Source organism: Cryomorphaceae bacterium (assembly GCA_017798125.1).
GTDB lineage: Bacteria > Bacteroidota > Bacteroidia > Flavobacteriales > ECT2AJA-044 > ECT2AJA-044.
In genome coordinates this window covers 1,672,474-1,903,159 of sequence record CP059070.1, presented here as the reverse complement: position 1 = coordinate 1,903,159, position 230,686 = coordinate 1,672,474, and the positions used below count along the sequence as shown (strand labels likewise).

General features: G+C 48.7%; 227 protein-coding genes, 1 tRNA gene and 9 pseudogenes (2 of these 237 running past the window's edge). 109 read left to right on the top strand and 128 right to left on the bottom strand.

Annotated features, from left to right (window positions below):
• A protein-coding gene (locus HZ996_08345; protein QTN39144.1) for a T9SS type A sorting domain-containing protein crosses the window boundary here: on the bottom strand, positions 1 to 355 show its 5' portion. Its footprint begins 2,411 nt before the window's first position; only the first 355 of its 2,766 coding nucleotides appear in the window; it begins with the start codon at positions 353 to 355; the stop codon falls past the left edge of the window.
• 137 nt (positions 356 to 492) lie between these two features.
• On the opposite strand from HZ996_08345, the gene trxA reads away from it, so the two are divergent.
• Positions 493 to 864 (top strand): thioredoxin, encoded by a 372-nt coding sequence (gene trxA, locus HZ996_08340; protein QTN39143.1) that lies wholly within the window; start codon positions 493 to 495, stop codon positions 862 to 864.
• Positions 865 to 909: 45 nt separating this feature from the next.
• Here trxA and HZ996_08335 read toward each other — a convergent pair whose 3' ends face one another.
• On the bottom strand, positions 910 to 1,680 hold the full coding sequence (locus HZ996_08335; protein QTN39142.1) for a hypothetical protein: 771 nt from the start codon (positions 1,678 to 1,680) through the stop codon (positions 910 to 912).
• A gap of 65 nt (positions 1,681 to 1,745) precedes the next feature.
• Here HZ996_08335 and rffA point away from each other — a divergent pair, with 65 nt between their 5' ends.
• Genes rffA through HZ996_08315 form a run of 4 tightly spaced genes read left to right on the top strand, consistent with a single transcriptional unit; the run spans position 1,746 to position 8,211 of the window.
• The gene (rffA, locus tag HZ996_08330; GenBank protein ID QTN39141.1) at positions 1,746 to 2,879 is read left to right on the top strand and encodes a dTDP-4-amino-4,6-dideoxygalactose transaminase; all 1,134 of its coding nucleotides are present in this window, start codon (positions 1,746 to 1,748) and stop codon (positions 2,877 to 2,879) included.
• Positions 2,876 to 4,336 carry a glycosyltransferase family 39 protein gene (locus HZ996_08325; protein QTN39140.1) on the top strand — a complete coding sequence of 487 codons (1,461 nt, stop codon included), beginning with the start codon at positions 2,876 to 2,878 and terminating at the stop codon, positions 4,334 to 4,336. The genes rffA and HZ996_08325 overlap by 4 nt, the downstream gene beginning before the upstream one ends.
• 33 nt (positions 4,337 to 4,369) lie before the next feature.
• Positions 4,370 to 7,141, top strand: coding sequence for an outer membrane beta-barrel protein (locus HZ996_08320; GenBank protein QTN39139.1), 2,772 nt, complete (start codon positions 4,370 to 4,372; stop codon positions 7,139 to 7,141).
• Positions 7,142 to 7,179: 38 nt separating this feature from the next.
• Positions 7,180 to 8,211, top strand: a complete 1,032-nt coding sequence (locus HZ996_08315; protein ID QTN39138.1) for a hypothetical protein — start codon at positions 7,180 to 7,182, stop codon at positions 8,209 to 8,211.
• 6 nt (positions 8,212 to 8,217) lie between these two features.
• Here the strand turns inward: HZ996_08315 and HZ996_08310 are convergent, their stop codons facing one another.
• Entirely contained in the window at positions 8,218 to 8,934 is a 717-nt protein-coding gene (locus HZ996_08310; protein QTN39137.1) for a DUF2490 domain-containing protein, read from the bottom strand.
• A gap of 139 nt (positions 8,935 to 9,073) precedes the next feature.
• Between HZ996_08310 and HZ996_08305 the strand changes: the two genes are divergently transcribed.
• A complete protein-coding gene (locus tag HZ996_08305; protein QTN39136.1) occupies positions 9,074 to 9,343 on the top strand; it encodes an RNA-binding protein in 270 nt (89 codons plus the stop codon).
• Between the two features lie 62 nt (positions 9,344 to 9,405).
• Here the strand turns inward: HZ996_08305 and HZ996_08300 are convergent, their stop codons facing one another.
• Positions 9,406 to 11,931, bottom strand: coding sequence for a phosphoenolpyruvate carboxylase (locus HZ996_08300; GenBank protein QTN39135.1), 2,526 nt, complete (start codon positions 11,929 to 11,931; stop codon positions 9,406 to 9,408).
• 34 nt (positions 11,932 to 11,965) lie between these two features.
• Here HZ996_08300 and HZ996_08295 point away from each other — a divergent pair, with 34 nt between their 5' ends.
• The gene (locus tag HZ996_08295) at positions 11,966 to 12,310 is read left to right on the top strand and encodes a hypothetical protein (GenBank protein QTN39134.1); all 345 of its coding nucleotides are present in this window, start codon (positions 11,966 to 11,968) and stop codon (positions 12,308 to 12,310) included.
• A 26-nt stretch (positions 12,311 to 12,336) separates the two neighbouring features.
• On the top strand, positions 12,337 to 14,193 hold the full coding sequence (locus HZ996_08290) for a sodium:proton antiporter (GenBank protein ID QTN39133.1): 1,857 nt from the start codon (positions 12,337 to 12,339) through the stop codon (positions 14,191 to 14,193).
• Here HZ996_08290 and HZ996_08285 read toward each other — a convergent pair.
• Positions 14,190 to 16,163, bottom strand: a complete 1,974-nt coding sequence (locus tag HZ996_08285; protein QTN39132.1) for a glycosyltransferase family 39 protein — start codon at positions 16,161 to 16,163, stop codon at positions 14,190 to 14,192. The two genes, HZ996_08290 and HZ996_08285, sit on opposite strands and share 4 nt — an antisense overlap.
• A 4-nt stretch (positions 16,164 to 16,167) precedes the next feature.
• Positions 16,168 to 16,869: a DUF4918 family protein gene (locus tag HZ996_08280; protein ID QTN39131.1), complete on the bottom strand. Its 702-nt coding sequence runs from the start codon at positions 16,867 to 16,869 to the stop codon at positions 16,168 to 16,170.
• A gap of 27 nt (positions 16,870 to 16,896) precedes the next feature.
• Between HZ996_08280 and HZ996_08275 the strand changes: the two genes are divergently transcribed.
• Positions 16,897 to 17,541: a putative DNA binding domain-containing protein gene (locus HZ996_08275; GenBank protein ID QTN39130.1), complete on the top strand. Its 645-nt coding sequence runs from the start codon at positions 16,897 to 16,899 to the stop codon at positions 17,539 to 17,541.
• On the opposite strand, the gene HZ996_08270 is transcribed toward HZ996_08275, so the two are convergent.
• Positions 17,530 to 18,144: an outer membrane beta-barrel protein gene (locus tag HZ996_08270; protein QTN39129.1), complete on the bottom strand. Its 615-nt coding sequence runs from the start codon at positions 18,142 to 18,144 to the stop codon at positions 17,530 to 17,532. The genes HZ996_08275 and HZ996_08270 overlap by 12 nt on opposite strands.
• 4 nt (positions 18,145 to 18,148) lie before the next feature.
• On the bottom strand, positions 18,149 to 18,787 hold the full coding sequence (locus HZ996_08265) for a DUF4136 domain-containing protein (GenBank protein ID QTN39128.1): 639 nt from the start codon (positions 18,785 to 18,787) through the stop codon (positions 18,149 to 18,151).
• Between the two features lie 171 nt (positions 18,788 to 18,958).
• On the opposite strand from HZ996_08265, the gene HZ996_08260 reads away from it, so the two are divergent.
• Both HZ996_08260 and HZ996_08255 read left to right on the top strand, forming a co-directional pair.
• Entirely contained in the window at positions 18,959 to 19,120 is a 162-nt protein-coding gene (locus HZ996_08260) for a hypothetical protein (protein ID QTN39127.1), read from the top strand.
• Between the two features lie 99 nt (positions 19,121 to 19,219).
• Entirely contained in the window at positions 19,220 to 19,381 is a 162-nt protein-coding gene (locus tag HZ996_08255; GenBank protein QTN39126.1) for a hypothetical protein, read from the top strand.
• 7 nt (positions 19,382 to 19,388) lie between these two features.
• Here HZ996_08255 and HZ996_08250 read toward each other — a convergent pair whose 3' ends face one another.
• The 3 genes from HZ996_08250 to HZ996_08240 are packed head-to-tail and all read right to left on the bottom strand — an operon-like array spanning position 19,389 to position 23,251.
• The gene (locus HZ996_08250; protein ID QTN40027.1) at positions 19,389 to 20,045 is read right to left on the bottom strand and encodes an RNA methyltransferase; all 657 of its coding nucleotides are present in this window, start codon (positions 20,043 to 20,045) and stop codon (positions 19,389 to 19,391) included.
• A 41-nt stretch (positions 20,046 to 20,086) separates the two neighbouring features.
• Positions 20,087 to 21,544: an aminoacyl-histidine dipeptidase gene (locus HZ996_08245; protein ID QTN39125.1), complete on the bottom strand. Its 1,458-nt coding sequence runs from the start codon at positions 21,542 to 21,544 to the stop codon at positions 20,087 to 20,089.
• Between the two features lie 33 nt (positions 21,545 to 21,577).
• Positions 21,578 to 23,251, bottom strand: coding sequence for a hypothetical protein (locus HZ996_08240; protein QTN39124.1), 1,674 nt, complete (start codon positions 23,249 to 23,251; stop codon positions 21,578 to 21,580).
• Positions 23,252 to 23,342: 91 nt separating this feature from the next.
• On the opposite strand from HZ996_08240, the gene HZ996_08235 reads away from it, so the two are divergent.
• The 5 genes from HZ996_08235 to HZ996_08215 all read left to right on the top strand — a co-directional run bounded on the left by HZ996_08235 (position 23,343) and on the right by HZ996_08215 (position 27,323).
• On the top strand, positions 23,343 to 23,858 hold the full coding sequence (locus tag HZ996_08235) for a DUF2892 domain-containing protein (protein QTN39123.1): 516 nt from the start codon (positions 23,343 to 23,345) through the stop codon (positions 23,856 to 23,858).
• Positions 23,859 to 23,891: 33 nt separating this feature from the next.
• Positions 23,892 to 24,311 (top strand): translesion error-prone DNA polymerase V autoproteolytic subunit, encoded by a 420-nt coding sequence (gene umuD, locus HZ996_08230; GenBank protein ID QTN39122.1) that lies wholly within the window; start codon positions 23,892 to 23,894, stop codon positions 24,309 to 24,311.
• Between the two features lie 65 nt (positions 24,312 to 24,376).
• Positions 24,377 to 25,585: an OsmC family protein gene (locus HZ996_08225; GenBank protein ID QTN39121.1), complete on the top strand. Its 1,209-nt coding sequence runs from the start codon at positions 24,377 to 24,379 to the stop codon at positions 25,583 to 25,585.
• Positions 25,582 to 26,124 (top strand): DNA-3-methyladenine glycosylase I, encoded by a 543-nt coding sequence (locus HZ996_08220; GenBank protein QTN39120.1) that lies wholly within the window; start codon positions 25,582 to 25,584, stop codon positions 26,122 to 26,124. Before HZ996_08225 ends, HZ996_08220 begins: the two co-directional genes overlap by 4 nt.
• Positions 26,125 to 26,204: 80 nt before the next feature.
• Positions 26,205 to 27,323 (top strand): MFS transporter, encoded by a 1,119-nt coding sequence (locus tag HZ996_08215; protein QTN40026.1) that lies wholly within the window; start codon positions 26,205 to 26,207, stop codon positions 27,321 to 27,323.
• Here HZ996_08215 and HZ996_08210 read toward each other — a convergent pair.
• The gene (locus tag HZ996_08210; GenBank protein ID QTN39119.1) at positions 27,315 to 27,803 is read right to left on the bottom strand and encodes a hypothetical protein; all 489 of its coding nucleotides are present in this window, start codon (positions 27,801 to 27,803) and stop codon (positions 27,315 to 27,317) included. The genes HZ996_08215 and HZ996_08210 overlap by 9 nt on opposite strands.
• A 57-nt stretch (positions 27,804 to 27,860) precedes the next feature.
• Between HZ996_08210 and HZ996_08205 the strand changes: the two genes are divergently transcribed.
• Genes HZ996_08205 through HZ996_08195 form a run of 3 tightly spaced genes read left to right on the top strand, consistent with a single transcriptional unit; the run spans position 27,861 to position 31,334 of the window.
• The gene (locus HZ996_08205) at positions 27,861 to 28,961 is read left to right on the top strand and encodes a VWA domain-containing protein (GenBank protein QTN39118.1); all 1,101 of its coding nucleotides are present in this window, start codon (positions 27,861 to 27,863) and stop codon (positions 28,959 to 28,961) included.
• A complete protein-coding gene (locus HZ996_08200; GenBank protein QTN39117.1) occupies positions 28,961 to 30,418 on the top strand; it encodes a sigma 54-interacting transcriptional regulator in 1,458 nt (485 codons plus the stop codon). Before HZ996_08205 ends, HZ996_08200 begins: the two co-directional genes overlap by 1 nt.
• A 10-nt stretch (positions 30,419 to 30,428) precedes the next feature.
• Positions 30,429 to 31,334, top strand: coding sequence for a histone deacetylase (locus HZ996_08195; GenBank protein QTN39116.1), 906 nt, complete (start codon positions 30,429 to 30,431; stop codon positions 31,332 to 31,334).
• On the opposite strand, the gene HZ996_08190 is transcribed toward HZ996_08195, so the two are convergent.
• Together HZ996_08190 and HZ996_08185 are read right to left on the bottom strand one after the other, a co-directional pair.
• Entirely contained in the window at positions 31,331 to 31,942 is a 612-nt protein-coding gene (locus HZ996_08190) for a thioredoxin family protein (protein QTN39115.1), read from the bottom strand. The genes HZ996_08195 and HZ996_08190 overlap by 4 nt on opposite strands.
• Positions 31,943 to 32,103: 161 nt before the next feature.
• On the bottom strand, positions 32,104 to 33,093 hold the full coding sequence (locus HZ996_08185; GenBank protein ID QTN39114.1) for a fasciclin domain-containing protein: 990 nt from the start codon (positions 33,091 to 33,093) through the stop codon (positions 32,104 to 32,106).
• A gap of 196 nt (positions 33,094 to 33,289) precedes the next feature.
• Here HZ996_08185 and HZ996_08180 point away from each other — a divergent pair, with 196 nt between their 5' ends.
• On the top strand, positions 33,290 to 34,609 hold the full coding sequence (locus tag HZ996_08180; protein ID QTN39113.1) for an alkaline phosphatase family protein: 1,320 nt from the start codon (positions 33,290 to 33,292) through the stop codon (positions 34,607 to 34,609).
• Between the two features lies 1 nt (position 34,610).
• Here the strand turns inward: HZ996_08180 and HZ996_08175 are convergent, their stop codons facing one another.
• From HZ996_08175 to HZ996_08140, 8 genes are all read right to left on the bottom strand, one after another.
• Positions 34,611 to 35,186 carry a pentapeptide repeat-containing protein gene (locus HZ996_08175; GenBank protein ID QTN39112.1) on the bottom strand — a complete coding sequence of 192 codons (576 nt, stop codon included), beginning with the start codon at positions 35,184 to 35,186 and terminating at the stop codon, positions 34,611 to 34,613.
• On the bottom strand, positions 35,186 to 36,772 hold the full coding sequence (locus HZ996_08170) for a LysM peptidoglycan-binding domain-containing protein (protein ID QTN39111.1): 1,587 nt from the start codon (positions 36,770 to 36,772) through the stop codon (positions 35,186 to 35,188). The genes HZ996_08175 and HZ996_08170 overlap by 1 nt, the downstream gene beginning before the upstream one ends.
• Before the next feature lie 16 nt (positions 36,773 to 36,788).
• Complete coding sequence (guaA, locus tag HZ996_08165) at positions 36,789 to 38,321, bottom strand: glutamine-hydrolyzing GMP synthase (GenBank protein ID QTN39110.1); 1,533 nt, start codon at positions 38,319 to 38,321, stop codon at positions 36,789 to 36,791.
• Between the two features lie 13 nt (positions 38,322 to 38,334).
• Positions 38,335 to 39,096 carry a sulfite exporter TauE/SafE family protein gene (locus HZ996_08160; protein QTN39109.1) on the bottom strand — a complete coding sequence of 254 codons (762 nt, stop codon included), beginning with the start codon at positions 39,094 to 39,096 and terminating at the stop codon, positions 38,335 to 38,337.
• A 10-nt stretch (positions 39,097 to 39,106) separates the two neighbouring features.
• On the bottom strand, positions 39,107 to 40,144 hold the full coding sequence (locus HZ996_08155) for a fatty acid desaturase (GenBank protein ID QTN39108.1): 1,038 nt from the start codon (positions 40,142 to 40,144) through the stop codon (positions 39,107 to 39,109).
• Between the two features lie 27 nt (positions 40,145 to 40,171).
• Positions 40,172 to 40,534 carry a hypothetical protein gene (locus HZ996_08150; protein ID QTN39107.1) on the bottom strand — a complete coding sequence of 121 codons (363 nt, stop codon included), beginning with the start codon at positions 40,532 to 40,534 and terminating at the stop codon, positions 40,172 to 40,174.
• Positions 40,535 to 40,618: 84 nt separating this feature from the next.
• Positions 40,619 to 42,232 (bottom strand): bacillithiol biosynthesis cysteine-adding enzyme BshC, encoded by a 1,614-nt coding sequence (gene bshC, locus HZ996_08145; protein ID QTN39106.1) that lies wholly within the window; start codon positions 42,230 to 42,232, stop codon positions 40,619 to 40,621.
• Positions 42,229 to 43,587 (bottom strand): peptidoglycan synthetase, encoded by a 1,359-nt coding sequence (locus tag HZ996_08140; protein QTN39105.1) that lies wholly within the window; start codon positions 43,585 to 43,587, stop codon positions 42,229 to 42,231. The genes bshC and HZ996_08140 overlap by 4 nt, the downstream gene beginning before the upstream one ends.
• Positions 43,588 to 43,654: 67 nt before the next feature.
• On the opposite strand from HZ996_08140, the gene HZ996_08135 reads away from it, so the two are divergent.
• Positions 43,655 to 44,512 carry an MBL fold metallo-hydrolase gene (locus HZ996_08135; GenBank protein QTN39104.1) on the top strand — a complete coding sequence of 286 codons (858 nt, stop codon included), beginning with the start codon at positions 43,655 to 43,657 and terminating at the stop codon, positions 44,510 to 44,512.
• Positions 44,513 to 44,519: 7 nt separating this feature from the next.
• On the opposite strand, the gene HZ996_08130 is transcribed toward HZ996_08135, so the two are convergent.
• The 9 genes from HZ996_08130 to HZ996_08090 form a co-directional block, all read right to left on the bottom strand.
• Entirely contained in the window at positions 44,520 to 45,122 is a 603-nt protein-coding gene (locus tag HZ996_08130; GenBank protein QTN39103.1) for a hypothetical protein, read from the bottom strand.
• 90 nt (positions 45,123 to 45,212) lie between these two features.
• Positions 45,213 to 46,061, bottom strand: a complete 849-nt coding sequence (locus HZ996_08125) for an Omp28-related outer membrane protein (protein QTN39102.1) — start codon at positions 46,059 to 46,061, stop codon at positions 45,213 to 45,215.
• A gap of 75 nt (positions 46,062 to 46,136) precedes the next feature.
• Entirely contained in the window at positions 46,137 to 47,960 is a 1,824-nt protein-coding gene (yidC, locus tag HZ996_08120) for a membrane protein insertase YidC (protein ID QTN39101.1), read from the bottom strand.
• Positions 47,950 to 49,572 (bottom strand): CTP synthase, encoded by a 1,623-nt coding sequence (locus HZ996_08115; protein ID QTN39100.1) that lies wholly within the window; start codon positions 49,570 to 49,572, stop codon positions 47,950 to 47,952. The genes yidC and HZ996_08115 overlap by 11 nt, the downstream gene beginning before the upstream one ends.
• A gap of 47 nt (positions 49,573 to 49,619) precedes the next feature.
• A complete protein-coding gene (locus tag HZ996_08110; GenBank protein ID QTN39099.1) occupies positions 49,620 to 51,917 on the bottom strand; it encodes a TonB-dependent receptor in 2,298 nt (765 codons plus the stop codon).
• Between the two features lie 79 nt (positions 51,918 to 51,996).
• A complete protein-coding gene (locus HZ996_08105; GenBank protein ID QTN39098.1) occupies positions 51,997 to 53,247 on the bottom strand; it encodes a membrane dipeptidase in 1,251 nt (416 codons plus the stop codon).
• 10 nt (positions 53,248 to 53,257) lie between these two features.
• Complete coding sequence (locus tag HZ996_08100; protein ID QTN39097.1) at positions 53,258 to 54,547, bottom strand: hypothetical protein; 1,290 nt, start codon at positions 54,545 to 54,547, stop codon at positions 53,258 to 53,260.
• Positions 54,548 to 54,593: 46 nt separating this feature from the next.
• Positions 54,594 to 55,598 carry a DNA polymerase III subunit delta gene (gene holA, locus HZ996_08095; GenBank protein QTN39096.1) on the bottom strand — a complete coding sequence of 335 codons (1,005 nt, stop codon included), beginning with the start codon at positions 55,596 to 55,598 and terminating at the stop codon, positions 54,594 to 54,596.
• Entirely contained in the window at positions 55,598 to 56,368 is a 771-nt protein-coding gene (locus HZ996_08090) for an AMP nucleosidase (GenBank protein ID QTN39095.1), read from the bottom strand. The genes holA and HZ996_08090 overlap by 1 nt, the downstream gene beginning before the upstream one ends.
• A 17-nt stretch (positions 56,369 to 56,385) precedes the next feature.
• On the opposite strand from HZ996_08090, the gene HZ996_08085 reads away from it, so the two are divergent.
• The gene (locus HZ996_08085; GenBank protein QTN39094.1) at positions 56,386 to 56,832 is read left to right on the top strand and encodes a type I restriction enzyme HsdR N-terminal domain-containing protein; all 447 of its coding nucleotides are present in this window, start codon (positions 56,386 to 56,388) and stop codon (positions 56,830 to 56,832) included.
• Here the strand turns inward: HZ996_08085 and HZ996_08080 are convergent.
• Entirely contained in the window at positions 56,807 to 58,048 is a 1,242-nt protein-coding gene (locus HZ996_08080) for a 4-hydroxy-3-methylbut-2-enyl diphosphate reductase (protein ID QTN39093.1), read from the bottom strand. The two genes, HZ996_08085 and HZ996_08080, sit on opposite strands and share 26 nt — an antisense overlap.
• A gap of 33 nt (positions 58,049 to 58,081) precedes the next feature.
• Complete coding sequence (locus HZ996_08075; protein ID QTN39092.1) at positions 58,082 to 58,858, bottom strand: carboxypeptidase-like regulatory domain-containing protein; 777 nt, start codon at positions 58,856 to 58,858, stop codon at positions 58,082 to 58,084.
• A gap of 206 nt (positions 58,859 to 59,064) precedes the next feature.
• Between HZ996_08075 and HZ996_08070 the strand changes: the two genes are divergently transcribed.
• The 5 genes from HZ996_08070 (at position 59,065) to msrA (ending at position 63,171) form a co-directional block, all read left to right on the top strand.
• Positions 59,065 to 59,589 carry a hypothetical protein gene (locus HZ996_08070; protein ID QTN39091.1) on the top strand — a complete coding sequence of 175 codons (525 nt, stop codon included), beginning with the start codon at positions 59,065 to 59,067 and terminating at the stop codon, positions 59,587 to 59,589.
• Between the two features lie 56 nt (positions 59,590 to 59,645).
• Entirely contained in the window at positions 59,646 to 60,107 is a 462-nt protein-coding gene (locus tag HZ996_08065) for a hypothetical protein (protein ID QTN39090.1), read from the top strand.
• A gap of 49 nt (positions 60,108 to 60,156) precedes the next feature.
• Complete coding sequence (gene ettA / locus HZ996_08060) at positions 60,157 to 61,842, top strand: energy-dependent translational throttle protein EttA (GenBank protein ID QTN39089.1); 1,686 nt, start codon at positions 60,157 to 60,159, stop codon at positions 61,840 to 61,842.
• Positions 61,843 to 61,880: 38 nt separating this feature from the next.
• On the top strand, positions 61,881 to 62,396 hold the full coding sequence (locus tag HZ996_08055) for a hypothetical protein (protein ID QTN39088.1): 516 nt from the start codon (positions 61,881 to 61,883) through the stop codon (positions 62,394 to 62,396).
• 97 nt (positions 62,397 to 62,493) lie between these two features.
• Complete coding sequence (msrA, locus tag HZ996_08050) at positions 62,494 to 63,171, top strand: peptide-methionine (S)-S-oxide reductase MsrA (GenBank protein QTN39087.1); 678 nt, start codon at positions 62,494 to 62,496, stop codon at positions 63,169 to 63,171.
• Here msrA and HZ996_08045 read toward each other — a convergent pair.
• From HZ996_08045 to HZ996_08035, 3 genes are all read right to left on the bottom strand, one after another.
• Entirely contained in the window at positions 63,168 to 64,589 is a 1,422-nt protein-coding gene (locus tag HZ996_08045; GenBank protein ID QTN39086.1) for an LruC domain-containing protein, read from the bottom strand. The two genes, msrA and HZ996_08045, sit on opposite strands and share 4 nt — an antisense overlap.
• Before the next feature lie 70 nt (positions 64,590 to 64,659).
• Positions 64,660 to 66,072 carry an LruC domain-containing protein gene (locus tag HZ996_08040; protein ID QTN39085.1) on the bottom strand — a complete coding sequence of 471 codons (1,413 nt, stop codon included), beginning with the start codon at positions 66,070 to 66,072 and terminating at the stop codon, positions 64,660 to 64,662.
• A 21-nt stretch (positions 66,073 to 66,093) separates the two neighbouring features.
• A complete protein-coding gene (locus tag HZ996_08035) occupies positions 66,094 to 66,495 on the bottom strand; it encodes a hypothetical protein (GenBank protein QTN39084.1) in 402 nt (133 codons plus the stop codon).
• Between the two features lie 190 nt (positions 66,496 to 66,685).
• Here HZ996_08035 and HZ996_08030 point away from each other — a divergent pair, with 190 nt between their 5' ends.
• From HZ996_08030 to HZ996_08020, 3 genes are read left to right on the top strand one after another with little or no spacing between them, the layout of a single operon-like run.
• Entirely contained in the window at positions 66,686 to 68,062 is a 1,377-nt protein-coding gene (locus HZ996_08030) for a histidine--tRNA ligase (GenBank protein QTN39083.1), read from the top strand.
• A 55-nt stretch (positions 68,063 to 68,117) separates the two neighbouring features.
• A complete protein-coding gene (locus HZ996_08025; GenBank protein QTN39082.1) occupies positions 68,118 to 70,403 on the top strand; it encodes a TonB-dependent receptor in 2,286 nt (761 codons plus the stop codon).
• A 46-nt stretch (positions 70,404 to 70,449) separates the two neighbouring features.
• Positions 70,450 to 71,226: a DUF4625 domain-containing protein gene (locus HZ996_08020; protein QTN39081.1), complete on the top strand. Its 777-nt coding sequence runs from the start codon at positions 70,450 to 70,452 to the stop codon at positions 71,224 to 71,226.
• A gap of 4 nt (positions 71,227 to 71,230) precedes the next feature.
• On the opposite strand, the gene HZ996_08015 is transcribed toward HZ996_08020, so the two are convergent.
• On the bottom strand, positions 71,231 to 71,641 hold the full coding sequence (locus HZ996_08015; protein QTN39080.1) for a transcriptional repressor: 411 nt from the start codon (positions 71,639 to 71,641) through the stop codon (positions 71,231 to 71,233).
• A gap of 75 nt (positions 71,642 to 71,716) precedes the next feature.
• Here HZ996_08015 and HZ996_08010 point away from each other — a divergent pair, with 75 nt between their 5' ends.
• Both HZ996_08010 and hutH read left to right on the top strand, forming a co-directional pair.
• A complete protein-coding gene (locus tag HZ996_08010; GenBank protein QTN39079.1) occupies positions 71,717 to 72,394 on the top strand; it encodes a lysoplasmalogenase in 678 nt (225 codons plus the stop codon).
• Positions 72,395 to 72,418: 24 nt separating this feature from the next.
• Positions 72,419 to 73,918, top strand: coding sequence for a histidine ammonia-lyase (gene hutH / locus HZ996_08005; protein QTN39078.1), 1,500 nt, complete (start codon positions 72,419 to 72,421; stop codon positions 73,916 to 73,918).
• Here hutH and HZ996_08000 read toward each other — a convergent pair.
• Genes HZ996_08000 through porQ form a run of 3 tightly spaced genes read right to left on the bottom strand, consistent with a single transcriptional unit; the run spans position 73,915 to position 76,307 of the window.
• Positions 73,915 to 74,580 (bottom strand): phosphatidylserine decarboxylase family protein, encoded by a 666-nt coding sequence (locus tag HZ996_08000; GenBank protein ID QTN39077.1) that lies wholly within the window; start codon positions 74,578 to 74,580, stop codon positions 73,915 to 73,917. The two genes, hutH and HZ996_08000, sit on opposite strands and share 4 nt — an antisense overlap.
• 17 nt (positions 74,581 to 74,597) lie before the next feature.
• A complete protein-coding gene (locus tag HZ996_07995) occupies positions 74,598 to 75,281 on the bottom strand; it encodes a (d)CMP kinase (GenBank protein QTN39076.1) in 684 nt (227 codons plus the stop codon).
• A gap of 3 nt (positions 75,282 to 75,284) precedes the next feature.
• A complete protein-coding gene (gene porQ / locus HZ996_07990; GenBank protein ID QTN39075.1) occupies positions 75,285 to 76,307 on the bottom strand; it encodes a type IX secretion system protein PorQ in 1,023 nt (340 codons plus the stop codon).
• Positions 76,308 to 76,437: 130 nt separating this feature from the next.
• Between porQ and HZ996_07985 the strand changes: the two genes are divergently transcribed.
• From HZ996_07985 to HZ996_07970, 4 genes are read left to right on the top strand one after another with little or no spacing between them, the layout of a single operon-like run.
• A complete protein-coding gene (locus HZ996_07985) occupies positions 76,438 to 77,757 on the top strand; it encodes a molybdopterin-dependent oxidoreductase (protein ID QTN39074.1) in 1,320 nt (439 codons plus the stop codon).
• A 38-nt stretch (positions 77,758 to 77,795) separates the two neighbouring features.
• Positions 77,796 to 78,248: a monoheme cytochrome C gene (locus HZ996_07980; GenBank protein QTN40025.1), complete on the top strand. Its 453-nt coding sequence runs from the start codon at positions 77,796 to 77,798 to the stop codon at positions 78,246 to 78,248.
• Complete coding sequence (locus tag HZ996_07975) at positions 78,227 to 79,186, top strand: sulfurtransferase (GenBank protein QTN39073.1); 960 nt, start codon at positions 78,227 to 78,229, stop codon at positions 79,184 to 79,186. Before HZ996_07980 ends, HZ996_07975 begins: the two co-directional genes overlap by 22 nt.
• Before the next feature lie 11 nt (positions 79,187 to 79,197).
• On the top strand, positions 79,198 to 80,112 hold the full coding sequence (locus HZ996_07970) for a sterol desaturase family protein (protein QTN39072.1): 915 nt from the start codon (positions 79,198 to 79,200) through the stop codon (positions 80,110 to 80,112).
• Here the strand turns inward: HZ996_07970 and HZ996_07965 are convergent.
• The 5 genes from HZ996_07965 to HZ996_07945 all read right to left on the bottom strand — a co-directional run bounded on the left by HZ996_07965 (position 80,109) and on the right by HZ996_07945 (position 87,274).
• Positions 80,109 to 81,644: a hypothetical protein gene (locus HZ996_07965; protein QTN39071.1), complete on the bottom strand. Its 1,536-nt coding sequence runs from the start codon at positions 81,642 to 81,644 to the stop codon at positions 80,109 to 80,111. The two genes, HZ996_07970 and HZ996_07965, sit on opposite strands and share 4 nt — an antisense overlap.
• Positions 81,644 to 83,149 (bottom strand): hypothetical protein, encoded by a 1,506-nt coding sequence (locus tag HZ996_07960; protein QTN39070.1) that lies wholly within the window; start codon positions 83,147 to 83,149, stop codon positions 81,644 to 81,646. The genes HZ996_07965 and HZ996_07960 overlap by 1 nt, the downstream gene beginning before the upstream one ends.
• Before the next feature lie 27 nt (positions 83,150 to 83,176).
• Positions 83,177 to 85,639: an endopeptidase La gene (gene lon / locus HZ996_07955; protein ID QTN39069.1), complete on the bottom strand. Its 2,463-nt coding sequence runs from the start codon at positions 85,637 to 85,639 to the stop codon at positions 83,177 to 83,179.
• A 104-nt stretch (positions 85,640 to 85,743) separates the two neighbouring features.
• Positions 85,744 to 86,934 carry a GlmU family protein gene (locus HZ996_07950; GenBank protein ID QTN39068.1) on the bottom strand — a complete coding sequence of 397 codons (1,191 nt, stop codon included), beginning with the start codon at positions 86,932 to 86,934 and terminating at the stop codon, positions 85,744 to 85,746.
• An 85-nt stretch (positions 86,935 to 87,019) separates the two neighbouring features.
• Positions 87,020 to 87,274, bottom strand: a complete 255-nt coding sequence (locus HZ996_07945) for a type B 50S ribosomal protein L31 (protein QTN39067.1) — start codon at positions 87,272 to 87,274, stop codon at positions 87,020 to 87,022.
• A gap of 112 nt (positions 87,275 to 87,386) precedes the next feature.
• On the opposite strand from HZ996_07945, the gene HZ996_07940 reads away from it, so the two are divergent.
• Positions 87,387 to 88,862: a hypothetical protein gene (locus HZ996_07940; GenBank protein QTN39066.1), complete on the top strand. Its 1,476-nt coding sequence runs from the start codon at positions 87,387 to 87,389 to the stop codon at positions 88,860 to 88,862.
• Positions 88,819 to 90,351, top strand: a complete 1,533-nt coding sequence (locus HZ996_07935; protein ID QTN39065.1) for a serine hydrolase — start codon at positions 88,819 to 88,821, stop codon at positions 90,349 to 90,351. The genes HZ996_07940 and HZ996_07935 overlap by 44 nt, the downstream gene beginning before the upstream one ends.
• 20 nt (positions 90,352 to 90,371) lie before the next feature.
• On the opposite strand, the gene HZ996_07930 is transcribed toward HZ996_07935, so the two are convergent.
• Positions 90,372 to 91,433: an acyl-CoA reductase gene (locus HZ996_07930; protein QTN39064.1), complete on the bottom strand. Its 1,062-nt coding sequence runs from the start codon at positions 91,431 to 91,433 to the stop codon at positions 90,372 to 90,374.
• A 66-nt stretch (positions 91,434 to 91,499) separates the two neighbouring features.
• Here HZ996_07930 and HZ996_07925 point away from each other — a divergent pair, with 66 nt between their 5' ends.
• The 6 genes from HZ996_07925 to HZ996_07900 all read left to right on the top strand — a co-directional run bounded on the left by HZ996_07925 (position 91,500) and on the right by HZ996_07900 (position 96,844).
• Positions 91,500 to 91,847, top strand: coding sequence for a 4Fe-4S dicluster domain-containing protein (locus tag HZ996_07925; protein QTN39063.1), 348 nt, complete (start codon positions 91,500 to 91,502; stop codon positions 91,845 to 91,847).
• A gap of 83 nt (positions 91,848 to 91,930) precedes the next feature.
• Positions 91,931 to 92,779: a hypothetical protein gene (locus HZ996_07920; GenBank protein QTN39062.1), complete on the top strand. Its 849-nt coding sequence runs from the start codon at positions 91,931 to 91,933 to the stop codon at positions 92,777 to 92,779.
• 87 nt (positions 92,780 to 92,866) lie between these two features.
• Positions 92,867 to 93,940: a 3-phosphoserine/phosphohydroxythreonine transaminase gene (gene serC, locus HZ996_07915; GenBank protein ID QTN39061.1), complete on the top strand. Its 1,074-nt coding sequence runs from the start codon at positions 92,867 to 92,869 to the stop codon at positions 93,938 to 93,940.
• 1 nt (position 93,941) lies between these two features.
• Complete coding sequence (locus HZ996_07910) at positions 93,942 to 94,898, top strand: D-2-hydroxyacid dehydrogenase (GenBank protein ID QTN39060.1); 957 nt, start codon at positions 93,942 to 93,944, stop codon at positions 94,896 to 94,898.
• 39 nt (positions 94,899 to 94,937) lie between these two features.
• Positions 94,938 to 96,188, top strand: a complete 1,251-nt coding sequence (locus tag HZ996_07905) for a DUF1015 domain-containing protein (protein QTN39059.1) — start codon at positions 94,938 to 94,940, stop codon at positions 96,186 to 96,188.
• Complete coding sequence (locus tag HZ996_07900; GenBank protein ID QTN39058.1) at positions 96,185 to 96,844, top strand: YggS family pyridoxal phosphate-dependent enzyme; 660 nt, start codon at positions 96,185 to 96,187, stop codon at positions 96,842 to 96,844. The genes HZ996_07905 and HZ996_07900 overlap by 4 nt, the downstream gene beginning before the upstream one ends.
• Here the strand turns inward: HZ996_07900 and HZ996_07895 are convergent.
• From HZ996_07895 to HZ996_07885, 3 genes are read right to left on the bottom strand one after another with little or no spacing between them, the layout of a single operon-like run.
• Positions 96,841 to 97,470, bottom strand: coding sequence for an outer membrane beta-barrel protein (locus tag HZ996_07895; GenBank protein QTN39057.1), 630 nt, complete (start codon positions 97,468 to 97,470; stop codon positions 96,841 to 96,843). The genes HZ996_07900 and HZ996_07895 overlap by 4 nt on opposite strands.
• Positions 97,471 to 97,492: 22 nt before the next feature.
• Complete coding sequence (locus tag HZ996_07890) at positions 97,493 to 98,440, bottom strand: phosphoribosylaminoimidazolesuccinocarboxamide synthase (GenBank protein QTN39056.1); 948 nt, start codon at positions 98,438 to 98,440, stop codon at positions 97,493 to 97,495.
• Positions 98,440 to 99,435: a PhoH family protein gene (locus HZ996_07885; GenBank protein QTN39055.1), complete on the bottom strand. Its 996-nt coding sequence runs from the start codon at positions 99,433 to 99,435 to the stop codon at positions 98,440 to 98,442. The genes HZ996_07890 and HZ996_07885 overlap by 1 nt, the downstream gene beginning before the upstream one ends.
• Positions 99,436 to 99,500: 65 nt before the next feature.
• On the opposite strand from HZ996_07885, the gene HZ996_07880 reads away from it, so the two are divergent.
• The 12 genes and pseudogenes from HZ996_07880 (at position 99,501) to HZ996_07825 (ending at position 112,106) form a co-directional block, all read left to right on the top strand.
• Entirely contained in the window at positions 99,501 to 100,316 is an 816-nt protein-coding gene (locus HZ996_07880) for an SAM-dependent chlorinase/fluorinase (GenBank protein QTN39054.1), read from the top strand.
• Positions 100,313 to 100,606, top strand: a complete 294-nt coding sequence (locus tag HZ996_07875) for an antibiotic biosynthesis monooxygenase (GenBank protein ID QTN39053.1) — start codon at positions 100,313 to 100,315, stop codon at positions 100,604 to 100,606. Before HZ996_07880 ends, HZ996_07875 begins: the two co-directional genes overlap by 4 nt.
• Positions 100,606 to 101,337 (top strand): gliding motility-associated ABC transporter permease subunit GldF, encoded by a 732-nt coding sequence (gene gldF / locus HZ996_07870; protein QTN39052.1) that lies wholly within the window; start codon positions 100,606 to 100,608, stop codon positions 101,335 to 101,337. Before HZ996_07875 ends, gldF begins: the two co-directional genes overlap by 1 nt.
• Positions 101,334 to 103,046, top strand: coding sequence for a gliding motility-associated ABC transporter substrate-binding protein GldG (gldG, locus tag HZ996_07865; protein QTN39051.1), 1,713 nt, complete (start codon positions 101,334 to 101,336; stop codon positions 103,044 to 103,046). Before gldF ends, gldG begins: the two co-directional genes overlap by 4 nt.
• A gap of 1 nt (position 103,047) precedes the next feature.
• On the top strand, positions 103,048 to 104,070 hold the full coding sequence (locus HZ996_07860; protein QTN39050.1) for a DUF4340 domain-containing protein: 1,023 nt from the start codon (positions 103,048 to 103,050) through the stop codon (positions 104,068 to 104,070).
• A gap of 94 nt (positions 104,071 to 104,164) precedes the next feature.
• Entirely contained in the window at positions 104,165 to 105,286 is a 1,122-nt protein-coding gene (gene dnaN / locus HZ996_07855) for a DNA polymerase III subunit beta (GenBank protein QTN39049.1), read from the top strand.
• A gap of 12 nt (positions 105,287 to 105,298) precedes the next feature.
• Positions 105,299 to 105,964, top strand: coding sequence for a serine/threonine protein phosphatase (locus tag HZ996_07850; GenBank protein ID QTN39048.1), 666 nt, complete (start codon positions 105,299 to 105,301; stop codon positions 105,962 to 105,964).
• Entirely contained in the window at positions 105,965 to 107,338 is a 1,374-nt protein-coding gene (locus HZ996_07845; GenBank protein QTN39047.1) for a GIY-YIG nuclease family protein, read from the top strand.
• Positions 107,339 to 107,390: 52 nt separating this feature from the next.
• On the top strand, positions 107,391 to 108,089 hold the full coding sequence (locus tag HZ996_07840) for a DUF2807 domain-containing protein (GenBank protein ID QTN39046.1): 699 nt from the start codon (positions 107,391 to 107,393) through the stop codon (positions 108,087 to 108,089).
• A 21-nt stretch (positions 108,090 to 108,110) separates the two neighbouring features.
• A pseudogene (locus tag HZ996_07835) lies at positions 108,111 to 109,832 on the top strand (phospho-sugar mutase).
• A gap of 322 nt (positions 109,833 to 110,154) precedes the next feature.
• Positions 110,155 to 111,009 (top strand): PKD domain-containing protein, encoded by an 855-nt coding sequence (locus tag HZ996_07830; protein ID QTN40024.1) that lies wholly within the window; start codon positions 110,155 to 110,157, stop codon positions 111,007 to 111,009.
• Positions 111,006 to 112,106 carry a PKD domain-containing protein gene (locus tag HZ996_07825; protein QTN39045.1) on the top strand — a complete coding sequence of 367 codons (1,101 nt, stop codon included), beginning with the start codon at positions 111,006 to 111,008 and terminating at the stop codon, positions 112,104 to 112,106. Before HZ996_07830 ends, HZ996_07825 begins: the two co-directional genes overlap by 4 nt.
• Positions 112,107 to 112,122: 16 nt before the next feature.
• Here the strand turns inward: HZ996_07825 and mltG are convergent, their stop codons facing one another.
• From mltG to HZ996_07805, 4 genes are read right to left on the bottom strand one after another with little or no spacing between them, the layout of a single operon-like run.
• Positions 112,123 to 113,166: an endolytic transglycosylase MltG gene (gene mltG, locus HZ996_07820; protein QTN39044.1), complete on the bottom strand. Its 1,044-nt coding sequence runs from the start codon at positions 113,164 to 113,166 to the stop codon at positions 112,123 to 112,125.
• Complete coding sequence (locus tag HZ996_07815) at positions 113,163 to 115,148, bottom strand: tetratricopeptide repeat protein (GenBank protein ID QTN39043.1); 1,986 nt, start codon at positions 115,146 to 115,148, stop codon at positions 113,163 to 113,165. The genes mltG and HZ996_07815 overlap by 4 nt, the downstream gene beginning before the upstream one ends.
• A complete protein-coding gene (locus tag HZ996_07810) occupies positions 115,145 to 115,678 on the bottom strand; it encodes a GNAT family N-acetyltransferase (protein ID QTN39042.1) in 534 nt (177 codons plus the stop codon). The genes HZ996_07815 and HZ996_07810 overlap by 4 nt, the downstream gene beginning before the upstream one ends.
• Entirely contained in the window at positions 115,672 to 116,448 is a 777-nt protein-coding gene (locus HZ996_07805; GenBank protein QTN39041.1) for a diaminopimelate epimerase, read from the bottom strand. The genes HZ996_07810 and HZ996_07805 overlap by 7 nt, the downstream gene beginning before the upstream one ends.
• A 128-nt stretch (positions 116,449 to 116,576) precedes the next feature.
• Here HZ996_07805 and HZ996_07800 point away from each other — a divergent pair, with 128 nt between their 5' ends.
• Entirely contained in the window at positions 116,577 to 118,061 is a 1,485-nt protein-coding gene (locus HZ996_07800; protein ID QTN39040.1) for a trypsin-like peptidase domain-containing protein, read from the top strand.
• Positions 118,062 to 118,226: 165 nt separating this feature from the next.
• The gene (locus HZ996_07795) at positions 118,227 to 119,669 is read left to right on the top strand and encodes a glyceraldehyde-3-phosphate dehydrogenase (protein QTN39039.1); all 1,443 of its coding nucleotides are present in this window, start codon (positions 118,227 to 118,229) and stop codon (positions 119,667 to 119,669) included.
• Here the strand turns inward: HZ996_07795 and HZ996_07790 are convergent, their stop codons facing one another.
• From HZ996_07790 to HZ996_07780, 3 genes are read right to left on the bottom strand one after another with little or no spacing between them, the layout of a single operon-like run.
• A complete protein-coding gene (locus tag HZ996_07790; GenBank protein QTN39038.1) occupies positions 119,670 to 120,362 on the bottom strand; it encodes a noncanonical pyrimidine nucleotidase, YjjG family in 693 nt (230 codons plus the stop codon). It lies immediately after the preceding gene.
• 1 nt (position 120,363) lies between these two features.
• Entirely contained in the window at positions 120,364 to 121,014 is a 651-nt protein-coding gene (gene upp, locus HZ996_07785; protein QTN39037.1) for a uracil phosphoribosyltransferase, read from the bottom strand.
• Complete coding sequence (locus HZ996_07780; protein ID QTN39036.1) at positions 121,011 to 121,871, bottom strand: hypothetical protein; 861 nt, start codon at positions 121,869 to 121,871, stop codon at positions 121,011 to 121,013. The genes upp and HZ996_07780 overlap by 4 nt, the downstream gene beginning before the upstream one ends.
• Before the next feature lie 72 nt (positions 121,872 to 121,943).
• Here HZ996_07780 and HZ996_07775 point away from each other — a divergent pair, with 72 nt between their 5' ends.
• From HZ996_07775 to HZ996_07745, 7 genes are read left to right on the top strand one after another with little or no spacing between them, the layout of a single operon-like run.
• Entirely contained in the window at positions 121,944 to 122,909 is a 966-nt protein-coding gene (locus HZ996_07775; GenBank protein QTN39035.1) for an AAA family ATPase, read from the top strand.
• Positions 122,910 to 122,913: 4 nt separating this feature from the next.
• Entirely contained in the window at positions 122,914 to 123,861 is a 948-nt protein-coding gene (locus HZ996_07770) for a DUF58 domain-containing protein (protein QTN39034.1), read from the top strand.
• Positions 123,861 to 124,304, top strand: a complete 444-nt coding sequence (locus tag HZ996_07765; GenBank protein QTN39033.1) for a DUF4381 domain-containing protein — start codon at positions 123,861 to 123,863, stop codon at positions 124,302 to 124,304. Before HZ996_07770 ends, HZ996_07765 begins: the two co-directional genes overlap by 1 nt.
• Positions 124,297 to 125,304, top strand: a complete 1,008-nt coding sequence (locus HZ996_07760) for a VWA domain-containing protein (GenBank protein ID QTN39032.1) — start codon at positions 124,297 to 124,299, stop codon at positions 125,302 to 125,304. Before HZ996_07765 ends, HZ996_07760 begins: the two co-directional genes overlap by 8 nt.
• Positions 125,297 to 126,883, top strand: coding sequence for a VWA domain-containing protein (locus tag HZ996_07755; GenBank protein QTN39031.1), 1,587 nt, complete (start codon positions 125,297 to 125,299; stop codon positions 126,881 to 126,883). Before HZ996_07760 ends, HZ996_07755 begins: the two co-directional genes overlap by 8 nt.
• Positions 126,883 to 128,160 (top strand): BatD family protein, encoded by a 1,278-nt coding sequence (locus tag HZ996_07750; protein QTN39030.1) that lies wholly within the window; start codon positions 126,883 to 126,885, stop codon positions 128,158 to 128,160. The genes HZ996_07755 and HZ996_07750 overlap by 1 nt, the downstream gene beginning before the upstream one ends.
• Before the next feature lie 54 nt (positions 128,161 to 128,214).
• Positions 128,215 to 129,723, top strand: a complete 1,509-nt coding sequence (locus tag HZ996_07745; GenBank protein QTN39029.1) for an arylsulfatase — start codon at positions 128,215 to 128,217, stop codon at positions 129,721 to 129,723.
• A 20-nt stretch (positions 129,724 to 129,743) separates the two neighbouring features.
• On the opposite strand, the gene HZ996_07740 is transcribed toward HZ996_07745, so the two are convergent.
• From HZ996_07740 to radC, 3 genes are read right to left on the bottom strand one after another with little or no spacing between them, the layout of a single operon-like run.
• Positions 129,744 to 131,063 carry a hypothetical protein gene (locus HZ996_07740; GenBank protein ID QTN39028.1) on the bottom strand — a complete coding sequence of 440 codons (1,320 nt, stop codon included), beginning with the start codon at positions 131,061 to 131,063 and terminating at the stop codon, positions 129,744 to 129,746.
• Positions 131,060 to 132,190: a UDP-N-acetylglucosamine 2-epimerase (non-hydrolyzing) gene (gene wecB, locus HZ996_07735; protein ID QTN39027.1), complete on the bottom strand. Its 1,131-nt coding sequence runs from the start codon at positions 132,188 to 132,190 to the stop codon at positions 131,060 to 131,062. The genes HZ996_07740 and wecB overlap by 4 nt, the downstream gene beginning before the upstream one ends.
• A 3-nt stretch (positions 132,191 to 132,193) precedes the next feature.
• Positions 132,194 to 132,889 (bottom strand): DNA repair protein RadC, encoded by a 696-nt coding sequence (radC, locus tag HZ996_07730; protein QTN39026.1) that lies wholly within the window; start codon positions 132,887 to 132,889, stop codon positions 132,194 to 132,196.
• 111 nt (positions 132,890 to 133,000) lie between these two features.
• Here radC and HZ996_07725 point away from each other — a divergent pair, with 111 nt between their 5' ends.
• Genes HZ996_07725 through HZ996_07705 form a run of 5 tightly spaced genes read left to right on the top strand, consistent with a single transcriptional unit; the run spans position 133,001 to position 139,576 of the window.
• Entirely contained in the window at positions 133,001 to 134,380 is a 1,380-nt protein-coding gene (locus HZ996_07725; GenBank protein ID QTN39025.1) for a hypothetical protein, read from the top strand.
• The gene (locus tag HZ996_07720) at positions 134,377 to 135,768 is read left to right on the top strand and encodes a GHKL domain-containing protein (GenBank protein ID QTN39024.1); all 1,392 of its coding nucleotides are present in this window, start codon (positions 134,377 to 134,379) and stop codon (positions 135,766 to 135,768) included. The genes HZ996_07725 and HZ996_07720 overlap by 4 nt, the downstream gene beginning before the upstream one ends.
• Complete coding sequence (locus tag HZ996_07715; protein QTN39023.1) at positions 135,768 to 137,432, top strand: FAD-dependent oxidoreductase; 1,665 nt, start codon at positions 135,768 to 135,770, stop codon at positions 137,430 to 137,432. Before HZ996_07720 ends, HZ996_07715 begins: the two co-directional genes overlap by 1 nt.
• On the top strand, positions 137,433 to 138,587 hold the full coding sequence (locus HZ996_07710; GenBank protein ID QTN39022.1) for an ergothioneine biosynthesis protein EgtB: 1,155 nt from the start codon (positions 137,433 to 137,435) through the stop codon (positions 138,585 to 138,587).
• 20 nt (positions 138,588 to 138,607) lie between these two features.
• Complete coding sequence (locus tag HZ996_07705; GenBank protein ID QTN39021.1) at positions 138,608 to 139,576, top strand: L-histidine N(alpha)-methyltransferase; 969 nt, start codon at positions 138,608 to 138,610, stop codon at positions 139,574 to 139,576.
• Between the two features lie 123 nt (positions 139,577 to 139,699).
• Here HZ996_07705 and HZ996_07700 read toward each other — a convergent pair whose 3' ends face one another.
• From HZ996_07700 to HZ996_07690, 3 genes are all read right to left on the bottom strand, one after another.
• Entirely contained in the window at positions 139,700 to 139,951 is a 252-nt protein-coding gene (locus HZ996_07700) for a 30S ribosomal protein S20 (GenBank protein QTN39020.1), read from the bottom strand.
• Positions 139,952 to 139,973: 22 nt separating this feature from the next.
• Positions 139,974 to 140,045: transfer RNA gene (locus HZ996_07695), tRNA-Glu, on the bottom strand.
• A 66-nt stretch (positions 140,046 to 140,111) separates the two neighbouring features.
• The gene (locus HZ996_07690) at positions 140,112 to 141,584 is read right to left on the bottom strand and encodes a proline--tRNA ligase (GenBank protein QTN39019.1); all 1,473 of its coding nucleotides are present in this window, start codon (positions 141,582 to 141,584) and stop codon (positions 140,112 to 140,114) included.
• A 377-nt stretch (positions 141,585 to 141,961) separates the two neighbouring features.
• Between HZ996_07690 and HZ996_07685 the strand changes: the two genes are divergently transcribed.
• Both HZ996_07685 and HZ996_07680 read left to right on the top strand, forming a co-directional pair.
• Positions 141,962 to 142,951 carry a hypothetical protein gene (locus HZ996_07685; GenBank protein QTN39018.1) on the top strand — a complete coding sequence of 330 codons (990 nt, stop codon included), beginning with the start codon at positions 141,962 to 141,964 and terminating at the stop codon, positions 142,949 to 142,951.
• Positions 142,952 to 142,954: 3 nt separating this feature from the next.
• Positions 142,955 to 144,412: an outer membrane protein transport protein gene (locus HZ996_07680; protein QTN39017.1), complete on the top strand. Its 1,458-nt coding sequence runs from the start codon at positions 142,955 to 142,957 to the stop codon at positions 144,410 to 144,412.
• A 3-nt stretch (positions 144,413 to 144,415) separates the two neighbouring features.
• Here the strand turns inward: HZ996_07680 and HZ996_07675 are convergent, their stop codons facing one another.
• The 3 genes from HZ996_07675 to HZ996_07665 all read right to left on the bottom strand — a co-directional run bounded on the left by HZ996_07675 (position 144,416) and on the right by HZ996_07665 (position 147,842).
• Entirely contained in the window at positions 144,416 to 145,885 is a 1,470-nt protein-coding gene (locus HZ996_07675; protein ID QTN39016.1) for a hypothetical protein, read from the bottom strand.
• 61 nt (positions 145,886 to 145,946) lie between these two features.
• Positions 145,947 to 146,741 (bottom strand): hypothetical protein, encoded by a 795-nt coding sequence (locus tag HZ996_07670; GenBank protein ID QTN39015.1) that lies wholly within the window; start codon positions 146,739 to 146,741, stop codon positions 145,947 to 145,949.
• Positions 146,742 to 146,747: 6 nt separating this feature from the next.
• Positions 146,748 to 147,842, bottom strand: a complete 1,095-nt coding sequence (locus HZ996_07665; protein ID QTN39014.1) for a Nif3-like dinuclear metal center hexameric protein — start codon at positions 147,840 to 147,842, stop codon at positions 146,748 to 146,750.
• 40 nt (positions 147,843 to 147,882) lie between these two features.
• Between HZ996_07665 and lpxK the strand changes: the two genes are divergently transcribed.
• From lpxK to HZ996_07640, 5 genes are read left to right on the top strand one after another with little or no spacing between them, the layout of a single operon-like run.
• Entirely contained in the window at positions 147,883 to 148,899 is a 1,017-nt protein-coding gene (lpxK, locus tag HZ996_07660) for a tetraacyldisaccharide 4'-kinase (GenBank protein QTN39013.1), read from the top strand.
• Entirely contained in the window at positions 148,880 to 149,695 is an 816-nt protein-coding gene (locus tag HZ996_07655) for a purine-nucleoside phosphorylase (GenBank protein ID QTN39012.1), read from the top strand. The genes lpxK and HZ996_07655 overlap by 20 nt, the downstream gene beginning before the upstream one ends.
• Positions 149,696 to 149,716: 21 nt before the next feature.
• Positions 149,717 to 151,180 carry an Asp-tRNA(Asn)/Glu-tRNA(Gln) amidotransferase subunit GatB gene (gatB, locus tag HZ996_07650; protein ID QTN39011.1) on the top strand — a complete coding sequence of 488 codons (1,464 nt, stop codon included), beginning with the start codon at positions 149,717 to 149,719 and terminating at the stop codon, positions 151,178 to 151,180.
• Positions 151,177 to 152,337 (top strand): AhpC/TSA family protein, encoded by a 1,161-nt coding sequence (locus tag HZ996_07645; protein QTN39010.1) that lies wholly within the window; start codon positions 151,177 to 151,179, stop codon positions 152,335 to 152,337. The genes gatB and HZ996_07645 overlap by 4 nt, the downstream gene beginning before the upstream one ends.
• Positions 152,330 to 153,124 (top strand): UDP-2,3-diacylglucosamine diphosphatase, encoded by a 795-nt coding sequence (locus tag HZ996_07640; protein ID QTN39009.1) that lies wholly within the window; start codon positions 152,330 to 152,332, stop codon positions 153,122 to 153,124. The genes HZ996_07645 and HZ996_07640 overlap by 8 nt, the downstream gene beginning before the upstream one ends.
• On the opposite strand, the gene gap is transcribed toward HZ996_07640, so the two are convergent.
• From gap to HZ996_07625, 3 genes are read right to left on the bottom strand one after another with little or no spacing between them, the layout of a single operon-like run.
• Complete coding sequence (gene gap / locus HZ996_07635; GenBank protein QTN40023.1) at positions 153,064 to 154,089, bottom strand: type I glyceraldehyde-3-phosphate dehydrogenase; 1,026 nt, start codon at positions 154,087 to 154,089, stop codon at positions 153,064 to 153,066. The two genes, HZ996_07640 and gap, sit on opposite strands and share 61 nt — an antisense overlap.
• Positions 154,067 to 154,960, bottom strand: coding sequence for a lipoyl synthase (gene lipA, locus HZ996_07630; protein QTN39008.1), 894 nt, complete (start codon positions 154,958 to 154,960; stop codon positions 154,067 to 154,069). Before lipA ends, gap begins: the two co-directional genes overlap by 23 nt.
• Positions 154,961 to 154,965: 5 nt before the next feature.
• Positions 154,966 to 155,718: a hypothetical protein gene (locus HZ996_07625; GenBank protein QTN39007.1), complete on the bottom strand. Its 753-nt coding sequence runs from the start codon at positions 155,716 to 155,718 to the stop codon at positions 154,966 to 154,968.
• A 191-nt stretch (positions 155,719 to 155,909) separates the two neighbouring features.
• Here HZ996_07625 and ung point away from each other — a divergent pair, with 191 nt between their 5' ends.
• The 5 genes from ung to rlmB all read left to right on the top strand — a co-directional run bounded on the left by ung (position 155,910) and on the right by rlmB (position 161,764).
• Complete coding sequence (ung, locus tag HZ996_07620) at positions 155,910 to 156,584, top strand: uracil-DNA glycosylase (GenBank protein ID QTN39006.1); 675 nt, start codon at positions 155,910 to 155,912, stop codon at positions 156,582 to 156,584.
• A 47-nt stretch (positions 156,585 to 156,631) separates the two neighbouring features.
• Complete coding sequence (locus tag HZ996_07615) at positions 156,632 to 158,254, top strand: BamA/TamA family outer membrane protein (GenBank protein ID QTN39005.1); 1,623 nt, start codon at positions 156,632 to 156,634, stop codon at positions 158,252 to 158,254.
• A gap of 148 nt (positions 158,255 to 158,402) precedes the next feature.
• On the top strand, positions 158,403 to 159,725 hold the full coding sequence (rmuC, locus tag HZ996_07610) for a DNA recombination protein RmuC (protein QTN39004.1): 1,323 nt from the start codon (positions 158,403 to 158,405) through the stop codon (positions 159,723 to 159,725).
• A gap of 25 nt (positions 159,726 to 159,750) precedes the next feature.
• On the top strand, positions 159,751 to 161,052 hold the full coding sequence (locus HZ996_07605) for a GWxTD domain-containing protein (GenBank protein ID QTN39003.1): 1,302 nt from the start codon (positions 159,751 to 159,753) through the stop codon (positions 161,050 to 161,052).
• On the top strand, positions 160,991 to 161,764 hold the full coding sequence (gene rlmB / locus HZ996_07600) for a 23S rRNA (guanosine(2251)-2'-O)-methyltransferase RlmB (GenBank protein ID QTN39002.1): 774 nt from the start codon (positions 160,991 to 160,993) through the stop codon (positions 161,762 to 161,764). Before HZ996_07605 ends, rlmB begins: the two co-directional genes overlap by 62 nt.
• Before the next feature lie 2 nt (positions 161,765 to 161,766).
• Here the strand turns inward: rlmB and arfB are convergent, their stop codons facing one another.
• Positions 161,767 to 162,195 (bottom strand): aminoacyl-tRNA hydrolase, encoded by a 429-nt coding sequence (gene arfB, locus HZ996_07595; GenBank protein QTN39001.1) that lies wholly within the window; start codon positions 162,193 to 162,195, stop codon positions 161,767 to 161,769.
• 12 nt (positions 162,196 to 162,207) lie between these two features.
• On the opposite strand from arfB, the gene HZ996_07590 reads away from it, so the two are divergent.
• Positions 162,208 to 162,978 carry a patatin-like phospholipase family protein gene (locus tag HZ996_07590; protein ID QTN39000.1) on the top strand — a complete coding sequence of 257 codons (771 nt, stop codon included), beginning with the start codon at positions 162,208 to 162,210 and terminating at the stop codon, positions 162,976 to 162,978.
• Positions 162,979 to 163,019: 41 nt separating this feature from the next.
• Positions 163,020 to 165,365: a T9SS type A sorting domain-containing protein gene (locus HZ996_07585; protein ID QTN38999.1), complete on the top strand. Its 2,346-nt coding sequence runs from the start codon at positions 163,020 to 163,022 to the stop codon at positions 165,363 to 165,365.
• Here the strand turns inward: HZ996_07585 and HZ996_07580 are convergent.
• From HZ996_07580 to HZ996_07400, 37 genes and pseudogenes are all read right to left on the bottom strand, one after another.
• Positions 165,358 to 167,190, bottom strand: coding sequence for a UbiD family decarboxylase (locus tag HZ996_07580; GenBank protein ID QTN38998.1), 1,833 nt, complete (start codon positions 167,188 to 167,190; stop codon positions 165,358 to 165,360). The two genes, HZ996_07585 and HZ996_07580, sit on opposite strands and share 8 nt — an antisense overlap.
• 112 nt (positions 167,191 to 167,302) lie before the next feature.
• Entirely contained in the window at positions 167,303 to 168,607 is a 1,305-nt protein-coding gene (locus tag HZ996_07575) for a citrate (Si)-synthase, eukaryotic (GenBank protein QTN38997.1), read from the bottom strand.
• Positions 168,608 to 168,618: 11 nt separating this feature from the next.
• Positions 168,619 to 169,905: a phosphopyruvate hydratase gene (gene eno / locus HZ996_07570; GenBank protein QTN38996.1), complete on the bottom strand. Its 1,287-nt coding sequence runs from the start codon at positions 169,903 to 169,905 to the stop codon at positions 168,619 to 168,621.
• Complete coding sequence (gene carA, locus HZ996_07565; protein QTN38995.1) at positions 169,905 to 171,020, bottom strand: glutamine-hydrolyzing carbamoyl-phosphate synthase small subunit; 1,116 nt, start codon at positions 171,018 to 171,020, stop codon at positions 169,905 to 169,907. Before carA ends, eno begins: the two co-directional genes overlap by 1 nt.
• 74 nt (positions 171,021 to 171,094) lie before the next feature.
• On the bottom strand, positions 171,095 to 171,718 hold the full coding sequence (rplQ, locus tag HZ996_07560) for a 50S ribosomal protein L17 (protein QTN38994.1): 624 nt from the start codon (positions 171,716 to 171,718) through the stop codon (positions 171,095 to 171,097).
• 24 nt (positions 171,719 to 171,742) lie between these two features.
• Complete coding sequence (locus tag HZ996_07555; GenBank protein ID QTN38993.1) at positions 171,743 to 172,735, bottom strand: DNA-directed RNA polymerase subunit alpha; 993 nt, start codon at positions 172,733 to 172,735, stop codon at positions 171,743 to 171,745.
• Between the two features lie 26 nt (positions 172,736 to 172,761).
• Complete coding sequence (gene rpsD / locus HZ996_07550) at positions 172,762 to 173,370, bottom strand: 30S ribosomal protein S4 (GenBank protein QTN38992.1); 609 nt, start codon at positions 173,368 to 173,370, stop codon at positions 172,762 to 172,764.
• Positions 173,371 to 173,389: 19 nt separating this feature from the next.
• Positions 173,390 to 173,779, bottom strand: coding sequence for a 30S ribosomal protein S11 (gene rpsK, locus HZ996_07545; protein QTN38991.1), 390 nt, complete (start codon positions 173,777 to 173,779; stop codon positions 173,390 to 173,392).
• 12 nt (positions 173,780 to 173,791) lie between these two features.
• A complete protein-coding gene (gene rpsM / locus HZ996_07540; GenBank protein QTN38990.1) occupies positions 173,792 to 174,169 on the bottom strand; it encodes a 30S ribosomal protein S13 in 378 nt (125 codons plus the stop codon).
• 25 nt (positions 174,170 to 174,194) lie between these two features.
• Complete coding sequence (gene rpmJ / locus HZ996_07535; GenBank protein ID QTN38989.1) at positions 174,195 to 174,311, bottom strand: 50S ribosomal protein L36; 117 nt, start codon at positions 174,309 to 174,311, stop codon at positions 174,195 to 174,197.
• A gap of 19 nt (positions 174,312 to 174,330) precedes the next feature.
• On the bottom strand, positions 174,331 to 174,546 hold the full coding sequence (infA, locus tag HZ996_07530; GenBank protein ID QTN38988.1) for a translation initiation factor IF-1: 216 nt from the start codon (positions 174,544 to 174,546) through the stop codon (positions 174,331 to 174,333).
• A gap of 16 nt (positions 174,547 to 174,562) precedes the next feature.
• Positions 174,563 to 175,900, bottom strand: a complete 1,338-nt coding sequence (gene secY / locus HZ996_07525; GenBank protein ID QTN38987.1) for a preprotein translocase subunit SecY — start codon at positions 175,898 to 175,900, stop codon at positions 174,563 to 174,565.
• Between the two features lie 7 nt (positions 175,901 to 175,907).
• Positions 175,908 to 176,357, bottom strand: a complete 450-nt coding sequence (gene rplO, locus HZ996_07520) for a 50S ribosomal protein L15 (GenBank protein QTN38986.1) — start codon at positions 176,355 to 176,357, stop codon at positions 175,908 to 175,910.
• Between the two features lie 28 nt (positions 176,358 to 176,385).
• Positions 176,386 to 176,562, bottom strand: a complete 177-nt coding sequence (gene rpmD, locus HZ996_07515) for a 50S ribosomal protein L30 (protein ID QTN38985.1) — start codon at positions 176,560 to 176,562, stop codon at positions 176,386 to 176,388.
• Positions 176,563 to 176,574: 12 nt separating this feature from the next.
• Complete coding sequence (gene rpsE / locus HZ996_07510; protein ID QTN38984.1) at positions 176,575 to 177,099, bottom strand: 30S ribosomal protein S5; 525 nt, start codon at positions 177,097 to 177,099, stop codon at positions 176,575 to 176,577.
• A 7-nt stretch (positions 177,100 to 177,106) separates the two neighbouring features.
• The gene (rplR, locus tag HZ996_07505) at positions 177,107 to 177,460 is read right to left on the bottom strand and encodes a 50S ribosomal protein L18 (protein QTN38983.1); all 354 of its coding nucleotides are present in this window, start codon (positions 177,458 to 177,460) and stop codon (positions 177,107 to 177,109) included.
• Positions 177,461 to 177,475: 15 nt separating this feature from the next.
• The gene (gene rplF, locus HZ996_07500) at positions 177,476 to 178,024 is read right to left on the bottom strand and encodes a 50S ribosomal protein L6 (protein QTN38982.1); all 549 of its coding nucleotides are present in this window, start codon (positions 178,022 to 178,024) and stop codon (positions 177,476 to 177,478) included.
• Positions 178,025 to 178,043: 19 nt separating this feature from the next.
• On the bottom strand, positions 178,044 to 178,439 hold the full coding sequence (gene rpsH / locus HZ996_07495; GenBank protein QTN38981.1) for a 30S ribosomal protein S8: 396 nt from the start codon (positions 178,437 to 178,439) through the stop codon (positions 178,044 to 178,046).
• Between the two features lie 16 nt (positions 178,440 to 178,455).
• Positions 178,456 to 178,720: pseudogene (gene rpsN / locus HZ996_07490) on the bottom strand (30S ribosomal protein S14).
• A gap of 4 nt (positions 178,721 to 178,724) precedes the next feature.
• A pseudogene (gene rplE, locus HZ996_07485) lies at positions 178,725 to 179,277 on the bottom strand (50S ribosomal protein L5).
• A pseudogene (gene rplX, locus HZ996_07480) lies at positions 179,274 to 179,574 on the bottom strand (50S ribosomal protein L24). The pseudogenes rplE and rplX overlap by 4 nt, the downstream one beginning before the upstream one ends.
• A 35-nt stretch (positions 179,575 to 179,609) precedes the next feature.
• Positions 179,610 to 179,985 (bottom strand): annotated as a pseudogene (rplN, locus tag HZ996_07475) (50S ribosomal protein L14).
• Between the two features lie 6 nt (positions 179,986 to 179,991).
• Positions 179,992 to 180,252, bottom strand: a complete 261-nt coding sequence (gene rpsQ, locus HZ996_07470; GenBank protein QTN38980.1) for a 30S ribosomal protein S17 — start codon at positions 180,250 to 180,252, stop codon at positions 179,992 to 179,994.
• A gap of 8 nt (positions 180,253 to 180,260) precedes the next feature.
• Positions 180,261 to 180,464 (bottom strand): 50S ribosomal protein L29, encoded by a 204-nt coding sequence (gene rpmC, locus HZ996_07465; protein QTN38979.1) that lies wholly within the window; start codon positions 180,462 to 180,464, stop codon positions 180,261 to 180,263.
• Positions 180,465 to 180,473: 9 nt separating this feature from the next.
• A complete protein-coding gene (gene rplP / locus HZ996_07460; GenBank protein QTN38978.1) occupies positions 180,474 to 180,896 on the bottom strand; it encodes a 50S ribosomal protein L16 in 423 nt (140 codons plus the stop codon).
• 23 nt (positions 180,897 to 180,919) lie between these two features.
• Positions 180,920 to 181,642 carry a 30S ribosomal protein S3 gene (gene rpsC / locus HZ996_07455; GenBank protein QTN38977.1) on the bottom strand — a complete coding sequence of 241 codons (723 nt, stop codon included), beginning with the start codon at positions 181,640 to 181,642 and terminating at the stop codon, positions 180,920 to 180,922.
• 6 nt (positions 181,643 to 181,648) lie between these two features.
• Positions 181,649 to 182,056, bottom strand: a complete 408-nt coding sequence (rplV, locus tag HZ996_07450) for a 50S ribosomal protein L22 (GenBank protein ID QTN38976.1) — start codon at positions 182,054 to 182,056, stop codon at positions 181,649 to 181,651.
• Positions 182,057 to 182,082: 26 nt separating this feature from the next.
• Positions 182,083 to 182,364 carry a 30S ribosomal protein S19 gene (gene rpsS, locus HZ996_07445; GenBank protein ID QTN38975.1) on the bottom strand — a complete coding sequence of 94 codons (282 nt, stop codon included), beginning with the start codon at positions 182,362 to 182,364 and terminating at the stop codon, positions 182,083 to 182,085.
• A gap of 9 nt (positions 182,365 to 182,373) precedes the next feature.
• Positions 182,374 to 183,198, bottom strand: coding sequence for a 50S ribosomal protein L2 (gene rplB, locus HZ996_07440; protein ID QTN38974.1), 825 nt, complete (start codon positions 183,196 to 183,198; stop codon positions 182,374 to 182,376).
• A 5-nt stretch (positions 183,199 to 183,203) separates the two neighbouring features.
• Positions 183,204 to 183,494 carry a 50S ribosomal protein L23 gene (gene rplW / locus HZ996_07435; GenBank protein ID QTN38973.1) on the bottom strand — a complete coding sequence of 97 codons (291 nt, stop codon included), beginning with the start codon at positions 183,492 to 183,494 and terminating at the stop codon, positions 183,204 to 183,206.
• Positions 183,491 to 184,085 (bottom strand): annotated as a pseudogene (rplD, locus tag HZ996_07430) (50S ribosomal protein L4). Before rplD ends, rplW begins: the two are co-directional and overlap by 4 nt.
• 38 nt (positions 184,086 to 184,123) lie before the next feature.
• Positions 184,124 to 184,776, bottom strand: a pseudogene (rplC, locus tag HZ996_07425) (50S ribosomal protein L3).
• 17 nt (positions 184,777 to 184,793) lie between these two features.
• On the bottom strand, positions 184,794 to 185,099 hold the full coding sequence (gene rpsJ / locus HZ996_07420) for a 30S ribosomal protein S10 (protein QTN38972.1): 306 nt from the start codon (positions 185,097 to 185,099) through the stop codon (positions 184,794 to 184,796).
• A gap of 12 nt (positions 185,100 to 185,111) precedes the next feature.
• A pseudogene (fusA, locus tag HZ996_07415) lies at positions 185,112 to 187,214 on the bottom strand (elongation factor G).
• A 28-nt stretch (positions 187,215 to 187,242) separates the two neighbouring features.
• The gene (gene rpsG / locus HZ996_07410) at positions 187,243 to 187,713 is read right to left on the bottom strand and encodes a 30S ribosomal protein S7 (protein ID QTN38971.1); all 471 of its coding nucleotides are present in this window, start codon (positions 187,711 to 187,713) and stop codon (positions 187,243 to 187,245) included.
• A gap of 26 nt (positions 187,714 to 187,739) precedes the next feature.
• Positions 187,740 to 188,118 (bottom strand): annotated as a pseudogene (locus HZ996_07405) (30S ribosomal protein S12).
• Positions 188,119 to 188,306: 188 nt separating this feature from the next.
• A complete protein-coding gene (locus HZ996_07400; protein ID QTN38970.1) occupies positions 188,307 to 190,202 on the bottom strand; it encodes a gliding motility-associated C-terminal domain-containing protein in 1,896 nt (631 codons plus the stop codon).
• Positions 190,203 to 190,326: 124 nt separating this feature from the next.
• On the opposite strand from HZ996_07400, the gene HZ996_07395 reads away from it, so the two are divergent.
• From HZ996_07395 to rplT, 14 genes are all read left to right on the top strand, one after another.
• Positions 190,327 to 192,681: a UvrD-helicase domain-containing protein gene (locus HZ996_07395; GenBank protein QTN38969.1), complete on the top strand. Its 2,355-nt coding sequence runs from the start codon at positions 190,327 to 190,329 to the stop codon at positions 192,679 to 192,681.
• Between the two features lie 79 nt (positions 192,682 to 192,760).
• Positions 192,761 to 193,402, top strand: coding sequence for a DUF4290 domain-containing protein (locus tag HZ996_07390; protein ID QTN38968.1), 642 nt, complete (start codon positions 192,761 to 192,763; stop codon positions 193,400 to 193,402).
• 12 nt (positions 193,403 to 193,414) lie between these two features.
• On the top strand, positions 193,415 to 194,722 hold the full coding sequence (gene murA, locus HZ996_07385; GenBank protein QTN38967.1) for a UDP-N-acetylglucosamine 1-carboxyvinyltransferase: 1,308 nt from the start codon (positions 193,415 to 193,417) through the stop codon (positions 194,720 to 194,722).
• A 12-nt stretch (positions 194,723 to 194,734) separates the two neighbouring features.
• Positions 194,735 to 195,280 (top strand): TlpA family protein disulfide reductase, encoded by a 546-nt coding sequence (locus tag HZ996_07380; GenBank protein ID QTN38966.1) that lies wholly within the window; start codon positions 194,735 to 194,737, stop codon positions 195,278 to 195,280.
• Between the two features lie 62 nt (positions 195,281 to 195,342).
• Complete coding sequence (locus tag HZ996_07375) at positions 195,343 to 195,897, top strand: nucleotide exchange factor GrpE (GenBank protein ID QTN38965.1); 555 nt, start codon at positions 195,343 to 195,345, stop codon at positions 195,895 to 195,897.
• Between the two features lie 6 nt (positions 195,898 to 195,903).
• Positions 195,904 to 197,028, top strand: a complete 1,125-nt coding sequence (dnaJ, locus tag HZ996_07370; GenBank protein ID QTN38964.1) for a molecular chaperone DnaJ — start codon at positions 195,904 to 195,906, stop codon at positions 197,026 to 197,028.
• A 48-nt stretch (positions 197,029 to 197,076) separates the two neighbouring features.
• Positions 197,077 to 197,979, top strand: a complete 903-nt coding sequence (locus tag HZ996_07365; protein ID QTN38963.1) for an ABC transporter ATP-binding protein — start codon at positions 197,077 to 197,079, stop codon at positions 197,977 to 197,979.
• Positions 197,976 to 199,292, top strand: a complete 1,317-nt coding sequence (locus tag HZ996_07360; protein ID QTN38962.1) for an ABC transporter permease — start codon at positions 197,976 to 197,978, stop codon at positions 199,290 to 199,292. Before HZ996_07365 ends, HZ996_07360 begins: the two co-directional genes overlap by 4 nt.
• A gap of 39 nt (positions 199,293 to 199,331) precedes the next feature.
• The gene (locus HZ996_07355) at positions 199,332 to 200,261 is read left to right on the top strand and encodes a phosphatase (GenBank protein ID QTN38961.1); all 930 of its coding nucleotides are present in this window, start codon (positions 199,332 to 199,334) and stop codon (positions 200,259 to 200,261) included.
• Position 200,262: 1 nt separating this feature from the next.
• Positions 200,263 to 201,426, top strand: coding sequence for a sigma-54-dependent Fis family transcriptional regulator (locus HZ996_07350; GenBank protein QTN38960.1), 1,164 nt, complete (start codon positions 200,263 to 200,265; stop codon positions 201,424 to 201,426).
• A 38-nt stretch (positions 201,427 to 201,464) separates the two neighbouring features.
• On the top strand, positions 201,465 to 203,411 hold the full coding sequence (gene thrS / locus HZ996_07345) for a threonine--tRNA ligase (protein ID QTN38959.1): 1,947 nt from the start codon (positions 201,465 to 201,467) through the stop codon (positions 203,409 to 203,411).
• A 12-nt stretch (positions 203,412 to 203,423) separates the two neighbouring features.
• Positions 203,424 to 203,987 carry a translation initiation factor IF-3 gene (locus HZ996_07340; protein QTN40022.1) on the top strand — a complete coding sequence of 188 codons (564 nt, stop codon included), beginning with the start codon at positions 203,424 to 203,426 and terminating at the stop codon, positions 203,985 to 203,987.
• Positions 203,988 to 204,013: 26 nt separating this feature from the next.
• On the top strand, positions 204,014 to 204,211 hold the full coding sequence (rpmI, locus tag HZ996_07335) for a 50S ribosomal protein L35 (protein ID QTN38958.1): 198 nt from the start codon (positions 204,014 to 204,016) through the stop codon (positions 204,209 to 204,211).
• 79 nt (positions 204,212 to 204,290) lie between these two features.
• Entirely contained in the window at positions 204,291 to 204,638 is a 348-nt protein-coding gene (gene rplT, locus HZ996_07330; GenBank protein QTN38957.1) for a 50S ribosomal protein L20, read from the top strand.
• Between the two features lie 52 nt (positions 204,639 to 204,690).
• Here rplT and HZ996_07325 read toward each other — a convergent pair whose 3' ends face one another.
• The gene (locus HZ996_07325) at positions 204,691 to 205,221 is read right to left on the bottom strand and encodes a redoxin domain-containing protein (GenBank protein ID QTN38956.1); all 531 of its coding nucleotides are present in this window, start codon (positions 205,219 to 205,221) and stop codon (positions 204,691 to 204,693) included.
• Positions 205,222 to 205,330: 109 nt separating this feature from the next.
• Here HZ996_07325 and HZ996_07320 point away from each other — a divergent pair, with 109 nt between their 5' ends.
• Positions 205,331 to 205,705: a helix-turn-helix transcriptional regulator gene (locus HZ996_07320; GenBank protein QTN38955.1), complete on the top strand. Its 375-nt coding sequence runs from the start codon at positions 205,331 to 205,333 to the stop codon at positions 205,703 to 205,705.
• 91 nt (positions 205,706 to 205,796) lie between these two features.
• Positions 205,797 to 208,214, top strand: coding sequence for a transketolase (locus tag HZ996_07315; GenBank protein ID QTN38954.1), 2,418 nt, complete (start codon positions 205,797 to 205,799; stop codon positions 208,212 to 208,214).
• A 21-nt stretch (positions 208,215 to 208,235) separates the two neighbouring features.
• Here the strand turns inward: HZ996_07315 and HZ996_07310 are convergent, their stop codons facing one another.
• On the bottom strand, positions 208,236 to 208,826 hold the full coding sequence (locus HZ996_07310; protein QTN38953.1) for a hypothetical protein: 591 nt from the start codon (positions 208,824 to 208,826) through the stop codon (positions 208,236 to 208,238).
• A gap of 100 nt (positions 208,827 to 208,926) precedes the next feature.
• On the opposite strand from HZ996_07310, the gene murQ reads away from it, so the two are divergent.
• Positions 208,927 to 209,742: an N-acetylmuramic acid 6-phosphate etherase gene (murQ, locus tag HZ996_07305; protein ID QTN38952.1), complete on the top strand. Its 816-nt coding sequence runs from the start codon at positions 208,927 to 208,929 to the stop codon at positions 209,740 to 209,742.
• A 185-nt stretch (positions 209,743 to 209,927) separates the two neighbouring features.
• Here the strand turns inward: murQ and HZ996_07300 are convergent, their stop codons facing one another.
• Both HZ996_07300 and HZ996_07295 read right to left on the bottom strand, forming a co-directional pair.
• On the bottom strand, positions 209,928 to 210,083 hold the full coding sequence (locus tag HZ996_07300) for an Arc family DNA-binding protein (protein ID QTN38951.1): 156 nt from the start codon (positions 210,081 to 210,083) through the stop codon (positions 209,928 to 209,930).
• A gap of 2 nt (positions 210,084 to 210,085) precedes the next feature.
• Complete coding sequence (locus HZ996_07295; GenBank protein ID QTN38950.1) at positions 210,086 to 210,940, bottom strand: SPFH domain-containing protein; 855 nt, start codon at positions 210,938 to 210,940, stop codon at positions 210,086 to 210,088.
• Positions 210,941 to 211,102: 162 nt separating this feature from the next.
• On the opposite strand from HZ996_07295, the gene HZ996_07290 reads away from it, so the two are divergent.
• Positions 211,103 to 211,765, top strand: coding sequence for a YceI family protein (locus HZ996_07290; GenBank protein ID QTN38949.1), 663 nt, complete (start codon positions 211,103 to 211,105; stop codon positions 211,763 to 211,765).
• An 85-nt stretch (positions 211,766 to 211,850) separates the two neighbouring features.
• On the opposite strand, the gene HZ996_07285 is transcribed toward HZ996_07290, so the two are convergent.
• The gene (locus HZ996_07285) at positions 211,851 to 212,774 is read right to left on the bottom strand and encodes a TIGR01777 family protein (protein ID QTN38948.1); all 924 of its coding nucleotides are present in this window, start codon (positions 212,772 to 212,774) and stop codon (positions 211,851 to 211,853) included.
• A 61-nt stretch (positions 212,775 to 212,835) separates the two neighbouring features.
• On the opposite strand from HZ996_07285, the gene HZ996_07280 reads away from it, so the two are divergent.
• Entirely contained in the window at positions 212,836 to 213,408 is a 573-nt protein-coding gene (locus HZ996_07280) for a hypothetical protein (protein ID QTN40021.1), read from the top strand.
• Here the strand turns inward: HZ996_07280 and HZ996_07275 are convergent.
• Genes HZ996_07275 through HZ996_07260 form a run of 4 tightly spaced genes read right to left on the bottom strand, consistent with a single transcriptional unit; the run spans position 213,405 to position 215,475 of the window.
• The gene (locus HZ996_07275; protein ID QTN38947.1) at positions 213,405 to 213,854 is read right to left on the bottom strand and encodes an NUDIX hydrolase; all 450 of its coding nucleotides are present in this window, start codon (positions 213,852 to 213,854) and stop codon (positions 213,405 to 213,407) included. The two genes, HZ996_07280 and HZ996_07275, sit on opposite strands and share 4 nt — an antisense overlap.
• Positions 213,851 to 214,525 carry a tRNA (5-methylaminomethyl-2-thiouridine)(34)-methyltransferase MnmD gene (gene mnmD, locus HZ996_07270; GenBank protein ID QTN38946.1) on the bottom strand — a complete coding sequence of 225 codons (675 nt, stop codon included), beginning with the start codon at positions 214,523 to 214,525 and terminating at the stop codon, positions 213,851 to 213,853. The genes HZ996_07275 and mnmD overlap by 4 nt, the downstream gene beginning before the upstream one ends.
• Positions 214,522 to 214,980, bottom strand: a complete 459-nt coding sequence (locus HZ996_07265; protein ID QTN38945.1) for a hypothetical protein — start codon at positions 214,978 to 214,980, stop codon at positions 214,522 to 214,524. The genes mnmD and HZ996_07265 overlap by 4 nt, the downstream gene beginning before the upstream one ends.
• A 6-nt stretch (positions 214,981 to 214,986) precedes the next feature.
• Entirely contained in the window at positions 214,987 to 215,475 is a 489-nt protein-coding gene (locus HZ996_07260) for a DUF4920 domain-containing protein (protein ID QTN40020.1), read from the bottom strand.
• 91 nt (positions 215,476 to 215,566) lie between these two features.
• Here HZ996_07260 and HZ996_07255 point away from each other — a divergent pair, with 91 nt between their 5' ends.
• Positions 215,567 to 216,631, top strand: a complete 1,065-nt coding sequence (locus HZ996_07255) for a branched-chain amino acid aminotransferase (GenBank protein ID QTN38944.1) — start codon at positions 215,567 to 215,569, stop codon at positions 216,629 to 216,631.
• Here the strand turns inward: HZ996_07255 and HZ996_07250 are convergent.
• Together HZ996_07250 and HZ996_07245 are read right to left on the bottom strand one after the other, a co-directional pair.
• A complete protein-coding gene (locus tag HZ996_07250) occupies positions 216,600 to 217,034 on the bottom strand; it encodes a GNAT family N-acetyltransferase (protein ID QTN38943.1) in 435 nt (144 codons plus the stop codon). The genes HZ996_07255 and HZ996_07250 overlap by 32 nt on opposite strands.
• A complete protein-coding gene (locus tag HZ996_07245; protein ID QTN38942.1) occupies positions 217,034 to 217,417 on the bottom strand; it encodes a nucleoside triphosphate pyrophosphohydrolase family protein in 384 nt (127 codons plus the stop codon). Before HZ996_07245 ends, HZ996_07250 begins: the two co-directional genes overlap by 1 nt.
• Before the next feature lie 64 nt (positions 217,418 to 217,481).
• On the opposite strand from HZ996_07245, the gene HZ996_07240 reads away from it, so the two are divergent.
• The 3 genes from HZ996_07240 to HZ996_07230 are packed head-to-tail and all read left to right on the top strand — an operon-like array spanning position 217,482 to position 219,123.
• The gene (locus tag HZ996_07240; GenBank protein QTN38941.1) at positions 217,482 to 217,673 is read left to right on the top strand and encodes a hypothetical protein; all 192 of its coding nucleotides are present in this window, start codon (positions 217,482 to 217,484) and stop codon (positions 217,671 to 217,673) included.
• Positions 217,673 to 218,950, top strand: coding sequence for an acetyl-CoA hydrolase/transferase family protein (locus HZ996_07235; protein QTN38940.1), 1,278 nt, complete (start codon positions 217,673 to 217,675; stop codon positions 218,948 to 218,950). The genes HZ996_07240 and HZ996_07235 overlap by 1 nt, the downstream gene beginning before the upstream one ends.
• Positions 218,950 to 219,123, top strand: a complete 174-nt coding sequence (locus tag HZ996_07230) for a hypothetical protein (GenBank protein ID QTN38939.1) — start codon at positions 218,950 to 218,952, stop codon at positions 219,121 to 219,123. The genes HZ996_07235 and HZ996_07230 overlap by 1 nt, the downstream gene beginning before the upstream one ends.
• Here the strand turns inward: HZ996_07230 and HZ996_07225 are convergent.
• The 10 genes from HZ996_07225 to HZ996_07180 all read right to left on the bottom strand — a co-directional run bounded on the left by HZ996_07225 (position 219,120) and on the right by HZ996_07180 (position 229,139).
• Positions 219,120 to 220,337: a PDZ domain-containing protein gene (locus HZ996_07225; protein QTN38938.1), complete on the bottom strand. Its 1,218-nt coding sequence runs from the start codon at positions 220,335 to 220,337 to the stop codon at positions 219,120 to 219,122. The genes HZ996_07230 and HZ996_07225 overlap by 4 nt on opposite strands.
• 116 nt (positions 220,338 to 220,453) lie before the next feature.
• Positions 220,454 to 221,569, bottom strand: coding sequence for a BamA/TamA family outer membrane protein (locus HZ996_07220; GenBank protein QTN38937.1), 1,116 nt, complete (start codon positions 221,567 to 221,569; stop codon positions 220,454 to 220,456).
• An 11-nt stretch (positions 221,570 to 221,580) separates the two neighbouring features.
• Complete coding sequence (locus tag HZ996_07215) at positions 221,581 to 222,537, bottom strand: hypothetical protein (GenBank protein QTN38936.1); 957 nt, start codon at positions 222,535 to 222,537, stop codon at positions 221,581 to 221,583.
• 68 nt (positions 222,538 to 222,605) lie between these two features.
• The gene (locus HZ996_07210; protein QTN38935.1) at positions 222,606 to 223,295 is read right to left on the bottom strand and encodes a lycopene cyclase domain-containing protein; all 690 of its coding nucleotides are present in this window, start codon (positions 223,293 to 223,295) and stop codon (positions 222,606 to 222,608) included.
• Entirely contained in the window at positions 223,292 to 223,768 is a 477-nt protein-coding gene (locus HZ996_07205) for a sterol desaturase family protein (protein QTN38934.1), read from the bottom strand. The genes HZ996_07210 and HZ996_07205 overlap by 4 nt, the downstream gene beginning before the upstream one ends.
• Positions 223,765 to 224,394, bottom strand: coding sequence for a carotenoid biosynthesis protein (locus HZ996_07200; protein QTN38933.1), 630 nt, complete (start codon positions 224,392 to 224,394; stop codon positions 223,765 to 223,767). The genes HZ996_07205 and HZ996_07200 overlap by 4 nt, the downstream gene beginning before the upstream one ends.
• A complete protein-coding gene (crtI, locus tag HZ996_07195; GenBank protein ID QTN40019.1) occupies positions 224,391 to 225,893 on the bottom strand; it encodes a phytoene desaturase in 1,503 nt (500 codons plus the stop codon). Before crtI ends, HZ996_07200 begins: the two co-directional genes overlap by 4 nt.
• A 99-nt stretch (positions 225,894 to 225,992) precedes the next feature.
• Positions 225,993 to 226,730, bottom strand: a complete 738-nt coding sequence (locus HZ996_07190; protein ID QTN38932.1) for a bacteriorhodopsin — start codon at positions 226,728 to 226,730, stop codon at positions 225,993 to 225,995.
• 90 nt (positions 226,731 to 226,820) lie between these two features.
• Positions 226,821 to 227,399 carry a hypothetical protein gene (locus HZ996_07185; GenBank protein QTN38931.1) on the bottom strand — a complete coding sequence of 193 codons (579 nt, stop codon included), beginning with the start codon at positions 227,397 to 227,399 and terminating at the stop codon, positions 226,821 to 226,823.
• A 33-nt stretch (positions 227,400 to 227,432) separates the two neighbouring features.
• On the bottom strand, positions 227,433 to 229,139 hold the full coding sequence (locus HZ996_07180) for a hypothetical protein (protein QTN38930.1): 1,707 nt from the start codon (positions 229,137 to 229,139) through the stop codon (positions 227,433 to 227,435).
• 56 nt (positions 229,140 to 229,195) lie between these two features.
• Here HZ996_07180 and HZ996_07175 point away from each other — a divergent pair, with 56 nt between their 5' ends.
• Both HZ996_07175 and HZ996_07170 read left to right on the top strand, forming a co-directional pair.
• Positions 229,196 to 229,654: an SRPBCC family protein gene (locus HZ996_07175; GenBank protein ID QTN38929.1), complete on the top strand. Its 459-nt coding sequence runs from the start codon at positions 229,196 to 229,198 to the stop codon at positions 229,652 to 229,654.
• Positions 229,651 to 230,091 (top strand): hypothetical protein, encoded by a 441-nt coding sequence (locus HZ996_07170; protein QTN38928.1) that lies wholly within the window; start codon positions 229,651 to 229,653, stop codon positions 230,089 to 230,091. Before HZ996_07175 ends, HZ996_07170 begins: the two co-directional genes overlap by 4 nt.
• Here HZ996_07170 and HZ996_07165 read toward each other — a convergent pair.
• Positions 230,045 to 230,686: the end of a glycosyltransferase family 39 protein gene (locus HZ996_07165; protein ID QTN38927.1), read on the bottom strand. Its footprint extends 1,053 nt past the window's final position; only the last 642 of its 1,695 coding nucleotides appear in the window; the start codon falls outside the window, past its right edge; it ends in the stop codon at positions 230,045 to 230,047. The two genes, HZ996_07170 and HZ996_07165, sit on opposite strands and share 47 nt — an antisense overlap.

The following is a 230,686-nucleotide window of genomic DNA, read 5'->3' as shown; positions in this document are numbered from 1 at the left end:
AGGCCAATTGCTGAACTACCGTCCCGGGTGAAAATCCGTAGTAGGTAGGAATGTGATAGCTGATCTCGTGCAGATTATTGCCCAGGGGGGTCATCAATGTGTTGGGGTCCGCAGTACCCCAATTACCTTGAACGTTCTGCCAGTCCGTCGGAGACGTAGAAGCATTCGTAATCAAACCCGCATGAGCGTAAATGGGAACCACTCCGACCAGCGCGCCATTTCCTTCGCTGGCGTCGTAGACAATAGTTACCGTATCGTTCTGAGTAGGAAAGGCAGGATCAATGTTTAGAATTTGACCCGTAACCGTGAGAAGAGATGTCATGAAGACACCTCCTAGGAGAATTAGTCGTTTCATAGTCCGTGTAAAGTGTAGAAGACCACAAATATACGACTAAGTGTACAGAATACACAATATGTCGGCTGTGCGACTTTGGTCACGCTTCAATCCCGGAAAAAAGCCCGATCTTTGCAGGGAATTAAAAAGCATATTTTATGCCTACTGTACAAATGACCACTCAAGACTTTAAGGATAAGGTCTTTGATTATACTGCGAGCAAAGAATGGGAATTTAAAGGAGACAAGCCGGCCGTGATCGATTTTTACGCCGATTGGTGCGGGCCTTGTCAAATGATTGCCCCAATTCTAGAAAAGCTCAGCGACAAATACGGAGATGATCTTGTGATCTACAAGGTGGATACTGAAAAGGAGATGGAGCTGTCTCAAGTATTTGGAATCCGTAGCATCCCGACCATGCTGTTCATCCCTATGGGCAAGCAACCCATGATGCAGCCTGGAGCTCTTCCGGAGAATGTGCTGGAAGAAGTGATCGAAAAAGAACTCCTTTCCGCTTCAACAGAAGCTTAAAAAGGACGACACTACTGATAAAGCCTCGCCTTTGGCGGGGCTTTTTTATTTCCGTTCCATCAAAAAGATCAAATTCATAGCGGTGGGTTTTCTATGGCTATTGAAGTGATTCTTGACCACGGGGATGTTTCCGATTTGGGTAGAATTATCCAAGTAGTACTCCGGATCACTAATTTGATCTCTCAATATCTGCTCTTGCATCGCCAAATGAAGGTTCTTTCCTCTATACTCGGGCGTTATGCTCGTCAAGACTCCTTTAAACAAGGGCAATCCATCACCGTACTCCCTTCTCAAGTAAATGAAGAAGCCTTCGAGCACTCCATCCCGATCCAACACCGAACAATAGCCGCCTTCTTCAAGGGAATTATCAATCCAAGCGGTGAACCACCGTTCGGAAGCGTCGGCTGGGAAAAAGGAGCTCCGAAATTTTGTGACCAGCTGCTTGGCCTGAATCAAGTACTTCTTGTTAAGCTCGTGAATTTGAGCTTTATCCGACGGGCTGTAGCTCCTTAGTTCGATTTCCTCCGGCAAATCATAGGGGTAGTGAGGCAGCTCCTCTCGCTTAAATCGAGTAATGAACTGAAAACGCGAATCCCACAATCTAAATCCCCGATCCTCCAAGGCCGGAGCTAAGAACAAGTAGCGCGCGTCTAGCTCACAATCGTACAATCCCTGTCCTGTTTCCTCGAAGAGCTCGTCGAGCCGCGAGGCAAAGTCCGGGATGTCCTCATACGACCATTTCCTTCTTTCAAGATCCAAAGACCACATGGCGCGATCAAAGAAATTACTTTCCCACTCCTTTTTTACAATTTTCATCTGACTTGTCCTTGGATTTTCACTGCTCTCGGCGGTCCTCAAAATTAGAATTACTTTTGGACTTCATGAGCGAACGAATTCCATTCAACAAACCCTACTTCACGGGAGCTGAAACGGCCTATATTGAAGAGGCTGTAGCCAATGGTAAAATTAGTGGAGACGGCGCCTTTACGGCGCGATGCCAAACCTGGTTCGAAGAAAGATATGGGTTTGGAAAATGTCTATTGACGACCAGCTGTACGGACGCTCTTGAAATGTGCGCACTATTGCTGAATCTGGAACCTGGAGACGAGGTCATTATGCCCTCTTACACCTTCGTTTCAACCGCCAATGCTTTTGTACTACGCGGCGCACAAATCGTTTTTGCAGATTCCCAAAAAGAGCAACCAAACTTGAATCACGAAGGGTTAGAAGCCCTAATTACGTCGCGAACCAAGGCCATTGTGGTCGTTCATTACGCCGGAATGGCCTGCGATATGGAAGCCATAAAAGGTCTTTGTGATGAACACAATTTATGCTTGATCGAAGACGCTGCCCAAGCCGTAGATAGCTTTTATGGCAATCAGGCACTCGGAAGTATTGGGCATTTGGCCACCTTCAGCTTTCACGAAACCAAGAACATCATGTCTGGCGAAGGTGGAATGTTGGTGATCAACGATCCACAATACACTAAACGTGCGGAAATCATTCGCGAAAAAGGAACCAATCGAAGTGCCTTTTTTAGGGGTGAAGTGGATAAGTACAATTGGGTCGATGTAGGCTCCTCCTTTCTTCCGTCAGACATCATTGCAGCAATCTTGTTCGCGCAACTTGAGCAGCTGGACGATATTCAAAAACAGCGCAAGGAACACTGGGAGCGCTACTACGAGGCACTATCTCCTCTTTCCAAAAAACTCGGATTTACCCTTCCTACACTGCCAAAAAAGGCAACCAACAACGCTCATATGTTCTACATCGTAGGACCTGACGTGCAATGGAGAGATCGGGCCATTCGGGCACTTCGCAGTGTCAATATGCACAGTGTCTTTCACTATATTTCCCTGCACCGAAGCCCATTCTTCAGTCCTAAACACGACGGACGCGAATTGCCCAACAGCGACCATTTCACCGATGGACTTCTTCGGCTACCTCTCTATTACGAACTCCCTGAATCAGCAGCGGCTACCGCGGCAAAGGCCTTGACCAGTGAATTCTCATGAAGTGGGATTTGAATAAATGGGCGCCTTTACTCGCTTTCTTAGGCGTGCTATTCTTTGTAGTTTCTCTGCCTTACAGGTGGCTGGATCATGATGAAGCGGTTCTTGGCGAGCATGCCTATTGGTGGTGGAAAACGGGGCAATACCGATCTGTTTTGCATTATGGACTTCCAAATGGCTGGGACCAACTCCTCTATTCCACACACAAGGCTTTTGTGCTTCTTGGATCGGCATCCATCTCCATTTTTGGATGGTCATTGACAGCGCTTCGGGGAATACCTCTATTTTTTGGGATTGTCGTCATTTTTCTTGTGCAGAAATACTTGCGCACAGAATTCGAAAACGACCGTGAATATTTGTATTGGCCAGTTACCCTTTTTCTTTTTCAAGCCATGTTTTTCACGGCTGCCTACCGCTTTCGTCCAGAAACCATGCTTATGACTTTTGGGTTTCTCAACTTTTGGCTTTTGGATTCATATTTCAAAACAGGCAAGTTCAAATATGTTGTTCTAGCTGGGATTTGCGCTGGCCTCGGACTGTTTACCCATTTGAACGGAGCTGCCTATGCCGGGGCCGGAGGGCTTCTTCTATGGAGTCGAAAAAAAATCGGGCCTTCTGTCGCCTACGGCATTCTCGGCATCGCTTTCGGGTCCTTGTACCTCCACAACATGTTGGGACCAGGTCAATTTGAAGAGTTCCTTGCGCAATACCGACAAAACCCGAATTTGAGTGAAGCCGATTGGCACTGGTACAGCCCTATGGTTAAAGCTTTAAGCGAGCATCTTCGCTTTTTCCACAGCGCACGTGAAGTCTCCACTTCCCTACTCTTACTCACCGCCCTGATTGGGTCGTGGAAGATCCTAAAGGAAGAGTGTTCTTCCTTACTTCGCTATTTCTTGTTTACGATACTCATCCTCGGAGCTCTTTCTCGTCAAACGCCGATATACTATATGATCTACCTCCCTTTCATTGTCGTCATAGTCTCCGTGCACCTACATCGATGGACTAGCTTGAGCAACATTTGGAAAGGAGCTACCTTATTCTTCTTGGCCGGCTTCCTTTTGATCAATTCATCCTTTTCTTGGGAACTGATCAGTCGGCGAACAAATACTGTGGCTAGAACAACGGAAATGGTGGCCTCCATTCCACAAGGGTCCAGCATCGTCGGACCTACCAGCCTTTTATTTAACGCTCTTGATGAAGGTTACGAAATCCGCAGTTTCAAGTCCTTTAAGTTCTTGGTTCGCAACTATCCCGACTATCCCGACACCTATGAGGGCCTAGTCAACTTCTTGGACGACACTGCGCCCGATTACATCATTTTGGATCACATTGACTACAACCAAGATGAATTTGGCGATTTCCGCGACCCTTCAGAACTGACTATGAGTGAGTCGGTTGGGTCATTCCAGGTAACCGAAACACACGAGGACTGGACGTTACTTCAGCGCATGCCTTAAACCCCTTGAACTTCGGGGCATCTTACCACGCGTATGAAGACAAAACACCTTTTGGCTTTTGCGGCGATCATCCTATCCGCTTCCCTCTTTGGGCAAGCCAATCACAACTTTACGGTCCGAGTTGTTGATGGCTCCTCTTCGGAACCTCTTACCGGAGCGAATACCCTAGTTTATCAAGACTCTTCCACAAACCTCATTTTTGGCAAGTCTTCCAATTCAGACGGTTGGTTAACTCTAGAGCTACCGGACGGTGAATATCGCCTTGAGACCTCTTTTGTCGGTTATCTGTCTGACAAGCGCACGGTCCAAATAGATCGACAAGATACCCTCATCCTCTCCTCACCCCGCACATCTGCTGAGCTCGATGAAGTGAGTCTAACGGACGAAATACAACGAGCTGAGCAAAATGGAGACACCGTCGCGTACAACGCGGACGCCTACAAGACCAATCCTGATGCAAATGCTCAAGATTTGGTAGAAAAAATGCCCGGAGTTGTGGTGAAGAATGGTCAGGTTCAAGCCCAGGGAGAAACGGTTCAAAAAGTCCTGGTGGATGGAAAGCCCTTCTTTGGTAATGACCCTAATGCAGCTTTGCAGAACATTCCTGCAGAAATGGTGAAGAAGATCGAAGTCTTTGACCAGCAAAGCGAGCAATCACAAGCCACGGGATTCGATGATGGAAACACCACGAAAACCATGAACATCGTGACCCGAGAAGGCTTTCGAAACGGGAACTTTGGGAACGTATATGGAGGTTATGGAACGGACGGAAGATATCAACTTGGAGGGGTTCTAAACCGCTTTAATGAGGATCAACGCATTACTGTTGTGGCTCAGAGTAACAACATCAATAATCAGAACTTCAGCGAAGAGGATTTAGCCGGGGTTTCTACTGGAGGGCAGCGAAGAGGTCCGCCAGGGGGCGGTGCTCGGGGCGGCGAGTCCAGCTTCACCGTGCCTCAACAGGGTGGAATCACCTCCACCAATGCCCTGGCCATCAACTATACCGACGATTGGGGCGACAAATGGCAATCCACCATGAGCTACTTCTTCAATCGTGCCGACAACAGTAATACCACGGATTTACGACGGATATATGTCCTTCCCGGGGATTCGGGCCAGGTTTACGAAGAATCCTCTAGGAGTGAAAGCACCAACATCAATCACCGCTTCAACGCTCGGATCGAATACGGGGGTCGAGAAACGAAGGACTTTGTACTGATTAGTCCCTCCATCACCCTCCAGCAAAACTTTGGCTTTTCAGATTTGGAAGGGCAAACCTATACGCCTGAAACGCCCATCAATAGCACGCTGAACAACTTCGATTCCGACTATACCGCGTGGAGTATAAATAACTTCCTCCTTTATCGCCGTCGATTTGAAAAGCTCGGGCGCTCTCTCATGATCAGTTCACGGCAGCAGTACAAGCCAACGGACGGAGAAAGCTTTCTGGAGACGGCAACCAATTACGAACTCAGCAATCGATCCGATTCCCTGGACCAGAGAAGTCTAATGGATGAAAGCGATGCCTCATGGAATGTCAACATTCGGTATACTGAACCTATTATGGGCACAAGTGCCCTGCTTCAACTTAATGCCCGGCACAGCGAAGAATACGGGACGAGCGACACGCGCACGTATAATTTTATCGACATAGACGATGATTACAGCGATCTCGACACTGCCTTGAGCAATGTCTTTGACAGTCGCTATGTTCAAGACGAAGTTGGAGGAGGAATTATGCTTCGCGGTCGCCGACATTTTCTTATAACGTCATTGAATTACCAATGGGCGAGCCTGGCAAGCGAGCAGACTTTTCCTGCCGTAGGCAGCCTGGATAAAAACTTTACGGCTTTTGTTCCTTTCGCTATGTGGCGTTACCGCAAGAGCAGAAATAACACCCTTCGCGTATTCTATAGGGCCAATACCTCGGCGCCAAGTGTTTCACAGCTTCAAAATGTAGTGGACAACTCCAACCCCATTCAGCTATCGGTGGGTAATCCAGATTTGGACCAGCAGTATACCCACAGTCTTTCGGCCCGATGGAACCTCAACAATCCCGACAAAAATCGAATTACCTATTTACTTGTGCGCGCTACAGCGGTTAATGACTATGTCGGGAACAGCACTATTTACGCGTCTGCCGATACAACCCTGCCGAATGGGATCATTCTGGATCGCGGAACGCAGCTCACCACAGCGGTGAATCTCGACGATCGCTACACCGCCAAGGTTCTGTACACCTATGGAATGCCGTTCAAACCCCTGAGGTCCAACCTGAATTGGAGTATTGGAGCGGATTGGGCGCAAACACCCGGTCTGATCGATGGAGAGCTCAACCTAGCGCGCAGCACCAGCGCCGAGTTTACACTAGCCCTGAGCAGCAACATCAGTGAGCGCGTGGATTTTTCCGTGACGAGTATCACGAGCTTCAACGACGTTCAAAACACCCTAAACACAGGTCTTAACGACCAATACTGGAACCAAAACACTAAGGCGCGAATCTACTATCAGCCTACCGATCGGTTGGTTTTCCGAACAGAACTCAGTCATCAGCTCTACGCGGGACTTACAGACGGATTCGATGATCAATTCATGCTGTGGAACGCGAGTATTGGCTGGAAACTCTTCGACCAAAACCAGGGCGAATTGCAGTTGAGCATGTACGACTTGCTTGGTCAAAACACCAGCATTTCCAGAACCGTGAGTGACGCCTATTACGAAGACAGCACCACCGAAGTCCTGCAGACCTACGTCATGCTTACCTTTCGTTACCGCATACGTGATTTTAACGTAGACCAGTAAGTTCACTATCTTGGCCGGGTAACCAAGTCATTTGCTTCATGAGGAAATTGCTACTCCTGGCCTTAGCAGTGGGTCTTTTTAGTCATACCCGTGCACAAGTAGTCGCGGATCGGCCTGTAGTCGTCATCGACAGCTCACAAATCACGACCTACCCTTACGTTTTCCCTATTATGGGTCAGCGCGTCCAGAATATGGGCTTCAACCTACCCCTACCACACGGGATCATGCTAAACACGATCACCGGGACGCAAAAGCTTGAACTTCAGAATCTTGAAGTGGGCTTTAACAACTCCGAGATGTTCAATCTGGACAGCATCATATCCTTTGACCAGGTGAATGTTTACGCGACTACCGTGAACCTACGGTTCGATACTTGGGTCCTTCCTTTTCTCGATATCTACGGTCTGGCCGGATACAACTTCAGCAATATTGACGTGCGCATCCTAGACCCCATTCAAATCGAAACGAATCCCACCACGGACGGTGCCTATTTAGGACTTGGGGCTACACTCGCTGGAGGAACGGGTCCTATGTTTTGGTCTTTTGATGGTAATCATGTCTGGACCTTTTCCGACAAACTAGAGAAACCGGCCACCCTCCTGACGATGGGTGCTCGCGCTGGCCCCATCTGGCGTATCAAAAACAAACCTCAGCAAAACCTCGTGCTATGGGGAGGTTTCCTCTACTCCCATCTCAATAGCGAAACAGTTGGCCGTATCGGTTGGTCTGAAGTCTTTCCTGGAGGACGTGTCGAAGAGATTCAAACAAGGCTAGAGGATTGGTATACCTCACTTCCCGACTGGAAGCAACAGGCGTACGAGAATATCTACAATCGCCTTCAGGACGGTCTGGATGAAGTTCAAGAAAACGTGGACAATAGCACGATTGCCTACCAAATGGAGAAGAAGATTGTCCGCCCAATCAACCTGATCATCGGTGGACAATGGCAAATCAGCCCAGAATGGCAGTTGCGCGGAGAGATGCAAATTTTAGGAGATCGAACCATTGGGCTGCTCAGTATCAATTGGCGATTCGGCCTACCGGGCCAAAACTTGTTCGCGGAAAAGTAGTAGGACTCAGCGAGCAGGAATACGCAAGTGAACCGCAGTTAACCAAGTCGGATTCTGCTGAGTTCCCCCACCGGCGAGCTCTAAATACTGCTGTTGCCAGCCCGTTTGAACGGCCAATCGGTCCGAAACTTTGTACTTGGCGCTGATGTACAGCCAATTTTGGTTGACACCTTGCGGAACCAAGAACTGATTCGTTCCAAAAAAGACCTCATCGTAGACCACAACACTCCAAGGTCCGGATCCTATTGGATGCTCAAGAGTCAACCGGTACCGAAAACGGTTGCCATAGGTGTAGCCATCTTTCCCCACTCCTCCCATTTCATCCAGCACAATTCGCTGTTGCCAACGATGTTCCATACGAAGGCGATGAGAGAATTTAAGACGATTCCAGGTGTGGTTGATCATGACCTCTTCCCAGAGGTTATTCTCCGCAAAATCGGTCGCAATGGGTTGCGCACCATACGGATAACTGTGGATATAGGTGTATCCCGCGGAAAAAATAAAGTGGGAACTCAAGACATAACTGACCTGGGGTCGAAAGAGGAATTGCTGAAAGGTGGATACGCCATCGGTGAAGCGAAGATGGACCTCCGTATTGAGAAACCACTGATCATTGAGATCGTATCTCCCGTTGTATAGCCCCCAAACAGAGGGGTTCACGTCCTGAGACCGAACACCTAAAGCGAGGGTCATGATGAGTGCGATCGCTGTGATTTTCTTCATGACCCCAAGGTAATGCAAACCATCCTTAACCTTAAAGAATCACGAAGGCAACAGAAGGATAATGAGGAGAAATCCGCATTTTGTCGGGCGTACAAGGCAAAAGACTACCTTTGGGCCGTATAATTTTTGTCTTATTATTATGAATATTTTTGTAGGAAACCTTCCTTTTCGCCTGGACGAATCTGATTTTCGCGGGTTGTTCGAGGAGTACGGGGAAGTAGCTTCGGCTAAAATCATTATGGACCGCGAAACCGGTCGCTCACGTGGCTTCGGTTTTGTTGAAATGACCAATGACGACGAAGCGAATGCGGCAATCGAAGGCCTTAACGAGGCTGAAGTTCAAGGCCGTAACATCCGAGTGAATCAAGCAGAAGAACGCGCTCGCCGTCCGCAGCGTCCTCGCTACTAAGCTGCCGTTCTTTAATTAGGATATTTCAGCCGCTCCCTTTAAGGAGCGGCTTTTTTATTGCCTTATGCGGCGTTTCGCGTCGCGTTGATATTGCCAAAAAAGCAGCGAATGACCAGCTTAGTCAAGGCCTCTTGCTGGGATGAGGAACCTTCTCGCAACCAAAGCAGGGCCGCCTGCTGGATGACCAGCAATGGCGTGATTATCTCCTCCCTCAATCGAATACTCGCTCTCCCCAGAGGGGCATCATCCATGAGTTCATTCATATTAGTCAAGTCCAGAATTCGCTCTTTCGAACGCTCGTACTCCTCCTCAAGCCCCTTCCAAAACGATCCAAACTGCTGATCTTTTTCGATGTAAGCAGATAGCGGATAGTTCGCCTTGGTCAGCGATTGCATGGAGTTATTGAGCAAAGCCCTAAAAAAGGGAACCTGCAAATACAGGTCTCTCACCTCGGCTTGACGCCCCGCGTCCTTCATTTCTTGAAATATTTGACCCAAGCCGTAGAATCCCGGAACATTTTGCTTCATCTGGCTCCAAGAGCCTACATAAGGAATAGCTCGTAGGTCGCCCAAATTCAGTTTCTTATCTCCTCCACCCCGCTTACTTGGTCGTGAACCGATGTTCGTTGCTCCGTAATACTTCAGGACGGTCATTTCCGACAGGTAATCCAGGAAATCGGGATGATCCTTTAAATCGACATAGGCCTGATAAGTCTTGGAACTCAACTCCTCCATCAGAGCCCGGTTCTCGGGGGTCCAAACGCTTTGGTCGGATGCCAGTTTACCTCGCATCCCGGCCGTAAGCAATTGCCCCAGGTTGTGCTTCGCAGCCCGAACCGTTCCAAAGTTTGAACTAATCGTCTGCCCCTGAATGGTCAAGTGGATTTCACTATTCTCAACAGTGTTCCCCAAGCTCGCGTAAAACTGATGCGTCTTGCCACCCCCACGCGCGGGAGGGCCTCCACGTCCGTCAAAGAAGATTAAGGTATGACCGCGATCGCGGGCCGCTGCAGTCAGTTCTTCCTTGGCCCGGTAAATTCCCCAATTTGCCATGAGGTAGCCTCCGTCCTTGGTTCCATCACTAAATCCGAGCATGATCGGTTGCTGGCCCTTACGGGCCGATGTATGCTTTGCCCAAGGTTCCCAATCCCACAGTCGGTTCATGATGGCTGGCGCAGCTTCGAGATCGTCTACGGTTTCGAAAAGCGGCACCCAATCCACGGGAATATCGGTTCCGACATATCCTGCCGCACGGAATAAGAACATCAGTTCGGCCAGGTTCAAGGCGGATTGCGTATTCGATATGATGTATCGATGGGCGGCCCGCTCCCCATTTTCCTCCTGGAGCTGTTTCATCACCCGGATAGACTCCAGGGTTTTTTGACTCATCTCGTTCAAATCTTCACGAGCATAATCTAAGGGGGTCTCAAGGAGAAAGTCCATGGCCTCCTCTTCAGTCATCGCCTCGTACTCTTGCATCGTGCCGCAGGCACTGAGAATATCCAATACTACGCTGTGATGGACGCGGCTGTCTTGGCGTAGATCGAGTGAAGCAAAGTAAAAGCCGAAGGCCTTAACCCTTCGTAAGAGGTCTTCGACGCGATCCACGAACAGACCGTCGTAGCCTTCGACCAGGGCCTCTTTGATGGCCTCCAACTCTTCGGTAAACGCCTCTAAGGACATTCCAGGTTCTCCTTGAATCATGGATTCCAGTTGTCGTTCGAGTTGGCGGATGCGTTCTTCTGTTTCCGGAAAGGTCAAACGACGCTTTAATCGATGTAAATGGTTCAAGTACGAACGGAGCACCGCCTTACGAAGTAAAGCTCCTGTACTCTTCGTTGTGGCCGCACCTACAAAGGGGTTTCCGTCACGATCCCCGCCGGGCCAAAACCCTAGCTGGAGTAAGTTGTGGTTGTTAAACCCAGAACCCATTTGCTCTTGGATTTCGCTCAGTAGTTCGCCAATACTGTGGTAAAAGACATTCTCCAAATACCAAATCAACGACACAGCCTCCTCCAATGGAGTGGGCTTTTCTCGATTGTAAAAGGGTGTCCGGCCTAATTGGCGAAGCAGCTCCTGAACGTCGTGGACGTTGTTGTCCCGGATGGATTGCTCCAAATCGGTGATAATTGAAAGCACGCGACCCGGATAAAATTGTGTTGGGTGAGCGGTCAACACTACACGTACCCCGTAATTGTTGAGGTATGCCCTCAGTTGGCGTTGTTCCGTTGGATTATTGCGCTCACGGAACAGAGCCGCCAGCGAATATTGATCGGCAACACCGTGAATCTTTTCATAAGCCGCATCTTCTAATGCGTCAAAAAGCACGACTTGGCGCTCGATGTATTGGACAAAGCGAAAGAGCAAGCTGATTCGTTCTTCTTCCGAAAGCTGATGAGCATGTTCCTTAAAGAAGGTATCTAAGATCTCGGTCGGGGCTTTTCGTTCCTTGAGACCTGCATCACAAGCATCGTGCAGTAAGGGCAATAAATGACCCGTATCGCTGATGCCAGCAAAGGGAAGTGTTAAGAAAATTGAGTTGTACAAGCGGTACTTAAGAGCGACCTCTTCTTCAAAAATTCGATCCACGTTTCGTTTTTTTCTAAGGTATTAAATTGGCGGCATGAATGGACGAGCTGTTTTTTGGTTTAGCGTACACTTAACACTCACTGTTGGCGCCTATTTCATACCATTCCTATTCGACTGGCCTTTAGTGGTTTCCGCGTATTCGGTGGTTCTTTTGCAGTTCCTTTTTTTTGGTCGCTGTCTGATGAATGACGGTCATGACCTCAGCGAAAATGAGGACGAAACCTTCTATTCTGACCTTCTAGAACGCTTAGGGTTCAAACCCAATCGAAAAAAACTACGTCGTTTTGTTCGAGGATACCTCTATGTTCTATTGATGGCCTTCACTCTTCTCTGGCAAGTCCTTTGGGAGCATGAACCTTGGCTACCCCTTCTCCCTTAAGGACTAAAACCCTTATCTTTTCCGATATGGAAGGAATGCTGGAACTGGCGAGTGTCTTGATACTCGGTGTATTTGCGCAGTGGTTGGCTTGGAGAATCAAACAACCTGCGATTTTGCCTTTGATTGTCATTGGTTTAGCTGTTGGTCCCATTGCCAGCCTCTTCACACCAGATGGAAACAAACTTCTCGATGGTGACGCTATTTTCACCGGGGACTTGCTCTTTTCCTTTGTCAGTATTTCCGTTGGAGTTATCCTTTTTGAAGGAGGACTAACCCTTAAGGTCAGTGAGATTCGGGGACAGGCGAGAACAGTCCGAAACCTACTCATCTTTGGCCCTATCATTACCTTAGTTGGTGGAGCACTCGGTGCGCATTACCTCCTAGGTGCCAATTGGGGTATTGCCGCTTTATTCGGGGCACTCATTATTGTCAGTGGCCCTACCGTCATCATGCCCATCCTTCGCAATGTTCGGCCCAATCAAAGGATCAACACCATTCTTAAGTGGGAAGGAATCTTGATCGATCCGCTCGGCGCCTTGATTGCAGTATTGATTTACGAGTTTATACAAAGCGGCCACTTTGGAGAAGAGATCACCACTGAGGCCCTTAAGGAGTTCGTCATCACCATTGCTACGGGTGTTTTTGTCGGAGGTTTAGCAGCACTCTTCCTCAGGTGGGTACTTCGTCGGAACCGGCTACCCGAATACCTTAAGAATGTCTTCACTCTAGGCTTGGTAATCTTCGCCTTTACCCTCTCTGAAATGGTGCAAAAGGAGGCGGGTTTGATGGCCGCCACGTTCATGGGAATCATGCTGGCCAATATGAATGTGCCTGACCTCAAGAAGATTCTTTCGTTCAAAGAAGATGTGAGCCTCATCTTGATCTCCGTGCTCTTTATTCTCTTGAGCTCCAGGATCAATATGGAACAGATCGAAAAGCTTGGATGGAAAAGCGTAGCACTTTTTGGAGTTGTAGTCTTGGTGGTTCGGCCTTTGGTCGTTTTCCTGTCTACCCTTGGCTCATCCTTAAAATGGAACGAACGATTCTTTCTGAGTTGGATTGGCCCAAAAGGGATTGTTGCCGCCGCTGTGGCCTCCCTTTTCTCAATTCAATTGATCGCCAATGCACCAGACGAAATCACGGCGCGTCAAGCCGAATTCATTCTACCCCTTACTTTCCTCATGATTGTTGGGACCGTAGTACTGCAGGGTTCCTCGGCGAAATTTGTCGCCCGTTTGCTCCGCGTAGAACGAGCTGAGCCCATAGGAATACTCATCGTCGGTGCTAGTGATGTACCGCGCTTCTTTGCCCGGTACCTACAGCGCGAAGGAGTTCCGGTACTCGTAGCAGATGTCTCAGCTAACAACATAGAAAAGGCCCAGGCTGAAGGGCTTGACACCTTCCGAGGCGATGTGCTCGCCGGCGGCGTTCGGGACGAGATGGATTTGACACAAATAGGCCGAATCATGGCCATGACATCCAACTCGGAGATCAATCAGCTCGCCACTCAGCAGTACCAAGAGGAGTTCGGAGAAGATCATGTTTTTCGAATTGCCACGCGGCGAGAAACAGAGCTTGAAGACTTTCACCCCAACAGCAATGTCTTGTTTTCACAACAGGCTGACTACCTGTACTTGGCCTCTCTTATTAGAACCAAGCCCACCTGGACAGAACATCCCCTGGAGTCTCAAGAGGAGTTTGAGGACTGGATTAAAAAAGAACGAAACAAGCAGCTACCTGCCTTTATTCTGAAGGAAAACGGGCGTTACGAACTCCTTCACACCCAAGAGGAAGAAATAGTCATTTCAAAGGGCGACGTTCTCATTGCACTCAAGGGAGACGAAGATGATTTAGACGCGCGGCCAGAATCGAGGTCGATCTAAAGCTGACTTGCCTTTAGACGATCACTTTGAGCGAGGTCCGATCTGCCCAATCGATCGTAGGCCAAGGCTCTGTTGCTGTAGAAACTCTTTAACGAGGGGTGATTGCTTCCGGCCAGTTGTATAGCCTGAGATAGAGTTTCAGTAGCATCATTATTTTGGCCCAAATTTATTTGGGCGACGGCTTTTTGATTCATCATGTCGTATTCATCAGGCACGAGGATCAAATATGCATTTACATCTGAGATGCATCGCGAATAATCTCCTGTATAGAAGTATAGAACACTCCTAGCTTTTAGGGACTGGGCTCGATATTCCGGGCTATCGACCGTAGCATTCAAATCGGGCAAGGCTTCAGAATAACGCTGTAAACGGACCAAAGCAACTCCGCGATTAGAAAGAGCTTGGTCATTCTCGCTGTCGTAGCCCAAGGCAGAATTGTAATCTTCCACAGCCTTAGAATCGTTGCCTAATACAAATTCGGCGTATCCGCGAATGGTATAAACTTCGGTCAGATTCTCAGCCTTGGATTCGCGCGCAATTGCTCGGTCATAGTCCTCTATAGCTTGTCTAAATAAGTCTGAATTTGATTGCTCCTTTGCTAGAATACTTAAATAATACCCCCTGCTCTTGTATCCTAAGTACGCATCTGGATATTCGTCAATAACTTGGGACCATAGAAGATTGCTATTTGCCCAAACCGAGGATTGTGCCTTCGTCTGTGTGCCAAAAACAAAGATCATCACGGCAAGAATCCCGGAAACGGCAAGTCCCTTCCCCTTGACCAATGAGTTTCGGTTTAGCCATTCGTGAAGGGCAACCAAAAGAGTGATGGACAGTCCTACATAAGGTAGGTATGTATATCGTTCAGCTACTATAGCGGAACCCACACCTAGAAATTGCAACACCAGAACGATCGTGACAAAATAAAAGGCCAGCCCGAAAGAAAGCAGTTTTTTGCCCGAGTAAAACGCGAATATTATTCCGCCAAAAAACAGGAGCGAAACCACCCAACCGGTATAGTACTGTGGAATAATTTCACTCGGCAATGGGTGCATGGTGGAAAAGCCTGATGGAAACAGAAAACTGAAAAGATATCTTGAATTCGCCCAAAACCCTAGGGTCAAACGGTCAAAAAAAGTAAACGCGTCTCCATCGTTGATCGCCTCTGATTGCGCACCTAAGGTCACGAGTCCAAAAAAGAAGGCAACCGCGAAAAATGGGAGAACCTTTGCGATCCTTGACCAAGCTAATCGCTGAGCTCTCAATAATTCCAAAAGGATAAGTACTAAGGGAAAAACGACGGCTGCCGGTTTACTCAAACAAGACAATACCATAGCCACAAAAGTAGCCGAATACCAAATCCATCCTCGTCTTTTGATATGCTGATGGTAGGCTAATAATCCGAGCAAGAAAAATGCAGTGTAAAGCACATCTTTTCTTTCAGAAATCCACGCCACGGATTCAACGTGCATAGGATGAAGTGCAAAAAGTGCGGCCGCAAAGAATCCTACCCACCTGCTTGGATAGAGTCGAACAACGAATAAATAGACCAATACTGAATTCAGAATATGGAGCCAGAGGTTGGTATTGAAAAATGGGCCAAATTGTCCTGCTCCAGAATTCCAATTCCAAAACAGCGTAACCATCGTCAAAGGATGATAATTGGCCACAACAATGGTCCTCGTATCTATTTCGTTGCGCTCCTTGGAACCAAAAGCAACGGAAAGAAGACCCGTAAAATCAGCCTCGAAGAATTCCGGAGCCCTCGTTTCGCTATTTAGGATCATGGAGTTTTCGAAAACGTATTCATTGTCATCCCAGTGCACAAACTCCCTTTTTTCGCTAGTGGTGTACGTCAAAAAAACAGCTGCGATCAAAAAAACGAAAATGAGCATGTCTAGATACCTAATACTACCGAACTCATCCCAATTTTTTCGTGTCTTAATCGCCTTCTTTCTCTTTTTAGCCATGATGCTAAGCTTGTAAGTAATAGAGGTATTTATCGAGATACTCTTGTTTCCGCTTCGCCCGATATTGCATGACGAACCGAGGGTGATCCAAGGGAATAATTTCACCAAAAATTTGATATTTTTTATTCCAACGCTGAAGGTACTTGAAATTCTTTCCTGACCCAAGGCAGTAAATCTGTTCCAACCGTACGGGCCAAGAAGCGAGTTCATTCAGCCATTTGGTGATGTATGGGGTTACCGCTTCTTCTAGTTGCCGATCATCGTAGTAGTTGTAGTTTACTGCCTTTCCTCCACCCGGTTTGTCTTTTACAAATCCCAATGGACATACTGAATGAATAAATAAGTCCTTGTAAAAGAGCTCTGGTCCTCCATATGCTTCGATGACTTCGTAAACAAAGACGGATGAAGGCTCATGTGTTCTCATCCCTTCAGTTGAAATACCACAAACGGCTTCCATTCGCTTGGTGTCGGTGAATGGAACTCCGGTAGCCCCAGCTCCCAAGCGACCTGGGTTAATTCCCAAGATGAGTTTTCGAGGATGTTCGTCGTTGTAGAACTTTTGATAAAAGGCCTCGTTTATTTTTCGAACCGAATCGGATTCAGATCCTCCAAAAGGATCTAGAGCGTGAATCCCATTTGGCAGCTTCCAAGTTTCCGGTTCAAATTGTTCATTTGCGTTTAATATGCGCTGGGCCCATGTGGTCATAGGGCAAACATACTACTCCTCCTGCACATGCATCCAGTAGTCCATATGATTCGAGAAGGAGAGCATCAACAGCAAGACTTTAAGTTTCGCGTCGACGATGCCCGAAAAATAGCGATCACACTAGCAGCCTTTGCCAATACTGATGGCGGTCGATTATTGGTGGGTGTCAAGGATAACGGAAAGATAGCCGGAGTACGCACGTCGGAAGAATGGCATGTGATTGAAGGTGCTGCGGACCTGTATTGTGACCCTCCCGTGGATGTAGAGGCGCATCGCTGGGAAGTCGAAGGAAAAGAAGTCTTAGAAGTGCTCGTTAACCCGAGAGGACGCAAAGTCCATAAGGCTCAAGATTCGGAAGGTCGCTGGTGGGCATTTTTCCGGAAAGGAGACCGCAACCTGAAGGCTCATATTGTACAAATGGCCTTATGGCAAGAGAAGATTGAGTCACGAGGCTCTCTTATTGAACTACTGCCCGAGGAGAAGAAAGTGCTTGAACTGCTGCGTGAAGAACCTCGCGCCTTGAATGAAATACAACGCGCCGTGGGGATGCCACGGCGCGCTTTAGTTACTTACCTCGCCCATCTGATGAGATGGGAATTAATCGAGTTGGATTTTGAAGGAGAACGACCTCATCAGTGGCGCTTCCAACTCATCCAGTCATTACAGTCTTGATCGGATTCCGAATCGAAGCATGATGGAACTGAACGGATCTCCCAAGGCATCGATGTTGTCTTTGCGATTGGCAAAGGCATAGAAGTATCTTGCGCTTAAGAACACTCGCATTCTTGAATGTACCCAGTACTCCCCTCCTACTTCCGGAGTTCCGGAGAATCGGAAGCGATCTGAAGAAACCGAGTAGATTCCCATGTCGATTCGCTCTGAAATAAAGGTGGTTCCCAAGGCCAATCCAACGAATGGTCTGAAGTCACCTTCTCCCAAGAAGTAGCGATAGTTCGCCTGCATCGGGAAAACGTTGTAATAGGTAATCTTCGTTCCTTGGAGAATAGCCGTTCCTTCATCGTTGAGCTCAATTCGAGCATTTCGCTCTTGCCCGCTATATACATACCACCCAAGCTCAAATCCAATGGATCGATCCTCTTCAAGTTCTTGACCCCACTCAAATCCAAAGCTTCGCCAACTTACATCATCGATCTTATCGCCCGTTTCTCCAACTGGGAAACCTACGGTGTAATATACATCCGTATAGGATTGTCCATGTGCGGTAATCCCCAAACTTAAGGCCAAAACGGCCAAGGTCGTCTTCAATACTTTCATGGTCTTATTCATTTGGGAATTCGTTGAACATCTTTTCCAAAGCAATCGAGATTCGGTTGCGTGTAGTTTGCGTTCCGGTCACATTAAGCAGACCGTTGGCGAAACCATTCCACTCCACAGGGACAATTTCAGATTCATCATCGAAGTTGTCCGGATCGTACATACTGATGTGAAGGGTTCCAGTGGTGTAACTTGAAACAGATGGATATCCCCATCCCCAACCTGGATAATAACCTGGGTACCATCCCCAGTAGCCGTACCAGTAGTCATACCAGTACACCAAGGTCGTCGTCTTCATTTTCGTCGCAATGAAAACGACGTCGAAATCGGCAGACGTATCGGCTTCATACACCAATCCCGCCTCACCGAGCTGTTTGCGAATTTCTTGAAGGATGAAAGCATCGTTTGTTGTGTTCACGTCATCCGGATCATCGTCTTCGTCTAAAATAGGAATCACGGTATCGGGTAAGTGGTACGTCATAACACTACCGAAATCATATGTTTCATCGTAGTTGGTAAAGACCAGATCCAGCTCCGAATAGCTGTTTACCTCTTCTGGATAACAGCTAGAAAGCAAGGATCCCATTGCCCCCGCCAACACTGCTACAAAGAAGAATTTGCGCAGGCGGAAGTTGGTATTCATTTCTCGCATATTCGTTTGATTGATTGAAACACAAAAATAAACAATTTGAGCGCCCTTTTCGTATTTACTATGCATGCATAAATTATGTACTTTTGTGTGTTGGTTAACAACACCTTAACAGAAAAGTCGTTGTAGAAAAGCGACCTTTGCACTAATTACTAAAAGAACAGAATGCACAACACGGACACTCTATTGGAAGCCGCAGGTAACGAACTCGAAAAACGAGGAATTCAGCGAAAGCAAATTCGGAATTGGGATCTATTTGATTGGGCCCTGCTCATGGATGGCTATGCTGCTGAAGAACTTGAGTTCGTGAAGCGACATATAGACTGAGTATCCCTACTCTTCTTCCAATCGACACCGTCGAAGCAATCTCCTTTTTTCTTATTTTTTGGGTACAGTTAGGTGAAAGCACCTGAGAATTAGACCCAAATGATTCTTCCCAAACCCACCGAAGAGCGCCTGGATCATCTAGCCCATCATTGGGGCGTACACCCAGATTGGGTGAATGCCTGGGACGATTTTGATTGTTCAATGATCCTAGATGGATACAGTCCAGAAGAGGTAATGGAGTTGCGCAGACTCTACTACTAAGAGCTACTCAACGCTGACCTTCTAACCAGCGAGCATGGATATCGGCTCCTCGCGGAGCACTTTTCATGGCCCACTCGAGTCTTAGTTCGTTTTTCTCGTTCTCGGTTAATGCCCAATTGAGCTCAGACTGATGCAACCGAGTAGTGAGGTCGTACAAGGTGAGAGCCGCCGATACAGAGATATTAAAGCTCTCCGTAAAGCCGTACATCGGGATTCGAACAAAATCATCTGCTTCTTCAAGAACGTGCTCGGTTAACCCCGGCTTTTCCGAACCGAAAAATAAAGCCAAAGGCTGGTCCAAAGAGAGCTCATGCAGTTCTTGATCGTTGGTGTGTGGAGTGGTGGCCACGATGCGATAACCATCGGCCCGCAGGGCTTGAATACACGCCTTTGTATTGTGCTCTAGCTGGTTATGTCGACGCTGGGTCACCCACTTTTGCGAACCCAAGGAGATGTTCTCGGAGGGGTCAAAAACATGCTCGTTTTCGATGATATGGATGTCTTGAATACCGAAGCAATCACAGCTCCTGATGACCGCACTGGCATTGTGTGGCTGGTATAGATTTTCCACTACGACGGTAAGATGTCTCGTACGCCAGCGAAGGACTTCCTCAAATCGCTCTCTCCGTTGCTCCGTGACGAGCGATAAGAGGAGCTCGCGCAATTCATCACGCGATAACGAGGCCGGATCGCTGTACGAGCCCGTCACGCCTTTACTGGAATGCGCTGAAGGGTCTCGAGCAAAAAGTTCCAGTATTTCTGAACCGAGGAGATTTGAACCATTTCATCCGGTGAGTGTGGATTTCGGATGTTCGGACCAAAGCTGATCATATCCATTTCGGGATAATGCGTTCCTAATAATCCGCACTCGAGACCGGCGTGGCAAGCCAAAATATTGGGCTCTTCGTTATTTAGCTCACGATATAGATCTCCCATAATGTTCAAGATGGACGAATCTGGATCAGGTGTCCATCCCGGATACGATCCTTCGTGGCGCACTTGGGCTCCAATCATCTGGAAGGTAGCTCGAATGCTGGCGGCAATGTCATCTTTTGCGGTATCAACAGAACTGCGCTGAAGACTTTGCATGTTGAAGTGGCCTTCTTTGATGATCACTCGAGCCAAGTTGCTACTCGTCTCTACCAAGTCTGGGATATCGGCACTCATACGGTAAACGCCATTCACCATACTGTACAATGCTCGGAGAATTTGATCTTGAGCTTCTGTACTCATCACCTTGCCCGATACGTCGGCCCGAGTAGCCTCAATGGCTAGATTCGGCTCTGTAGATCGCAGTTCAGTTTTGATGGTTTCGCCGAGCTCTTTTACATGTTGCAAAAAGCCCTCTACATCAGAAACCACAACGCTGGCAAAGCTTTCACGAGGAATCGCATTGCGAAGTCCTCCCCCGTCTACTTCGGAGATGCGCAGTCCAAAGCGCTCTTGGGTTTCGAAGAGCAAGCGGTTCATAATTTTGTTGGCGTTTCCACGTCCGAGGTGAATGTCCATACCACTGTGACCGCCTTTGAGACCGTTCACAGCAATACGAACCCCTGAAGATCCGGCCGGCAATGCCTCTTCTGAGTAGTCCATTTCTACAATGGTATCGATTCCTCCGGCACAGCCGATGCTCAACTCATCATCATCCTCTGTATCGAGGTTGAGCAAAATATCGCCTTCTAAAAATCCAGGCTCCAAACCTTTGGCACCTGTCATTCCCGTTTCTTCGTCAATGGTAAAAAGTGCTTCTAAAGCGGGATGTGCAATATCTGTTGAAGCAAGTAGGGTCATGATAGACGCAACCCCCATTCCATTGTCCGCTCCAAGTGTAGTTCCTTCTGCCTTGACCCAATCGCCGTCAACGAAACTCCGGATCCCTTCGGTATCGAAATCAAAGTCGGTGGCGGCATTCTTTTGATGCACCATATCCAAATGGCTCTGAAGCGTGACCATTTGGCGGTCTTCCATGCCTTCGGTTGCCCCTTTGCGGATGCGAACGTTACCCACAGCATCTGTGACGGTTTCCAGGCCTAAAGAGTTTCCAAAATCAACCATAAACTGAATGACTCGTTCTTCTTTCTTGGAAGGACGAGGTACAGCATTGAGGTCTTCAAAATAGTTCCAGAGTACTTTAGGTTCTAGTGAACGCACATCTTGGCTCATAGCGCAGTAGTTTATTTGGACGGCAAATATAGCTCATTCATAGCGGGACTCCCACTCTGCGAGTTTCTCATCATACTTTCCATCGGCCGTTTGGCTGGATAGGGAAAAGAGCTCGTCATTCAGAGCGTTTACTCGATTGGCGACCAGTTGGCGAAGCTCGTCGTCTGAATAGCACTTGGAGGTTTCATTGAGGTCCCGCTGAAACTCATCGGCCCGCAGCATGGTAATCTTCCAAGCCAACTGCACATAGCGAAGAGCTGTTTCTGTTCGATTTTCTCGGAAATAAGACTCTTCACCCAAGAATTCAGGCTCCACATACCATTGCGCTGAACCGTCTTGACAAAACGAGTTGACCGAAAAGTCAAAAACAAGATGGTTCGCCTGCTCATTGATGTAGCTAAAAGAGCGAATGTCTTGATCGGGCTTCTTGTCTTCTATGCGCTTCCAAACCATCGGGAGATCTCGATCTCGCCAAAAAGTTTTTTTATGATTCAGGCTGTCTCCAAAGAAATTTCCACGTGTATCAAGCGTTTTCAGCAATTCCACAGTCTTTTCCTGCTCGGAGGTGGCCAGTACAGCATAATCGGCTTCCCACAATTCCGGAAGATCGGGTAAGCGACCGTAGTAGTGATAGTCCGTGTGGTAATCGGCTAGGCTGTACAACACCGGAAGGGTGAATCGACCCTTCCGATAACCAAACCAGCTCATGTCTGTCAAAAAGGTCCGCGGAGCATAGCCCAATTTGAAGTAGGTGTACTCGAAGTTCAATCGATACTGCTCCACAAAGAACTTCCCGTCTTCATGCCCAAAGTCTACCGTACTGGTAAGGAGCACCTCTCCTACTTTATCGTTCTCGTCCAGAGCCTCGAAGGGCCGTGTGTTCAACTTGTGTTTCCGCATTTCAATACGCACCGGGAGCTTGGTTTTGGTATCGATGAAATAGACGTAATGCTCTTTGTGCTTGGGGTCTGTGGAAATCAAGTGTATTTCGGCGGTGGTTCCCTCAGCGCTGTAGAGCAATCGCTCAACTTCTATACTGTAGGTGGACTCTATTTTCTTCCGGTTCATCGCCGATGGGAATACCGGCAGATTGTCTACTTCCCCGAAGGTTCTGAAGAAGCGAAATTGCGGGAGCAAGCGGCTGAGGTCGGCCGAGAAAAAGTCCTCATCTCGGGTGACAAAGGCGAAGCGTCCGCTTTTGGGAACCATGCTTTCGATACCATTAGCCCCGGTTTCGGTTTGATAAAAGGCCTCTAAATACTCATAAGGTTCTCCAGAAGCCTCCTTGGTGAGCAAGCGATAAAAGGACTTCATTCCTTGGGCCTCGGTAGCCTGTTTTCGACCAATCTTTACCATATCCCAGAAGAGATCTAAAGCTGCATTTTCTCCCTGGAGTTCTACGGTGGGAAGCTCTTCGGTTTTGGCCGTAGCCCGAATAATGAATTCACTTCCGCCCTCAAACGTGAAGGTTTCTTGGTTGTATCCTATGTGGCGTAGGATCAATTGCTCCCCAGGTGCCAATTCTAAAGAGAAGGCGCCATCCGCATTAGTCATCACCGCACGTGTATCGGTGCTGCGCTGCAGAACCGCGTAAGGAATGGGAAAATCATCCTGGGCATCTAAGAGACGGCCCTGGATGAGGGATTGGGCCATCGTGCCGTAGGCACAGAAAAAGAGGAAAACCGAAAAGAGTTGTTTTAAGGACATTCAGCAAAGGAGTTTGAGCCTAAAAATAAGGGGCGACGGGACGATTTCCAACGGGAAGCCTTATTTTTGCCGCTCGCTAACGAAGGGAACTATGCTCAATAAAATCATAAAGATCGTCTTGACTGCGGGTTTGCTTGCCTGGTCGGTCTTCCAATTCATCGAAGGGAATATCGGAAACGGAATCCTCTTGGTCCTTTTGGCCGCATTGGTGGTCCTGTTGATTTTCCGTCACGAAATGCTACTCATCGCCTTTTGGTTTGTCCGCAAAGGAGATTTAGAGAAAGCGGAAAAGTACTTGGATCGCATCAAGCAGCCTCAACACTTGATTCGCGCTCAAGAGGCATACTACTACTTCATGCGCGGATTGACCACCAGTCAAAAGGGTGGTGTCTTTGAAGCGGAGAAGTTCTTCAAGAAGGCCCTCAACACGGGTTTGCGCATGTCGCACGACCGAGCTATGGCCAAGCTTTCCTTGGCCGGAGCAGCGATGAGTCGCCGCCGTAAGCGCGAAGCTCAGAACCTCATCACCGAAGCGAAGAAACTGGACAAGCACGGTCTGCTCGACGAGCAAATCAAGCTCATGAAAGAGCAGATGAAGCGCGTTTAATCGCACTGGCTAGATTTCCGTATCTTCGAGGTGATGCAAATCACTCCTCTACATAACGGGCCAACCATATCCCTTCCCCTATTCGACTACAGCGTGTCGGCAGGAACTCCTTCCTATGTTACGGGCACGGTAGACCGAACCATCGATCTGAATCGCGAGCTCGTGCTCAATCCGCGAGATAGCTTTTGCGTCCGCGTGAACGGTCAAAGCATGGTGGACGCGGGTATTGATGACGGTGACCTGCTGGTCGTAGACAAGAAACTTGCTCCTGAAGACGGTCGCATCGTACTTGCTGTAGTGAATGGAGACTTCACGGTAAAGCGCTTGCTGAAAAATGCTGGCCGCGTTGTTCTTCAACCCGAGAACAAGGCCTTCACCGCATTGGAAATCGATGAATACATGGATTTCCGCATTTGGGGCGTCGTGACCGGCGTGATCAAATCCTTTCTATAAATCGTCGGCAAAGCGACTTCTAGGAGTCGTGCATTTCTTACCTTCTTGCTCAAATTTTGAGCATCATGCGATTTGTCAATATAAAATTCGAAAACCGGAGCGGACAGCGCCTTGCGGCGCGATTAGAGCTGCCCATTGACCAACACCCGGAGCACTTTGCCATCTTCGCCCACTGCTTCACCTGTTCCAAGAACTTGAGTGCCGTAAAGAACATCTCCCATGCCTTGAGCAGAAAGGGATTTGGTGTATTGCGCTTCGATTTCACGGGTCTTGGGAACAGCGAAGGGGATTTCGCTGAAACGAATTTCAGCAGCAATGTGGACGATCTACTAGATGCCGCGGAATACCTGCGTCAAAACCACAGAGCACCTTCGATTTTGGTCGGACATTCATTGGGTGGGGCCGCCGTGTACTTTGCCGCAAATGAATTGGAATCTGTCGAGGCCGTTGTGTCCATCGGGGCTCCCTCAGAGCCCGAGCACGTGCGACATCTCGTGCAAAACAAGGAGGAAGAAATCCTGGAGGCCGGGGAGGCCGAAGTGAACATCGGAGGAAGAGCCTTTACGATTCAAAAGCACTTTCTAGAAGACCTAGAGTCCCGAAAGCTTGAGGCCATTCTGCCCTATATGCGAAAGTCCATCCTCATCATGCACTCCCCTCAGGATGAAACAGTTGAAGTAGAGAATGCGCGATTACTCTACAATGCGGCACACCACCCCAAGAGCTTTGTCTCTCTAGACGGGGCTGATCATTTATTGAGCAACGGCGAAGACTCCTTCTACGTTGGAGAGGTCATTGCTTCATGGGCCTCGCGCTACTTGCCGCGAAAAGAAGAAAAGACCCTTAAGTCCAAGCACGACGTTGTCGGTCGTATCGGTACGCAGAAGTACACCACGGATATTCAGATTGACGGGCACAACATTATAGCTGATGAGCCCAAAGACGCAGGTGGACAAGACTTCGGCCCTACACCATATGACTTGGTCAGCGCTGGATTGGTCGCATGTACGTCCATGACTCTCCGTATGTACGCGGATCACAAAGGATGGCCCTTAACGGGTGTAACCGTTCACGTGGATCACGGAAAACGGCACGCCGAAGATTGTGCCGCCGTAGATGAAGGCGGGAAGAAAATCGATCACTTTGATCGGTTCATCGAATTGGAGGGAGACTTGGACGAAAGCCAAAGAAAACGGCTCTTGCAAATCGCGGATAAATGTCCCGTTCACAAAACCCTTCACGAAGAAGTCGTGGTCAACACCCAGTTGTTATGAGCGAAGTAGCTACCAATACCTATTGTCATTTTGTGGCTGGTGTGGAACCCCATAACGTTCATCGAATCTATCACGACACTCAGTACGGCTTTCCGATTGACGAAGACAATGAATTCTTTGGGCGCCTGATTTTGGAAATCAATCAAGCCGGATTGAACTGGACCACCATCCTCAACAAACAGGAGAATTTTAGGAAAGCCTATGACAACTTTGACATCGCAACAATCGCGGCCTACGGAGAATCGGACCGCGAGCGACTGTTGAGTGATGCCGGCATCATCCGGAATAAACTCAAGGTCAATGCCGCTATTCACAACGCCAATCAGATTCTAGGACTGCAGAACGAGTATGGATCATTCAAAGCATGGCTGGACCACCATCACCCTATGGATAAGGAATCATGGGTGAAGCTTTTTAAAAAGACCTTCAAGTTCACAGGGGGCGAGATCACCGGCGAGTTCCTCATGAGTACCGGATATTTACCTGGCGCACATGATCCTAACTGCCCCATTCAGCACAAAATAGACGCCTTGAAGTGAGCGCTAATCGCACCCAAGGGCTTCGAGAAAACCTAGGCCAGTTCAGCGTATTGGTCTTGGTCAACGCCTTTGTAGGCGCCATGATTGGCTTGGAACGATCCATCTTCCCTCAATACGCCCAGGAGTTTTTTGGCATCAGCTCCGCCTCGGCCATCCTCGCATTCATCACAGCCTTTGGAATAACCAAAGCTGCGGCCAACTACTTTGCAGGACGATGGGCCAATCGATACGGCCGCCGTAGAACCTTACTGCTGGGGTGGATTTTTGCATTGCCTGTTCCCTTCTTGCTCTTGAACGCCCCCTCATGGTCTTGGGTCATCACCGCCAACGTACTACTTGGCATAAACCAGGGCTTGGCCTGGAGCAGCACGGTCATTATGAAGATCGACCTGGTGGGAGAACGCAAACGCGGCCTCGCCATGGGCATCAATGAGTTTGCAGGATATCTGGCTGTGGGCTTGGCGGCTTTTGGCACCGGCTGGCTGGCGGAGCACTATGGACTTCGCCCCTATCCCTTTTATTTGGGCATGGCGATCAGCTGGCTCGGGTTACTTCTATCCTTATTTGCCGCGCGTGAAACGCGAGACCTAATTCAGCTGGAGCGTTCAGGTCACGATCAGGCCGACAACGTCTTTTGGAACACGACTTTGAAGAACCCCAACCTCAGCTCCATCACTCAAGCGGGTCTGGTCAACAACCTCAATGACGGCATGATCTGGGGCCTGTTGCCCATGCTACTAGTAAGCCTGCATTTTGACAATGCACAGATTGGCCTACTGGTCGCCCTCTATCCTGCTGTTTGGGGAATGGGACAGCTCTTTACCGGGCGACTCGCGGATCGCTATCGGATCAAACCGATTCTGTTGACCGGCATGATCGTGCAAGGGCTTGTCATTCTAGGCTTAACCCGAGTCACTGAGTTTTATACTATTGCCGCATTGTCCATCTGCTTGGGCTTGGGAACAGCTTTGGTCTATCCGACTTTTTTAACGGGAATTGCTCAGTTCGCTCATCCCGAGCAACGAGCGGAGAGTATTGGTGCATTCCGATTGTGGCGGGATTTGGGCTACGCTATTGGCGCCGTGCTCTCTGGAATAATTGCGGATCGATTCGGCATTCCCGCGGCTATCATGGCTATCGGCGTCCTCACCCTACTAAGCGCCGTAGTGGTCCAATTCAGAATGCCTCGTTCAACTTAAACGCTCGATCCAGCGCTCGCGACTTTTCACCTGAAACTTGACGATCTGGCCACTGGCTAGGGTCAACTTTATACCCGTAGCGTGAACGCCGAGCATAGCATCCTCTTCAACCTCGTGAATTTCATCCAGGGGAATCTGCATCTGATGTTTCCTTAGGCTGTAGCTGTGCGATTGAAACAGGAGGTATTCATGGGTAAGGTAAAGGATCCCTCCTACCGTATCTCCTTTCCAGAGGTGACTGGCCCCTTCTTGCATGAATATCTTGTCTCCATTGGGAAGCGCTCCGGGTGTTGTTTTGCCGGAGGCATCGCGCCGTTTAGGCGGTAAGTAAAAGAAGTAAACGGTACCTCCAATGAGAATGGCCGAGGTAAAACCGAGCAAAAGAGCCTTGTCCGCAGGTACGCGTGTCAGCAAAAAGAGTGTGAAACCAGCTCCGAAAACGAGTCCGCCAATGAGGGCGCGTCTAATCCGTTCATCCATGCCGCAAAGATACGGTGTAGCGAACTATCCAGCGATATTTTGAGTTACCTTCATCCTATGCTTGGATTTCGATTTTCCGAATACACACCCGACCCCAATCAGACGACCTTCGACAAACTCTTTGACATCTTCAAGGAGCTGATCACCCATACCTCTGGGGATGTCGATGAAGCGCTCGATTGGCTTCAACAGCTCGACGATCAGTACAACCTGACGGACGAGGACTACACGATGGATGATTTCATTGAGGACCTCAAGAAACGGGGATACATCAAAGACGATACGGACAATCCGCAAGGCGGAGGGTTTGCCATTACGGCCAAGACCGAACAGGCCATTCGCAAAAGCGCTCTGGATCAGATCTTCGGGAACATCAAGAAATCTGCAGCCGGAAATCACAAGACCAAGGCTACAGGCAAAGGAGACGAGCCGAGCAGTGATCATCGGCCCTTTCAATTTGGGGACACCCTGGATCAAATCAACATGTTCGACAGCATTAAGAATGCGCAGAAGAACAACATTGGAGGTGACTTCTCGATGACCGAGGATGACCTCGTCGTTCGCGAGCAGTTCTTCAAGGCCCAAATGAGCACGGTGTTGATGATCGACATATCCCACTCCATGATCCTTTATGGAGAGGATCGTATTACCCCAGCCAAGAAGGTAGCCATGGCCTTGGCTGAACTCATCACGTCCCGATACCCCAAGGATACCTTGGACGTCATCGTATTTGGAGATGACAGCTGGCAAATTGAAATCAAGGACCTTCCCTACTTGCAGGTGGGCCCTTACCACACCAATACGGTCGCTGGCCTTGATCTGGCCATGGATCTGCTTCGTCGCAAGAAGCACTCCAACAAACAGATCTTTATGATCACCGACGGTAAGCCCTCGTGCCTGAAAGAGCCCGATGGCTACTACAAAAACTCTTGGGGCCTAGACGACTACATCGTTGGCAAGTGCCTCAATAAAGCAGCGGCCTTACGCCGTCTCAATATCCCGATCACGACCTTCATGATTGCTCGGGACCCCTACCTTCAGGAATTCGTGCAGAAATTCACGGAAGCGAATCAGGGGAAAGCCTTTTACACCGGCCTACGCGGCCTTGGACAACTAGTTTTCGAAGATTACGAACGCAATCGACGCAAAAAGATCTAATGGACATCCAAAAAATCAAAACCCTGGGCCAGTTGAAGGCTGCGGGATACCAAAGCAAAAGCATCAAAGAGGAGCTTCGTCAGAATTTGATTGAGGCCCTACGGGCCGATGAAAACCCTTTCGAAGGAATCATCGGATACGAGAACTCGGTCATCCCTGACCTCGAACGAGCCATCCTGAGCAAGCACAACATCAACCTATTGGGCCTTCGAGGTCAAGCCAAAACGCGCTTAGCTCGATTGATGGTCAATCTCTTGGACGAATATGTACCCGTTGTTGATGGCTCTGAACTCAACGATGACCCACTGCAACCGCTCTCGCGCTACGCACGTGACTTGATTGCGGAAAAAGGAGATGAAACGCCCATCCACTGGTGGCACAGGTCAGAGCGCTATGGAGAAAAACTGGCAACCCCAGACGTGAGCATTGCGGATCTCATCGGCGATGTGGACCCGATCAAGGCCGCTAATCTCAAGCTCCCTTACTCGGACGAACGCACCCTTCATTTTGGAATCATTCCACGGAGTCACCGAGGCATTTTCGTGATCAATGAACTCCCGGATTTACAAGCCCGAATTCAAGTAGCCCTCTTCAACATTCTGCAAGAAGGTGATATCCAGATTCGCGGCTTCAAGTTGCGCCTACCGCTCGATATCCAGTTCGTCTTCACCGCGAATCCAGAGGACTATACCAACCGGGGAAGCATTGTTACTCCTTTGAAAGACCGAATTGGTTCTCAAATCTTAACGCACTATCCCGAGAGCATTCAAGTGGCTCGTGAAATCACGCGTCAAGAAGCACGACTGAGTGAGGATCAGGCCGCACGCGTTCAGATGGTGGAAGCCGCTGAGAACTTGTTGGAGCAGATCGGTTTTGAAGCTCGTGAAAGTGAGTATATCGATGAGAAAAGCGGGGTATCAGCGCGTTTGAGCATTTCCGCATTCGAAAACCTCATCAGTGCGGCCGAACGACGCGCACTCCTCAATGGTGAAGAGCAAACCACCGTGCGTTTCATCGACTTTGTCGGGGTGATCCCAGCCGTCACAGGTAAAGTTGAGCTGGTCTATGAAGGCGAACAAGAAGGCGCTTATATCGTAGCGGAGAACTTAATTGGAAGTGCCCTGCGCACCTTACACCCAGGCTATTTCCCACAACTCGATAAGCTGAGCAGAGAGGATGACCAAAATCCCTACACGACCATTGTGAACTGGTTTGGTGAGGGAAATAGTGTTGATCTACTCGATGCCGATAATGATGCCGAATTCCACAAGCAGTTGGACGATGTTCGCGGCTTGGGGGCGCTAGTCGATAAATACCAGCCTCGAGCATCTAAAGAGGAGCGCTACTTCTTCATGGAGTTGGTTCTTCACTCTTTAGCTGAATTCAGCAAGCTCAACAAGGACCGCTTGGACCGAGGGTTCAATTTCAGCGACCTGTTCAGCAGTATGCTCGGATAACTGCGCTCCCGTGATCAAGATTGCCTGGTCGCCTGAATATCATCACCCCCTGCCCGACGGGCATCGGTTTCCCATGGAAAAGTATACGCTACTGCCCGAGCAGTTGCAGTATGAAGGGACCATTGAATCTTCGCAGATCCACGCACCAGAAGAACTTTCGGAGGAGATCATTCTCTGGACGCACGATGCGGAGTATTGGCGCCGACTGCGCGATGGCGAACTGACGGGAAAGGAACAGCGGAAAACGGGGTTTCCGCACTCCCCTGCTTTGGTCAAGCGAGAACGCATCATCGGTCGTGGGACCATCGATATGGCGGAACACGCCCTCACGGGCGGATGCGGCTTAAATATCGCGGGTGGGACTCACCATGCGTATACAGACCGAGGCGAAGGATTTTGCCTGCTCAACGATATGGCCATGGCTGCAAATTGGCTGTTACGAACAGAGCGCATCAAGGGCCGAATCCTCATCTTCGACGTAGACGTGCATCAGGGAAATGGCACGGCCGAAATCTTCCAGGGACGATCGGATGTTTACACCTTTTCCATGCACGGGGCCAATAACTACCCCTTACATAAAGAACAGAGCGATCGGGATGTCCCGCTTGCGGATGGCACCTCCGATGAAGAATTCTTAAGCACCCTACAAAAAGAACTCGATCGCACACTTGAAGAGGTACGGCCGAGTTTTGTGTTTTATCTCTCCGGGGTCGATGTCTTGGCTACAGACAAGTTAGGCCGTTTAGGACTCAGCCTTCAAGGCTGCAAGCGGCGTGATGAGATCGTTCTTTCCCGCTTGAGTCAGCTAGGACTTCCCTGCACCGTTGCTATGGGCGGAGGTTATTCCGAGCGCATCGCAGATATTGTAGAGGCACATGCCAATACGTTCAGAACAGCGAAGTTCTATTACGATTAAGAAGGAATCAAGTCTAAAGCTTCCTTAAGTGCTTTGGTGAATTCCAATTGTGTCGATCGAGTCTTGTCCTTAGCGAACCAAGCGTGAATCCGTTCGCTGACTTCAGCGTAAACATCACTGTCTGAAGCCTTCCACTCCTCCATTATTTCTTGAGCCTCGATTGGCCTTGGGCCCCATGAGCCCAACACCTCGTAGGTTTCGACATCAATAAATAAAATCTTAGGAATGGCTCGAGCTCCATTCGTTAAGAACAAGTCCATCAGTTCAGGTTGCTCGTCACGAAGTACATACTTGGTTAGTACATTTGGATTGTGCTCAGACAGTCGTTCAACAATCGGAAGAATCTGAGCTGCATCTCCACACCATCCCTCTGTTATAGACAGCCATACTTGTGGTTTTTCAACGGACTGAACAATCTCAAGGGCTTCTTGAAGTAGTTCAGGTCGATGATCCAGCCTCTTCATCCTGCGAATATTGAGGCTCGTGAAATCGATGTAGCTCTGACTCTGGTTCGCACCTGTAGTCTTTCCTTCAGCCATCAACTGATCGATCATTTCTCGATAATCAGAATAAGATTGGGCGTTGCGGATTATATCTTGGTAGTTCATGACAATTCTAATTTCCCTACAAAATTATTAAATGTAGCTACATTCAAATGTCGGCTCTCGGACTCCAATCGGTAACACTTCTATCCTTCAATCGTTCCGAATAAACGCATAAAAAAAGCCCCGCACAAAGGCAGGGCTTCTCTGAAGATATAGAGATGGCCTTACGGCTGAATAACTGCGTCGATCACATGGATGACTCCGTTGGTTCCTTGGATATCAAATCCTTCGATCATGGCCACTGTACCATTCGCATCTGTGATGGTCAATGCGCTGTTGTCTAAGGTGATGTTACTTCCTTGGAGTGTTGGTACCGCTCCGTTAGGTACTCCTGAAGAGCGTACGTTTCCGTTTACGGTGTGGTACAACAAAACTCCAGTCAAACCATCGACACCGAGTGCTTGTACCAATTCAGCGAGTGAACCTACTTGAGCGGCTTGCAACAAGTTTCCAAACGCCTCATCAGTTGGGGCAAATACTGTGGTTACATCGTCCTCGCTGCTCAAACGAGCGGCTACTGCTGGATCTGCTGCACCTACTGCTGCGACCAATGAAGTGTGCATTGGGCTCAAAGAAGCCAATTCTACCAAGTTCTTTGGCAAGATAACAGCGTTGATTTCGTGGATGACTCCATTTGATGCATCGATGTCGGTTGCGATTACATTGGCTTCGTCATTGATACGTACGCCCATGTCGGCATTGATGAAGGCGCTGAGGTTGGCTCCTTCTGTATCATTCCAGACTCCAGCTGTTGCTACGAATCCAGTTGTGACGTCCGCTGCTTTTACTTCACCTGCCAATACGTGGTAGAGCAGGATGTTCGCCAAGGCGTCATCTCCACCTACTGCGGCGCTCAACTCATCCAAATTGGCTACATCTAGCGCTTCCAACAAGTCTCCGAAGGCTTCGTCGTTTGGAGCAAATACGGTGTACTCATCGGATCCGTTCAATACGGCATCTAATCCAGTACGCTCCAATGCTGCTACAAGAATACTGAACCTTGGAGTGGCTGCAGCTGTTTCTGTAATAGACTGCTGTTCTGGACCCATGTCGTCGTCGTCATCGTCACACGCTACGAACACGGACATGCTCAGCGCCAACATGGCGACCATTTTCAAAATACTTTTTACGTTTACTAATCTGAGGGTTTGCATGGTTTTTTGTTTAATTATTACAAACTATGATTAAACAAGAATCTGGTTAAAGAGACTTTTTTGAGTGTTTTGTTTAAGTAACGAGGATAACCATTAATGGGTTGGGTTGTTTTCAGAATTAACAATTTATTATGAAAGTTCCGGTTTAACGACCCGGTTACATTCCTTTCCTTATTTTGCGGGAAACCCTGATTTCATGCGACTTTCCGTACTATCCCTCTTACTGTTTTTGAGCGCGCAAATTTTTGGACAAAATCTATTGCAATCTGGTCCAATGGTGGGCTATTCTGAGATGATGGAGGTGGCTCTTTGGGTTCAGACGACGGAAGAAGCGGAGGTCCATTTTCGTTATCGCGCCGTAGGCGCAGAGAAAATTTATCGCACACAAACGGTAACCACGAGTGCCCATGAAGCATTTACGGCGAAGGTTATTGCGGATTCGGTGGATCAGGGCAAGGAATACACTTACGCCCTATTCATCAACGGTGAAGAAGTCTCGCTTGATCGAGAACTCAATTTTGAGACCCAAAAGCTCTGGCAATGGCGAGAGGATCCACCCGCCTTTACTTTTGCTATCGGTTCTTGTGCCTATGTTAATGAGGAGGTTTATGATCGCCCGGGAAAAGGATATGGGAGCAACTACCAAATCTTTGAGGCGCTCAGTGAAGCTGATCCCAATTTTATGATATGGATGGGAGACAATGTATATCTCAGGGAAGCCGACTGGTATACGCGGACCGGGATTATGCATCGAAACACGCATACGCGCTCACTTCCAGAAATGCAGGATTTTCTTGGCCATGTGCATCACTATGCCACCTGGGATGATCACGATTACGGTCCTAACAACAGTGATCGCAGTTTTCGGAACAAGCAAGACACCAAAGAGGCCTTCGACCTATTCTGGGCCAATCCTTCTAGCGGTTTGAATGACGAAGGTGTAACCACTATGTTTCAGTGGGCCGATATGGAGTTTTTCATGTTGGACAACCGCTGGTTTCGAAACGGGAACCGACGCTACGATATCGATACAGCAGATCGCATCGTGTTTGGAGATGATCAGTTGGAGTGGCTTTTTGATCACCTCACCAATAGTTACGCCCCTTATAAGTTCGTCGTGATGGGCGGACAATTCTTGAATTCCAGCGCGAGCCATGAAAACCTCATCGCCCTGAGCCCAACCGAGCGTCAGCGCATTATTGACTTCATTTACGCCAACGATATTGAAGGAGTGGTGTTTCTTACAGGAGATCGCCATCACAGCGAGATCAGTGTCCTCGAACAGGAAGGCAAACCGCGCATTTACGATGTGACTATCTCCCCTTTAACCGCAGGAACTGCTTGGGACAAGAGCGTTGAAGAAGGCAACACTCTTCGGGTAAAAGACACTTGGATCAACAAGCACTGTTTTGGTCTTTTCGAGGTTTCAGGAGAGCGAAAAGCGCGAAAGCTCAATCTTCGGGTTATTGATGCCAATGGGAAAGAGCTATACACCTTCGACTTGAGTCGCGACTAAGCTACTCTGTAACCCGGAGTCCGTACTTGGTCAGCAAACCTGGCAGAGAATGGGCGGAAAGGCTTGCACCTTGGATCGCGTTCGTCTCAGGATCCAATCGCAGTTTTTTTGCATTCGAAAGCTTTGCACGCTCCAGTTTAGTCTGGTCAAACGTGGCGTTTTCAAAATCACAGGCTAAGAGCACTACGCCATTAAGGTTGGCTTCTGTAAAGTCGACCTCGGCCAGTGAACATTCACGAAAGGAAGATCGCTGTAAGTTGACCTGGTAGAAGCTGGAGTGATTCAGGGCAGAATGATGGAATTGGATTCCAAAGGAGAAGTCCGAACACTGCTCAAACATCAATCCCATGGCTTTGCAATTCCTCATCTCGACCTCTTGGAAGGAAGTGTTCAAGAATTTGACATTGCTGAGATCACAATCTCGGAATAAGCAGTTGATGAAGCGACAGCCCGTAAAATCTAAACCTTGGAAGGTGCATTCTTCAAAAGTGCAATCCTCGTAAGTCGCTGTTTTCCAGTCCTCCAAATTAAAATGAACTCCTTGAAAAGACTGATCATCGATAAACATGGTGGCCATTAGTCGACCTCCACTTTCTCGAACTCCTCGTAACGCATGAGGAATACATGCTTATTGACGAAGCTTCCCTTTGAATTCTGACGGAAATCAAAACCGTTTTGAAGAAGGCGTTCCTTTCTGGACGTCAATTCGGAAGTGTTACCGGTTTCAAGAAGCATACGTCCAAAGTAGTAGCCGATATCAAAACCTTGGATGGAGAATCGTGAAGGCTCATCGTGGAATCGGTTACGGTACTGCAAGAGGAAGGAATACATCAGACTGTCGCTGTAGTTGATGTGCTGAGTGGCCGGATAATGAAGGTTCAAGTTGTTGAAGTACGCTTTGTCTACATCAAGCCGCTCCATCTCTGGTAATCCTATTACGATGACATTCTCGAGTCGCTCCGCATTGAGTTGAGTCACAAGATCCGTCATGAATACCTTATCCGTGCTGGGCACGATGACCACATTGGTGTCGTAATCTTTAAGCCAATCTAAACCATCAATTTGGGCATCATATACCATAATCTCTCGGACCTTTCCTGAATCCAAATAATAGTCAAACTTCTCGCGCATCAAGGCTGCATTCACAGTGTCTTGCATGGTGTCCGTATACACCATGAACAGGTGATCGTCCCGGAATCGCTCAATGACCGATTGGGCCATAAAATCAAGCATTTGACGATCAGAGGGCAAGACTTGTACGTTCTTGCTGTGTGAATACACGATACTCGGATTTCGACTAAATGGCGAGATCAAGAGCGGCCCTTCATTTCTTCTTCGCTCTGCGACCGCCAAAATATTTTGACTGTAGAGCGGTCCAATAACCAAGTCATAGTCCGACATGGTTTGATATGCCGCCCAAGACCAGAACGCGTCGTTTCCTGAGTCTTCAACGAACAGCTCAAGATTGAGCCCTTGTTTTTGAAGGGTGTCCAGTGCAATCCGGAGTCCGTAGTAGAAATCCAAGGCGATTTGGGAGTGGGGATATACAATGGGGTCCTCCTCCAATGCGCGGTTCAAATCAATACTGTCATTGATTTGCAAATAGAAGGGCAAAATGAGTCCTATGCGGTACACCTCCCCTTTTAAACTGTCTGGGATTTCCTTCAATGCCAATGAAGGGGTGAGCTTCGGACCGGGCTTTACTGTGCGCTGAACGGTGTCTGCTGGAGCGTTGATGTCCACTTGAACGGGAATACGGACCAAGGTACCCACCTGCAAGCCTGTTTCAACCAACTCGGGATTCAAGTCGTAGAGTTGCTGTGCACTAATGCCATACTCCACCGTGATGCTGTAAACGGTGTTTCCCTTAACCACCCGATGGAGTAAATAGGCCTCATTTGCGAGATAGAGGTTTTCTACGGGCTGACGCTCTACTACTGGCACCAGAAGGTTTTGTCCAATTTTTAAGCCATCGACCAGTTGTGGGTTGTATTTGACCAAGGTCTCTTGATCAACGCCGTATTCCTGGCAAATACCAAAGATGGTTTCTTTGGGCTGCACCTCGTGCGTGACGAACTTCTGATCGGTCGTGTCCATCTGGCCGTAGGCCGAAAACGACACAAAAAGAATAAGGACGAAACAGAACTTTTGGAGTGTAGACATACTCAAAGGAACAGGTTTATTCCCACTCAATGGTAGCGGGCGGCTTAGAACTAATATCGTAAACCACGCGGTTCACACCTTTGACTCGGTTAATGATTTGGTTCGAAATTCGTGCCAAGAATTCATACGGAAGGTGTACCCAGTCGGCGGTCATTCCGTCTGTGCTTTCCACAGCGCGAAGAGCAACCGCATTTTCGTAGGTACGCTCATCTCCCATAACTCCCACACTGTTAACCGTACTGAGGAGCATAGCTCCCGCTTGCCAGACATCATCGTAGAGTCCATCGTCTTTAAGGCCTTGGATGAAGATGTAATCCACTTCTTGCAGCGTTGCCACTTTTTCCGCGGTGATTTCCCCAAGGATACGAATGGCCAATCCGGGGCCTGGGAAAGGATGTCGGCCGAGCAGTTCGTCGTCAATCCCCAGGGTGCGCCCTACTCTGCGGACTTCGTCTTTGAATAAGGTATTCAAAGGCTCTACTACCTTGAGCTTCATGAAATCTGGAAGACCTCCAACATTGTGGTGGCTCTTAATGGTTGCGGACGGTCCTTTTACGCTTACGGACTCAATTACGTCCGGATAGATCGTGCCCTGACCCAGCCATTTGACGTCTTCAATTTTATGTGCTTCCTGATCAAAAACCTCAATAAATACACGGCCGATGACCTTACGCTTGGTTTCTGGGTCGCTAATGCCATCAAGCGCACTGAGGAATTGATCCTTTGCATTCACGCCGCGGACATTCAGGCCCATATGCTTGTACTGATCCAGTACACTTTCAAACTCATTCTTGCGAAGCAAACCGTTATCTACAAAAATGCAGTAGAGGTTTTCTCCGATTGCTTTGTCCAGTAGAACAGCAGCAACTGTTGAGTCTACCCCTCCGGAAAGACCGAGAACGACTTTATCGTTTCCGAGCTTGGCTTTTAATCCCGCTACAGTGTCGTCGATGAAGCTGTTTGGCGTCCAATCACGCGTGCACCCGCAGATGTCATCCACGAAGTTTTGCAAGAGTGTTTTTCCATCAGTGCTGTGATAGACTTCTGGGTGAAATTGAATCGCGTAAGTATCTTCACCTGGAACGCGATATCCAGCCACCTCGACGTCGCTCGTGCTGGCCGTAATCTCATATCCTTCGGGAAGCGCTTTGATGGTATCTCCATGACTCATCCAAACCTGTGAACCGACGTTGACGCCTTTAAAAAGCGTGCTGTCATTGTTGACAAAGCTCAAATTAGCTCGACCGTATTCTCTAATCTTAGATGGCTCTACAGACCCTCCGTTGGTATGGGCCAACCATTGAGCTCCGTAACATACCCCCAAAAGCGGTAACTCTCCTTTAATTCCCGCTAAATTGGGGTGTGGCGCATCTTCTGAGTGAACAGAAAACGGACTCCCGCTCAGGATAACGCCTTTGACGTTATCCGATACCTCAGGAAAGTTGTTGAATGGATGGATTTCACAGTAGACATTGAGTTCGCGGACACGTCGAGCAATCAACTGCGTATACTGCGAACCGAAATCGAGAATCAGGATCATTTCTTGCATGGCGCAAAGGTAATTAAATCAGCCCCAGAATAAGCCCGAATCCGATCCCAATCATCATGACGCCCACGAGTATTTGAACCGAACGCAGAGTTATTTTTTTCATCATGCGCTTCCCTACTACCGCACCAACAAAGGCACTACCTGTCGCCAATAACACGGGAAGCCAATTGTCGCTCATCAAATTTGATGGCATTTTAGTCAAATACATCGGAATGCGCGTAAAATCGACCAACAGGGCAATAGCCACACCCGTGGCAATGTACCCTTCCTTGGACAGACCGGCTTTGATGAGGAACATGCTTCGAAGGGCGCCCTGATGTCCACTGAGTCCTCCAAAAAAACCAGAAAGCACTCCTCCGATAGCCAAGTAACGACGTTCAAAGCGGAAAGATTTAAGGTTTGGAAAAAGCTCCGTCAGTGCAAAAAAGATCATGAGAAGACCAATCACTGCCTGCAGTGGGTCGACGGTAATGGAATCGTTGGCAAACCATGGTTCCAGTGCACTGAGCCCCTGAAGCAAGCGCACGCCAAAAAAAGCTCCCAGAATTCCGGGAACGCCAAACCACAAAACAGTAGTCCGATCTACCCAACGGGCTAGCAAGCCGAATTTGAACATGTTGTTGAGCACATGGACTACAGCCGTTAAAGCAATGGCCACCTCAAGCTCAAAGAAAAGGGCAAAAACAGGCAACAACAGGGTTCCAAGGCCGAACCCGCTAATCAAGGTCAACCAAGAGGTCAAAAGGGCCGCCAAGGCGATGATTACGAGATCCATATAGAGGTGCTTAGCTTGACCAAGCCGTTTTCATATCCGACCGACCCAACATAATCGAAAGGGTCTTCCTAAGTCGAATCCAAACGGACTCCTGAATATAGGGAACCTGATAATCAGCACAAAGAGCTTTGACCCGGGGCTGCAACCACCGATACTGCATCATGCTCTTATCCGGCCATAGGTGGTGCTCAATCTGATAATTCAGATATCCGTGCAGTGCATCATTGAGAAAACCACCTGTTCGGTAATTGGTACTCCCCAGTATTTGCCTCCATTGAAATTCTTCTAACCCAGAGGGCTTGCCATCAAAGCGATAAAGGTCTTCCCCTGCATGATTGGTAACAATGGTTATAAAGGAATGTATGTTGGTGATACATTCGGCCAGAAGGGTATTGATCAGAATGCTCATAAAAGCCCAGGCCCCTAAGGGTAAAAACAACAAGGGAATCAATACGAAATGAATCAAAGCATAGGGCGCTACCTGGCGGAGCCTACTCGTCGGCTTCACTTTTCCTTCGCTGGCCTGGAGTACCGTACCCAGGTAGTACGTGAATTTCCAGGTACACATGAAGTACCCAATCAGGAGGAGCTTTAGTATGGCGGGGCTATTCAATTGACGAATCCATTCGACATTTCGCTCTACGAGGTCTGGATCGGCCTCTTCTCCTAATCGATAGTGATGCAGGGTATTGTGTTCGTATTTCCAAGCTTCTGGATAGAGCCAATCGGGCCAATCAAGCCACCTTCTCCCCTTTTGAGCAAAGGTTTTGGAATGAAAACGATGGCCAGGTGGAACAAGGGCATCATACCCTCCGTGCAGCACGTGATGCGCTACACTGGTCCAACGCGTGAATTTGCCCTGGGCAATGAGGTACGCGCTCAGCGGGTTAGGTGCTATCCACGCAGTTGCATAGCCCATGACTGTGCAGATGCGGCCGAACCTCTCGACCTTCTTTAAATGAAGTAACTGAGCTGAAGCATCGAGCCGTGAGGCTCCTTCTTCAAGGTCTTTCAGTCCCGAGAAGAATTGTTTAGGTGGGCGGTGCATGCGCCTAAGATAGGTAATGCCTTTGGCCTACTCCATCACTTTCTTTTTGATCCTGAAGAGCTGGACGTCTTCTTCTTCGGTGGCAATCAAAAGATGGTAGTTACCTGCAGGGTAGTCCTTCATGATGATTTCGGTTTCATTATAGGCCACCTTCCCGGAGCGCATGGCTACCCCGTGCATATTAAAGAGATGATACTCGTAAACGTTTTCTTGAAACGGCTCCAACTCAAGGACTAGAATGTTCGGAGTTGGCTCGAACATCGGCGTTAGAGAAACAGCGAGTTCCTCGTGGTGGCATTCTCCGATGGAAAATATCTGATAGTAGTGTTCTTGTGCGTGAAGCTGGGCACCCAGTGCCAGTATCAACACTATGGACATCAAGGCTTTCATCTCGATCGAATTTTAGACCATATAAAGGTCGTCAGATCAGGTCGAGGAGCCTATGCCTAACGTCAGGTTCAGGCGTGACAATTGTCAGCTTTCCTCAATGACATGAAAATCAAAAGTCCAAGGGTCCAGGTGGTCGAGTAAGGCCTTTTTGTAGTCGGAGCCGTATTCAAGGTAGTACGGAATGAAATTGTCGTAGCGCTCTTGAAGCTTCCCCGCTGGGAATAGGGTGTCCTTGAGTTGACGAATCCGATCGACGAGTTGATCGTGCTTTCTCTTTTCGGCTTTGAGCAAACGCTTCCGTAACTTCTCGAGGCCATTGAGCTGCTTTTGCTTCTGAGCGCGGACTGCTCCTTCGAAGCTTTTCTCCGTGCGACCGGCTACCTGCTCCATTTCATCGAACAGTCGATTCAGCGTTGCTTCGTGCTCAGTGAAGTCCAGATTTTCATTGCTCGCTTCGGAAACTAAGGCGTTAACCAAAGCCTCCGTCTTTTGGAAGAGCTCGGTCCAGCTTAAGCCCAGTTTTTCTCTTTTCTCATTCACCTTGGCATTCACCAGCATGGCCGAATTCCGCAAAAACAGTATGGGAAAGGGCACTCCTTGAGCCTCAAAACTGGCCTTGAGCTCCATCCAGTAAGCCACTTCCGCCCCACCTCCGATATAGGCCAGATTCGGAAGAATGATCTCTTGATAAAGCGGACGCATCAATACATTCGGACTAAATCGCTCTGGATGTGCGGCGCGTTCCGCATCAAATGATTCCGGGGTAAAGAGCTTATCGCGATCCACGACATGCCACCCCTTCTCATGCAATTCAAGACGATTACGGCCTTCGTCATCTAGGTAGAAAAGATTGATTTCCCGCGGATTGACTTGCACGTGGTATGCCGAGTCCAAAGCAGCAACAGCCTGTGTTGAAGCCTTGTGCGTCACTTGCTCTTTCATTTCAAGGCCTACGGCCCGATGCATGAGCGACTTCAGACTGGGATCATCCCCGTCCACAATGACTAGCCCGTCTTCGGCAAAGAATTCATGTACCAGATAGCGCGTGGCATCCGCCAACGTGTGCTGTTCTGTGTAAGCGCGTTTGAAAAGACCCCTCAATTGATCAGCGTTGTTCCCAGGCCCCAATACTTCTCCTAGGTCAGTGAGTACGCGATCCATTCCTTCGAGGGTCATTCGACCTACTGCTCCTCCGTCAGGGCGATCCCATCTCGGAGTACCACCGAAGAGGTGGATATGGTTAATCTCAGCGAAATCATGGTCTTCTGTGGCCATCCAATAAACCGGAACAAAGTCATAATCGGGGTATGCTCGCTTCAAAGATCTGGAGAGGCGAATCGCGTGAACGATCTTAAACCAAAAGTAAAGCGGTCCGGTAAACAAATTCAGCTGATGACCCGTGGTCACCGTAAAGGTGTTGGCATGCTCAAGGGCTAGGACATTCTTCTCGACTTTTTCAGAGTCCACTTGAACAGACTTCAAACGACTGTACTGTTCGGTCAGGGCTTTTACCAAGGTGTACCGATGCTCGGAATCAAACTTGGCCTTTGCCTTCATCTGCGCTTCGAAGGAGCGCAGATCGGGCCGTAGGCCATAAAAATCAGACAACTCTTCCGCCCCATGGGCGTAGTCCACCACGAGCTTTGAAAAGGCCTGTGTATCGGCAATGGGTATCTTGTGTCCGTGAAATCGACTCATTCAGTTCGGAGTTCAGCCCAGGACTTGAGATCAATATTGTTGAAATTCCCGGAGCTCATCAGCAGTACAACCGTCCGATCATCGAAGGGTTCATCCAGTCGGGCAAAGAGGGATGTGCTGTCGTCAAAAACGCGAATCTGGTCATTGCCGAAAGCGGATTGCACCTGGTCTGGTGAAAGCTCAGGCAATCTCTTCGCCTGAACAGCCTCGGGATTGTAATAAACATACGCCTCGTCCGCTGCATCCAGAGACCCGGCATACTCCGGCATGAATTTCGTTTGAAGGCTGCTATAAGTGTGGAGTTCCAGAGCCGCGATGAAGCGTCTTTCAGGATAAAGCTCTCGCACCGCTTTGACTGTAGCGGCAACCTTGGATGGCGCATGGGCGAAGTCACGATAAACGGACAGCACGTCATTTTTAGCCAAGAGCTCCATGCGACGACTGGCGCCCCCGAAGCTTGGAATAGCCTCGTAGAATTGCTCATCGGTCACTCCCATTTGGTTGCAGATCCAACGAGCTCCCTCAAGATTGCTCAAATTGTGTTTTCCGAAGACTTCCAAGGGTAGATCACCCATGAAGGTTTCCAAGACACACTGTTCGTTTTCCATCCGATAGGCTGGGGTTCGATACGGGAATCGCTTAATCTCGTTGGGCGTTTCTTCCACAACTCTCTTCACGTGTTCGTCTTCCTCGTTGTAGACTACTGCCCCGCCCGGCTCTATAGCCATCAAGAATTGGCGGAATTGATCGAGGTAATCCTCGAATGTGGGAAAGACGTTCACGTGGTCCCAAGCAATTCCAGAAAGCAAGGCGACATTGGGCTTGTAGTGCAGGAACTTCGGCCTGCGATCGACGGGCGAACTGAGGTATTCATCTCCTTCGAGCAACATGAATTCGGCACCTTCAGTAATCTGAACCATGACGTCAAATCCTTCCAGTTGCGCACCCACCATAAAATCCGTTTCCAAGTCGTGGTAGCCCAAGACATGTAGGATCATGCTGGTAATCGTGGTTTTCCCGTGAGATCCGGCAATCACCACACGCGTTTTATCCTGGCTCTGGTGATACAGAAACTCTGGATAACTGTAAATGGGCAGATTCAACTCCTGTGCTCGAGCCAATTCTGGATTATCGGCATGGGCGTGCATTCCCAATATCACGGCGTCAAGTTCTTCCGAAATACGCTCGGAGAACCACCCCTCAGTTTCGGGAAGAAGTCCCACGGACTCTAATCGGCTTTTACTGGGTTCAAAGATGTGGTCGTCGGAACCGGTGACGCGATGTCCCGCAGCTTGTAAGGCCAAGGCCAAATTGTGCATGGCCGAACCACCGATGGCAATGAAATGTACGTTCACGTGCTCAGAATTGTGTGTCGAAGGTAAGGAATGCGCAGAGAATTTTACCTTTGAGCAAAGCCCCGATATGAAACTACACACCATCCATTCTGGAAACTTTAAGCTCGATGGAGGAGCCATGTTCGGCGTAGTGCCCAAGAGCCTTTGGTCGCGAACGAACCCCGCTGACGACAACAATATGTGCCCGTGGAGCATGCGTCTGCTCTTGATTGAAGATGGTAATCGCTTAATGCTTGTAGATACCGGGATCGGGGATAAACAGAGTGCGAAGTTCTTCAGTTTTTACTTCCTCTTCGGAGACCACAGTCTGGACGGCAGTTTGAAGGCGGCTGGGTTCTCTCGAGATGACATCACAGATGTTTTTCTCACCCACCTTCATTTCGATCACGTAGGAGGCGCCATCCAACGCGCAAGCTCTGAAGCTGATCACTTTGAGCCGGCCTTTAAAAACGCGACGTTTTGGAGCAATGAACGTCATTGGAAATGGGCCACTGAACCCAATGCGCGGGAAAAGGCGAGCTTCTTGAGCGAGAACATCCTACCCCTTCAGGAAAGTGGACAGCTCAAGTTTATCGAACGCGGAGATGGAAACCGTGCATTCGATGTTTTTCCGGGCATAGATGTCCTTTTTGCCGATGGGCATACGGACAGTCAAATGATTCCTATGATCGACTACAAGGGGACAAAACTGGTCTTCATGGCCGATCTGCTTCCTTCAACCGGACATATCCCACTCCCCTACGTTATGGGGTACGATACACGGCCCTTGCTCACCCTATCCGAACGCAAGAGTTTCTTCCCGGAAATCGCTGAGGAGGAATATGTCCTTTTCTTGGAGCACGACTATTACAACGACTGTTGCACTCTACAGCAAACAGAAAAAGGTCCCCGTTTGAAGGAGACCTTTTCACTAAGCGATCTATAAGACCGGTTTATTCGTTGTGTGGCACCTCTAAGTCCTCGACCTCTTCCCAGTTGGTAACCGACTCGTATAGTCCAATCATGTAGTTCCCTAAAGACTCTGTTCCCGTAGGCGCTTCACCTCGAATGAATACACTCTTGGTAAATCCATCTCGTGCCATATAGCGCAATTGAAGGGAGGGTAAATCAGTGATGTTATTGTCGTACTTATCGTCCCACTTAAAAAAGCCTAGTTCCGAGAGCTTGTTTTGAAGCGCCGTGGCTTTGGTTTGAGGCAATCTCCCCTTAAAGCTTCCGATGCGTTCAACGTCTCGTGTACCGACGTACAGTACCGAGCCATCTGCATATACCGTGAAACTATCCCATGGGCATTTCCCGAAGCAAGGCTGACGATCGTATGTGAATCCCCACTTTGGCGCTTCTGCTCCATCAAGCGCAGCATCGCGCATGGCACCTGGGGCTGGCGTCACCTCTGAACTTTGCGGAGTTCTAGGCGTGGCTGGAGCCTCTGGTTGTTGCACTTGAGCTTCAGGAGCAGGGCTGCTCACTTCTTTACTGCCGTTGCAGGCGGCCAACATACCGAAGGCCAGACATGCGATGAGGATATGTTTCATATGGTAAACGTAGCCAAAACCGGGCCAAAGAAAAACCCCTTCCGATTTTCGAAAGGGGTCTTCCTGCAAGCTGTGATTAATACAGATTGATTATTTCATGTAACCGTTGACGAATTGTACGCCACCCGCTCCGTTATCTTTCCAAAGCACGGTCAATACTTTCATGCCGTTTGTTGCTGAGTTAGCTGGCATAGTCAAGGTAAAGTTCATGGTGTACTGATCTCCTGCAGTCGGAGTCACTGGAATCATTTCACCCCATGTGTTCAATCCGTCCGCATGAGAAGTCAACGTGTGCGCGTGGATGAATGTGTCACCCGCTTTGATCAAGTACTCTTGAGATCCTCCGTTGTTCACTGGAGCCGCATCGACTTTCCACTTAGAAACTCCGTCAACATCTTCTAGACGATCTGTGTAATCAGACTGAGTCAAGGCACCTGAAGCTTCGATATCTCCTTGGATAAAGTAGCAACCTACATAGTAGTTACCCGTTCCAGCTTCGTAGAACTTCACTTTAGATTGAACGCTGATCGCATCTCCTGAACGAGACCAATTGTGACCCACACCAGCCATAGGAGCTTGCTGAATCAAGGCCGCGATGTTTCCGGCGATACTCTGTCCAGAGTTTTGGTTTCCAACGTAGAAGTTAGGAACACCACTAGCTGGGAAGTTGTCGCTGAAATCGCTTGCCGTAGGCGTTTCCAAGGCGTCTCCCGTGTGAACGGCAACACCCATCATGTCGTCACCGAAGTTGTGCTCTTCTTGAACCATGGTCTCCGCACCATTAGGGCAGTAACCACACCAAGAACCGGTCGTTTCCATCACCAAAGCGCGCTGCTTTTGTGCTGGCTCGAGGGTACCCGTTCCGTTGTTTTCATCTTTTTTCTTACAACCGGCGAAGATCATTCCGGTCGCGAGGGCTATTGCTAAGACTTTTTTCATAGCGAGTAGAAATTAATTGCTTGACGTACAGTCAGTTTAAGGTAATGTTGGCCGAATTTACGAAAATAAACGCAATTACTTCTTCTTCCGTTGGGCCTGCTGCTGCTCTTTCATCATCTGCTCCAATCGCTTCGAAAAAGCAGACTTGGGCTTCTCCTTTTTCTTGTTCTCTTGAAGCTTTGCGTGAATGGCATCTTCGTCAATGAAGCTGCGAATGGCAAACTGCTGTCCAAAGGAGATAACGTTGGCCAAGAAGTAGTAATAGCTCAATCCGCTGGAATAGCTATTGAACCAGAAAAGCATCATAAACGGCATGATGTACTGGATGATTTTCATCTGCTGTTGCATCTGGTTGTTTCCAGACTGAGGTGTCATCTGCTGGTTGATGCGCGTATAGAAGAACAGTGAAGTTGCCATCAATATGGTGAAGAGACTCACGTGATCCCCGTAGAAGGGAATCGAGAACGGCAAGGTCATGATGCTGTCGTATGAGCTCAGATCATCGGCCCACAAAAAGCCTTGGCCCCGCAATTCAAAACTCGCCGGGAAAAAGCGGAAAAGAGCTATCAAAAACGGAAGCTGGAACAACATCGGCAAACAACCACCCAATGGATTCACACCAGCCTTGCGGTAGAGCTCCATTTGAGCTTGTTGCTTCTTCATGTTATCCGAGTGCTTTTCATTGATTTCATCCAACTCGGGCTTCAACACGCGCATCTTGGCCATACTGTAATAGCTGCGGTATTGGAAGGGCAACAACACCACCTTAATTCCAATGGCCATCACCAAGATGATGATACCGTAGTTCCAACCCAGACCGTCGAAGAAATTAAAGACCGGAATGACCATCCAGCGGTTGACCCAGCCGAAAATTCCCCAGCCTAGAGGAATCATCTCGTCGAAATCCTTGTCGTAGGCATCCAGCGTATTGTACTGGTTGGGTACAAAGCTATACGTAAAGCCGTACTCTGCTTTTTGCTCTAGTGGCATACGCGCCACCATGCGCTTCGTGTGCGTGCTGTCCTCCAGGGTCACAGTAGAAAGGGTCGCCTGAGGAAGAACAAAATCCGGCTGAAGAATGGAGCTGAAAAACTGCTGCTTGTAGGCCAACCACTCAATCTCCGTCTTGGTATCTTCTTTATCTCCTCTAACTCCCATGCGATCCACATCTCCATTGCGGAGGTAGTAGATGGCCGTGGGGTTTTGGAGGTTGTCCTTGGTCTTTTCGAGCTTCAATGCATCAAGAGACCACACAAAATTTGTTGTTCCAGAGAGGAATTCATCCATTCCGTAGCTACGAACACTGTACTTCAGATCCGTTCCTTCTTCCAAGGCATAGCGAATCTCCACATAGGAGCGGTCTGAATGGGACAAGCGGTAGATGGCTTCGTCACTTGAAGACGGCATTTTCTCAAAGAACAGTTTGTCTGAAGGGACGGGCACTCCATTGACATTCCACTCCCACGTCTGAGTACTGCGCTCAGGATCAATCAATTCGAGTTCACCACCGCCGTAACGCTCGTACTCCTTCAATACAACGCTTGATAAGCGAGCGCCTCGCGGCGCGATGGTTACCTTCAGAACGTCATTCTCCAACGTCGTCGTGCTCAAGTCTTCAGGCACGGGGTTGAAGAATCCCAATTGCTTTTGAGCAGTCGTTGTTGTCTCCGATACCGTATCCGTTGTTTCAGGGATTTCCTGAACGGCGAGGTCTGGGATGACTACTTCGGGTTCTGCTTCACGGACCTTCTCTTCTACTTGCTCCGTGCGTGAAGTATCGGCCCGTAGGGCCTCATTGTCTTCATCGGATCCTTGGTTGGTATAGGCAAACCACACGAGGATACCCCCGATCAGGATCATTCCGATAAAAGAATTCCAGTCGAATCCTTTATTTTCCATTCTTTGATTCTTTGTGCGCGATGGCGGCTTTTACCAGGTGGATGAAAAGCGGTGCTGGACGCTCCACCGTACTCTTGTACTCTGGGTGGAACTGAACACCGACAAACCAAGGGTGGTCTTCCAATTCAACCACTTCAACCAATCCAGACTCGTCATTGATCCCGCTACATTTCATTCCTGCGGTTTCCAACTGTGCGCGGAAATCGTTGTTGAATTCGAAGCGGTGACGGTGACGTTCTGAAATTTGGCTTCGACCATAAACTCCTGCAGCCGTACTCCCCTTTTCAAGGGTACACGGATAAGCTCCGAGACGCATGGTACCACCTTTATTGATCACTTTCTTTTGTTCTTCCATGAGCGCGATGACCGGATGATCCGTTTCTGGATTCATCTCCGTGCTGTTGGCGTCTTTCAGCCCCACAACATTTCTGGCGTACTCGATAACCGCACATTGCATTCCGAGGCAGATACCCAAGAATGGGATCTTGTTTTCCCGTGCATAGCGCACAGCATCGAGCTTCCCTTCTAGTCCGCGTTCACCGAAGCCCGGTGCAACGATAATGCCATCCAATCCTTTCAGACGAATTGGCACATTCTCTTCATCCAAGTATTCACTGTGAATCCAACGAACATTGACCTTACACTCATTGGCACTTCCAGAGTGAATAAGGGCCTCTGCAATGGACTTGTACGCGTCCTTAAGCTCTACGTATTTACCCACCAAGCCTATCTTGACTTCGCTGTCTGGGTTCTTGAGCTTGTGCAAGAAGTTCTTCCAATCCCGCATGTCAGGTTTACTGGAGCTTGGTAAGTTCAAGCGCTTCAAAACCACTTCGTCCAAACGCTCTTCTTGCATGAGCAAAGGCACGTCGTATATGGTATCTGCGTCGATCGACTCAATCACCGCTTCTTTCTTCACGTTGCAGAACAAGGCGAGTTTATTGCGGATTTCATCGCTCAACTTGTGCTCGGTACGGCAAACCAAAATGTGCGGCTGTACTCCCGATTCTTGGAGCAGTTTAACAGAATGCTGTGTCGGCTTGGTCTTCAATTCACCCGTGGCCGCCAAATAAGGAATCAGGGTAAGGTGAATAACCATACAATCATCGCCCAATTCCCAAGTCAACTGACGAACTGCTTCTATATATGGAAGTGACTCAATGTCACCCACAGTGCCGCCAATTTCGGTAATGATGATTTCGTAATCACCTGATTTGCCCAAGAGCATCATGCGGTTCTTGATCTCATCTGTGATGTGAGGAATAACCTGAACCGTCTTGCCGAGGTATTCACCCTTACGTTCCTTTTCGATAACGCTTTGGTAAATACGACCCGTGGTCACATTATTTGCCTGCGACGTTGGTCGGTTCAAGAAACGCTCGTAATGCCCAAGGTCAAGGTCGGTTTCTGCACCGTCATCGGTTACGTAGCATTCTCCGTGCTCGTAAGGGTTAAGTGTTCCTGGATCGACATTGATGTAGGGGTCGAACTTCTGAATGGTTACCGAGTAACCACGCTCTTGAAGCAAGTTGGCCAGAGAGGCCGAAATAATCCCTTTACCTAATGAACTTGTCACCCCTCCGGTGACAAAAATGTACTTGGTGCTCGACATACCCGCGGTTTAGAAGTAAGGTTGAAACCGCGTACAAAGCTAAGCAATTAGAACGAGTAGGTAAATCCTACACTCGGCAGAATTGGAAGCTGATCAACACGCTCGTAATCAACACGATCGAAGTAGAAAATATTCTGACGATCGTAGACATTCGTAATACTAAGGATCGCTTCAAGAACATTGTGTTGTCCCCATTTCCATGTACGCTTCATTCCCAAGTCCAAACGGTGGTAGGTCGGAAGACGTCCTCCATTCAAATCGTCGTATACAATACCCAGCTCCCCATTGGTATTTGAAGGATCGGTATTGATACCATCTTCGAAGTTCAGCAGCTCATAGAAGCCAGCCGTTTGGGTGAAAGGAAATCCAGAACCAAAGTTCCAACGTCCGTTAATTTCCCAAGCGTCGTCTTTTCCAAATTTATAGGTCGTCACTATGTTAATGTTGTGGCGACGGTCAAAATGTGGTGCATAAGTAATGAATTCGTCTGTACGGGTCACTTTACCCAAACTGTAGACGAACCAGACATACATATTCTTATCCGCATACTTCATGCTCACGTCAATTCCACGGGCCAATCCAGTTTCAATGATGAAATCCTTCACGAGATACTCGGGCTTATCATTGTTCGATAGGTTGTCTTCGTAAATCTTGTTCCGGTTGATGTTGGTCATTTGGTTGAAGTCCTTGATGTACCCTTCAACATTCACATCAATTCGATCTGTTAAGTCGTATTCAAATCCGAAAATCACGTGACGACCCTTCTGCAACGGGTTATTGACGGGCTCTCCACGGAACTCGTCCGGAATATTATCGCTACCACTTAAGAAACCGTAAAAGAGGTTGACCACATCGCGATCACTATTTGCTGCAATCAAGTTCTGACTATACAATCCACCGCTTGCCTTGAATCGCAACTTCTCGGTGGCGTTGAACTTCACTCCAATACGCGGTTCCGGGCTAGCTGAACTCAAAGAAGCGTAGTAGTGCATACGGAATCCCAGATCCCAAACCCAGCGCGCGGTATTCCATTTGTATTTCAAGTATCCCGCGAGCTCCGTAGTGCTCTGGCGCTGCTCGATCTTACGACCGAGGCTGTTGAAGAAGATAAAATCTGTGTTGAATCCTTGAATATCTAATCCGTACTCTAGGTTTCGATCATTAGGAAGGAAGTAGGTGAAATCCAATCCTAGGTTAAATCCGCCGACCTCACTGGTACGAGGAAGTCCGTCCCCCTCGTCCAATTCAATAGCGTAGTTTGAGAAGCTAAAATCTCCTTGCATCAAGAAGGGAGAAGCTGCAGGCACCAATACGAAATTCGATCCAGCACCGTAGCTGTTCCAGTTCATCTCCTGAACACCTGCGTAGTTTACGCGGTCACGGAAATTGAAACCAAAGACATTGAACTTCGAACCCGAGCTATTGCTAGAGCTCAACTTAGCATAGAGATCCGTAAAGCCGAATGGAAGTCCATCTTCAGAAGCGTAGTCGTAGAAGATTTGAGAACTCTCTTCCAAGTAGCTGCGCTTGGCACTTACCAAAAAAGTGGTGCTCCCTTTTTCATTGTTTCTCAACGGACCTTCAAGCATGAGCTTGGTGGCGAAGGTGCTCGCTCCAATTTTTCCGGCTAAGCGATTCTTGTTCCCGTCACGAATACTGACGTCCATCGTTGAGGAAATTCGCCCTCCGTATTCAGCAGGCATACCCCCTGTATATACATCTGCGTTGCGGATGATATCCGTATCAAATACAGAGAAGAAACCTATGGAATGAAACGGATTGTAGATGACCATTCCGTCCAAAAGAGTCAAGTTGTGCACAGGCGCACCACCACGAATGTAGAGCTGACCTCCCTGGTCTCCGGTGAAAATCACTCCAGGCAGTACTTGAAGATATTGAGCCAAATCGGGCTCCCCTCCCACTGCCGGCATGGTCGTAATCTCCTTGGCGGTCACCTTGGTCACAGAAGTACGCACCTCCGTTTTCATTTCTTGACGCTCAGCCGAAACCTCAACAGTAGTCAGCTGCACGCTCGACTCTCCGAGGTAGAATTTCTCAGTAGTGATCTTATCTTTTTGGATACTCACTTCCACCGAGGCGGTGTCGTATCCAATGTAGAGTCCAAGGGCAGTATAAGTTCCTGTAGGAACCTTGGCGATTGTGAAAAACCCGTCAATGTTTGTGGAGGCTCCAAAAGTGGTTCCTTCCAAAATAACATTGGCGAACATAACCGGCTCACCTGTTTCTTTCTCGTATACAAATCCCCTTAGGGTACCGTAATCCTGAGCCTGGGCAAAAAGTGACAAAAGAGAGAGCCCAATAGTCAGGACTGTGTTTCGTAGCATTCTATTAACCATAGTCCGTTTCAGCAAGAGCGCTAAGATAAGTAATCTTACCAAAGCAGGTTGGCCTGCCCTTCACGCTCTATCGCTGGAGGTATTTCTGGCGCTGTTCGCGCACGAACTCCTCACGCTCACGAGCGTCAACAGGGTCATTTTCCGGAGCAAAACCTTCCCAAACCTCTCTGTATACCCGCATTTTGTTTCCTCCGTAGATTTTGGCAAGGTCCTCATTGGTGTAGCCCCGGCTCCAAAGCTCATCCGTTACTGCTGCCAGAATTTTTGCCAATTCACCACAACCAGAAGCTCCTTTATTGAATGCGTCGACCATGTATCCTCCATCATTGTACATGGTTGGATTTGCCGCAACAAAGTCCATAGTGGGTTTTGTAGTAAACATATCGTCCGAAGCTATCCCTACATGGTCTACTCCAACCAATTGGACGTAGTAATCGATCATGTCTGCACACTGTTGAGGGGTAATGTCGTCGGGCCATATACCATCCATCATCCATTCCGTAAAAGTGGGAGATACGTATCCGCCAGACTTAACAACACGGAGGGCCTCTTCATCCGAGATATTTCGATAACACCCACGTTCCGTGGCCTTTGGCTCATTTTTGTATAAACCTGCCGGTACTGAATGAGTAAAGACATACGGAACATTAGGATATCGTTCGTCCATATAGTCCATAATGCCCATGGTCATTTTTGGACCTAAATGACTAAGATCCACGATTATACCATGTTTCACCATTTCGTCAACGATGGCCAATCCCCATGGAGTAACGCCTGTATTATTCCCGTTAAACTCTGCTAAGCAACCAGAACCCGCTCGAAATAAGTCATTGTACGAAAGGATCATGCTCGAAATCCCCATCTCTTTGAGGGTCGCGACCTTTTTGAGGTCTCCATTCAAAATTGTGGAAGTCTGTGAGTTCCAAATGACCGCTGTAGTGTTTCCACGAATATGAGCGGCCTCAATATCTCGAATACTACGCACGTAAATGTACTTTTCCGGATCTTGCGCCATTGTCGACTTCCATTTCTGGTGCTCCGCTTCAAATTGCTCCCAGGTGTGGCTTGCCGCAGCTAAGGTCATGCTGTGTCCCGTAATGCCTGCTGCACGAGAACGATTTAAATAGTCGTGAAAGGTCTGATCTTCCAACCAACCAGCACCATAGGGGCTGGCAAAAAAGCCAATCACAATAGTCTCTTCGACAAAGTCCTTAGCCTTTTGAGAGGCATCCCAGGTTTTACTTTCCTCACCTGGCCGTGGTTCGTGTGCCTGTGCCGCAAAAGTAAAAGCCGTGAGTAGAATCCAAATCTTTTTCATAGTTCTGGTTTTAAAGTCTCGCTCTTCCTCGAATCGCAAAATACAAGAGTGAGCGCTCTGTTGGATTAAGTGTGGGGTTTATGATAAACTGCGTACTTGGTGTAATTTCCAAGCGGGCACTTATATTTATACGGTAAAAGACTTCAGCCGTAAATTGGTCGTCCACATCGGGAATATTCGGTTGATTCCAACTCGCCGCAATCCCCAGAATATCATGGTACCTGAAGCGCCAGCCATGACCCACTTGTACGTCTGCCGAGTAAAAGTTATTCTCTCCTACCCCATTGCTGAAACCGAAACGCACAAAGGGCACATAGCGTTCCTGGAAAAACCAATGGGCAGAAAAAGCCACTCCTTGACCACGTGAAATAACGGCACCATTCTGAACAGCCGTGTATTCGGGTGAGGTGTAGTAGGTCAGCGATATCTTTTTGAAATACCGCTCTTCGTAGGATGGTACCCAGCCAACTTCCCCATTGAATTGAAACAAACCATCTTGCCAATACTCGCCCAAATCTAAGAAATCTCCGTCTTGAAACTGATCGCCGTAAACGTCCACAATACCGGCCATAACGTACCAGTGATCGGTCAAGCGATAGCTCGCCACTGCTCCAAAGCCCTGATTTCCCCAATTCATACTTCCTGAAACGGACGATCCAAAACCCATGAAATGTCGCCAAGGAATGATTAGACCGTGAAAATTGAAGTAATTGGTCAAATCCACCTTTCCGAGGACAATACCCAATCGCTCATTAAAAAAATTCTGTTGCCAGTTGAGCTCTAGAATACGAAAGGTGTAGTCGTTAAATCCTGTGGCCGGCAAACCGTAATATCCAGACTCCGTTAATCCATGAAACATCGGAACGGGGCCATCCGGACCCGCGTAGGTGTGACGGGAATTGGCTTTGATGAAAAGCGTCCCTCGATTTTTACCCGTTTTACGCCCCACCAAATTCCAACCGAGCTGAAGATCCAAAATACCGCTCCCGACACCTGCTTGACGATCTTCATCAATTGTCTTTGTCGAATAGATGTATGCACTCGTATAAAACGCGTTGAACTGCAAGCCGTATTTGTCGTTGAGGGACTTTTTAAAGTCGTAGTAAGGCTTGAGTACCTCCCCGTTGTAACGATACTGAAAGGTGATTGCGTTGTTCTCCTCTTCCAGTTGCCGGCCAATAGATTTTGGGCCACCCATAGGGTCCGTGTTCTGAAAAGCTTTTGCCGTATCCTTTTGCGCCACAATAATCTGCGGCTGGCATACTAGTGCAAAAAGCACCATCATTATTCTGTTGGTCATGTAGTCAGGTTCGGTTACCCGAATTTAAGAATTCCATGAGATAACTCTAGTGGAGCACCTTGAACACGAGCTCCCGAAGTAAATCATGCGGAGCAGTACTGACATTTCCCACGCCTTTGGAGCGCACATCTGCTTCACGCAGATAACCGATGACACGTGCAGACTTCCTCAACGAATAGCGCTGAGCCGCCTGTTGATATTGAGCAACGAAATAAGGATTCACTTTTAACGCGCTGGCCACGGCGCCTCGGCTTCGGTCTTTAAGGCTGTGGTATATGAGTAGCTTGCTGAAGAAGTTATAAAGTACTCCCAAGGTGACGACTATGGGATGATGGCTTGGATCAGCGGCGAAATAGTCAATGATTCGATTTGACTTCTCGATATCGCCAGCTCCGAGTGCATTTTGGAGCTCGAAATTGTTGTAGTCTTTACTTATGCCAATATTCACTTCAATGAACTGAGGAGTGATTTCTGCTCCAGGTTTGAGCAGAATGGAGAGCTTCTCCAACTCCTTGGCTATCTTACCCAAGTCGTTTCCTAAGAACTCAACGAGCAGAGCCGCCGCCTTAAAGGAAATGGTGAAGCCCAATTGGTGCACGCGCTGTTCAACCCATCCCGGGACTTTATCGTCGTACATCTTCTTCGACTCCATGACCATAGCTTCACTTTTGGTCAACTTCTTGAAGAGTGCTTTGCGTTTGTCGAAACTCTTGTACTTGTGAGCAATGATGAGAATCGTCGTGGGCTGAGGCTGCTCAACGTAGTGCTCCAGAGCATCCCACTTTCTCAGATGCTGTGCTTCCTTTAAGATGACCACTTGCCTTTCGGCCATCATTGGAAACCTCTTGGCCTCTGAAACCACAGTATCAATATCCGTCTCCTTGCCGTAAAGAATCGTTTGATTGAAACTGCGTTCGCTTTCTTCAAGAGCGTTTTCCTCAATGAAATGCACCACCTCATCAATAAAGAAAGGCTCTTCACCCATCAAGAAATAAATGGGTGCATACTTACCCGCTTTCAGATCGTGAACGAGTTGATTGAATTGATCCATCAATAGCGAAGGTGTTTCACCGTTAAACCCTCATTGCGGATTTCGTTGAGCGCATCTATGCCAATTTGAACGTGATCGCGAACAAAGGATCCCGTTACTTTTTTATCGCTCTCTTCTGTTTTGACCCCTTGCGGAATCATGGGCTGATCGCTCACCAACAGCAGCGCACCGGTCGGAATCTCGTTGTAAAAGCCAACGCTGAAAAGAGTGGCAGTTTCCATATCAATGGCCATAGCCCGAGTTAAGCGCAAGTATTCCTTGAAATCTGAATCGTGCTCCCATACTCGTCTATTCGTCGTGTAAACCGTACCGGTCCAGTAATCTCGGCTGTGATTTCGAATAGTTGTGGATACCGCTTTTTGAAGGCTAAATGCCGGAAGGGCCGGAACTTCCGGTGGGAAAAAGTCATTCGACGTTCCTTCACCCCGAATAGCCGCCAAGGGAAGAATCAGATCGCCGAGTTCATTTTTCTTTTTAAGACCGCCGCATTTACCCAAGAAAAGGACAGCCTTTGGGTCAATCGCTCCCAGTAAGTCCATCATGGTTGCCGCGTTTGGCGAGCCCATTCCAAAATTGATCATGGTTATACCATCAGCTGTGGCGCTTGGCATGGCCTTGTCCAGTCCGCGAACTTCGGCCCCTTGCATTTCAGCGAATAGGTCTACGTAGTTGTCGAAGTTGGTGAGTAGGATATACTTACCGAAGTCCTCCAAAGCAAGACCAGTATACCTCGGCAACCAATTGGCAATAATGTCTTCTTTATTCTTCATAGTTCTACCTTTACTCCATGCAGGAATTGAACTTACCGACGTATCCCTTCAAAATCCGAAAGCACACAGATGGCACAATGGAGATTTTGGACCCCGTCCGGAACAAATATATCATATTGACCCCGGAAGAATGGGTACGCCAGCACTTTGTTCAGTTCATGATTTCTGAAGGCGGCTTACCTGCAGGAAGAATTGCTATTGAATATTCCATTGAACTCAATCGCATGGCTCGACGGTGCGATGCTGTTTATTTCAACCAAGAGGGAAAACCACAGCTCATTGTGGAGTGTAAGCGACCAACAGTAGCCATCACTCAGGAAACATTTGATCAGATTGCTCGATACAACTTGGTTCTTCAAGTCCCCTACTTAGCCGTCACGAACGGTCTTGAGCATTACTACTGTACCCTGGACCACGAAGAAAAACGCTATCGCTTTCTCAGGAATTTTCCGGACTTGAAGTAATCTCAGTGACAACGGCCTCTGGATCACGATGGCCTGGATAGTATTCCAAAATGCGCATCATCACTCGGTCCACGATGGCATCCGGACAACTTGCCCCGCTCGTCAGGATAATCTCAGGCACCTCATCGACGTTCGGCAGGAAGGAGTCACTGTGAACACGCTCTTTCTTGTGCAGGTCAAAGTGATGAATGCTCTGCGCTCCCTCAATCTCCTGTTCTGAGTTGACAAAAAAGGTCGGTAGCTTTTCTTCACAAAGCTCGACCAAGTGGCTGGTATTCGAACTGTTGTACCCTCCCACTACAACGGCAATATCCGCAGAGTGCTCCAGCAGTCCGTATGTACTCTCTTGATTATCATTGGTGGCATAACACAGGGTGTCCCGAGTATCGGCAACGTGATCCCGAATATTTTCTTCACCGTACTTCTCAAGTGAAATAGCCTTCAAATAGTCCGTTATGGCCTGTGTTTCGGTCGCCAACATGGTCGTTTGATTGATGACCCCAAATCGACCAAGGTGCTTGGCTGGGTCAAAATCCGAGCTAAACCGCCCTTCAAAAAAGGAATAGAAGTCTTCCAACGGACGGTCTCCCCGCATGATGGCTCCCAGAACCTTGGCTTCATCCATATCCTTGATCACCAATGCAGGAGATTTGGCACTGGTATGACTAAAGGTGGCCCGCGTCTCTTCATGCCTGTGCTTCCCGTGAATAATGAGGGAGTACTCTTGCTCACTGAGCTTATCGGCCCGTTTCCAAACTCGAGTCACAAAGGGGCAAGTGGTATCGTAGGTGGCGGTTTCGATTCCCTTCTCCTTGAGGAGCGCTTCAATCTCCAAGGTGGTCCCAAAGGCAGGAACAATAACCACATCGTCCTTTCCTATTTCATCCCAAGAGATGAGTTGATTTCCAAGTGTATCTTGAATGAATCGCAAGCCGTGACTTTCCAAGTCCGCGTTGACCTCCTGATTGTGAATCATTTGGCTCAATAAAAAGATCCGCTTACCCGGATTCTCCTCGATGGCTCGGTACGAAATCTCAATGGCATTTTCTACCCCATAACAGAACCCAAAATGACGGGCGATCACAAAGCGCACCGTCCCAAAGTCCAGAATGGTCGGCGTGAAATCCTTCTTTCGTGGGTCTGTAATCTTCCGGGCTTCCTTAATGGGCCCGATGATGGGCGACCGGTAAAACGTGGGGATATCGAAACTCTTCATTTGCTTTTTGAAACCGCCCTACAGGCCGATGGTTCAGTAATCGACGTAATCGAGCTCTTTCCGCGCCTGATCACGTTCGTAGGCTCTATAATAATCCAGAATAGCCATGTAAAACTCGTAATCCGAAGCAGTGAACACAAATTCAAAACTGAACCGGCATTTGCGCATGAACCTGATCAGGTCATCCCCTTCCAAGCCCGTTAAGGCATTCACAACTCTAGGGGTAAACCGATACTCCAGGGCCGCCTCATACGCATCCTGACGCTCCAACTCTGCTAATTTGCGCAACTGTTTGGGGCGCTTTCCGAAGGTCTCGTACAAGAGATCAAAGGGACTGGCCCAAGTAGCCGCAATCTTCTCAGGGGCTTCCGTTCGAACCGGTTCTGGTTCTTCAACAAAGGCTCTAGCCGTTCGCTTCTTGTTCCGCTCCCACTCTAGAATCTTGTTCTTTAGTTTGTCATAGTTCCCCAGTTCTCCCACCTCTACTTCGCGAAGGACATATACTTTGGGAGAAAGGAGTGCCTGAACAAAGTGTTGCTTTGAGGTGACATGCCCGAAGGTCAAAGTATCCTTGACGTGATCTACGCTGGAGAGAATAATCGTATCAGTTCGGCGGACGCGCAGACTGAACTTTCCTTCTTTATTGGTGACGGTACCCGTTCGATCCCTGAGGTTAATGACGTTCACCAGGGTAAGCGGCTTGAATGTTTCGCGGCTCAGTACTTGACCTGAAAGCTCTATGGTCTCCATCTGGCCGTAGGCCAATGAAAACATCAAGAGAAACGCCAATACACTGAATACTTTTTTCACGATCACAAAGGTAAGAACGCCCTTTTGGCAATAAAAGCGCCAAGAACGGCAAATCCACCGAACCTTTTCTTAAAAACTGCAAATCGCGGGCCAGGTTCGCGGAAATCAATTGTGGCCGCGGGTGAGGATGGCGGAGTTTTGAGGCATCAAACCAAGTAAATCATCTCAAAATGAAATCCTTATGTACGCTAGCAATTTCCTTACTCATGTCCTTTGCGCTATTCGCACAATCTACAGAATCCGCTTTGCCTTTAGGCTCAACAGGTACACCCCAAGACACCATTGGGTTTGTGGAGTCTAATACCCACTACAAGTTGAAAGGGGCTCGACTCTACAAGAGCGTGGAAGACGGTAAGTTTCAATATTTCGAACCGGATGATGCGTTCTGGGGAGAACGCAGTGATCTCAAAGCCAAATACGAACTCGGACAAAATCAAATAGCCAAGGGAGGTTCCATCGCAATGGCAGGTCCCCTAGTAGGTTTAGGTTTAGTCGGAATCGGCACTCAAATTTCGGTCGATTACTACGGAATAACCAACGCCATTATTATTCTAGGCGGTGCTACGGTCTTTACATGGTCATTAATTGCTGGCCCTGTAAAAATGTCAAAAGGGAAAAAGCTGAAGCGCGAGGCCATTCTTGAAACAGGAGTACGACCAGTCAATATTCCAACTTCCGAATACCACTTTAACCTTAGCGCCAACGGCGTCGGATTTAGTCTCCAATTCTAACCGAAACACCTTATCTCATGAAGACTCTAACGACAACGCTACTACTCTTTACTCTAATGATATGGATCCCCTGTGTGGGTCAGAACAACAACAGATCGACCAACTACGCAATCAAAGGCTCTCACGTCGTTCGAACCGATCATTCAGGAGAAAATGTACGAGTCCCACTAGACGCTCGTTGGTGGCAAGAAGATCAAGAAGGCGAATCGGAATACCAACGCGGAACGACCAAAGCGATTTGGGGAGCTCGCCTACTCCTCTTTGGGCTACCCTTGGCCTTTGGATGCATTATCTTATCGTACATGCTCTGGTGGAATCATCTGTGGTGTTCCCGATGGGCGTGTTTTGCGGGAATGTTTACCCTTGTCAGCTCCCTGTCCGCTGGACCTACTTTACTGGTCCAAGGGAGCCTTCTTAAAAAGGAAGCATTGGCCCGCCATATCGAATGGCTGAAATCGGAGAAACAGAATCCAGAAATCATATTGATTCAGGATGGGTCTATTGAGCCAGAACTATGAATGATTGCCTCCGAATAATTCCGATATTGCTCGCCCAAATCCACAGGACATGAGCGACGATAAAAAGATCATCTTTTCGATGGTCAACGTGAGCAAAAGCTACACGAACAACAAGCAAGTACTTAAAGATATTTACCTCAGCTTCTTCTATGGAGCCAAGATTGGGATTCTCGGTCTCAACGGTTCTGGAAAATCTTCATTGCTGAAGATCATTGCCGGAGTAGACAAGAGCTACCAAGGAGAAGTTCACTTTTCAGACGGATACAGTGTAGGGTACCTTCCTCAAGAGCCTGAATTGGACGAGAACAAGACGGTCGAAGAAGTCGTCAAAGAAGGAATGAAGGAAATCGTCGATGTGCTTGCCGAATACGAGCAAGTGAATGAAGCCTTCATGGACCCTGCTGTTATGGAGGATCCAGACAAAATGCAAAAGCTCATTGATCGTCAGGCAGCGCTTCAAGATAAGATCGAGGCCGCAGGAGGATGGGAATTGGACCAGAAGCTGGGCCGAGCGATGGATGCATTGCGGACCCCAGAAGGCGATACGCCCATCAAGAACCTATCAGGTGGGGAGCGACGCCGAGTTGCCCTATGTCGTTTGTTGCTTCAAGAGCCAGATATTCTACTGCTCGATGAGCCGACGAACCACCTAGATGCCGAGTCCGTGGATTGGCTCGAGCAGCACTTGCAACGGTATGCGGGAACGGTCATTGCCGTGACGCACGACCGGTACTTCTTGGACAATGTCGCGGGATGGATTCTGGAGCTCGACCGCGGAGAAGGTATTCCATGGAAAGGAAACTACAGCAGCTGGCTGGATCAAAAGGCCAAGCGTCTAGAGCAAGAAGAAAAACAAGAAAGCAAACGCCGAAAGACCTTGGAGCGCGAGCTCGAGTGGGTGCGCATGAGCCCGAAAGGGCGCCAGGCTAAGAGCAAGGCGCGTTTGAGCAACTACGACAAACTGCTTGAAGAAGGCACTAAAGGAAAAGAAGAGAAACTGGAGATCTTCATTCCGCCCGGGCCTCGCCTCGGGAACAAAGTGATTGAGGCGAAAAACGTCAGTAAGGCCTTCGGGGACAAGCTGCTCTATGAAGACCTCAACTTCGTCCTTCCACCGGCAGGCATCGTGGGTATCATTGGACCAAACGGGGCAGGTAAATCGACCATTTTCCGCATGATTATGGGGCAACAAGATCCAGATGGCGGAAGCTTTGATATGGGCGAAACTGTGAAGATAGCCTATGTGGATCAGCAGCATGCCGTAGTCGATCCCGAGAAGAGTATTTGGGAAAATATCAGCGGCGGAAACGAAATCATCGAAGTCGGCGGTCGCAGCATCAACTCACGCGCCTATGTCAGTCGCTTCAACTTTAGCGGTTCCGATCAGAGCAAGAAGGTCGGTGTCTTGTCTGGTGGAGAGCGCAATCGCTTGCACTTGGCCATGACCCTTAAAGAAGAAGGAAACGTACTGCTGCTCGATGAGCCGACGAACGACTTGGACGTGAATACGTTGCGCGCCTTGGAAGAAGGTTTGGAGAACTTCGCCGGATGCGCGGTGGTCATCTCTCACGATCGCTGGTTCTTGGATCGAATCTGTACGCACATCTTGGCCTTTGAAGGCGATTCACAGGTGTACTACTTCGAAGGAAGCTACAGCGAGTACGAAGAGAACAAGAAAAAGCGTTTGGGTGATACCGGACCTAAACGAATCAAGTACAAGAAACTCGTCAAGTAATCAAAAGACTCGTCTTTCTTATCGGTCTTATTGTCCTGTTGGCCCCTAGAGCCATTCAGGCACAAGGCGGTGGCTCCAACACCACGGCCAATGTGCATGGCTGGAGCTACGTCTCCGGCGGAGTTGAACTTGGCGTGATGGGTTCAGTGCCCGGACTAAATATCCGCTATCACCACAAGGAACAATGGTCTTTAAGCGGCGGCGCCGGCTTTTATGGTGATGGGATTTCCCCCTACGGGCGGATGGGATATACCTTCAAGCGCAGTCAAAACTTCCGTAAGGGAAACCGGCGCAAACGTGGGTTCACGAGGTACTATTCACAAGCCTGGGTCGGGTATCGCCATTTCGTAGAAACAGACTGGCTCGACTTGGACGTTGAGCAAATCCCCGTTGGGGGAATGGTCTCAGCGGGCTTGGCTTGGGAATGGAAGCAGGAAAAGAAAAGCCGACGACTTTCCGTTGGCATTGGAGCCATGCTTGACAGTGACGACAACTACCTCCCCTTCTACCCCGAAATCAGTTATAGCTTCGACTGGCCGTTCGTGGTTCGATAGCGTTAACAAACATTAACAATCCTAGGCTGTTCTTTGTCTGCAAGACGACCACGCATCGTGCCGTGAGGCACTACTTTTGGTGGTAAATAAGATAGATATGAAGAAATGGACCAGCATATTGAGCGCCCTTGTTATGAGCCTTGTGGCTTGTGGACGGACCAGTGGGCCCAAAGAACCAATTTTTAGCAATATAGAACCCTTGGAGGAAGCAGATATGAATGATCAAAGTGGCATTTTAGAGACCGCGACTTTGGGAGCGGGATGTTTTTGGTGTGTAGAAGCCGTTTTTCAACGCCTAGAAGGAGTTGAGAGTGTGCGAAGTGGATATAGTGGTGGTGAGGTGAAGAATCCGACTTATCGCGAGGTGACCACAGGGCGAACCGGTCATGCGGAAGTGATCCAATTGACCTACGACCCAACGGTGATCACCTTTGATGAGATTTTGGAAATCTTCTGGCAAACCCACGATCCGACCACGATGAATCGCCAAGGAGCTGACGTCGGTACTCAATACCGAAGCGCAGTGTTTTACCACAATGAAGAGCAGCGTTCAAAAGCGGAGTACTACAAGCAACAGCTTAATTCAGAAGGCGTATTCCCCAACCCTATCGTAACGGAAATCACGGAATTTGACTCCTTCTACCCAGCCGAAGACTATCACCAGGACTATTACAACCTAAACGGGTCTCAACCGTACTGCACGTACGTTATTGATCCCAAGGTTGAGAAATTGAAAAAGGTCTTTGCCGATAAGCTTAAAGAAGAGTACCGTTAATCGTAGATGTTCGAATCATCTCGATAGCCAGACTTGGCTTTATACCAATCCGTAAACTGCTCACCATCAGACTGACACCAAGTCGGAAACTTGAGGTGGGCAGTTACTATATCTGCCTTTTCTACGGGGTAATCGAAGTATTCCGGGATGTCTACGGCCCAACAGAAATCGTCAACACTCCGGTAGTAACGACCATTTGAGGGGTTTGTATCGTCATTTCCGGTTCCAAACAAATTTGGATCGGCTAAATCGGTTGGTGGCATATTCGCCATGTGAATTTCCTGCCCGCGATTTAAGTCCGCGAAGATGAAGGGATTGTACGGCGGGGAACCCAAGAAATAATCAGGATTCAATGGCTGAGATAAGTCTATGGTAATCAAGACTGTATCGGATACTCCCGTGGGGTTTCCGGGTATGGTATTGTAAAAAGAACCACCAGGACGATTGATGACGTTATTTACTTCATCAAAAACCACAATGACGGCTTTGCTCTGTCCTGGCTCCGTACCGTTCAGGTTGACTTGAGTAACCCCGCTCAAGATTTGATTGGTTACCGATTCAATCTGATTTGGGACGATATCGTCTAGTTGTATGGCGAAGGCATATTTCTTTGACCCTCCAACCGCTTGGACATAAAAGCCCCATACTAGGCGCGCCGCGTCGTTGTCCGCATTTGTGATGGTGTTCAGGCGATAAAGCACAACTAAGTCGTTGAAGTCGAAGTCTGCATACGAAGGCCATGAATCTTCGAAGGCCAAAGCTCCAACCTCATCCTCTCCTGGATAGTAGTTGTTGTAGGCGAGTTCGGGATCGTCGGGATAATCATCTTCGTCGTCACAAACTCCATCTCCATCGCGATCCGGACATTCTTCTTCCAAAAGCGGACAATTCCCATCTCCGGGATTGGCCGTAATATCCGCCGCGTAGGTTCCAGGAATGACAATGTCATCCAGTAATCCACGGCTGTTCCCACCGCCGCCGCTCAAAAACTCAAATTTGAATTGATAATTTCCGTCTAGTGTGAGATTAAAGGTCCCCGTTTGGTTGCCCATATTTACCGGTTGCGGCCCCCAAACCACCTGTTCAGCCTGATCCTCACCAATAGCTATGACCTGAATTCGAACATTACTGGTGCTATTGCTCGTCTTGTTAAAGAGAAAGGACACCTGCGTATTCGAGGAAACGTTGACCCAGGGTGAAACCACATTTGGAGTACCGTTCGGCTTCTTGAGATTATCGGTTCGCGCGCTATAGTTGCCTGATATGGAATTGGCTCCGCCGCTAGTATTGAGTCCGTTCATCTGCCAGCAATTGGCACGGACTTGATTGCGATTTCCTGATTCAAAATCCTGGCTCACTTGGGCTTGTAGTCCTACAAACGTGAAAAGAGTGAAGATGAAAACAATACCTTTCTTCATGAAATTTCGTTTGTGGTGAAGATAGAAAAAGCCCCGCTTTCACGGGGCTCCTGTGGAATATAGCGCAACGTTAGTATATATTCGTGTTGTCTCGATAGCCGGACTTGTCTTCATACCAGTCCGAACTGGATCCACCACTTGACTGAGCCCATTGAGCAAATTTCAGGTGTGAAACAACGATGTCTTGTCTTTCAACCGGATAGTCGAATTCAGCCGGGATTTCAATGCCCCAACAGTAATTATCCGCACTCTTGTAGTACACTCCTGAAGCAGGGTCACTCGCGTCATTACTTTGTCCAAATAAGGTCATGTCCATCTTATCCGTTGGTGCTTTATCTACCATGTGAATCTCGTGACTTCGCGTGCCGTCTACGAAGATGAACGGGTTGAATGGTATAGTTCCAAAGGAATTAACCGCTAGTGGATTAGTAAAGGTCATGACAATGGTTGTCGTGTCCGATGTACCAGTGGGATTCGCTGGAATCGTATTGTACAATGAACCTCCAGGTCGGTTGATCACATCCTCAACTGTTTCGTAAACAATCACGACGGGCTTGGATTGACCAGTCTCTAGTCCTTTTCCACTGATGTTGATTCCTCCAGCCAAAACAGAACCTGTAACGGACTGAATCTGAGCATCCGTTAGGTTATCGAATTGAATTCCAAAACCGTGACCTTTGGAGCCACCTACTGCTCGGACGTACGTTTCAACGATGACTTGAACAGCATCATTATCTGAATTTGTAATGGTATTGACTTTGTAGTCAATAATTACATCGTTGAAGTCATAATCCCCGTAAGAAGGCCATAGGTCTTCGAACGCGATGGTTGCCGTACTGCTCGCATCAGGATAGAAATTGTTGAATGCCAAGCTTGCGTCATTTGGATAATCATCATCCGAATCTGGAACTCCGTCTCCATCAGCATCAGGAGCAGACTGCGTTGCCAAAGCACAATTCCCATTGGAATTATTGGTGATATCCGCTGCGAATGTTCCAGCGATGCTGATGTCATCCAAAAGACCGCGAGAGTTTCCACCCCCACCGCTCAAAAATTCAAATTTGAACTGATACGTCCCGGTTAAGGTGATATTGAACGTCCCATTCTGTGTTCCGGGGTTTACTGGTTGTGGACCCCAAACGGTAGTAGTTACACCGTTGTCATCCACGGCAACCACTTGTAGTTGCACGCTGCCGGTACTTGAATTGGTACGAGAATATTTAAAGGACGCCTGTGTATTCGGTGAAACCGTTATCCAAGGACTAATGACCTCATACGTACCGTTAGCGTTGCTCATTTGTGAGCTTCGTGCACCGTGAGATCCTTCCAAGGCATTGTTACCTCCGTTGACGTTCATGCCCCACATTTGCCAGCAGTTGGCACGTACGGCATTCCGACTTCCGACGTTAAAATCTTGCGTTACTTGTGCAGAGGCACTGAGAATGCTGCTCAGGCCAATGACGAATGCTATTACCTTTTTCATGATTTCTGTGTCTTTAGTGTTTTACTCTTCGTCTCCAGGTAAATCGTCCGGGAGATAGGAGAAATCGGCTTGACCGTTCACTACATCCACTGTATCGACAATGGTATTGAAACGAACAACCAACTGGTCTTCTGTAGACGGTAATGTCAATTCTAGACTAAAAGTCTCGTCAATCGATACATATCGTTTAACCAACATAGCCCCTCCTAATTTGGAGACATAAAGCGTAGATGACGCGGGGTGGTCTGTTACCAATCCTTCAACATTTAAGGTCACCTCATCCGTCGACCTCCAGTCAAAGCTGTCGCTGACAACCATGTCTCTGAAATCATCCGGATTGTTGTTTACTGGCTCCTCATCGTCTTTCTTACACGCGCTTAGCGAAACAAGTGCTGCGATCGTGATAAATGCCAATTTTCTCATTTTGGTGGTGTTTAAATTCATGGTGTTTAAAGAAAAAGGGGTGCCAAAGTGTTTTATTCTGATTTAGAGCACTTTAGCTCGTTATATCAATTCTTGTTTTTAGAATTTTCTCTTTTTTTGTTTATTTTCTCGAGCTAATTAGCCCTTTTCGTCCATTTACTATTTCCGATATTTGCCAAAATCTTACTCCATGCCAGCCAAACCTTCTCTACCTAAAGGAACAAGAGATTTCGGCCCACAAGAGGTTCAGCGTCGCCAATACATCATTCAACATATCCGCACCGTATTCGAGTCCTTTGGATTTCAACCCATCGAAACTCCAAGCTTCGAGAATTTGGAGACCCTTCTTGGCAAGTATGGCGAAGAAGGTGATCGACTTGTTTTTAAGATCCTCAACAATGGCGACTATCTAAGGGGTTATCGCCAGTCTTCAGAATCTCCTACGGAGGTGGATTTATCGAAAGTTACGGAACAAATCTCAAAAAGAGGACTGCGCTATGACCTCACCGTGCCCTTTGCACGCTATGCGGTCATGCATCAAAACGAGTTTGCCCTACCCTTTAAGCGCTACCAAATCCAACCGGTTTGGCGGGCCGATCGCCCTCAAAAGGGCCGATTCCAAGAATTCTATCAGTGTGACGCTGATGTCGTTGGCTCCAAGAGTCTCTTACAGGAAGTAGATTTGATTCATATTTACGACCAAGTCTTCCATCGCCTTGGTCTGGATGTCGAAATTCGCGTGAACCATCGAGGCTTGTTGACCGCATTGTCTGAGTTGATCGAAGCTCCCGATCAAGTCACAGATTTAACCGTCGCTTTGGATAAGCTAGACAAAATTGGGCGCGACGGTGTAGAAAAAGAATGGCGTGAACGCGGGCTTTCCGCGGCGGCTATTGAGCGTCTTGCTCCACTATTCGACATGCCCGATAACTTTGAAGCTCAGTTCGACGTACTCGAGGAGATGCTCGGACAATTCGAATCGGGCCGTGAGGCCCTCAACCAAATGCGCTTCCTCTTCTCTACGGCTTCAGACCTCGGGTTGAGCAAAGCCCAGCTGCGGTGGGACGTTACGCTTGCGCGAGGACTCAACTACTACACGGGGCCAATCTTCGAGGTAGTTTCTACGGAAGTGGAGCTAGGCTCCATTGGTGGAGGAGGCCGCTACGACGATCTGACCAGCGTTTTCGGCGGAAATCAACTCCCAGGTGTCGGAATTAGTTTTGGCCTCGACCGGATCTACCTAGTGTTGGATGAATTGGGTCGCTTTCCCGAGACCGTGGCCAACGAAACACAACTGCTTTTCGTGAACTTCGGTGAAACGGAGGCTGTTTGGTGTCTCAAATGGGCCCAGGAACTAAGAGCAGCAGGCATTCGCTGTGAAGTATATCCCGAAGCGGCCAAAATGAAAAAGCAAATGACTTACGCGGACCGAAAAGGAATTCCCTTTGTTGCTGTGGTCGGAAGTCGAGAAATCGAATCGGGCCGTTTGGCCTTAAAGGACATGCAGAAAGGCGAGCAAGCCGAACTCACTCCGGAGGAAGTCATTGCGCGGATCAAGGCATCGTAATTTGAATAAAACGCGGATACTTTTATTTCTTCTTGGCTTATTGGCTTTTCGTGCCGTGGGGCAAGTAGAGACCAAGGGCCAGATCGTGGATCGCAAAACCGGAAACGGTGTCCCCTACGCGCTCATTCAGTATGGCCATGGGCATGACCGAACGACGGCAGATTCCAATGGTTTTTTTGCCCTACGGGCCGATGAACCCACGCTGCACCTTCACATTCAAGCCATTGGATATCAGCACCTTCACCTGGAAACTGAAAACACGGATTCCCTGCTCATTATTGAACTGTCGCCAGAGAACTACCTCATTGACGAGGTGACCGTCTCTGTTGATCGAAAGAGCCCGACAACCAGCACGAGCGCTACCGTACTGCTCGCGGATCGAGACCAATTGCGTGAGCAGTGGACAAATACCCTTTCAACGACTCTTCTGGATTTGCCTGGTGTACAATCCATGACCACAGGAGTAGGCATTGGAAAGCCCGTAATCCGCGGCCTTTTGGGAGCGAGGCTTCAAGTTAATGTGAACGGCATCAAACAAGAAGGACAGCAATGGGGTATGGACCATGGCTTGGAAGTCGACCCTTTTAGCGTAGAGCAAGTTGAGGTGGTTAAAGGTGCTCAAGCACTGGCCTACGGGTCCGATGCCACCGGGGGAGTAATCAACCTCAGACCTGCAACCTTACCCAATGCGAAATGGAGTGGCGAAGCCACCACCTTCTACCAAAGTGTTAACCAAAGCCTTGGGGCTACAGCGCAGACGACCTATCGAGGAGAGCGCGGATGGGTAAAAGGGAGACTTTCCGGGCAGAGCTTTGGCGATTACAGCGTACCCGCGGAAACCTTTAACTATAATTCCTTTTTGCTCGAGATAGAAAACGAGCAACTCAAGAACACAGCCGGAGAACAGTGGAGTGTACAACTCGAAGGAGGCGTGAACCGCGGCGCCCATGATTTTGAAGGGCGATTGAGCTATTATGACCAGCGCGTTGGCATTTTTCCTGGAGCTATTGGCATCCCCAGAGCGTATCAGCTTGCTGATGATGGGGACCGCAGAAACATTGACCTTCCCTATCAAGACATTACCCATGTTCGCGCTAGTGCTCATCACCACTATCACGGCACTCAATGGCAATGGGTAACCGACTTTGGCGTTCAGCACAACCACCGAGAAGAACGTTCCTTCCCTCATCTTCACGGAATCACCCCCGATAGCAGCAATACCCTCGCTCTTGGTCTGGAATTGACTACGGCCACGATCAATACACGCGCATTTCAATACAAAGACAACCACAAGAGACAATGGGGCGTGCAAGGAGAAGCTCAAAAGAATCGTCGCAACGGGTTTGAATTTTTGATCCCGAATTATCAGCGCTGGCTAGCCGGTGCTTATTTCATTGACGAATGGACTCGAGGCAGACACTCCTTTAATGCAGGTGTACGTGCAGATTTTGCGCATTATGATATTGATGGTCACTATCAAGCCATCTATGACTTTATTGACGGAGAAGTTGTCCAAGTAGACTCCAGTCTTCGAGCACAGAGCAACCAAATCAACTTCCCCAACATAAGTGCGGCCTTTGGCTGGGCCTATGATTGGACGGACCAATTCTCGACAAAAATCAACGCGGCCAGAACTTTTCGCGCCCCAAACATCGCCGAATTATCGGCGAACGGTGTTCATCACGGTACCTTCCGACACGAAGTAGGAAACCAAGAAAACAAGGCGGAGGTCGGGTACCAGTTCGATGGAGAGCTTACCTGGAAAGATCGCCGCTGGAGTCTTCAGGTAAGCCCGTTCTTTAATTACTTCACCAACTTCTTGTTTCTGAGACCCACAGCCGAGTTTTCGCCACTTCCGGAAGCAGGGCAGCTCTTTGTATATGAACAGGCCCCAGCTGTGCATACCGGATCAGAACTAGCGTTTACTTGGCTCATGACCGCCACCCAATCCCTTGACTTAGGAGCCGAATACGTTTATGGCTTCAACCTTGACGAAAACCTTCCTCTTCCCTTCATGCCGCCTTTTAGCGCACTCGCTCGCTGGAAAGCTGAGTGGCATATTCACTTCTTGGGATCCGAAGACTGGAATACCGAAATACGGTACCGAGCTACAGCAGCTCAAAATCAAGTGGATCGAAACGAACGATCTACGCCGGGTTATGGTCTACTTCACGTGGCACTTGGGAACGAATGGTCCATAAATCAGTCGAGGTTGGGACTGCGTTTCGAGGTGCGCAACCTCTTGGACCAGGCCTATTTACAACACTTAAGCAGGTACCGATACCTCAATTTGCCCGAGCCTGGACGAAATTTCACGCTGCAACTCTATTGCATATTCTAGCGAACTATTATATTTGCAACTCTGTTGCATAACAAATTAATAATAGATGAAAGCAAAAGTATTATTCCTTTCCCTGTCAATCTCCTTTGGTTTTATTGCCTGTGACTCGGATGAAGACACCACTGCACCAATCATTGAGCATGTTCATGGTTCAGAAGAAGTTGCTGTAGGTGATGATTTTGAAGTGGATGCCGATTTTTCGGATAACGAAGAGCTCGGACAAGCTAAGTTTGACATTCACGACATCTTTGATGGCCACGATCACGGTAAAGTAGCTTCTTCTTGGAGCGAAACCCGTACGGTAGAGTTGAGCGGTCAGGATGCAGAAGCTGAAGAGACCTTTACGGTTCCAGCAAATGCAACCGCAGGTCCTTACCACGTGGTTGTTCAATGTACCGATGCCGCTGGAAACTCTGCTGAGTTTAAAGAGTTCGATTTCTGGGTAACCAGTGCCGAGGCTCCTCAATACACGGTTTCAAGCCCTATGGACGACCAAGACTATGATGTAAACGATGTCGTTTCTTTCACTGGAAGCGTTGACGATATGTCTGGGATTGAAGAAGTCTTTGTCCGCGTATTCGAAGACGAAGGCGATCATGATGGCCACGATCACGATGATGAAGGCGAACACGATCACGAACCAGTCTATGAAGAAGAAATTGAAGCGGGCGGAGCAACAAGCTTTGACTTGGTGAACCTTACTCCTATCACCTTGGACGCTTCAATGTTCGACGAGGATCACGCGGATTTCGTAATCGAAATCTCAGCGATTGATAACGACGGACATATTTCACGTTACGAGATTCACGGACATATGCACTAAGCACTTATTGACACGAAGGGCAAACGCCCTGGGTGACAATTTTTAACCCGTGCGCTTTATAGCGCGCGGGTATTTTTATTTCTGGAACTTCTACATCGTCCAGGCAGTACATTTTTCCGCAATTGGCGCACTCTAAGTGAACGTGCGCATCGTGATGATGATCTGGTCCGCAAGCATCACTACAGAGCGCGTAGTTCCCAACACCTTGTTCATTAACTATTCGGTGCACCAGACCCTTTTCTTCGAAGGCAGCTAAGGTCCTGTAGATCGTCACCCGATCAAAACCCTCCATAACCTTTACCAACTCCGGTTGAGGCATCGCTTCGTTTCGAGATCGAAGTACGTCTAATAGTTCTTTGCGGACCGGGGTCACGCGGAGCTTGTAGTCTTGAAGTAGTTTTTTCGCCTCTTTCACACTTCAAAAATACGGAATTAGGGAATTCGATCATTTAACTAAATTCGTGCGTACCTAACCCTTTTGAACGGATCTATGAAGCGTGAGCATATTCGCCCCATCCTCTATTTTGTGGTTCTTGCCCTTGTAATAGTGGGCGCTGAGACGAGCACTTCCTGGCTTGTCTACGTCTTTAAGCCCTTGCTCATCCCCATCCTCTGGAATTATTTACGAGAACACGCGGACGAAAACGCACAAGTCTTTAGAGGCTTACAAGCCGCATTGTTTTTTAGCTGGCTAGGAGATGTCACATTGATGTTCGGTGCCGATTTCTTTCTTCTTGGCCTCGGGTGCTTTTTTCTTGCTCAACTAAGCTATACTGTCATATTTGCTCGCCAGGGAAGCCCTGGCCTTACTCCTCTTCAGCGCGGGCTAATTGCCTTACCTTTTCTAGGGTACCTCGCCTTCTTTCTGCGCCTAGTCCTTTCCAATCTGCACGCACAACCTGATGGGGCAGCGATGAGAGCTCCTGTGATCTTTTACGGTATCATGATCACGGCCATGGGGATTGCAGCACTTTGGAGGACCGTCAAACCAAAACAGGCCTATACATGGATTTCTATTGGGGCACTCTTTTTCATAGCATCCGATAGCCTATTGGCATATGACAAGTTTGTGGACACATTACCAGCGGGCGGCCTGGGTGTTCTATTGACCTACGGAATTGCCCAATTTGGAATCGTCTACGGAAGTAAATTCTACCTGAAGCATTAACTTTGCCAGGCTGAATCGAAACCTATGTTTGCCATTAGCCCAAAACCGCTTACGCTCAACCAGATCTACGAGATCTGGAATGAACGTGCGCCCATCTCTTTATCTCAAGAGTCCATTGACCTCATTGTCAAATGTCGGTCGTTCTTGGACGACAAAATAAAGCGCACAGAGCAACCTATATACGGCATCAATACGGGTTTTGGAAGCCTCTGCAAAGTGTCCATTTCTGAGGAAAACATTGAGACGCTTCAAGATAACCTTGTGCGTTCGCACGCCTGTGGCACAGGTGACCTCGTAGACGAGGATATTGTTCGCCTCATGTTGTTGCTCAAGATCCACGCACTGAGCCTGGGTCATAGCGGGGTTCAGTTAATGACAGTCCAGCGCTTGGTAGACATGTATAATGAAGGCGTCATTCCCGTCATCTTTGAACAGGGCTCACTTGGTGCCAGCGGAGACTTGGCACCATTAGCTCATCTGGCTCTACCACTTTTAGGCGAAGGCGAAGTTTGGTTTGAAGGAAAACGAACCTCTACCTCAACCGTATTCCAGACGAAAGACTGGAAGCCTATTCCGCTCAGCTCTAAAGAAGGGCTGGCCTTGCTAAATGGGACTCAATTTATGAGTGCACATGGGGTATATGCCCTGTTTGCCGCGCACAGACTGAGCTACTGGGCCGATCTCTGTGGAGCTTTGAGTCTGGACGCCTTCGACGGCAGACCGGAGCCTTTTCATGAATTGATTCAACTTGTTCGGCCTCATCGGGGTCAAATCGAGACTGCAGAGCGGATGCGGGACTTTCTGGAAGGAAGCGAACTTATTGAGCGTCCAAAAGCCCATGTTCAAGACCCTTACTCGTTTCGATGCATCCCTCAAGTGCACGGTGCCAGCAAAGACACCATTCACTTTGTGAAGAAAACAGTGCTGACTGAAGTCAATTCTGTAACGGATAACCCTACTATTTTCATCGAAGAGGATGAAGTCATATCGGCAGGAAACTTCCACGGACAACCCATTGCCCTAGCCCTGGATTACTTGGCCATAGCCCTGGCCGAACTTGGCAATATTTCAGAGCGTCGCACCTACCAGTTGGTCAGCGGCCTGAGAGACCTGCCTGAGTTCCTAGTTGCACACCCAGGATTGAACAGTGGATTTATGATTCCTCAGTATACGGCCGCGAGCATTGTGAGCCAAAACAAGCAACTCTGCACGCCAGCTTCAATAGATTCTATTGTTTCCAGTAACGGTCAAGAAGACCATGTAAGCATGGGTGCCAACGGTGCCACGAAACTGATTAGAGTCGTGCATAACCTCGAGCGTATCTTGGCAATAGAGTGGATGAATGCCGCACAGGCCATTGAATTCAGACGTCCTGCTCGATCAAGCGAATTGTTGGAAACCCTGGTTGGAGAATACCGCAAGACGGTTCCTTTTGTAGAGGACGATCGCTTTTTAGGCGAGGATATTCAAAAGACACTAAATTTTCTCGGCAGCACAGCTATTGAGCCTGAACTCCTCTTCTAGGAATTGCCCTCTGGAATACGAGCGAGTACCGTTTCACCGCCTCTTGTTTTTTGGTCCTTTTCAACCAAGATTTCGGCATTGAGCGGAAGGAACACATCGACCCGTGAGCCAAATTTGATGAACCCCATTTCGTGTCCTTGTTGGACTTGATCACCGTCCTTTACATAAAATCGAATACGACGTGCCACTGCTCCAGCAATTTGCCGGAAAAGCACGGGACCGTGCTCATTTTCCACAACTACTGTGGTGCGCTCGTTTTCCGTTGACGATTTTGGATGCCAAGCCACTAAGTATTTACCCTTGTGGTATTTCGCATACTTCACCTCACCTCCAATGGGATTTCGATTGACGTGTACGTTCAAAGGAGACATGAAAATGCTCAACTGAATGCGGCGATCCTTCAGGTACTCTCCTTCTTCGGTTTCTTCTATAACCACCACTTTTCCATCGGCCGGAGCCACCACTTCATTGGAGGAATGGCCGTCTATTCGGCGACTTGGATTCCGGAAGAACTGAAGGATTAAGAAAAACACCACCCATAAGACCAGGGTGGTCCCAATCTTTAAAAGGTAAATATCATGCAGACTGTTGAGTCCCCACGAAAGAACAACAACTCCCAAGAGAGCTCCAAGTATAATTCCGTATCCTTCTCTGTGTATCATGCGCTAAAGATAGGCGATTAGCTCATTCGTTCCCGAGCCCAACGTAGCACTTGATCAAATTGCTGCTCGCGCGTCAAGGTAGAATTGTCCAAGAGCAGCGCATCTTCAGCTTGGCGCAAAGGGCTATCCGATCTTGAGCTGTCTATGCGGTCCCGCTCTAATAAATTGGATTGAACCTCATCTCGCGTCACCTGCTCTCCTTTTTCAAGGAGCTCCTGATACCTTCTTTCAGTCCGGACCTCGGCAGAAGCCGTCATGAATATTTTCAGTTCTGCGTTCGGAAACACCACGGTTCCGATGTCTCGACCATCAAGGACAGTGCCTCCACGAGCGCCCATAGCCTGTTGCTGAGCTACCAGGAACCGCCGGACCTCAGAGACCGCCGCTACTTCAGAAACGCGTGAGCTGACTTCCATTTGTCGAATCTCTTGCTCCACATTTTCTCCGTTTAAAAGGGTGGAAACTTGACCCTCAGGGCCGCGATCAAAGCTTATTTCAAGTTGGGGAAGATGGTCATCCAACCAGTTTTGATCCAATGACCCTGTTGCAAATGCATCGTGCCGTAAGGCACTTAGAGTCACAGCCCTATACATGGCCCCCGTATCGATATAAATATACCCCAGGGCCTTCGCTAATTCTTTGGCAAGGGTGCTCTTTCCCGTGCTGGAATAACCGTCAATTGCGATGGTCAACTCCTTCATGGATTAGAATAGTTTATTCAGGTCTGTGCTGATGCCAAAATGGTGCGAGGCGCCGCTGACGTGATAGGTGGCCATGGCATAGTCGATTCGAAAGCTTCGCAGCCGAAGCCCAAAACCCCAGGAGAAACCCGCACCGGAACGGCGCGTGGCTAAGGACATTTCCTGTGAACGTCTAAAATTGTACCCCGCTCTCAGATTGAAGCTGTTTCCCGGGAACAGCTCCGCTCCAAGGACAAAATGGCTGATGATTTTTTTGCCCAGAGAATTCGAATTATCAATAGGCTCACCCGTTAATGGGTCTGTGTTCGGGGCATTCGGGTCCTCGAAGGTCAAATCGAGCTGTTCCAGATGTTCGGCTGTAATGTGCCAACGAATCGGTGCATGTTCGGGCTTACCACTTAGGGCCATTTTGATCTCGAAAGGCAGCGGCTCGCGGGGAGAACGGGTATAGGTGGCAATTTGTGTACCTACGTTGGCAACAACAAGGCTGGCGTTTAAGTTGGATTCTTTGGCGTGCCATGTAATGGCATAGTCCGTTGCAAATCCAATGCTGCCGTAGTTGGCCAAGGCAGAACCAATGAGCTTAAAGTTGGCGCCGACCGACCAAGACGAATCTAACCAACGACCGTATCCTCCTGTCAGGGCCACATCGGACCCGGTAAACTCCCCAATGATGTTCCCGAATTCGTCAGTTTCAACGAATGTGCCGTAGTTGACGTAGCGCGCCCCAAAGCTCAGGTATCCGTGCTCAATCTTACGGCCGTAGGCTGCCTGACCATAGTTGATGTCGTCGAAGTAATTGACGTAGTTCATGGAGAGCTGCCCCGTAGATTCGTCGTTCAGTACGCTGGGGTTCCACAAACCAACATTGATATCGCCGTCGGGAATCGCCAAAAGCTCTCCTCCCATAGCCGCAACACGCGGTGACATCACCAAAGTCAAGAACTCATAGCTGTGTCGTCCGCCAGGCTGGGCCGAACTTATAAAGGCCGTAAACAAGAGGATCCAAAGGAGCGATCGCTTCATGGGCGCAAGATAGTTATAGTTCACAAACGAAGTCGGCTTTGCTTTAGTGCTTAGTGACGGGAATCACTGACCAGGTCCGGTTCTTCCTCTAAATTCGCCGTACCTTGGAAGTAACCTACAGTTATCCGCTATGAACGAATCGCACAGTCCAAAGGGAATACACGAGCTTTATGCCGAAGATCCTGAACGCGCGGCCGAGATCCTTTGGGGAAAGGATGCACCTGCCGTTACGCGAAGAGGGTTCTTGACTAAGAGTGCACTAGGGACCTTAGGCGCCGTTTTGGGTGCGAACATGGTCTTTGGTGCAAACTTTCCGGCCAAATTGATTCCAGCCTTGCTCGCGGACAGCGATGACCCATTTGAACTGGACGGGAAATCAAGGGAACTGAAAGTACTGAACGATAAGCCCTGGAACATTGAGACGCCCGCTCACCTCCTTGATGATCGTGTGACCCCGGCAGATAAAATGTTTGTGCGAAACAACGGTTTACTACCCGCTTCCTTTGACCTCCAATCCTGGACGCTCACTATTGAAGGAGAAGCGGTTAATGGAACCAAGACCTACACACTACGTGAGCTCAAAGAGAATTTCAAGCAGTATACCTACCAGCTGACCCTAGAGTGCGGGGGAAATGGCCGTGCAGAATTCAATCCTCCCGCCAAAGGAAATCAATGGACTACGGGTGGCGTAGGCTGTCCGTCTTGGACTGGAATTCGGTTAAAAGACTTATTAGAAGATGTAGGAATCACCGACAAAGCGGTCTACATCGGCTATGAAGGTGCAGATATTCACCTTAGCGGAGACCCTGATAAAGTGGTCATCTCCCGAGGTGTACCCATCGAAAAAGCCCTTCAGGAAGAAAGTTTGATAGCCTTCCAGATGAATGGTCAGGACATTCCTAAGCACAATGGATATCCTCTGCGCTTGGTATTGGGTGGTTGGCCGGCAAGTGTCTCGGGAAAATGGCTGACCAAAATCTTGGTACGTGATCGCGTGCACGATGGCGCCAAGATGGAAGCGCCCAGCTATCGAGTGCCTTGCGAGCCGGTTGCCCCCGGAGAGGAAGTAAAGCCTGAAGATATGTGCATCATTCACTCGATGCCGGTAAAATCACTGATCACCTATCCAAAGTCTGGGGGAATGATGGAATTGGGCAAGACGCTCGACATTCGGGGTCATGCATGGGCCGGAGAGCGAGCAGTAAAGCGGATGCAATTCAGCATCGACTTCGGTGCCACGTGGCAAGATGCCGAGCTCGAACCCGCCGTAAATCGCTTGGCCTGGCAGCACTGGACCGCCACTGTGAAATTCCCTCAAAAAGGATACTACGAAGTCTGGGCTAAGGCCACGGATGATGCCGGTGAGTCCCAACCAATGATTACACCTGGCTGGAATCCCAAGGGCTATTTGAATAACGCCACGCATCGAATTGCCATTAAAGTCATCTAAAGGTGAGTTTTAAGGAGCCATCAAAGAAACCCGAATTACTGCGCATTCTGCAGAATTTAACCCGCCTGGTTCTTCTGGTTGGGGTTCTGGGGGTCATTACAGCTATCCAATTGACCCGGCCACAGTCCTTTTCGCTGGATCAGTACTTTCCCGCCCAAGCCGAAGTGGCCACCTTCGAAGAATCAACCGATGCCGTGGAAAAAATTGAAGAAGGCATCCATGTCGCCACGGGTCTCGTATACGACGAGCGATTTGAGATCGTCCGGGCCAGTTGCACGGCTTGTCACAGCGCCAAGTTGATCACACAAAATCGAATGAGCCGAGAAAACTGGAAAAAGACGATCGTTTGGATGCAGGAAACCCAGAAACTCTGGGACCTGGGGCCTAATGAAGACAAAATACTGGACTACTTGGCCGAGTATTATGCGCCCAAGGACTTTGGCCGCCGAAAAAACTTAGACATCGAAGAATGGTACATGCTCGAATTATAAGTATTGTCTTGTTGGGAGCAACCCTCTCGATGTCCATGGCCTGCAACCGCCCTACCGGAGAGCAACAAGAGGTCGTGGTTGTGAACGAAAAAGTCAGCTCTCCTTCTCTTCTGAGCCTTGAAGAGGTGGAGAACGCCTTATCCGACTCCTCATGGGCAGTCATCGACCTACGGCGACCACATGAATTTGCCGAGGGCCATCTACCCGGAGCACTTCAAGTTTGGCGCGACGATATCCAACGACACGATCTTCCCTATTCAGGCATGTGCGCCACTCGTGAGCAGATTGAGCAGCTCTTCTCCGAACTAGGGATTTCGACTGGACAAAAAATCTTGATATACGATGCCAAAGGTCTAGTAGACGCGGCACGCCTTTGGTGGATTTTGAAGTACTACGGATACGATGATGCCTACATGTTCGATGGCGGACTAGCGGCTTGGCAAAGAAGTAATCGTCCGCTTAGCACGGAGCCCATTCATAAGGCGCCGTCGGAGTTTGTTTTAGAAGGGCCCTCACGGGCCGATTGGCACGCTCAACGGTCAGATGTTGAAGCCGCCTTAGCCGACAGTGCAATAGTCATATTAGACACGAGGTCTCAAGATGAGTTTGAGGGCCGAAACCAGAAGTTGGGCGCATTCAGGGCAGGACATATACCCGGAGCACTTTGGGTCGACTATTGCCTGACCTTTGATTATCGCGTGACCCAAGAGTTCTATACGTTAGAAGCCATTGAAGAACTCTATCAATCGCGTGGACTGCATGCTGACACGCCGATCATTGTCTACTGCCACAGTGGAGTTCGATCGGCCCATACAACCTTTGTTTTACGAGAATTGTTAGGATACCGAAATGTCCGCAACTACGATGGCAGTTGGACGGAGTGGAGCTTCTTCGAAGAACTTCCTATCGAGGCCGTCGCAGATGAAGAGACATCTTAATTGAGATTATCATGGAGCGCTATTTAGAAGCCTTTTGGCAAGCCACAACCAACTTCGCTGGCTATACTTGGAGAGAAATCACCTTTCAAGTTGACCCTTGGTACGTGAATTACTTTTGGTGGTTGGTCGTCCTTTCTTTGGCTGTTTGGGGATTGGAGATTGCATTCCCATGGAGAAAAGGGCAAGCCCGAGTACGCAAAGACTTCTGGCTCGATGCTTTCTACATGTTTTTCAATTTCTACATCTTCAAGATCGTCATCTTCATGGCGTTTTCAGAGTGGACGTATATGCTGGTCAACGATGTATTTGGCTCAGGATGGGAAAATAAACTGATCATTGTTGACATGCAGAAATACCCTGCATGGATACAACTGCTTGTTTTCTTTGTAGCGACCGATTTCATTCAATGGTTCACACACGTCCTTCTTCACCGGATTCCTTTTTTGTGGCGTTTCCACAAGGTCCACCACAGTGTTGAAGAAATGGGATTTGCCGCCCACTTGCGGTACCATTGGATGGAGAATGTTTTCTACACTCCCATGAAGTACATCATGGTCATGCTCATTGGAAACTTCTACCCTGAACAGGCCTTCATCGTATTCTACATTGCCATCGCCATCGGACACCTGAATCACGCAAACATCCACTTGACCTATGGCCCTTTAAAGTACCTCATCAATAATCCCGTCATGCACTTGTGGCATCACGTATACAATATGCCAAACGGCCGCAAGTACGGCTTGAACTACGGAATTTCGCTGAGCGTATGGGATTACATTTTCGGCACGGCGGACATTCCTAAAGATGATGCCCACATCAAGATTGGATTCCCAGGGGTTGAAAAATTTCCAAAGGGGTTCTGGGGTCAAATTGCCTACGGATGGAACTTAACTCGTTGGGAAGGTAAAAAGGAAGAAGACGCTTAAAAGAAGACCAAGGTGTACCCGACAATAAGGGTGACTTGATAGACAAATGCGCTACCCGAAGCACTTTCGACACCTTCAAGTCTGGTATTTGACTGCGGATCAAAATCCACCGGATTTCTGAAGTTCACTAAAGATTCTATTTCTTTTTTACCGGCAAAAGCTTGATCCAGCGCTAAGGTCAAATAGCCTCTTGGCCGTGCAAATGTTCCCCCTAGTGAAACATGATAGAAGTTTAGTGGCAAACTCGTCAAGCTGAGTTCCGCACTGTTGAAGTATTCGCTTTGATCTACAGAGTAACTAAAATCTGTACGAAACCCAGCGTGAAGATAAAAACTACTGTCCCAGTTGTACTCATAGCCAACCCCTACGTTTAACACTTGACGATGCTGCTCTGCTACGTCGGCATAATTATCCTCGTTGATGCCTAGAAAGTAATTCGGAGGATTCACAATACTGTTTTGGGACTGTGCATCCACAACCGTATAGCGGTTTATGGGAAGAAAGTACTCCGCTGAAAACATGATCCGTGAATTGGGAAAGTCCCGTTGTACTCCAAATGAAATCGACGTTGGGTTTAAGTAAGTGGCCGGAACTTTGATTTCCTTGTTATAAACAGTCAAATCCCCGAGCAGGAATTCTTGTACGAATGAAGGGTCATAAGGAATTCCTAAATTCAATTGACTTTGATCACGTACTACATTCGCAGCGCCAATTCCCAGTGAAGTCAATCGAATGGGGAGGCTCGGGATGGTAACTGTGGCTCCTAACTTCCAATCCTCCTTTTCATATGCCCAGCCCAGCTTCAGAATAAGACTTGTCGTCTGAATGGAATATCCCTGCAATGAGCGAATTTCAGTCCAGTAGTAAGGCACCGTATTCCCGTCCGGTAAGGTTATATTCTCGGTCTCCGGAAAGTCAGCCCTTCGAGTGACCTCAAATCGACTTTTCTGTGACCTTATGGTTCCGAATAAAGATGCTCCAATAGCATGGTGCTTTCCGAGCTTCCGACCCATACCTAGGCCAATCCAATATTCGAATAAATTATTCTCGTAAAACAACGAGCCTGTAAAGCGTTCTTCTCCAGGAATAGCCGCGATTATATCAGGCCCAACCTCCGTGTAGGCTTGATCAAAACGTTTCGATGAATACTGGCGAGTAAGTAAACCAAAGGTGAGTCTCCATGGGTTTTCTTCTTCCTCTTTATTGAAACCCACAGTTCCTGCCACGAGTTGCGGAAATGTGAGTAAGGAATTCGATGATAGTCCAATCCCTTCCCCTAGGGCATCATTCAAACTTGTGTGGTTGTACCCGTAAACCGTTCCTCCAATGGATAAGTTGGCTAGGGAGTTAAAACCAATTGCTCCAGGATTATAGTACAAGGCGCTGTTGTCCCGCACTCCAGCGACTACATTGCCTCCAAGAGCTCCATTATGAGCTCCGAAAGTCTGATACCAATAGTGGTTGTCTTGTGCACGTAGCTGTAGGGCCCAAAACGCGGTCAAGATCAAGAGTATGCACCTGGCTCGATTCATCAGAACAAATGCGTATATCCCACAATCATGTTGATCTGGAAATGGGTTAGATTGGTCTCCGTAGGCACGGTTCCGCGCAAGATCTCACCGGTTTCCTCATTGTAGTCAATAGGATCAATCATGTTGATAATAGGCTCGCGTTCTTCGGTTCTACCCCGTGCATGGTGAAAGGCCAGGGTAAAACGTCCCGATTCCGTGGGAACAGCAACACCGGCATTAAAATGGAGGAAGTCGATTTCAAGCGGAAGAAGGTCCATAGCTCCCTCCCACTCCTCGGAAGTGTCGTCCTCATGGTAATGTCCATCTGTTCGGAAGCCTCCGCTGATCAGCCAACCGTTTTCAAGCTCATGCTCGAGGCCAATTCCCCAGTTAAACACGGCCTTGTTCTGTTCGTAAATGGTCATGTAGTTCGGGCGCTCCAAGAATTCCTGAAGGAAGGGCGGGTTAATTAGATCGTCGCGCTGAGCACCGCGAATCACGGCATAAGTCTCTATGGCAAAGAAATACTCACAACTGAACATGACACGCGTTCGTGGGAAAGCATACTCTGCTCCGAAACCAAAAGATAGCGGCTTTTTATGGTTGGTGGGTAGCCTTTTCTGCTTGTCACTGATCTGAAAATCGAATAAGGCGTTCTCAAATACATAGCTCAGGTCATACGGCACCCCTAAGTTTTGCTGCCGTTGCACACGCGTGATATAACCTAGTTCAATCAAACGCACATTCAGGTTTATGCTGGGAGCAGTCGCCGTCAGGCCCAGCTTCCACGGTCCTTTTTCAAAGGCCACACCACCCTTTGCAATGAGCTGAAAATTCTCGAATTGAACGCGTTGCAATGCGCCTTGACTGGCCACATACCAAGGCGTAACCGTACCATCGGGCAATTCGACAAAATTGTCTTGTGGATAAGTCTCCAATGTAGATTCGAAACGGTTCAGCTGCCACCGGTAAGTCCCGAATACAGAAAAACCCACGGACCAATATTCATTCAGCGGCCTACCGGCTCCGATACCAACCCATTGCTCACTTAGGTCTTGAAAATAATCCAAGGAACCTACGTACCGTTCATCTCCCTCTAGAACCGAGATAACGTCATAATCCTGCTCATAGCGCTCATTCATGATCTTGAACGCATGATTCCGGGTTAGCCAGTTGAAATTGATGTGCCAAGGGTTATCCTTGCCTACTCGAAAAACACTCGATAGCATTTGTGGATAGAGCAAATAGCCACCCGTAAATACGTCGGTACCCTCGCCCAATCCATTTTCTAAGTCAAAATACCGGTAGCCGTAGACATTTCCGGACACCGAAATATCAGGATCCTCAATAAAGCCCAGTGCTCCTGGATTGTAGAATGCAGCGCTGTTATCGCGTACACCTGCAATGACGTTTCCACCCAACGCGGAGGCCGGAGCTCCAAAAGTTTGAAACCAGTAATTGTTATCCTGAGCCTTTGTGGCACTGAAGGCCAGACTAAAAATCAAGAGCGTGTAGAGGTTCCGCATTAGTCTAAAATACGGAACTCTACTTTATCACTTCCAAATTTTGAGTTCCTTGGGTTCCTTAACCTTCTGGTTGGTCAAGGCTAAGTCCAGAACTTCTTCCATGTATTGTACGTAATGGAAGGTCAATCCAGTGATGTACTGCTCTGGAATTTCCTCAATGTCTTTTCGGTTATCCTCGCAGAGGATGATTTCCTTAATGTTGGCTCGTTTTGCGGCCAAGATTTTCTCTTTGATCCCTCCAACCGGAAGAACGCGTCCACGGAGTGTAATCTCCCCAGTCATGGCCAAACGTGCCTTCACTTTACGCTGCGTATACAGCGACGCCAATGAGGTCAGCATGGTGATACCCGCAGAAGGACCATCTTTTGGCGTAGCACCGGCAGGTACGTGAATGTGCAAATTCCAGTGATCAAAAACCTTGTAATCAATCCCTAGACGCTCCGCATTTGACTTCAAGTACTCAAAGGCAATGGTTGCACTCTCCTTCATCACGTCACCCAAGTTACCGGTGAGCTTCATCATTCCCTTTCCTCTGCTCAATGAACTTTCGATAAAGAGAATATCACCACCACTCGGTGTCCAAGCCAATCCGGTAACCACTCCAGCGACATTATTGTCCTGATACTTAGAGAGATTGATGCGTTCTGGTCCGAGAATCTCTTGAACCTGAGCCACCTCAACCTTTTCGCTAAAGCTTTGCTCCATAGCTATGCTCTTAGCAGCATGACGCACTACCTTGGCAATCGTCTTTTCCAGACCACGAACCCCCGATTCACGGGTGTAGTGCTCCACCATGTATTCCATGGCTTTCTTTGCCACGCGCACTTGACCTTTTTGAAGCCCGTGCATTTCAATTTGCTTCGGTAGTAGGTGACGTTTAGCGATTTCCACCTTCTCCTCTACCGTATATCCGGTGATCTCAATGATCTCCATACGATCACGTAGAGCGGGTTGAATAGACGCTAGGCTATTGGCTGTAGCAATAAACAAGACCTTAGAAAGGTCGTAACCCATTTCCAGGTAGTTATCATAGAACTCACTGTTCTGCTCTGGGTCCAATACCTCCAACATAGCGGAACTCGGATCTCCATGTAGATCGCGAGAGAGCTTATCGATCTCGTCCAAAACAAACACTGGATTAGAGGTTTCGGCCTTCTTCAAACTCTGAACGATGCGACCCGGCATAGCTCCAATATAGGTTTTTCGATGCCCGCGCACCTCTGCTTCATCGCGGAGACCGCCTAAAGACATACGAACGTATTTGCGTCCCAAGGCACGTGCGATCGATTTCCCCAAGGAGGTTTTACCCACTCCCGGAGGGCCGTACAAACAGAGGATCGGCGCTTTCATATCGCCTTTGAGCTTCAAAACGGCCAAATGCTCAATAATGCGCTCCTTGACTTTTTCGAGACCGTAGTGATCGCTGTCGAGGACTTTTTCGGCGTGTTTCAGGTCGAAATTGTCCTGTGTGTATTCGTTCCAGGGAAGGTCCAGCAACAACTCTAGGTAGTTGCGCTGTACGGTAAAATCAGGAGCTTGCGCATTCATGCGGCGAAGCTTATTCAGCTCCTTGGTGAAGGTTTCCCCTACCTTTTCGGGCCATTTCTTTTTGGCCGCCTTCTCCTCCATCTCCTGGAATTCGGCTTCGAAAGTCTTATCACCCAATTCCTCTTGGATGGTCTTCATCTGCTGGTGCAGGAAATACTCACGCTGCTGTTTGTCGATGTCGGTTTTGACCTTGCTCTGAATCTCGTTCTTCATCTCCAAGAGCTGAAGTTCAGCCGTCAGGTGCTTCAAGGTCTGGCTGGCTCGGACCTTAAGGTCCGCCATCTCGAGCATCTTCTGCTTCTCCTCCACTTCCAAATTCATGTTGGAAGAAATGAAATTCACCAAGAAGCTCGGGCTTTCGATGTTGTTGATCGCAAAAGTCGCTTCGGTCGGAATGTTCGGGGAATCCTTGATGATCTGTAGGGCCAGATCTTTGATGGTTCCTACGAGGGCTTCAAATTCCTCATCGCCAGCAGCAGGCTTGGCCTCCTCCATGGACTTGATCATTGCACGGAAGTACGGATCGGTCTCTGTCAATTCTTCCAAGTGGAAGCGCTTCTTACCTTGAATGATCACGGTCGTATTTCCATCAGGCATTCGGAACATGCGGATGATCCGTGCCATGGTTCCTACACGGTACAAATCCTCGGCACCAGGCTCCTCTACCGTTTTGTCGATTTGCGCCACCACGCCGATGGTCTTGTCGCCCTTGTAGGCATCTTTAATGAGCTTGATACTCTTGTCACGCCCCACCGTAATGGGAATCACGACACCTGGAAAGAGTACGGTATTGCGCAGCGGAAGAATGGGCAAATCCTGCGGAACTTCTTCGGCATTCATTTGCTCCTCGTCCTCCGAGGTCATCAAGGGTATAAATTCGCTGTCTTCGTCGGCAAAGCCACCGGAAGACACGCGTTGAAAGTCATAATCGGAAAGATCCATATATGGTAATATTGTCAGTTCTGGGTATTCAAAAGACTGATTTTGGCCCTGCGGGCCGATGAACACCTCTTTTGCAATCGCTGTGCCAATGACAGAAGGTCAGGTTATTCCTCCTTTGGAAAAGTCATTTTGTACACTTCCTGCATAATGCCTTGCTCCACTTCATCGTACGACAGACCTCTTCGCTCCATCATCTTGGTGGCCACTTCTTCCGCTTTTGCAAGCTTGAATTGAGTCATTCCACCCGATCCTCCCCAGCTAAAGCTCGGGATAAAGGTCCGAGGGAAACCACCTCCGAATATGTTCGAGGATACACCGACAACGGTTCCCGTATTGAACATGGTATTGATTCCGCTTTTGCTATGATCCCCCATTATGAGACCACAAAACTGCAAACCGGTCGGAATAAAACGCCCGGCGGGATAGTTCCAGACCTTCACCTCAGCGTAGTTATTCTTGAGGTTTGAGTTGTTGGTATCCGCACCGAGGTTACACCACTCACCAATGACACTATTCCCCAAGAAGCCGTCGTGCCCCTTGTTGCTGTAGCCAATCATAATGGAATTGTTAACCTCTCCACCGACTTTGCAATGCGGACCAAAGGTGGAAGGCCCGTAAATTTTAGCTCCCATTTTTAAAGTGGCATGATCGCAAAGCGCCAAGCCTCCACGAACAATGCAGCCTTCCATAATGGTGGCGTCTGTACCTACATAAATGGGTCCGGCTGTACTGTTTAAAATAGAAGCTTCTACTGAAGCTCCTTCTTCCAAGAACACACGGTCTCCGATCAGGGTGTTGGACGTTGAAATGGGCGCACTCTCTCTTCCATTGGTCAGGAGCTCAAAATCGCGCTCCAATTCCTCGCCGTTGTTTCGAAACAAATCCCAAGGAAATTGGATATGAACGTATTCACCTTCAAATTCAACGGACTCCATTTCCTCTAAAGCACCCTCTTCCAAAGCATCGATACTGGCTCGAACGGCCAAAACTGGCCCAGGCTCTTCTTCATCCCCTTTAGCGTGAAGCACTTGGCCTACGGCCAGATGAGTCACCGCTTCATAAAGCTCATCATTAACACAGGCAGCGCCGTTGACCAAGATATTATCCTCGGCCTCAACAGCCGGCCATTTGGCACTTAAGTACTCCTCGGTCAAGGTCGTTGTGGTCAGCCCGCTGCGCTTTTCCCACTTCTCCCGCAGGGTTAAAATTCCGCAGCGTAAATCAGCGACAGGGCGTGTAAAGGTCAATGGGAGTAAGTCATCGCGTTCCGGTCCGTCGAAAAGCAGGATGTTCATGTGCCTAGGTTTTACCCAAAAATAGGGAAATAAAAAACCCCGCCTAGGGCGGGGTCTACCTTTATTTCGATCGCTGTAAAGCGTCTTATTTCTTCGAGAACTTGGCGTATTTATTCTTGAACTTGTCAATACGACCAGCGGTATCTACAAGCTTCATCTTACCGGTGTAGAATGGGTGAGATGAGCTAGAGATCTCCAATTTTACCAAAGGATACTCAACACCATCCACTTCTACAGTCTCTTTAGATTCTGCACAAGACTTGGTGATAATGGTATACCCATCACTTACATCGCGCATAGCGACTAAACGATAACCTTCTGGGTGAATTCCTTCTTTCATGTCTTCTACCTTTAATTGGGAGCGCAAAAATACGGAGTTATACCAAATTCACCAACCCTTTGAGAAAATAAATTCGTTAATCCTTCGTACATGATTGTATACTTTTGCACCCATGCGTATCGGAACATTCATTTTGCTCGGTGTTGTCCTTCTCTTCGCGGCTTGTCGAAAAGAGCAGCAAATCACTACTGATCCTGCAGCTAAACTGAGCTTCAGCAAAGATACGGTCATATTTGATACCGTCTTCACCACTATTGGTTCCGCGACGCGCAGTTTCAAAATCTACAACCGGAACGATCAAGCCGTTGAAATTGACCGTATTGCCTTAGCCGGCGGTGACAACAGTAAGTTTCGATTGAACATCAACGGAACACCTTCCAACGAGCTAAACAATATTGTACTCGACGGTGGAGACAGTATATACGTGTTTGCAGAAGTCACTATTGACCCGAATAACGACAACAATCCACTCATTCTAGAAGACAGCGTCATCTGCAACACCAATGGCAACCAACAGCGCGTCATTATGGAAGCTTGGGGGCAAGACGCCTACTTCCACTACCCCGACACCGATCTGACCGACAGTGAAGGCAACGTGATCCTCCGCTACTCCATTATTGATTGCAATGATGTGTGGCTCAATGATAAACCCCACGTTATCTATGGCTTTGCTGTGGTGGATACGGATTGCCAATTGGACATCACGGCTGGAGCGAACGTCCATCTGCACGACCAAGCCGTTCTATGGGTCTTCAATGGGGGCACCTTGAAGATTCAGGGGCAAGAGGCTAATCACGTCCTCATTCAAGGAGATCGCCTTGAGCCTGAATTCGAAGAAGAACCGGGGCAATGGGGTTTTATTTGGTTGAGTGCCGGATCTAGAGACAATGAAATTGAATACGCCACCATTAAAAACGGAACGGTCGGACTTCGCGTAGACACCGTGCCGGGCGTTGGTCAGCGAAATCTAACCATTCGAAACTCCATTATTAGAAACATGGCCTCCGTGGGAATCCTGGGTCAAGGAACAGACCTATTGGCGCAAAATGTGGAGATCAGCAATTGCGGAATCCACAATGTGGTGTGCCAGATTGGAGGAAGATATCGCTTTGAGCACTGTACTATGAGCGCCTACTGGGTGGGTGGTTCGCGTGGTACCCCTGCGGTTCTTTTGAATAACTGGTACGAGGACATCAACGGGAACATCATCCCCAGAGATTTGGAAGAGGCTTATTTCGGGAACTGCATTATCTACGGAAATAATACGAATGAGTTAGGCTTCGATCGAGATGATGATCGTCAATTTGAGTACTTCTTTGAGCACAGCATCATTCGTTTAAACCAAAACGATTACGCCAACCAACCGTGGATCGATTTCAGCGACCCCACACAGTTCGATCAAATCTCTTGGAATGTGGACCCTAAGTTTGTGGATCCCTTTAACGGGGATAATCAGCTCGATACTTTGAGCGGCGCCCAGAACATCGCCAAGCTCTCGCTGAGCCAGCAGATTCCCTTTGACCTGCTTGGAAACCCAAGACTAAATGACATCGGTCCGGATCTCGGCGCATATGAACGGTTGGAGTAGAATTTGTCTGAGTATATGCCTACTCGTCGGCTATAACCTAACTGCTCAGAGTCTCGACTCGGCCTTTAGCCATATCGGTGTACAAAACGATATGATGGGCGGCTCCCTTGTCCTTTTCTGTGAAAACGGGGTCATTGCAAGCCACGAATTCGGCACAGCTGACTACGGGAGAGGCATCGCGGTTACTTCTGACACGAAATACCGAGTAGCGAGTATATCCAAGACCGTTACGGCAATTGCCGTTATGCAATTGGTCGATCAAGGCTTGATTGATCTAGACGAAAACATCAATACTTATCTCGGATATGCTGTATCGAATCCTCATTATACGAGTGATTCCATTACGGTGCGTATGCTATTATCTCATACCTCGTCAATTATTGATGGGCCTACCTATTCCAGTTTTTTAAGCGCAACCTACAACAGCACCCCAATCCCAAACCTGAACGCACTACTTCAACCCGCAGGGGCTTATTACGATGCCACCCAATTCAACCAAACAATACCCGGCCAGTACTTTAACTACGCCAACATCAACTACGTCATTCTTGGAACCATTGTCGAAGCGGTATCACAACTCCGGTTTGACGTCTATTGCAAACAAAACATTTCCCAGCCATTGGGCTTAGATGCATCATTCAACGTTTCAGATCTTCAAGACTTAAATGAGCTAGCTGTCCTCTACCGTAAGCCAGGGGGCGTTTGGACGGCACAAGTAGATGACTATCAAGGCACTCCACTACCTCCAGGAAACACAATAGGGTATTTGCCCGGGACTAACGGAGGACGATTCGCACCGCAAGGAGGGTTCAGATGTTCAGCGGAGGACTTAAGCGTTTTATTCCTTTGCCTCATGAATCAAGGAACGTGGAATGGTGCAACCCTCCTTTCACCGGCAGCGTGCCTTCAGATGAGCTCCAATCAATGGTCTTACAACGGGGTCAACGGCAATCCATACTTCGGACTCTTTCGAAGTTGGGGACTGGGCATGCACCGGATTACTTCTTATCCAGGAAACGATGTTGCCCTTTCTGGAAGCCAGCAAATGTTTGGTCATACGGGTGAGGCATACGGCTTAGTTAGTGATGCCTATTTCGATACCATTCGAAAAGTAGGCTTCGTATTCGTAACGAATGGTGTAGGTATGGGTTATCAGAGTAACAATCAGTCTGTCTTCTATACTGTGGAGCAAGATGTCTTTAACGCCATCGAGCAGTTTGGGCAAATCGATCAATGCGCTGCCACTGCGGGATTAAACGAACCGAGAAGGCCTTCGATCCTTTATCCAAACCCCTGTGAGAATACCGTATTCATAGGTGGTCGTGCTCCTCTCCACAATGAGAAGTTAAGGGTGTATGGCCCTGAAGGGCGGTTCATTGCACTTGTTCCATACGACGCAGAATGTGAGTGCGTAGATGTGTCGGAATTGAAATCGGGCCTATATTTTTTAGAGGTCCGAAATAGCCTTAACCGCTTTGTAAAAGAGTAGCTCCCCGGCTAGTAAAGTCATTAAACCGCCTTCAAGAATTTCATAACATTCACCCCATCCGCGTATTCCCAAAGCTCGGGGCGCTGGGTTTGACCTGGAGCTACGTGCAGGGGCCATTCATGATCTTTGCTCACGATACACTGGAGCTCATCCTTCGCTAAAGACAGTTGATTGCGAACCGCATCAAGGTCTGAATACTCCTCATAAAACACGGTACTGACTGGGGCGGCCAACTTTTCGGACTGCTTGAGCAAGACGAATCCATTTTCGGTGATATCGTCCCGATTCATCAAGAAGATGGCCTTGTGGTAGTCGTAGTTGTTGGCGTATTTGTTGTTATCGATGATGTCCTTGAAGCGGTAAAATGCCCCAAAGAGTTGATCGAGATCGTAGCCTTCGGGCACGTATACCTTAGAAACGCTTCGACATCCCATCCCGAAGTAACGGAAGACGTCATCCGCCAAACCGTCGAGCTCCTCAGGTGTTTCAGAGCCATCCAAAATGGCTACAGAACTTCGGTTGCGGCGAATCAGAGCCGGCTTGTCGCGGAAGTAATACTCAAAGTATCTAGCCGTGTTCCCCGATCCCGTGGCAATGACGGCATCGACGTCTCCTAGCGTTTCTTCAGTAAAGGCCAAACGCCCCTTAAGTGCAGGAGCGGTCTCTTCCAAAAGCCGACCGATGACCGGAATCAAATGGGCGTCATCACTGCTCAATTTGGCGACGAGCTGATGTCCAGAGGCCACTACACTCAGCAAATCGTGCATTCCGACCAGCGGAATATTTCCGGCCATAATTACGCCGACCTTGCGATCAGAGAGGTCCTCGGACGGCTGCTCGCGCTGGAACCACTCGTTCACCGCATCGGCCCGTAGGGCCATTCCCCAAGCACCGACCGCGAAGCGGACGTTTTCCGGAGTGAACCAAGCATTCTTGGTGAATTGGTGATCGAGAAGCGTCGCAAAGGCGTCGTAGTAATCGTGGTTCAGCGGATGCTCATCGCGCTGGCCCTCAGGGCCAAATTGGGCGAGAAAGCGGCCAAGTGAAATCAAGGCGTTTTTGCGGTCCTCTAAGGGAAACATTGACAGTGATTTGTTGTTATATTTGCCGTTCAAAGGTACGATTGTAACCCCAAAAAGACTTGCCCTATGGCCATTAAGATCACAGACGAATGCATCAACTGCGGAGCTTGCGAACCCGAATGCCCAAACAACGCGATTTATGAAGGCGGCGAGGAATGGCGCTTTAGCGATGGTACGAGCTTGAGTGGTCAAGTGACTTCTAAGACCGGAATTTCAGCGGATGCGGATGATGCGCAAGAGCCTGTGGATTATGACGTGTACTACATCGTAACCGATAAATGCACCGAGTGCCAAGGCTTCCACGAAGAGCCACAGTGCGCGGCCGTTTGCCCAGTAGATTGCTGCGTACCGGATGAAGCACACGTAGAAAGCGAATCGGAGCTTTTGGAGAAAAAGGACTTTCTCCACCTCTAATCAGACGATATTATTCGGAAGAGCCGCTGCTGAAAAGGAGCGGCTTTTTTGTATCATCGTGACGAGAACAGCGTTATAAACACATGAACAAGCTCCTCGCCTTTCTTCTCCTCCTCTGCGCCTACGGCGCGATAGCTCAGTCCGAAGACACGGTCCGCACCTACGGTATCGAAAAGACCACCATGGATCTATGGGAAGATGAGCTCGGCATGATGGGCCAAGTCGTATTGAACGGCCGGTCCGATTCCCTCAAGCGCTACCACAACGAAGTGATGCGTGCAGGCTTTCGCGAAATGTTGAAGCAAAAGGAGAGTTTCCGCTACCGCTTCGATCGATTGACCACGGTTTCCAAACTCATGGCTCCGGATGAAAAGTTCCGCATCTACACCTGGATGCTTCCTTTGGAGAACGGGCTTCATGAGTTCTATGGCTTTATTCAAATCCCCGGTGAAGAGGAATTCCGCGTCGTCGAGCTTTTCGACAACCATCAGGGCATGGAAAATCGAGATTTTGCCCTTGGAGATGCGGACAATTGGTTTGGCTGCCTGTACTACGAAATTCGCAAGGAGCGGTACAAAGGCGAAGTCCTGTACACCTTGCTGGGGTGGAATGGAAAGGATCCCTTCTCCAACATGAAGATTTTCGAAATTCTGACCTTCGATATTGCGGATCGGCCGCGATTCGGAAAACCCATCATCCACGTGGACAGCAACCCGAGAACGCGATTCATCTTAGAGTATGGTGAAGATGCGGGCGTGAGTTTCCGGTGGAATCGAAAGTTAGGGATGTACGTCTTTGACCATTTGGTTCCTAAAGAAGGTGCCCAACCTGGGATGTACGCCTTCTACATCCCAGATTTTAGCTATGACGCGATCGAGTTCCGAGATGGTGAATTTTGGCTGGTTGAAGACGTCGAAGTCAACAATCGATAGACCTGTTCACAACCTGTAAAAAGTAACTTTATCATCATATGGAGAGCTCCCTATAATGCTTATTTTTGGGGCGTTAAACTCTGCATGATGAAAAAGCACAACTACAGCGCCGGACCGTGTATCCTCCAACAAAGCGTTTTCGAGCAATCTGCACAGGCAATTCTCGACCTCGACGGCATGGGCCTCTCCCTCCTCGAAATCTCTCACCGATCTAAAGAATTTGTCGCCATCATGGAAGAGGCGCGCTCTTTGTCCAAAGAACTTCTCGGACTCGGGGATGATTATGAAGCGCTCTTTTTAGGGGGCGGTGCCAGCATGCAGTTTTTGATGGTGGTGAACAACCTCATGAAGGCGGAAAACGGAAAGGCGGCATACCTCGATACGGGGACATGGTCCAATAAAGCCATCAAGGAAGCCAAGCTCTTTGGTGAAGTAGATGTCGTGGCCAGCTCAAAAGACGCCAACTACAACTACATTCCATCCCAATACAACATCCCAGAAGACGCAGACTACTTCCACTGCACCTCGAACAATACGATTTTCGGGACGTCCATAAAACAGTTCCCAGAGACGCATGTACCCATGGTATGCGACATGTCTTCGGACATCTTCAGTCGAGTAATGGACTTCACCAAGTTCGATTTGATTTACGCCGGAGCCCAGAAGAATATGGGACCTGCCGGAGCTACACTCGTGCTCGTGAAAAAAGAAATCTTGGGAAAGACAGGAAGAACCATTCCATCGATGTTGGACTACGATGTTCACTTGAGCAAAGACAGTATGTTCAATACGCCTCCGGTATTCCCTATTTACGCGTCCATGTTGACCTTGCGCCATCTTAAAGCGAACGGCGGTATTGCCGGTGCTGAAGCGCTCAACCAAGCTAAAGCTGATCTTCTTTACGGTGAAATCGATCGCAACCCGATGTTTAAGGGAACTGCAGAGGTAGCGAGTCGCTCCAACATGAACGCTTGTTTCTTGTTAGAGAATGAAGATCTGGCACCCAAATTTGATGAGATGTGGCAAGGTGCCGACATCAACGGCCTTAAGGGTCACCGCTCCGTGGGCGGATATCGAGCGTCTATGTACAACGCCCTTCCTCTGGAAAGCGTGCAGGTACTCGTAGATGTCATGAAGAACTTTGAACAGCAATTCGGTTAAGATGAAAATATTGGCAAATGACGGCATGGCTGCCGTGGGCGTAACCATGCTCGAAGAAGCCGGACACGAGGTACTCCTCAATAAAGTTGCTCAAGAACAGTTGGCAAACTTTATCAACGAAAATGATGTGGCCGCCCTACTCGTTCGTTCAGCAACGAAGGTGCGTAAAGACCTCATGGATGCTTGCCCAGGGCTCAAATTCGTTGGACGTGGAGGTGTTGGAATGGACAATATTGACGTAGAATACGGTCGTTCAAAGGGCATTCGCGTTCAAAACACTCCTGCCGCTTCTTCAGAGTCCGTAGCCGAGTTAGTCTTTGCCCACCTGTACGGAGGTGTGCGTTTCTTGTACAGTGCGAATCGTGAAATGCCTCTTGAAGGAGAAACCAACTTCAAAGGACTCAAGAAAGCCTACGCCAGCGGACGCGAATTACGCGGAAAAACCTTAGGTGTACTTGGATTTGGTCGAATTGGCCAAGCTACGGCCAGGATTGCACTCGGTGCTGGAATGAAGGTTGTATATCACGACCCTTTCCTAGAGAATGTGAGTCTCGACTTGTCCTTTTACGACGGTCAGAGCCTGTCTTTTGCTTTTGAGAGCATGAGTAAGGAAGACGTCGTAGCACAGTCTGACTTCATCACCCTTCACATGCCTGCTCAAGCAGATGGAAAGTACGTCTTGGGCGCAGAAGAATTCGGCAAAATGAAGGCTGGTGCCGCCGTTGTCAATGCTGCACGAGGTGGAGTAATTGACGAAGCGGCTTTACTGAAAGCCCTCGATGATGAGCACTTGAGCTTTGCTGCACTCGATGTATTTGAGAACGAGCCCACACCTCCGGTTCAAGTCTTGATGCACCCAAAATTGAGCCTAAGCCCTCACATTGGTGCGGCTACAGAAGAAGCTCAAGATCGAATCGGAAGCGAAATGGCCGGTTACCTCATCGAGCACTTCGCCTAAGCTTACTACCTTTACGGTTCACACACAAAAAGAAACGCCTTGGCGAAGATTATCCCCTTTCGGGCCATACGACCGCCACGCGACTTGGTGCACCTGGTTGCGACGCGCAGTTACATGACGTATTCCGAGCCTGCCTTGAAGGACAAGCTCGAAAACAACCCCTATACCTTTCTTCGCGTCATCAATCCAGATTGGGAAGGCGAAAAGCTGTACGGTCCGGAAAAGTTTGAAGCGGTTCGATCGGAATTCCATCGATTCATGGACGAAGGTTATTTTGTTCAGGACGAGAAACCCGCCTACTACCTTTACGAACAAGTTGTCCGCGGTAGAAGCTTTATGGGCATTATCGGCGGAGCAGCTGTTGACGATTATGCTGAAGGCACGATTCGCAAACACGAAGACACCTTAAGTGCCCGTGAAGCCATGTTTAAAGAGTACCTTAAGGTGACCGACTTCAATGCAGAGCCTGTATTGCTGTCCTACCCAGATGTCCCTGGACTTGATGTTATTGTGGCTCGTCACCGCATGGAACGTCCTGAATACGAGTTCTATACCACGGACGGTCATCTTCATAGATTGTGGACTATTGACGAAGAGGAAGACCATCACTCCATTGAAAGCTACTTCCAGCGTATTCCAGCGATGTACATCGCCGATGGCCATCACCGCTGTGCGTCATCTGCACTCCTTTCCGAAGAAATCTGCAGCAACAGCTCAGAAGCCCGTGAGAACGGTACATGTCGTTACTTCATGGCTCTTTTAATGCCGGAAAGTCAATTGCACATTTGGGACTTCAACCGTTTGGTTCGGGACCTCAACGGGCATACAGCAGAGCGTTTTCGCAAAGCCGTTGAAGAGCATTTTCAGGTCTCTAGAATTCCTCAAGGAACGGACCCCTTACCGCGATCCAAGCACGATTTCTCCATGTATTTGGACGGGGAATGGTACAGCCTCATCTACGATGGACAAGCGGTGGACCCCTCTGATCCTGTAGCTGATTTGGATGCGCAAATCCTTACCGAAAAGGTATTGACTCCTCTCTTAGGTATAGAGGATCTACGGAGCGATGAGCGCGTTTCCTTCCTCGACGGACGAAAAGGAGTCATTGGCTTGGAGGCCAGTGTCGACTCCGGTGGATTCGCTGTAGCTTTTGCTCTGCATCCAGTCTCCATGGAGCAACTGAAGCGGATCTCTGACGCGGGTAAAACGATGCCTCCAAAAAGCACCTACATTGAGCCTAAACTTCGCAGTGGTCTGACGGTTTATCCTATAGAAGGAAGAAACGAATGAGCTTCATTACGGAAAACTTAGAACGCATCAAGGCTGGACTCCCAAGCCACGTCACCCTGGTTGCAGTAAGCAAAACAAAGCCCAATGAAGCCATTGAAGAAGCATATGGCGTGGGACACCGGGATTTTGGCGAGAACAAGGTTCAGGAATTGCAAGTCAAAGGCCCGGCGCTAGCCAAAGACATTCTCTGGCACTACATTGGACATCTTCAGAGAAACAAGGTCAAGTACATTGCGCCTTTTGTGCATTTGGTGCACGGTGTGGACAGTCTGCGCTTGGCTGAAGAAATCAATAAGAGAGCAACGCAAAACGACCGAGTCATAGATGTGCTCCTTCAAGTCCACATAGCCGAGGAGAGCACCAAGTTTGGCCTATCGATTTCTGAGCTCGTAGAGTTGGTCGAGTCCAAATCGCTCCACAGTCTAGAAAGTCTAAGGATCAGAGGCCTGATGGGCATGGCCACCTTCACCTCCGATCAGGATCAAGTCCGAAGGGAGTTTAGAAGCTTGAAAACCGCTTTTGATCAAATCAAAACTTCCTTCTCCGCTTGCGATACATTGTCCATGGGCATGAGCAATGATTATCAAATCGCAATCGAAGAAGGAAGCACTATGGTGCGCATCGGCACCGATATCTTCGGTTCTCGGAATACTTAGAATCGGTATCCCAACGAAAGTATAAGCTGACTTGCGCGGGAATCTACATCGAACTGTTGCCCGGCAAAGGTTACCTGATTGGTTTGTGAGTTAAAAGCATCCTCGTACTTCAAGTCGATCAAGATCTTCCAGATATCAAATCCAATACCCGCTTGGTAGCCCCAGTAGGTTCCGTCCTGTAAGGTGATACTAATCCCTTCTGTTTCATTGGTGATGACGCGACTCGCTACGGGCCCTGCATTCACGCGCACTGGACCTAGTTTCAAGCCGGCGAGGATAGGAAAGTCCAAGCGAGTATAGCTGATTCTCGCATCTTCGGTGTTTCCTGTAGGCACCCCATTTTCGTATTCGTCAATAGTCACCTCCGTATTCAGCTTGGTGAACAAGGCTTCTGGCTGAATGTACAATCCCAACAATTTGAATCGCGTGTACAGTCCTAGGTGGTAGCCATAGTCTTGAGTTCCACTCGTCAATTTTTGCTCTAAATCATCGCCCATGTCCAGAATCTCATCTGCAGTTACATCTGCTCTATTGATTCCCGCTCGGGCTCCGATTTGAAATACCTGGGCTTGCGCCGTTCCTGCGATCATCAACACGACCGCTAAGGTCATCATCCACTTCTTCATCTCTTCTCGTGTTTTCGTGTTCCTATTGTGCCAGGAACTCCCGAATATTTCGCTCGACACGCTCTTCCACCTGGGTGGTATCCGCCTTTTCAAAACGCTCACCGGTAATCTGCTCGTAGAGCTCGATGTAGCGTTCGCTTACGGAGGCAACGTAATCGGCGGTCATTTCCGGAATGACCTGACCTTCTTTGCCCTGGAAGCCTCCGGCGATTAACCATTGGCGCACGAATTCCTTCGATAATTGCTTTTGCTTTTCACCTCGCGCCTGTCGCTCTTCATACCCTTCGGCATAGAAGTATCGACTCGAGTCTGGGGTGTGGATTTCATCGATCAACACAATTGTGCCGTCTTCAAGTTTTCCGAATTCATACTTAGTATCCACTAAGATGAGCCCCCGTTCCCTGGCCATTTCTGTACCTCGGGCAAACAACCGGCGCGTATAGTCTTCCAGCTGCACATAGTCACTTTCAACAACTATGCCACGATCAATAATCTCCTCTCTACTGATGTCCTCATCATGCCCCTCTTCTGCCTTTGTGGCTGGAGTAATGATGGGTTCTGGGAAGGCGTCATTTTCCTTCATTCCCTCCGGCATCGGAACACCACAAAGCAATCTTTTTCCGGCAGCATACTCTCGAGCAGCGTGTCCAGACATGTATCCGCGAATGACCATTTCGACTTTGAAGGGCTCTGCTTTCTGACCGACAGCTACCTGAGGGTCTGGAGTGTCCAGCAACCAATTGGGGACGATGTCCTCAGTAGCGCGCATGAACTTCGCAGCGATTTGATTGAGCACTTGTCCTTTGTAGGGGATTCCTTTAGGCAAGACAACATCAAAAGCCGAGATACGGTCGCTGGCGACCATGACGAGCAAATCGTCGTTAATCGTATATACATCGCGGACTTTACCTCGGTAGAATTTGGTTTGACCCGGTAGTTCAAAGTGGGTCTCCTTCAGTGGCTGCGCCATCAGTCTTTCGGTTTACGTTCTACTTTTCTCTTGTTTTCTCGCTCCTTAGCTTCTCTTTCCTCCTGCTTTTCGTAGGCCTTAATCACCTTCTTCACCAATCCATGGCGAATCACGTCTTTCTCATCCAGTTCCAAGATGGAAATCCCATCGATGTGCTTAAGTACGTGTAATGCCTCCAACAATCCGCTTCTCTGATTCCGAGGAAGGTCAATTTGTGAAGCATCGCCCGTTACAATGAACTTGGCCGACTTACCCATTCGCGTCAAGAACATCTTCATTTGTGAATGCGTCGTGTTCTGCGCCTCGTCCAAAATGACGAAGGCGTTATCCAAAGTACGTCCCCGCATGAAGGCCAGTGGCGCAATTTGTACGACGTGGTTTTCAATAAAGTATTGAAGTTTCTCATTGGGAATCATGTCGCGCAAGGCGTCATAAAGTGGCTGCAAATAAGGATCCAGCTTCTCTTTGAGATCACCCGGCAAGAATCCCAGGTTCTCCCCCGCTTCAACGGCAGGACGCGTCAAGATGATCCGACGGACTTCTTTGCGACGAAGAGCTCGTACGGCCAGCGCCACGGCGGTGTAAGTTTTTCCGGTACCGGCCGGTCCAATCGCAAAAACCATATCGTTCTTGTCGCTGAGCTCCACCATCTTGCGCTGATTGGCCGTTCGGGCTTTAATCATGCGCCCACTGGTTCCGTGAAGCAAGACATCACCTCCTCCTTTGGAATCGATCTCCTTGGCGTCTTCAACCATCAGGCGCTCGATGTTTCCCTCAGTGAGCTGATTGTATTTATTCAGGTGCTCCATCAGCAGGTTGAACTTGACCTCAAATTGATCGATGAGTTCATCAGGGCCGATGGCGGTAATCTTGTTGCCGCGGGCCACTAATTTCAGCTGAGGAAAATATGTTTTAACCAGGGAGAGTTTCTTGTTCTGAGCCCCTAAAAAATCCAGAGGATCAACGTTCTCTAACGGAAAAATGCGTTCGTTCAAATTGGTTACTTTTGAGGCACGCAAATTACGGAACTTTCTCCTAAGAACAGGCGATTCGCGCACCTATGGCCATCATCACCCTCACGACGGATTACGGAACCAAAGACTACCACGCTGCATCGGTCAAAGGCTCCATTCTTCGCGAACTTCCGGACGCTCACATCGTGGATGTCACCCATGAGATTCGACCCTTCAATTTGAGCGAAGCCGCATACGTGTTGCGCAATGCCTATAAAGACTTCCCAAAAGGAAGTATTCACATCATCGGAATTGATTCCGAGTTGACGGAAAGCAAACCGCATTTGGCCGTGGAAGTAGACGGTCACTTTTTCATTGGTGCCGATACCGGAATTTTTGCGCTTCTATTTCCGGACCTTCGACCTTCCGCCATCATCGAGTTGAACATCGCACAGGATACGGACAGCTACAGTTTTCCGGCACGAGACGTATTCGTCACTGCAGCCTGCCATCTGGCACGAGGCGGAAAGATATCGCTCCTCGGATCGGCCCGTAGGGCATTTGTAGAAAGAAAAGGAATTCAACCAAGTGTAACGAGCGATGGCAAGGAGATTACTGCGGCCGTGGTTTACATCGATCATTTTGGTAATGTGGTGACCAACGTAACACGTCAGATCTTCAAGGACATTGGCAAGGGTCGTGACTTTGAGATTCACTTACCCAGGATGCGTCACAGCAAAGAGAGCATTAGAACCCTGCGTCGCCGCTACAGCGAAATGGGAGAAGGTCAAGCGCTGGCCTTATTCAACAGCGCAGGGCATTTAGAAATCGCCATCGCCAAAAGTGATTTGCAAACGGTCGGGGGTGCCAGTAGCCTGCTGGGCATAAGCTATGGTGAAACCATTAAAATCACCTTTGCATGATTGTACGCATCGTCAAGATGACCTTCAGGCCCGAAGGGATTAATGATTTTTTGCACATCTTTGAGCAGAGCAAAGAGCTCATACGCGGCTTCGAGGGATGTGAACACCTCGAGCTCTTGCAACATGCGGAGCACGAGCACGTTTTCTTCACTTACTCCTGGTGGAGACATCCTGATGATCTGGAAGCCTACCGTCACTCAGCGCTCTTTAAAGAAGTTTGGGCAAACACGAAGGCATTGTTTGGCGATAAGCCAGAGGCGTGGAGTTTGAATAAAAAAGTTGAAGTGTAATGTGGAGCCTTTTCCGCAAGGAGATCAGTAGTTTCTTGAGCTCGATCATCGGATATCTGGTGATTCTCGTCTTCTTGTTGATTACCTCGTTGTTTCTATGGGTCTTCGACGGGGAATTCAATATCCTCAATGCCGGATATGCCACCCTAGACCCCTTGTTCATTATTGCCCCCTTCGTTTTTCTTTTCCTCATCCCGGCCATTACCATGCGGATGTTTGCGGACGAACACAAAGCGGGAACTATGGAGCTGCTCGCTACTCGGCCCATCAGCGATCTCAGCATTGTTCTGGCCAAATTCTTGGCCGGTTGGGCATTGGTAGCGCTGGCCTTGGTGCCGACGCTCCTTTATTATTATACGGTCTCAACCCTTGGGGCTCCGGCCGGAAACATTGATTCCGGAGGAACCATGGGCTCCTATATTGGCTTACTCCTCCTCGCAGGGGCCTACGTAAGTATTGGACTCTTCGCCTCCAGCTTAACCAGTAATCAGATCGTTGCCTTTATCGTCGCCCTCTTCCTGAGCTTCCTACTCTATTTAGGACTGGACAATCTCGCTTCATGGTCACTTCTAGGACCCGCGGATTACCTCGTAGAACAATTGGGCATGAGCAGTCACTACGTCAGCATGAGCCGCGGCGTTTTGGATTCCCGTGACGTCCTCTACTTCTTTTCTTTAATGGCTGCCTTCACGGCAGGATGTGTCACCGTCCTTCAAAGCAGAAAGTGGTGAACAATAGAACCGACATCCTCCGACTGATACTACTGCTCCTCATCTTGGTGTTGCTAAACGTATTGGGTTCGTTCCAATACTTCCGTTTAGACCTGACCGCCGAAGGGCGTTATACTTTGAGTGAACCGACCAAGGAAGTGCTGGATGGCCTTGAAGACAAAGTACTGTTCCGAGTATACTTAGAAGGAGAATTCCCTTCAGGATTCCGCCGCCTGAGCAATGAGACCAAAAGAATGCTTCGCGAATTCAGGGCGTACAACGACAATATTGAATTCGAGTTCGTCGACCCCAGCGCTGGCGAAAGTGAAGAGGAACGCCAGCAGCTTTATCGTCAGTTGACCGAAAAGGGGATTGAGGGCACTCAACTTCAGATCAACGAAGGCGATCAGCGCAGTTCACAAATCATCTTCCCGGGCGGCGTTGTATACTACTTCGGTCGTGAAGGGGTGTTTACCCTTCTCAAGAGTCAGGCTGGGGCCAGTCCCGAAGCCCAATTGAATACCTCTATTCAGTCTTTAGAGTTTGAGCTTGCCAATGCGCTGCGCAAACTTCAAGCGAACGATCGCAAAGGGATTGGCTTTGTCGAAGGGCACGGGGAATTGAGCGATCTGGAAACCGAAGGTATTGGTCGGGTTCTGAAAGAGTCCTACGATTTGGCCAGACTGGATCTGCGCTCTTTCGAAGTCGACTCGGTGAGTGGTCAAATCAGCATTGCTGTGAAGCAGGCTCAATTGAACCGTTTTGATTTGCTTGTGATCGCCAAACCAAGGGAGACCTTTGCCGACCTAGACAAATACCTATTGGATCAATTCGTGATGCAAGGCGGAAAGATCATCTGGCTCATCGATGCCGTATTCGCCGATATGGATTCCTTGTCGACCAAGAACCAAGCCCTCTCCTATCCGCTGGACTTGGGATTGAACGACATCCTGTTCCGGTACGGTGTTCGACTCAACGACCATTTGGTTCAGGATGCGCTGTGTGCCGAAATTCCCGTGGTCGTTAATCAAGTAAACGGGGTCCCCCAGTACGAGTTCTTCCTTGGCTTTTACTTTCCCTTGGCCATGCCCTACCAGGATCACCCGATTGTGTCCAATATCAATCCCGTGCGATTTGAGTTCCCTGCATCCATTGATACGATTGTCACCCCTGGAGTGCAGAAGACCATTCTATTATCGAGTTCTCGCTACACCAAAACCACGCAGGCTCCGACAAACATTCGATTGAGTTCTTTGAACGAACAACCTCAGCCCGAAGAGTTTACAGAGCAGTACCTACCCTTGGCCGTTCTGCTGGAGGGCACCTTCACCTCGAATTTTAAGAATCGCCTTCAACCGCGTGATGGAAACGGTGAAGAACTCTCTTTGATTGAAGAATCTGAGCCAACCGCGCAAATTGTGATTGCCGATGGTGACGTAGTGAAAAACCAATTTCAAAGGGGCGAGGCCCTTCGATTGGGGTACGATAAGTTCACCGGAAATCAATACGGCAATGAAGACCTCATTCTAAATGCCGTGGATTACCTCTTGGACGACTCGGGCCTCACCGCTGTTCGTTCTCGGGAATTGCAATTGCGCTTGCTCGATGCTACGCGCATTCGCGGTTCCATGACGTATTGGAAAACCTTGAATACCGCCCTACCGTTAGTACTGGTAGTACTGATGGGACTATTGTTGAACTACTGGAGACGAAGAAAATACGCGAAGTAAGATGAAGAACAGACTAGGACTCTATGTAGTAATCGCCCTTATTCTAGGTGCGGTGGTCGTCTATTTGACCATGTTCAAAGACGAAAACACCACCCGACCTCAGCTCTACGATTTCACAGTTGAAGATACCGCAGCAGTGGATCGAATTGTGATTAAAGACAAGCGTCCAAAAGAAACAGTGTTGATCAGAACCGAAGACGGCTGGATGGTCGACGGTCAATATCCCGTACGTCCTGATGCTATGGAGGTACTGATGGAGACCTTGAAGCGCCAAGAGATGAGAAGCTTTGCACCGGAAAATGCCAAGGAGCGCGTGATGAATATGATGAGCACTCGCGGTCTCGAAGTTATTGTGGAGAGCAAAGGCGCCGCGGTAAAGCACTTCTACGTGGGTGGAAACGCTCCGGACTTGCTTGGGACATACATGATGATCAAGGGCTCCGATGGCCCCTATTTGGTACATATCCCAGGATTCAACGGTTTCCTGAACACACGGTACTTCGCAGACCCCATGCTGTGGCGAGATCGAAGCATTGTCGGAATTAGTGCTGATCGCATTGAGCGTCTTACGTTGCAATATCATCGAGAGCCTGAAGCCGGGTTTGCCATAGAGCAGCCTTCCGCAGGAACCGTTGGGGTTCGCAGCTGGCCAGGTAATGAGCCCATTTTATTTGATTCGGCGGCTGCTCTGGGATACTTGAGTGAGTTCGGGCGAATTTATTTCGAAGGGTTAATCACGGAAGAAGACCGTATCTGGGCTAAGAAGGACAGCATTCTCGGAAGTGAACCTGTATTCACTTTGCGCATTGAAGGCGCTGGAGATCGAGACACAGAGCTTGTGGCTTACTACAAAAAGGCACTTCCAGGAACAGTGAATGAGGACGGAACCCCTCGGTCCTACGATTTGGACCGCTTTTACGCTCTGCTCAATGGGAAGGATTTCATCTTAATTCAGAACTACGCCTTACGTCGAGTTCTTAGGAGCAGAAACTACTTTGAAGGAGAGGCGCTTGTTAGTAAGTAGTTGATTTCTTTTCGGGCCGTAGAGTCCTAAAAATTTATATTTGCTCTTAGGCGAAAATCGGGCCGTTGAGGCCCAAAACCAAGACATTCTACGCATGAAATTCATTGTTTCGAGCACCCAGCTTTTAAAGGAACTACAGACGATTGGCGGGGTCATCAACAGCAGCAATACGCTTCCGATTCTCGACAACTTCTTGTTCGAGATTAAAGAAAACGAATTGAAGATCACGGCTTCCGACTTGGAAACCACTATTTCTACGCGCTTGGAAGCACAGAGCGATGAAGAAGGAAGCGCAGCTATCCCCTCTCGCCTTCTCCTCGATACGCTGAAAACTTTTCCCGAGCAGCCCTTGACCTTCTTGCTCGACCCTGAGAGCAAAAAAGTGGAATTGAGTTCCGACTATGGAAAGTACTCTCTAAGCTATTTGGACGGTGAAGAATTTCCTAAAGCTCAGGCTTTGGAAGACCCCAGTACAGCGAGTATTCAGCCTGAGATTATGGCGACAGCCATCAACAAGACTTTGTTTGCGAGTGGGAACGACGATTTACGCCCCGTAATGTCTGGTGTCTTTTTCCAATTTAGTTCCGAGCATGTTCGTTTTGTGGCCACCGATGCGCATAAGCTCGTACGCTACACACGAACAGATGCCACAACAGATTCTTCCGCCGAATTCATCATGCCGAAGAAACCTCTGAATTTATTGAAGAGCATTTTGGGAAGTGCAGACGGAGAAGTAACCGTTGAGTACAACGATAGCAATGCCCGATTCCTTTTTGACGGCATCGATATGAGCTGTCGTCTGATCGACGGGAAGTATCCGAATTACGAAGCAGTCATTCCGCAAACGAACCCGAATAAGCTCACCGTTAACCGAACTGCTTTCCTGAGCTCGGTCCGTCGTGTGAGTATCTTCTCCAATAAAACGACCCATCAAATCCGCTTGAAGATCGCGGGTAATGAGCTGCAAATCAGCGCTGAAGATCTTGATTTTGCCAACAAGGCAGACGAGCGATTGACGTGTCAATACGAAGGAGAAGACATCGAAATCGGCTTCAACAGCCGTTTTTTAGTAGAAATGCTGAGCAACTTAGAAAGTGAGAACGTCAACTTGGAAATGTCTGCACCTAACCGTGCGGGTATCCTTTTGCCGCTGGACGGCAGCGAGGAAGGCGAGGACGTTTTGATGCTCGTCATGCCTGTGATGCTGAATAACTAAGACCCTATTGCCGTGGAAAAATCCCGGCTTTTTGTCATTGGAGATGTTCATGGCTGCCTTCATACCTATGAAGCGCTCATCAGTAAGCATTGGAATCCTGACCGAGAAATACTCATCCAAGTCGGTGACCTCATCAATCGAGGCAAATACAGCTTAGAAACCGTTCAGTACTGTCAAGAACTTGAATTGAAGTACCCAGGGCGTGTAGCCTTTATGAAGGGGAATCATGAATGGGACTTACTCCAATACCTTCAAGGAAGTCCACGCCTGAAATGGTTGCGCGGTGGCGGGTCTAAGCTCCTCAAACAACTTTACGCTCAGCCAGATGCATATATGAGCTTTGTGAAGTGGATTCATGCTCTACCCCTTTCGTGGGAGAATGACTGCGCATTGGTCAGCCATGCCGGTTGGGCCTTGAGCGCCACCGACCCCTTTAAAGAAGATAGCCGCCTCAGCGTCTTAAATAACCGTCGACCGATTTTAAATGTCGGCAAGACTCAGGTCATTGGACATACCCCGCAGAAAAACGGCAAACCCAAATTTGACAAACGGGCCAATTGTTGGACCATTGACACCGGTGCCTACTTGGGTATTGGATTGACCGGAATTAAGGTCAGTAAGAAAGGAAATGTGAAGGACGTGTGTTATCTTTCTACAGACAAGCGCGACATCAAGTAGTTGTATTGCATCATAGATATAGAGACCACGGGCGGAAGTGCGCGTAATGAGCGCATTACCGAAATTGCCATGTACAAGCACGACGGTTTTAAAATCGTTGCGGAGTGGCAAAGCCTGATCAATCCCGAAAAGCGAATTCCCTATAACATTACTGGTCTTACGGGCATCACCAATGAAATGGTCGAAAACGCGCCGCACTTCTATGAGGTGGCGAAGGAGATCGTCGAGTTTACGGAGGATTGCGTCTTTGTGGCGCACAACAGCAAGTTCGATTACGGCTTTTTCAAGGCGGAATTCAGGGCGCTGGGTTACGAGTATGAACGCGATACACTGTGCACGGTCAAACTCAGTCGAAAGCTACTGCCAGGCAAACGTTCTTACAGCCTCGGGAAGCTATCCGCTGAGCTGGGCATCGAGATATCGGCCCGTCACCGTGCCGCCGGAGATGCCCGTGCCACGGTTACGCTTTTTGAGATGCTCTTGGCCAATGATTTTGAAGGGATCATTGGCGGAGGAAAAGCTCCGAGCAAAGGGGAATACGCCACCGGACTGAGTCCGGCCGTCGTCCAGAACCTGCCGAATAAAATTGGTGTCTACTACCTGTACGATGCTGACGGTATGCTGATTTATGTCGGTAAGAGCACCAATATCAAGTCTCGAATTCTTCAGCACCTCAACAATTACGAGACGGAAAAAGGCGTACGTATGATGGAGGAGATCGCCTCGATCGACTTCGAAATCTGTGGAAGCGAGTTGATTTCCCTTCTGCTGGAAAGCCACGAGATCAAGAAGCATCGGCCAAAGTTTAATCGCGCCGCAAGGCGCAACAGCTACACCTACGGTCTATATGAGCACATGAACAGTAAGGGATATCGCGAGCTAAAGGTCAAATCCCAAAAAGAACAGGAGGTGCCGCTATGCACCTATTCCACCATGACGGAAGGTCGCCGGCATCTCGAATGGCTCAAGGAAGAATACGAGCTCTGCCCCTGTTTATGCGGACTGTACAAAAGCGAAAAAGGGTGTTTTCACGTCTCTGTGGGGCAATGTAGCGGAGCACATCTGGGGCAGAGCCTGCTGAGGAAGTACAATGCCAAAGTGGACCGAGTGCTGGAGCAGTTTGCTTATCCCGAGCCCAACTTCTTCATTTTGGACCGAGGGCGCGACGATACTGAGCAGAGCGCCGTACTCATTGAAGAAGGCCGATACAAGGGCTTTGGGTATATTCCTACCGATCAGCCCGTAGAGCTTGTGGATCAACTACGTCTGTACATCACACCGTACGAAGACAACCGCCATACCCAAAGCTTGATTCTCGGATTTTTAAGGCAAAACCAAAAAGCGGATATCCGGTACTTCGAATCAACATCATGAAACGTGGACCAAAGAGGTTAACTTCCTATCTTTAGTCTGAAAACACAACAACATGAGAACACTTACCCTACTCCTATTGGCCTTTGCCGTGGTCTCCTGTCAACCGGGCGTTGTCGGGAACGGAAAGGTCGTGAAACGCGTCATCCCAGTGGACGACTTCGACCAACTTGAAGTCAACGGCGCCTACATGATCTACGTCCGACAAGGCGACGAGCCCAATCTCGAAATCGAAATGGATGAGAACCTCTTTGACTACCTGGAAATCGACCAGAACGAAGGGGAACTGGAAATCGAGTCCGAACGGATGATCAGCAAAGCCGAAGCGCGAAACATCTACATCACCGTCCGCAACATGCGCCACATCAACATCAATGGAGCCAATGAGCTCGAAACCCGCGGCGGCCTTAAAGGCCGTTCATTGAGTGTCGAGGCCAATGGGGCTACGGAAATGCGCGTGGAATTTGAGGGCAGCCGCCTTTCTGTGGAATCCAATGGAGGCAGCGATCTTCGTTTCCGAGGGACTGTAGGCGAACTCCAATTTGAAGTCAATGGGGCTTCTGAGATTAATGCCCTTGAAATGAAGGCCCTACGGGCCGATGTCAGTGTTGCCGGAGCAGCAGATGTGCTCGTCTGGGCGGAAGAAGAGCTCTCCATCAATGCCAGTGGAGCCTCCTCTGTCAAGTACAAAGGCAATCCGACCATCAACAAAAGCACAAGCGGCGCCAGTAGCGTCAGCCGAAAAACCGAGTAAAAACCAAACCCACCTCCCATCATGATCGAACAAGCGATCCTGGATAAAGCCCAAGAGTGGCTCAACGGAAACTATGACGAAGAGACCAAGTCTCAGATTCGTCACATGATTGATAGCGATCCCCAAGAACTCACCGATTCCTTTTACCAAAGCCTCACCTTCGGCACAGGAGGTATGCGCGGAATCATGGGGCCGGGAACCAACCGTATCAACAAGTACACCCTTGGAATGGCTACTCAGGGATTGTGCAACTACATGATCGAGTGCTTCCCGGGCGAAGAGCTCAAAGTGGCCATTGCCTTTGACTGCCGAAATAACTCGGACACCTTTGCCCGACAGGTAGCAGAGGTTTTCAGCGCTAACGGCATCAAGGTATACCTCTTCGAAAGTCTTAGACCAACTCCCGAGTTGTCCTTCACCATACGACACCTGGGCTGTCACAGCGGAATTGTATTGACGGCCTCGCACAATCCAAAAGAGTATAACGGATACAAGGTATACTGGAACGATGGCGCGCAAATCGTACGTCCTCACGACAAGCTCATCATTGCGGAAGTCGAAAAAATAACGAGCCCAGATCAGGTCAAATTCGAGGGTAATGATCAATTGATCGAGGTCATTGGCGCGGAAGTCGACGAGGCCTTTTACAATGCTTCCGTCTCACAAGGATTTGATGTTGGTGGTAAAGACACCTTCAAGGTCGTTTTCACCTCTATCCATGGAACATCCATCAATGGAGTTCCTCAAGTACTCGAGCGTGCTGGATTTCAGAACGTCTATATCGTTCAAGAACAAGCCGAACCCAATGGAAACTTCCCTACAGTCGTTTCGCCCAACCCTGAAGAGCCTGAAGCCTTGAGTATGGCCGTTGCCCTCGCCGAAGAAAAAGGTGCGGATATGGTCATCGGTACCGATCCTGATTCGGACCGAATTGGAATCGCTGTCCGCGACCACAAAGGTGAATTGCGCTTACTCAACGGTAATCAGACTGGAGCGGTCATGACCGATTATCTCATCGAACAATGGGGTAAGGCAGGGAAGCTCGCCGGAAATGAATTCATCGCCTCTACTATTGTGACCAGCGAACTCTTCATGGACATCGCGGAAGCAAATAACCTGGAGTGCCCCGTTTGCCTTACGGGATTCAAGTGGATCGCCGAATTGATTCGCGAACGCGAAGGCCTCAAGACCTTTGTCGGAGGTGGTGAAGAAAGTTTCGGATACATGGTCGGCGATTTCGTTCGCGATAAAGATGCCGTAACCAGTGCCCTCATCGCCTCAGAAATTGGTGCTGAAGCGCAATCTCGAGGATCTTCTTTCTTCGACCGATTGCTCGATGTGTACATCAAATACGGCTTCTATAAAGAGCGCTTAATCAGTATTGTCAAGAAGGGACGTGACGGAGCCGCTGAGATCAAGGCGATGATGGAAGCGTACCGCCAATAATCCCCGGCAGAAATCAATGGATCGAAAGTAGTTCGCATGTTGGACTACGGAAGCCTGGTAGAGAAGAACCTCGTCGATGGTTCCACTCAAGCCATAGACCTACCCTCTTCAAATGTGCTTCAATTCTACACCGAGGACGGCTCAAAGATTTCAGCACGTCCGTCGGGAACGGAACCCAAGATCAAGTTCTATTTCTCCGTCAAAGGAGCTCTAGAAAGCAAAGGGGACTTTGATTCCGTAGAGGCTGGATTGGAAGAGAGAATTGACGGAATTATCGATTCCATGGGACTTCGTTAGCCCTTAACCTGGAGCTAACATTAGGTGAGATTTGCGTAACTTGGGCGCGCTAGGTTGAGAGGTCTAGCGCGTTAACTACACAACTACACCTATGAAGAAGTTTCTACTCTTGCTCGCTTTGGTGAGCACCACTTTTGCAATGGCCCAAAGCATTACAGCCGTTGCCGTTTCCAATAACCCTCTAGATTGTCAGGCCTGGACCATTACCGTAGATGGAATGAAGCCCATGCCCCAGTATTTTGTCTCGGCGGATAGCTATACCGTCAATGGCAGCAATCTCGATGTGCTGATCACCTTCGATGCACCGCCTATTGGGAATCCGATGTTTGCACCCTACACCCACGTCATCAACATTCCGGCAAACGCTGTACCTGCGGGGTCCTACCAATTGAATATCACCATTTTCAGTGTACCCATTGGTCAAAACTCGGCTTCGTTCACCACTCCATTTACTTTAGGAAGTTGCTGTCCAGCATCCGCCAATTTCAGCACCAACGACAGTCTTTACTGTTGGGACTCCCCTATTCAAGTCACGGACAACAGCGCGGGAACGACAAACGTAGACTGGTATGTCAACGGCGCTTTTGATCATAGCGGAGTTGGAGATTTTGTCCTATCCGGACACACGGGGACCGTTGAAATCTCACAGGTGGCGATTGATCCTGGATGTACCGACAGTACTTCGAAGAGTGTTTATGTGGCCCTTGAGCCAGCCTTTGGATTTTCGGCCCTTCAAGTAGGTCAGCAGTTCACGTTCACGGCAGGTGGCAGCAGTGCCTATACCTACGATTGGGACTTTGGAGACGGAAACACAGCACAAGGAAACTTAGTGACCCATACCTACGCCCAAGACGGCAATTACACGGTTTGCATGACCACGACTGATGATCAAAACTGCAATGCTGATTCCTGTCAGGTTGTGAATTACTCTACGGTAGGCCTGGATGAGCCTCAGGAGTTCCTGCACATCTACCCGAACCCAGCAAGTTCATTGATCACGATTGAAGGCCGCGTGGATGGACCCATCCTCTGGTTCAACCAATTGGGTCAGCAGATCGATGTACCGAAGCACGAGGGCTCTCAGCCCTTTGTACGGCTTTATGACCTTCGTGAAATTCCCAAAGGAATCTACTATGTTCAGTGGGCAGATCAAGCCGAAAAAATTGTGATTCAATGAAAAATTTAAAGCCGCTCCTTCATTCGTTCCTAGCAGTGATTTTGTGCTCTAGTATTGCTTCAGCTCAAACCATAACGAGTGCCGTAATTTCTGCTAACCCACTGGACTGCCAGCCCTTCACCGTTAACATTGCGGGGGATTTGCCGGCAACCAATTACATTGTCACCGGGGATAATGTAACCGTGAGCGGAAATACCATGACCGTTCGAGTCACTTTTGATGCGCCGGGCTTTGGACTAACGGTCATTACGCCTTACACCCATACCGTAACCGTTCCAGCCAATGTGGGCACGCCTGGACTGACCACCCTCATCATGGAGGCGTATTTTACGCCCTTTTCGCAGATCACCTCGACCTTCCCACAGACCTTTACCTTGGGAAGTTGCTGTCCGGCTTCGGCCAATTTCAGCACCAACGACAGTCTATACTGTTGGGATGCACCCATTCAAGTCACGGACAATAGTGCCGGAACGACCAATGTCGATTGGTATGTGAACGGAGCATTTGACCACAGTGGTGTTGGTGATTTTAATTTAACTGGACTATCCGGCACTGTGGAGATTTCTCAAGTCGCCATAGACCCAGGATGTACAGACAGTACTTCAAAAAGTGTTTATGTAGGACCTGAACCCGCATTTGGGTTCTCAGCACTTCAAGCCGGTCAACAGTTCACTTTCACTTCAAGTGGCAGTAGTGCCTTTACCTACGATTGGGACTTTGGCGATGGAAATACGGACCAGGGAAACTTGGTCACCCATACTTATGCTCAGGACGGTAATTACACTGTGTGCATGACCACGACCGATGACCAAGGCTGCAGTTCTGATTCTTGCCAGGTGGTCAACTATTCCACCGTCGGTCTGGAAGAACCTCAGGAGTTCCTGCACATTTATCCGAATCCTGCTAGTTCAGTGATCACTATTGAAGGTCGTGTGGATGGGCCCATCCTTTGGTTCAACCAATTGGGTCAGCAAATCGATGTGCCGAAGCATGAAGGCTCTCAACCCTTCGTTCGCTTGTACGACTTGAGTGAAATCCCAAAGGGAATCTACTACGTCCAGTGGGCGGACCAGGCTGAAAAAGTAGTGGTTCAATAAAGACCGCTCGCTCGGTTTATCGGTAGAGCCGCTGTTGGTTCAACCATTGCCGGTAGCGCGCGGCGTTCCGGTTGTGCTCGCTAAGGGTTGAAGCGAATTCATGGTATCCAGATCGGTCCACACTGGCGCACATATACATGTAGTTGTGCTGTTCATTGGCCAATACGGCTTCTATGGCCCGTAAGCTCGGTGCTCCAATAGGCCCAGGAGGAAGTCCCTCGTTCAGATAGGTGTTGTATGGAGATTCAATTTGTAGGTCTTTCGTCAAGACTCGACGGATCACCGTATCGGGATTCAACTGCTTCAGAATAAATACGATGGTTGGATCTGACTGAAGCTTCCACCCCCGGCGAAGGCGATTGAGGTATAGACCTGCAACAGTCTTCATTTCTGCGGGCTGGACCGTTTCTCGCTCCACGATAGATGCCAGTGCACTGACTTGGTTTGGATCCATGCCCAGCGCAGCGGCCTTCATTTGGCGATCCTCATCCCAATACCATTCATACTCTTGGAACATGCGCTCAGCAAAACCTTCAGCCGAAGTATTCCAATACATCTCGTAGGTATTTGGTAGGAAGGCTCCGAGTATGGTCTCTTCATTCCAGCCTCGTGAATCTAAGTAGATGGGATCCGAAAGAAGCTGAACAAGCTCTGTCGAATCTGCCTCGAGCTGTGAACTCACCACCTCAGCCAATTCGTAGATATGATCAATATTATTGAAGGTAATGCGCACCGGGGTTTGCCCTCCAGAACGCAATAGGTTGACCATATCGTTGTTGCTCATTCCCGCATACAATTGATACCGCCCACTCTTTATTTTTCGATCATAGCGCTTTAGGCTGGCTACCCAGCGAAAAGTAGCCACTGACCTCAATACCGAGTCCTCTTTCAACTGCTCCGCCACGGCCTCAAAAGGTGCATCCGAGGGAATATAAAGATCGTATTGCTCAATCCCTTCGGATACATTGTTTGACCAGATGGCTCGATATCCGAACCACCCTAAAATGGCCCCTAGTGCCAGGAGAATGGTAGCTACAATGCGAATCGACTGACGACTCATGGATAAATTTGTTTCAGCTGAGCGTACACTTGGGTCGCTCGCGGGTGATCAGGCTCAATACTCAGGATGTGTTCCAAGTCTCGTTCAGCCTCCGCCCAGCGCTCCTGGTATAGAGCCAATCCAGCGCGATTCAAAAGCCCGGGCACGTAATCAGGATCCAAGGCCAAAGATTCATCGTAAAACTCGGCTGCCTTTTCCAAGTCTCCTTCTTGAAGCCAGTAATAGCCCAGATTATTGACGTTCTCGGGATAGTAGGGATACTCCTGATAGACAAACTCCATTTGGGACAAGGCCTTTTCACGTAAGCCCAAATCAACCAGCAAGGTGGCCATCTTATTTCGGAACTCGAGTTGATAAGGAGCAAGCGTAACGGCCTTTTTGAGGAATGGATACGCTGCGTCCTTGTTCCCCATGTTGCGATAGCTCTGGCCAACGCGATAAGCGGTCCAGGCATCGTCGTTGGTAAAGTCCGTGGTCTTCAGCGATTCCAGGACAACCTCTACTCCACGCACATCAATATCTGCGCACAGTCCGGAATAATCAGCTTTCAAAAAGTACCAATTGACCGTTTCAAAGAGCGGGCGTCCGGCTCGATCCAGATATACGGCTGCCGAATCCAAAAACTGGGGATCCGAAGTAAACTTCTCGTATTGCTGCAAGTACGCTCTTGCCACGGTTCGGTCATCCGGAGCATCTTCATTAACACTGACCAATCCGAGGAATTTCTTCACTTTCTGCGCCTGCGGCGCGATGTCCGCCATGCCCCTCTCTCCAGGCACGCGAATCTTATGGTCGTGAACCGTCACGTGCGGAATATCGATACTCGTACTGCTGGGCATATGACAGCCCACGCAGTTGAAATCCTCTGCGACCAGATCCGGTTCAGGAGCTGTGCAGTCAAAGCGAGGCGCACCGGAATGGCAATCACCGCACGTGCTGTTGAATTGAATGAGATTGGTCTCGTGAACGCTTTTGTGCGGATTGTGACAGCTGATGCAGTTGTAGGTCCGTTCCGCTTCCAAGTAACATTTACTCTGTTTAAACCGGTCGATGTGCGAGGCCATAATGAACTCGTTCTCGGCATCTTCATAGCGAGGCAGAAATACGCTCATGACGCTGGAAAGCTCCATGCCCGGTTTAAAATCATACCAATCCTTTCCGGGTTTGAGGACGGCATTTCCTTGAAGATGACAGCGCTGACACACTTCAAACTGAAGTTCGTCCGCCAATTTGGATGGATTAACGATGCTGTAATCCACATACTGACTGGTGTCCACCATGATTCCTTGGCTCTTTTCAATGACGTGAACCTGCCCGGGTCCATGACAACGCTCACAGCTGATCCCGTCCGGCACGCCCGTAAACTTGTTTTCCGACCCCATCACAAACTCCGGAAGAGAGTTGTGGCAACTCATGCATTCTAAGCCAATGGTCCGACTAAATCGCGTGTTGTTCCCGTCTTCAAAACCCGGGGGAAAGTCCAGCTTCCCATCCTGGGTGTAGTAGGTAAATGGCACCTGATGGAGGTAGCCATTCACATTTTGAATATGCGAATTGGTATGCTGCCCGGAGCCGATAATGTAATCTACTACCTCCTCTCGCTGATAGGTCGTATCCTCACCTTCCAGGCGGTATTCCAGGAGTCTTAGTTCATCGTCGGACCAATAGGGGTGATACCAGAGATCGAGGTGCTCGTCGTAAATCTTTGAATCATCCGAGAGCTTGCTGGAGCTCTTGACTCGCGAGGCTTCATCGAAGCTGAGTCCCATTCCGGTATGCACATAGGTCTCGTAGATATCCGCATGGCAAGCCTTACAGACCTCCTTGCCCACATACGCGACGGTGTCCGAGAGGTTCTTGTACTCTGGAATGTCTGCATCGGCCCGTAGGGCCTTTTCTTCTTGCTTTCCCCCACCCGAACAGCGCACGGCCAACAGCGCGACCCCGAGGGTCAGCAAACTGATTACCAGAACCTTTTTCATGATGAGGCTCGAATTTTTTGGAGCAGGTATTCGTCGTGCCAGAGGTCGCCTTCGCGGACCCAGCGCTTCTTTAATCCAACACGCTCAAAGCCGAGGCCTTCGAAAAGCGCTAAGCTGGCTTCGTTGCCGGAAAGAATATTGCAATACACTTGTTCCAAATCGTACTGTTCAAAAACGAAGTCAAGCGCCAGGCTCAATGCAGCCCTAGCGATGCCGCGACGGCGGTTTTCCTCTTCTGCTATGAAAACGCCAACGCCTAATCTTTTGTTGGCGGGGTCAAAATCAAAGAAATCGACCGATCCAAGGCCGGCTAGATCTTCCACGTTTTCAATCACCAAGCGGAGTTGGCGGTATTCGTACAAGTCCTTGTGCGCGTTCTCGAGATAAGCTCTCAAGGTATCCTTAGAGAATGGCGCTTGCGTCTGCGTGATTAACCAGACCTCCGGATCGTTTTCCCAACGGTAAAACAGATCCAAATCACTGGCCTCTGGTGCTCGTAATTGAACTTTGTCGTTCTGAAGCCTTACCATTCAACTTCCCCCTTAAAGGATTGCTCTGCTGGGCCAATCAGTTGAATATCGGTATAGATTCCGCCTTCCTTTTTCCAAGTCACCTGTACTTCACCGCCGGGAAACAAAAGGGGAATCCGACCCTCTTGCACGCCTTTCTTTTCGGCCCAAACCAAGGCGGCGGCCGTTGCCCCAGTACCACAGCTCAGCGTTTCATTTTCAACACCCCGCTCATAGGTTCGAATCTCCAGAAAATGGTCGTGCTCGACGATGAAATTGACGTTGGTTCCTTCCTCTCGGTAGGTATCATTATATCGAATAGCCCGTCCCTCGCCTACGACATCGAAGTCAGCTAAAGAATCAACAAAAGCGACGTAGTGCGGAGAGCCTGTATCCGTGAAGTACGCATCTCCTAGATCTTGAATGCCCGAAACATCACTCATTCCAAGCGCTACTCCTTCCGGCACAAGTTCGGCGTGATGCACCCCATCGACAGCCATGAACTCAGTTCTGCCCGAGATCAGACCCAAGGCGGCCGCATACTTGACCGTGCATCGCCCGCCATTTCCACACATCGAGCCCTCGTGACCGTCTGCATTGAAGTAAACCATCTCGAAATCATATCGCTCGCTGTTGCGCAAGAGTATGAGCCCGTCAGCTCCTATTCCGAAGCGTCGATCGCATAAATAGGCAATTTGACTCGCCTCAGCCGCGGGGAAAAAGCCCTGTCGATCATCGACTAAAATGAAGTCGTTTCCCGTACCTTGGTATTTGTCAAAGGGTATACGCACGTTAAAATCCTGTTAAAGCGCCCAAATCTTGCAACTTGGCACGATTCTGTGGCGTTATTTGTCTGTGCTGCACGAGCATTCGTATGGCCATGCAATCAGAGACACCAAACATAAAAATAATAAACCCCATGAAGAAGTTACTCGGTACGTTTACCGCCGCCCTCCTCGGAGGAGCCGTTGCTTTGGGAACCTATACATATTTCCAACCGGACAGCGCCTACGAAGTGCGCATGGTTGAACCAGCTGCCTACCCTACCCATTATGAACCTTCTAGATCGAATGCGCCTACGGCGCGATCCGCAAGTCGAATGGCTCCGGGTGAAGCTCCTGATTTTGTACATGCGGCCAACGAGACCCTCGAAGCGGTGGTCCATGTCGAAGCCATGGGCAGCCAGGAAGCCCAATACAGCAATCCCTTTTACGAATATTTCTACGGACAGAGTCCTCGTCGCTCCATGCCTACTTTGAGCAGTGGAAGCGGTGTGATCATCGACTCTGAAGGATATATCGTGACCAACAATCATGTCATTGACGGAGCGGACAAGATTCGCGTGACCATGGATGACAATCGCGTATTCAGCGCTGATCTGGTCGGTACCGACCCGACCACTGACATCGCTCTACTCAAGGTGGAAGAAACAAGCCTTCCGTCCATTCCTTTCACCAACAGTGATGACGTACAGGTTGGAGAATGGGTATTGGCCGTTGGAAATCCCTTTAATTTGACGAGTACCGTGACCGCAGGAATCGTCTCCGCAAAAGGACGTAACATCAACATCATCCCCGAGCGTTTCGCTATTGAATCATTCATCCAAACAGACGCCGCAGTGAATCCGGGAAATTCCGGAGGAGCGCTCGTCAACACAGAAGGTGCACTGGTTGGAATCAATACTGCGATCTCTACCCGGACGGGATCTTTTGAAGGCTACAGCTTTGCCGTTCCCTCCAATATGGTGAGCAAAGTGGTTAGCGACCTCAAGGATTACGGTACCGTTCAACGGGCCTTCATCGGGGTCAATATCCGGGACATGAATGCTCAACTAGCTCGCGAACTGGAGTTGAACTTGAACAATGGCGTATTCGTCGGAGGCCTCACGGAAGGTGGAGCAGCCGAAGATGCTGGAATGGAAGTAGGTGATGTTATTATTGCCGTGAACGACGTACCCGTCGAGCGCACTTCCGAACTTCAAGAACAAATTGCACGCTATCGCCCTGGTGATCGAGTGAATGTACTGGTCAACCGCGAAGGCAATGAGCGCAACTTCAGCTTGGTCCTTCGAAATGTTCAAGGAAATACCAACTTGATCAACCGAGAGGAGGTCGTCGCTGCCCGCATCCTCGGTGCAGAATTGGAGCAACCGAGCCTTCAAGAGTTACAGCGCTACGGCGTAGAGAACGGGGTAAGAATTAAAGCTCTAGATGACGGAAAACTGCGTCGTGAAGGTATTCGAGAAGGATTCATCATCACGGAAATCACGGTAGATGAGCAGTCTTTTGATATCGATGCTCCCAGTGATGTCGCTAAAGCTCTGGAAGGTCGAGAAGATGTCGGCGTCTTCGTGAAAGGGTTCTACCCTGGAGGAAAGGTGCGCTATTACGCCTTTGGACTATAACTTGCGCGAACGTATGAAAGGCGGCCTTATCAAATAGGGCCGCCTTTTTTTGTGGATTGAAGGGGCTGTTCGCGTGTATTCCTTTTTTCAAAAATAGATGGTAATAACCGCTAAAACTCTAATTTTGCGCCGTCAAAGACTTGATAACTACACAAAAGAAAAGTCATGTCCCAATCCTATGAGGAGCAAATTGCGCTCCGTATCCAACAAGACAAAGCGGCGGCTGAATTCGTAAAATTGGTCACCGATCTTTGGCTCGACAAGTCAATCGAAATCACCCTCTTCCGCAAGCCCTTGATTGACCAGAGCATCAGCGAGATTCTCAACATTCACGAGTACGGTCGTCAAATCAAAGATGAGCCGATCACCATCACTGAGACCCTGGGTCTGCTTCGCACCATTAGTCAAGTAGACGCAGCGCCTGCGCGAATTGACGTCGGTCGCCTCGGAGCGGAATGGTTGAAGGAAGGAAGTCAGTTTGACTCCATGGAGGCCTTTGTGCACGCCAAACTCGACCACATGATCGATCGCGCCAACGACTTGGTGCCGAAAGATGTGGTGCTCTACGGATTTGGTCGTATCGGACGACTTCTTGCGCGAATCCTCGTGGCAAAAGAAGGTCGTGGAGAGCAATTGCGCTTACGAGCCATTGTTACGCGAGACAAAACACCTGAGCAGTTGATGAAACGCGCCTCCTTGTTGCGTCAAGATTCTGTTCATGGACATTTCCCAGGAACCGTAGAAGTGGATGTCGAAAACAACCGTATGATTGTCAACGGTCGCCCGATCCAGATCATCAGTGCCAATGGACCGGAGGAAATCGACTATACGAAGTACGACATTGACAACGCCCTGATCATCGACAACACAGGAGCCTTCCGCGACGAAGAAGCCTTGAGTCGTCATTTGACCTCAAAAGGTGCAGACAAGGTGCTTTTGACTGCTCCAGGGAAAGGTGTTCCAAACATCGTTCACGGAGTCAATCAAGAGGACTTTGACCCAGCCAATACCAGAATTTGGTCTGCAGCGTCTTGTACGACCAACGCCATCACCCCAGTCTTGAAAGTGATTGAGGATGCGTATGGTATTGTTAAGGGCCACATTGAAACCGTACATGCCTACACCAACGACCAGAACTTGGTGGACAACATGCACAAGAAATATCGACGAGGCCGTGCAGCTGCCATGAACATGGTCATCACGGAAACGGGAGCCGGAAAGGCGGTATCTAAAGCGCTACCCGTATTGGAAGGCAAGTTGACTTCCAATGCCATCCGCGTCCCTACCCCGAACGGATCTTTGGCTATTCTCAGCCTGAACGTTGAGAAGGCAACAGACAAAGAGGACGTCAACTTGACGATGCGCAAAGCAGCCTTGTACAGTGACTTGGTCGAGCAAATTGAGTACAGCATGGACGACGAGCTCGTTTCGAGTGATATTGTAGGTCGTGCACAACCTTCGATTTTCGACAGTCCGGCAACCATTGTCTCTGGAGACGGTCACAGCATGAACCTATACGTTTGGTACGACAACGAGTACGGATACAGCTGTCAAGTAGTACGCTTGGCTAAGTACATTTCGAACGTACGACGCCTGCGTTACTATTGATTAGAGAATTGAGCGCAGCTCTTTGAGGTGCATAATCTCATAAGTCGGCTGTTCGCTATGCAACAAGCCGGTTGGGTTAAAGAATACTTGATCCCAGCCGGCTTTTTTGGCTCCTAGAATATCGGCTTCTAGATTGTCGCCAATCATCAAGCTTTCTTGTTTCTCCGCTCCGGTTCTACTCAGCGCATAGCGAAAAATGTTTTCGTGCGGTTTACGCACCCCTGCTTGCTCACTGGTCACGATCACGTCAAAATGCTCCCCCAGTGTACTCTCGCGCAGCTTGATGTGCTGGACTTCTTCAAAGCCATTGGTGATGATGTGGAGCACATAAGAATCACGCAGGTACTCCAAGGTCTCAATGGCTTCTGGGAAGAGGTTCTTTTTATACGGGCTGCGGTCCAAGTATTCGAATTCCATCCACTTTGCAACCGTGCGGTCCTTAATCCCGAACTCTTCAAGCGCTTTTTGAAATCGCGTTGTTCTCAACGTGGCTTTATCAATTTCGCCCAAGCGATACCGACGCCACATTTCATCGTTGTGGACCTGATAGCGCGGAAAGAATTCTTCCACGTCTATTTTGTACAAACCATCCTCAGCCAACTCGGCCAAGAGCTCGGTCATGGTCTCGTGGGCGTTCTTCTCAAAGTCCCAGAGGGTGTGGTCTAAGTCAAAAAAGAGGTGCTTATAGCCCATGTTAGAGTTTTGGGCCAAAGGCCAAGTCTCCTGCATCCCCTAGCCCCGGTACGATGTACTTCTTGGCGTTCATTTCTTCGTCAATGGCAGCGACAAATAGGGTTCCTTTATCCTTGAGCTTGTCTGAAACGTAGTCTACTCCTTCACGACTGGCAATCACCGAAACACAATCCACCCTCTTTGGTGTACCGCGCTGAAGCAGTGCTTCATAAGCCAATACCATGGATTGTCCTGTCGCTAGCATAGGGTCACAAAGAATCACATGACGGTCCGTCAAATCAGGGCACGCGAGATACTCAACAACGACCTCAAAGCTGTTATCTTCATGAACGTTGCGGTAGGCACTGATATACGCATTGTCCGCTTGGTCAAATACCTCAAGTACTCCGTTGTGCAAGGGAACTCCAGCGCGCAAGATGCTGGCCACTACAGGCTGTTCGTTGGGAACCGGAACTTCACTCACACCCAAGGGGGTATGCACCAATCTCAGGTGGTAGTTCATAGTTTTGGACAGTTCGTAGGCCAGGTGCTGGCCAATGCGTTCGATGTTGTTGCGAAAACGCATGCGGTCCTGCTGGATTCGTTCATCACGAATCTCGGACATGTACTGATTAACGATGCTGGGTTGTGCGCCTAAATCGATGATTTTCATACCTCGGGTCGATACCATTTAAGGTACCAAGGTAGTCGATTCAAGGTGAATTTAGGAATAAATTTAACCTCCGGATTCAAGCCTTGAACCACTGAAGGATCAGCCATGCGCTCGAGTACTTCGACCCGCACTGGATAGGGTTCTGATTCCTTCAAAATGGCCCATAACATCAATCGCGCCGTGGACACCTCGGAAGAACTGGCTTGAGCTAAGGTATGAACGGTGATGGCTTCGGCGTCGTAGAATATATAGGCTCCAGCCACGAGTGTATTGCTTCGGTCATAGAGGCTCCAGACCTGTCCTTTCCGCTTGTGAATTCCCACATGCATCAAGTGCTTCAATCGCTCTTCGTCCATTTCCTCAAAGGGATGATTTGCCAAGCCTTGTTCTTTGAGTAATCCAATCAAGGCCTCTGGGGGATCGTTGTGAAACACCGTGTAGTCCTCGGCCTGTCGCGGAATCTCATCATCGGCCCGTAGGGCCAAAGTTTCCGGGCCGCAATGCCATTGATAAAGGCGTTCGCCTCCTTCACCAGAAGGGCTTAAAGGCCAATCAATGTACTTAAGGGACTTAGGGAGGAGCGCCTTCCATTCCTTTTCTTGAGGAATTTGGGCCTGCGGCCCGATAAAACCCAGAGATCCGACCCAAGGCGGTGTAACGCTCCATTCTACCCCATACTTCGCATAACGAGGAAGCGGCATAATGGCTTCGTAGTCGCCTACCACAAGCGCATCCCAATCTGGGCATACGGTGTCTAAGAACCACGTTTGGAAATAGGGCCGCCCTTGGGCATACCGGCGAGCGCACTTATTCCAAGCTTCTTCGTCCAGATCGTTTTGATGTATGAATCGCAGCATAAAATCGGAGAACACGCTATATTGAGGAAAGTTTGCTCGGAAGTCTGAGTGAGCTTAAATAATCCTCTTTCTATGGCAGCATTGGATCAGATAAATGAATTGCGAAAGCGCATGAGCGCTTCTATTATCGGACAGGATCGACTGGTGGATCGATTGATTCTCGTTCTACTTTCAGATGGAAACCTGTTATTGGAAGGCTTGCCCGGATTAGCCAAAACTCGGGCCATTAAAGCTTTAGCCTCCGCCTTGGACGCTCAGCTCAGTCGAATTCAATTCACGCCCGACTTGCTTCCGAGCGATATCACCGGGACCGAGATTTACCAGCCCGAATTGAAGGACCCTTTTGTGTTTCAACGCGGCCCCATCTTCAGCAACCTCATTTTAGCCGATGAAATCAACCGATCTCCGGCGAAAGTTCAATCTGCCCTGCTGGAAGCCATGGAGGAACGCCAAGTTTCGGTTGCCGGCAAGACCTATCCTATGGAACCACTCTTCTTGGTCATGGCGACACAAAACCCGGTGGAACAAGAAGGAACCTACCCACTGCCCGAGGCTCAAATGGATCGTTTTCTCATGCATGTGGTCATTGATTATCCGGACGATAAGGCTGAGTTGGCCATCATGAAACTAAATCGAGAAGAGCACCATGGCGGTGGTGCAAAGAACGATGAGAAAATTTCGGCTCAGGTCATTTTTGATGCTCGTGCCGAAATTGCCCAAATCAACAGCAGTGAGGCTTCGGATCGATACATCGTAGATTTAGTTGCCGCCACGCGCAGACCGGAAAAGTACAGCGACGAACTGGCGGGATGGATTGATTTTGGCGCAAGTCCAAGAGGGAGCATAGCCTTGGATCGTGCGTCTCGGACACATGCGTGGATGAGAGGAAGCGCGCAGGTGGAACCGGACGATATTCGTTCGGTAGTTCACGAATGCCTTCGTCATCGAATCATTCTGAGCTATGATGCAGAGGCCGAAGGAAAAAGTGCCGATGATGTCCTCAATGAAATACTCAAGCAGGTTGCCGTAATCGCCTAAGTCCATGTCCAGCTCTGACCCTTCCGTTTTTCTTTCTCTTCCCGATCTTCTTCGGCTCGAGCATGAAGCCATAGGTTTTAGCCTACTCGCTCGAAAGCAGCGTGTACGTTCATTGCTCGGAGGAAGACATGCATCCAAACTTCGGGGACGCGGTTTGGACTTTGAGGAAGTACGAGCCTACGTTCAAGGGGATGATATCCGGAATATTGATTGGAAAGTAACGGCGAGAACGCGACAAACGCATACTCGGGTGTACAGTGAGGAAAAGGAGAAACCCGCCTTGATCATTGTTGACCAATCCAAATCCATGTTCTTTGGCTCTTCATTTAAAACCAAGGCTGCAATAGCAGGTGAGTTGGCAGCAATGGCCGCTTTTAGGGTGCTTAAGCAAGGTGACCGCGTAGGCGGAGTCGTTCTTTCTGACGACGCAGCTGACGTTGTCTATCCAAAGCGAGACCGCAGAAATATCTTGCGCTTTCTGGAGCGTATTGTCGATCGAAATGTAGCGTTGGCAGAAAGTGAACCAGGGGATTTTGAAGGCTCTCTTGGTAAGATGCTGGCACGAATCAACAACCTCGTCACGCATGATTTTCTCATCATCGTCATCAGTGATTTTCATCGATACAACCCTCGTGTTCTTCAAGCCCTTCAGCGAATGGGGCGCAAAAATGACGTGCTCGTAGCGAAGGTCATGGACCCTATGGAGCGAGAGCTGCCGCCGCTAAGGTTCACAGCCGGAAGCGCTCTACACGACGCTTCGCCCGAAGTGCACCAGGCCGTATTCAATGGACAAAACCGGAATCTTCTCGAGTCTTGGCGTAAAGAGTTTGACCGGGAAATGCAATCCTTCGAATCTGATCTAAAGAAGCACCACATTCCTTTTTTCACCGTTTCCACCGCCATACCAACGGTAGACCAGCTGGCTGAAATCTTCAAAAGCAGGAACAGCTAATGGACACTTGGACCACCCCAACATTGATAGAGCCCGATCGAATAGCATTTACTTTTGATGCGCCCGGATGGAAGGTTGTAGGTATAATCCTCCTTATTTCATTGTCACTTCTTATTTACCGTCAGTGGCGCTCCTATTTGAGAAACGCTTACCGCAGAAAAGCGCTGCTTCAAATGAAGGAGTTGGCTCCGGGAAGGGATGGTTGGATGACCATGTGGATTCTTACACGTCAAGTGGCTATCCATCGATTCGGAAGAGAGAGAACAGCATCCTTAAAAGGTTTGGCTTGGCTATCCTTTCTAGAAAAAACGGGTAAAAACGTTAACCTGATGGCTCATTCCACAGCCATTCATCAGGGTATATACGGAGCCGAATTACCCTCCGAGCCCACCGCACGGGCCGTTCTTCAAGAACTCATTCAATGGATCAAGAGTCATGAATGAGGTATTCGAATTCGCTTGGCCTTGGGCCTTCACGCTGCTCGCGCTGCCTTTTCTCGTTGCTCGGGGACTACCTCCAGTGCGTTTGAGAGGTCCGTCCTTGAATCTTCCGTCTTTTTATAAAGTCTCAAAAACATACGGAGCACAGCCGCGTAAAGCCGCTGAAGTAAAACGAAGGTCTGTCTTCTCATGGCTAATCCTCTACGTAATCTGGGGCTGTACAGTTACGGCAATCGCAGGACCTCAATTCATTGCTCAACCAGAACTAAAGGTCAAAACAACCAGAAACTTTCTCATCGTAGCGGATATCAGCTTCAGCATGGCGCAAAAAGATTGGAAAGTTGAAGGTTCTTCCACAACCCGATGGGAGGCGCTCAAAAGAGTCATGAAGGACTTCATTGAAGAGCGTACGGGAGATCGAATGGGCTTGCTTTTCTTTGGAACAAATGCCTACATCCAAGCGCCATTTACAACTGATTTACAAACGGTTAATCAACTGTTGGACGAAGCCGACGTCGGGATGGCTGGGCAAATGACACATATTGGAAAGGCCGTAGTCAAAGGAATTGAATTGTTTGATCGAGATACCCTTGAGGCCAAAGTCATGTTGGTTCTAACAGATGGTATAGACGCCGGAACGGAGATCATGCCGTTAGATGCGGCTCAGATGGCTCTTGAAGATTCCATTGTCATCTATACCGTTGGGATTGGGAAGCCAGACAACACGGGACAGGGACTGGATGAACGAACACTTCAGGACATAGCCGAGCTCACCAACGGGAGATACTTCCGAGCAGAGGACGCAGAGGACCTGGAGAGAATTTACGAGGAAATTGATCTACTCGAGCCCATGGAATTTGAAGAAGAGGAGCAAAGGCCCATCACCTTGCTCTACATGTATCCGCTTGGGCTTGCGTTGATCCTCTTGTTAACGTCCACGTTTATAGCACAGTTCTGGAAAAGGATGGGTAGTGTCAAATCTAATTCCAAAGGAAATGCTTGATTTGGTAGGATTCTCACAGTTCCACTTTTTACGTCCCCAGGCCTTCTGGCTGATGGTTCCCTGGATCTTTATTGGCGTGCTCCTTCTACTCGAACGAAGTGACCGCATTCGTTGGGCCAAAGCCATTGCCCCACATCTCAGGCCCTTCATGATTTCCGAAGGCCAAAGACGTCAGGCCAACGTTGTGATGTTTACGAGCTACATCACCATGATGCTCGGTATTCTTGCCCTCGCTGGACCTACTTGGGAAAAAGCGGAGGTTCCTGGACGCACACTCAAAACTCCAGTTGTGGTAGTGCTAGAGCTGACTCCGGAGATGGAGAAGACGGATATTGCACCTTCTCGAGTGGAGCAAGCGCTATTCAAAATCAGAGACTTTCTGGCTCTAAATCCCAGAGCCCAAGTAGCCTTAATTGTTTTCAGCGGCAGCGCACATACCGTTGTGCCCTTAACGACGGACTACGACATACACCTGGAGCATCTTATGGGACTGTCCCCAGATGTGATGCCCGTAGAAGGCAGAGTCTTATCGGATGCATTAACACTTGCGGATTCGACGGCGCGAAGAACAGAAGCCCCTGGATTTATATGGATCCTTGGAACTGTTCCTATTGCCGAGGAAATCGCATACATGAGTGTTTTCTGTGACACTTCAGATCAGGCCATCCGCTATTCCCAAGTCTCAAGTTCTCCCCATGGAGAACTGGGAAAGGCCGGTTTCGAATTCCTACCGTTGACCCTGGACAATAGTGATATTGAGCAACTAAATAAAGAGGTATTCGATCAACTCGACTACACGGAAGATACAGAACGATCAGAAGAGAATTGGACGGATAAAGGACCACTACTATTGATTCCTTTTGCTCTCCTCCTGCTACTATGGTTCCGACGAGGCTGGGTGATTTTCCTTTTAATCTTCACAACCTCTTGTACATCAGATTCAGCAAACTGGTGGTTCACGCCTGACTACCAAGGCCAACGATTGAGTGAGAAGGAGCGGTACACAGATGCAGCTCGACTATATACCGATCCTTTAAGGAAAGGGGTGGCCTACTTTAAAAGTGGAGATTTTGAATCTGCCATTTCAGCATTTAAAAGGGATACGACGAGCATGGGGCAATTCAATTTAGGCGTAGCCTATTATGAAAATGGGGATACCCTGGCTGCTCTTATGGCCTTTGGTGAAGCCTACGCTCAAGACTCTTCAATGAATCAGGCAAAACAGTGGCAAGATCAATTGCAACAAATCATTGGATCTCAGCAAGACATCGACCCTTCTGAAGCGAGCGAAAACAACGATCCTGAGCGCGCACAAAACATGCAGAATCAGGACATGGAGGACCTTGGCGGCGGCGGTCAAGAGGCGACCGAGGAAGACATGCAACGAGAACGCAAAGAAGAAACCGTCTCCACCGATGTTCGAAAGGGCAAGGAGTTAGAAGAAGTTCCAGATGATATAGAGATTGGAAATGAGCCGGTCTCCAGTAAAGTCCTGATGCGTCGAACGGACGACGACCCACAGCTTTTTCTCAAGCGAAAATTCGCCTATCAGTGGAAGAAAAAACAAGCGAAAAAGTGATGTCTAGAGTTCTACATATTGGACTCATACTCGGAATGTTGATTTCCTCGGCACCATTTCTAAATGGTCAAAAACTCTGGGCTGAAGTAGAAGTTGACAAGAACTCGGTCTATGTTGGGGAGCCTGTACAAGTTTCCATCACCGTTTATACCTCGACTTGGTTTACCAGGGGTATAGATTTAGGTAATCTAAGAGTTGAAAACGCCTTTACGGTTTATTTTAGACCCGTAAGTACCACCAAAACCGATGCTGGAAATACGTACGCCGGCGTCCAGCTGATCTATAAGGTCTTTCCTTACACACAGAAGGATCTCCTTTTTCCTGAATTAAATATTCAAGTGGAAAGCCCTGAAGAAGGAGGATACAGAGGAATTACTCAAAACGTACGATCCAAGGCCGTTCGGATCAGGGTGAAGCCAGCTCCTGCAACGCTCGAGTCCGAGGATTGGCTGGTTACACCAGGACTTCGAGTGTCCGAAACTTATTCTAAGTCCTTGAATGACATTCGCGTAGGCGACGTTGTCGAACGCAGTGTCGTCCGCAATGCTGATGAGACCGTTGCCGATCTAATCCCCCCGATTTCGTGGGATAGTGTTGATGGGACACGCATGTACCTTCAACGTCCGTCAGTGGAAAACATAAAAGGCCGAACTCAATTCAGCGCTCGACGTACGGATCGTGTGCAGTATCTTTTTGAAGACGAGGGGGAAGTCGATTTTCCGGAACAAGTTCTCTACTGGTTCCACCCGAGTCGTCAAAAACTTTTTAAAAAAACACTTCCCTCACACACCGTCTACGTAGCCGCCAATCCCGATCTCGGCATGTTACAAACCATTCGGGATTCCCTTTCGCTAATGGAAAGCACAGACTCCATGGAGTCGATTGAAGGAGGAGGCAAGAAGTCTTGGACGCAATGGTTAATACTGGCTGTGGCCGGTACTTCAGTATTCTTCTTTGCATTTGTAATTTACCGAAGAGTTCCCATTTGGAGGGCGAATAGAAGCGAAAGAAGAACTCGTTATTTTAAGTCCGAATCCTATGCTTTTAAGCAGGTCCTCCACTTCGCAAAAAATCCCGATTCCAAAGAGCACGCCAACGCCGTATATCATTGGCTCGACACATTACCTCTCCACTCTCCTACCTTGGAAGCAGCATTTAATCAGGGTAATCAACCCCCCAGGACCTTAGTCGAAATGAATCCAAGCGCTTGGCGATCGCTCCGCAAAGCGCTGGATGAAAATAGGGCATCCAAAACCTCAGATTGGATTAATCCTTGAAGCTCGCGCATATCTTACTTAACTTACTATCGAATTAAAATCAAATAAACTGCTATGAAAAAAGGCCTTTTACTCTTTAGCTTTTTCTGTTTCCTTTTCGCATCTGGACAGGATAAGCCTAATATTCTTGTGATTTGGGGAGACGATATTGGCTGGGGAAACATCAGTGCCTATAACCACGGCATGATGGGTTACCAAACACCAAACATCGATCGGATTGCTAAGGAAGGTGCATTGTTTACAGATTGGTACGCTCAGCAATCCTGTACAGCGGGGCGAGCAGCCTTTATTCTCGGCCAGCATCCTTTTCGTAGTGGGTTACTCACCATCGGAATGCCGGGGTCAGAACAAGGTATTCAAGATGAGAATCAGCCGACCATCGCTGAGCTTCTGGCCAATCACGGTTATACAAGTGGGCAGTTTGGCAAGAATCATTTGGGAGACCGAGACAATCACCTCCCTACGAACCACGGCTTCGATGAGTTCTACGGGAACCTCTACCATTTGAATGCCGAAGAAGAACCTGAGACTTATTACTATCCTAAGGACCCTGAATTCCACAAAAAATTTGGACCCCGTGGTGTCCTTCACTCCTATGCGGATGGGAAGATTGAGGATACAGGCCCCATGACACGGAAGCGCATGGAAACGGCTGATGATGAATTCACGGATGCGGCTATCGCATTTATCGAGAAAGCTCACGCAGACGGCAAGCCCTTCTTCGTTTGGCTCAGTGCTACTCGAATGCACGTATGGACACATTTAAAAGAGGAGAGTGTTGGTGTGACCGGAATCGGCTTGTATCCCGATGGTATGGTCGAACACGACAAGCAAATTGGAAGAGTACTCGCCAAATTGGAAGAATTGGGCATTATTGACAACACGATCATCATGTACTCCACGGATAATGGAGCGGAAAAGTTCACTTGGCCTGATGGAGGCTCCACACCTTTTGCCGGAGAAAAAGGATCCACTTGGGAAGGAGGTTTCCGTGTTCCTTGCGCCATTCGATGGCCTGGAGTCATTGAGCCCGGAACCATTTACAATGATATTTTCTCTCATGAAGATATGATGCCGACCCTCTTGGCAGCTGCCGGAGAAGACGACGTTAAAGAAAGTCTCTTGAATGGTCACAAAGCCGATGGAAAGACGTTTAAATGTCACCTTGACGGCTATAACTTACTCCCCTACTTTGAAGGAAAAGAGGAAGAGTCTCCTCGACGCGAAATCTACTACTTCGATGCGATTGGCAACTTAAATGCCATCCGCTATAACAATTGGAAGCTACATTTTGCGATTATGGAAGGATCTATCAACGAGGCTTATCGGAAGACTCCAGCCTGGCCAATTGTCATTAATTTGCGTGCAGACCCTTATGAGGTGTCTTGGAAATCAGCACTGTATACCCGATGGTACGGAGACAACATGTGGTTGTTTGTCCCAGCCCAAGCGCTAACAGCTCAGTTCCTTCAAACATTCCAAGATTACCCACCAGTAATGGGAAGCTCATTGAGTATTGACAAGGTGGTTCAAAGCATGACTGCGCACCCGAAAGGGCAGTAGAAAACCAGAATATATGTGATTTAAGGCCGTTCCATTTTAGCATGGGCGGCCTTTATCATTTCTTCATAAAACAACCGCCACCCTTTCCACAATGGACCTTCGCAAGCGGATTCATTGTGCCATAGCGAGATGAACGTTCCTCCTACTGCAGCAACGTGATCCATTACAGGTAGGACCTCTTTAAGTGCTTGTTCCGGCCCTAGCCCTTGATAGAACTTCAGTGTACCTTCCATCACAGCAAAAGGATGAAGGCGCAATGGAGTCATGAACTCGAGGTCCAAGTCATAAAAGTAATATGTGGAACAAGTACCTGCGCGAAAACCTATTTCTGAAGCATAGCCCATGGTGTAGTCATCGGTTATATCCAAGTCGATGAGATTCCTGTATGTTTCGGGAACGGTAAGCTTCAGGAAATGCTGTCGGCTTCTGGTTACATCGCGATGAATGATCCCTTCAAGTCTTTGGACCTCTGAAGTCAGCTTGGTCTTTTTTCTATTGCTCCCATAGCTCGGGTGAATACCGACTTGGGCGTAATCCGCTATGTCTTTGATCAGATTGCGAAATCGGTTGTTTGTATAGGGTACGTTTTTATCGTTCAAACCGTAATCCGCCAAAAGGAAGAAATAGATAGTCTCAAGACTGTACTCCTTCTGGATTCTTTTCAAATAAGCAAACGTGTCATAGGGATCAGAACGGAGACCCGCTAATACGCTAAGTCTCGCCCACATACTTCTTCCATCTAACTGAGTAAATGCACGAAGAAAGCCTCCAAGGGAGCGCATTAGACCTTTACCCCGATAGGCATAGGCGTTGTCTACGTCAATGGTATTGACGAATTGAAATTTCCGAATCGGCCATTGAAATTCTGGGAATCGCTCCACAAGGAGATCTTGAATAGCCAAGGCCCATTCATCGACCACTGGGCGCTGAAGGAATCCTCCTCTGTGCGCTACACTGGACTCCGCTGAAAAACGCTCGTGTTTGTCCTTGATATGCGGGAGATATTCCTCGTATCGAGACAGTAAATAAAAGGACGCTGCGAAAGGGTCAAAGGGCAAAGCAGAGGGTTCAGGGACACTAAAGAATGACACCAACCCTTCGAATTCATCTACCTTGAGTTCCCATTCGTTGATTCCACTTTCAAACAAGAGACTGGAGTTGCGAAAATGAAGCTCCTTTCCAAGAGCCCTAGGCGCATAGCTCATTTTGGGTCCCTTGTGTTCAATGAACTCATTGATCTCGGTAGTCAATTCGACAGGTACACCCAAGACCTGTTGAAAGATCTGCTTAAAAGCATAGACGACTCTGGGGGTTTTCTTGTATGTATATACCAGGATCATCCGTAAGTAGACCAAATAAGTTCTGCTATTCTTTCCGCAGCTTTTCCGTTGCCGAAAGCCCCATCTAAATCGCGGGTATGGCCGTCTTTTAGTAGCTCCTGCCAGTTTTGCGCCAAGAGATCGACATCGCAATCGACCAAATGGGCGAATGAGCTCTCAACCAATTCATTCCACTCCGTTTCCGTCCTTAGGATGATGCTCGGTGTACCAAAAAAGAAGGCTTCTTTCGGAATCCCTCCAGAATCGGTAACGACAAATCGAGCATGCTTCTCGAGTGCCAATGTTTCAAAGTATGAGGTAGGAGAAACGAACTTGAAATACTCGTGATCGCGGATGAGCGGCCAAAATTCCGGAAAGTGAATATCAATGGCCGTACGGGTTCTCGGGTGACAGGGGAAATAGACCACTGTTTGAGTTTGCTCCGCTAACTCTAGTATTGTTTTAAGCAATATATGGAGTCGGCCAGGCTCATCCGTGTTCTGAGCTCTATGAAGTGTGAAGAGAACGAAATTTTTCGAAGACAGACCCTCGGGTAGCGATCCTTTGTCTGCAAAGTACATGGCATTATCGTACATCACATCTCCAGTTAAAACAACACTCGGGTTTACTGGGGAAGGATGCCCTTCTTCCAAGTGAGTAATTCCTTCCGCTTTCAATTGTTCTACCGCTTTTGGAACTGGACAAGCAAGTATGCTGCTTAAATGATCCGTTAGATGACGGTTTACTTCTTCGGGCATAGACCGGTTGTACGAGCGAAGACCCGCTTCTACATGAAGTACAGGAATTTCCCAATCGCTAGCAGCCAGGGCGCCGGCTAGAGTTGTATTCGTATCCCCATAGACAAGCACAACATCTGGTCGATCGGCTTCCCATAATTTGTGCAATTCCATGGTAATCCGCGCTGTTTGAACAGCAGGGCGACCTTGACTCACCCCAAGATTGTACTTGGGCTCTTGCAACTCCAATTCGCGAAAAAATGAAGCGGACATATTGTCGTCATAGTGCTGGCCGCTGTGAATGATTGATTCTTCAATTCGGCCAGAGTAATCTCTACGCAGTACTCGGTCTAGTGCCGAGGCTTTTATAAACTGAGGGCGAGCGCCAACAACTGTATGGAGTTTGAGCATGGCTTAAAGTTGCTGTTCATCAGCAAAGCTATAATATTCTCGCTCAGTGATGATCAAATGATCCAAGACCTTAATATCCATCAGTTTACCCGCTTCTTTTACGCGAGATGTGAGTTGAAGATCCGCTGTACTGGGAACCTTGTTGCCACTGGGATGGTTATGTGCCATGATCAATGAAGTGGCTCCATGCGCAAAGGCCTCTTTGAAAAGGACCCTTAAATCCACAACGGTTCCGCTTATACCTCCTTTGCTTATCGAGGTTTTCTTGAGCACCTTGTTGGCATTGTTAAGGTAGACCACCCAAAACTCTTCATGGTTTAGATCTGCCAATTGGGGCTTTAGCATCTCATAGGCCTCCTTGCTACAATGAATGGTGCTTTTTATTTGAGCCTGCTCACCTTCTCTTCTTCGTCCTAATTCTATTGCGGCCAATAGTCGAATGGATTTAACCAGCCCCATGCCGCGTACCGTAATCAATCGGTCTTGATCAAGCCTTCCTAAATCGTACAGATTTTCCTGGGTCAGGGCAAGAATACGCTTGGCCAATTCAAGCGCATTTTCCGACGAAGTGCCCGAACCTAATAGAAGAGCAATCAATTCCGCATTGCTCAAATAAGCTCGCCCCCAATTCAAGAACTTCTCCCTTGGCCGTTCCTCCGGAAGCCAGGAATTCTGTTTCTTTTCTGGTCGTTGATCCATGCTACGAATCAAGCTCGGTCAAAGGACAGCGACAAGAACGAATCTGACATTTTTAGAACTTGCTTGGGGGTCTGGATTTAAGCGCTCAAATGCTTAAGTTCGATAGTCCATATGCAACTGATTCGATCAAAAATCCTCCTATCGCTCACTCTCCTGGCTTTCAGCACATTGGGTTGGTCCCAAACGCTTTGGCCAGCGGACCATATACGCGAAGATCTAAACGCCCTTGTTCAGGGCATGTATACCTACCATCCGGGACTGGAGAAATACAACCCTCGTTTTGCCGTTGAAGCCGAGCGAATTCAAGCCAACATGGCCGGCGAGCGAACTCCTCTTGAATTTTTTAGAGCCGTAAATCAAATTATCGCTCTTGGAAACGAGGGGCACTACGCCGTTGGGAATTGGGGCGACACAATTCACAGCGGAATTCCTGGAAACACTGCTTCGTACATGCCTATTTCCGTGAAGATCATTGAAGGACGCATTTTCGTCTGGATTGATCTCTCCGATGCAGGTGAGCTTGAAAGAGGTGAAGAGATTCTATCCATCAATGGGCAATCAACACAACGCATACTGGAACAGCTCTATCGTTGTACTCCTGGAGATGGGAATATTCAAACCTATTTAGACCGAACATTGGAAGGGGGTTTTAATTGGCGATATCATTTGAATATAGAGCAATCGAACTCTTATGAACTGAGCCTGCGTTCACCAAAAAGCGGTAGTCGGGTGGTAGTCCTAAAAGCGCTGACTAAAGAGAAGCAGTTTGAAAACTACTATTTGCGAAACAAGAAATCAACGGGTGAGGATCCATCGGTATTCGAATTTGATATTGATGGTGATGTAGCGCAGTTGAAAATGAGAAGTTTTTCGCGAGGGCGAATGGAAGCAGCAGACTTGAAAGCAAAGAAATACTACAAGACCGTTTTTAAGGAGATTCAAGAAAAAGAAGTTGAAACCTTAATCATTGATCTACGCGGAAATATGGGCGGAAAAAAAGAATTTGCCAGTGAAATGGTCCCATATATCCTGCAAAATCCGACCGCTTCCGATTTGCTCTTCAACTCCGTGTCTTGGGAAGGCAAAACCCGCAAACACAAAGTGCCTAAAGCTTCAAAACACAGCTTTAAAGGAAACGTGTACGTATTAATCAACGGACATACCTTCTCTGCAGGTAGTACACTTGCTCGTTATTTGAAAGAGTACTCCAACGCGGTCATTATCGGTGAAGAGTCGGGTAGCCGATATGAAGGGTATGTAGCAGGGTCAAAACAGTACATAACGCTTCCTCATTCCGGGTTGGAAATTGGAATTCCGCGGTATTTAAACGAATACGCCTCATCTTCAAAACAACCGACAAGCAACCAAGGTGTGATCCCCAATTACGTGGTATACCCGCAAATGGAAGATTACCTTGACCAACGTGATCCAGTAATCGAATTACTTGAAGGATTGCTGGATGAACAGAATTCACAAGAATCACAAGAATGAGTTATACCCCTAAAGACCTTCGGATTTTTGAAACCCTATCAGAAGTTCCTGATTCCGAACTGCAGTGGTTAATAGACCACTGTGAGATCCAGGAGTACGAGGAAGGCACAAAGATGTTTGCTCCAGATGACGCGGCCGACTTTATGTACCTCATCATGGAAGGTGAGGCTTTATTCTACATCATGCAAAATGGCGAACGTCGCGATTTTGGAACCTCGGGAGCTGGTGTGATTACAGGATTACTCCCCTATTCCCGCATGAAGGTTGCTCGGGGAAATGGCGTGGCGCTTAAACGGATCAAAGCCTTGGTTTTACACCGTTCGCAAATGCGCCAGCTCACTGTAGATTGCCCGGAGACGACCGCTGCGCTGGTCCAACAGATGACCACTCGGGTACGTGATTTTACGAGTCGGCAGCAACAAGTGGATAAACTGGCCGCACTGGGCAAACTATCCGCCGGGCTGGCACATGAATTAAATAATCCCGCCTCTGCAATTGTCCGTTCTGCTGATTTTCTCAAAGAACACCTCGGGCATGTTCCTGATCGTTTTAAGAAGGTCATTTCCATGAGGCTCAATGATGCCTCTATTGACTCCGTAAACGGTTTGGCTAGTGCTAAAATAGAAGCTGGAGTACGGGATTTTGGAATGATGGAACGGGCCGACAAGGAAGACGAACTCTTGGACTGGCTGGACGATCACGACATCGATTATGGGGATGACTGGGTAGAACAGCTCGTGGAATACGGTGTGACCGCGGACGAACTTGAAGAAATTTGTCAGGCGACGGGATCGGAAGCACTTGGGCCTACCCTCGGGTGGCTTGTTAATGTGCTCACAACCGAGCGCATTGTAGAAGAGATCAAAGAGGCCTCCTCCCGAATTAGCGATCTGGTTCAGTCCGTTAAGAACTACAGTTACATGGATCGGAGCACGGACAAGCAGTCAGTTTCGCCCCTTGAAGGTCTGAGAAACACCATGCGGATGCTGGAGCACAAAGCCCGAAAAAACCAGGTCGTATTCGACGAAGATTTTGACGAGCAAACGGGTGAAGTTCGGATGTATCCGTCCGAGATGAATCAGGTCTGGACCAACATCATTGACAATGCCCTGGATGCCTTGGAAGAGTCTGAGGACAGCGTCATTACCATCAAAACCGAACGCAAATCCAAGAACCTTGTCGTCTCCATTATTGACAATGGACCGGGCATCCCGGAAGATGTTCAAGAGGAAATCTTCAGCCCTTTCTTTACGACCAAAGAAATGGGAAAAGGAACAGGGCTCGGCCTGGATGTAGTAAAGAGAATTATTGACCAACACGGAGGGTTCATTGAATTACTTTCCCAACCGGGAAGAACTGAATTCAGAATCACCTTACCTACGGAATAATGGATAAGAAACCCATCATATTCAGTATTGATGATGACCCTCAGGTACTGAGGGCCATAAATCGAGACCTAAGAGCGGAATTCCGAAAGGAATACCGCGTAATGAATACGCCATCGGCCCGTGAGGGCCTTCAGGCTCTAGAAGAGCTTAAAAAGAATGGGGAAACCGTTGCCCTATTCCTCTCCGACCAACGCATGCCTGAAATGCTTGGAGTTGAGTTTTTGGAACTCGCAAAGAAGATTTACCCAGCGGCGAAGCGGGTATTACTTACTGCTTATTCCGATACGGATGCGGCCATCAAGGCCATTAACGACGTGCAATTGGACTATTATCTACTCAAGCCATGGGATCCACCGAGCGAGAAACTCTACCCTGTTATACACGACTTGCTTGAGGATTGGTGGGCGCAGTACGTTCCAGAATTTCACGGAGCAAGGTTAATCGGATACCAATACAGTCCACTGAGTCATGAAATCAAGGATTTCTTAGCGGGGAACCTAATTCCGTACGAGTGGATTGAATTTGAAAACACGGAACGCAGCGGGCCGTATCAAGAGCAATTCGGCATTGACGGACCGGACCTTCCCGTCTTGGTTACGGAGGATGGAGAAGCCCTGAAAAAGCCTAGTGTGCAAGAAGTTGCCCGTGCCTTGGGTATGAGTCAGACCGCAAGCGAGAAGCCTTACGACGTAGTGATCATTGGCGCGGGACCTGCTGGGCTAGCTGCAGGTGTTTATGGAGGTTCAGAAGGATTGACTACAGCTTTAGTGGAACGAAGAGCCCCCGGCGGGCAGGCGGGAACATCGAGCCGTATAGAGAATTACCTGGGCTTCCCCAATGGACTAAGTGGTGCCGACCTAGCGCGCCGGGCCATTACCCAAGCCACCCGCTTCGGTATTGAGTTCCTATCCCCCGCTGAAGTACATCAGATTGAGCGTGTTGATCCTTATAAAATCCTGACCCTCAAGGACGGAACCGAGTTGAAAGCCAGGGCTGTGGTCATTACTACAGGTGTTGACTACCGCAAACTGGAGGCGCCTGGCATGAATCAGTTTACCGGAGCTGGAATCTACTACGGCGCGGCAACAACAGAAGCTTCGGCCTGTAAAAATGGAGATGTGTACATCGTGGGAGGCGGAAATTCCGCTGGTCAAGGCGCGGTCTATCTCAGCAAGTTTGCCCGGAAGGTATTCATCTGTGTACGCCGTGAGGATTTGAGTACGACCATGTCGCAGTACTTGATCGATCAAATCGACAGCATCGAAAATATCGAAGTACACGGGGAGACAGAAATCGCGGAGGCCCACGGCGCCGATCGACTCGAGGAAGTGACCCTCAGAAGCAAGTCATCGGGCGAAACCAGAAAGGCACCCGCTACAGCCCTCTTTATTTTTATCGGAGCAAAACCTTATACCGAATGGTTGCCTGGAGACTACATGCGTGACCCGAAGGGATTCCTTTTAACGGGACGCGATTTGGTACTCCAAGAGGACTTCCGCAAGGAGTGGCCGCTCGAGCGAGACCCCTTCACCCTGGAAACTTCAGTTCCCGGCGTGTTCGCTGCAGGCGATGTGCGCAGCGGAGCCATGAACCGAGTAGCCTCAGCCGTCGGAGAAGGAGCGATGAGTATAAGCTTGGTACATCAATACCTGAGCGAAAATTAAATGATGATCGACCGATTTAACCAAGTCCGAGCCTACACAGAGCAGCTGTGTCAACCTTTGGAAATTGAGGACTATGTGCCGCAAGCCGTTGTGGACGTGAGTCCCCCAAAATGGCACTTAGCCCATACCACGTGGTTCTTTGAAACCTTCATCCTCAAAGCTCACCAACCGGACTACAAAGAATTTCACCCGCGCTACAGCTTCTTGTTCAACAGCTATTACGAGAGCGTGGGTGACCGGGTACTGCGCGACCGTCGTGGGCACATGAGCCGACCGACCGTTCAGGAAGTCTACGCCTATCGATCGCACGTCAACGAAGCCATGAATCGCTTTGCCGAAGACCACGGCTTTGAGGGCCTTGAAGACACTTTGGAGCTGGGGCTTCAGCACGAACAGCAGCATCAGGAGCTCTTGATCACGGACCTCAAGTACATGCTGGCGCATAATCCCCTGTTTCCTGCCTACGACCCTGAGAATGATTGGGAACGAAATTTTTCTGCGCCTCACGGCGCGATGATTGACTTACCCGAGGGTTTATATGATATCGGTTATAACGGCCCCGGTTTTTCGTTTGACAATGAGCACGGTCGCCACAAGGTCTACCTCGAGGGAACTCGAATTCATGCAGACTACGTTACCAATGCGGATTACCTCGCTTTCATGGAAGACGGAGGCTACGGCGACTTTCGTCATTGGCTGAGCGAAGCTTGGGGGTCGGTGCAATCCGAGGGATGGAAAGCTCCCTTGTATTGGCATGAGATCGATGGTGCCTGGCACCAGTATCGACTGGATGGACTACATCCCATCGAGCCGCAGGCTCCGGTCCATCATCTGAGTTATTTTGAGGCTGAGGCCTACGCTACGTGGGCTGGGAAACGCTTGCTCACGGAATTTGAGCACGAGGTAGTCGCGGATCGACTGAACACTGGAAAGCTCTGGGAGTGGACGGGAAGTGCTTACCTACCCTATCCGCGATTTGAGACGGCCCCAGGGGCCATTGGAGAGTACAATGGCAAATTCATGATTAACCAAATGGTCCTTCGCGGGGGTTCCTTGGCCTCTCCTCCAGGACATGTCGACCGCCCGACGTATCGAAACTTTTTTCATCCGCATCTTCGTTGGCAGTTCAACGGAATCCGACTGGCTGAAAAATAAAGCCTGCAGAATCGAAAACCATGTCTACGACGATCAAAACCAAAACCATGTCCACCTTTGCCGAAGATGTTCGAGCAGGACTTCGTTCCGAAGAAAAGCACCTTTCTTCCAAGTACTTTTACGACAAGCGAGGGAGTGAGATTTTTCAGGCCATTATGCGCATGCCTTCGTACTACCTGACGGATAGTGAGTTTGAAATTTTCGAGACCAACAAGGAGGCTATACTTCAGCATTTTGATCCCGGTTCTGGGCCCTTTAACCTCGTGGAGTTTGGTGCTGGGGACGGGCTTAAAACAAAAGTCCTACTTGAGCACTTTCTCAAGCGCAAAGCGGACTTTACCTACGCTCCTATTGATATCTCTAAGTCTGCATTAGACAAGCTAGAGCAAGATTTGTGCGAGCGATGGCCTGCATTAAATGTGCATTCGCTCCACAACGACTATTTCAGTGGCCTAGATGTGTTGCGCCGTGACGATACCCGAAACATTGTCCTCTTTCTCGGTTCCAACTTGGGTAATTTCGACGTTGCGTCGGCGGACGGTTTCCTTGCCGAGCTTCGTGCTCACTTGGACACCGGTGACGGCCTCCTTATAGGGCTAGACCTACAGAAAGACCCTTCTGTGATCCTTCGCGCCTACGACGACCCAGAAGGAATCACCAAGGCCTTTAATCTAAATCTACTGGAGCGCATCAATCGAGAACTCGGTGGACACTTTGATCCCATGAAATTTGACTTCTACTGCAACTATTCACCGGAATCGGGAGAAGTGCGGTCCTATTTAGTCAGTAAGGTGAAACAGAGTGTCAGAATCGATGCCCTCGAAGAGTCCTTTGATTTTCAGCAGTGGGAGATCATTCACACTGAGATCAGCCGGAAGTTCAGGCTGGATCGCCTTCCGGAACTCGCTCGTCGGAACGGCTTTGAACACGTGGGGAATACGTTCGACTGCAAGCATTACTTCGTCAACAGCTACTGGAAAGCGGTTTAAGGCGCCCCTCTGCAGTCCATTCCCCTATCCAGACAATTACTTGGCAAAGGCCTATAATCGGCCCGTAGGGCCATAAAAAAAGCCCCGCTAAAGCGAGGCTTCTTTATTCTATCCGTGATGGGCTTACGCGTTTGCGATTTGCTGCATCATACCGCTTTTTAAGTTCGCGGCTTTTTTCTTGTGGATCACGTTGTTCTTCGCCAAGCGATCAATCATGCTTGCGATTGCTGGGTAACGATCTTCCATTTGTTTCTTTTCGGTCATCGCGCGAAACTCACGAAGTGCGTTACGCATCGTCTTGTGGTAGTAACGATTGCGCAAACGACGGGTTTCCGTGCTGCGAATTCTCTTAAGTGCTGACTTGTGATTAGCCATAATATCTCAACTATATTCTTTGTAGCCCGTAGGGGATTCGAACCCCTGCTACCAGGATGAAAACCTGGCGTCCTAACCCCTAGACGAACGGGCCTTGTTGTTAAGGGAGTGCAAATGTAATGCACTTTTTATTTTTCACAAAGACTTTTGAGAAAAATCATCAATATGCCTTGGCAAAGACAACGCGTCTTTTCGACGCCGCCCCAGTCAAGATGCACTTCCCTTCCTCTTCCGGCGCCTCCATTGGGATACAGCGGATTGTCGCCTTGGTCATTTCCTTGATTTTCTCTTCGGTTTCAGGCGTCCCATCCCAATGAGCATATACGAATCCGCCTTTGTTTTCAATAAGGTCAGTGAACTCCTCCCAGGTATCCGCTCTGTGCGTATTATCGTCCCGATAAGTCAGGGCCTTATCGAATAAGTTCTTCTGAATGGCTTCCAGTAAATGGTCCACCTTATTGGCAATATCGCTTTGTTGCAGGAACTCTTTCTCCAAAGTATCGCGGCGCGCCAATTCAACGGTTCCGTTCTCTAAGTCACGTGGCCCCATCGCAATGCGTACAGGCACTCCTTTGAGCTCGTACTCATTGAATTTCCAACCTGGCTTATGGGTGTCGCGATCATCCAAGTGTACACGCACACCTGCAGACCGTAATTCCTTTTGAATCTCTTTCAACTTACCGACTACAGCATCGCGCTGCTCATCACTTCGGTAAATCGGAATCAGCACCACTTGATAAGGCGCCAAATTTGGAGGCAACACAAGGCCGTTGTCGTCACTGTGCGTCATGACCAAAGCACCCATCAAACGCGTACTTACACCCCATGAGGTGGCCCACACATGCTCCAACTTACCTTCTTTGCTCTGGAACTGTACGTCAAAGGCCTTGGCGAAATTCTGACCCAAGAAGTGACTCGTTCCCGCTTGAAGCGCCTTGCCGTCTTGCATCAGGGCCTCAATACAATAGGTCTCTAATGCACCCGCAAATCGCTCATTCGGACTTTTCACACCGCGCAAAACGGGAATACCCATGAACTGCTCCGCAAAGGTGGCGTAGACATCGAGCATTTGTTCCGCCTCAGCAACCGCTTCATCCTTTGTCGCATGCGCTGTATGCCCTTCTTGCCACAAGAATTCTGCTGTACGCAAGAATAAACGAGTACGCATTTCCCAGCGCACCACGTTCGCCCATTGGTTCACGAGAATCGGCAAATCGCGGTAGCTCTGTACCCACTTGCGGTAGGTGTCCCAGATGATGGTCTCCGACGTTGGGCGAACGATGAGCTCTTCTTCGAGCTTGGCTTTTTCATCCACGACTATACTCCCATCTTCTCCATTCTTCAAACGGTAGTGTGTAACCACCGCGCACTCCTTGGCAAAACCCTCCACATGGCTTGCTTCTTTACTGAAATAGGACTTCGGGATGAACAAGGGGAAATAGGCGTTCACGTGCCCTGTTTCTTTGAACATGCGATCCAATTCCGCCTGCATCTTTTCCCAGATGGCATATCCATATGGTTTGATCACCATGGATCCCCGAACCCCAGAGTTTTCTGCGAGGTCGGCCATCACCACCAATTCGTTGTACCACTTACTGTAATCGTCCGATCTTTTAGTCAGCTTGGCTGCCATAAGAGTTTGGTATAATAGTTGTATCTTATTATGTGAACCTTGAAGCCCTCAAAGGTATTAATTATTTAAGGCCAAAACGTTCGAGTATGAAAGCGAATCTCCTTATATATCCCCTGTCCTTAGTTCTTTGAGCTCTTTGCTCTTCAGCGTACCTCGCCCAAAACGGTGAGTACGATGGTGTTTACGATCCCGGCGGTGACGTCGTTGACGTTTATGCCTACGCTGAGCCAGAACCAGAATCACAAGATCCAGCGGACTTTGACTACGTCGATCCAAACTTCGACCCCAACCAAGCAAACCCTTACGAGTACAGTTCTCGAATCCGTCGTTTTCACAGCGACTCGGACTTCGGATACTACGATCCGTATCACACCAATATGGGTTGGTACGATCCTTCTCCGGGCAACTTCGGAACAAGCTTGTACAGCGATGCTTGGAATACCGGAAACTGGAACGGTTGGAACAACAATGGTTGGAACAATTCCGGATGGAACAGCAGCCTCGGATGGAACAGCTGGAGCGGCTGGAACGTGGGCCTAGGTTATTCTTGGGGTTGGGGAGGAATGAACGGGGCCTACGGCCCGATGTACGGCTACAACCCCTGGTACGGTTCGGGTTTTGGGTTCAACCCATGGAATCCATGGAGTCCTTGGAACTGCCCAGGATACTACAACTCTTTTGACGTGATGTCTCAAGTGGTTTATGCGCCAAGAGGCCAAAACAGACCTACAACAGGATACACGCAAAATGCGTACGAAGGAGCCCTAAAGCGAGGCACCATTGAAGCGCCGGTCGCCGAGGATCTAGTAGCTTCATCTGAACGCGCTTCAAGCCACACTCCGCGAACGGTCAAGAATGATCGCCCTAGAAATGTAGCCTCTGAGCGCAGTACTTCTCGCATGAATGAATTGGATGTCGTAAGCAATCGGGGCATCACAAAGACAAATGCAGATCGCATTGAAATGCGCGAAGCTCAAGCCCGAGGAAATCAGTATTACCGACAAATGGAGCAATTCCGTCGTGGAGTGAACCCATTCGAAGGACGTGGCGCTCAAACCGAGCGATCCGAAATGCCACGGTTCTTGCGCAACTTCGAGAGCTTTGTCCAAGAAGCACAGAATGGAGCGCGTGGTGATGTCAATCGAGGATGGACACCTACCCTAAATCAAAATCAAGGGCAGAACTTCAATAGAGGTAATACTAGCCCGAGCTGGAACCGCGGAAGCAATAGCGGAAGCACGCCCAGCTTTAACCGAGGCTCTTCAAGTCCGAGCTTCAACTTTGGAGGTGGTTCACGAGGAGGCAGCTCAGGTGGGTCCCGCGGTGGGAGTTCCGGAGGAGGGTCACGCGGCGGCGGAAGACGATAAATCATGAAACAGAAGGCACTTTACATATTAGCTATAATGGGAATGGTATGCTCTGGCGCCACCGCCCAGACAGCATCAGAAGCTCTTCGATATAGCTTGTTGAACTATCAAGGAACAGCGCGCTATGAAGCACTAGGAGGTGCCTTCAATGCCTTGGGAGGAGACTATAGCAGTATCCTTATCAACCCCGCCGGGGGAAGCATATACAAAACCTCTCAGTTTGAAATGACCATGGGCGTCCATACCCCTCAGTCCACTACGAACTACGGAGGGAACATGGTGACGGAATCCTCGGCAAACTTCTATGTTACGGGAGCTGGATTCGTCAAGCGCTACGAAGACGTATTTAGAACACCGAAATGGGATGACCTAACCTTAACCATCGGATACAGCAGGACCAACGACTTTAACCGCGAGCAGCTCATTGCTGGTGAAACGCAACAAACCAAGGCCCAGTACTTCGCCGACCTAGCTCAAGGAACGCACTACGAAGACTTGATCTTTACCAATCAATTTGACGCAGAACTGGCTTGGTACACCTTTTTAATTGACACTCTGGGCGCTCCAGACAACTACATACCACTTGTTCAAAATCCGGGTGGAAATGCCTCGGAATACTTGACCTCCCAAGGCGGGCAAAGCGAAATCAACTTTGGGGTTAGCTCTACCTACCAAGATAAACTGCACTTGGGATTGAGCATGAACTTCCCCCTTATCACGTATTCAGAAGAGCGACGCTATTTTGAGTCTGGACTGGACTCGGCGACGAATACCGTAAGTGGTTTCAGCTACGATGAGTTTCTGGAGACTACCGGTGGAGGTTTCAATTTTAAACTCGGTCTAATTTACCGTCCAGCGGGTTGGTTGAGATTAGCGGTGGCCTATCACTCTCCTACTTGGTATGGTCTTGAGGACTTTTATTCGACCCGGATGCGGACTACTTTTTCGGACGGTGGAGAACTTGTCCGCGATAGTCCAGAAGGAAACTTCATATACAACTTGCGTACACCTCAAAGACTTCACCTCGGTGGTGCTATTGTTATTGCTCCAGCAGGATTGATTAGTGTGGATTACGAATGGGCAGATTACGGGAATGCACAGTTTAATGCCGACGAGGTTAACTACGGAATTACAAATTCAGAAATTGCCCAAAGCTATACCGACATGGCCATCTGGCGCTTTGGAACTGAATGGCGTCTAGGTCACTTCTATTTCAGAGCAGGGTACCAGCTTTGGGGAAGTCCAGTTGTCCAAAACAGCATTTTCAGCTTTGATCGAACCATTATCTCCGGAGGAATTGGCTTCCGCAATTCAGACTTTCAAGCAGACTTGGCTCTTTCGTCAACACGCACCAGCGCCGATCGATACATTCATGAGGGGGCACCTATTACGGATCAGCTCGTCTCTGTCGAGCGCGAAGATCAGCGTGTTGTGCTGACAATTGGCTTTCCTTTTCAGTAAAACCTAATGGTCAAGTTTTTTTAGAATGGGCTTGATTATTCGTTGGTAATCTGCGACATACGGATATCCAGAATAACTCAACGCGCGTTCCAACCAATATTTTGCTTCCTCTTCATCACCGCGATCAAGGTAGATAAGGCCAAGTTCATAGCAACTGACAGGAAGGAATTTTCGCCGATTATCAAAAGGAGTCTCAACAACTTTTTTGAAAGACTGAATGGCTTGATCCAAGTCCTTCAAGCCCATTTGGATTCGGGCATTCCGATAATACCATTCTTGCACATTCAACACATCCACATACTTCTCAGGATCCTTCTGCATTAGGCGTTTCTCCGCTTCAGAGTAGTACCCACCATCGCACAATAAACGAGCTTCGATTAACTCTCCAGGTATGTCTTGGGTCGAAAGATTTTGAGCTTCCTTGTCCGCCCCGGTAAAAGCTTTACCATCCCTTTGAACCCGCTCCTTGTAGTAGTACGAAGACGAATAATCACCGTCTAAAAAGAAATACCAACTCAGGAACATCAAAGTGGACTTTTTGTAGGAGTATCCTGGGAATCCCGATAGATAATCCAATAAAATACGAGCGCCTCGAGGATCGAGTTTACGTGTCAAGTTGATTCCCTCTAAGTAGTCCAAATACCAAAAAGTCAACCTGCGCTCGTCAACCTCCCGCTCACCTAAAATCCTTAATGCCCGATCAGTTTCTTTCTGCAGTACTGCTTTCCTAGCAAGAGTAAAAACAAGAATGGGATACTCCTGAATCCGCTCCTGAAAATTGACATTCAATTCACTAGTGTCATATTCTTCTGGGAAAACATAAGCTCCAACAAACCATGTGTGAATAAAATCAAAGGCCGCAAAGGAAGATCCGCCACTTGCAGGCTTTGTACTGCGAATAAGACGCTCTCCAACCTCAGAATTTCCCGTTATCCCGAACCAACCCGCATACCTGCTGTAGCTTTGCGGGAGGGCTCCAACAAAGAATTGCACAAGTCCCCATCCCAGACGGGCTGGATAAAAGGTTGAATCAACCTCATATGCACGCTCAAACTTGTGATAACCCTTAAAAATATCCCGTGCTGCCGATAAATTGTGCTCATTCATCGTGTTGATAAGACCTCTCTTGAAGTAATACTCTCCTAATAGCACATTCCGCCATGGGTTGTCCTCCGGCAGTCTTTCGGCTCGGTCTATAAATTGTTCCACGTTATTGTAGAACCCGCTCAATTCCTCGGGCCTTTCTTCGACAAGAACTGTAAGCATGGAAATATCGCCTAAGACATAATCCCATGCAATATTGTTGGCGTGACTCATAGAGGATTTGCGGGCTAATTCCCCTGCTTCATCCATTCGGAATTGCAAAACCAAGTCGTAGGCTGAATCGACCTCCGAAGTCCAATCAAAATGGACCTGCCCAATAGTCAAACCAGTGGCGAGAAAAGTCAATACAATTGTCCAGAATCCACGCATACGGGCACAAAAAAAGGGTTTCTCCGTGAAAAGAAACCCTTTATTCAAACTTATGTTGTGCTTAGAAGCTCGATCCTTCGAACAACTTAGCCATTTTTTCTTCCTCTTCTCCAGCAAGTTCCGGATCCACCAAGATGCGCCCGCAGTGCTCGCTCGTCATGATTTTCTTGCGTTGAGCAATTTCCATTTGCTGCTGTGGTGGGATCGTGAAGAAACTTCCCCCAGTTGCACCGCGCTCAATAGTCACAACCGCCAAACCGTTCTTAGCGTTCTCGCGAATACGGTTGTAAGCATTCAACAGGCGGTCTTCGATTGACTTCTCAAAGTCCTTAGACTTCTTCAAAAGAGCTTTCTCTTCTTTTTCAGTCTCTCCTAAGATGTTGTCCAGCTCCGCTTTCTTGTGCTCCAAGTGCTTGCTGCGCTCATCGAGCTTTTCTTTAGACCCGTCCAAAGTTTCGGTCTTGTTCTCAATTTTGGCTTTGAACTCTTTAATGCGCTTTTCGGCCAATTCGATCTCCAAAGTCTGGAACTCGATCTCTTTCGAAAGGGCGTCAAACTCACGGTTGTTACGCACTTTCATTTGTTGACCTTCGTACTTCTTGATCAATTCCTTAGCGTTGGCGATCAAGGTTTTCTTTCCTGAAATTTCAGACTCGAGGTCCTTGATTTCGTTCTCGACTTTTTCGATACGCTTGTTCAAGCCAGAAATCTCATCTTCCAGATCCTCTACTTCCAATGGAAGCTCTCCGCGAACTGAGCGGATCTTATCGATACGAGAGTGAACCAACTGCAAATCGTACAATGCGCGCAGTTTCTCCTCTACAGAAATCTCTTTTTTCTTGGTTGACTTCGCCATACCTCTTTATAAATAGTTGATGGGGTTCGTGTTTACTTCCGACAAAAGGACTGCAAATTTATGAAATTTTTGCATAAGCAAGGCCTTTATAAGGTCTTTGGTATACTGTTCGCTTTCATAGTGACCCACATCAGCTATAACCACATCTTCCTCGGCATCAAAGAATTGATGGTATTTATAGTCTCCTGTGATAAAGACGTCGGCCCCAGCGCCCTTTGCAGCACTGAGCAAGAAACTCCCCGCTCCCCCACAAAACGCGATTCGCTTAACTGTTGGCGCAAGCACTTTCGTATGGCGAACGCAGGCTGTATTCAGCTTGCTCTTTAAAGAGGCCAAAAACTCCATGGTGTCCATTGGTGCGTCTAGATCTCCGACCATGCCGGCACCTACCTCGGAATACTCGTTTAGCAGAGGATAAAGATCATAGGCGACTTCCTCGTAGGGATGTGCGTTGATCATGGCGCGCACAACCCTAGACTGAATCGTTCGCGGCACTACGACTTCAAGGCGCATTTCTTCTTCAGTGTGCCGTGTTCCTGGCGAGCCTACATGAGGATCCGTACCCTCTCCTCCTCGGAAAGTTCCCTCACCCTTCCCAACGTAGCTGCATTCATCATACTTTCCAATTTGCCCGCCACCAGCGGAAAATATGGCATCGCGTACTTGACCCAAGTCCTTTGTTGGGACAAAGACAACAAGCTTGGTCAACAGGTCTTTTTTAGGAGCCAAGATTCTAGGGTTGACCACTCCAAGCCGGCGAGCAATTTCGGCATTGACACCCGAAGAGACATTATCCAAATTGGTATGTATCGCATAAATGGCCACTCCTGCTCGAATAGCCTTGAGTACGGTTCTCTCGACGTAGTTCTTTCCATTCAATTGCTTCAGTCCACCGAAGACTATTGGATGATGACCGATGACCAGACCACAGCCCTTTTCAATCGCTTCGTCGATGATGGGCTCTGTCACGTCCAGAGACACCAACACTTTTTCCACCTCATCATTCGCGTTTCCAACGATCAAACCGCTGTTGTCATAACCTTCTTGAAAGTCTCGCGGAGCGATGCTTTCCAAGTACGAGGTAATTTCTCCAATCCGCATAGCGTTCAATTTGCCTCTAAAGTATAAAACGCATCTTTGTATGATGCTCTCATGGCTTTCCAAGATTTACGGTTATTTCACGGATCGGCGCAATCGCGCATTCGATTCTGGGGAACGCCCTTCGGTTTCGTTTGATCGACCAATCATTTCCATCGGGAACCTCAACACAGGCGGCACGGGAAAAACTCCTCATGTAGAGTACCTCGTTCGCCTGCTTCAAGACCAATATAAGCTCGGTATTCTCAGTCGCGGCTATGGACGGAAGACCAAAGGATATCGCCTCGCAGGCCCTAATGATTCCGCCGAGACCTTAGGAGATGAGCCCTATCAATACCGGCGAAAATTCGACAACCAGGTTCAAGTAGCAGTATCTGAAAAAAGAGTCCTGGGCGCCTCCGAATTAATTGCGGATACCGACCCAGATGTCATTGTCCTGGATGACGCCTTCCAGCATCGTCAGATTAAACCGGGTCTCCAGCTATTGCTGACTACGCATCAAGAACCCTATTCTCGAGATCAGTTGCTTCCAAAAGGCCGTCTGCGTGAACGGGCCGATGGAGCCCACAGAGCAGATGCCATCATCCTCACCAAATGCCCCCATTCACTCAGCGAAGAAGATCGTCAATCTTGGAAAAAAGAATTGGCTCCTATGCCGCACCAGCCGCTCTTTTTCTCGACCTTTACCTACGGAGACATAGAAGCTCAAAGCCCTGTGGAAATAGCGAATCCGATGCAGGTGATCGCCCTTGCCGGAATCGCAAAACCTGAACCCTTTCTGGATGAACTGAAGAATCGGTACAACGTGGTTTCCGAACATGTTTTTCGGGACCATTATCGCTTCTCAAAGAAAGACCTATTGCGCCTACGGCGCGATGTCGAACAGCATGGAAAGGAAACGACCGCAATCGTGACCACGGAAAAGGACTTTACGCGTTTGCTTCCATTTCGCGACATTTGGAAGGAATGGGCCCTCTATGTGCTCCCCATCGAGGCTCGAATTGAGCCCAAAGCAAAATTTGATCAAATGATTTTCGACTATGTTGGAAAAAGTAAATAAAGCTGTTCGCTACATCCAAGACCTGCTCCCAGAGGTTCCTGAAGTGGGCATTATTCTGGGTACTGGTCTAGCGGGACTAGCCGAAAAAATCGAGAACCCGATCAACATCTCCTACAGCGACATTCCGTTCTTTCCGAAGTCCACAGTACAGGGTCACCCAGGTCAAATGATCTACGGCCAACTCGGAGGTAAGCGCGTCATTGCCATGCAAGGACGTATCCACTACTATGAGGGCTACAGCATGGAAGAAGTAACCTTCCCCGTTCGCGTGATGAAGTTGCTTAACATCGACTTGCTCTTGCTTTCGAATGCCTCGGGAGGCGTCAATCCGGACTTCGAGATTGGCGATATCATGCTCTTGAATGACCACATCAACCTTCAGCCCGAAAACCCTCTTCGCGGTGTTAATATTGATGAATGGGGTCCTCGATTCCCGGATATGAGCGAAGCCTACGACCGTTCTTACATCTCGAAAATGCACGCTATTGCCGCTAAAGAGAACGTAGCGCTTCAAGAAGGGGTTTACGCTTCGGTTCCCGGCCCCAACTTTGAAACCCCTGCTGAATACGGCTACATTCGACGCATCGGCGGAGACGCCGTAGGTATGAGCACGGTACCTGAGGTACTGGTCGCTCGTCACATGGGCCTTAAGTGCATGGCCCTTTCCGTAATCACCGATTTGGGTGTTGAAGGCAAGATCGTTGAAGTGACCCACGAAGAAGTGCAGGAAGTCGCTCAAAAAGCCGAGGTCATACTGAGCCGCCTGGTTGAACGTTTTTTATCCGAAGCGCTTTAGTCTTGTATCTTTGCGCCATAAATGACAGTCTTGGAAACACCATACGATAAGTACGAACCGGTCATCGGACTCGAGGTCCACGTTCAACTCCTGACCGACTCAAAAGCATACTCCTCCGACCCGACAACATACGGGGCGGCCCCCAACACGAATGTTCACCCCATTTCATTGGGGCATCCGGGTACCTTGCCCATGGCAAATACGAATACCGTAGAGTACGCCGTGAGATTAGGCCTCGCGGTAGGTGCAGACATTCGCGAACGGAATGAGTACGCTCGAAAGAACTATTTCTACGCCGATTTGCCCAAGGGTTATCAGATTACACAGGACGATACGCCCATTTGTACCGGTGGAGGAATCAACATCAAGGATGCCGAAGGCAACCCAAAGACCATCCACTTGACCCGAATCCACATGGAGGAGGACTCAGGAAAATCCATTCACGACATTGATCCGTTCAATACGCTGATCGACCTCAACCGTGCGGGAGTACCGCTTCTAGAGATTGTATCTGAACCGGAGATCGCCAATGCTCAGGAGGCCTACAACTACCTCATGGAGGTTCGTAAGTTGGTCCGATATCTCGAAATCTGTGACGGTAACATGGAAGAAGGATCTATGCGTTGTGATGCCAACGTCTCTGTTCGCTTGAAAGGAACGAGCAAACTCGGTACACGGAATGAGATCAAGAACATCAATTCCATGCGGAACGTAATGCGGGCGATTGAAGGCGAAATGAAGCGCCAAATCGAAGTGCTGGAAGCCGGAGGCGTCATCGATCAAGAAACGCGCGGATTTGATGCTATAAGTGGCTCTTCAACCGTAATGCGTTCTAAAGAAGAGGCCCACGATTACCGATACTTCACGGAACCAGACTTGGCTCCGGTTCTGGTGAAAGAGGATTACATCGCCCGTGTAAAAAGCGAGCTCCCTCCCCTGCCCGATGAGCTATTCAAGCGCTATACGGAGGAATTCGGACTATCTGAGTACGATGCTCAGATTCTTACGGAAAACAAGGAAATCGCCCTGTACTTCGAGGAGATGACCCACCACACAAAGAATCACAAGGCGGCAGCCAACTGGATGATGGGGGCCATTAAGTCCTACCTCAACGAGAAGGCTGTTGATATCGGGAAGTTTCCCATCGCGCCGCAGGCGATTGCAGAAATCATTGAACTCATTGACAGTCAGGTGATCAGCAATTCAATGGCTAGCCAAAAACTCTTTCCGGCACTTCTGGAACAGCCCGAGGCCTCTCCCAAGGCATTGGCTGAAGCGAATGGCTGGATTCAAGAACAAGATGACGATGCGCTTGTTGCATGGGCAAAGGAGGCAATTGGTATGTACCCGGACAAGGTCGAAGAGTACCGCAATGGTAAAAAAGGTCTGATCGGACTGTTTATGGGCGAAGTCATGAAAATGTCCCGTGGGAAAGCTGATCCCAAAAAAGCGAGTGCCATCATTAGAGAACAATTAGAAGCATGAAAAGAACACTGATGACTTTGGTGATCACGGCCGGAATGCTGTGGTCATGTAACAGTAACGCGGGAGCTGGGGCAGCACAAGATGGCTCTGGAAGCATCTCCGGAAACATGGAAGATGCGGGAAAGATTATTCTCAGCCGTATGGAGCCGCGCAATACCGTAGCTGTGGATACAGTGTTTGCAGACGAAGGTCAATTTACCTTTGAACTCGACAACAGCGAACAGGCCTTTTACACGCTTCAGTTTGAGAACGGTGTACGCCTCTTGGTCAGCGCTGAACCAGGAGATCAGATAGTATTAGAAGGTTCTTTCGAAGAAGGGATACCTGTATACACCGTGGAAGGAAACGAAGAGACTGAGGTTCTTCGTCAAATCAATCAAAAGGCCATGGAAACCACTGGTCGCATTGACGCATTGAATGAGACCTTAATGAGTTATCAAGGCCAAGACGACTTTTTGGAGAAAAGAGAAGAGTTAGTGGCCGAGTATGTTCGTTTGATGGACGATCATCAAGCCGCATTGAGCGGGCTATTGGAAGGGCACAAAGATCATCCCGTGGCTATTTTTATTCTGTACGCTCAAGTGCAAAAACAAGCGGTATATAAAGTTGATGAGGACTTCCCGCTATTTGATGAAATTGATCAAAACCTCCAGAAAAACTACCCCAAAAGCGCTCACGCTCAATTCCTACACGAGCAGGTAGAGGCGAATCGTGCCATTGCCGTTGGATCGGTTGCTCCAGATTTTACCTTGCCAACTCCGGACGGAGAAGACGTTTCTCTAAGCAGCTATCGCGGAAAGGTCGTGTTGGTTGATTTCTGGGCGAGCTGGTGTGGGCCATGCCGCCGAGAGAACCCCAATGTAGTTGCGGCCTACAACACCTATCACGACCGTGGATTTGAAGTTTTGGGTGTCTCTCTCGATGGACTGCCAAACCAACAAAAACCTCGTGCCGCTTGGCTCAAGGCTATCGAAGACGACGGGCTCACCTGGACTCATGTTTCAGAGATGAATGGTTGGAGCACCATTGTCAAGGAGCTCTACAAGTTCAACGGGATTCCTCATGCCGTGCTGCTCGATCGTGAAGGGCGTATCATTGCCAAAAACCTTCGAGGGCAAGCGCTAGACGATAAACTCGCAGAAATCTTCGGTGAGTAAATCTGGCAACATATACTTCGCCTCAGATTTTCATCTGGGCGCCCCAAATCACGAGGCCAGTCAAGAACGTGAACGCAAAGTGGTTCGATGGCTTCGCAGCATTCAGGATAATTGCGACGAGCTCTACCTCCTCGGAGATCTATTCGACTTTTGGTTTGAGTACAAACAGGTGGTACCCAAGGGCTTTGTCCGGCTCCTCGGGACTCTGGGAGAGATGAGCGATGCCGGAATTCCCATTCACTTTTTTGGAGGAAATCACGACATCTGGACCTACGGGTACTTCGAAGATGAGCTGGGGATTCAGGTCCACAAGAAACCACTGGTCCGCGAACTTCAGGGCAAAAGAGTTTACATGGCTCATGGCGATGGTTTAGGACCTGGAGACTGGAATTATAAGTTCCTAAAAAAAGTATTTAACAACGGATTCTTTCAATGGCTCTTTGCTCGAGTACATCCCAATACGGGTATTTGGGCCGGAAACTACTTTAGCGGACGCTCTAGAGACGCCCACAGCGACGGGGATGCTCAATTCCACGATGACGGTGAATACCTAACACAATACTGTCAAGGCCTTCTCAAGAAAGAGCATTTTGACTATTTCGTCTTCGGACATCGTCACCTTCCCCTTCAAGTAGAGCTCAAAGACAACGCTACCTACTTCAACCTAGGGGATATGATCTCCTACAACACTTTTGGGGTGATGGAAAACGGTGAATTCCGTTTGGATCACTTTGAAAAGAATCCCTCAGATCGCTTCTTGATCAAGTCGACCAACCGGGTCGAATAACCCATTTCGTTATCGTACCATCCGATAATCTTGACCATGTTCCCAAGAACACTGGTCATCTGTGCGTCGTGAAGGCAACTGTACGGACTACCAATGACGTCACTCGACACAATTGGATCTTCCGTATAGCCTAGAATACCCTTTAGATCTCCCTCCGACCGCTGCTTGAAATAGGCATTGATTTCCTCCGCGGATACGGGTTTCTTGACAATGAAGGTAATGTCAGTAAGCGATCCATCTGGCACGGGAACTCGAATACCACAACCGCCGATGTTTCCCTCCAAATGTGGGAAAATTCGGGTCACGGCCTTTGCAGCACCCGTGGTTGTTGGAACAATACTTTGAGTGGCGGCGCGAGCCCTTCTCAAATCCTTGTGCGGTGCATCGTGCAGTCGTTGATCACCCGTAAAACTGTGAACTGTGGTGATGTAGGCTTCCTCCACTCCGCATAGCTCGTCGATCAGTCCGACCATGGGAGCCGCACAGTTCGTGGTACAGGACGCATTTGAAATCATATGTTCCGAACCGTCCAGGATTTCATCATTTATCCCGAGAACTACGGTGGGCATGTTCTGGTCTATGGGAGGAACACTCAACACTACCCAGGGAGCTCCGCCCATCAGGTGACCAGCCACTTGCTCGGTATATTTGAATTGCCCCGTAGCTTCTACGACGACGTCTACTTCGTAGGCCGACCACGGGATCGTGTCCGGAGTTTTGTGATTCAACACTGGAATGCTCCGTCCCTCAATGTAGATGTGATCTTCATCAGAGGCAACTTCAGCAGGGAAGGCTCTGTGTAGCGAATCGTATTTCAGTAGATGCGCTAAAGTGGGCGCATCACTCAAATCATTGACAACCGCCAGTTCATATCCCGGCGTTCGTTCAAGAACTCGGGCTAGGGTTCGACCAATACGGCCAAAACCATTAACCCCGATTCGTTTAGAAGAGGTGTTTTTCGGCATGATAGCTCGAACGAACCAGAGGTCCACTTTCGACATACTTAAAGCCCATTTCCAAGCCTATTTCCTTGTACTTGTCGAATTGCTCCGGAGTGATGTATTCCTGAACAGGCAGATGCTTAGGCGTAGGCTGTAGGTACTGGCCGAGCGTTACGATATCCACATCCGCATTGCGCAAGTCGCGCAAGGTTTCCAGAACTTCTTCTTCCCGCTCACCTAAGCCGAGCATAATCCCACTCTTGGTGCGTTTTTGTCCGCACTCCTTGAGATACGCCAATACCTCTAAGCTGCGGTCGTACTTCGCTTGAATTCGTACTTGACGCGTTAAACGACGCACGGTTTCCATGTTGTGTGAGATAATCTCGGGAGCCACCTCAATCAAACGATCCACATTGTGCATCTCTCCTTTAAAATCGGGGATCAAGGTTTCCATGGTCGTCGTTGGACTCATTCGCCGAACCGCATTCACGGTTTCGGCCCAAATAATGGAACCTCCATCGGCAAGATCATCGCGATCTACGGAAGTAATGACGCAATGCTTGACCTTCATGAGCTTCACGGAGCGAGCAACGCGTTCCGGTTCATCCCAGTCCACCGCGTCGGGCCTTCCTGTCGCAACCGCACAGAATCCACATGAGCGCGTACAGGTATTCCCCAGGATCATGAAGGTCGCCGTTCCAGCTCCCCAACACTCTCCCATGTTGGGACAGTTACCGCTCTCGCAAATGGTGTGCAGTTTGTAATTATCCACCAAACCCCTCACATTCCGGTAGTTTTCACCGGTTGGGAGTTTGACGCGTAGCCATTTCGGCTTGCGCTTTTTTGTATCGGTATTCGTCTCCTGAACAGGAGCCGTTAAGGTTTCTTTTGACATAGGGCTTAATTCCACTTCTTGCCGAAATACATCGAAAGATATAAGGTGGTAAAGAGTTGCATGTTCTCTTCTACCGCCATAATCGGCACTTCTTCAAAAAAGTAGTCAAAGATAATTCCAATCTCGATCATGCTCACCTTTTCCTCGGTGATGCCATACTCGAAATTCGCTCCGGCTTTAAAGAACACCCCCGGGTGATACCCCAGTTCGTTCCAGCCGTTGAAGAAAGACGCACGGCCGTAGATATTGTTCGCAAAGTGCTCATCAGGATTGTAGGCTTCTGTACTGATGAAGAAGTCCTCGGGATTGTTCGGGAACGGGCGTATGACCTCCAGGTAAACCGGGCGCGTAATCCCATTGCTAATTCCTCCCCAGTAGTGGGCGTGAATGGCAACCGAACCGCGATCCGTTTTTCCGGCAATCATCTTTTCCCAACCATAGCCGATGCGCAGCGTGCTGAAATAATTCAGCTTGCCAAACTTGTATCCTCGGGCGTTGTCGTAAAAAGGGTGAAAGAGTTTAACCTCTTTAGGATGTTGAATGGTGGCGAAATCGATGAGCAGACCTTTCTTGGTGCTGCCGTCTGGATTCCGTAACCTCTTGAATGACCCTCCCCATCCGGCAGTGTGGATGGTGATCCCAAAGGTCATTTCATTTCGATATAGCAATCGGCTGTAATCAGCAGAAGTCTGTTGAGCCCGGACGGTACCGAGGCCAAACAAGGTTAAAACTCCTACGATTACTGCTTTTTTCATCATCAGCCATTGCTTTCAGCGGGCGCTTCTTCTACTTGGCCGTATGCAGGACATTCTTCATACGCATGGCAGGCTGACAGGGTCAAACCAACAAAAACACTCACCGCTAGAACTAACAAAATCTTTTTCATCTTTGTTTTCGAGTCTATTAAGGGATGGAATACAAAGGTAACGAAAATACCAAGCCTCTAAGTATGAAACGTCCGAACTTGGAAGCCAGTTGGTTAGAAGCCTTGGAATCCGAATTTCAAAAAGAATACTTTCACAACCTCAAATCGTTTCTCGTAGAGGAACGTGCTCAGCACCAGGTATTTCCTCCGGGAAATCGAATTTTTGCTGCATTTGACCGAACACCCTTACCCGATGTCAAGGTGGTCATCATTGGTCAAGATCCGTATCACGGACTAGGACAGGCCAACGGGCTGTGCTTCTCTGTTGCCGACGGCGTCAAACACCCGCCCTCACTTCGGAACATCTTTAAAGAAATCGAAAGCGATTTGGGACACCCCTACCCCGTTTCCGGAAATCTTGAACCCTGGGCCGATCAGGGGGTACTGCTGATTAACGCCACATTAACTGTTCGTGCTCATCAAGCTGGAAGCCACCAAGGTAAAGGCTGGGAGCAGTTTACAGATCGAGTGATAGACGTGCTTTCCGAACAACGTGAGGGGCTCATTTTCCTACTCTGGGGTCGTTTTGCGCAAAACAAAGCCGCCCGTATCAACGCGGACAAGCATCACGTACTAAAGGCAGCACACCCCAGTCCATTCAGTGCGCACAGCGGATTTTTTGGATGCCGACATTTTTCCCAGGTTAATGCGTTATTGGAAGAGAACGGACAAAAATCAATCGTCTGGCAACTTTCTTAAAATACGGCCTGCTTCTACTGCTTCCTTGGACGCTGAATGCTCAGGAATTGAAGCTCCACATCACCGTTTCGGATTTACCCGAACGGCAATGGCCTTTGGACCGATCCTTTGCGGATACCCTAAACGCAGAGAAAGCTCTTTATGAGGAGGTTCGGGCCCTTCGGGCCGATGGGTTCTGGAGCGCACGCATCCAATCAACAACTTGGCGTGGATCAACGCTTGAGGCTCAATTGGAAAGAGGTCAGCCCATTCAATGGGCTTCTGTGGATTGGTCCGATGAGCGTTTCGAATTACTACCTACCGATCCAAAACTACAGCGATGGAGCGGAAAAAGATGGAGCGGAACCGACTGGATGCGCTGGGAAAGCCGCGTACTGGATCTAGCCGAAAACAACGGCTATCCCTTTGCTAGACTGGATTGGCAAGAGCTCACAGTATCTACGGACTCCGTTTCTGGCGTACTTGCCTTTGAGCCGGGACCTTACATTCGATATGACAGTGTCAATGTCCGCGGATACGACGAAATGACGGAGTCCATGACCGCCAACCTACTCGGTTTAAAGGTCGGAGCGCCCTATTCTGAGAAGACCTTAGCCGATTTAGGCCAAACCGTTGCCGATATCGAATATCTCAGTATGCCGAGAAGCCCTCAGGTGCTGTTCAATCGAGAAAAAACCGTCGTGTTCGCCTATCTGGAGAAGGAAAAAGCCAATCAATTTGACGGAATTCTTGGATTCAACGCCAACGACCAAGGTGTAACGGTTACCGGAAATGTCTACTTACGACTTTTGAACGCTTTCAATAGGGGTGAAGAAGTCGTTGTGGATTGGAGCAGTCCGGGGAACACCACACAAAAGCTCGACCTGAAAGCTTCGTATCCTTACCTATTTGGCTGGAACTGGGCGCTTGAAGGCGGATTGAACCTACTGAAACAAGACTCCTCTTTTTTGAACTTGAGTTCGAATTTGGGGATTCGGTACTTCATTAGCCCCAGATCGAGTGTCAACTTCCGTTTCAGCAGCAAGAGTTCCAGTCTACTGGGCGAAGAAGCCGTAGCGGGAGTTGTGGACTACTCCAGCTCATTTTACAGTGTAGGACTGCGTTTGCGGACGACGGATCGCCGAGTAGCGCCCAAAAATGGAGTTCGCGTTGACGCTCAATTTGGCCTTGGAGAACGACGGGCCGAGGATTCTCGCACCACCCAGCTTCGAACCACAATCGATGCCGGAAGCTATTGGAACTTTAGCTCTCTTCTTGTTCTGCACAATCGAATTCAATTCGGAAGATTTGACGGGCAACTGCAAAACGCCGGCTTGGGACCGAGCTATTACAACGAACTCTTTCGCTTTGGAGGAATCCAAAATTTAAGGGGATTTGACGAACAGAGTATATTCATTGCTCAATACCTCATCGGCACCGTTGAACTCCGTCTCTTGACAGGTCGGGACGGGTTCATTTTCGCCTTCTCCGATTTTGGTTTTTTAGACCCCGGACAACTGTTCGAGATCAATCTTCCGGACAGTGGAAGCGCATGGAGTTTTGGTGCAGGAGCAGCCTTTCAAACACCCGCTGGATTACTCAATTTAACCTATGCGCTCGGTCGTAGAAGCGGCAGCGATTTTCAACTTGATCAAGCCAAGGTTCACATCGGACTGATCAATCAATTCTAGTCGAAAATCGCATTATTGATTTTCGCAAATGAATTCTTTATTCTCTTTTATCCAGCTATTTACACAGATTGACTAAAGTATTTTATAACCACACATAATCTCGGGGTAACGTCCCGTAATCCTCGTCAATTTCCCGTATTTTAGCTCCATGGAGTACGGACTTTTGCTTGCTGGTGTTGTATTGGGTGTGGTGATTGGCTACCTATTAGGGAAGCGAAATTCGCATCGTGCCGCAGGCACTATTTCGGAATCAGATCTCGACGAAAAATACGTTCTGAGAGCCCTCTACTCTACCCTTGAAGAACGACTTGATGAGGCACAAACTGAACGCTCGAAAATGGAAAACGAGCGCTTGGAATTATCCGGGCAATTGGCTGCCAAAAATCAGGAACTCCTGAATTTATCCGAACGTCTTCGGGAAACCAAAAAAGAAATCGAAGATCTTCAAGAACGGTTTAAAGTTGAGTTCAAAAATGTAGCAAATGAGCTATTAGAGGAAAAGTCAAAGAAATTCACCGAGCAAAACGAGAAGGAATTGGACCGGATCCTGCTTCCTTTTAAAACTCGCTTGAAGGAGTTTGAAGAGAAGGTCGACAAAACCTACAAGGAAAACAGAGATGAGCAGATCAGCCTGAAAACTCAGATTGATGGTCTACAGAAGCTGAATCAACAGATGGCTAAGGAAGCCTTAGAGTTGACCAATGCGCTTAAGGGGGACAGCAAATCCATGGGAGACTGGGGCGAATTCCAACTGACGCGTTTGCTGGAACAGGCTGGGCTAAAGGAAAATGTGCATTTCCAGACGCAGAACAGCTTTGCCGATGGTGAGGGTCATCAAAAGCGCCCGGATTTCATCGTTCACCTCCCAGAAGACAAACACCTCATCATTGACGCCAAGGTCTCACTCAAGGCATATGAGGCTTATCACAGTGCCGAAACCGATGCGGACCGCTCAGATGCATTAAAGCGACATTTAGCCAGCATTAAAGCCCACATCAAAGGACTGGGAAGCAAGCGATACGAAGACCTTTATCAAATTGCCACACCGGATTATGTTATGATGTACATTCCGGTAGAACCGGCTTTCCTGCTAGCCTTGGAGCAAGATGAAGACGGTCAGCTATACGCCGAAGCCCTGGATAAAAACGTGGTATTGGTCAGCACTTCTACCCTACTAGCAACCTTGAGAACCGTAGGCTACATCTGGAAACAAGAAACGCAGGCGAAAAACGTTCAAGAAATAGCGGATCGCGGTGCCAAGTTGTACGATAAGTTCGTGGGCTTTGTAGAGAGCTTAACGGCCATCGGGCAGCGCTTAGATCAGGCCCGCGTCACATATGACAAGGCCCTTGGGCAATTGAAAGATGGGCCTGGAAACCTCATACGTCAAGCCGAACAATTGAAGGGGCTTGGGCTAAAGACGAACAAAAGTCTGCCGAAAGGATTAAAAGAACACAGTGAAGACGAATAGAAAATATCGTTCGGGTGTACATATTATGAAGCAGATAGCGCTCTTTGGCTTTATGGGCTTTCTGCTGGCCTCTTGTGGCGGTAACAAGGGACTGACCAGCCGGAACATGGCACACCTGTATCAACAAGAGTCGGTTTTGATGCGTCCGGATTACTACGTCTTCAATCAAACTCCTGACAGCTCTGAGCTTCATTTCCGCATGTTATCACATGACCTTTTGTACATGCGGGCAACTGAAGACGTTCCATACGCCGCTGAAGTCCGTATTCGTTTGCGACTCCTGACGTCACTTGAGAACCCGGTGATGTTGGATTCTACGTCCTATATGTTCGTGGATGAGCAAAATGAAATGCGCGACAAGGTGCTTGAGGGTTCTATTCCCTTTGCCACCCCCGACGCACAGAAGTACATCCTGGAAGTTCAGCTTCAGGATCTCAACCGCGATTACATGCACCAGAGCTATGTTGAATTGCGGAAAACCACGAACAGCTCTAGAAATTATTTTGCCATGTCGCGCCCCAGCGGTGAGCGCATGTACAAACCGTTTGTCAATACAGACGAGGCCTTCACGTTGTACCACGATAACCCTCCTTCGGATTCGCTTTATGTTCGGGTCTATCAACGAGATTTTCCACTGGCGAGCCCACCGTACGTCATTGAAAATGACGTGGCCTTTGATTACACAGCGGACAGCGTCTTCCAAGTTGCCCTGAAGGACACTTTTCAGTTTTCAAATCCAGGGTTTTACCACTTCCAGTTCGACACTACCTCTACGGAAGGGTTTACGGTCTTTTGCTTCTACAACGACTTCCCGTACGTCACCAAGATTGAGCACCTAGCTCCGCCGATGCGCTATATCACGACCAAAAAGGAATTTGCGGCGCTTACATCCAAAAAGAACATAGATGCCTTCTGGATCAAAAACGCCGGCACACCGGACCGGGCGAAAATGCTGATTCGAACTTACTACAACCGCGTTGAGGATGCCAACTCCTTCTTTTCGTCCTACACCGAAGGCTGGCGAACGGACCGGGGAATCGTCTACACCATCTTTGGTCCTCCCAACATCATTTATAAGACCGCGGACAGTGAGAGTTGGATCTACGGTGAAGAGAATTCGATGTTGAGCTATAATTTTAACTTTGTACGCGTTCAAAACCCCTTCTCCGCCAACGACTTTGCACTCAATCGGTCGAGCATCTACCGATACAGCTGGAGTCAAGCCGTTGACACGTGGCGTCAGGGTCGAATCTTCAACGTCTCTGATGTACAACGCGCACAAGATGAATCCGAAAGACAATTCTCCAGACCTTATTTTTGGTATTAAGCCTGTCCTAGAAGGGATTCGCAGCGGAAAGGAATTCGACAAAATTCTACTGCAAAAGGGAGGACAAGGCGAGTCTTTTCAAGAACTCTTTGCAGAAATACGAGCAGCGGGACTCCCCTTTCAGCACGTCCCCTACCAGAAGCTGAATCGCATTACCAGAAAAAACCACCAAGGTGTGGTGGCCTTCATTTCTCCAGTTTCCTTCCAGCCCTTTGAAGAAGTGTTGCAGATGGTATACGAGCGTGGTGAAACACCTCTGTTTGTCGCCTTGGATCGCGTGACGGACGTGCGGAACTTCGGAGCCATTGTCCGATCTGCTGAGGCCATGGGCGCACACGGTATACTTATTCCCGAAAAGGGGTCCGCCCAGGTGAACGGAGATGCGGTTAAAACATCGGCGGGTGCATTGCTTCGTCTACCGATTAGCCGAGTCCGTTTCCTGAAAGAGACTTTTCAGTACCTAAAAGACAGCGGTATTCAGCTTGTCGGAATTACAGAAAAAGTAGAAAAGCCACTCTCGGAGGTTGACTATACCATTCCCACTTGTCTAATCATGGGGTCCGAAGAGGACGGTATTTCACCAGAGTATTTGAACTTGACTGATCAGAATGCCCTCATTCCGATGCCTGGAGGATTTGATTCTTTGAACGTGAGTGTCGCCGCTGGAATGGCCTTGTACGAAGCGGCACGGCAGCGCTTTAAAATTCAGTAATACTAAGGCTTGGGCGGTTTTTGCCGCATCTTTTTGATCTCTCCTCTTCTCTTCTTGTCTTGGACTTGCTTGAGCTTTGCGGCACGCGATTTCTGTGTTGGAATTCGCTTCTTTCTCGGAGTCAGTGCCTTTTCCAACAATTCAAAGAACCGCTTCACTACCGCTTCTTTATTCTTGACTTGACTTCGCGACCCTTCCTCAGACAACAACAGCTCCCCCGATTCTGTGAGTCGCCGTCGCCAAGCTTTGAGTACTCGAGGCTTTTCATCGGCCCGTAGGGCCTCGCTCTCTTCGACCGAGAAACGAAGCGTGACACGGGTTTCCGTCTTATTCGCGTGCTGCCCACCCGGTCCGCTGCTTCTGGAAGTAGTGAATTCAAAATCGGGCGCAAAATTGCGCTGCCGAAGTTCCTGACGAGCCTTTTTGTCCATTACTTTTGTGCTATGGCGGAGAAAAAATACAAAATCGGAATCGCTCTATCGGGCGGAGGCGCGCGGGGAATTGCTCATTTAGGCGTTTTAAAAGCCCTGCACGAACGCGGTATACAGCCCGAAATTGTCAGCGGTGCTAGTGCAGGGTCCATCGTGGGTGCGCTTTACGCTGACGGAAAGGATCCCGAAGAAATCTTCCGCATCTTTCAAGAACAAGGATTCTATCGATTCGTTCGATTCGGGCTGGAGCCTATGGGAATTCTCAAGCTCGACGGACTGGTCAAGCTGCTCAAAGAAAACCTTAGTGTGGAGCGCATAGAAGACTTGCAGTTGCCCCTGCGCATTGCGTGTACGGAATTCAATACCGGTAAAATGCGCTTTTTTGACGAAGGGCCTTTGACCACCTTGGTTCGCGCTTCCTGCTCCATTCCCATCCTCTTCAAAGCTGTGGAATTTGAAGGAAGTTATCTGGTGGACGGAGGAGTGACGAGCAACCTTCCCGTGGAACCCATTGCCGATGACTGCGATCGCTTGATCGGTTCCCATGTCAATCCCATTGACGAAAAGGACGACTTGACCGGGTGGAGTACCATGATTGATCGGGTATTTACCCTCGCGACTTACAACACCATTCGACCTCATATCCCTAAAATGGACCTGTTCATCGAACCACTAGAACTGGCCCATTTCGGCATTTTTTCGACCGCCAAGGACCGCGAGATGTTCGAAATCGGCTATGAAGAAACCCTACGCCGCCTGGACGAAGGTGGTTTCGAGGTCTAGTTGACGATTCCGTACCTTGGGCAAACCTAACTGCCTAAGCTATGACGCGAAAGATTCACGGGACTTGTGCCCTCCTATTGTTGATGCTGTTTTCGGCCTACGGCCAGACGAACGAAATCTGCCGCACCCGAAGCAGCGCCTTCTACACTGCTGGTCCTACACGCTCCGATACATTTGACATTACGCACACCACTATAGAACTGGATTTTTCCGATTGGAGCTCTCAATCCTTGGATGGACGTGCCGATCTCGAGATAACGGCATTGCAAAATGGCCTGGACGACCTTCGACTCGACCTCCTCAATCTCAGTGTTGACAGTGTTTGGGTGGACAGCACATCTTCGACTTTCTCCTACACCAGTCCGGTAATCTGGGTGGATTTTCCAACGAGTTGGAACAGCGGCGAGCAGCACACCGTTACCGTTTTTTACGGTGGACAGCCCACTACCGATGCATCGGGCTGGGGAGGCTTTTACTATGGAAACAATATTGCCTACAACCTAGGAGTCGGTTTCGATGCGGATCCGCACAACTACGGCCGAACCTGGTTTCCGTGCTTTGATCAATTCATTGAACGTTCGACGTTTACGTTTAAGACCTTAACGACCGGCGGACGCATATCGCAATGTACGGGCATTCGGACGGTAGAGACTTTATTAGGAGGTGATACCCTTTGGACCGAATGGGAAATGAATCAGCCCATTCCGAGCTACTTGCCGGGAATAGCGGTTGGACGCTACTACCGCTACACGGATAGTTTCACCTCCATGACCGGAGACGTCATCGACATTGAAATCGCCGCACAAGCCGGGGATACAGCTGATGTTCCAGGGTCCTTTTCTCATTTAACCGACGCCCTGAGTTGCTTTGAAACCTGGTACGGACCCTACCATTGGGATCGAGTCGGATACGTCCTAACAGGTCAAGGCGCTATGGAGCACCCGACAAACGTGGCCTATCCGGCCTTTACAGTGGACGGAAGCAATGCCTATGACGACTTAATGGCTCATGAACTCGCTCACCACTGGTGGGGTGATTACGTTACTTGCTCTCAGGCAGAGCATATGTGGATCAACGAAGGGATGGCTGAATTCAGTGCTCATCTGTTCTTCGAATGCCTTAATGGTCGAGAGAGCTACCTCAACCGCGTACGCAACAATTGGCAGCAGGTTTTGAGCGCTGCCCATTTAAACGATGGAGGTTTCTTGGCGGTAGACGGCGTGGGCCACAGCAACACCTATGGGACCCACGTGTACAACAAGGGTGCAGGAGTGGCGCATTCGATGCGCGGATACCTTGGAGACTCTCTTTTCACCTATGGCCTTCAACAAATCTTGGCGGACAATGCTCTTGATTCTTTGAGCTCGGCTTCCTTTCAGCATCAGCTTTCAGCCGCCACTGGTATGGATATGTCTGACTTTTTTGAGAATTGGCTCTACGAGCCAGGATTTGCTGAATTCGGCATTGACAGTGTTAGCCTTGGCGCAAATCCTGAGATTTGGTTGAGTCAAGGGTTGCGGGCTACAACGAAAACCTATGAGAACGTGCCTTTGGAAATTGGCGTCTTCGACGCTTCATGGAATATGGAAATTGTACCTGTTGTTGTTCCCAACGGGTCCGGACAGTTCTCATTGAGCGGTCTTTCTTCTACACCAGAATTTGTGGTGCTCGACCCCCAGGCGAAACTTATGTTGGGAATGACCTACGAAGAGGAAGTCTTCAATGCTCCCGGTAATCGTTCCGTAGGGCGATCTGGAATGACCATTGAAGTCATTGAAGAAAACGACTCTTCATACGTTCGTCGCGAACATCACTGGGCTGGTCCAAGAGGATCCTTGGCCACGGTTCACCCGGCTCAGATCAGTGTCAATCACTACTGGAGTGTACGTGGATCGGTCTCTTCAAGCTTTAAGGCCATGGCGACCATGCGTTACGACGGTCGTGTAGGGCAACTAGACGAGGACTTGGCCAATGTAACCGAAGACAGCCTCATCTTGGTCTACAGGGCTCCTCATACCGAGACTTGGCGAGAGTATCCCTACTACACCAAGGATGTGATGGGGAATTCGTCGAACCGATTGGGACGCATGTTGATCGACTCCCTACTCCTTGGAGATTACGCCTTTGCGAATGGCACAACGACAATTGGGCTAAACGATGATCGCGGTCAAGCTCCTCTTCGACTCTATCCGAATCCTGCAGAAGACCTCTTGCGATTGGACGGACTGGATCAAGAAAGCGCCTACGTTATCTATGATGAGCTTGGTAGATCCGTCCGAAACGGGCGCATCAAAGAAGACGAGTCTCTTTCCTTAGTTGGGCTATCCTCTGGAAGCTATCACATGCAAATCGGGGAGGCCGTTCTGCCTTTCTCGGTCGTCAGATAATGCCGTAGAGGCTTCCTCCAGATGCTCCAAGCGCATCAACGCGCTTTTCTACTTCGGGGTCTTTCTCCACTGGTGGCGCATGATGTGTTTTGATACGGGCATCGATGACCAATGGTCCGGTACATCCCCAATGCTTGTTTTCCTGGACTGCTCCTACCCCGTAAATGTCGTGGCTCGGATTGGAGCGCGTATAGGTCACCCAGAGGTAATTATTGAGTGTTCGGGCCGCGAAGGGCGCATCGTCGACCAACACGATCAGTGGAAATGCTCTGAGGTCCGCAGACGACCATCGCGCCGTGAGGCGCTCAATTTCCTCCTTCGCGGAGGCATAGTCCTTCCAAGAATCCAACTGTACAGCAAGGGTGCCCGGTTGGGCGACTTGCACATCACGCACTTCTTCTCCCCAATCAACAGAGGGTCTTTCGGTCCCTAAGGAGCGTTTTACGGCCCCTGCGGCAGCAATGACGACCTTGGAGCCGGTATTCAGTCCATCGCCGCTGTAATCGAGCGTATCGATGCTTGTTTTCGTGTGAAAATGGAGATCCCGAGTCCAATCTACGCGTTCGAGGACGTGAGCAAAGAATTCGGCGATGTGGTGCGTCGTCAGATTTGGGTTATCCGCTCCATCGATGATGAAGAGGAACTTGGCCAGGCTGAGCTGACCAAATCCCAATATATGGTTGGCAATCGTCAGAATCTCTTGAGGTCTTTTCTTCTCCAAGTAGGGCGTATAGCGTTCTGAGCCCACTGCGAGGAGAAGCGGATGAACCCCTGCCGCATCAACGGCATTGACTTCTCGCAATCCGGGAATCTCGTTGGGTATGGCTGGCCCTGTAATTTCGTGGATGAGCGCCCCGAATTGAGTATCTTCTTGAGGTGGACGGCCAACTACGGTAAACGGCCATATAGCGTTCTTGCGGTGGAAGACTTTGTGCACCTTCATTAGTGGGAAGGGATGCTTGAGGCTATAGTACCCCAAATGATCACCGAAGGGGCCTTCGGGTTTATTCTCTCCGGGGTGAACCTCGCCAGTGATGACAAAGTCCGCTTCCGAGGCCAGGGTGTAGCCATCTTTTCGAGCGTAGCGGAAACGACGTCCGCCTAATGCTCCAGCAAAAGTGAGCTCGCTCAAGCCTTCCGGAAGGGGCATAACACCTGCTAGCGTCAGTGATGGTGGTCCGCCCACAAAGATGCTCACTTTAAGCGGCTGCCCTTTGGCGTTGGCTTTAGTTTGGTGTACCCCTATTCCTCTGTGCAACTGGTAGTGCAGGCCAATTTCCTCGTCTTGCACGTAATCATTTCCGCCAAGCTGAATGCGATACATCCCAAGGTTGGAGTTCATGACTCCAGGCTTGTCAATGTCTTCGGTGTAGACTACCGGTAAGGTGACAAATGGGCCACCGTCCATGGACCAATGTTTGATCTGCGGCCACTTCGAAACGGCACAAGTGTGGGCCGCAACAGGTACAGGCCCCATGGACTTCATAGGAAGCGCGGTCAACCCCGTGAAGGGTGCGCTGGCATAGTGAAGAGGTCTCTTAAAAGCGAGGGTAGGATCTCCTTTGAGTTCCACTACTTTCTGGACGGCGTCGAGTGTGTGGCGAAACAGAAACTTAGATCGATCCAACGAACCAAAGAGGTTAGAGGCTGCGCGGAACTTGCTTCCTTTGACGCGCTCAAAGAGAATGGCGGGGCCTCCTGCTTCAAAGACCCGAAGGTGAATGGCGGCCATTTCCAGGTTGGGATCGACTTCCTCCTTCACCCGGACGAGGTGTCCGTGGCGTTCGAGATCAATGATGGCTTGTTCGAGGCTCTTATAGCCCATAAATGAAGTTTAGCAGTATAACAAAGATAGGAAGCGCTTGGTTTGGTCCAAGGAAACGAAAAAAGCCCCGCCGAAGCGAGGCTTTTTGCATCGGCCCGTAGGGCCAGAATTCTTACTTGAAACGCTCGATGAGGAGCTTGGTGGTCGTTGAGCCTGGACGCTCGATAGGCATGCCCATGGCGCGATCCCAGATCAAGTTGGTCAATACACCCAAGGAACGAGATACACCGAAAAGTACTGTGTAGAAATCGTATTGAGTGAGGCCGTAGTGCATCAACAACTGTCCGCTGTGCGCATCGACATTCGGCCATGGGTTCTTGATCTTTCCGAGTGACCCCAAAATTTCTGGAACAACTTGGTAGATGCGATCCACAACCAAGAACAGCTCGTCGTGTGGCATGTATTCCTGGGCGAACTCTCGCTGTGCTTTGTAACGAGGGTCCGTTTTACGCAAGACAGCGTGTCCGAATCCAGGAATCACTTTTCCTTCGTTCAGGGTTTTCTTCACGTAGTTGGCGATTTGCTCTTTGCTTGGCAATCCTCCACCCAATTCGTCGCGCATGGAGAGAATCCAGCGAATAACTTCTTGGTTGGCCAATCCGTGCAATGGTCCGGCAAGTCCGTTCATCCCTGCAGCGAAACTCAAGTAGGCATCGCTCAAGGCGCTACCGACCAAGTGAGTGGTGTGTGCAGAAACATTTCCGCCCTCATGATCACTGTGAATGGTCATGTACAAACGCATCAACTCTCTGAATTCTTCGTTGTCGAAGCCGAGCATGTGTGCGAAGTTTCCTGACCAATCGAGACGTGAATCCGGCTCAATATGATCCCCATTATGGTACATGCGACGGTAGATGTACGCTGCCAAGCGAGGCAGGCGCGCAATCAAATTCATCGCGTCTTCATAGGTCGGATCCCAGTAACCTTTCTTGTTGATACCGTCGCGGTAGGCTTTCGCGAATTCGCTTTCCGTGCGCAATGCCATGATACCCGCTACAAATTGGGTCATCGGATGGGTGTGCATCGGCAGTGCATCGATCACCTTAAAGACGTGCGGTGGCACAATACTTCTGCGTGCCCAGTTATTACTTACTCGACGTACAATGTCATCGTCTGGCAATTCTCCAGTCAACATCAAGTAGAATACCCCTTCAGGAAGAGGCTGGCGCCCATCCGGTGGATAGGTCGGTAATTTCTCTTGAAGCTCTGGAATGCTGTATCCTCTAAAGCGAATTCCCTCTTCCGGGTCGAGCTTAGAAGTTTCACAAATCAGTGCGGGCATCCCGCGCATTCCGGTGTAAAGTTGAGACACCTTGATCTCTCCAAGTACTTCGTCTCCGTGCTCCTTAAGGAAATCACGGGCTTCAAGTACCGAAGGTCCAATTATGCTCTCAAACTTCTCTTTTATCTTATCCATGTATGTAGTGCTTATTTAAATTTGAACGTGTTTCCAGGGTAAATAGCTGTATCGCCCAACATCTCTTCGATACGGATGAGTTGATTGTACTTGGCCATACGATCAGATCTAGAGGCCGAACCCGTCTTGATTTGTCCCGTATTCAAAGCAACCGCGAGGTCCGCAATCGTCGTATCCTCTGTTTCTCCTGAACGGTGACTCATAACAGATGTGTAGCTGTTGATGTGCGCCAATTGAACCGCATCCATAGTCTCCGTCAAGCTTCCAATCTGATTCACTTTAACTAAGATGGAATTGGCCACATTGTTCTCAATTCCACGTCCTAAACGTGCACTATTGGTCACAAATAGGTCGTCTCCGACGAGCTGCACTTTGTCGCCAATGGCTGCGGTCAATTTCTGCCAACCATCCCAGTCATCCTCAAATAATCCATCTTCGATAGATGCGATAGGGTATTTTTCTGTCCATTCCTTCCAGTAAGCGACCATATCGTCTGGGCTTAACTTATCACCGGTACTCTGATGGAAGTGATAGACATTTTCGTCCTCTAGATAGAACTCGCTCGCTGCCGCATCCATAGCGATATATAGATCTTCCCCTGGACGATATCCCGCAGCTTCAATAGCTTGGAGGACGGTTTCTATAGCTTCTTGATTGCTTCCAAGGTTAGGAGCGAAACCGCCTTCGTCTCCCACATTGGTGCTCATCCCTTTGTCGTGAAGTACTTTCTTCAGGTTGTGGAATACCTCTGTTCCCATGCGCAAGCCTTCCGAAAAAGAAGAAGCCCCGATGGGCATGACCATGAATTCTTGGAAGTCAATGCTGTTGTCTGCATGCGACCCTCCATTAAGAATATTCATCATTGGAATGGGCAAAGTCCGTGCATTAACACCACCGACGTAATTAAACAACGGCAGTCCAGCGCTCTGTGCTGCCGCTTTTGCTGCCGCCAATGAAACAGCCAGAATGGCATTTGCGCCGAGATTAGCTTTATTGGGCGTTCCATCGAGGTCAATCATGGCCTGATCTAACTCCGCTTGTTCGAATACAGAGAAACCTACAATTTCAGGAGCAATGGTCTCATTGATGTTGAGCACTGCTTGAGTAACTCCTTTACCCATGTAACGCTCCTTGTCACCATCTCTTAATTCAACCGCCTCGTGCTTTCCAGTTGAAGCTCCACTTGGAACTGCTGCGCGACCGAAAGAACCATCGTCTGTAAGAATATCAACTTCGACTGTTGGGTTACCTCGACTATCGAGGATTTGACGCGCGTGAATAGCTGTAATCAATGACATTAGGCTGGGTTTTTAGCGTTTACAAGTAATTCGACAAAGTCGTCAAACAAATATCGTGAATCGTGAGGACCAGGTGAAGCTTCTGGATGATATTGAACCGAAAAACAACGGTTATTTAGCATACGTACTCCTGCAACCGTTCCGTCATTCAAATGAAGATGAGTAATTTCCAATTCAGGATGGTTTTCTACGTCTTCTTTACGAACCACAAAACCATGATTTTGAGAGGTGATTTCACCTTTTCCAGTTTTCAAATTTTTGACCGGGTGATTGATTCCGCGGTGTCCGTTGTGCATTTTAAAAGTCTCAACACCATTGGCAAGACATATGAGCTGATGGCCTAAACAAATACCAAAAACAGGTCGGCCATCGGCCAGAACTTTTTTGACTTCCTCAATTACTTCGGGCATAGCCGAAGGATCTCCAGGGCCATTGGAAAGGAAAAACCCATCAGGTTCCCAAGCGGCCATTTCCTCGTAAGTTGTTGAACTTGGAAATACTTTCATGTATACTCCTCGATCAGCAAGACATTTTAGAATGTTCTTCTTCACCCCTACGTCGAGGACCGCTGCTCTAAAATCAGCGTTCTCATCTCCGAAGAAATAGGGTTCTTTCGTAGACACCTTGCTACTTAGCTCTAGTCCATCCATTGAAGGAACCTGATTCAGTTTTGCTTTGAGCTCTTCGATATCATCAGTTTCTGAAGAAATGATCGCATTCATGGCTCCTTTATCACGGATATGGCGAACAAGAGCTCTCGTATCCACGTCGCTTATAGCCACAATTCCGTCCTTCGCTAGGAAGTCCTCTAGGCTCATATCGGAAAGCACTCGGCTTGGCGTATACGAGAAGTTCTTTACTATCAATCCAGCGATTTTAACTGTTTCTGATTCTACCTCCTCTGCAAAGGTCCCGTAGTTTCCTATGTGGGCATTGGTAGTCACCATCATTTGACCGTAGTAGCTAGGATCGGTAAAGACTTCCTGATATCCGGTCATTCCGGTATTGAAACAAATCTCACCCGTTGCAGTGCCTTCTTTTCCTACGGCTTTGCCATAGAATACCGTACCGTCTTGAAGGAGTAAAGTTGCTTTTTTCTTAATCTGATATTTCATGGAGATGGGTATAAAAAAAAGGATAAAGCCAAAGCTCTATCCTTTTTCATTATGATTCAAGAAGAATACCACAATTATTCACCGGCTTTATCTTCTTTCTTTTCTTCTTCGCTTTCGCCTTGATCTTCCGCGGCTGGTTCCTCCACTGCTTCTTCTGCAGCAGTCTCTTCTACAGCTTCTTCTGCAGCGGGAGCTTCTTCTACCACAGCCTCTGCTGTTGTCTCTTCAGCTACTTCTTCCACAACTGTTTCTTCAACTGCTGGTGCTGCTGCCTCAGTTTTCTTAGCGCTTCCTCGACGAGAGCGTTTTTTCTTAGCCGGTTTCTCGTTGGTGTACAACTCGTTAAAGTCAACCAACTCGATCAAACACATTTCTGCATTATCTCCGAGGCGATTTCCTGTGCGAATGATACGAGTATATCCACCTGGACGATTCGCTACCTTCACAGCAACTTCACGAAATAATTCCGTTACTGCTTCCTTGTTCTTAAGTTGTGAGAAAACTACACGACGTGAGTGCGTCGTATCAGTCTTTGACTTAGTAATCAAAGGCTCAATGTACTTCTTCAAAGCCTTAGCTTTGGCAACCGTCGTGTTGATGCGCTTGTGCTCGATCAATGACGACGCCATGTTAGCCAACATTGCCTTACGGTGCTCCGCCGTACGTCCTAAGTGATTGAACTTTTTTCCGTGTCTCATCTCTTCTTACTCTTTGGACTATTCTCAGTCCTTGTTCAATTTGTATTTCGCAACGTCCATTCCGAACTCAAGGCCTTTTGATTGAACGAGCTCGTCCAATTCCGTGAGGCTTTTCTTTCCGAAATTTCTAAACTTCATCAAGTCACTCTTGGTGTACGTCACCAATTCACCTAAGGTCTCCACTTCTGCAGCTTTCAAGCAATTCAAAGCACGAACCGATAGATCTAAATCAACCAGCTTGGTTTTCAAGAGCTGACGCATGTGCAAAGACTCTTCGTCATACTCCTCCGCTCCAGTTGTTTCCTCATCCTCAAACGTGAATTTGTCGTCAGAGAACAACATGAAGTGCTGGATCAAGATTTTAGCCGCATCAGTCAAAGCCTCTTTAGGATGCAAAGAACCGTCGGTTTCGATTTCGATCAATAACTTTTCAAAGTCTGTTTTTTGCTCCACACGGTAGTTCTCGATGCTGTAGCGAACATTCTTGATAGGCGTGTAAATGCTGTCCATGAAGATGGTACCCAAAGCCGCATTCGACTTTTTGTTCTCTTCTGCTGGAACATATCCACGACCTTTCTCAATGGTCAACTCCATATCGATTTTGACGCTCTTATCCATGGTCGCCAAAACCAAGTCCGTGTTCAATACTTGAAATCCTGAGGTGAATTTTTGAAGATCTCCCGCTGTAAGCGTTTCTTGACCAGAAATGCTCACGTGAACGGTTTCATTCTCAACACCTTCAATTTGCTTCTTCAAGCGAACTTGCTTGAGGTTCAAAATGATCTCAGTTACATCCTCTACCACTCCTTTGATGGTCGAGAATTCGTGATCCACCCCTTCGATGCGAACGCTCGTGAAAGCGAAACCCTCTAGGCTGCTCAAGAGCACACGACGAAGTGCGTTTCCGATGGTCAAACCATATCCTGGCTCCAACGGGCGGAATTCGAACTGTCCCTCCGTTTCAGTGGAGGTATTCATGATTACTTTATCTGGCTTCTGAAAATTGAGGATTGCCATATTTTTTGAGTGGATTAAGTCTGTTATTACTTCGAGTACAATTCGACGATCAACTGCTCCTTGATGTTTTCAGGGATTTGTTGACGCTCTGGAATAGCCAAGTACTTTCCTTCCATCGTTTCGCCATTCCACTCGATCCATTCGTACTGACCAGCACGGTTGTCGCGCAATGAGTCTTGGATAACTACCATGCTCTTGCTCTTCTCACGAACACCTACAACATCGCCCGCGCTCATATTCATTGATGGAATACTTGCAATTTCTCCGTTCACCGTAATGTGACGGTGTGATACAAGCTGACGCGCTTGACGACGAGAGTTTGCAATACCCATGCGGAAGACTACATTGTCCAAACGTGATTCGCACAACTGCAAAAGAACCTCACCGGTTACCCCTTTGCTTCGTGATGCCTTCTTAAACATGTTTGAGAACTGACGCTCCAATAGTCCATAAGTATATTTTGCTTTCTGCTTTTCCATCAACTGAATAGCGTACTCACTTTTCTTACCACGACGCTTGTTTACACCGTGCTGCCCAGGAGGGTAGTTTCTCTTCTCGAAAGAACGATCGGGTCCGAAAATTGCCTCTCCAAAGCGGCGTGCAATTTTAGTCTTTGGTCCTCTATATCTTGCCATTTCTTCTCTGTTTCTCTAATTATACACGACGACGTTTCGGTGGACGACATCCGTTGTGTGGCAACGGAGTAACGTCAACGATCTCGGTTACATCAATTCCGGAATTGTGAATTGCGCGAATCGCGCTTTCTCTTCCGTTTCCTGGTCCTTTAACGTAAACTTTAACCTTCTTAAGACCGGCTTCGCTCGCGCGTCCTGCACAATCTTCAGCAGCTACCTGAGCCGCGTAAGGTGTGTTTTTCTTAGACCCACGGAAACCCATTTTTCCGGCAGATGACCAAGAAATTACTTGACCTGTTTTGTTAGTCAAAGAAATGATGATGTTGTTGAATGAAGCACTGATGTGTGCCTCACCGATTGCATCAACCTTTACTTTGTTCTTCTTTACTTTTTTCGTCGTCTTTGCCATTAGACCTTAAGTTTATTTGGTTACTTTCTTCTTGTTAGCAACCGTTTTACGTTTTCCTTTACGCGTACGAGAGTTGTTCTTTGTACGCTGGCCACGGAGAGGCAAGCCCGCACGATGACGGATTCCTCGATTACAACCAATATCCATGAGGCGCTTGATGTTCATTTGAACCTCTGAGCGCAATTCTCCTTCAACTTTGTATTCCTCAGAGATGATATTGCGAATACGTGCCAATTGATCATCAGACCAATCTTCTACTTTGGTGTGAATGTCCACCTCCGCTTTCTCCAAGATCTCTTCAGAGCGGCTCAGACCTATTCCGAAAATGTAGGTCAAACTAATTACTCCTCTTTTGTTTCTGGGCAAATCAACCCCTGCAATACGTGCCATAGTCTTATCGTGTTACAAAATCAGATTACCCCTGACGTTGCTTAAATTTTGGATTCTTCTTGTTGATGACGTACAAACGACCTTTACGACGTACGATCTTGCAGTCAGCACTTCTCTTCTTTAGTGACGCTCTTACCTTCATGACTTGCGTTTATTCTCTTTTAGTATCGATATGTAATTCTGGCCTTGGTCAAATCGTAAGGAGACATCTCGAGTTTTACTTTATCACCCGGAAGCAATTTGATGTAATGCATCCGCATTTTTCCCGAAATGTGCGCCGTAACCACGTGTCCGTTTTCAAGTTCTACTCGAAACATAGCATTTGATAATGCTTCTACGATGGTTCCGTCCTGCTCTATTGCCGCTTGTTTGGCCATATATACTTGTTCTGTTTTAGATTGACGCTCCCGTTGCTCTTCCCTTCAAACGGCCCGTTTTCATAAGACCGTCATAATGGCGATTCAGGAGATATGATTCAATTTGTTGTAACGTATCTAGCACTACCCCTACCATAATCAACAAGGAGGTTCCTCCATAGAACTGGGAGAACTGCTGATTCACTCCTGCCTGCATAGCAAATGCGGGAAGAATGGCGATCAAGGCGAGGAAGATAGATCCTGGTAGCGTAATACGCGACATTACCGTATCCAAGAAGTCCGCTGTACTCTTACCGGGCTTAACACCTGGGATAAATCCTCCATTGCGTTTCATATCATCCGCCATTTGGTTCGTATTAACCGTAATAGCCGTATAGAAATAAGTGAAGATGATAATCATCAAAGCGAAGACAAAATTGTACCAGAATCCCTGAAAATTGGTGAACTCAGTAATGAACCAGTTCGCTTCCGTTCCCGTAAAACCGGCCAAGGTAATGGGTACAAACATGATGGCTTGCGCGAAGATGATTGGCATTACTCCCGCCGCATTTACCTTCAATGGCAAGTACTGGCGTACACCACCTCCGTATTGTTTGTTTCCAACAACCTGCTTAGCATATTGAACGGGTACACGGCGAACACCTTGAACCAACGCTACAGAAGCAAGAATAACTACAAGAAGGATCACGATCTCAACTAGTAAGACTACTAAACCTCCACCTGTGCTTTCCAATCGCGAAACAAATTCTTGAACGAAAGACTGAGGCAAGCTCGCAATGATACCAATCATGATAATCAACGAGATTCCATTTCCAATTCCACGATCCGTAATCTTCTCTCCCAACCACATAGTAAAGATGGTACCACTAATAAGAAGAACCATACTGCTGAACCAGAATGTGCCTGGGCTCAACAAAAACGCGGTCTCAGGTAATTGAGTCTGCAAGTTTGCAATGTAACCCGGAGCTTGGGCAGCCGTGATTAAAATCGTCAAATAACGAGTGATTTGGTTAACCTTACGACGTCCGCTCTCTCCTTCCTTCTGGAGCTTTTGCAAATATGGTACTGCCAAGCCCATCAACTGAATCACAATCGATGCAGAAATGTAAGGCATGATACCCAAGGCCAAAATCGAGGCCTGCGCAAACGCTCCTCCAGTAAAGAGGTTCAGAAGCCCAAGCAAACCAGTAGAAGCCTGCTGTTGAAGAGCTTCTAACTGCGCTGGGTCAATACCTGGAAGGACCACATATGATCCCAAGCGGTAAACCAATAGAAAACCTAGGGTCGTCAGAATCCTATTTCTGAGTTCCTCAATCTTCCAGATGTTGTTAATGGTCTCTATAAACTTCTTCATCCTACTATTAGATCAAGTCTACAGATCCACCATTACCTTCAATCGCAGCTTTAGCTGTAGCTGAAACTTTGTGAACGGTGATGTTCAATTTTGCACTTAACTCACCACGACCAAGAATCTTGATACGATCATTTTTGCTGGCAAAACCATTCTTGATGAATGTTTCCATGTTGATCGTGTCAGAAACTTTCTTGTCATCCACCAATCTTTGAAGCGTATCCAGATTAATCGCTACGTACTCAACGCGATTTGGATTTTTGAAACCAAACTTTGGTACACGACGCTGAAGAGGCATTTGACCACCTTCAAATCCTTGTTTCTTAGAGTAACCAGAACGAGATTTCGCTCCTTTGTGACCACGTCCGGAAGTTCCGCCTTTCTTGCTTCCCTCTCCGCGGCCTACTCGGTTTCCCTTTTTTACTGATCCTTTCGCAGGTTGCAGATTACTTAAATCCATTTCTATTCAAATTAAGCCTTAAGCTTGTTTAGTCAATAACTTCAACCAAGTGACTCACCTTAGCGACCATACCTCGAATCTGAGGAGTGTCGTTGTGCTCGACTACTTGATTCATCTTTTTCAATCCCAAAGCAACCATTGTATCCTTCTGACGCTTAGTCCGATTGATGGCGCTTCGTACTTGTTTTACTTTGATCGTACTCATTTCAGTACCGAATTATCCGTTAAATACTTTGCTTACAGAAACGCCGCGTTGAGCCGCTACTGCATTTGCATCGCGAAGGTTCAACAAAGCATCCATAGTCGCTTTAACAGCGTTATGTGGGTTTGATGAGCCCTTAGACTTTGCAAGTACATCATGCACTCCTACAGCTTCCAATACGGCGCGCATTGCTCCACCGGCAATTACTCCTGTACCATTCGCAGCTGGACGGATGAACACTCGAGCACCCCCGAATTTACCGTCCTGAGCGTGAGGAATAGTTCCTTTCACTAGTGGAATACGAACCAAGTTTTTCTTAGCGTCTTCGATTCCTTTGGTAATCGCCTCAGAAACTTCCTTTGACTTACCTAAACCGATACCTACAACACCGTTCTCGTCTCCTACAACAACAATTGCAGAGAAGCCAAAAGTACGACCACCCTTGGTCACCTTGGTTACACGCTGGATACCAACCAAGCGGTCTTTCAACTCGATTCCGGTAGGTTTTACGCGCTCGACGTTTTTGTATTCTGTTAACATATCCTAATTAAAATTTTAAGCCGCCTTCACGAGCTCCTTCAGCCAAATGCTTAACTCGCCCGTGATACAAGTACCCGTTACGATCGAAGCTACACTCCGTAATTCCTTTCTCAATTGCCTTAGCCGCAACCACTTTTCCTACTTCACGTGCGACTTCGCTTTTGGTACCTTCAGCCTTTACATCCTTCTCCCGTGATGAGGCGCTTACAAGCGTCTCTCCCGTTAGATCGTTGATCAACTGAACGTAGATTTCTTTGTTCGAGCGGAAAACTGAAAGTCTAGGACGATCAGGGGTACCCGCTACCTTCTTGCGAACGCGCATTTTAATACGCTGTCTTCTTTCGGATTTTGTCAATGCCATAATTCTATCCTCCTATTAACCTGCAGCTTTACCTGCTTTACGACGAATATGCTCTCCTGTAAATCGAACACCCTTTCCTTTGTAAGGCTCAGGCTTGCGGAATGCGCGAATCTTAGCCGCGACCATTCCCAAAAGTTGATTGTCATGAGAACTCAAAATAACTTGTGGGTTCTGTCCCTTCTCAGACTTCGTCTCCAATTTCACTTCCGCTGGAATTTCAAACACAATGTTGTGGCTGAAACCCAAAGACAGATCCAATTTCTGTCCTTGATTTGAAGCACGATATCCTACTCCAACCAACTCTAATGACTTCGTGAATCCTGTGGTAACCCCTTGAATCATATTGCTGAGCAAGGCGCGGTTTGTTCCGTGAAGTGCACGCAGATCTTTAGAATCATTAGCGCGTTTTACTTCCAAGATTCCGTCTTCCATACTTACGGAGATTCCCTCGTTGATCTCGTGAGACAATTCTCCTTTGGGGCCCTTTACCGTGACCATCTGGCCATCGATTTTAATTTCCGCTCCCTGTGGAATTTCAATCGGATTCTTTCCAATTCGTGACATCCCTCTTAGTCTTTTCTAATTAATAAACGTAACAGAGTACTTCGCCGCCCACGTTTTCTTGGCGAGCCTTTTTATCTGTCATTACTCCACTCGAAGTAGAAACAATGGCAATACCCAACCCATTCAATACGCGAGGCATGTCCTGTGCGTTGCTGTACTGTCGAAGTCCTGGGCTACTTACACGCTGAAGCTTCTTGATGGCTGGAAGCTTTGTCTTCGCATTGTATTTCAAGGCCACTTTCAAGACTCCTTGTTTGTTATCTTCTTCAATCTTGTAATCGCGGATGTAACCTTGATCTTTCAAAATCTTAGCGATTTCTACTTTGATCTTTGATGAAGGAACATCTACTACTTTATGACCAGCCATAAGCGCATTGCGCATACGAGTCAAAAAATCTGCAATTGGATCTGTCATTGCTTCTCTTTTTAATCTACCAACTGGCTTTCGTTACTCCAGGGATTTTACCTGCCAGCGCCATTTTGCGGAAGGTTACCGCGAAATTCCAAACTGCCGCATATAACCTCTTGGTCGGCCAGTAAGCTGACAACGGTTATGCAACCTCACTGAGGAGTTCTTAGGAAGCTTTGCAAAGCATCCCAGTCTCCGGCTTCTTTCAAAGCCGCGCGCTTCTCAGCATACTTAGCCACCATTCGCTCTCGTTTGCGCTCTCGCGCCTTCATTGATTCTTTTGCCATCCTATTACTTTTTTTCAGAGGAAACCAAAACCTTCCAACAATGCTTCGATTCTTCTTTTGTCCCAGAGTTGGTAACAAATGTTACATCCATTCCACTTACTCGGTTCACCTTATCGATATCGATCTCCGGAAAGATGATTTGCTCGGTAATACCGAATGTGATAGTTTCCACTCTTATCAAATCCAGTACCACACCTCTGAAGTCACGTGTTACTTGGCAGCTGCAACGAGATTAAGCTATCGAGGAATTCATACATTCGTATCACCTCTCAAGGTGACTCTTGCTCCAACTGGCATCCCTTTTCTCAATTTGAAGTTACTGAGATGTCCTTCTTCGAGTACGTAGGTACTGCTTTCTGACCGGCGATCATGGTCATTTCCTCCAATGCTGACTCAATCAGGCGCTTATCTGCTACAGCCTCTCCTACCCCTTGGCTCAAGACAATTTTCTTAAGCTTTGGTACACGCATTACGTTCGTGTAGCTAAACTGCTCAGTCAACGCAGGAATGATTCGATCCTGGTATTCGGTCTTTAATCTTGGCTTGTAATCGCTCATTTTAGTACCTCCCCTGATGTTTTAGAGTATCTCTCAATTTTACCCTCGTCATTCACGCGACGACCTACACGTGTAGGCTCACCAGACTTAGGATCCAAGACCATCAAATTTGAGATGTGAATTGGAGCTTCTTCTTCTGTAATTCCACCTTGTGGATTTGCTGCACTAGGTTTTACGTGTTTCTTCACAACGGTTCAATCCTTCCACAATCGCGCGATTGCTTTTGCTGTCAACCTTTTGGACAACACCTTCCTTGCTCTCCTCTTTCCCAGCAATAACTTGTACGCTATCTCCTATGTTTTCTTTTGCAGCTGACTCTTCATTCCGCCATTTTATATTACCTCAGGAGCCAAGTGATACAATCTTCATGAACTTGCTTCTCTCTCAGCTCTCTGGCAACAGGACCAAATATCCTAGTACCTCTCATCTCACCTGCCTGTGTTCAACAGTACTACAGCGTTGTCGTCGAATCGGATGTAAGAACCATCTGGTCGTCTTACTTCCTTCTTCGTTCTTACTACTACTGCTCTGGACACCTGGCCCTTTTTGACGTTACCTGATGGCATCGCGTCTTTTACAGTACATACGATGGTGTCTCCGATGGAAGCATATCTCCTCTTCGTTCCTCCCAACACTCTAATGCACCAAGCACTTCCCGTGGCTCCACGTGTTGTCTGCAACTTTCAGTCGTGACTCTTGTTGTACCATGACAGTTTATTTAGCTCTTTCAATAATTTCCACCAGGCGCCAGTTCTTGTTCTTGCTCAATGGACGTGTTTCCATAATGCGAACTGTATCACCGATGTTGCAATCATTCTTTTCATCATGCACCATAAACTTTGAAGTTTTCTTGACAAACTTCCCGTACATAGGGTGCTTCACTTTGCGCTCGATCATAACCACAGCAGACTTATCCATCTTGTTGCTGGTTACAATGCCGATACGCTCTTTTCTTAGATTTCTTGTCGTTTCCATCAGCCAAATTAGTTTGACGCTTGTTCTGCGTTTCTCTTCGTCAACTCCGTGTTCAAACGGGCAATTGTTTTTCTCAACTGGCGCAATTCCATTGGGTTTTCCAACTGCGATACAGCATGACTCATGCGCATATCCGCCAATTTGTTTTGTTCTTCACCGATGCGTTCGATCAACTCGGCTGTAGACATTTCAATGATTACTGATTGTTTCATCTCAAAATATTATTGACCGGTAAAGTCGCGGCGTACAACAAATTTGGTCGTGATTGGCAATTTCTGAGCAGCCAAACGAAGTGCTTCTTTAGCAACATCTGCAGGTACTCCGTCCAATTCAAAGAGAACTCGACCTGGCTTAACGACAGCAGCCCAATATTCTGGCGCTCCTTTACCCTTACCCATCCGTACTTCGGCTGGCTTCTTGGTAATTGGCTTATCGGGGAACACACGGATCCACAATTGACCTTCACGCTTCATGTAACGCGTAGCGGCGATACGAGCTGCTTCAATTTGTCTTGAAGTCATCCAAGTCGATTCCAAAGCTTTAATTCCAAAAGTTCCGAATGCCAATTGGTTTCCGCGTTGAGCGTTCCCTTTCATTCGGCCTTTCTGTACGCGACGGAATTTTGTTCTTTTCGGCTGTAACATTTTAGCTGCCTTTTATCTAAATCTTACTTCTTTCTTCTTCTTGCTCCAGGACGACGACCTCCGCCACCACCTTGTGGTGATTTTCCAGCCTTCTGACCCAATACATTAGACAAGTCACGCTTTCCGTAAACCTCTCCTTTCATGATCCATACCTTCACTCCCAAACGTCCGTAGGTAGTGTGCGCTTCAACCAAAGCATAATCGATATCTGCACGGAAGGTGTGAAGTGGTGTACGTCCATCCTTGAACATCTCTGTACGAGCCATCTCCGCTCCATTCAAACGTCCGCTGATTTGGATCTTGATTCCTTCAGCTCCCATGCGCATTGCCGCAGCAATTGCCATTTTGGTAGCACGACGGTAAGAGATTCGCCCTTCGATCTGACGAGCAATACTCGATGCGACTAAGAATGCATCTAGTTCTGGTCGTTTAATCTCGAAAATGTTGATTTGAACCTCTTTACCAGTGAGTTTTTTCAACTCTTCCTTCAGTTTATCGACTTCCTGTCCTCCTTTACCAATGATGATACCTGGACGCGCAGTAGTGATTGTAACTGTTACCAGCTTCAAGGTTCTCTCGATGATGATTCGAGAAACACTAGCTTTCGAAAGACGTGCGTAGAGGTAGTTACGTACCTTTTTGTCTTCAGCTAATTTATCACCGTAGTTATCTCCTCCGTACCAGTTGGATTCCCATCCGCGGATGATTCCAAGTCTGTTTCCGATTGGATTGGTCTTTTGTCCCATTACTTCTTAGTCTTCAGTGTTGTTACGCGTATCCAATACCATCGTTACGTGGTTCGAACGCTTACGGATTCTGTGTGCACGTCCTTGAGGTGCAGTTTGAAGGCGCTTAAGCATACGTGCGCTGTCCACATATACTTCTTTGATGTACAAACCTGAATCAACATCAAAAGTCTCATCAAACTTCTGCTCCCAGTTCGCAATTGCGCTTTGCAACAACTTCTCCATGCTTTGAGAAGCTTCTTTGTTGCTGTACTTCAACATGAAAAGAGCTTTATCAGCGTCAATTCCACGAATCATATCAGCTACCAGACGCATTTTGCGTGGTGAGGTTGGACAGTTTCGCAACTTGGCGAAAGCAATATTCTTGTTTGCTTCCTTGCGTGCCTCGGCGACATTGTGTTTTCTTGAACCCATTTCTAATTCTTTTCTCGATTAGGCTATTATCGCTTACCCTTATCTTTTTTATTTCCTCCGTGGCCACGGTACGTGCGGGTCAAAGCAAACTCTCCGAGCTTGTGCCCTACCATGTTTTCCGTTACGTACACCGGTACAAACTGGCGTCCGTTGTGCACTGCGATAGTCATTCCAACGAAGTCAGGAGTGATCATAGAAGCGCGTGACCAGGTCTTAATAACCCCTTTCTTTCCACCTTCCGCTTGAGCCATTACTTTGCGCTCGAGCTTATAGTGTACGTATGGTCCTTTTTTGAGTGATCTTGCCATGATTCAGTCTTATTTCTTTCTTCGTTCAATGATGTAACGGTTACTAGCCTTTTTCTTAGCGCGAGTCTTAAACCCTTTAGCTGGCACCCCATTTCTTGAACGTGGGTGACCTCCAGACTGACGTCCTTCACCACCACCCATTGGGTGATCAACCGGGTTCATAGCCACACCACGAGTACGTGGACGACGACCCAACCAACGCTTACGACCAGCTTTTCCAAGACGCTCAAGAGCGTGATCACTGTTCGATACAACTCCAATAGTCGCCAAACACGTAACCAAGATCATTCGAGTCTCTCCTGAAGGCATCTTCAAAACAGCAAAACGTCCCTCACGAGCAGCAAGCTGCGCATAGGTACCCGCACTTCGAGCCATCATACCTCCCTGACCAGGACGCAATTCGATGTTGTGGATGATCGTACCTAATGGAATGTCACTCAAGTACAATGCGTTTCCAACATTTACTGGAGCTCCTTTACCTGCTTGCACTTCGTCTCCGACGTTCAATCCGTTTGGAGCCAAAATATATCGCTTCTCACCATCTGCGTAGTTAATCAAAGCAATACGCGCACTCCGGTTTGGATCGTACTCGATAGATGCCACTTTTCCAGGCACTTCAAACTTGTCGCGCTTGAAATCAATAGCACGGTAACGACGCTTGTGACCACCACCTACATAGCGCATGGTCATTTTACCCGTATTGTTACGACCACCGGACTTAGTCTTACCTTTTGTCAGGCTCTTCTCGGGCTTGTCTGTGGTTACGTTCTCGAAGTTATTCGCGAAACGAAAACGCTGCCCTGGAGTAGTCGGTCTGAGTCTCTTTACAGCCATCTCAATTAAATATTGCTATAGAAATCGATCATGTCTCCCTCAGCGACAGACACAATGGCTTTCTTATATGAGTTCGTTCTCCCCTCGATCATACCTCCTTTGGTATATCGAGATTTGCTCTTGCCATTGTAGTTCACCGTACGAACACCAGTTACAGATACCCCGTACTTCCCTTCAATAGCCTTTTTGATTTCGACCTTATTAGCTGATTTAGCGACCAAGAATCCGTACTGATTCAGGTCCTCAGCAAGGCCTGTCATTTTCTCCGTAATAATCGGCTTAATCAATACACTCATGATTTCTTCTCGCTTAATAAAGTTTCAATCTTTTCAATTGATCCTTCAGTCAAAATCAACTTGTTTGCCCCCAAAGTTTTGTAAGTGTTTAATTCTGAGGCGGTTACAACCTCTACACCCTGCAAATTTCGGGAGGACAAATATACGTTTTTATTTGGCTCAGCCAGTACTAGCAAGGATTTTTTCGCGTCAGACGCCACTGCTGTTAAAACACCAGCAAAATCCTTGGTCTTTGGAGCTTCGAATGAAAAGTCCTCCAAAACGACAATATTCGAATCCTTGGCTTTGTAACTCAAGGCAGAAACTCGAGCCAAACGCTTCACTTTTTTGTTCAATTTGAACCCGTAGTTACGTGGTCTTGGACCGAAGATACGTCCACCTCCGCTTGAACAATGGCGTTCTTGATGCTACCTGCATCGTGCAGTACCAGTTCCTTTTTGCTCTCTTGATCTTTCTGGTACTACCCACGATCTCGGCTCTTTCCTTGGCCTTGTGAGTTCCTTGACGCTGGTTGGCCAAGTACTGCTTCACATCAAGGTAGATAGCATGATCATTCGGCTCAATCCCGAAAATGGACTCAGCCTAGGTCAGCTTAACGCTTCTTAGAGGTCTTCTTTCCGTTCTGGTATCTACATACTGCTAAATCCATGCTTCCTTATTTTTCGAATGATTACGAAGTTCCTCCTTTGGCACCAGGCTACAGATCCTTTAACCACCATCAAGATTCTTTTCCACATCAACTTTGAGAATTTGCAGCGACATCTGCTTCACCGCTGGCGTTACCCATTTGGCCAGCCATACTTCATACCCTTGAATACCCGGGCAGGATAAGAAGCCGCTCCAATAGAACCTGGGGCTCTCATTCGATTGTGCTGACCGTGTGTAGCATCTCCAACTCCTCGGAAGTTGTGACGTTTAACAACACCCTGGAAACCTTTCCCTTTAGATGTTCCAACAACGTCAACAAACTCACCAGCTTCGAAGATCTCTACAGTAACAGCGTCACCTAATTTCAAATCTTGCTCAAAGCCATCAACTTCAATGACCTTGCTCTTTGGTGATACACCAGCTTTCTTGAAGTGTCCGGCGAGTGCCTTAGGAGTATTCTTCTCCTTGAACGCTCGCCCCAAGCTATCTGCACAGCATCATATCCATCAGCTTCCTGGGTTCTGATCTGCGTAACATAGCATGGACCAACTTCCAATAGCGTGCATGGCAAGTTCTTGCCCTCGGCACTGTACAAGCTAGTCATTCCCAACTTTTTTCCAATCAATCCTGGCATCTCTCTAATGTTGGTTATTACACTTTAATTTCTACTTCCACACCACTTGGTAGCTCCAGCTTCATGAGTGCGTCTACAGTCTTAGATGAAGTACTGTAGATGTCCATCAGGCGCTTGTATGCGCAAAGCTGAAACTGCTCACGTGCCTTTTTGTTCACGTGTGGCGACTTCAATACAGTGTAGATCCGTTTGTGCGTTGGCAGTGGAATTGGACCACTAACAACAGCTCCGGTAGTCTTCACCGTCTTCACGATTTTCTCAGCGCTCTTGTCAACCAAGTTGTGATCGTAAGACTTTAATTTTATTCTAATCTTCTGGTTCATCTGACCTTCTTATTATGCTTCAACTTTACCTTGGGCCTTAGCAATTACCTCATCAGAGATATTCTTAGGACACTGATCGTAGTGTGAGAACTCCATAGTTGAAGTCGCTCGTCCTGAAGAGATGGTTCTCAAGGCAGTCACATATCCAAACATTTCGGAAAGCGGCACCTTAGCCTTAACTACTTTGGATCCGGCACGGTCGTCCATACCTTCAACCATTCCCACGACTTCTGTTCAGGTCACCAACAATGTCACCCATGTTCTCCTCAGGGGTTACCACTTCCAATTTCATGATAGGCTCAAGGATCACAGGCTGACATCTTGGAATCGCCTCTCTGTACGCCATCTTGGCACAAAGCTCGAAAGACAGCTGATCTGAATCCACCTGGTGGAAAGACCCATCGATCAATGTAACCTTAAGTCTATCTAGTGGGAAACCAGCCAATACACCATTGGCCATGGCATCCTTAAATCCTTTTTCAACGGATGGAATGAATTCTCTTGGAATGTTTCCTCCCTTGATCTTGTTTTCAAAATCAAGTCCTTCAGTCTCCGCATCAGCCGCTTCAATAACCACTTGAATGTCTGCGAACTTACCACGGCCACCAGTCTGCTTCTTGTAAACCTCTCTGTGCTCAACACTACCAACAATAGCTTCCTTGTAGGCTACCTGAGGCGCACCTTGGTTACATTCAACTTTGAATTCTCTCTTCAGACGATCGAGGATGATATCCAAGTGAAGCTCACCCATACCACTCAATACAGTCTGGCCAGAGTCCTCATCGGTGTGAATAGTCAACGTTGGATCTTCTTCAGTCAACTTTGCCAGAGCAATACCTAGCTTATCGACGTCCGCCTGAGTTTTAGGCTCAATAGCGATACCAATTACCGGATCTGGGAAATCCATGGACTCCAGTACAATCGGTGACTTCTCAGCACAAAGTGTATCACCCGTCTTAATGTCTTTAAATCCAACCAAGGCCGCGATGTCTCCACAGTGCAGCTTCTCAATTTGATTTTGCTTGTTCGCGTGCATCTGGAAAATTCTAGAGATTCTCTCTTTGTTTCCAGTTCGTGTGTTTAGAACGTAAGACCCTGCATCTAGGCTTCCTGAGTACGACCTCACAAAGCAAAGACGTCCTACGAATGGATCCGTAGCAATCTTAAATGCCAGTGCCGAAAATGGCTCTTCAGTTGACGGCTTTCTTGTAGCTGGCTCCTCTGTGTCAGGATTGGTTCCTTCGATGGCTTCAACATCTAGTGGTGAAGGCAAGATCTCATTACCATGTCCAACATGGCCTGAACACCCTTGTTCTTGAAAGCAGAACCACACATCATAGGAACTAGGTCACCATTGATAGTGGCCTGTCTCAAAGCGTTAAGAATCTCTTCCTCGCTAATGCTGTTTGGATCCTCAAAGTACTTCTCCATGAGCGTATCATCGTACTCCGCAACAGCCTCCAGCAACTTCTCTCTGTACTCTTCAGCCTCAGCAGCCATATCCTCAGGTACAGGAACTTCCTCGAAAGTCATTCCCATATCCTCCTCGTTCCATACGATTCCATTGTTCACCAAATCAACTACACCTTTGAAGTGCTCCTCTGAACCAATAGGCAATTGCAAAGGCACTGCCGTGCTTCCCAACATCTCTTTTACCTGACGGCAAACGTTGAGGAAGTCAGAACCAGAACGGTCCATCTTGTTCACGAAACCAAGTCTTGGTACGTTGTAGTTGTTAGCCAGTCGCCAGTTAGTTTCAGACTGAGGCTCAACACCATCTACCGCACTAAACAAGAAAACCAACCCATCGAGTACTCGCAAGGATCGGTTTACTTCCACAGTAAAGTCAACGTGACCGGGTGTATCAATAATATTGATGTGATACTCATTACCTCTATAAGGCCAGAAAACAGTTGTTGCAGCCGAGGTAATAGTAATACCCCTTTCCTGCTCTTGCTCCATCCAGTCCATGGTAGCGGCACCATCGTGAACCTCACCAATCTTATGGCTAACACCGGCATAATACAGAATACGCTCGGTAGTAGTAGTCTTACCCGCATCAATGTGAGCGGCAATCCCAATGTTCCTCGTGTATGTTAAATCTCTCTTTGACATGACAGTATGGTCTAGTGTCTGTGTGTTCTTAAAATCTAAAATGAGAGAAGGCTTTGTTTGCTTCTGCCATTCTATGCGTATCTTCTTTTTTCTTGTAAGCTGCGCCCTCTTCCTTAGCTGCAGCGATGATCTCACCGGCTAATTTCTCAGACATGGACTTCTCATTACGGAGTCTGGAATATTTGATCAACCACTTCATTCCCAAAGACAGCTTACGAGCATCTCGCACCGGAGTAGGAATCTGGAATGTAGCTCCACCAACACGACGGCTTCTTACCTCAACACCTGGTGTTACGTTAGTCAATGCCTTCTTCCAAACATCCAACCCATTCTCTTCCTCAACCTTCTTGTCTACTATCTCGATAGCATCATAAAAGATTTTAAAGGCCAAAGTTTTCTTGCCTTCAAGCATGAGATTGTTCACAAACTTGGTTACCAGCTCCTCGTTAAACTTAGGATCTGGTAGAATTGTGTGCTTCTTTGCGGTTCTTCTTCTCATCTTAGTATAGAGTGCTCGTTACCGTATTATTTTTTCTTTGGTCGCTTAGCGCCGTATTTTGATCTTCTTTGAAGTCTACCTTCGACTCCTGCCGTATCCAGTGCTCCCCTTACAATGTGATACCGTACACCTGGAAGGTCCTTAACCCTTCCTCCTCTAACTAACACGATCGAGTGCTCCTGAAGGTTGTGACCTTCTCCGCCGATATATGCGTTCACCTCTTTCCCATTGGTCAACCTTACCCTGGCCACCTTTCTCATAGCCGAATTCGGCTTCTTTGGGGTGGTGGTATAAACACGTACACAAACACCTCTTCTTTGGGGACTCGAATCGAGTGCCGCAGACTTACTCTTCTTTTCGATGCTGTTTTCTGCCTTTTCGTACAAGCTGCTGTATCGTTGGCATATACTTATAATTGTGTTCCGATCAGATAAAATACAATACCCCAGTTTTTTAGGGACTGCAAAGGTAAGACAAAAAATCTAACATCCAAGTGGTTAGAAAGGGAAAATCTACAGGGATTTTGGGCACTTGGATCAAAAAGAAAACTCCCGCACTTGGCGGGAGATGTAACCTATTATATAAGGTATTTTTTAATCGTTGCGAATGAGCATTAAATGACCGCTCTGTTCAATGGTTTTTCCATTTCCTCCAGTGGCACGGACTGTATAATAGTAAACCCCTTCACTAGCTTCGGACCCACCCACGGTGCCGTCCCAACCGGCAGAGGGCGTTGACCAGTCCGACCATTCATAGATGGTATTACCCCATCTGGTGTAAATAACTCCCTGGAACTGATCAATATTAGCCGTGCTGTCGTTGGCCGTCACCGCATTGAAATAAGGAAAATTTCCTCCTGGACTAAAAACATTGGGCATCATTACCCTCGGGTCACTCGTTACGTCAATGATTAAGGTTGTTGTGTCTGTACAACCAGAAAGGGAATCTACACCATATAATACTACGGTGTAAAGACCATTCTCTGTGAAGGTATAAGTGGTGTCCGGATTATTCCCAGAGTCGCCCGTACCAAATTCAATTCCATAGCTTGTTCCGCCAGTGGATAGATTGTTGAAGTTGACCGTGAGAGGAGCGAGTCCACTCGTTGGCGAAGCGCTCAAGTCAGCCGTCACTGGAAATTCGTTGGCAATGGTAAAAGTAATGGTTGAATCGCAACCGATACTGTCCACTACATAAATGGTGTAATCCCCAGGCGATAGGTTCTCTCGATCCAAGGTAGGTGTTCCATCGTCCCAACTAAATGTTAGAGGACCAAATCCGCCGGTCAAGGTCAGATCAATAGAACCGTTGTTCTGATCACAGAAAGCGTTCATCACCTGCTCGTTTAGCACGATGGGGGGAGGTTGATTAATGTAAACGGTATCAACAACTGAGCAATCGTTCACCTGATCGTACATTTCAACAAAGTACGCTCCAGCGGCAAGACCGTTAATGGTTGCGGATCCGGTAATGTTATTGTCCACTTGGAGAACGTTGTTGAATACGTTCAGCCATGTAACATCCCATTGCCCTCCGTTGTTGGGAAGGAGGACCGTGGCCTCACCGTCATCATAGGCATAGCAAGACTCGTCCCGCACATCAAAACTGGCGCCAACGGAGCCGATTTGAACAAAAACAGAATCCTGAATTCCGCCGCACTCGAGTCCGAGGTAGTAAGTCGTTGACGTCGTAGGATTCACCGTCACAGTTAATCCAGTATCCAGTGCGTTGAAATTTTCATCGTACCAAATGACATTGGTTGTTCCAGTTCCGTAAAACCTTCGCCCTTCATTTGTAAAGGTCGTGGGTGTGTTGTTTCGACCCGTGACGGTGTAGGCGGCTGTTCCCGTTTCGTTATGCAGGCCATGTACGGAATTTCCCCCGTTCCAATTCGAGCATAAGGGAAGGTTCTCGATGTGAGTCTCTATTACGTTCGTGGTTTCGTAGATGACAATTTGACCTTTATATAGAAGCGAGGTACACGAGAACATCGGCACGTTATTGAAGCTTGCCACGAACTTCCGGAAAGGCGCTGTTCCCACCGTGCCGTAGGTAATAGTCCCCCCGGTGGCGGGATTGATATCCAGCCATGGCCCCATGATGGAAGCTAAGGGTTCATTTGGATTGGGAATAGCCTGCGTAGTCCACGGTGAAAATCCACTGGCGTTGGTCAGATCAAAAGTGAGGTAGTTATTAGTGGATACCACAACCTGAGAATAGGTTTGTCCATAAAAACAGAAATCGAAGCCAATATTAACAACCCCGGAATGCTGATCATCAGGACCGTTGTAGGAACCGGTCAAGGGCGTAGATTCCCAGAAGTACGGGATGATGGAGTCGGCATAGGTCGTTGAACCGCCGCCACCTAGGTAGGTCGCCGTTAAACTCATGGGGCCGCCTTGACACAAAAAAGTATCGGCCGGCGCAATAACTTGTGCTTGTACGAAGCCCGTCAATAGGGAGAACAAAAGGAGGAATCGTCTGGTCATAACAAAGGGAGATCGAGGCTAAAGATAGTGGATTTGACGTTATTGATTTAACGTTAATAAATGCCGAGAGGTTGGCCTTGAGTCACTCCCCTATTTATTTACTTTTGGCGGAGAAGTTGGATTTATGAGCACGGAGTATCTCGCACAATTAAATGAACCGCAAAGGCTGGCGGTCGAACATACAGAAGGACCTTTAATGATCATTGCAGGCGCGGGCTCCGGTAAAACGCGGGTCCTCACCTACCGCATAGCTCATTTGATGGCCCTTGGCGTAGACCCCTTCAATATTCTTGCCCTGACCTTTACCAATAAGGCGGCCCGGGAAATGAAAGAGCGGATTGAGCGCATTGTTGGAGGAACGGAAGCCCGCAACCTATGGATGGGCACCTTTCACTCTGTTTTTGCGCGGATCCTACGGATCGAAGCAGACAAACTCGGCTACCCGAGCAATTTCACGATCTACGATACGGAGGACTCTCGAAAGCTCATTTCCAACCTTATAAAAGAGCAAAACCTCGACACCGACATCTATAAGCCCAAGCAGATCCAGGGGCGCATCAGCAGCTTCAAGAACTCTTTGGTTACTCCGCAGGCCTACTGGGATATTCCGGAATTGCAGGAGCAGGATAGCGCAGCCAAAAGACCCGAGACAGGCAACCTGTACGCCATGTACGTAGATCGATGCTTCCGAGCTGGAGCTATGGACTTCGACGATTTATTGGTCAAGACTAATGAGCTGCTCAACAAATTCCCAGATGTACTTGCGAAATACCAGCAGCGATTCAAGTACTTACTGGTCGATGAGTACCAGGATACCAACCACGCACAGTACTTGATTGTGAAATCGCTCGCCAGCCGCTTCGAGAATATTTGCGTAGTGGGGGATGATGCGCAAAGTATTTATGCCTTCCGAGGAGCCAACATCAAGAACATTCTGAACTTCAACCGGGACTATCCAGATGCGCTGGCGCTGAAACTTGAACAAAACTACCGCAGTACCAAAATGATTGTAGGTGCGGCCAACTCGGTCATCAAGCACAATCAAGATCAACTGCAAAAAGAAGTATGGACTTCCAATAAAGAAGGAGAGAAGATCCGTGTCTATCAGGCCATTTCAGACAACCAAGAAGGCCAGTATGTTGCCGGTTCTATTTGGGAACGTCAAATGCGCGAAAACCGTCGCTTAGGAGACTTTGCCGTTCTGTATCGGACCAACGCCCAGTCGAGAAGCATAGAGGACGCTCTTCGCAAAAGAAATATCCCCTATCGCATTTACGGAGGGGTGAGCTTTTATCAGCGAAGGGAAGTCAAAGACCTCCTCGCCTATTTACGCTTGACCATCAACCACAACGACGAGGAAGCCTATCGGAGAGTAATCAACTACCCAAAGCGTGGAATTGGAAATACGACTCTGCAGAAGTTGACGGTTTCGGCAAACGACTTCCGATGTAGCCTTTGGGACCTAACGGAGCGAATTGATGCTTATCCACAAGTAGGGCTGACGGGTGGCGTTCAGCGAAAGCTGATCAACTTCGCAACCATGGTACAGAGCTTCAAGGTGATGGCGGAGACCCAAGATGCCTTCACGCTAGCCCAGCACATTGCAAACGAAACGGGCATACTCAAGGAGCTCAACGACGATCAGACCCCTGAAGGAATCAGTCGGGCTGAGAATATTCAGGAATTGCTCAATTCCATCAAAGAATTTATTGAAGAGCGCAAAGAAGGACCTGAAGAAACCAGACGCACGGATTTGAGTGCCTTCTTGGAAGAAGTGAGCCTCATTACGGATCAGGACAACAACGAAGGTGACGACCGGAACAAGGTGAGTTTGATGACCATTCACTTGGCGAAAGGACTGGAATTCCCTCATGTCTATATCGTGGGCTTGGAAGAGGACCTTTTCCCGAGCATGATGGCCGTGAATTCGCGCAGCGATCTCGAGGAAGAGCGTCGGCTCTTTTATGTGGCGGTTACGCGGGCTGAGGAGAGCGCAACCCTTACCTACTCGCTTCAGCGGTACCGTTGGGGAAAAATCATCGACAATGAACCCAGCCGCTTCCTAGAAGAAATTGACGACAAATACTTGGATTGGATGATTCCAACCGAGCGTCGAAACCCAGCCATTCCCAATAAGTACAAATTGGACTTTAACGGAGGAAGCAGAGGGCCTGCGGCCCGATCCAAACCCGCTCCAAAGAAACCCCCTTCGGAACGTCCAAAACCGCTCGGCCTCAAAAAGAATATGAAGCCCTTGAAGCAAAGTGAACGTAAAAAGACCAGTGCAGCGGATGCGCCAGGTGATTACGTGTTCAATTTGCCCTTGAGCGAAGGTATGCGGATTGCGCACGAGCGATTTGGTGTTGGTGAGGTTCTTCGACTGGAGGGAAGCGGACCTAATCAGAAAGCCGTGGTTCAATTTGATCGTCACGGGGAAAAGAAACTGCTCTTGAAGTTTGCCAAACTCAAGGCGCTATAGTCTAGTATTCTGAAGGGGCTATAACCGGGCAAACTCAAGGCGCTATATTTGGTTACCTTTGCCGGATAAGGATATGTTTATGATGCAATACAATACGGAGAAAGAGAAGCTGAAAATTCCAGAGTATGGACGGCACGTGCAGCAGATGGTCGATTATGCAGTGACCATTGAGGACAAGGAAAAGCGTCAGAAAGTGGCTCAAGCCATTATCGACGTTATCGGAAACCTGAATCCGCACTTGCGCGATGTCCCTGATTTCAAGCACAAGCTTTGGGATCACTTGTTCATCATGAGTGATTTCGAATTGGATGTCGAATCACCTTATCCGAAACCCACAAGAGATTCATTCGAGGAGCGTCCAGATAAAATAGACTATCCTCAAGAACGCATCAAATACCGCTACTACGGAAAGAATGTGATCAAAATGATCGAGACGGTCAGCGAAATGGAGGATCTGGAGCATCGTCCTCAGATGATTCGACAGCTGGCCAATCACATGAAAAAAAGCTATCTGAATTGGAATAAGGATTCCGTGGAGGATAAGGTGATACTAGACCATTTAGCTGAACTGTCCGCGGGTAAACTAGCCCTTAACGAGGATCAAGAATTGGCTCAAAGCAAAAATTTGGTGAATTCCTCAGGCAACAACAGCAATCAGCGCAACAATAACCGCAAGCGCAGCAACAACAACAAGAAGAGAAATTATAAACGCCGTAAATAAGCTCCTCACTCCATGTCGACCTTCATTATAAACGGAGGAAAACCGCTCTCCGGATCCATCACCCCGCAGGGGGCGAAAAACGAAGCACTACAGGTAATATGTGCCGTACTGCTCACTCCTGAAAAGGTCATCATTCGAAACATCCCGAACATTCGCGATGTCAATAAATTGATCGAGTTACTGGTCGATTTAGGGGTGAAAGTGGAGAAGCTTGGACCCAACGATTACAGCTTCCACGCAGACGAAGTTAATCTCGGCTACTTGGACTCTCCGGCCTTCAAACAAAAGGGTGCCGCACTGCGTGGATCCATCATGATTGTAGGTCCCCTACTCACCCGATTTGGGCGAGGATACATCCCGCGACCTGGAGGTGATAAAATTGGTCGAAGAAGACTGGACACCCACTTTATCGGATTCCAAAACCTCGGTGCCGATTTCGAATACGATGATTCGGCTTCGTTCTACAAGGTGACCTCTAAGCGCCTACAAGGAACGTATATGCTCCTGGATGAAGCTTCCGTTACTGGGACGGCCAACATCGTCATGGCTGCAACTATGGCAGAAGGTGAAACCACCATTTATAACGCGGCTTGCGAGCCCTACTTGCAGCAGCTCTGTAAAATGCTGGTGGCCATGGGTGCTCAAATCGAAGGCATTGGCTCCAACTTGCTCAAGATTACTGGGGTAACCGAATTGAAAGGATGTGAGCATCGATGCTTGCCCGATATGATCGAGATTGGATCGTATATCGGCATGGCAGCCATGACCCAATCAGATTTGACGATCAAAAATGTAGCGTACGACGAATTGGGTGTTATCCCTAATACGTTTAAGCGTCTGGGAATCAACCTGGAGCGTAAGGGCGAGGACATTCACATCGCGCCGCAGGCGCATTATGAAATTGAATCCTTCATTGACGGATCCATCATGACCATTGCCGACGCTCCGTGGCCGGGCTTGACCCCTGACCTCTTGAGTGTTATTCTGGTGACGTGTACGCAGGCTCGCGGAAGCGTTTTGATTCATCAAAAGATGTTTGAAAGCCGGTTGTTCTTCGTCGATAAACTGATTGACATGGGGGCTCAAATCATCTTGTGTGATCCGCACCGTGCGACCGTTATTGGTCTTGACCGCCAGGCTGGACTTAAGCCAACCACCATGACTTCTCCGGATATTCGCGCCGGGATCTCGCTTTTGATTGCGGCTATGAGTGCCGATGGGCGTAGTACCATTCACAATATTGAGCAGATTGACCGCGGATACGAAAACATTGATGACCGCTTGAACGCTATTGGTGCGGACATCATTCGAATTGACTAAAGGAAGAATACAATGAAAAGAATATTGGACATAGCCCTTTTGGGGGTACTCTTGTTTGTAGTTGTCGATCGCAACTGCTGCGCACAGAACGTTGGCCTCAATGTCGGCGATATGGCTCCTGAAATTGAACTGAGCAATACGGAAGGTGAAGTAATGAAGTTGAGCGAGCTCCGCGGCAAATACGTCCTCATCGATTTTTGGGCGAGCTGGTGCGGTCCTTGTCGTCGCGAAAATCCCAATGTCGTGGCGACTTATGAAGCCTATAAGGACTACGTCCTGAACGGGTTTGAAGGATTCACGGTATACAGCGTGTCTTTGGACGGGACTCCGCGTCAAGGAAATCCAGCCGAATCGTGGAACAGAGCGATTGCTCAGGACAACCTTACTTGGCCGTATCACGTGAGTGAATTGAAAGGCTGGAGCTCTGCCGTTGTAGCTCAGTACCGTGTGAACAGCATTCCGACCAACTACCTCATCGACGGGAATGGAGTCATCGTTGCGAAAAACCTTCGCGGTGCAGCCCTAAAGAACAAACTGGCTCAGATTGCCGGAGAGTGACATTGTGACACAAAAAACGGTCTGGCCTGCCTTTTGATTAAGGCCGTGTAAACGACAGAACGATGGCGAAGAATAAGAAGCACGAAGAGCAAGAACCTGAAGTAGCTGAAGCACAAGTTCAGGAACCGGGTGGAGAAGAGGCCGAACAGGATGCATCGGCCCGTGAGGGCCAATCAAGCGAAGCCGAAGAGCTTCAAAAGGCCAAGGATAAGTACCTCCGATTGTTTGCTGAGTTTGAGAATTACAAAAAGCGAACAGCACGTGAGCGCATCGAATTGATTGGACGCTCTACCGAAGAGCTTATGACGGCCCTATTGCCCGTGATGGACGATTTTGATCGAGCGATGAAGTCCATGTCAGAAACGGAAGAGATGGCAGGCTTGCTCGAAGGTGTCGAACTGATTCACAATAAGTTCAAGAAGACTTTAGAGCAAAAGGGCTTGAAAGAAATGGAGTCGACCATTGGTCAGCCCTTGGATGTTGATGTACATGAAGCCATCACGCAAATTCCAGCGCCTTCAGACGACTTGAAAGGCAAGGTAGTAGACGAGGTGGAAAAAGGATATACCCTAAATGACCGCGTGATTCGCTTCGCGAAAGTGGTCGTGGGACAATAAGAGATCATGTCGGATAAAAGAGATTATTACGACGTTCTTGGGGTATCGAAAGATGCCAGTGAAACGGAGATCAAAAAGGCCTATCGCAAATTGGCCTTGAAGTATCATCCCGACAAGAACCCGGACGATAAGGAAGCGGAAGGCAAATTCAAGGAGGCTGCAGAGGCCTATGAAGTGCTGAGTAATGGCGACAAGCGAGCCAAGTACGATCGATTTGGTCACGCCGGTATGGGCGGTGGCGGATTCGGCGGTGGCGGCATGAACATGGACGACATCTTCAGCCAGTTCGGCGACATTTTCGGCGGAGGCTCTCCCTTTGAGAGCTTCTTCGGAGGAGGTGGTGGCGGACGTGGACCCGGGCGTGCACGTCGCGGCAGCAACCTGCGTATTCGCGTGAAACTGACCTTAGAAGAAGTAGCCAACGGCACCACTAAGAAGGTTAAGGTGGCTCGAATGAAGAATACGGGCAAGGTCAGCTACTCTACCTGCCCTACTTGTCACGGCTCTGGCCGCGTAAACCGCGTGACGGAGACTATTCTCGGTCGCATGCAAACGGCCTCTACCTGCCCTACTTGCGGTGGAGATGGTAAAGTCGTGAGCAACAAAGAAGCGGGCGTCAATGCCGACGGACTCGAGCGCTTTGAAGAAGTGGTTGAAATTAAAGTCCCGGCAGGTGTTAGCGATGGGATGCAGTTGAATGTCCGCGGCAAAGGAAACGAAGGACCCAAAGGTGGCCCGGCAGGTGACCTAATCGTGGTCATCGAAGAAGTTCCGAGTGAGGAACTACATCGCGAGGGCAGCAATCTGCACTACGATTTGTTTATCTCCATTTCGGATGCCGCTCTCGGAACCAAGGTCGAAGTTCCGACCGTTTCAGGGAAGGCGAGAATATCGCTCGATGCAGGTGTTCAAAGCGGAAAGATTCTGCGATTGAAAGGAAAGGGACTGCCCAGTGTAGAACACTATGGCAAAGGAGACCTTCTGGTTCACATCAATGTTTGGACGCCTCAAAATCTGAGCAAGGAAGAGAAGAAGTTCTTCGAGGAGTTTAGCGAAAGTGCAAGCGCCAAACCACAACCGGATCGAAACAATAAATCCTTCTTTGATCGGGTCAAGGAAATGTTTTCATAATGATATATTAGGGGTCACTACGGTGATCCCTTTTTTATTGCAACACTTATGAGTCTACTCATCACGGAAAACATCGTCAAAGACTATGCGGAGCACCGCGCTTTGGACGGTGTATCGATCGAAGTACCCAAGTCCTCCATCTTCGGGTTACTCGGTCCCAACGGAGCAGGAAAAACCTCTCTGATTCGTATCATCAATCAAATTACAGCGCCCGACACAGGGACTGTTGTACTCGACGGCCAGCCCCTTCAGCCCAATCACATCGAGCAAATTGGATATCTGCCTGAGGAGCGCGGACTGTACAAGAAAATGAAGGTCGGGGAACAGGCTCTATACCTGGCACGCCTTAAGGGCATGAGTACTGGGGACGCCAAAAAGAAGCTCAAAGAGTGGTTTGTCCGTATGGACATCATCGATTGGTGGGATAAAAAGGTAGAGGAACTGAGTAAGGGTATGGCGCAAAAGGTACAGTTCATTACTACCGTTTTGCACGAACCCAAACTCCTCATTTTCGATGAGCCTTTCAGCGGCTTTGATCCCATCAATGCCAACCTCATCAAGGAAGAAATCTTGCGTTTACGCGACAACGGAGCTACGGTGATCTTCTCTACGCACCGAATGGAAAGTGTGGAAGAGATGTGCGATCACATTGCGCTGATCAACAAGTCTCAGAAAATCCTCGACGGAAAGCTGAGCGAGATCAAAAACGAATACAAGAACGACATCTACCGCATTGAATTCTCCGGCGGTTCTCTTCCCTCAGACCTCCCCTCAGACATGGTGGTCATGGAAAGCGGAAGCAACCACGCGCGCATTCAATTGCAGAACGGAGCGTCTTCCAACGACTTACTCCAAAAACTCATCGGCCAAGTACAGGTGCACCATTTCTCTGAAGTGGTTCCTACCGCCAACGACATCTTTATCCAAACCGTACAAAACGCAGCATCATGAACAGAACAGGATTGATCATTCAGCGCGAATACTTGTCACGGGTTCGGAAGAGATCCTTCGTCGTGATGACCATTTTGGGACCGATCTTAATGGCCTCTTTATTCATCGTCCCTATTCTCATCGCAGACAGCGGAGCACCCCAACAGAACATGCTGGTATTGGACGAGACGGATCTATTCACTGGGTACCTAGAGGACAACGATGACGTCAGCTACACGTATCTGGAAGAAATGGACTTGGAAGACGCCAAGGAGCGGCTTATAGACTCCGACGGCGACGGACTCCTGTACATTCCGTGTGGGCAGAACTGCGATCTCAATTACATTGAAAAGTCCATTCAGATCTACTCTGAGAAGACCATCAGCATTGACCTCAAGTACTCCATCAAGCGCCAGATTGAGCGAGAACTCGAAAACTTGAAACTTCGCAGAGATAGTGTCGATCTAGACAAAATTGAAGCGGCCAAGACGTCGATTACCATCAGCACCATCAGTATGGAGGGCGAAAAGGAAGAGGAAAACTTCAGCGAATTTTCGACGGCCGTGGGATTCATCATGGCCTTCCTCATTTACATGTTCATTTTCTTGTACGGTGCGCAAGTGATGCGCGGCGTGATTGAAGAGAAATCGAGCCGTATTGTGGAAGTCATCATTTCCTCCGTACGCCCCTTCCAGCTTATGCTCGGAAAAATCATCGGGGTAGCCTTGGTTGGACTAACACAGTTCTTGCTTTGGGTAGTCCTCACCTTCGCCATTGTCACAGTGGCCCAGATGGCGTTCTTAGGCGACACCTACAGCAGCACCGAACTCGCGGGCCAAATGAGCGGACCTGAAATGGAAGCGGCCAAAGAAGCAGCTATGCCCGAAATCATCAAGATGATCAACTCGATCAACTTCCCCTTGGTCCTCGGATGCTTCATGTTTTACTTCATGGGCGGCTACTTGCTCTACGGAGCTCTGTTCGCAGCCATTGGCTCTGCCGTAGATCACGAAAGCGACTCACAGCAATTCATGTTGCCGGTCAGTATGCCTTTGATTCTGGCCATCATCATCGCCCAAACGATCATTACCAATCCGGAAAGCCCCCTGGCCTTCTGGTTCTCCATCATCCCCTTCACCTCCCCCATCATCATGATGGTACGGGTAGCCCTAGGGGTCCCAACGATGGATCTCATCATCTCGATGGTCCTTCTGGTCCTCGGATTCTTGGGAACCGTTTGGGTAGCGGCGCGCATCTACCGCACCGGAATCTTGATGTATGGTAAGAAGGTCACTTATGGCGAACTCCTGAAGTGGATTCGCTTTAAAGGATAAACGATTTGGCCCTACGGGCCGATGCAAGAGCACTCCTCCATGAACACGGCCATCATTGACTTGGGTACCAATACCTTCAATCTACTGATCGGCCGCATCGAAGAAGGACGTGTTGTCACGGAATTCAAGACAAAGATTCCCGTGAAGCTAGGCAAGGGCGGCTTCGCCAAGCGACACTTGGAGGAAGATGCCATCGCCCGAGGCCTGTTGGCCATTGAAAGCCACATCAACACCGCTCAAGAATACGGCGTGGAGTCTATCCTAGCCTTTGCCACCTCGGCGGTAAGGGATGCCTCGAACGGAACGGATTTCGTACAGCAAATACACGCTGACTACGGCCTCAAGGTACAGGTCATCTCCGGAGATCGAGAAGCCGAACTCATTTGCGAAGGCGTTCGTTCCTCTTCGGATTTCGGAGCTGAACCCCTGGTTATTATGGACATCGGGGGCGGAAGTACTGAATTCATCCTGACCTCAGCCGGAAAAATCCATTGGAAGAAAAGTTATGCCCTCGGCGTCTCCAGGCTACTTGAACGTATACAGCCCTCTGACCCACTCGGCGCAGATGACCTGGACACCCTCCACTCCATCTTGGACGGTGCGTTGATCGATCTGGGTGAAGCTCTTCAGCAGTATCCAGCCACGCACCTTGTCGGATCCTCAGGTAGTTTCGACACCATGGCCGATTTAATTCTGGCCGGGATTTATAAAGAAGAAGTCAACACTAAAGGAAATCGGTACGATTTTCGCTTAAGTGATTTCGAGACCATTTACGCTCAACTCCGACATTCCACCCAAGCAGAGCGCTTGGCCATGCCCGGAATGCTCGAAATGCGCGCTGAAATGATGGTCCTCAGCAGTTCCATCATCCGCTACGTAGTTCAGCGGTGGAACATGAAACAGGTAACGCTCAGTACCTATGCCCTTAAAGAAGGGGCCTTGGTTCAGCACTACCGAAACAAAAATTGATATGTCCAAAATACTGATCATAGAAGACGAACAGAGCATTCGAAATGTGCTCAAGAACATCCTGAAGGACGAGAATCCCGACTACCACGTGGACGAAGCCGCCGACGGGAAAGAAGGCGTGGACATGCTCCGCAAGGAGTCCTACGACCTCATCATGAGCGATATTAAAATGCCCGGGCTGGACGGTATCGAGGTACTGGAGCGCGCTCGCATTCTGAGTCCAGACAGCGCCATTGTCATGATCTCCGGCCACGGAGACATTGATACCGCTGTGGAGTGTATAAAGAAGGGTGCCTACGACTACATCTCAAAGCCGCCCGATCTCAACCGACTGCTCAATACTGTTCGCTTGGCCTTGGACCGCACCTCATTGGTTGAAGAGAATCGTCGACTTAAAAAGAAGGTGAGCAAGCGCTATGAAATCATTGGCGAATCAGACGGTATTCAGTCGATCAAGAACATGATTGAGAAAGTGGCGCCTACGGATGCACGCGTCATGATCACCGGACCAAACGGTACGGGAAAGGAATTGGTGGCTCATCAGATTCACGAACAGAGCGAGCGCTCCAAAGGGCCGATGATCGAGGTCAACTGTGCGGCCATTCCTGCAGAACTCATTGAAAGTGAACTCTTCGGTCACGAGAAAGGGGCTTTTACCTCTGCCGTCAAACAGCGCAAAGGGAAGTTCGAAAACGCCCAAGGCGGAACCCTTTTCATGGATGAAATTGGGGACATGAGCCTGAGTGCTCAATCCAAAGTACTGAGGGCATTACAGGAGAAAAAAATTACCCGCGTGGGCGGTGATAAAGAGATCAAGGTGGACGTACGCGTGATTGCTGCGACCAACAAAAACCTGGTCGAAGAGATTAAAGAAGGGCGCTTTCGAGAGGACCTCTACCACCGTTTGAGCGTCATTTTGATCAAGGTGCCGAGCTTGAATGATCGGGCCGAAGACATTCCGCTTTTGGCCAACCATTTTCTGCAGCAAATTGCCAATGAGCAAGGAACCGCAGCGAAGCGTTTCGCGCCGCAGGCGCTTGAGGCTCTAAAAAAGATCGACTGGACCGGAAATATCCGAGAACTCCGCAACGTAGTGGAGCGCCTAACGATCCTTTGCGGCAGTGAGATATCCGCGGATGATGTAGCACTCTACGCGAGCAAATAGTTGTTATCTTTGCCCACCAAAATTGAACGTAAACAATCATGGTGAACATCACCCTTCCTGATGGATCGGTCCGCAGTTTTGACGGACCAGTGAGCGCACACGAAGTAGCCGTGGACATTAGTCCAGGGCTGGCGCGCAATGTATTATCGGCTGAAGTCAACGGACGAACGGTTGAAATTCACGATCCCATCACGGAGGATAGCACCTTGCGTTTGTTCACCTGGAACGACGATGAAGGAAAGAAGGCTTTTTGGCATTCTTCGGCCCACGTATTGGCTCAAGCCTTGGAGCGGATGTATCCCGGCGTGAAATTGACCATTGGGCCGGCCATCGAAAATGGGTTTTACTACGACGTGGACTTCGGTGAGCACAACGTTTCAGAAAAAGACTTTCCCGCAATTGAAAAGCTCTTCTTGGACTTGGCTCGCGAAAAAGCGGAGTTCAAAATGCGCGCAGTTTCTAAGGCGGATGCCTTGGACTTCTATCAAAAGCAGGGCAATGAATTCAAGGTAGAGCTGATCGAGAACCTAGAAGACGGTTCCATCACCTTCTGCGACCACAGCGATTTTACGGATCTCTGCCGCGGTGGACACTTGCCCAATACCGGCCTCATCAAGGCTGTAAAAATCCTCAATGCCGCCGGAGCATACTGGCGCGGAGACGAGAACAAGCCTCAGCTCACCCGCATCTACGGCGTCAGCTTCCCCAAGCAAAGCATGCTTAAGGAGCATTTGGAGTTGTTGGAAGAAGCCAAAAAACGCGATCACCGGAAACTGGGTAAAGAACTTGGACTCTTCACCTTCAGCCAAAAAGTGGGGCAAGGACTTCCGCTTTGGTTGCCCAAAGGAGCCATGCTGCGTGAACGTCTGGAGCAATTCCTGAAGACTGCCCAAAAAGCAGCCGGATACTTGCCAGTCATCACTCCGCACATTGGGAACAAAGAATTATATGTGACCAGTGGTCACTACGCCAAATATGGTAAGGACAGCTTTCAGCCGATTGAAACTCCGCAAGAGGGCGAAGTTTACTTGCTGAAGCCGATGAACTGCCCGCATCACTGCGAAATCTATAAGTCAGAGCCTCGAAGCTACAAGGACCTTCCTATTCGCTATGCCGAATTCGGAACAGTATATCGCTACGAGCAAAGTGGTGAGTTGCACGGTCTAACCCGCGTTCGTGGATTTACTCAAGATGACGCCCACCTCTTCTGTACACCGGATCAGCTCAAGGACGAGTTTAAGAAGGTGATCGACTTGGTCTTGTACGTCTTTACTGCCTTGGGCTTTGAAGACTTTACCACTCAGATCTCTCTTCGCGATCCCGAGGATCCCGAGAAGTACATCGGAAGCTCCGAAAACTGGGATAAGGCAGAGCGCGCAATCATTGAAGCTACCGAAGAAAAGGGACTGAAAACAGTCACCGAACTCGGCGAAGCGGCATTCTACGGACCCAAGCTCGACTTCATGGTGAAGGACGCCTTGGGACGCTCTTGGCAATTGGGTACCATCCAAGTAGATTACAACTTGCCCGAGCGCTTTGAATTGGAATACAAAGGAAGTGACAACGAAAGCCATCGTCCGGTCATGATCCACCGCGCACCATTTGGGTCTATGGAGCGCTTCGTTGCCGTCTTGACAGAGCACTGCGGCGGTAACTTCCCCTTGTGGTTAACACCGGATCAAGTCATCATTCTCCCCATCAGCGAAAAGTATGCTGAATACGCCTACAAAGTTGAGAATGAGCTAAAAAATTACGATATTCGCGCCCTCATTGACGAGCGCAGTGAAAAAACGGGTCGGAAGATCCGGGATGCGGAGGTCAGCAAGATCCCGTATATGATCATTGTGGGCGAGAAAGAACAAGAGGCGGCAACCGTTTCGGTTCGAAAGCACGGCGAAGGAGACTTAGGGTCCATGGGACTCGAAGAATTTGCCAAGCATCTGACTGAAGAGGCCAACGCCATGATTGAAGATTTTAATAACTAAAAGGAAGTAGCCATAGCTATTCGTAGAAGAAGAGGAAGAGGTAAACCGCAGCGTCGCCGCGAAGAAGATCCTCATAAAATCAACCGGAAAATCACCGCGGAACAAGTTCGTCTGGTCGGTGAAAATGTAGAACAAGGGGTATATTCTCTGAACCAAGCCTTAAAGATGGCGGAAGATCAGGGTTTAGACTTGGTTGAAATTTCTGCAAAGGCTGATCCTCCAGTTGTTAGAATCATCGACTATAAGAAGTTTCTGTACGATCAAAAGAAGAAGCAGAAGCAGATTAAGTCAAACGCGCAGAAAGTTGTGGTCAAAGAGATTCGGTTCGGCCCGAATACCGATGAGCACGATTACGAGTTTAAACTCAAGCATGCGCGCAAGTTCTTGGAAGACGGTGCTAAGTTGAAGGCTTTTGTATTCTTCAAGGGACGTACCATCCTCTTCAAGGACAAAGGTGAAATCCTTTTATTGCGCCTGGCGCAGGAATTGGAGGACATTGGGAAAGTTGAACAGCTACCGAAGTTGGAAGGAAAACGGATGATCATGTTCATCGCTCCCAAAGCCGCAAAGAAGTAATTAAGTAAGCTCAAAAATAAGCAGCAATGCCTAAGATGAAGACGAAATCCAGCGCCAAGAAGCGATTCAAGCTGACCGGAACTGGTAAGATCAAGCGCAAGCACGCTTTCAAGAGCCACATCTTGACTAAAAAAGGTACCAAGCAGAAACGCAACCTGACCAAATCAGGATTGGTACACAAGTCAGACGTGAACTCTGTGAAAGAGCAATTGAACTTGAAGTAAGTAAGTAAACGGAGTAATGAACCCTGTGCTTAGTTGAAAGTCCGCTGAGCGGCACTGAGTGCAAAAAACAATTTGAGAAATGCCTAGATCGGTAAATGCGGTGGCTTCCCGCGCGAGACGTAAAAAGGTCTTAAAGCAAGCTAAAGGATTTTTTGGTCGTGGAAAGAACGTCCACACAGTAGCCAAAAACAAAGTTGAAAAAGGTATGCAGTACGCATACCGCGATCGCAAAACCAAGAAGCGCAACTTCCGCGCACTTTGGATCCAACGTATCAACGCTGGTGTTCGCGAGCACGGCATGAGCTATTCAGAGTTCATGGGTAAAGTCAACGAAAAAGGAATCGAATTGAACCGCAAGGTGTTGGCTGATTTGGCCATGAACCACCCTGAAGCATTCAAAGCGATCGTTGACCAAGTGAAAAAGTAAGAGCCTACGGCTCGATGAAAAAGGGACCCTTTGAGGTCCCTTTTTTTATGCCCTATTCTTTGAAGAAAGCCGGCAGAATAGGCTTTAGCGATGGGTTTCCATCAAAACGGTAGACCTCCTTCCCCGTCTTGTCAAAAAGTAGCGTTGTTGGCGACCCTACCACTTGAAACGTCTCATAAAAGAGCTCTTCTGACACAGACCCATAGAGGATGTTGGATTGAGACGACCAGCCATATTGCTTGGCAAAAGACTCAACCTTCTCAAAGGGCTGTGAACTAACCATGACGATCATGAAGGGCTCAAGTACATCCCTTTCCTTTTCCATTGAGGCGGCTTTGTCGTGACAGAGATGGCAGTCCGTATCAAATTTGACCAAAATCATACCTTTCCATCCTCCGCTGGGGAGTTCATCAGGAAGTCGAACGACCGAATCTCCAAGACTCAACTCCAGGGTTGGAAATTGGTCCAGCACCCTTTCGGCACCGTCGGGAGAACAGGCCCCCAAGAACGCACACACCAAACACATGAAGACTGCGCGCCCGACTCGTCTATTACTGAATTTGATGCCATTTTTATCGCTCATAATTCTGATCAATTCTCGTCTCGCAATGTCCAAATAAAATTGGCTTTAGGGTGTCCTAGGCATGGTGCTAAATTAGTTTCGATTGAAAGAAAATCAAACCTATCGAGCTATGGAAAACATCTGTAAGAACATCCGAGTGATCCGCGAAATAAAGGGTCTTTCTCAAGAGTATGTCAGTCTCAAACTCGAAATATCTCAATCGGCCTATGCCAAGATGGAACGCGGTGAAACCAAACTAACGGTCCAACGCCTTAAGGACATTTGTCAAATACTTGAAATTGATGTCCCCCAACTTTTCCGAGAAAGCAATTTAATCGAACGTCTTCAAGGACTAGCTTTCGATTCACCCCGCTCAGATAAGCCATCTACTGCAACCTACAATGATCAAGTGGATTCCCTAGAAGACGAAGTGCTCCTGCTCAAAGAAGAAAGGAAGAGACTTCTTCGAATCTTGGAGCAGTTGAGTCGGCCACCGGCTGCATGAACCTCCGAACCAACTGGGACTGAGGGCTGTTGTGTCTCTAAGTGAAAAGGTCATTTTTCCGTACCTTTGAGCTCTTCTAACTACACTACACATGAGCATCGATTCCAACCCTAAAACGGAACAGGATATTTCTTTCGAGGACTTTAAAGCAGAAGTCATCAAGGATTATCAGACTGGTGTGGAATCCCGCGAGGCCAGCCTGCTCGGTCGCAGAGAGGTGCTGACTGGAAAAGCAAAGTTTGGCATTTTTGGAGACGGGAAAGAAGTAGCCCAATTGGCTATGGCCAAGGTGTTCCAAAACGGTGACTTCCGATCAGGTTATTACCGAGATCAAACCTTTATGATGTCCATTGGTGCATTGTCCATACAGCAGCATTTTGCAGCGTTGTATGCCCATCCCGACATCGACATTGAGCCCGCTTCCGCTGGCCGCCAAATGGGCGGACACTTCGCTACTCAGTCATTGACTCCAGATGGAGAATGGAAATCCTTAACGGACCAAAAGAACTCGAGCGCAGACATCTCCCCTACCGCGGGCCAAATGGCTCGACTGGTTGGATTGGCTCAAGCATCCAAGATTTACCGTCAGCACGAAGGCCTGAAGGATCGAAGTCAGTTCTCCCGTTCTGGAAATGAAATCGCATTTGGAACCATCGGAAATGCTTCTACCTCTGAGGGTGTATTCTTCGAGGCGATCAACGCCATAGGGGTATTGCAAGTACCCGTCATCATGTCCGTTTGGGACGATGAGTACGGAATTTCAGTTCCCGCAAAATACCAAACGACCAAAGAAAACATTAGCGAAATCCTCAAAGGGTTTCAGCGGGATGAGCATGGCGCTGGCTTTGAAATCATCAAAGTCAAGGGTTGGGATTATCCGGGACTCGTGGAGGCCTATCAAAAAGCCGAGCGTATTGCCCGTGATGAGCACGTACCCGTCTTGATTCATGTGGTGGAGGTTACACAACCTCAAGGCCACAGTACCTCGGGAAGTCATGAGCGTTACAAAAGCCCTGAGCGCCTTCAATGGGAGCAGGATCATGATTGTTTGGTGAAGATGAAGCAGTGGATGGTCGAGTCCGCTATTGCTTCAGAGGAAGAGCTTGAAGCGCTGGAGAAGGATGCAGTAAAGGCTGTGAGACAAGCCAAAGCCGCGGCATGGAAGGCCTTTTTGGCTCCCATCAAGGAAGAATCTACTCGAGCCATTGAGCTTATTAAGGCTTTGGCCAAAACGAGCGGACAGAAAGCCTTTATCGCAAAAATCGCTGATGACCTAGCCGCTGCAATGGACCCCATTCGAAGAGATGTTCATCACGCTGTGCGCAGAGCACTCTGGCTATCGCGTGGAGAATCGTCAAACGAACGCAATGCGCTCAAAGGATTCTTGGAGGCGGAGCAAAAGTCCAATGCGGATCGCTATAACTCACACCTCTACAGTGAATCGGCTCATTCGGCATTGAATGTCACAGGAGTAAAGCCTGAGTATGGATCCTCTCCGGAAGAGGTAGATGCTCGAATCATATTGAGGGACAATTTTGACCGAATCTTGAGTGAACATCCCGATACACTGATCTTCGGTGAAGACAGTGGAAAAATTGGAGATGTGAATCAAGGACTAGAAGGCCTACAGGACAAGCACGGAGAGCTTCGAGTATTCGATACGGGTATTCGAGAGAGCACCATCGTAGGCCAAGGAGTAGGAATGGCCATGCGTGGACTCCGACCCATTGCGGAGATTCAGTATTTGGACTACCTCCTTTATGCACTCCAAACCATGAGTGATGACCTAGCAACGGTACACTACAGAACCAAGGGACGTCAAAAAGCACCTCTGATTATCCGAACGCGTGGTCACCGACTCGAAGGTATCTGGCATTCAGGTTCACCAATGGGGATGATCATCAACGCCTGTCGCGGGATTCACGTCTTGGTTCCTCGAAACATGACACAGGCCGCAGGTTTTTACAATACCTTATTGGATAGTGATGATCCTGGACTCATTGTCGAGTGCTTGAATGGATACCGACTCAAGGAGAAGATGCCTGAGAACCTTGGGGAGCTCCGGACACCGCTTGGTGTACCTGAAGTGATACGTGAAGGTGAAGATGTTACCCTTGTTACCTATGGTTCCAATTGCCGTATTGCACAAGAAGCTGCTCAGTACTTGAGCGAACTGGGTGTTTCAATGGAAATTATTGATGTTCAGAGCCTTATGCCCTTTGACCTCAATCACATGATTGGTGAAAGATTAAAGAAAACCAATCGTATTGTCTTCCTAGACGAGGACGTGCCTGGAGGTGCCTCTGCTTATATGATGCAGAAGGTGCTCGAGGAACAAGGCGGGTATTACCACTTGGATAGTGAGCCTATCACTTTGGCGTCAAAAGAGCACCGTCCAGCTTACGGGAGTGATGGAGATTACTTCAGCAAGCCCAGCGCCGATGATGTTGTCGAGGCGGTATATAAGATGATGCACGAAGCCGATCCCGTCAATTTTCCAGCCCTCTAAGGGATTGCTGAGCTGGATTCTTTAAAACCATCCAAAGACGAAGCCGAAGTTTCCGACGAAGCCGCTGAGATCGCTGGAATTGGCAAAATCAATGTCTGATCCACTTACAGAGCGATATCCAGCCATGAGCTGAACGCGAAAGACGCGTGTAATATTGACTTCGACACCAGCTGATGGAAGGAAGACGAAAATGGTCGAGCTTAAGTACTCGAGGCCGTTGTCTGCACCTTTTGCCGAAACTCCGCCCCAACCCAGCTTAACATCAACTTGTGGGTGAATAACGTCCTGTGGCCGGATTTTATAACCTGTCCAAAGGCCTCCGTAGCCCATGTCTAGGTCAATAACCCGCTCTCCCTCATTAGTCATATAGGTGTAGCTCTTGTTGACGTTGATTCCTTCTCCAAACCCTCCCAACCAGAAGGCCCGATTCAAAAGCATGGCTCCACCCCCACCAAAGCTTGGGGATGCAGAGCCGTCGATGGTGTGAATTCCGAAATTGAATCCACCGAAACCACTGATTTCTGCATTTCCATCGAGCAGGGTTTTAGTCTCCTGGGCTTTGATTTGAAAAGCGCTCAACGAGAGGAAGACGAGAAATAAGAACTTTTTCATGAGTAGAATTTTACGGAAGATAGGTGCTTTTTGCGGAAACGGAAAAGCCGTTTAGTATGTTTGCTTTACACAGAAAACGCGCTTCATATACGCCCAAGGCATGGATAAGGAAACCGAAAAGAGCAGTAAATACGATCACCTAGAACACATGGCTCTGGGAAAACTCCTGGAGAACATCAATCGTGAGGATCAGACGGTACCTCTCGCTGTTGAACGGTCACTTCCTCAAATTGAAGCACTGGCCGAGGCCGTTTATCAAAAAATGTCCTCAGGTGGACGTTTGTTTTATCTGGGTGCTGGAACGAGTGGTCGGTTGGGCATTGTGGATGCGAGCGAGTGTCCGCCCACCTTTGGTGTTCCGCACGATTGGGTGATTGGCATCATTGCCGGAGGGGACAGCGCGATACGGAAGGCTGTGGAATTTGCCGAAGACGATCGTTCGGGTGGATGGAAAGATCTTCAGGAACACGGGGTATCAGAGTCCGATGTAGTCGTGGGAATTGCCGCCTCTGGAACAACGCCCTATGTTGTTGGAGCTTTAGCATCGTGCCGTGAGGCACAAATCACAACCGGCTGCATTACCTGCAACACCGAGACCCCCTTGAGCAAGGAAGCGGATTTTCCGGTAGAGGTTATCGTGGGGCCAGAATTTGTGACCGGGAGCACACGTATGAAAGCGGGAACAGCTCAGAAGCTAGTGCTCAATATGCTAACCACCAGCACTATGATCCGACTGGGTCGCGTGCAGGGAAACAAGATGGTGGATATGCAATTGAGCAATGATAAACTGGTAGCACGCGGGACCTATATGGTGATGCAAGCCACGGGATTAGACGAACCAACGGCGCAAAAATTGCTCCTTCAGGAAGGGAGCGTTCGCGCTGCAGTTCATACATTTGAGCATGGCAGTACCTAAGACAGATCGCGATAAACTAATGAAAGGCGTAAAGCTTATCGCTCTCGCCTTTCCTTTTATTTTCAGCGCCCCCATTGTATTAACGCTTGCGTTCGATCCTGAACAGGGAGCGTGGTGGTTAACCGTACTGGCCGTAGTCCTGATTTTATCCGCCTTCTATTTCGGCGGACGCGGCCTACTGACCATCATTTCGGCTTTTTTCGACCGGCCTTCTTAAGGGCTTCGGTGATGATCCACTCCAATTGTCCATTCGTACTGCGAAACTCATCGGCGGCCCATTTTTCGACCGCCTTGAGCGTTTCTTCATTCAGTCGCAATGCGAAGGCTTTTTTATTGGGCATGCTTAATGATTCAAGGTTCCCGTATTGACCACCGGTGAGGCATCTCGATCTCCGCACAAGACGACCATCAAGTTAGAAACCATGGCCGCCTTCTTTTCTTCATCGAGCTCGATGATTTGTTTCTTAGACAATTCTTCTAAGGCTGTTTCCACCATACCCACCGCTCCTTCGACAATCTTAAGACGCGCAGCCACCACGGCAGAAGCTTGTTGACGCTTCAGCATAGCGCCTGCGATCTCCTGGGCATAAGCCAAGTATCCAATACGCGCTTCAGTGACTTCGATCCCAGCGATGGAAAGGCGCTCATCCAATTCTTTTTCAAGATTGTCGTTGACTTCCTCCTGTCCGCTACGGAGCGTCACCTCTGCCCCTTCGTCATCGAAATTATCATAAGGGTATTTACCTGCGAGCTTCCGTACTGCTGCATCCGTTTGAACGCGCACAAAGTTTTCGTAATCGTCAACCTCAAAAGCGGCTGCAAAGGTGTCCTTGACCTTCCAAACCAGAATTACACTGATAATGATAGGGTTCCCCATCTTGTCGTTGACCTTCACTCGCTCGCTGTCGAAGTTGCGAGCGCGTAAGGAGATGGTTTGCTTTGAATAGAATGGATTCACCCAGAAGAATCCGTTTTCCTTGACCGTTCCCACGTAATCTCCGAAGAGTGTGAGCACCTTTGACCCATTGGGGTTCAGGAAAAAGAATCCAGGTACCATCATAACGGTCGGCAAGAACAAGAGTGCAAAAATTGGGCTGCGACCTATGGCTAGGCCGGCTATGGTTACAATGAGTAATCCGAGAAAAAGAACCAAGCCGACGTAGCCGGACATGGGGCGAACTGTTTTTTCGTTTGACATGATAAGTGATATTATTTTGATATCAATTTAAAACATTTCCTCGAACCGCGCAAATCTTTATTTGTTACGCCAATGAACAATTGGTGTTATTTATATGTAATTACATGCATTATTCAATGTATCTACATACATTTGCCCAAACAAAACTCAAATAGAGCAACCATGAAAAAAGTATTGTTATTCGGAGCAGCCGCAATGTTCCTCGCATCATGCGGAAGCGGAGTCGAAGGAGAGCGCGTTGAAGCCAACGAAGCTCAGGAAGTACAAGAAGTAGTTGAAGCGACTACTTTGGCAGCGAACACGGACGAATCATCCATCAAATGGGTAGGAAGTGATGTGGCTGGAAAGGTACACAATGGAAACATCAACATCAGCGAAGGTTCATTGGACGTAAAAGACGGAAACCTCGTAGGTGGTTCTTTCACTATTGACATGAACAGCATTGTGAACTTGGATGTCGAGAACGAAGAGTATAACCAAAAGTTGGTCGGTCACTTGAAATCTCCAGACTTTTTCTCTGTTGACTCCTTCCCTACTGCTCAATTCGAAATTACAAGCGTTGAGGCTTACACAGGTGACGATGCGTTCACGCACAACATCACCGGTAACTTGACCATGAAGGACATCACTAAGAGCATCACCTTCCCTGCTGCTGTAAGCATGAGCGAAGGAGCAGTGATGGCTACTACAGCACCTTTTGTTATTGACCGTTCAGACTGGAACGTACGTTTCCGTAGCGTTACTTTCTTTGATCCAGCGGAATTGAAAGATCAAGCGATCAACAACGACATCGGTTTGGAGATCGCTCTTGCAGCAAGCAAGTAAGCAACCCCCAAGTTTCTCTGAAAGCCGCTCATCTGAAAAGATGGGCGGTTTTTTTTGTGCGAACAAAAGAAAGTTTAAAAAGAAGTCAGATGAGAATGTCGATCAGAGCAATGTCCAAATCTGTGTAGCGGTATGTAAAGCCCGTCTTAATCAAGCGCTCTGGGCTAGATGGGCTGGACATCAAAACCAAGGTCGCCTGCTCCCCGAGAACCGTTCGGAGCACAAAGGCGGGAACACTGATGGGCCACACAGGTCTCCGAAGGACGCGAGCTACCGATCTTGTGAAGCTCTTATTGGTTGCACCAACAAGTCCAACCGCGTTATACGGCCCTTCTAAAGGCTGTTGCAGGGCATGCATGTACATTCTGCTCAGATCATCGATATGAACCCAAGGCAGTACTTGGTTTCCTGGACCTAGAGGGGCACCCACAAACCATCGTACCGTGCGAGCTATTACGGGCAGCGCTCCTCCGCTCGCGGACAAGACAATCCCTGTTCTCATGAGCGCGACGCGCAGTCCAAGCGCTTTGAATCGATTGGCTTCTTCCTCCCACTCCTGACACACCCGACCGAGAAACCCGTCATCCGGGGCCGCATCTTCTTCGAAAACTACACCCGTTTCAGAAGGGTAATATCCAACAGCGGAAGAACTTATAAGAGCATCTACGCGATGCTCGATTTCAGAAAGGGCAGTATAAAGCGTTCGCAAGGAATCTACACGACTGCTTCTGATCAAGGCCTTATACGCCTTGGTCCACCTCGCTGAGATGGATGCTCCGGCGAGGTTGATGATCTGGCCGACATCACTTAGGGCCTCTCGGTCCATGGTGTGATTGGCAGGATCCCAGCCATATACATGCACTCCATTGTCCAGTACACGTACGCCGCCTTTTTGACGGGTACTCAAGTGCTTAACGCGGTAGCCGGAATCAAGCAACAACTCGGTTAGTCGCGTGCCGACCAATCCGCTTCCCCCGGTGATTAAAATGGTATCTTTATGTTGTTCCATGAGCGTCCGTTCTTCCTATAAACCAATTGGACGCTCAGGTGTTCTAGAGCAAAGGAAAGACGTGCATCAACTCGAGCCATTCTACAATTGGAGACATCTGTATATCGCCAGTCAAGACGAGCGATCGCCGTACTATGGTCACCTCAATTCAGAAGTGTACTTCACAGACCAGATATACGGTTATTACATTCACCCTCAATGGGACCCTATCGGCTCGGAAACGCTCTTTATCAAACAGCTGTATGCCGACTACGACATGGGGTTCACCATCATCGAAATGATTGGGGAGTGGAATGATTGCCTACACAACGACATTATGTTTCTCAAGCGAGACATCATCGATAAAATGATCGCCCAGGGAATTGACAAGTTTATCCTCATTGGTGAAAATGTACTCAACTTCCACGCCTCTGACGAACTCTATTATGAGGAGTGGTTCGATGACATCGAGGACGGATGGGTAGCCCTTGTGAATTTTCGCGACTTCATTCAACGCGAAATGAGTGAAACAGGCATTGATCAATACTTCGTTAGTGGTGGTCAGCTCCAAGACTTTGCTTGGCGAACCGCGGACCCACAAGTGCTTTATAAGAAAGCGGACCAACTGGTCCAAAGAAGACTCGACCCGGTTTAAATGCCCGAGCGCATCAGTAAATCAACGACGCGTCGGTCGGTTGGAAAGCGGACGGACTCCATCGACAGCTCATTCATCGGAACCCAATGAAACTTCTGGGTTCGCCCGGGTTCGTCGGTATTCTCACGCTCCTCGACATTGTCTAAATCTGCCCAATTCATCGGGGTAATGCGGTAGTAAATGCTCAATACCTGGTCGGACTCGCGAAACGCCGACTGCACAAAAAAGTCCGTTGTATAGACGTGCTCCGCATGCGAAACCTCCAAGTCCAGTTCTTCACGCAATTCCCGCCGTACTGTTTCCGCAGGGCCCTCACCCCACTCCAATCCTCCACCGGGAAATTTGGTGAAATGATGCCCCTGATATCGTTCTTCGGAAATTAGAATCCCTTTTTCTGGATGAATCAAAAGTCCGTAAACCCGAATGTTGAATTGTTTGGTGGTCATACTTGTGGTTTCGTTGCTCTTAGCATTTCTCTTTTCCCCGGTGGCCCAGGCAATCGTTCTACGGTAAAACCTGAACGGGTCATGGCTCGGCGCACTTCTCCTTTGGCACTGTACGTCACCAGCACCCCTTCGGGTCTCATAAGACGGTACATCTTTTGGAAAACGGCATCCTCCCACATTTCGGGCTGATGCCGAGGCCCGAAGGCATCGAAATATACGACATCGAAGCGGTCCTCTATGTTCACGTCTTGGACTTTTTCATGGATCTTCAACAACTCAAATCCCTCAGCCCACTCCGTGGATTTACCCCAAGGCGAACGATGGAGTTCCGACCATTTCTCCGAAACCGCTGGCAACTCAATAAGCTCGTCGTAATTCAAGGGATTCCACTCCTCCTCTGTCAAAGGAAAGGCCTCCAAGGCCGTATACCGGACCTGAAGACCATTTTTCTGGGCGTACTCTAGTGTGAGCATCGCATTTAAACCGGTGCCCAGCCCAATTTCCAAAATACTCAGCGCCTCTACGGCGCGATGTCTGCTTTGAAGCCCCATATCCACATACACGTGGCGCGACTCCTGAACAGCGCCATGGGTACTGTGGTAGTGCTCCGCACCATCGAAAATCTCCAAGGTGTGGGATCCATCACCCGTCCGGATCACCTTCCGTTTCACGATTCGGCGATCTTGAGTTTCTTAATCTTGACCATGGGTCCTGGGCAATACACCCGGTGACAAGCCAAGCACGAAGCGACCATATTGTTGTGCGCAGCGATCCGCTCCTCAGCAGGAGCCTCTTCCAAACGCTCGACTTGAGTCAAAAACACCTCACTCAAGGCTTTAAATTCAACCGTACGAACCGTACTGTCCGTCTCCTGAGCGGTATGAATAGTCACAAACTGATCTGAAAAATCGGGGGCCGGCTGGCCGTCTAGGATCAAGTTTTTAGCTGCCATGGACTCGTCAAACATCTGACGCATAAGCAGAGCTAGTTCGCTATCTCCATTCGGATTGACAATTTCCTTCTTAACCGAAGCGTCTGTATTGGACTGCTCTTTTTCTCCTGAGGTACAGGACAAAAAAAAGGATGCCCCAATGAGACATCCTCCTATTATCATCTTCAATTTCATCGCAGCTTATTCGATAACGACGCCAGAAGCCATAAAGCTTACGCTTACCTCTGGTTCGGTGATCATGGCAATTTCCTCTTCGCTCGCACCAGCATCTTCTGCTTGGTGACGCAGCCACTCCACGCTCTGCTCTTCCACTTTTGCCCAACCTTCCATGGTCACAGTACGACCATCAGCGTCCATTGGAACAAAGAATCCATAGTCTTTAAAGCGAACAAGCATTTCCTCTTCTTCACCCATCGCAACGTTCATCCAGCAACCTTTCTTCTGGCAAACTTCATTGATGGTTCCTTTTACTTTAACCTGAACACTATCCTGCCCATCGAGCATGGCAATTAGTTCGGAAGCTTCTACAGCACCCTCGGTAGAAATTTCTTCTCCGTATGCCTCAACTTCTACTTCTTCAGCAACAACCTCATCAGCAGTTACTTCAGTCTCAGCGGCCTCTTCAGTTGAAGCACTTCCGCACGCGTAAAAAGCAGCTGCGGCAATCATTGCGATAAACACTTTCTTCATGGTGGCGTTTTTTAACGTAAGGAACAAAGGTACAAAAAACCCTATCTTTGCACTCCCAAAATCACACTACATGAAAGTCACACCTACCACCCAATCTCGTCTTGATTCGGTCGATTTAAATAATCTGGTATTTGGCACCACGTTTACGGACCACATGGTAGTGTGTCACTTCAAAAACGGCGCTTGGGATGAGCCTGAAGTCATGCCGTATGGACCCTTCCCTATTGCCCCTGGAGCCCCTGTATTCCACTATGGACAAGCCATTTTTGAAGGAATGAAGGCTTACAAGGACGAAGCTGGGGACTGCTTCCTATTCCGGCCGCTCGAGAACTGGAAAAGGTTTAACAAATCCGCCACTCGCTTAGCCATGCCAGAAGTACCGGAAGAGGTATTTATGGATGGATTGCATCGTTTGGTTCACATGGACAGTGGATGGGTCGTTCCAGGGTTTGATCACGCTCTGTATCTCCGCCCATTCATGTTTGCAAACGGTGAATTTATTTCTGCCAAAGGAGCTGATGAATTTACCTTCATGATTGTGGCCTCGCCTGCTGGTGCGTACTACAAAGGAGATGTCAAAGTAAAAGTCGAAGAGGAATATGCGCGCGCGGCCAAGGGTGGAGTTGGTGAAGCTAAGGCTGCGGGGAACTACGCCGGCGCATTTTATCCAACCAAGCTCGCCCAAGAACAGGGGTTTACTCAGCTCCTGTGGACGGATGCTGCGACCCACAGCTATTTGGAAGAATCCGGCACCATGAACATCATGATGCGTGTTGGTGACACTTTGGTAACTCCTTCACTAACCGGAACTATCCTAGAAGGAATTACGCGTAAATCCGTGATCAAAATTGCTCAAGACCATGACATCACGGTAGAAGAGCGCCCTATTTCAGTCGATGAATTGCTCACACGTCTTCGCGATGGCTCCTTGACGGAACTCTTTGGAGTTGGAACAGCGGTAATTGTGAGCCCCATCAGTGAAGTTGCTTACCGGGAAGAACGTTACAGCATATCGTACACGGAAGAAAGCTGGGCTCCGCGATTGAAGAATTGGCTGCTTCAGCTTCAACACAATAAAAGCGAAGACCCTTATGGGTGGCGCGTTAAAGTTCAGCCTTCATACGAAAATGCCTGATCTCGGCTTCGTAAAAAGGATCCCCCTCTACTGCAAACCCCACACGTTCCCAAAAACGTCTTGCCCCTTCCTGGGCATGTAAATACGCCTGTGACCTAGGTATATCTAAGAGTATTCGCTCTACGATTGCGGCACCAACTGCGCGGTCCCTATATCCGGGTAAAACCGCGACGCGTTCAATTTTGTAACCTTCCTCTGTTTTGCGATATCGAGCACATCCCATGGGAATTTCGGCTTCCCCTGAGGTATCGTAAGCCAGGTAAAACTGAGCCTCCAAATTTCCCCTGTTTTCCAAGGCGAAAGGCACCCCCTGTTCTTCTAAAAAAACGCGATCACGTATCACTCGGCACTCCCGAGTCATGTTCTGGTCACCCCAACGAAATGGAACGATTTTCAGGTTCATTACTTCAATATGCTTGCAATGTCCGGCTTAAAGTACAGCTCGCTTTTCATCACTTTACCGTCTTCTCGATAGATGGGATTCCCATCACCATCAAGTTTGCTCATATTGCTACGTTGAATTTCTTCGAAAACTTCTTCAATCTTGTGTTGAAGTCCATGTTTCAAAATGGTTCCACAGAGGATGTACATCATGTCTCCAAGGGCGTCGGCAATTTCTACAAGATCGCCATTCTCCGCTGCTTCTAAGTATTCTTCATTCTCCTCGCGCATGAGTTTATAGCGTAACATGTACGTATCATTGGAAACTTCTCCAATCGGGGACTCCTCATTGCCAATTCCAAATACATCGTGGAATTTAGCGACGTGATCGAGCTGTCTTTTCATAACTTTTATCAGGTTTAGGGAACAAATTTAGGACTAAATTTGTCGCAGGGTAAAGCTACATGCTATGGATAATATCACCCCGGGACACTGGGTATTTGCGCTCATCTTTGCGCTGACATTTATCGGGTATCTCATCTGGGCATACCGAAAGGACATTCGCCGTCACAATATCTACTACAAAAGAAGCTACATCGTCCTGCTTACGATCTTAATCGGAGCAGCCGTGCTGTATTACTTTAAAGATCATCTCAACTAATGAGCACCAATCAAGTCCAAACTGCAGAAGAAGCAGTTAAGGTTATTAAAAGCGGAAATCGTGTATACGTGCACGCCGTAGCGGCTGCTCCTCGAGCACTGATCAACGCCATGACAGCGAGAGCTTCAGAGCTCCGCAATGTGGAAATCATTCACTTACATACAGAAGGAGATGCCCCCTACGCCGCTCCCGAATACAAGGATTCATTTCACGTGAACGCCTTGTTCATCGGTGCTAATGTTCGTCACGCACTCGATGCCGGACACGCGTCCTACACGCCTGTATTTCTGAGCGAAGTTCCAGCGCTCTTTCGTCGTGACATTCTGCCGGTAGACGTCGCCTTAATGTCGGTTAGCCCGCCGGATCGTCACGGTTTCTGTTCCTTGGGAACCTCTGTAGACGCCTCGCTTGCGGCTATGGAAAAGGCGAAGTATGTTATCGCGCAAATCAACCCCAACATGCCGAGAACCGGTGGGGATGGAATACGACATATTTCAGAGTTCGACGCGATAACCGAACAGGAAGAAGAGCTAATCGCACACAACCCCATAGCACCAAGTGAAGTCGAAATGAAAATTGGAGCGCACATTGCCGGTCTGATTGAAGATGGCTCAACCTTACAGATGGGGATTGGCGCTATACCGAATGCAGCACTGGCACAGTTGGGCAACCACAAGGACTTGGGGATTCACACCGAGATGTTCAGTGATGGCGTCATTCCATTGGTTGAGTCTGGGGTAATCACGGGAAAATTCAAGCGATTCAGAAAAGGCAAGATTGTCAGCGGGTTCGTTATGGGATCGAAGAAATTGTATGATTTCATCGACGACAACCCCATGGTTGAAATGCGCGACATCTCCTGGGTAAATGACGTTGCCGTCATTCGACGGAACCCGAAAGCTATTTCCATCAACAGCGCCATCGAAGTGGATTTGACCGGACAGGTCAATGCCGATTCTATTGGGACACGCCTTTACTCCGGTGTGGGCGGACAGATGGACTTTATCCGCGGAGCAAGCTTGAGCGAAGGCGGTAAACCCATCATTGCCTTACCTAGTGTCACGCGAAGAGGGGAAAGCCGAATATCCGGTTTCTTAAAGCAAGGGGCTGGGGTGGTTACAACACGTGCTCACGTGCACTATGTGATTACCGAATACGGAGTAGCGGATTTGTATGGAAAAACCATCAAGCAACGCTGCGAATTACTTCGGGATATTGCTCATCCAGATCACCGAGAATCACTGGATCGCGCAGCCTTCGATATTTGCCACAGCTAATGGACTTCACGTTAACCAATGCCCTCCTGGTTTTGGCCATTGACGCTTTCGGCGCCTACCTGGTCGGTCGATATCAAAAAGCACAAGGCCTGAGCTTTGGTAAAACCTTTGCTCAGGCCCTGATTGGCTTTATTGGCCTTAGTGCGATTGTCTGGAAATTATTCCTGTATTAGTCGACAACCACGCGCTTCGTGATGCTCTTATTGCCTTGAAGTACAATCACGAAGTAGATGCCCTTGGCACGTCCACTGATGTCTAATCGGCGTTCAATGCGTCCTGATGCCCCGGGAATCGACTCTTCGTATACGAGTCGCCCTTGTGCATCCGTAATTCGAAGATCGGCATCCGCAGTTTTTTCTAGGTCAATAAAGAAGGTAAAGCGCCCGTCGTTCGGATTGGGATAGACATTCAGGTCCCGATAGGGAATTCCTCGCTCAGGCATGTCCATTTCGAACTTGTCTTCCATCATTTCAACCTCATCTTTGGTCATATCGACCATTTTCACAGAGCTGACTTCATCTTCGAAGAGTTTCACAAGACCGTTCTCACCTTGGATCTCTCGACCCTCAACAGGAGTAGGAATGCTGGGTTTTAGAACGATACCTGGCTCAGGCTCAATCGCCTCAGGGGCCCTCAGGGCCTCCGTCTCTGAAGCAAGGGGAGCTTCTAGTTCCTCTTCCATGTCTTCGTAGTTCTCTGGAGATTCGTTGCGCTTTGTAATCATATCACAGGTGCGGTACTCTTCCCCGTCTCGTAGGTAGGTGACGCAGAACTCCGATCCGGGCTCAGAATTGTCAATGACGATCCCTAAGTCGTGCCAATCATAGATTTCGTAGTCGTTGATACCGACAATGATGTCTCCGTCTTCGAGTCCGATGCGTTCTGCTGTAGTTCCTTCAATAACATCGATCCAAGCCCCTTGATCTGGTTGCTTGTTCTCTTCCCATCTATACTCGACCCCGAGAAAGGCGTTTGTGTTGTAGTGATCATTCTGACGTTCCAGTCGACTGACCAAATTCGCACGAAGATTCAGCGTCTCTTTTTGACGCACGACCTTCATCGTGACGGATTCACCCGGTGCCATTTCATCAAACAGATCATCCCAATCAACGTCCTCACTTAAGGTGACTCCATTGAATTCGTACATATAATCCATGAACTCCAAGCCCGCTAAGTCTGCCGGAGAACCAGGCGCTACCCCTTCGATCAATACGCCATTGTCATTGGCGTTGGGGACTTCCATGAACTTCGCTTTTTTCTTAGAAACATGCTGGTACCAAACACCTAAATAGGCAGTGGTGGAGTCGTTGTGTGCATGTAAAGAGTTTGCGCACAAAAACGCGAGGAGGAGTGACAACGCGCTTTTCAAGAGGAAATTTGCTTTCATTTTCAGAAGATTTAGTGATTCATATGCCGGGTCAACGGCGAATCATCGCTCAGGTTTCTGAAAATGAACCCATTAACAAGAGAATAACACGAATGTTAAGGAATCTAAATACGGTCCTAACGGCCCCAAGAAGAGCCCACGACTACGTAGAACGCCCATTGTTCGGGACCTCGGGCTACATCAACACCAGCTTGTAAACCAAAGGCCCGGGCAAGTAGATACCGGAAACCTCCACCGGCGTTCCAGGCTGTTGCATCGGAACGTGTTAAAGACTCACTGCTTTGGGCCCAGCCGTAACCTGCAAATCCCAAAAGGGCCCAACGACGAGTCATGCGAAACTGTTGCTCAGTCTCAACAAGACCGATCCAGTCCCCTTGATACCGGAGGTTTGGAACCCCCCGCAATTCAATATATGGCAGAGCATAGAAGGGAGGATCTGCCACAGCCCAATTGGATTGAGCCCGAAATCCTGAGATCCACTTGGAGCCTATGGGAATGTAGTAGTTCAGGTACCAAATCAGTTGTCCGTAGTCTCGAGTGCTTCCGAGCTCATCGGGATAATAGGTCATGGAAAGGCTCGTGATAAATCCGGATGTAGGAGAAAACACATTGTCTCTATGGTCGTACTGGATTTGTGCACCGAGCCCGCTTGTCGTGATTTCGCGATCCACAGAGGGTATTAAATCCTCAGGGTCCCTATCCGAGCTGACCCGGGTGCGTACAAATCGATAGGAACCTCCAATAAACAGATCGGTCTCCCCTATTCGCCAATTGGCCTCCTGATGAAGAAAGGTGCTGGCCAGATTGTATTCAATCGCCAATTCACGGTCCAGCAATTCAGAAAAGGCATAGTAAGTCAAGTTGATGGACCCATAGCCCGCAAATCCGCGATACCTCACCCGATCTTCGTTCCAAAAGCCCAAGTATCCTCCGCCCAGAAACCAGGTGCCGTTTTCAGTAAGCCCTCCCCCTCCAAAGGCCACATCCGGCATGCGAAACAGACGTTCGCTCTCCCCTTTCTTGGGAATGAAGAATGCATTCATAAGTACGGCTCCGTAACCTACAGCGGGCTCTGTAATGGGGCTCACAATGGGAAGGAATCCGTGAAGATCAAAAAGAAAATGACTGACGTCAAAGGCGCCGTCTAAGGTATCCTTGAACACACCCTGCTCCTGAGCCTTTAATGAAGTGGTCCAGCTGAGCAGGAGGACAAGGATAAGAAGGCGTTTCATACGGCCGGAGTTTACTCCGAAAGGTATAAAAACCAATCTATGAGTTCCTCTTCATCCACGATACTCCAGCTGTGCGGATGTCGGGAACCATCAGGAAGATATCCTTTGTCCTCGGTTAAAATGAGTTCAGCGGATTCATTGTCCAGATAATGAAGCTCATTGATCAAACCAGCCGCATCAACGGCGTTCATGCCATAGTAGTCTTTTCCCCGAGTCTCCATCCACCAAAGCACATCGGGTTCCGTGTAGGCGCGCACAGCAATGTCTTTAAAAACGGTCAAATGAGGGCCCCCGTAGGCGGCATGGCAGTATGGAGAATAATCCACATACGCTTCGCGATCCTCAACCGGGTCGCCGAGTTTTTCTTCGAGATGCGCGGACACCCAGCGCCCTTCATTGGCGGCTACTTCTGAAATACTTCGATCTCTAGCGGATGTAGCCTCGCGATGGAAACGAACAAAATCGAGCGGGGCATCGCAGATGGCTATGGCCTGCGGCCCGATATGAAGTTCCCCGTTCAATTCAGCTCCCCGTATCGCAAGTTTAAGTGCTCGGGTGCCTTCCAAGGACATACCGCAATAAAGCAGCTGATCGCGCGGAACGTCATAGAGTCGGCAAACCTCCGCGATATAACCCAAGAGCATGTCCATCGCCGCGTCATCAAAGAGAAACTCCAATCGATTATGGGTATGCGCATAGAGTACAGCCAAATCATTTTCCGTAGCATAGGAAATGAAATCATCTGTCGGTTCATTCGCCCGTCGTGGACGCGTAAAGACGACCATTCCGGTTACGGATCTATCTTCAGGCAACCAGAGTACGTATCCTGGGTTTACGGCCGGAATCTCAATCCCAGGAGCCAAGACAATCAGGCTATCACCGGGAATGGGATCGATCCTGGACTCAGATACTTGAGCAACTAGACCAGCCGCTGAGAATAGGACGACAAAGAGGAGAGCAAAACGCATAGTTGTGGATTTGAAACAACAAGTTAGAAAATACGGGGTGCTGGTGCTGTTAAGGAAAAGCCAAAAGCTCAGGAACGAGCCCGCAATCGGTATTCGTAGATGGTGACCACACCGAGGATCAGGAGCATGCCGTAAAAGGTATCCTCCACTGGAATGGTCCCAATGCGCAGACCCAAGTTTTCAGCGTCGTTGTACCAAACAATTTGCTCTTCTATACCGGTTCCGGTCAGAATCCCGTTAACGATGAGAAAGGGAATCAAGATCACGGCGTAGGCCCTGTAGAAATATGCCAAGTGCGTTGCACCATAGTAGTATAAGGCACCGAGGGTCAGCCCCAAGAGCAGAAAGGTCCAAAAGGTGTAGGCCTTATCGGTATTGGAAAGAGCCAAGGCCAGCGAGAAGAAGATGAGGAACTGGGTCAGGGAACGCGACCATCGACCCGCAGGGTCAGCCGGAAAAAAGTAATTGAGAACGCGGTAGATGAACACGCACGAAAAAGGCACGGTCACAAAGAAGAGCCACTCTCCTAGGGGCAATCCAAAGGCCTCGATTCCGCTTAAGTAGCGCGGATTGAAACCCCAAACGCCGCGAGCGGTGAAGATGGCGTCCCATACGATGAAGATGGTACCTGTGATGCCAATTCCCGCGAAGAGCTCTTTAAAACTGCCGGCATAGTGGATGCGGGGCTCAAAGCTCCGAATCAAAGGCACACTAATGGTGAAAAGATTGATGAGCAGATAGTAATAGTGCTCGTTCATTTCTTTTGTGCTTGGACGTAGCGAAACGCTTCGCGGTAGTACTTAATGGGAACCACCAGCATGCCAAAGCATTCGCCATGCTCCTTATTGAGGTGCTTGTGGTGTACTTTATGCGCTTTGCGGATGGCGCGCCAATACGGATGATCCGATCGGCGTAGCCACTTGAATCGCTGGTGAATAAACACATCGTGTACCATGAAATACGTGAATCCATAGGCCGCGATACCCGCGCCCATGTAAACTGCCCAATACTGCTGATACATCAGTCCCAGCATAATTCCGAGCCAACTGGGCACGGCAAAAATGAGGAAGAAGGCATCATTCTTCTCAAAGAATCCTGGTTCGTGTTGGTGGTGGTCCTTGTGCAGTACCCAAAGCGGGCCGTGCATGACATACTTATGCGTGAACCACGCCATGAACTCCATTCCAAAGAAGGTGGCGAGAAAAATCAAGATGTAGAGAGCCGTGGTCATACCAACGCAATATTAAGCAATACGAAAAAGCCAAAGAGAATGGCGAATACCGCTGAGCCAATATCATTGCGCTGATCGCGCAGTGTCCAAGCATATACGGCATGCAATGAAAGCGAAACGAGGAACCAGCCGACATAGTTCATAAGTGGTGGCACTCCGCGGGTCCACGCCCACCATTCCAGGGAAATAGCCACGGGTTCAATGAGAATATCGAGGAGTACCATGCTGAAGGCTCCGGCAATCATACGCCAACCCACCCAGCGAAACATCCATCGGGCCAGCTCTCCGGATGCGAAGAGCAAAATGACCCAGTTGACCCCGATAACCATAGGCGCACCGGCCAGTTTTGGACCGAGCACAATACCGTACTTGTACTCCCCGAATATGGCGCCAGTAGCTACTCCGATGATTTCGACCCCCAAACCAACAAAATAAGCCAACAAGAGCATCCACGCGGTACTCAACCGGAATTCGCGGTGATTCCAAAGAAGCAAGCCCGCCGTGATGAGCAGGTTCACCGGCGTCAATGCGACAAACCAGTGCTTCAGCGGACTGAGCATACCGAGAATTCCCACAACGTGGAGGATGATGAGGACAATTATGGAGCGCTTGGCCTTTACGGTCATGGACGTTCAATTTTTTCAACCAGATCAGCGGTGATCCTTGCAGACAATAAACACAGGGGTATTCCCCCACCGGGATGAGCGCTACCTCCCGCGAAATAGAGCCCGTTTATGCGTCGATGAAAATTCGGATGCCTTAAAAAAGCGGCCATGGAATTATTCGAAGCAGCTCCGTACAGCGAACCTTGATACGAACTTGTTTTCGATTCAATACTGATCGGATCAAGCACAGACTCACTGGTAATCAACGACTCGATATCTTCGCCCAACATGCGGCTCAATTTCTTCAGAACGGCATTCCGGGTTTGCCCAATGAGCATGTCCCAGTCTTGACCGGTATTCCCGGGCACATTCACCATGACGAACCAATTTTCCATTCCCTCTGGGGCGTCTTTCGGATCTTCCTTACTGCTGATGTTTACATACACCGTAGGATCCTCAAAGACCTTGCCTTTTTCGAAGATATAGTCAAATTCCGTCTGGTAATCCTCACTGAAGAATATGTTGTGTAAATCCAAGCCTGGAAAGCTCCGATTAATGCCCCAATACCAAATCAGCGCGCTGCTGCTCCGCGGTTGCGCCAAGGTCTTCTCCGGGGCCTTTTGCTCGGGCATGAGCCTTCTATAGGTAGGCACCACGTCCATGTTGCTGACCACTACATCCGCGGGAATAAATTTCTGGCCCTCACGGGCCGATGCTACCTCTACCCCAACGGCCATATCCTTTTCCACACGGATACGCTCCACTGGGCATTGGTACGTGAAACGCACTCCTATTCGCTCAGCTAAGCGAACCAAGGACATGGTGATTTCGTGCATGCCTCCCTCGGGATAATACGTACCCAAGTGATGCTCGAGGTGGGGTATGATGTTCATGACCCCTGGTGCCAAATAGGGACTGGAACCATTGTAGGTCGCGTATCGGTCAAAAAGCTGGGTGAGCTTGGGGTGCTTTAAGGCTCGTTCGTTGGCCTTGTGCATGGTGGTCAACAGGTTCAAGCGGTGCAGATTGACCATGGCCTTCAGCGTTTCCCGACTTAAATAGGTCTCGAGCCGATGCAAGCTGCGCTCCATAAAAAGCGTACTGGTGCTGTCCCACAAGGTCTGGGCGTGTTCAAGGTGGCGAGACAATCGTGCCGCAGGCACTTCCAACCGCTCTTCTACTTCATGTGCAAACCGAGAGCGATCCGTCCATGCCGGTAAAAAGGTGCCGTCTTCCCAGAAATAGTGGCAGGCAACCTCTTTTCCGTGGTAGTTGAAGTGATCGCGAGGATTCTCGTCACACAATTCGAAGAGTTCATCGACGAGATAGGGCAAGGTAAAGAGCGAAGGCCCCGCATCGAACCGAAAACCGTCTTGGTCAAAAGCCGTAAGCTTTCCACCTGGATAATCGTTGGCTTCCAGCACATCTACTTCGTATCCGAGCTTCCGCAGTCGGATAGACGTGGCGATTCCAGCGATTCCGGCGCCCACAATGAGGGCTTTTTTGGGCGGGTTCTTCATGGCTTTGGCAAGGTAACGCATTTCACGGCCTAGGGTTCCATAAAAAAAGCCGTCCTCGATGAGGACGGCTTTGCAACAGGTTACTCGGGTATGAACTGATTACGCTGTAGCTGTTTCGTTGCTGGATGAAGTCGCAATTCCGTACACGACCAATCCGAATCCAATTTTGTTAATGGCGTCTGCGATATTGTAGAACAGGTCTACATTCTCAGAAGTCCATCCTAAACCGGTGTTAAGCCATCCTCCTGGCATACACATGTATCCAATAGGGTAGATTGCCCATCCTACAAGGACAAACCAAGCCAAGGTGCGCACACCGCGTTTCACGACAGCATCTCCATTCTCGGCTAATTTGGCTACTTCACCGAACCAAGCTGTGTACAAGACATAGAGGTATCCCAAGGTGGACAATGCACCCCACAATACGCTGTGTCCCGTAGAACCATCGGTAAAGGCCTCACCGTAGTATCCGGTGACCAACATCCAAACAGATGCTCCGATGAGTTTCCACATCAAGCTTTTGGTGGCTCCGGCCGCCTTCGTTAACAAATAGAATTCGACACACATCAAGGGCACTGTGAGTGTCCAGTCAATGTAGCGCAAGGCAGTTGGATTCTCCCCTGTGGCCATGTAGTAATCGCGCATGTAGTAGTAATGTACCGCTGCGATACCGGTAATCAAACCGGACACCAACAAGGAGAGTTTCCATTTGCCATCCACTCTTCCACGCTCGAAGAAGAAGAATACGGAAGCGGCCAGCATGGCCATGTATCCAGTAAAGAATGTAAACGCTACTGGATCATCTTTGGGAATGGCTACAATGTCTAATAAATTCATAGCAACTGATTTTTTTGGTTAGCAATACTCCACTAACGCACTTTTTCACAGAATGTTCCAATTGTTTTTGAAACTTCTATAATATCAGTATTAATAGATCTTCCCGACGAGTTTGTAGTAGTCTCTGAGGGTTTTTTTCAGACTTTTTCGCTCTTCTCCGTCCAGATAAAGAGCGACTTTTCGATTGCCTTCAGAATCCGATAACCAGAATCGCGAGTCGTCTTCCCTAAGGGCCATGTAGATGCGTCCCGAGGTCATCCAGTGTTCGTAATTGGTGAAGTCACCAAGCGCAAATGAAAGGCTATCACTCGACGTGACCACGGACAGGGATAGTCCCTGGGCGCTACTCAGCGCCTCGTTGGGCTCTAACATGACATAGGCCTCGTCAAAACGCCAATTGTGGAGAATGAGAAAGTTGATGGAAGGAACCGCTGGATTCTGATTTCGCGACTTAATGCGGTAGTGGACAAAGCCGCTTTTGGGATCATCCCAAACTTCGTAGAAATAGGAACGAACATTCTTGAAGTACATTTCAGAACTCTCGGTGGTATGAAAACTCACCTCTTCCAAGTCGATGGGCCTCGACTCGGGCATGGTGAAAGCCAAAACGACCACCATGATGCCCAACCAGCTCAGAAAAACGGTCTTTAAATTCCAAGTCCACTTCATACCATTAGAACCGGACTCAAGCCAAATAGTTGATTATTTAAAAGATCGATAGATCGGATATCGATTGCTCCGTTCAAAGAGTTCACTGTGTTGATACAGCCAGTACATCTGAAATCTTCCGCTGCTGGCCAAGTTGGGATCTTCAAGTTTGGCGCGCTCAAACTCCTCTTGGAGTGCAGGATCTTCAACGAGCATTCGAACGGCAGTCGTGTCAAAAATATACGAGCTATACCATTCTTTCTGTTGCAAAGCACTGTCAAAAAAGCCCCACCGAAAATAGCTATCGGTCGCTTCTGGCTCGAGCGTTTCTACAATGAACCTCCGGGCCTTTTGATTGGTCGGGATTAAATAATCGCCCTTGTACAATCGAACGGTATCCGATTCCCTGAGGACGCCCACTGAATCACCATGACTATAGTGCCCTTCATAAGGGCCACGGGCATTTTCAAAACTAGTAATATAGGTCACTTCTACCCCAGCAATGCTGTCCGCTCTAAGGCGCTCCATCTGCACCCCGTTCCACTGAAGTCGATCGATGATTTCGCGCCAGGCTTGAGGCACAATGTAGTAATCGGGAATCTGGACTTCCACGGTGGGCTTATACCACTCATAGTAGTCCACATTTCTTTTGACCACCTGTGTCTGATCAAACACGATCTTCTCCCCTTCTACCGCTTCCATGGGCACCATTTTCGCCGGGTAGCCCTTAAAGGAAAGTCGCGTCATCCTGGTCGTATCCAAGGCCCAGGCTACGGGCCAAGAAGTGGCTTGAAGACTCTGGTCTCTACTCGCTGATCGCAGGGATTCAATCTGATAGCGATGAACTTCGAGGTACTGGGTGATGGTGGATAGAAAAGTGTAGGTTGCCTCTACCCGATCTGAATAAGGCTTGAGCATATGAGCTTCGGTTACGAAGGAAAAGGTGTGATGTAACCCCGCGAAACCCGTGCTGTAACGAGGCGACTCGAAAAAGCGGTTCCAACCTTGAAAAGGATCCGCTCCAAAAACATTGACATAAGGGGTAATTTCTTCTCCTTGAAGACTCATTTCCATATACAGCGCGGGTTCAAAGATTTGGCGCATATATTGTCCCATGATGGGGCCCAGGGCATCGGGCTGAGTGCCAATCAAGGTTAAGTTATACGGGAAGTCCGCACCATCGGTCGTGTGCGTATCTACAAAGACATCGGGATCCCAATCCTGAAAAATGGCATATAAGCTCTGCGTATTGAGGGCATCCGCCTTTATGAAGTCCCGATTCAGATCAAGGTTTCTCGCATTCCCGCGAAATCCCTGACCTACGGGTCCGTTCTGATTGGCTCTTGTCTGGGGTCTGCGGTTTAAAGCCCCTCCAATGTTGTAGACTGGCACTATAGCGATGACTACGTGTGGAGGTAGAGAACCTGAAGAAAGCATGTCATAGGCCCATTTGAGTGAAGCATCAATGCCGCAACTCTCCCCGGGATGGATACCATTGAGGATGAGGATGGTGCTCTGCTTTTCAATACGCAGAGGATCAAAGACTTTGGCCTTGTTCATAACGAAAAGGTGCAGAGGGCGTCCCACATCTGTTGGACCATATTCGATCAAATCGGCCTCTTCATAGGCCTGCTCTAAGGCGCGATATTCTTCAATGAGCTCATCGTGCTCATAGGTACGATTGTCCAAGTAGCGATTTTCTGGTTGAGCCCACGCCGTGAGCGCGACCAAGCTCATCAAAAGGCTAAAAAGTCTATTCATGCCCTCAAGGTACACAACCCCTACGAACCTTTCCTGAACGACAGAGTTTATTGGGCATGTACAGAATGGAAGACAGCATCGTGGTTCCTGTAGGTTTGGAAGAGGCCTGGAATTTCTTTTCTAACCCAGACAACCTCCAGAAACTCACGCCAACGGATATCGGATTTGAGCCCAAAACCAAGAGTCAACCCACGGCTATGTATCCGGGATTCTTCATCACCTACCGAGTCGCTCCTCTACTAGGCATTAAAATGACCTGGGCGACGGAAATCACTCAGGTTCAACACCAGCAGTACTTTGTTGATGAACAGCGCCTTGGCCCCTACAAAATCTGGCACCACGAGCATCATTTTGAATCGATCGACGAGCATTCAACCAAGGTGACCGATATTATTCACTACGCCTTACCCATGGGATTTTTGGGAAAAATGGCCCATCCCATCGTAATTAAACCTAAATTGACTGAAATCTTCGATTTTCGAAAAGAACGAATCGAAGAAATTTTCGGCTCATGATTGCAGGACCTTTGTCACTTCTCTTGCACCTATTAGCTAGTCTGTCCTTTGTCGGCATCATCTGGTATGTGCAGCTTATATCTTATCCGCAAATGCGGAACGTCAATGTCCACGACTGGAAAGTCTATGAAGCGCAACACACCAAACGCAGCTTCCGGCTGATTGCACCACTATTTGTGATGGAAACCATCAGCACTATTGGCATATCCATTTACTACTGGGACACCCTACCAAAGCACGTCCTCCTGAACGCGGCTATGTTTGCCCTGGCCTACGGAGTCACTTTCGCCGTTCACATGCCCTTACATCGGCTCTTGAGCACCAGCCATCAAACCAAGTGGATTGAGGCCTTGAACTCTAAAAATTGGTGGCGTACCCTCGCATGGACGGTTAAGGGTATTGTGGCACTCTCAATGACGGCTCACTTGTTATTCTAAGCAAGTACATCTCACGCAAATACTGATCGCGCGTTTCCGGATTTAGAAACCCTAGGCTCAGACGCGTCACTGGGTAATCGGGCAAGGTCCGTTCGATTTCGTAAAACGGCGCATAGACGGAGTCTAGTACCGCCTTCTTTTCTTCTGCAACAAATAAGTATTCGCCTACGGCGCGATGGGCTACGCCTTCAACATTCAAACTCGGCGTGATACGCTGACCGTAATAGTCCAGTCCATGGCCGTAAAACCCACTAAAGTAGAGCGCCGTATCAGGTATTTCCCTTGCTGTAGCCCATCGCCCAATTTCATTGGTACTTTGATATTTGAGCAGTTCAGGGTAGAATCGAGTGGCGGTCGTGGACCCGAAGAGCACCATGATGAGTGTTGTCGGCAGAAGTAATCGGTCCAAGCCTTCGCCGCGAATATAGAACCAAAGCGTAAGTAGCAGGAGAACTAGAGCCACAGCATACGGCCATACTGAGGAGGTCGGGAAAAACTGAAGATCATTCATCATGGCCAAGGCCGCAAAGAGCACAATAAAAATCCCTTGAGCAATGGCGAGGCGATTGAACCAGGCCCTTTGCTTTTGAACGAG

Coding starts and splice junctions, on each gene's coding strand:
- trxA (QTN39143.1), top strand. CDS start 493: ATGCCTACTGTACAAATGACCACTCAAGACTTTAAGGATAAGGTCTTT.
- HZ996_08335 (QTN39142.1), bottom strand. CDS start 1,680: ATGAAAATTGTAAAAAAGGAGTGGGAAAGTAATTTCTTTGATCGCGCC.
- rffA (QTN39141.1), top strand. CDS start 1,746: ATGAGCGAACGAATTCCATTCAACAAACCCTACTTCACGGGAGCTGAA.
- HZ996_08325 (QTN39140.1), top strand. CDS start 2,876: ATGAAGTGGGATTTGAATAAATGGGCGCCTTTACTCGCTTTCTTAGGC.
- HZ996_08320 (QTN39139.1), top strand. CDS start 4,370: ATGAAGACAAAACACCTTTTGGCTTTTGCGGCGATCATCCTATCCGCT.
- HZ996_08315 (QTN39138.1), top strand. CDS start 7,180: ATGAGGAAATTGCTACTCCTGGCCTTAGCAGTGGGTCTTTTTAGTCAT.
- HZ996_08310 (QTN39137.1), bottom strand. CDS start 8,934: ATGAAGAAAATCACAGCGATCGCACTCATCATGACCCTCGCTTTAGGT.
- HZ996_08305 (QTN39136.1), top strand. CDS start 9,074: ATGAATATTTTTGTAGGAAACCTTCCTTTTCGCCTGGACGAATCTGAT.
- HZ996_08295 (QTN39134.1), top strand. CDS start 11,966: ATGAATGGACGAGCTGTTTTTTGGTTTAGCGTACACTTAACACTCACT.
- HZ996_08290 (QTN39133.1), top strand. CDS start 12,337: ATGGAAGGAATGCTGGAACTGGCGAGTGTCTTGATACTCGGTGTATTT.
- HZ996_08285 (QTN39132.1), bottom strand. CDS start 16,163: ATGGCTAAAAAGAGAAAGAAGGCGATTAAGACACGAAAAAATTGGGAT.
- HZ996_08280 (QTN39131.1), bottom strand. CDS start 16,869: ATGACCACATGGGCCCAGCGCATATTAAACGCAAATGAACAATTTGAA.
- HZ996_08275 (QTN39130.1), top strand. CDS start 16,897: ATGCATCCAGTAGTCCATATGATTCGAGAAGGAGAGCATCAACAGCAA.
- HZ996_08270 (QTN39129.1), bottom strand. CDS start 18,144: ATGAAAGTATTGAAGACGACCTTGGCCGTTTTGGCCTTAAGTTTGGGG.
- HZ996_08265 (QTN39128.1), bottom strand. CDS start 18,787: ATGAATACCAACTTCCGCCTGCGCAAATTCTTCTTTGTAGCAGTGTTG.
- HZ996_08260 (QTN39127.1), top strand. CDS start 18,959: ATGCACAACACGGACACTCTATTGGAAGCCGCAGGTAACGAACTCGAA.
- HZ996_08255 (QTN39126.1), top strand. CDS start 19,220: ATGATTCTTCCCAAACCCACCGAAGAGCGCCTGGATCATCTAGCCCAT.
- HZ996_08245 (QTN39125.1), bottom strand. CDS start 21,544: ATGAGCCAAGATGTGCGTTCACTAGAACCTAAAGTACTCTGGAACTAT.
- HZ996_08240 (QTN39124.1), bottom strand. CDS start 23,251: ATGTCCTTAAAACAACTCTTTTCGGTTTTCCTCTTTTTCTGTGCCTAC.
- HZ996_08235 (QTN39123.1), top strand. CDS start 23,343: ATGCTCAATAAAATCATAAAGATCGTCTTGACTGCGGGTTTGCTTGCC.
- umuD (QTN39122.1), top strand. CDS start 23,892: ATGCAAATCACTCCTCTACATAACGGGCCAACCATATCCCTTCCCCTA.
- HZ996_08225 (QTN39121.1), top strand. CDS start 24,377: ATGCGATTTGTCAATATAAAATTCGAAAACCGGAGCGGACAGCGCCTT.
- HZ996_08220 (QTN39120.1), top strand. CDS start 25,582: ATGAGCGAAGTAGCTACCAATACCTATTGTCATTTTGTGGCTGGTGTG.
- HZ996_08215 (QTN40026.1), top strand. CDS start 26,205: ATGATTGGCTTGGAACGATCCATCTTCCCTCAATACGCCCAGGAGTTT.
- HZ996_08210 (QTN39119.1), bottom strand. CDS start 27,803: ATGGATGAACGGATTAGACGCGCCCTCATTGGCGGACTCGTTTTCGGA.
- HZ996_08205 (QTN39118.1), top strand. CDS start 27,861: ATGCTTGGATTTCGATTTTCCGAATACACACCCGACCCCAATCAGACG.
- HZ996_08200 (QTN39117.1), top strand. CDS start 28,961: ATGGACATCCAAAAAATCAAAACCCTGGGCCAGTTGAAGGCTGCGGGA.
- HZ996_08190 (QTN39115.1), bottom strand. CDS start 31,942: ATGAACTACCAAGATATAATCCGCAACGCCCAATCTTATTCTGATTAT.
- HZ996_08185 (QTN39114.1), bottom strand. CDS start 33,093: ATGCAAACCCTCAGATTAGTAAACGTAAAAAGTATTTTGAAAATGGTC.
- HZ996_08180 (QTN39113.1), top strand. CDS start 33,290: ATGCGACTTTCCGTACTATCCCTCTTACTGTTTTTGAGCGCGCAAATT.
- HZ996_08175 (QTN39112.1), bottom strand. CDS start 35,186: ATGGCCACCATGTTTATCGATGATCAGTCTTTTCAAGGAGTTCATTTT.
- HZ996_08170 (QTN39111.1), bottom strand. CDS start 36,772: ATGTCTACACTCCAAAAGTTCTGTTTCGTCCTTATTCTTTTTGTGTCG.
- guaA (QTN39110.1), bottom strand. CDS start 38,321: ATGCAAGAAATGATCCTGATTCTCGATTTCGGTTCGCAGTATACGCAG.
- HZ996_08160 (QTN39109.1), bottom strand. CDS start 39,096: ATGGATCTCGTAATCATCGCCTTGGCGGCCCTTTTGACCTCTTGGTTG.
- HZ996_08155 (QTN39108.1), bottom strand. CDS start 40,144: ATGCACCGCCCACCTAAACAATTCTTCTCGGGACTGAAAGACCTTGAA.
- HZ996_08150 (QTN39107.1), bottom strand. CDS start 40,534: ATGAAAGCCTTGATGTCCATAGTGTTGATACTGGCACTGGGTGCCCAG.
- bshC (QTN39106.1), bottom strand. CDS start 42,232: ATGAGTCGATTTCACGGACACAAGATACCCATTGCCGATACACAGGCC.
- HZ996_08135 (QTN39104.1), top strand. CDS start 43,655: ATGAAACTACACACCATCCATTCTGGAAACTTTAAGCTCGATGGAGGA.
- HZ996_08130 (QTN39103.1), bottom strand. CDS start 45,122: ATGAAACATATCCTCATCGCATGTCTGGCCTTCGGTATGTTGGCCGCC.
- HZ996_08125 (QTN39102.1), bottom strand. CDS start 46,061: ATGAAAAAAGTCTTAGCAATAGCCCTCGCGACCGGAATGATCTTCGCC.
- yidC (QTN39101.1), bottom strand. CDS start 47,960: ATGGAAAATAAAGGATTCGACTGGAATTCTTTTATCGGAATGATCCTG.
- HZ996_08115 (QTN39100.1), bottom strand. CDS start 49,572: ATGTCGAGCACCAAGTACATTTTTGTCACCGGAGGGGTGACAAGTTCA.
- HZ996_08110 (QTN39099.1), bottom strand. CDS start 51,917: ATGCTACGAAACACAGTCCTGACTATTGGGCTCTCTCTTTTGTCACTT.
- HZ996_08105 (QTN39098.1), bottom strand. CDS start 53,247: ATGAAAAAGATTTGGATTCTACTCACGGCTTTTACTTTTGCGGCACAG.
- HZ996_08100 (QTN39097.1), bottom strand. CDS start 54,547: ATGACCAACAGAATAATGATGGTGCTTTTTGCACTAGTATGCCAGCCG.
- holA (QTN39096.1), bottom strand. CDS start 55,598: ATGGATCAATTCAATCAACTCGTTCACGATCTGAAAGCGGGTAAGTAT.
- HZ996_08090 (QTN39095.1), bottom strand. CDS start 56,368: ATGAAGAATAAAGAAGACATTATTGCCAATTGGTTGCCGAGGTATACT.
- HZ996_08085 (QTN39094.1), top strand. CDS start 56,386: ATGCAGGAATTGAACTTACCGACGTATCCCTTCAAAATCCGAAAGCAC.
- HZ996_08080 (QTN39093.1), bottom strand. CDS start 58,048: ATGAAGAGTTTCGATATCCCCACGTTTTACCGGTCGCCCATCATCGGG.
- HZ996_08070 (QTN39091.1), top strand. CDS start 59,065: ATGTCCTTTGCGCTATTCGCACAATCTACAGAATCCGCTTTGCCTTTA.
- HZ996_08065 (QTN39090.1), top strand. CDS start 59,646: ATGATATGGATCCCCTGTGTGGGTCAGAACAACAACAGATCGACCAAC.
- ettA (QTN39089.1), top strand. CDS start 60,157: ATGAGCGACGATAAAAAGATCATCTTTTCGATGGTCAACGTGAGCAAA.
- msrA (QTN39087.1), top strand. CDS start 62,494: ATGAAGAAATGGACCAGCATATTGAGCGCCCTTGTTATGAGCCTTGTG.
- HZ996_08045 (QTN39086.1), bottom strand. CDS start 64,589: ATGAAGAAAGGTATTGTTTTCATCTTCACTCTTTTCACGTTTGTAGGA.
- HZ996_08040 (QTN39085.1), bottom strand. CDS start 66,072: ATGAAAAAGGTAATAGCATTCGTCATTGGCCTGAGCAGCATTCTCAGT.
- HZ996_08035 (QTN39084.1), bottom strand. CDS start 66,495: ATGAGAAAATTGGCATTTATCACGATCGCAGCACTTGTTTCGCTAAGC.
- HZ996_08030 (QTN39083.1), top strand. CDS start 66,686: ATGCCAGCCAAACCTTCTCTACCTAAAGGAACAAGAGATTTCGGCCCA.
- HZ996_08020 (QTN39081.1), top strand. CDS start 70,450: ATGAAAGCAAAAGTATTATTCCTTTCCCTGTCAATCTCCTTTGGTTTT.
- HZ996_08010 (QTN39079.1), top strand. CDS start 71,717: ATGAAGCGTGAGCATATTCGCCCCATCCTCTATTTTGTGGTTCTTGCC.
- hutH (QTN39078.1), top strand. CDS start 72,419: ATGTTTGCCATTAGCCCAAAACCGCTTACGCTCAACCAGATCTACGAG.
- HZ996_08000 (QTN39077.1), bottom strand. CDS start 74,580: ATGATACACAGAGAAGGATACGGAATTATACTTGGAGCTCTCTTGGGA.
- HZ996_07995 (QTN39076.1), bottom strand. CDS start 75,281: ATGAAGGAGTTGACCATCGCAATTGACGGTTATTCCAGCACGGGAAAG.
- porQ (QTN39075.1), bottom strand. CDS start 76,307: ATGAAGCGATCGCTCCTTTGGATCCTCTTGTTTACGGCCTTTATAAGT.
- HZ996_07985 (QTN39074.1), top strand. CDS start 76,438: ATGAACGAATCGCACAGTCCAAAGGGAATACACGAGCTTTATGCCGAA.
- HZ996_07975 (QTN39073.1), top strand. CDS start 78,227: ATGGTACATGCTCGAATTATAAGTATTGTCTTGTTGGGAGCAACCCTC.
- HZ996_07970 (QTN39072.1), top strand. CDS start 79,198: ATGGAGCGCTATTTAGAAGCCTTTTGGCAAGCCACAACCAACTTCGCT.
- HZ996_07965 (QTN39071.1), bottom strand. CDS start 81,644: ATGAATCGAGCCAGGTGCATACTCTTGATCTTGACCGCGTTTTGGGCC.
- HZ996_07960 (QTN39070.1), bottom strand. CDS start 83,149: ATGCGGAACCTCTACACGCTCTTGATTTTTAGTCTGGCCTTCAGTGCC.
- lon (QTN39069.1), bottom strand. CDS start 85,639: ATGGATCTTTCCGATTATGACTTTCAACGCGTGTCTTCCGGTGGCTTT.
- HZ996_07950 (QTN39068.1), bottom strand. CDS start 86,934: ATGAACATCCTGCTTTTCGACGGACCGGAACGCGATGACTTACTCCCA.
- HZ996_07945 (QTN39067.1), bottom strand. CDS start 87,274: ATGAAAGAAGGAATTCACCCAGAAGGTTATCGTTTAGTCGCTATGCGC.
- HZ996_07940 (QTN39066.1), top strand. CDS start 87,387: ATGCGTATCGGAACATTCATTTTGCTCGGTGTTGTCCTTCTCTTCGCG.
- HZ996_07935 (QTN39065.1), top strand. CDS start 88,819: ATGACATCGGTCCGGATCTCGGCGCATATGAACGGTTGGAGTAGAATT.
- HZ996_07930 (QTN39064.1), bottom strand. CDS start 91,433: ATGTTTCCCTTAGAGGACCGCAAAAACGCCTTGATTTCACTTGGCCGC.
- HZ996_07925 (QTN39063.1), top strand. CDS start 91,500: ATGGCCATTAAGATCACAGACGAATGCATCAACTGCGGAGCTTGCGAA.
- HZ996_07920 (QTN39062.1), top strand. CDS start 91,931: ATGAACAAGCTCCTCGCCTTTCTTCTCCTCCTCTGCGCCTACGGCGCG.
- serC (QTN39061.1), top strand. CDS start 92,867: ATGAAAAAGCACAACTACAGCGCCGGACCGTGTATCCTCCAACAAAGC.
- HZ996_07910 (QTN39060.1), top strand. CDS start 93,942: ATGAAAATATTGGCAAATGACGGCATGGCTGCCGTGGGCGTAACCATG.
- HZ996_07900 (QTN39058.1), top strand. CDS start 96,185: ATGAGCTTCATTACGGAAAACTTAGAACGCATCAAGGCTGGACTCCCA.
- HZ996_07895 (QTN39057.1), bottom strand. CDS start 97,470: ATGAAGAAGTGGATGATGACCTTAGCGGTCGTGTTGATGATCGCAGGA.
- HZ996_07890 (QTN39056.1), bottom strand. CDS start 98,440: ATGGCGCAGCCACTGAAGGAGACCCACTTTGAACTACCGGGTCAAACC.
- HZ996_07880 (QTN39054.1), top strand. CDS start 99,501: ATGGCCATCATCACCCTCACGACGGATTACGGAACCAAAGACTACCAC.
- HZ996_07875 (QTN39053.1), top strand. CDS start 100,313: ATGATTGTACGCATCGTCAAGATGACCTTCAGGCCCGAAGGGATTAAT.
- gldF (QTN39052.1), top strand. CDS start 100,606: ATGTGGAGCCTTTTCCGCAAGGAGATCAGTAGTTTCTTGAGCTCGATC.
- HZ996_07860 (QTN39050.1), top strand. CDS start 103,048: ATGAAGAACAGACTAGGACTCTATGTAGTAATCGCCCTTATTCTAGGT.
- dnaN (QTN39049.1), top strand. CDS start 104,165: ATGAAATTCATTGTTTCGAGCACCCAGCTTTTAAAGGAACTACAGACG.
- HZ996_07840 (QTN39046.1), top strand. CDS start 107,391: ATGAGAACACTTACCCTACTCCTATTGGCCTTTGCCGTGGTCTCCTGT.
- HZ996_07830 (QTN40024.1), top strand. CDS start 110,155: ATGTTTGCACCCTACACCCACGTCATCAACATTCCGGCAAACGCTGTA.
- HZ996_07825 (QTN39045.1), top strand. CDS start 111,006: ATGAAAAATTTAAAGCCGCTCCTTCATTCGTTCCTAGCAGTGATTTTG.
- mltG (QTN39044.1), bottom strand. CDS start 113,166: ATGAGTCGTCAGTCGATTCGCATTGTAGCTACCATTCTCCTGGCACTA.
- HZ996_07815 (QTN39043.1), bottom strand. CDS start 115,148: ATGAAAAAGGTTCTGGTAATCAGTTTGCTGACCCTCGGGGTCGCGCTG.
- HZ996_07810 (QTN39042.1), bottom strand. CDS start 115,678: ATGGTAAGGCTTCAGAACGACAAAGTTCAATTACGAGCACCAGAGGCC.
- HZ996_07800 (QTN39040.1), top strand. CDS start 116,577: ATGAAGAAGTTACTCGGTACGTTTACCGCCGCCCTCCTCGGAGGAGCC.
- HZ996_07795 (QTN39039.1), top strand. CDS start 118,227: ATGTCCCAATCCTATGAGGAGCAAATTGCGCTCCGTATCCAACAAGAC.
- HZ996_07790 (QTN39038.1), bottom strand. CDS start 120,362: ATGGGCTATAAGCACCTCTTTTTTGACTTAGACCACACCCTCTGGGAC.
- upp (QTN39037.1), bottom strand. CDS start 121,014: ATGAAAATCATCGATTTAGGCGCACAACCCAGCATCGTTAATCAGTAC.
- HZ996_07780 (QTN39036.1), bottom strand. CDS start 121,871: ATGCTGCGATTCATACATCAAAACGATCTGGACGAAGAAGCTTGGAAT.
- HZ996_07775 (QTN39035.1), top strand. CDS start 121,944: ATGGCAGCATTGGATCAGATAAATGAATTGCGAAAGCGCATGAGCGCT.
- HZ996_07770 (QTN39034.1), top strand. CDS start 122,914: ATGTCCAGCTCTGACCCTTCCGTTTTTCTTTCTCTTCCCGATCTTCTT.
- HZ996_07765 (QTN39033.1), top strand. CDS start 123,861: ATGGACACTTGGACCACCCCAACATTGATAGAGCCCGATCGAATAGCA.
- HZ996_07760 (QTN39032.1), top strand. CDS start 124,297: ATGAATGAGGTATTCGAATTCGCTTGGCCTTGGGCCTTCACGCTGCTC.
- HZ996_07755 (QTN39031.1), top strand. CDS start 125,297: ATGCTTGATTTGGTAGGATTCTCACAGTTCCACTTTTTACGTCCCCAG.
- HZ996_07750 (QTN39030.1), top strand. CDS start 126,883: ATGTCTAGAGTTCTACATATTGGACTCATACTCGGAATGTTGATTTCC.
- HZ996_07745 (QTN39029.1), top strand. CDS start 128,215: ATGAAAAAAGGCCTTTTACTCTTTAGCTTTTTCTGTTTCCTTTTCGCA.
- HZ996_07740 (QTN39028.1), bottom strand. CDS start 131,063: ATGATCCTGGTATATACATACAAGAAAACCCCCAGAGTCGTCTATGCT.
- wecB (QTN39027.1), bottom strand. CDS start 132,190: ATGCTCAAACTCCATACAGTTGTTGGCGCTCGCCCTCAGTTTATAAAA.
- radC (QTN39026.1), bottom strand. CDS start 132,889: ATGGATCAACGACCAGAAAAGAAACAGAATTCCTGGCTTCCGGAGGAA.
- HZ996_07725 (QTN39025.1), top strand. CDS start 133,001: ATGCAACTGATTCGATCAAAAATCCTCCTATCGCTCACTCTCCTGGCT.
- HZ996_07720 (QTN39024.1), top strand. CDS start 134,377: ATGAGTTATACCCCTAAAGACCTTCGGATTTTTGAAACCCTATCAGAA.
- HZ996_07715 (QTN39023.1), top strand. CDS start 135,768: ATGGATAAGAAACCCATCATATTCAGTATTGATGATGACCCTCAGGTA.
- HZ996_07710 (QTN39022.1), top strand. CDS start 137,433: ATGATGATCGACCGATTTAACCAAGTCCGAGCCTACACAGAGCAGCTG.
- HZ996_07705 (QTN39021.1), top strand. CDS start 138,608: ATGTCTACGACGATCAAAACCAAAACCATGTCCACCTTTGCCGAAGAT.
- HZ996_07700 (QTN39020.1), bottom strand. CDS start 139,951: ATGGCTAATCACAAGTCAGCACTTAAGAGAATTCGCAGCACGGAAACC.
- HZ996_07690 (QTN39019.1), bottom strand. CDS start 141,584: ATGGCAGCCAAGCTGACTAAAAGATCGGACGATTACAGTAAGTGGTAC.
- HZ996_07685 (QTN39018.1), top strand. CDS start 141,962: ATGGGTTGGTACGATCCTTCTCCGGGCAACTTCGGAACAAGCTTGTAC.
- HZ996_07680 (QTN39017.1), top strand. CDS start 142,955: ATGAAACAGAAGGCACTTTACATATTAGCTATAATGGGAATGGTATGC.
- HZ996_07675 (QTN39016.1), bottom strand. CDS start 145,885: ATGCGTGGATTCTGGACAATTGTATTGACTTTTCTCGCCACTGGTTTG.
- HZ996_07670 (QTN39015.1), bottom strand. CDS start 146,741: ATGGCGAAGTCAACCAAGAAAAAAGAGATTTCTGTAGAGGAGAAACTG.
- HZ996_07665 (QTN39014.1), bottom strand. CDS start 147,842: ATGCGGATTGGAGAAATTACCTCGTACTTGGAAAGCATCGCTCCGCGA.
- lpxK (QTN39013.1), top strand. CDS start 147,883: ATGATGCTCTCATGGCTTTCCAAGATTTACGGTTATTTCACGGATCGG.
- HZ996_07655 (QTN39012.1), top strand. CDS start 148,880: ATGTTGGAAAAAGTAAATAAAGCTGTTCGCTACATCCAAGACCTGCTC.
- gatB (QTN39011.1), top strand. CDS start 149,717: ATGACAGTCTTGGAAACACCATACGATAAGTACGAACCGGTCATCGGA.
- HZ996_07645 (QTN39010.1), top strand. CDS start 151,177: ATGAAAAGAACACTGATGACTTTGGTGATCACGGCCGGAATGCTGTGG.
- gap (QTN40023.1), bottom strand. CDS start 154,089: ATGCCGAAAAACACCTCTTCTAAACGAATCGGGGTTAATGGTTTTGGC.
- lipA (QTN39008.1), bottom strand. CDS start 154,960: ATGTCAAAAGAAACCTTAACGGCTCCTGTTCAGGAGACGAATACCGAT.
- HZ996_07625 (QTN39007.1), bottom strand. CDS start 155,718: ATGATGAAAAAAGCAGTAATCGTAGGAGTTTTAACCTTGTTTGGCCTC.
- ung (QTN39006.1), top strand. CDS start 155,910: ATGAAACGTCCGAACTTGGAAGCCAGTTGGTTAGAAGCCTTGGAATCC.
- rmuC (QTN39004.1), top strand. CDS start 158,403: ATGGAGTACGGACTTTTGCTTGCTGGTGTTGTATTGGGTGTGGTGATT.
- HZ996_07605 (QTN39003.1), top strand. CDS start 159,751: ATGAAGCAGATAGCGCTCTTTGGCTTTATGGGCTTTCTGCTGGCCTCT.
- rlmB (QTN39002.1), top strand. CDS start 160,991: ATGTACAACGCGCACAAGATGAATCCGAAAGACAATTCTCCAGACCTT.
- arfB (QTN39001.1), bottom strand. CDS start 162,195: ATGGACAAAAAGGCTCGTCAGGAACTTCGGCAGCGCAATTTTGCGCCC.
- HZ996_07590 (QTN39000.1), top strand. CDS start 162,208: ATGGCGGAGAAAAAATACAAAATCGGAATCGCTCTATCGGGCGGAGGC.
- HZ996_07585 (QTN38999.1), top strand. CDS start 163,020: ATGACGCGAAAGATTCACGGGACTTGTGCCCTCCTATTGTTGATGCTG.
- HZ996_07580 (QTN38998.1), bottom strand. CDS start 167,190: ATGGGCTATAAGAGCCTCGAACAAGCCATCATTGATCTCGAACGCCAC.
- HZ996_07575 (QTN38997.1), bottom strand. CDS start 168,607: ATGGATAAGATAAAAGAGAAGTTTGAGAGCATAATTGGACCTTCGGTA.
- eno (QTN38996.1), bottom strand. CDS start 169,905: ATGTCATTGATTACAGCTATTCACGCGCGTCAAATCCTCGATAGTCGA.
- carA (QTN38995.1), bottom strand. CDS start 171,020: ATGAAATATCAGATTAAGAAAAAAGCAACTTTACTCCTTCAAGACGGT.
- rplQ (QTN38994.1), bottom strand. CDS start 171,718: ATGAGACACGGAAAAAAGTTCAATCACTTAGGACGTACGGCGGAGCAC.
- HZ996_07555 (QTN38993.1), bottom strand. CDS start 172,735: ATGGCAATCCTCAATTTTCAGAAGCCAGATAAAGTAATCATGAATACC.
- rpsD (QTN38992.1), bottom strand. CDS start 173,370: ATGGCAAGATATAGAGGACCAAAGACTAAAATTGCACGCCGCTTTGGA.
- rpsK (QTN38991.1), bottom strand. CDS start 173,779: ATGGCAAAGACGACGAAAAAAGTAAAGAAGAACAAAGTAAAGGTTGAT.
- rpsM (QTN38990.1), bottom strand. CDS start 174,169: ATGGCACGTATTGCAGGGGTTGATTTGCCCAGAAACAAAAGAGGAGTA.
- rpmJ (QTN38989.1), bottom strand. CDS start 174,311: ATGAAGGTAAGAGCGTCACTAAAGAAGAGAAGTGCTGACTGCAAGATC.
- infA (QTN38988.1), bottom strand. CDS start 174,546: ATGGCCAAACAAGCGGCAATAGAGCAGGACGGAACCATCGTAGAAGCA.
- secY (QTN38987.1), bottom strand. CDS start 175,900: ATGAAGAAGTTTATAGAGACCATTAACAACATCTGGAAGATTGAGGAA.
- rplO (QTN38986.1), bottom strand. CDS start 176,357: ATGGATTTAAGTAATCTGCAACCTGCGAAAGGATCAGTAAAAAAGGGA.
- rpmD (QTN38985.1), bottom strand. CDS start 176,562: ATGAGTACGATCAAAGTAAAACAAGTACGAAGCGCCATCAATCGGACT.
- rpsE (QTN38984.1), bottom strand. CDS start 177,099: ATGTTAACAGAATACAAAAACGTCGAGCGCGTAAAACCTACCGGAATC.
- rplR (QTN38983.1), bottom strand. CDS start 177,460: ATGGCATTGACAAAATCCGAAAGAAGACAGCGTATTAAAATGCGCGTT.
- rplF (QTN38982.1), bottom strand. CDS start 178,024: ATGTCACGAATTGGAAAGAATCCGATTGAAATTCCACAGGGAGCGGAA.
- rpsH (QTN38981.1), bottom strand. CDS start 178,439: ATGACAGATCCAATTGCAGATTTTTTGACTCGTATGCGCAATGCGCTT.
- rpsQ (QTN38980.1), bottom strand. CDS start 180,252: ATGGAAACGACAAGAAATCTAAGAAAAGAGCGTATCGGCATTGTAACC.
- rpmC (QTN38979.1), bottom strand. CDS start 180,464: ATGAAACAATCAGTAATCATTGAAATGTCTACAGCCGAGTTGATCGAA.
- rplP (QTN38978.1), bottom strand. CDS start 180,896: ATGTTACAGCCGAAAAGAACAAAATTCCGTCGCGTACAGAAAGGCCGA.
- rpsC (QTN38977.1), bottom strand. CDS start 181,642: ATGGGACAAAAGACCAATCCAATCGGAAACAGACTTGGAATCATCCGC.
- rplV (QTN38976.1), bottom strand. CDS start 182,056: ATGGGTTCAAGAAAACACAATGTCGCCGAGGCACGCAAGGAAGCAAAC.
- rpsS (QTN38975.1), bottom strand. CDS start 182,364: ATGGCAAGATCACTCAAAAAAGGACCATACGTACACTATAAGCTCGAG.
- rplB (QTN38974.1), bottom strand. CDS start 183,198: ATGGCTGTAAAGAGACTCAGACCGACTACTCCAGGGCAGCGTTTTCGT.
- rplW (QTN38973.1), bottom strand. CDS start 183,494: ATGAGTGTATTGATTAAGCCGATTATTACGGAGAAAATGACAGGCCTT.
- rpsJ (QTN38972.1), bottom strand. CDS start 185,099: ATGAACCAGAAGATTAGAATAAAATTAAAGTCTTACGATCACAACTTG.
- rpsG (QTN38971.1), bottom strand. CDS start 187,713: ATGAGAAGAAGAACCGCAAAGAAGCACACAATTCTACCAGATCCTAAG.
- HZ996_07400 (QTN38970.1), bottom strand. CDS start 190,202: ATGACCAGACGATTCCTCCTTTTGTTCTCCCTATTGACGGGCTTCGTA.
- HZ996_07395 (QTN38969.1), top strand. CDS start 190,327: ATGAGCACGGAGTATCTCGCACAATTAAATGAACCGCAAAGGCTGGCG.
- HZ996_07390 (QTN38968.1), top strand. CDS start 192,761: ATGATGCAATACAATACGGAGAAAGAGAAGCTGAAAATTCCAGAGTAT.
- murA (QTN38967.1), top strand. CDS start 193,415: ATGTCGACCTTCATTATAAACGGAGGAAAACCGCTCTCCGGATCCATC.
- HZ996_07380 (QTN38966.1), top strand. CDS start 194,735: ATGAAAAGAATATTGGACATAGCCCTTTTGGGGGTACTCTTGTTTGTA.
- HZ996_07375 (QTN38965.1), top strand. CDS start 195,343: ATGGCGAAGAATAAGAAGCACGAAGAGCAAGAACCTGAAGTAGCTGAA.
- dnaJ (QTN38964.1), top strand. CDS start 195,904: ATGTCGGATAAAAGAGATTATTACGACGTTCTTGGGGTATCGAAAGAT.
- HZ996_07365 (QTN38963.1), top strand. CDS start 197,077: ATGAGTCTACTCATCACGGAAAACATCGTCAAAGACTATGCGGAGCAC.
- HZ996_07360 (QTN38962.1), top strand. CDS start 197,976: ATGAACAGAACAGGATTGATCATTCAGCGCGAATACTTGTCACGGGTT.
- HZ996_07355 (QTN38961.1), top strand. CDS start 199,332: ATGAACACGGCCATCATTGACTTGGGTACCAATACCTTCAATCTACTG.
- HZ996_07350 (QTN38960.1), top strand. CDS start 200,263: ATGTCCAAAATACTGATCATAGAAGACGAACAGAGCATTCGAAATGTG.
- thrS (QTN38959.1), top strand. CDS start 201,465: ATGGTGAACATCACCCTTCCTGATGGATCGGTCCGCAGTTTTGACGGA.
- rpmI (QTN38958.1), top strand. CDS start 204,014: ATGCCTAAGATGAAGACGAAATCCAGCGCCAAGAAGCGATTCAAGCTG.
- rplT (QTN38957.1), top strand. CDS start 204,291: ATGCCTAGATCGGTAAATGCGGTGGCTTCCCGCGCGAGACGTAAAAAG.
- HZ996_07325 (QTN38956.1), bottom strand. CDS start 205,221: ATGAGCGATAAAAATGGCATCAAATTCAGTAATAGACGAGTCGGGCGC.
- HZ996_07320 (QTN38955.1), top strand. CDS start 205,331: ATGGAAAACATCTGTAAGAACATCCGAGTGATCCGCGAAATAAAGGGT.
- HZ996_07315 (QTN38954.1), top strand. CDS start 205,797: ATGAGCATCGATTCCAACCCTAAAACGGAACAGGATATTTCTTTCGAG.
- HZ996_07310 (QTN38953.1), bottom strand. CDS start 208,826: ATGAAAAAGTTCTTATTTCTCGTCTTCCTCTCGTTGAGCGCTTTTCAA.
- murQ (QTN38952.1), top strand. CDS start 208,927: ATGGATAAGGAAACCGAAAAGAGCAGTAAATACGATCACCTAGAACAC.
- HZ996_07300 (QTN38951.1), bottom strand. CDS start 210,083: ATGCCCAATAAAAAAGCCTTCGCATTGCGACTGAATGAAGAAACGCTC.
- HZ996_07295 (QTN38950.1), bottom strand. CDS start 210,940: ATGTCAAACGAAAAAACAGTTCGCCCCATGTCCGGCTACGTCGGCTTG.
- HZ996_07290 (QTN38949.1), top strand. CDS start 211,103: ATGAAAAAAGTATTGTTATTCGGAGCAGCCGCAATGTTCCTCGCATCA.
- HZ996_07285 (QTN38948.1), bottom strand. CDS start 212,774: ATGGAACAACATAAAGATACCATTTTAATCACCGGGGGAAGCGGATTG.
- HZ996_07275 (QTN38947.1), bottom strand. CDS start 213,854: ATGACCACCAAACAATTCAACATTCGGGTTTACGGACTTTTGATTCAT.
- HZ996_07265 (QTN38945.1), bottom strand. CDS start 214,980: ATGAAATTGAAGATGATAATAGGAGGATGTCTCATTGGGGCATCCTTT.
- HZ996_07260 (QTN40020.1), bottom strand. CDS start 215,475: ATGATTGCCGCAGCTGCTTTTTACGCGTGCGGAAGTGCTTCAACTGAA.
- HZ996_07255 (QTN38944.1), top strand. CDS start 215,567: ATGAAAGTCACACCTACCACCCAATCTCGTCTTGATTCGGTCGATTTA.
- HZ996_07250 (QTN38943.1), bottom strand. CDS start 217,034: ATGAACCTGAAAATCGTTCCATTTCGTTGGGGTGACCAGAACATGACT.
- HZ996_07245 (QTN38942.1), bottom strand. CDS start 217,417: ATGAAAAGACAGCTCGATCACGTCGCTAAATTCCACGATGTATTTGGA.
- HZ996_07240 (QTN38941.1), top strand. CDS start 217,482: ATGGATAATATCACCCCGGGACACTGGGTATTTGCGCTCATCTTTGCG.
- HZ996_07235 (QTN38940.1), top strand. CDS start 217,673: ATGAGCACCAATCAAGTCCAAACTGCAGAAGAAGCAGTTAAGGTTATT.
- HZ996_07230 (QTN38939.1), top strand. CDS start 218,950: ATGGACTTCACGTTAACCAATGCCCTCCTGGTTTTGGCCATTGACGCT.
- HZ996_07225 (QTN38938.1), bottom strand. CDS start 220,337: ATGAAAGCAAATTTCCTCTTGAAAAGCGCGTTGTCACTCCTCCTCGCG.
- HZ996_07220 (QTN38937.1), bottom strand. CDS start 221,569: ATGAAACGCCTTCTTATCCTTGTCCTCCTGCTCAGCTGGACCACTTCA.
- HZ996_07215 (QTN38936.1), bottom strand. CDS start 222,537: ATGCGTTTTGCTCTCCTCTTTGTCGTCCTATTCTCAGCGGCTGGTCTA.
- HZ996_07210 (QTN38935.1), bottom strand. CDS start 223,295: ATGAACGAGCACTATTACTATCTGCTCATCAATCTTTTCACCATTAGT.
- HZ996_07205 (QTN38934.1), bottom strand. CDS start 223,768: ATGACCACGGCTCTCTACATCTTGATTTTTCTCGCCACCTTCTTTGGA.
- HZ996_07200 (QTN38933.1), bottom strand. CDS start 224,394: ATGACCGTAAAGGCCAAGCGCTCCATAATTGTCCTCATCATCCTCCAC.
- crtI (QTN40019.1), bottom strand. CDS start 225,893: ATGAAGAACCCGCCCAAAAAAGCCCTCATTGTGGGCGCCGGAATCGCT.
- HZ996_07190 (QTN38932.1), bottom strand. CDS start 226,730: ATGAATTTATTAGACATTGTAGCCATTCCCAAAGATGATCCAGTAGCG.
- HZ996_07185 (QTN38931.1), bottom strand. CDS start 227,399: ATGAAGTGGACTTGGAATTTAAAGACCGTTTTTCTGAGCTGGTTGGGC.
- HZ996_07180 (QTN38930.1), bottom strand. CDS start 229,139: ATGAATAGACTTTTTAGCCTTTTGATGAGCTTGGTCGCGCTCACGGCG.
- HZ996_07175 (QTN38929.1), top strand. CDS start 229,196: ATGTACAGAATGGAAGACAGCATCGTGGTTCCTGTAGGTTTGGAAGAG.
- HZ996_07170 (QTN38928.1), top strand. CDS start 229,651: ATGATTGCAGGACCTTTGTCACTTCTCTTGCACCTATTAGCTAGTCTG.